224 protein-coding genes, 2 tRNA genes and 2 pseudogenes (2 of these 228 cut by a window edge) are annotated in these 222,505 nt (G+C 62.3%); 128 read left to right on the forward strand and 100 right to left on the reverse strand.

Annotation, left to right across the window (positions count from 1 at the left end; translation table 11 throughout):
* The 5 genes from I9018_RS07020 to I9018_RS07040 form a co-directional block, all read left to right on the forward strand.
* On the forward strand, positions 1–1,164 hold the 3' portion of the coding sequence (locus I9018_RS07020; protein WP_241109059.1) for an amidase. The gene continues 300 nt to the left of window position 1, outside the view; 1,164 of the gene's 1,464 nt are visible here — the last part of the coding sequence; the start codon falls outside the window, past its left edge; the stop codon is at positions 1,162–1,164.
* 84 nt (positions 1,165–1,248) lie between these two features.
* Positions 1,249–2,022 (forward strand): IclR family transcriptional regulator, encoded by a 774-nt coding sequence (locus I9018_RS07025; RefSeq protein WP_241109060.1) that lies wholly within the window; start codon positions 1,249–1,251, stop codon positions 2,020–2,022.
* Between the two features lie 136 nt (positions 2,023–2,158).
* A complete protein-coding gene (locus I9018_RS07030; RefSeq protein ID WP_241109061.1) occupies positions 2,159–3,466 on the forward strand; it encodes an OprD family outer membrane porin in 1,308 nt (435 codons plus the stop codon).
* A 109-nt stretch (positions 3,467–3,575) separates the two neighbouring features.
* Complete coding sequence (locus I9018_RS07035; RefSeq protein WP_241109062.1) at positions 3,576–4,157, forward strand: YceI family protein; 582 nt, start codon at positions 3,576–3,578, stop codon at positions 4,155–4,157.
* Between the two features lies 1 nt (position 4,158).
* Positions 4,159–5,316: a phosphatidylserine/phosphatidylglycerophosphate/cardiolipin synthase family protein gene (locus I9018_RS07040; protein ID WP_068582074.1), complete on the forward strand. Its 1,158-nt coding sequence runs from the start codon at positions 4,159–4,161 to the stop codon at positions 5,314–5,316.
* Between the two features lie 97 nt (positions 5,317–5,413).
* Here the strand turns inward: I9018_RS07040 and bglX are convergent, their stop codons facing one another.
* Entirely contained in the window at positions 5,414–7,705 is a 2,292-nt protein-coding gene (gene bglX, locus I9018_RS07045) for a beta-glucosidase BglX (protein WP_241109063.1), read from the reverse strand.
* A gap of 331 nt (positions 7,706–8,036) precedes the next feature.
* On the opposite strand from bglX, the gene I9018_RS07050 reads away from it, so the two are divergent.
* The 7 genes from I9018_RS07050 (at position 8,037) to I9018_RS07085 (ending at position 13,394) form a co-directional block, all read left to right on the forward strand.
* On the forward strand, positions 8,037–8,645 hold the full coding sequence (locus I9018_RS07050; protein WP_068582077.1) for a LemA family protein: 609 nt from the start codon (positions 8,037–8,039) through the stop codon (positions 8,643–8,645).
* Complete coding sequence (locus I9018_RS32700; RefSeq protein WP_277398095.1) at positions 8,645–9,568, forward strand: TPM domain-containing protein; 924 nt, start codon at positions 8,645–8,647, stop codon at positions 9,566–9,568. The genes I9018_RS07050 and I9018_RS32700 overlap by 1 nt, the downstream gene beginning before the upstream one ends.
* Before the next feature lie 33 nt (positions 9,569–9,601).
* Entirely contained in the window at positions 9,602–10,357 is a 756-nt protein-coding gene (locus I9018_RS07065) for a TPM domain-containing protein (protein ID WP_068582205.1), read from the forward strand.
* A gap of 29 nt (positions 10,358–10,386) precedes the next feature.
* Positions 10,387–11,004, forward strand: a complete 618-nt coding sequence (locus tag I9018_RS07070; RefSeq protein ID WP_068582083.1) for a TPM domain-containing protein — start codon at positions 10,387–10,389, stop codon at positions 11,002–11,004.
* Positions 11,005–11,133: 129 nt separating this feature from the next.
* Positions 11,134–12,348 (forward strand): SAM-dependent methyltransferase, encoded by a 1,215-nt coding sequence (locus tag I9018_RS07075; RefSeq protein ID WP_241109064.1) that lies wholly within the window; start codon positions 11,134–11,136, stop codon positions 12,346–12,348.
* Positions 12,349–12,495: 147 nt separating this feature from the next.
* Positions 12,496–13,077, forward strand: coding sequence for a DJ-1/PfpI family protein (locus I9018_RS07080; protein ID WP_241109065.1), 582 nt, complete (start codon positions 12,496–12,498; stop codon positions 13,075–13,077).
* Positions 13,078–13,091: 14 nt separating this feature from the next.
* Positions 13,092–13,394: a ribbon-helix-helix domain-containing protein gene (locus tag I9018_RS07085; protein WP_241109066.1), complete on the forward strand. Its 303-nt coding sequence runs from the start codon at positions 13,092–13,094 to the stop codon at positions 13,392–13,394.
* A gap of 148 nt (positions 13,395–13,542) precedes the next feature.
* Here the strand turns inward: I9018_RS07085 and I9018_RS07090 are convergent, their stop codons facing one another.
* The 7 genes from I9018_RS07090 to I9018_RS07120 form a co-directional block, all read right to left on the reverse strand.
* Positions 13,543–14,163: a hypothetical protein gene (locus tag I9018_RS07090; RefSeq protein WP_053135436.1), complete on the reverse strand. Its 621-nt coding sequence runs from the start codon at positions 14,161–14,163 to the stop codon at positions 13,543–13,545.
* 9 nt (positions 14,164–14,172) lie between these two features.
* On the reverse strand, positions 14,173–14,463 hold the full coding sequence (locus I9018_RS07095) for a hypothetical protein (protein ID WP_241109067.1): 291 nt from the start codon (positions 14,461–14,463) through the stop codon (positions 14,173–14,175).
* Positions 14,464–14,661: 198 nt separating this feature from the next.
* Positions 14,662–17,223: a TonB-dependent receptor gene (locus I9018_RS07100; RefSeq protein WP_241109068.1), complete on the reverse strand. Its 2,562-nt coding sequence runs from the start codon at positions 17,221–17,223 to the stop codon at positions 14,662–14,664.
* Between the two features lie 121 nt (positions 17,224–17,344).
* A complete protein-coding gene (locus I9018_RS07105) occupies positions 17,345–18,307 on the reverse strand; it encodes a FecR domain-containing protein (RefSeq protein WP_241109069.1) in 963 nt (320 codons plus the stop codon).
* Positions 18,304–18,852: an RNA polymerase sigma factor gene (locus I9018_RS07110; protein ID WP_124345948.1), complete on the reverse strand. Its 549-nt coding sequence runs from the start codon at positions 18,850–18,852 to the stop codon at positions 18,304–18,306. Before I9018_RS07110 ends, I9018_RS07105 begins: the two co-directional genes overlap by 4 nt.
* A gap of 154 nt (positions 18,853–19,006) precedes the next feature.
* A complete protein-coding gene (locus I9018_RS07115) occupies positions 19,007–20,590 on the reverse strand; it encodes a rhodanese-related sulfurtransferase (protein WP_241109070.1) in 1,584 nt (527 codons plus the stop codon).
* Positions 20,587–21,216: a cysteine dioxygenase gene (locus I9018_RS07120; protein ID WP_241109071.1), complete on the reverse strand. Its 630-nt coding sequence runs from the start codon at positions 21,214–21,216 to the stop codon at positions 20,587–20,589. The genes I9018_RS07115 and I9018_RS07120 overlap by 4 nt, the downstream gene beginning before the upstream one ends.
* 106 nt (positions 21,217–21,322) lie before the next feature.
* Here I9018_RS07120 and I9018_RS07125 point away from each other — a divergent pair, with 106 nt between their 5' ends.
* The 18 genes from I9018_RS07125 (at position 21,323) to I9018_RS07210 (ending at position 40,908) form a co-directional block, all read left to right on the forward strand.
* Entirely contained in the window at positions 21,323–22,222 is a 900-nt protein-coding gene (locus I9018_RS07125; protein WP_068582107.1) for a LysR family transcriptional regulator, read from the forward strand.
* 156 nt (positions 22,223–22,378) lie between these two features.
* Complete coding sequence (locus tag I9018_RS07130) at positions 22,379–23,200, forward strand: ABC transporter permease (RefSeq protein ID WP_241109072.1); 822 nt, start codon at positions 22,379–22,381, stop codon at positions 23,198–23,200.
* 3 nt (positions 23,201–23,203) lie between these two features.
* Positions 23,204–23,998, forward strand: a complete 795-nt coding sequence (locus tag I9018_RS07135) for an ABC transporter ATP-binding protein (RefSeq protein ID WP_241109073.1) — start codon at positions 23,204–23,206, stop codon at positions 23,996–23,998.
* Positions 23,995–25,194, forward strand: a complete 1,200-nt coding sequence (locus tag I9018_RS07140; RefSeq protein WP_241109074.1) for an acyl-CoA dehydrogenase family protein — start codon at positions 23,995–23,997, stop codon at positions 25,192–25,194. The genes I9018_RS07135 and I9018_RS07140 overlap by 4 nt, the downstream gene beginning before the upstream one ends.
* Entirely contained in the window at positions 25,191–26,129 is a 939-nt protein-coding gene (locus tag I9018_RS07145; protein WP_068582117.1) for a D-isomer specific 2-hydroxyacid dehydrogenase family protein, read from the forward strand. The genes I9018_RS07140 and I9018_RS07145 overlap by 4 nt, the downstream gene beginning before the upstream one ends.
* Before the next feature lie 154 nt (positions 26,130–26,283).
* Complete coding sequence (locus I9018_RS07150; protein WP_241109075.1) at positions 26,284–27,093, forward strand: class II aldolase/adducin family protein; 810 nt, start codon at positions 26,284–26,286, stop codon at positions 27,091–27,093.
* Between the two features lie 11 nt (positions 27,094–27,104).
* Positions 27,105–28,067: an ABC transporter substrate-binding protein gene (locus I9018_RS07155; RefSeq protein WP_124345956.1), complete on the forward strand. Its 963-nt coding sequence runs from the start codon at positions 27,105–27,107 to the stop codon at positions 28,065–28,067.
* Between the two features lie 38 nt (positions 28,068–28,105).
* A complete protein-coding gene (locus I9018_RS07160; protein WP_241109076.1) occupies positions 28,106–29,329 on the forward strand; it encodes a dipeptidase in 1,224 nt (407 codons plus the stop codon).
* 206 nt (positions 29,330–29,535) lie between these two features.
* A complete protein-coding gene (locus tag I9018_RS07165; RefSeq protein ID WP_241109077.1) occupies positions 29,536–31,113 on the forward strand; it encodes an FAD-dependent oxidoreductase in 1,578 nt (525 codons plus the stop codon).
* Between the two features lie 89 nt (positions 31,114–31,202).
* Positions 31,203–31,700 (forward strand): RidA family protein, encoded by a 498-nt coding sequence (locus tag I9018_RS07170; protein WP_241109078.1) that lies wholly within the window; start codon positions 31,203–31,205, stop codon positions 31,698–31,700.
* Positions 31,701–31,725: 25 nt separating this feature from the next.
* A complete protein-coding gene (locus tag I9018_RS07175; RefSeq protein ID WP_241109079.1) occupies positions 31,726–34,194 on the forward strand; it encodes a TonB-dependent receptor in 2,469 nt (822 codons plus the stop codon).
* A gap of 3 nt (positions 34,195–34,197) precedes the next feature.
* On the forward strand, positions 34,198–35,163 hold the full coding sequence (locus tag I9018_RS07180) for an aliphatic sulfonate ABC transporter substrate-binding protein (protein ID WP_241109080.1): 966 nt from the start codon (positions 34,198–34,200) through the stop codon (positions 35,161–35,163).
* Between the two features lie 288 nt (positions 35,164–35,451).
* Positions 35,452–36,228: a 2OG-Fe(II) oxygenase gene (locus I9018_RS07185; RefSeq protein WP_022642813.1), complete on the forward strand. Its 777-nt coding sequence runs from the start codon at positions 35,452–35,454 to the stop codon at positions 36,226–36,228.
* 4 nt (positions 36,229–36,232) lie between these two features.
* The gene (locus I9018_RS07190) at positions 36,233–36,982 is read left to right on the forward strand and encodes a tRNA-dependent cyclodipeptide synthase (protein ID WP_068582152.1); all 750 of its coding nucleotides are present in this window, start codon (positions 36,233–36,235) and stop codon (positions 36,980–36,982) included.
* A 74-nt stretch (positions 36,983–37,056) separates the two neighbouring features.
* Positions 37,057–38,484: an MFS transporter gene (locus tag I9018_RS07195; protein WP_241109081.1), complete on the forward strand. Its 1,428-nt coding sequence runs from the start codon at positions 37,057–37,059 to the stop codon at positions 38,482–38,484.
* A gap of 13 nt (positions 38,485–38,497) precedes the next feature.
* Positions 38,498–39,829: an LLM class flavin-dependent oxidoreductase gene (locus tag I9018_RS07200; protein WP_241110117.1), complete on the forward strand. Its 1,332-nt coding sequence runs from the start codon at positions 38,498–38,500 to the stop codon at positions 39,827–39,829.
* 62 nt (positions 39,830–39,891) lie between these two features.
* Positions 39,892–40,230, forward strand: a complete 339-nt coding sequence (locus tag I9018_RS07205) for a YegP family protein (protein WP_068582157.1) — start codon at positions 39,892–39,894, stop codon at positions 40,228–40,230.
* A 174-nt stretch (positions 40,231–40,404) separates the two neighbouring features.
* Positions 40,405–40,908 carry a hypothetical protein gene (locus I9018_RS07210; protein WP_124345961.1) on the forward strand — a complete coding sequence of 168 codons (504 nt, stop codon included), beginning with the start codon at positions 40,405–40,407 and terminating at the stop codon, positions 40,906–40,908.
* Between the two features lie 67 nt (positions 40,909–40,975).
* On the opposite strand, the gene I9018_RS07215 is transcribed toward I9018_RS07210, so the two are convergent.
* Both I9018_RS07215 and I9018_RS07220 read right to left on the reverse strand, forming a co-directional pair.
* A complete protein-coding gene (locus I9018_RS07215; protein ID WP_241109082.1) occupies positions 40,976–41,863 on the reverse strand; it encodes a dihydrodipicolinate synthase family protein in 888 nt (295 codons plus the stop codon).
* 33 nt (positions 41,864–41,896) lie between these two features.
* A complete protein-coding gene (locus I9018_RS07220; RefSeq protein ID WP_068582166.1) occupies positions 41,897–42,679 on the reverse strand; it encodes an aldolase in 783 nt (260 codons plus the stop codon).
* 161 nt (positions 42,680–42,840) lie between these two features.
* Between I9018_RS07220 and I9018_RS07225 the strand changes: the two genes are divergently transcribed.
* Positions 42,841–43,383 carry an XRE family transcriptional regulator gene (locus tag I9018_RS07225; RefSeq protein ID WP_068582169.1) on the forward strand — a complete coding sequence of 181 codons (543 nt, stop codon included), beginning with the start codon at positions 42,841–42,843 and terminating at the stop codon, positions 43,381–43,383.
* 138 nt (positions 43,384–43,521) lie between these two features.
* Here the strand turns inward: I9018_RS07225 and I9018_RS07230 are convergent, their stop codons facing one another.
* A complete protein-coding gene (locus I9018_RS07230; RefSeq protein ID WP_241110118.1) occupies positions 43,522–44,541 on the reverse strand; it encodes a DUF4917 family protein in 1,020 nt (339 codons plus the stop codon).
* Positions 44,542–44,698: 157 nt separating this feature from the next.
* Between I9018_RS07230 and yiaY the strand changes: the two genes are divergently transcribed.
* Positions 44,699–45,847: an L-threonine dehydrogenase gene (gene yiaY / locus I9018_RS07235; RefSeq protein WP_241109083.1), complete on the forward strand. Its 1,149-nt coding sequence runs from the start codon at positions 44,699–44,701 to the stop codon at positions 45,845–45,847.
* 43 nt (positions 45,848–45,890) lie between these two features.
* Here the strand turns inward: yiaY and I9018_RS07240 are convergent, their stop codons facing one another.
* Both I9018_RS07240 and I9018_RS07245 read right to left on the reverse strand, forming a co-directional pair.
* Positions 45,891–46,175 (reverse strand): type II toxin-antitoxin system RelE/ParE family toxin, encoded by a 285-nt coding sequence (locus I9018_RS07240; protein WP_068582176.1) that lies wholly within the window; start codon positions 46,173–46,175, stop codon positions 45,891–45,893.
* The gene (locus tag I9018_RS07245; protein WP_068582179.1) at positions 46,165–46,404 is read right to left on the reverse strand and encodes a ribbon-helix-helix protein, CopG family; all 240 of its coding nucleotides are present in this window, start codon (positions 46,402–46,404) and stop codon (positions 46,165–46,167) included. The genes I9018_RS07240 and I9018_RS07245 overlap by 11 nt, the downstream gene beginning before the upstream one ends.
* Positions 46,405–46,600: 196 nt before the next feature.
* Here I9018_RS07245 and I9018_RS07250 point away from each other — a divergent pair, with 196 nt between their 5' ends.
* The 7 genes from I9018_RS07250 (at position 46,601) to I9018_RS07280 (ending at position 52,293) form a co-directional block, all read left to right on the forward strand.
* The gene (locus I9018_RS07250) at positions 46,601–47,341 is read left to right on the forward strand and encodes a hypothetical protein (protein WP_124345966.1); all 741 of its coding nucleotides are present in this window, start codon (positions 46,601–46,603) and stop codon (positions 47,339–47,341) included.
* Between the two features lie 10 nt (positions 47,342–47,351).
* Positions 47,352–48,053 carry a hypothetical protein gene (locus tag I9018_RS07255; RefSeq protein ID WP_241109084.1) on the forward strand — a complete coding sequence of 234 codons (702 nt, stop codon included), beginning with the start codon at positions 47,352–47,354 and terminating at the stop codon, positions 48,051–48,053.
* Positions 48,054–48,056: 3 nt separating this feature from the next.
* Positions 48,057–48,500, forward strand: coding sequence for a fosfomycin resistance glutathione transferase (gene fos / locus I9018_RS07260; protein ID WP_068582188.1), 444 nt, complete (start codon positions 48,057–48,059; stop codon positions 48,498–48,500).
* Between the two features lie 101 nt (positions 48,501–48,601).
* A complete protein-coding gene (locus tag I9018_RS07265; RefSeq protein WP_068582191.1) occupies positions 48,602–49,240 on the forward strand; it encodes a LysE family translocator in 639 nt (212 codons plus the stop codon).
* 109 nt (positions 49,241–49,349) lie between these two features.
* Positions 49,350–50,699: a GGDEF domain-containing protein gene (locus I9018_RS07270; protein ID WP_068582196.1), complete on the forward strand. Its 1,350-nt coding sequence runs from the start codon at positions 49,350–49,352 to the stop codon at positions 50,697–50,699.
* A 123-nt stretch (positions 50,700–50,822) separates the two neighbouring features.
* Positions 50,823–51,347, forward strand: a complete 525-nt coding sequence (locus I9018_RS07275) for a DUF4142 domain-containing protein (protein ID WP_124345968.1) — start codon at positions 50,823–50,825, stop codon at positions 51,345–51,347.
* A gap of 172 nt (positions 51,348–51,519) precedes the next feature.
* Positions 51,520–52,293 (forward strand): GNAT family N-acetyltransferase, encoded by a 774-nt coding sequence (locus tag I9018_RS07280; protein ID WP_068582199.1) that lies wholly within the window; start codon positions 51,520–51,522, stop codon positions 52,291–52,293.
* Positions 52,294–52,302: 9 nt separating this feature from the next.
* On the opposite strand, the gene I9018_RS07285 is transcribed toward I9018_RS07280, so the two are convergent.
* The 5 genes from I9018_RS07285 to I9018_RS07305 form a co-directional block, all read right to left on the reverse strand.
* Complete coding sequence (locus tag I9018_RS07285) at positions 52,303–53,079, reverse strand: AraC family transcriptional regulator (protein WP_241109085.1); 777 nt, start codon at positions 53,077–53,079, stop codon at positions 52,303–52,305.
* Between the two features lie 68 nt (positions 53,080–53,147).
* The gene (locus I9018_RS07290) at positions 53,148–54,416 is read right to left on the reverse strand and encodes an FAD/NAD(P)-binding oxidoreductase (protein ID WP_241109086.1); all 1,269 of its coding nucleotides are present in this window, start codon (positions 54,414–54,416) and stop codon (positions 53,148–53,150) included.
* Positions 54,413–54,646: a (2Fe-2S)-binding protein gene (locus I9018_RS07295; RefSeq protein ID WP_068584276.1), complete on the reverse strand. Its 234-nt coding sequence runs from the start codon at positions 54,644–54,646 to the stop codon at positions 54,413–54,415. The genes I9018_RS07290 and I9018_RS07295 overlap by 4 nt, the downstream gene beginning before the upstream one ends.
* Positions 54,643–55,764 (reverse strand): FAD-dependent oxidoreductase, encoded by a 1,122-nt coding sequence (locus I9018_RS07300; RefSeq protein ID WP_241109087.1) that lies wholly within the window; start codon positions 55,762–55,764, stop codon positions 54,643–54,645. Before I9018_RS07300 ends, I9018_RS07295 begins: the two co-directional genes overlap by 4 nt.
* Positions 55,761–56,693 carry a 4-hydroxyproline epimerase gene (locus I9018_RS07305; RefSeq protein ID WP_241109088.1) on the reverse strand — a complete coding sequence of 311 codons (933 nt, stop codon included), beginning with the start codon at positions 56,691–56,693 and terminating at the stop codon, positions 55,761–55,763. The genes I9018_RS07300 and I9018_RS07305 overlap by 4 nt, the downstream gene beginning before the upstream one ends.
* Positions 56,694–57,010: 317 nt before the next feature.
* On the opposite strand from I9018_RS07305, the gene I9018_RS07310 reads away from it, so the two are divergent.
* Positions 57,011–57,160, forward strand: coding sequence for a hypothetical protein (locus tag I9018_RS07310; RefSeq protein WP_164823634.1), 150 nt, complete (start codon positions 57,011–57,013; stop codon positions 57,158–57,160).
* A gap of 121 nt (positions 57,161–57,281) precedes the next feature.
* Positions 57,282–58,853, forward strand: a complete 1,572-nt coding sequence (locus tag I9018_RS07315) for an APC family permease (protein ID WP_241109089.1) — start codon at positions 57,282–57,284, stop codon at positions 58,851–58,853.
* A gap of 138 nt (positions 58,854–58,991) precedes the next feature.
* Here the strand turns inward: I9018_RS07315 and I9018_RS07320 are convergent, their stop codons facing one another.
* The gene (locus tag I9018_RS07320; RefSeq protein ID WP_241109090.1) at positions 58,992–61,151 is read right to left on the reverse strand and encodes a TonB-dependent siderophore receptor; all 2,160 of its coding nucleotides are present in this window, start codon (positions 61,149–61,151) and stop codon (positions 58,992–58,994) included.
* Positions 61,152–61,382: 231 nt separating this feature from the next.
* Between I9018_RS07320 and I9018_RS07325 the strand changes: the two genes are divergently transcribed.
* Complete coding sequence (locus I9018_RS07325) at positions 61,383–61,934, forward strand: GNAT family N-acetyltransferase (protein ID WP_241109091.1); 552 nt, start codon at positions 61,383–61,385, stop codon at positions 61,932–61,934.
* 54 nt (positions 61,935–61,988) lie between these two features.
* Here the strand turns inward: I9018_RS07325 and I9018_RS07330 are convergent, their stop codons facing one another.
* A complete protein-coding gene (locus I9018_RS07330; protein ID WP_068584289.1) occupies positions 61,989–62,363 on the reverse strand; it encodes a hypothetical protein in 375 nt (124 codons plus the stop codon).
* A gap of 165 nt (positions 62,364–62,528) precedes the next feature.
* Positions 62,529–62,816 (reverse strand): hypothetical protein, encoded by a 288-nt coding sequence (locus tag I9018_RS07335; protein ID WP_068584291.1) that lies wholly within the window; start codon positions 62,814–62,816, stop codon positions 62,529–62,531.
* A gap of 607 nt (positions 62,817–63,423) precedes the next feature.
* Between I9018_RS07335 and I9018_RS07340 the strand changes: the two genes are divergently transcribed.
* From I9018_RS07340 to I9018_RS07350, 3 genes are all read left to right on the forward strand, one after another.
* On the forward strand, positions 63,424–65,199 hold the full coding sequence (locus tag I9018_RS07340; RefSeq protein WP_241109092.1) for a sensor domain-containing phosphodiesterase: 1,776 nt from the start codon (positions 63,424–63,426) through the stop codon (positions 65,197–65,199).
* 176 nt (positions 65,200–65,375) lie between these two features.
* Complete coding sequence (locus tag I9018_RS07345; RefSeq protein ID WP_241109093.1) at positions 65,376–66,467, forward strand: hypothetical protein; 1,092 nt, start codon at positions 65,376–65,378, stop codon at positions 66,465–66,467.
* Between the two features lie 153 nt (positions 66,468–66,620).
* Entirely contained in the window at positions 66,621–67,049 is a 429-nt protein-coding gene (locus I9018_RS07350; protein ID WP_241109094.1) for an SMI1/KNR4 family protein, read from the forward strand.
* Between the two features lie 84 nt (positions 67,050–67,133).
* Here the strand turns inward: I9018_RS07350 and I9018_RS07355 are convergent.
* Both I9018_RS07355 and I9018_RS07360 read right to left on the reverse strand, forming a co-directional pair.
* Positions 67,134–68,594, reverse strand: a pseudogene (locus I9018_RS07355) (DUF2875 family protein); the annotation flags it as partial.
* A gap of 325 nt (positions 68,595–68,919) precedes the next feature.
* Complete coding sequence (locus I9018_RS07360; protein WP_241109095.1) at positions 68,920–69,735, reverse strand: hypothetical protein; 816 nt, start codon at positions 69,733–69,735, stop codon at positions 68,920–68,922.
* A gap of 592 nt (positions 69,736–70,327) precedes the next feature.
* Between I9018_RS07360 and I9018_RS07365 the strand changes: the two genes are divergently transcribed.
* Together I9018_RS07365 and I9018_RS07370 are read left to right on the forward strand one after the other, a co-directional pair.
* Complete coding sequence (locus I9018_RS07365) at positions 70,328–70,981, forward strand: TauD/TfdA family dioxygenase (RefSeq protein WP_241109096.1); 654 nt, start codon at positions 70,328–70,330, stop codon at positions 70,979–70,981.
* Positions 70,978–71,931 carry a hypothetical protein gene (locus I9018_RS07370; protein WP_241109097.1) on the forward strand — a complete coding sequence of 318 codons (954 nt, stop codon included), beginning with the start codon at positions 70,978–70,980 and terminating at the stop codon, positions 71,929–71,931. Before I9018_RS07365 ends, I9018_RS07370 begins: the two co-directional genes overlap by 4 nt.
* A 133-nt stretch (positions 71,932–72,064) precedes the next feature.
* Here I9018_RS07370 and I9018_RS07375 read toward each other — a convergent pair whose 3' ends face one another.
* Positions 72,065–73,906, reverse strand: coding sequence for a KAP family NTPase (locus I9018_RS07375; protein ID WP_241109098.1), 1,842 nt, complete (start codon positions 73,904–73,906; stop codon positions 72,065–72,067).
* A 113-nt stretch (positions 73,907–74,019) separates the two neighbouring features.
* On the reverse strand, positions 74,020–74,700 hold the full coding sequence (locus tag I9018_RS07380; protein ID WP_241109099.1) for a recombinase family protein: 681 nt from the start codon (positions 74,698–74,700) through the stop codon (positions 74,020–74,022).
* A gap of 146 nt (positions 74,701–74,846) precedes the next feature.
* Between I9018_RS07380 and I9018_RS07385 the strand changes: the two genes are divergently transcribed.
* Genes I9018_RS07385 through I9018_RS07395 form a run of 3 tightly spaced genes read left to right on the forward strand, consistent with a single transcriptional unit; the run spans position 74,847 to position 76,590 of the window.
* On the forward strand, positions 74,847–75,341 hold the full coding sequence (locus I9018_RS07385; RefSeq protein WP_241109100.1) for a hypothetical protein: 495 nt from the start codon (positions 74,847–74,849) through the stop codon (positions 75,339–75,341).
* Positions 75,342–75,355: 14 nt separating this feature from the next.
* Positions 75,356–75,676, forward strand: coding sequence for a hypothetical protein (locus tag I9018_RS07390; protein WP_241109101.1), 321 nt, complete (start codon positions 75,356–75,358; stop codon positions 75,674–75,676).
* Complete coding sequence (locus I9018_RS07395) at positions 75,673–76,590, forward strand: hypothetical protein (protein WP_241109102.1); 918 nt, start codon at positions 75,673–75,675, stop codon at positions 76,588–76,590. The genes I9018_RS07390 and I9018_RS07395 overlap by 4 nt, the downstream gene beginning before the upstream one ends.
* Positions 76,591–77,066: 476 nt before the next feature.
* Here I9018_RS07395 and I9018_RS07400 read toward each other — a convergent pair whose 3' ends face one another.
* A complete protein-coding gene (locus I9018_RS07400) occupies positions 77,067–77,558 on the reverse strand; it encodes a helix-turn-helix domain-containing protein (RefSeq protein ID WP_346780105.1) in 492 nt (163 codons plus the stop codon).
* 68 nt (positions 77,559–77,626) lie between these two features.
* On the opposite strand from I9018_RS07400, the gene I9018_RS07405 reads away from it, so the two are divergent.
* Positions 77,627–78,010: a hypothetical protein gene (locus tag I9018_RS07405; RefSeq protein WP_241109104.1), complete on the forward strand. Its 384-nt coding sequence runs from the start codon at positions 77,627–77,629 to the stop codon at positions 78,008–78,010.
* Positions 78,011–78,204: 194 nt separating this feature from the next.
* On the opposite strand, the gene I9018_RS07410 is transcribed toward I9018_RS07405, so the two are convergent.
* From I9018_RS07410 to I9018_RS07430, 5 genes are all read right to left on the reverse strand, one after another.
* Positions 78,205–79,965 carry a site-specific integrase gene (locus I9018_RS07410; protein ID WP_241109105.1) on the reverse strand — a complete coding sequence of 587 codons (1,761 nt, stop codon included), beginning with the start codon at positions 79,963–79,965 and terminating at the stop codon, positions 78,205–78,207.
* 265 nt (positions 79,966–80,230) lie between these two features.
* Positions 80,231–80,304: transfer RNA gene (locus I9018_RS07415), tRNA-Gly, on the reverse strand.
* 157 nt (positions 80,305–80,461) lie between these two features.
* Positions 80,462–81,346: an alpha/beta hydrolase gene (locus tag I9018_RS07420; protein WP_068584303.1), complete on the reverse strand. Its 885-nt coding sequence runs from the start codon at positions 81,344–81,346 to the stop codon at positions 80,462–80,464.
* Between the two features lie 324 nt (positions 81,347–81,670).
* On the reverse strand, positions 81,671–82,363 hold the full coding sequence (locus I9018_RS07425; RefSeq protein ID WP_124345980.1) for a 16S rRNA pseudouridine(516) synthase: 693 nt from the start codon (positions 82,361–82,363) through the stop codon (positions 81,671–81,673).
* A 33-nt stretch (positions 82,364–82,396) separates the two neighbouring features.
* On the reverse strand, positions 82,397–82,615 hold the full coding sequence (locus I9018_RS07430; RefSeq protein ID WP_068584330.1) for a cysteine-rich CWC family protein: 219 nt from the start codon (positions 82,613–82,615) through the stop codon (positions 82,397–82,399).
* 311 nt (positions 82,616–82,926) lie between these two features.
* Here I9018_RS07430 and I9018_RS07435 point away from each other — a divergent pair, with 311 nt between their 5' ends.
* Complete coding sequence (locus tag I9018_RS07435; protein WP_241109106.1) at positions 82,927–83,304, forward strand: hypothetical protein; 378 nt, start codon at positions 82,927–82,929, stop codon at positions 83,302–83,304.
* A 76-nt stretch (positions 83,305–83,380) separates the two neighbouring features.
* Here I9018_RS07435 and I9018_RS07440 read toward each other — a convergent pair whose 3' ends face one another.
* Positions 83,381–84,475: an enoyl-CoA hydratase/isomerase family protein gene (locus I9018_RS07440; protein WP_241109107.1), complete on the reverse strand. Its 1,095-nt coding sequence runs from the start codon at positions 84,473–84,475 to the stop codon at positions 83,381–83,383.
* Between the two features lie 131 nt (positions 84,476–84,606).
* Between I9018_RS07440 and ung the strand changes: the two genes are divergently transcribed.
* Positions 84,607–85,299 carry a uracil-DNA glycosylase gene (ung, locus tag I9018_RS07445; RefSeq protein WP_124345982.1) on the forward strand — a complete coding sequence of 231 codons (693 nt, stop codon included), beginning with the start codon at positions 84,607–84,609 and terminating at the stop codon, positions 85,297–85,299.
* 42 nt (positions 85,300–85,341) lie between these two features.
* On the opposite strand, the gene I9018_RS07450 is transcribed toward ung, so the two are convergent.
* The 5 genes from I9018_RS07450 to I9018_RS07470 form a co-directional block, all read right to left on the reverse strand.
* A complete protein-coding gene (locus I9018_RS07450) occupies positions 85,342–86,370 on the reverse strand; it encodes an AbrB family transcriptional regulator (protein ID WP_241109108.1) in 1,029 nt (342 codons plus the stop codon).
* Positions 86,363–87,877 carry a tripartite tricarboxylate transporter permease gene (locus tag I9018_RS07455; protein WP_124345983.1) on the reverse strand — a complete coding sequence of 505 codons (1,515 nt, stop codon included), beginning with the start codon at positions 87,875–87,877 and terminating at the stop codon, positions 86,363–86,365. The genes I9018_RS07450 and I9018_RS07455 overlap by 8 nt, the downstream gene beginning before the upstream one ends.
* A 1-nt stretch (position 87,878) precedes the next feature.
* The gene (locus I9018_RS07460; protein WP_124345984.1) at positions 87,879–88,337 is read right to left on the reverse strand and encodes a tripartite tricarboxylate transporter TctB family protein; all 459 of its coding nucleotides are present in this window, start codon (positions 88,335–88,337) and stop codon (positions 87,879–87,881) included.
* A gap of 58 nt (positions 88,338–88,395) precedes the next feature.
* The gene (locus I9018_RS07465; protein ID WP_241109109.1) at positions 88,396–89,382 is read right to left on the reverse strand and encodes a tripartite tricarboxylate transporter substrate binding protein; all 987 of its coding nucleotides are present in this window, start codon (positions 89,380–89,382) and stop codon (positions 88,396–88,398) included.
* Positions 89,383–89,456: 74 nt separating this feature from the next.
* Complete coding sequence (locus I9018_RS07470) at positions 89,457–90,743, reverse strand: OprD family porin (protein WP_241109110.1); 1,287 nt, start codon at positions 90,741–90,743, stop codon at positions 89,457–89,459.
* 233 nt (positions 90,744–90,976) lie between these two features.
* Between I9018_RS07470 and I9018_RS07475 the strand changes: the two genes are divergently transcribed.
* A complete protein-coding gene (locus I9018_RS07475; protein WP_241109111.1) occupies positions 90,977–91,648 on the forward strand; it encodes a response regulator in 672 nt (223 codons plus the stop codon).
* Positions 91,641–93,035 (forward strand): sensor histidine kinase, encoded by a 1,395-nt coding sequence (locus I9018_RS07480; protein ID WP_068580049.1) that lies wholly within the window; start codon positions 91,641–91,643, stop codon positions 93,033–93,035. Before I9018_RS07475 ends, I9018_RS07480 begins: the two co-directional genes overlap by 8 nt.
* Before the next feature lie 12 nt (positions 93,036–93,047).
* On the opposite strand, the gene I9018_RS07485 is transcribed toward I9018_RS07480, so the two are convergent.
* The gene (locus I9018_RS07485; RefSeq protein WP_068580048.1) at positions 93,048–93,869 is read right to left on the reverse strand and encodes an HDOD domain-containing protein; all 822 of its coding nucleotides are present in this window, start codon (positions 93,867–93,869) and stop codon (positions 93,048–93,050) included.
* 38 nt (positions 93,870–93,907) lie between these two features.
* On the reverse strand, positions 93,908–94,849 hold the full coding sequence (locus tag I9018_RS07490) for a folate-binding protein YgfZ (protein ID WP_068580046.1): 942 nt from the start codon (positions 94,847–94,849) through the stop codon (positions 93,908–93,910).
* Positions 94,850–94,998: 149 nt separating this feature from the next.
* Here I9018_RS07490 and I9018_RS07495 point away from each other — a divergent pair, with 149 nt between their 5' ends.
* Both I9018_RS07495 and I9018_RS07500 read left to right on the forward strand, forming a co-directional pair.
* On the forward strand, positions 94,999–95,253 hold the full coding sequence (locus I9018_RS07495) for a succinate dehydrogenase assembly factor 2 (protein WP_068580044.1): 255 nt from the start codon (positions 94,999–95,001) through the stop codon (positions 95,251–95,253).
* Positions 95,237–95,686 carry a protein YgfX gene (locus tag I9018_RS07500; protein WP_124345987.1) on the forward strand — a complete coding sequence of 150 codons (450 nt, stop codon included), beginning with the start codon at positions 95,237–95,239 and terminating at the stop codon, positions 95,684–95,686. The genes I9018_RS07495 and I9018_RS07500 overlap by 17 nt, the downstream gene beginning before the upstream one ends.
* 80 nt (positions 95,687–95,766) lie before the next feature.
* Here I9018_RS07500 and nadB read toward each other — a convergent pair whose 3' ends face one another.
* On the reverse strand, positions 95,767–97,371 hold the full coding sequence (gene nadB, locus I9018_RS07505; RefSeq protein WP_068580041.1) for an L-aspartate oxidase: 1,605 nt from the start codon (positions 97,369–97,371) through the stop codon (positions 95,767–95,769).
* Positions 97,372–97,926: 555 nt separating this feature from the next.
* On the opposite strand from nadB, the gene rpoE reads away from it, so the two are divergent.
* From rpoE to I9018_RS07525, 4 genes are all read left to right on the forward strand, one after another.
* On the forward strand, positions 97,927–98,508 hold the full coding sequence (gene rpoE, locus I9018_RS07510) for an RNA polymerase sigma factor RpoE (RefSeq protein ID WP_007930230.1): 582 nt from the start codon (positions 97,927–97,929) through the stop codon (positions 98,506–98,508).
* 31 nt (positions 98,509–98,539) lie between these two features.
* Positions 98,540–99,127 (forward strand): anti sigma-E factor RseA C-terminal domain-containing protein, encoded by a 588-nt coding sequence (locus tag I9018_RS07515; protein ID WP_241109112.1) that lies wholly within the window; start codon positions 98,540–98,542, stop codon positions 99,125–99,127.
* Between the two features lie 8 nt (positions 99,128–99,135).
* Complete coding sequence (locus I9018_RS07520; protein ID WP_241109113.1) at positions 99,136–100,092, forward strand: MucB/RseB C-terminal domain-containing protein; 957 nt, start codon at positions 99,136–99,138, stop codon at positions 100,090–100,092.
* A gap of 224 nt (positions 100,093–100,316) precedes the next feature.
* Positions 100,317–101,741, forward strand: a complete 1,425-nt coding sequence (locus I9018_RS07525) for a DegQ family serine endoprotease (RefSeq protein ID WP_068580035.1) — start codon at positions 100,317–100,319, stop codon at positions 101,739–101,741.
* 72 nt (positions 101,742–101,813) lie between these two features.
* On the opposite strand, the gene I9018_RS07530 is transcribed toward I9018_RS07525, so the two are convergent.
* On the reverse strand, positions 101,814–103,247 hold the full coding sequence (locus tag I9018_RS07530) for a M48 family metalloprotease (RefSeq protein ID WP_068580033.1): 1,434 nt from the start codon (positions 103,245–103,247) through the stop codon (positions 101,814–101,816).
* Between the two features lie 230 nt (positions 103,248–103,477).
* On the opposite strand from I9018_RS07530, the gene I9018_RS07535 reads away from it, so the two are divergent.
* Both I9018_RS07535 and I9018_RS07540 read left to right on the forward strand, forming a co-directional pair.
* On the forward strand, positions 103,478–103,717 hold the full coding sequence (locus tag I9018_RS07535) for a sulfurtransferase TusA family protein (RefSeq protein WP_016963906.1): 240 nt from the start codon (positions 103,478–103,480) through the stop codon (positions 103,715–103,717).
* 36 nt (positions 103,718–103,753) lie between these two features.
* Positions 103,754–104,824 carry an AI-2E family transporter gene (locus tag I9018_RS07540; RefSeq protein WP_068580032.1) on the forward strand — a complete coding sequence of 357 codons (1,071 nt, stop codon included), beginning with the start codon at positions 103,754–103,756 and terminating at the stop codon, positions 104,822–104,824.
* Positions 104,825–104,873: 49 nt separating this feature from the next.
* Here I9018_RS07540 and I9018_RS07545 read toward each other — a convergent pair whose 3' ends face one another.
* Both I9018_RS07545 and I9018_RS07550 read right to left on the reverse strand, forming a co-directional pair.
* Positions 104,874–105,347 carry a peroxiredoxin gene (locus I9018_RS07545; protein ID WP_241109114.1) on the reverse strand — a complete coding sequence of 158 codons (474 nt, stop codon included), beginning with the start codon at positions 105,345–105,347 and terminating at the stop codon, positions 104,874–104,876.
* Positions 105,348–105,357: 10 nt separating this feature from the next.
* Positions 105,358–105,918, reverse strand: a complete 561-nt coding sequence (locus I9018_RS07550; protein WP_068580029.1) for a glycine cleavage system protein R — start codon at positions 105,916–105,918, stop codon at positions 105,358–105,360.
* 327 nt (positions 105,919–106,245) lie between these two features.
* Between I9018_RS07550 and dapA the strand changes: the two genes are divergently transcribed.
* From dapA to I9018_RS07580, 6 genes and pseudogenes are all read left to right on the forward strand, one after another.
* On the forward strand, positions 106,246–107,124 hold the full coding sequence (gene dapA / locus I9018_RS07555) for a 4-hydroxy-tetrahydrodipicolinate synthase (RefSeq protein ID WP_068580027.1): 879 nt from the start codon (positions 106,246–106,248) through the stop codon (positions 107,122–107,124).
* Positions 107,125–107,141: 17 nt separating this feature from the next.
* Complete coding sequence (bamC, locus tag I9018_RS07560) at positions 107,142–108,257, forward strand: outer membrane protein assembly factor BamC (RefSeq protein WP_068580025.1); 1,116 nt, start codon at positions 107,142–107,144, stop codon at positions 108,255–108,257.
* A gap of 4 nt (positions 108,258–108,261) precedes the next feature.
* A complete protein-coding gene (locus tag I9018_RS07565) occupies positions 108,262–109,020 on the forward strand; it encodes an MBL fold metallo-hydrolase (protein WP_241109115.1) in 759 nt (252 codons plus the stop codon).
* Positions 109,021–109,048: 28 nt separating this feature from the next.
* Positions 109,049–109,762, forward strand: a complete 714-nt coding sequence (purC, locus tag I9018_RS07570) for a phosphoribosylaminoimidazolesuccinocarboxamide synthase (RefSeq protein ID WP_011059799.1) — start codon at positions 109,049–109,051, stop codon at positions 109,760–109,762.
* Positions 109,763–109,846: 84 nt separating this feature from the next.
* Positions 109,847–109,936, forward strand: a tRNA-Ser gene (locus tag I9018_RS07575).
* A 248-nt stretch (positions 109,937–110,184) separates the two neighbouring features.
* Positions 110,185–110,789, forward strand: a pseudogene (locus I9018_RS07580) (IS3 family transposase); the annotation flags it as partial.
* 284 nt (positions 110,790–111,073) lie between these two features.
* Here I9018_RS07580 and I9018_RS07585 read toward each other — a convergent pair.
* Genes I9018_RS07585 through I9018_RS07615 form a run of 7 tightly spaced genes read right to left on the reverse strand, consistent with a single transcriptional unit; the run spans position 111,074 to position 117,518 of the window.
* On the reverse strand, positions 111,074–112,603 hold the full coding sequence (locus I9018_RS07585; RefSeq protein ID WP_241109116.1) for a hypothetical protein: 1,530 nt from the start codon (positions 112,601–112,603) through the stop codon (positions 111,074–111,076).
* A complete protein-coding gene (locus I9018_RS07590; protein WP_241109117.1) occupies positions 112,506–113,324 on the reverse strand; it encodes a glycosyltransferase family 2 protein in 819 nt (272 codons plus the stop codon). Before I9018_RS07590 ends, I9018_RS07585 begins: the two co-directional genes overlap by 98 nt.
* Before the next feature lie 8 nt (positions 113,325–113,332).
* Positions 113,333–113,689, reverse strand: a complete 357-nt coding sequence (locus I9018_RS07595; protein ID WP_068580019.1) for an EamA family transporter — start codon at positions 113,687–113,689, stop codon at positions 113,333–113,335.
* Between the two features lie 2 nt (positions 113,690–113,691).
* Positions 113,692–114,528 (reverse strand): sugar phosphate isomerase/epimerase family protein, encoded by an 837-nt coding sequence (locus I9018_RS07600; RefSeq protein WP_241109118.1) that lies wholly within the window; start codon positions 114,526–114,528, stop codon positions 113,692–113,694.
* Positions 114,525–115,319 (reverse strand): pyridine nucleotide transhydrogenase, encoded by a 795-nt coding sequence (locus I9018_RS07605; RefSeq protein WP_241109119.1) that lies wholly within the window; start codon positions 115,317–115,319, stop codon positions 114,525–114,527. The genes I9018_RS07600 and I9018_RS07605 overlap by 4 nt, the downstream gene beginning before the upstream one ends.
* Complete coding sequence (locus tag I9018_RS07610) at positions 115,312–116,493, reverse strand: FAD-dependent oxidoreductase (RefSeq protein ID WP_241109120.1); 1,182 nt, start codon at positions 116,491–116,493, stop codon at positions 115,312–115,314. Before I9018_RS07610 ends, I9018_RS07605 begins: the two co-directional genes overlap by 8 nt.
* Positions 116,493–117,518, reverse strand: a complete 1,026-nt coding sequence (locus I9018_RS07615; RefSeq protein ID WP_241109121.1) for a glycosyltransferase — start codon at positions 117,516–117,518, stop codon at positions 116,493–116,495. The genes I9018_RS07610 and I9018_RS07615 overlap by 1 nt, the downstream gene beginning before the upstream one ends.
* A gap of 719 nt (positions 117,519–118,237) precedes the next feature.
* Here I9018_RS07615 and I9018_RS07620 point away from each other — a divergent pair.
* The 9 genes from I9018_RS07620 to I9018_RS07660 all read left to right on the forward strand — a co-directional run bounded on the left by I9018_RS07620 (position 118,238) and on the right by I9018_RS07660 (position 127,292).
* Complete coding sequence (locus tag I9018_RS07620; protein ID WP_241109122.1) at positions 118,238–118,951, forward strand: GntR family transcriptional regulator; 714 nt, start codon at positions 118,238–118,240, stop codon at positions 118,949–118,951.
* On the forward strand, positions 118,948–119,736 hold the full coding sequence (locus tag I9018_RS07625) for an SDR family oxidoreductase (protein ID WP_068586149.1): 789 nt from the start codon (positions 118,948–118,950) through the stop codon (positions 119,734–119,736). Before I9018_RS07620 ends, I9018_RS07625 begins: the two co-directional genes overlap by 4 nt.
* A 98-nt stretch (positions 119,737–119,834) precedes the next feature.
* Positions 119,835–120,767, forward strand: a complete 933-nt coding sequence (locus I9018_RS07630; protein ID WP_241109123.1) for a 3-keto-5-aminohexanoate cleavage protein — start codon at positions 119,835–119,837, stop codon at positions 120,765–120,767.
* Positions 120,768–120,834: 67 nt separating this feature from the next.
* Positions 120,835–121,713, forward strand: coding sequence for an SMP-30/gluconolactonase/LRE family protein (locus I9018_RS07635; protein WP_241109124.1), 879 nt, complete (start codon positions 120,835–120,837; stop codon positions 121,711–121,713).
* A 66-nt stretch (positions 121,714–121,779) separates the two neighbouring features.
* A complete protein-coding gene (locus I9018_RS07640) occupies positions 121,780–123,102 on the forward strand; it encodes an MFS transporter (protein WP_241109125.1) in 1,323 nt (440 codons plus the stop codon).
* 69 nt (positions 123,103–123,171) lie between these two features.
* Positions 123,172–124,509, forward strand: coding sequence for an MFS transporter (locus I9018_RS07645; RefSeq protein WP_241109126.1), 1,338 nt, complete (start codon positions 123,172–123,174; stop codon positions 124,507–124,509).
* Between the two features lie 130 nt (positions 124,510–124,639).
* Complete coding sequence (locus tag I9018_RS07650; protein WP_068586141.1) at positions 124,640–125,566, forward strand: LysR substrate-binding domain-containing protein; 927 nt, start codon at positions 124,640–124,642, stop codon at positions 125,564–125,566.
* A 93-nt stretch (positions 125,567–125,659) separates the two neighbouring features.
* Positions 125,660–126,841, forward strand: a complete 1,182-nt coding sequence (locus I9018_RS07655) for a low temperature requirement protein A (RefSeq protein WP_241109127.1) — start codon at positions 125,660–125,662, stop codon at positions 126,839–126,841.
* 85 nt (positions 126,842–126,926) lie between these two features.
* Entirely contained in the window at positions 126,927–127,292 is a 366-nt protein-coding gene (locus I9018_RS07660; RefSeq protein ID WP_068586135.1) for a 5-carboxymethyl-2-hydroxymuconate Delta-isomerase, read from the forward strand.
* A gap of 48 nt (positions 127,293–127,340) precedes the next feature.
* On the opposite strand, the gene I9018_RS07665 is transcribed toward I9018_RS07660, so the two are convergent.
* From I9018_RS07665 to I9018_RS07685, 5 genes are all read right to left on the reverse strand, one after another.
* Positions 127,341–128,279 (reverse strand): LysR family transcriptional regulator, encoded by a 939-nt coding sequence (locus I9018_RS07665; protein ID WP_068586165.1) that lies wholly within the window; start codon positions 128,277–128,279, stop codon positions 127,341–127,343.
* Positions 128,280–128,459: 180 nt separating this feature from the next.
* The gene (locus I9018_RS07670; protein WP_241109128.1) at positions 128,460–129,368 is read right to left on the reverse strand and encodes a DMT family transporter; all 909 of its coding nucleotides are present in this window, start codon (positions 129,366–129,368) and stop codon (positions 128,460–128,462) included.
* Between the two features lie 31 nt (positions 129,369–129,399).
* Entirely contained in the window at positions 129,400–130,584 is a 1,185-nt protein-coding gene (locus tag I9018_RS07675) for a cyanate transporter (RefSeq protein ID WP_241109129.1), read from the reverse strand.
* Positions 130,585–130,755: 171 nt separating this feature from the next.
* The gene (gene cynS, locus I9018_RS07680) at positions 130,756–131,226 is read right to left on the reverse strand and encodes a cyanase (RefSeq protein WP_068586127.1); all 471 of its coding nucleotides are present in this window, start codon (positions 131,224–131,226) and stop codon (positions 130,756–130,758) included.
* Between the two features lie 35 nt (positions 131,227–131,261).
* Positions 131,262–131,921 carry a carbonic anhydrase gene (locus I9018_RS07685; RefSeq protein WP_241109130.1) on the reverse strand — a complete coding sequence of 220 codons (660 nt, stop codon included), beginning with the start codon at positions 131,919–131,921 and terminating at the stop codon, positions 131,262–131,264.
* 108 nt (positions 131,922–132,029) lie between these two features.
* Here I9018_RS07685 and cynR point away from each other — a divergent pair, with 108 nt between their 5' ends.
* Complete coding sequence (gene cynR / locus I9018_RS07690) at positions 132,030–132,917, forward strand: transcriptional regulator CynR (protein WP_068586121.1); 888 nt, start codon at positions 132,030–132,032, stop codon at positions 132,915–132,917.
* Here cynR and I9018_RS07695 read toward each other — a convergent pair.
* Positions 132,896–133,678: a transporter substrate-binding domain-containing protein gene (locus I9018_RS07695; RefSeq protein ID WP_068586118.1), complete on the reverse strand. Its 783-nt coding sequence runs from the start codon at positions 133,676–133,678 to the stop codon at positions 132,896–132,898. The two genes, cynR and I9018_RS07695, sit on opposite strands and share 22 nt — an antisense overlap.
* A gap of 174 nt (positions 133,679–133,852) precedes the next feature.
* Between I9018_RS07695 and I9018_RS07700 the strand changes: the two genes are divergently transcribed.
* The 4 genes from I9018_RS07700 to I9018_RS07715 all read left to right on the forward strand — a co-directional run bounded on the left by I9018_RS07700 (position 133,853) and on the right by I9018_RS07715 (position 137,112).
* Complete coding sequence (locus I9018_RS07700) at positions 133,853–134,515, forward strand: class I SAM-dependent methyltransferase (RefSeq protein WP_241109131.1); 663 nt, start codon at positions 133,853–133,855, stop codon at positions 134,513–134,515.
* A gap of 121 nt (positions 134,516–134,636) precedes the next feature.
* Positions 134,637–135,770, forward strand: a complete 1,134-nt coding sequence (rnd, locus tag I9018_RS07705) for a ribonuclease D (protein ID WP_068586116.1) — start codon at positions 134,637–134,639, stop codon at positions 135,768–135,770.
* Positions 135,767–136,060, forward strand: coding sequence for a YcgL domain-containing protein (locus I9018_RS07710; RefSeq protein WP_068586113.1), 294 nt, complete (start codon positions 135,767–135,769; stop codon positions 136,058–136,060). Before rnd ends, I9018_RS07710 begins: the two co-directional genes overlap by 4 nt.
* A gap of 119 nt (positions 136,061–136,179) precedes the next feature.
* A complete protein-coding gene (locus tag I9018_RS07715) occupies positions 136,180–137,112 on the forward strand; it encodes a D-2-hydroxyacid dehydrogenase (protein WP_068586110.1) in 933 nt (310 codons plus the stop codon).
* A gap of 64 nt (positions 137,113–137,176) precedes the next feature.
* Here I9018_RS07715 and I9018_RS07720 read toward each other — a convergent pair whose 3' ends face one another.
* Positions 137,177–137,770: a nitroreductase family protein gene (locus I9018_RS07720; RefSeq protein ID WP_068586107.1), complete on the reverse strand. Its 594-nt coding sequence runs from the start codon at positions 137,768–137,770 to the stop codon at positions 137,177–137,179.
* 270 nt (positions 137,771–138,040) lie between these two features.
* On the opposite strand from I9018_RS07720, the gene I9018_RS07725 reads away from it, so the two are divergent.
* On the forward strand, positions 138,041–138,490 hold the full coding sequence (locus I9018_RS07725) for a YcgN family cysteine cluster protein (protein ID WP_241109132.1): 450 nt from the start codon (positions 138,041–138,043) through the stop codon (positions 138,488–138,490).
* A gap of 54 nt (positions 138,491–138,544) precedes the next feature.
* Complete coding sequence (locus I9018_RS07730; protein ID WP_241109133.1) at positions 138,545–139,780, forward strand: hypothetical protein; 1,236 nt, start codon at positions 138,545–138,547, stop codon at positions 139,778–139,780.
* Between the two features lie 8 nt (positions 139,781–139,788).
* On the opposite strand, the gene I9018_RS07735 is transcribed toward I9018_RS07730, so the two are convergent.
* From I9018_RS07735 to I9018_RS07745, 3 genes are all read right to left on the reverse strand, one after another.
* Complete coding sequence (locus tag I9018_RS07735) at positions 139,789–140,163, reverse strand: DUF2892 domain-containing protein (protein ID WP_241109134.1); 375 nt, start codon at positions 140,161–140,163, stop codon at positions 139,789–139,791.
* 82 nt (positions 140,164–140,245) lie between these two features.
* Entirely contained in the window at positions 140,246–140,713 is a 468-nt protein-coding gene (locus tag I9018_RS07740) for an RNA methyltransferase (protein ID WP_031321120.1), read from the reverse strand.
* Between the two features lie 98 nt (positions 140,714–140,811).
* Complete coding sequence (locus tag I9018_RS07745; protein ID WP_241109135.1) at positions 140,812–141,186, reverse strand: YajD family HNH nuclease; 375 nt, start codon at positions 141,184–141,186, stop codon at positions 140,812–140,814.
* 171 nt (positions 141,187–141,357) lie between these two features.
* Between I9018_RS07745 and I9018_RS07750 the strand changes: the two genes are divergently transcribed.
* Entirely contained in the window at positions 141,358–141,645 is a 288-nt protein-coding gene (locus tag I9018_RS07750) for a hypothetical protein (RefSeq protein ID WP_068586093.1), read from the forward strand.
* Positions 141,646–141,663: 18 nt separating this feature from the next.
* Here I9018_RS07750 and I9018_RS07755 read toward each other — a convergent pair whose 3' ends face one another.
* Both I9018_RS07755 and I9018_RS07760 read right to left on the reverse strand, forming a co-directional pair.
* On the reverse strand, positions 141,664–142,137 hold the full coding sequence (locus I9018_RS07755) for a cyclic nucleotide-binding domain-containing protein (protein ID WP_068586090.1): 474 nt from the start codon (positions 142,135–142,137) through the stop codon (positions 141,664–141,666).
* Between the two features lie 93 nt (positions 142,138–142,230).
* Positions 142,231–144,285 carry a S9 family peptidase gene (locus tag I9018_RS07760; protein WP_124346045.1) on the reverse strand — a complete coding sequence of 685 codons (2,055 nt, stop codon included), beginning with the start codon at positions 144,283–144,285 and terminating at the stop codon, positions 142,231–142,233.
* A gap of 109 nt (positions 144,286–144,394) precedes the next feature.
* Here I9018_RS07760 and I9018_RS07765 point away from each other — a divergent pair, with 109 nt between their 5' ends.
* Genes I9018_RS07765 through I9018_RS07775 form a run of 3 tightly spaced genes read left to right on the forward strand, consistent with a single transcriptional unit; the run spans position 144,395 to position 146,246 of the window.
* Positions 144,395–144,883 carry an MFS transporter gene (locus I9018_RS07765; RefSeq protein WP_241109136.1) on the forward strand — a complete coding sequence of 163 codons (489 nt, stop codon included), beginning with the start codon at positions 144,395–144,397 and terminating at the stop codon, positions 144,881–144,883.
* 33 nt (positions 144,884–144,916) lie between these two features.
* Positions 144,917–145,693, forward strand: a complete 777-nt coding sequence (locus I9018_RS07770; protein ID WP_068586078.1) for a class II glutamine amidotransferase — start codon at positions 144,917–144,919, stop codon at positions 145,691–145,693.
* Positions 145,694–145,703: 10 nt separating this feature from the next.
* Complete coding sequence (locus I9018_RS07775; protein ID WP_241109137.1) at positions 145,704–146,246, forward strand: DUF2937 family protein; 543 nt, start codon at positions 145,704–145,706, stop codon at positions 146,244–146,246.
* A gap of 7 nt (positions 146,247–146,253) precedes the next feature.
* On the opposite strand, the gene I9018_RS07780 is transcribed toward I9018_RS07775, so the two are convergent.
* The gene (locus I9018_RS07780; RefSeq protein WP_241109138.1) at positions 146,254–147,174 is read right to left on the reverse strand and encodes a LysR family transcriptional regulator; all 921 of its coding nucleotides are present in this window, start codon (positions 147,172–147,174) and stop codon (positions 146,254–146,256) included.
* Positions 147,175–147,307: 133 nt separating this feature from the next.
* On the opposite strand from I9018_RS07780, the gene I9018_RS07785 reads away from it, so the two are divergent.
* From I9018_RS07785 to I9018_RS07800, 4 genes are all read left to right on the forward strand, one after another.
* The gene (locus I9018_RS07785; protein WP_241109139.1) at positions 147,308–148,591 is read left to right on the forward strand and encodes an MFS transporter; all 1,284 of its coding nucleotides are present in this window, start codon (positions 147,308–147,310) and stop codon (positions 148,589–148,591) included.
* Between the two features lie 69 nt (positions 148,592–148,660).
* Positions 148,661–149,413: a 5-oxoprolinase subunit PxpA gene (locus I9018_RS07790; protein ID WP_241109140.1), complete on the forward strand. Its 753-nt coding sequence runs from the start codon at positions 148,661–148,663 to the stop codon at positions 149,411–149,413.
* Complete coding sequence (pxpB, locus tag I9018_RS07795; RefSeq protein ID WP_241109141.1) at positions 149,410–150,114, forward strand: 5-oxoprolinase subunit PxpB; 705 nt, start codon at positions 149,410–149,412, stop codon at positions 150,112–150,114. The genes I9018_RS07790 and pxpB overlap by 4 nt, the downstream gene beginning before the upstream one ends.
* Positions 150,111–151,028, forward strand: a complete 918-nt coding sequence (locus tag I9018_RS07800) for a biotin-dependent carboxyltransferase family protein (RefSeq protein WP_068586060.1) — start codon at positions 150,111–150,113, stop codon at positions 151,026–151,028. The genes pxpB and I9018_RS07800 overlap by 4 nt, the downstream gene beginning before the upstream one ends.
* Before the next feature lie 143 nt (positions 151,029–151,171).
* On the opposite strand, the gene I9018_RS07805 is transcribed toward I9018_RS07800, so the two are convergent.
* The 3 genes from I9018_RS07805 to I9018_RS07815 all read right to left on the reverse strand — a co-directional run bounded on the left by I9018_RS07805 (position 151,172) and on the right by I9018_RS07815 (position 154,578).
* The gene (locus tag I9018_RS07805) at positions 151,172–152,350 is read right to left on the reverse strand and encodes a VWA domain-containing protein (protein WP_124346049.1); all 1,179 of its coding nucleotides are present in this window, start codon (positions 152,348–152,350) and stop codon (positions 151,172–151,174) included.
* 164 nt (positions 152,351–152,514) lie between these two features.
* Entirely contained in the window at positions 152,515–153,360 is an 846-nt protein-coding gene (locus tag I9018_RS07810) for a MoxR family ATPase (RefSeq protein WP_085596012.1), read from the reverse strand.
* Between the two features lie 144 nt (positions 153,361–153,504).
* Positions 153,505–154,578: a DUF748 domain-containing protein gene (locus I9018_RS07815; protein ID WP_241109142.1), complete on the reverse strand. Its 1,074-nt coding sequence runs from the start codon at positions 154,576–154,578 to the stop codon at positions 153,505–153,507.
* 127 nt (positions 154,579–154,705) lie between these two features.
* Between I9018_RS07815 and cysK the strand changes: the two genes are divergently transcribed.
* From cysK to I9018_RS07830, 3 genes are all read left to right on the forward strand, one after another.
* Positions 154,706–155,680, forward strand: a complete 975-nt coding sequence (gene cysK, locus I9018_RS07820; RefSeq protein ID WP_068586047.1) for a cysteine synthase A — start codon at positions 154,706–154,708, stop codon at positions 155,678–155,680.
* Positions 155,681–155,906: 226 nt separating this feature from the next.
* Entirely contained in the window at positions 155,907–156,845 is a 939-nt protein-coding gene (locus I9018_RS07825) for an aspartyl/asparaginyl beta-hydroxylase domain-containing protein (protein ID WP_185698060.1), read from the forward strand.
* A gap of 350 nt (positions 156,846–157,195) precedes the next feature.
* A complete protein-coding gene (locus I9018_RS07830; RefSeq protein ID WP_068586041.1) occupies positions 157,196–158,059 on the forward strand; it encodes a DMT family transporter in 864 nt (287 codons plus the stop codon).
* Positions 158,060–158,122: 63 nt separating this feature from the next.
* Here the strand turns inward: I9018_RS07830 and I9018_RS07835 are convergent, their stop codons facing one another.
* Positions 158,123–159,016 carry a DMT family transporter gene (locus I9018_RS07835; RefSeq protein WP_241109143.1) on the reverse strand — a complete coding sequence of 298 codons (894 nt, stop codon included), beginning with the start codon at positions 159,014–159,016 and terminating at the stop codon, positions 158,123–158,125.
* A gap of 250 nt (positions 159,017–159,266) precedes the next feature.
* Between I9018_RS07835 and aceK the strand changes: the two genes are divergently transcribed.
* From aceK to I9018_RS07865, 6 genes are all read left to right on the forward strand, one after another.
* Positions 159,267–160,988 (forward strand): bifunctional isocitrate dehydrogenase kinase/phosphatase, encoded by a 1,722-nt coding sequence (gene aceK / locus I9018_RS07840; RefSeq protein ID WP_068586035.1) that lies wholly within the window; start codon positions 159,267–159,269, stop codon positions 160,986–160,988.
* A gap of 94 nt (positions 160,989–161,082) precedes the next feature.
* A complete protein-coding gene (gene hrpA / locus I9018_RS07845; protein ID WP_241109144.1) occupies positions 161,083–164,994 on the forward strand; it encodes an ATP-dependent RNA helicase HrpA in 3,912 nt (1,303 codons plus the stop codon).
* A gap of 251 nt (positions 164,995–165,245) precedes the next feature.
* Positions 165,246–166,367, forward strand: a complete 1,122-nt coding sequence (locus I9018_RS07850) for a beta-ketoacyl-ACP synthase III (protein WP_068586028.1) — start codon at positions 165,246–165,248, stop codon at positions 166,365–166,367.
* A gap of 79 nt (positions 166,368–166,446) precedes the next feature.
* The gene (locus I9018_RS07855) at positions 166,447–167,061 is read left to right on the forward strand and encodes an RNA polymerase sigma factor (protein WP_124346053.1); all 615 of its coding nucleotides are present in this window, start codon (positions 166,447–166,449) and stop codon (positions 167,059–167,061) included.
* Complete coding sequence (locus I9018_RS07860; protein WP_022642937.1) at positions 167,055–167,288, forward strand: zf-HC2 domain-containing protein; 234 nt, start codon at positions 167,055–167,057, stop codon at positions 167,286–167,288. Before I9018_RS07855 ends, I9018_RS07860 begins: the two co-directional genes overlap by 7 nt.
* 350 nt (positions 167,289–167,638) lie before the next feature.
* Positions 167,639–168,973: an OprO/OprP family phosphate-selective porin gene (locus tag I9018_RS07865; RefSeq protein WP_241109145.1), complete on the forward strand. Its 1,335-nt coding sequence runs from the start codon at positions 167,639–167,641 to the stop codon at positions 168,971–168,973.
* 102 nt (positions 168,974–169,075) lie between these two features.
* On the opposite strand, the gene I9018_RS07870 is transcribed toward I9018_RS07865, so the two are convergent.
* The gene (locus I9018_RS07870) at positions 169,076–169,477 is read right to left on the reverse strand and encodes a nuclear transport factor 2 family protein (protein ID WP_241109146.1); all 402 of its coding nucleotides are present in this window, start codon (positions 169,475–169,477) and stop codon (positions 169,076–169,078) included.
* Positions 169,458–170,828: an MFS transporter gene (locus tag I9018_RS07875; protein ID WP_068586017.1), complete on the reverse strand. Its 1,371-nt coding sequence runs from the start codon at positions 170,826–170,828 to the stop codon at positions 169,458–169,460. Before I9018_RS07875 ends, I9018_RS07870 begins: the two co-directional genes overlap by 20 nt.
* A 90-nt stretch (positions 170,829–170,918) precedes the next feature.
* Between I9018_RS07875 and I9018_RS07880 the strand changes: the two genes are divergently transcribed.
* Positions 170,919–171,821 carry a LysR family transcriptional regulator gene (locus tag I9018_RS07880; RefSeq protein ID WP_241109147.1) on the forward strand — a complete coding sequence of 301 codons (903 nt, stop codon included), beginning with the start codon at positions 170,919–170,921 and terminating at the stop codon, positions 171,819–171,821.
* A gap of 67 nt (positions 171,822–171,888) precedes the next feature.
* Entirely contained in the window at positions 171,889–173,013 is a 1,125-nt protein-coding gene (locus I9018_RS07885) for a GNAT family N-acetyltransferase (protein WP_068586014.1), read from the forward strand.
* A gap of 3 nt (positions 173,014–173,016) precedes the next feature.
* On the opposite strand, the gene aqpZ is transcribed toward I9018_RS07885, so the two are convergent.
* The 5 genes from aqpZ to I9018_RS07910 all read right to left on the reverse strand — a co-directional run bounded on the left by aqpZ (position 173,017) and on the right by I9018_RS07910 (position 178,287).
* Positions 173,017–173,715: an aquaporin Z gene (gene aqpZ, locus I9018_RS07890; protein WP_068586012.1), complete on the reverse strand. Its 699-nt coding sequence runs from the start codon at positions 173,713–173,715 to the stop codon at positions 173,017–173,019.
* 327 nt (positions 173,716–174,042) lie between these two features.
* Complete coding sequence (locus tag I9018_RS07895; protein ID WP_241109148.1) at positions 174,043–175,875, reverse strand: ABC transporter ATP-binding protein; 1,833 nt, start codon at positions 175,873–175,875, stop codon at positions 174,043–174,045.
* Positions 175,876–175,962: 87 nt separating this feature from the next.
* Entirely contained in the window at positions 175,963–176,526 is a 564-nt protein-coding gene (locus I9018_RS07900; protein WP_068586006.1) for a peptidylprolyl isomerase, read from the reverse strand.
* A gap of 3 nt (positions 176,527–176,529) precedes the next feature.
* Positions 176,530–177,333, reverse strand: coding sequence for an alpha/beta fold hydrolase (locus I9018_RS07905; protein WP_124346057.1), 804 nt, complete (start codon positions 177,331–177,333; stop codon positions 176,530–176,532).
* A 30-nt stretch (positions 177,334–177,363) separates the two neighbouring features.
* On the reverse strand, positions 177,364–178,287 hold the full coding sequence (locus I9018_RS07910; RefSeq protein ID WP_068586000.1) for a LysR family transcriptional regulator: 924 nt from the start codon (positions 178,285–178,287) through the stop codon (positions 177,364–177,366).
* A 49-nt stretch (positions 178,288–178,336) separates the two neighbouring features.
* Between I9018_RS07910 and I9018_RS07915 the strand changes: the two genes are divergently transcribed.
* The 4 genes from I9018_RS07915 to I9018_RS07930 all read left to right on the forward strand — a co-directional run bounded on the left by I9018_RS07915 (position 178,337) and on the right by I9018_RS07930 (position 182,004).
* Entirely contained in the window at positions 178,337–178,651 is a 315-nt protein-coding gene (locus I9018_RS07915; RefSeq protein ID WP_068585997.1) for a 3-phosphoglycerate kinase, read from the forward strand.
* Positions 178,652–178,809: 158 nt separating this feature from the next.
* Positions 178,810–179,409 (forward strand): FMN-dependent NADH-azoreductase, encoded by a 600-nt coding sequence (locus I9018_RS07920; protein ID WP_241109149.1) that lies wholly within the window; start codon positions 178,810–178,812, stop codon positions 179,407–179,409.
* A gap of 211 nt (positions 179,410–179,620) precedes the next feature.
* Positions 179,621–180,484, forward strand: a complete 864-nt coding sequence (locus I9018_RS07925; RefSeq protein WP_068585991.1) for a carboxylate/amino acid/amine transporter — start codon at positions 179,621–179,623, stop codon at positions 180,482–180,484.
* 275 nt (positions 180,485–180,759) lie between these two features.
* Positions 180,760–182,004, forward strand: a complete 1,245-nt coding sequence (locus tag I9018_RS07930) for an MFS transporter (RefSeq protein ID WP_241109150.1) — start codon at positions 180,760–180,762, stop codon at positions 182,002–182,004.
* A 215-nt stretch (positions 182,005–182,219) separates the two neighbouring features.
* Here I9018_RS07930 and I9018_RS07935 read toward each other — a convergent pair whose 3' ends face one another.
* Complete coding sequence (locus I9018_RS07935) at positions 182,220–183,518, reverse strand: mechanosensitive ion channel family protein (protein ID WP_241109151.1); 1,299 nt, start codon at positions 183,516–183,518, stop codon at positions 182,220–182,222.
* Positions 183,519–183,711: 193 nt separating this feature from the next.
* On the opposite strand from I9018_RS07935, the gene I9018_RS07940 reads away from it, so the two are divergent.
* Complete coding sequence (locus I9018_RS07940; RefSeq protein ID WP_068585981.1) at positions 183,712–185,055, forward strand: DEAD/DEAH box helicase; 1,344 nt, start codon at positions 183,712–183,714, stop codon at positions 185,053–185,055.
* Positions 185,056–185,118: 63 nt separating this feature from the next.
* Here I9018_RS07940 and I9018_RS07945 read toward each other — a convergent pair whose 3' ends face one another.
* Positions 185,119–185,394: a hypothetical protein gene (locus tag I9018_RS07945; RefSeq protein ID WP_124346061.1), complete on the reverse strand. Its 276-nt coding sequence runs from the start codon at positions 185,392–185,394 to the stop codon at positions 185,119–185,121.
* Between the two features lie 303 nt (positions 185,395–185,697).
* Between I9018_RS07945 and I9018_RS07950 the strand changes: the two genes are divergently transcribed.
* Positions 185,698–186,279 (forward strand): hypothetical protein, encoded by a 582-nt coding sequence (locus I9018_RS07950; protein ID WP_241109152.1) that lies wholly within the window; start codon positions 185,698–185,700, stop codon positions 186,277–186,279.
* 81 nt (positions 186,280–186,360) lie between these two features.
* On the opposite strand, the gene I9018_RS07955 is transcribed toward I9018_RS07950, so the two are convergent.
* Both I9018_RS07955 and I9018_RS07960 read right to left on the reverse strand, forming a co-directional pair.
* Positions 186,361–187,305, reverse strand: coding sequence for an AraC family transcriptional regulator (locus I9018_RS07955; RefSeq protein WP_241109153.1), 945 nt, complete (start codon positions 187,303–187,305; stop codon positions 186,361–186,363).
* Between the two features lie 66 nt (positions 187,306–187,371).
* Positions 187,372–188,118: a thioredoxin family protein gene (locus I9018_RS07960; protein WP_241109154.1), complete on the reverse strand. Its 747-nt coding sequence runs from the start codon at positions 188,116–188,118 to the stop codon at positions 187,372–187,374.
* Positions 188,119–188,277: 159 nt separating this feature from the next.
* On the opposite strand from I9018_RS07960, the gene I9018_RS07965 reads away from it, so the two are divergent.
* Positions 188,278–188,670, forward strand: coding sequence for a transcriptional regulator (locus I9018_RS07965; protein ID WP_124346064.1), 393 nt, complete (start codon positions 188,278–188,280; stop codon positions 188,668–188,670).
* Between the two features lies 1 nt (position 188,671).
* Here I9018_RS07965 and I9018_RS07970 read toward each other — a convergent pair whose 3' ends face one another.
* The 3 genes from I9018_RS07970 to I9018_RS07980 all read right to left on the reverse strand — a co-directional run bounded on the left by I9018_RS07970 (position 188,672) and on the right by I9018_RS07980 (position 190,719).
* Positions 188,672–189,541, reverse strand: coding sequence for a DUF6279 family lipoprotein (locus I9018_RS07970; RefSeq protein ID WP_241109155.1), 870 nt, complete (start codon positions 189,539–189,541; stop codon positions 188,672–188,674).
* 72 nt (positions 189,542–189,613) lie between these two features.
* Positions 189,614–190,333 (reverse strand): TorF family putative porin, encoded by a 720-nt coding sequence (locus I9018_RS07975; protein ID WP_241109156.1) that lies wholly within the window; start codon positions 190,331–190,333, stop codon positions 189,614–189,616.
* Positions 190,334–190,527: 194 nt separating this feature from the next.
* Positions 190,528–190,719 (reverse strand): hypothetical protein, encoded by a 192-nt coding sequence (locus tag I9018_RS07980; protein ID WP_176719762.1) that lies wholly within the window; start codon positions 190,717–190,719, stop codon positions 190,528–190,530.
* A gap of 351 nt (positions 190,720–191,070) precedes the next feature.
* On the opposite strand from I9018_RS07980, the gene I9018_RS07985 reads away from it, so the two are divergent.
* Entirely contained in the window at positions 191,071–191,907 is an 837-nt protein-coding gene (locus I9018_RS07985) for a S1-like domain-containing RNA-binding protein (RefSeq protein ID WP_068585956.1), read from the forward strand.
* A 228-nt stretch (positions 191,908–192,135) separates the two neighbouring features.
* Entirely contained in the window at positions 192,136–192,981 is an 846-nt protein-coding gene (locus I9018_RS07990; RefSeq protein WP_241109157.1) for an SDR family NAD(P)-dependent oxidoreductase, read from the forward strand.
* An 8-nt stretch (positions 192,982–192,989) separates the two neighbouring features.
* On the opposite strand, the gene I9018_RS07995 is transcribed toward I9018_RS07990, so the two are convergent.
* On the reverse strand, positions 192,990–194,150 hold the full coding sequence (locus tag I9018_RS07995; RefSeq protein WP_241109158.1) for a YbfB/YjiJ family MFS transporter: 1,161 nt from the start codon (positions 194,148–194,150) through the stop codon (positions 192,990–192,992).
* Positions 194,151–194,254: 104 nt separating this feature from the next.
* Between I9018_RS07995 and I9018_RS08000 the strand changes: the two genes are divergently transcribed.
* Positions 194,255–195,148, forward strand: a complete 894-nt coding sequence (locus I9018_RS08000) for a LysR family transcriptional regulator (protein ID WP_068585947.1) — start codon at positions 194,255–194,257, stop codon at positions 195,146–195,148.
* Between the two features lie 134 nt (positions 195,149–195,282).
* Positions 195,283–195,411 (forward strand): PA1414 family protein, encoded by a 129-nt coding sequence (locus I9018_RS32705; protein ID WP_011059908.1) that lies wholly within the window; start codon positions 195,283–195,285, stop codon positions 195,409–195,411.
* Positions 195,412–195,485: 74 nt separating this feature from the next.
* Here the strand turns inward: I9018_RS32705 and I9018_RS08005 are convergent, their stop codons facing one another.
* From I9018_RS08005 to speB, 5 genes are all read right to left on the reverse strand, one after another.
* Positions 195,486–195,746, reverse strand: a complete 261-nt coding sequence (locus tag I9018_RS08005; RefSeq protein WP_124346069.1) for a hypothetical protein — start codon at positions 195,744–195,746, stop codon at positions 195,486–195,488.
* A 29-nt stretch (positions 195,747–195,775) separates the two neighbouring features.
* Positions 195,776–196,036, reverse strand: a complete 261-nt coding sequence (locus I9018_RS08010) for an acyl carrier protein (RefSeq protein ID WP_124346070.1) — start codon at positions 196,034–196,036, stop codon at positions 195,776–195,778.
* A 295-nt stretch (positions 196,037–196,331) separates the two neighbouring features.
* Positions 196,332–197,711: a sodium:solute symporter gene (locus I9018_RS08015; RefSeq protein ID WP_124346071.1), complete on the reverse strand. Its 1,380-nt coding sequence runs from the start codon at positions 197,709–197,711 to the stop codon at positions 196,332–196,334.
* A gap of 419 nt (positions 197,712–198,130) precedes the next feature.
* Positions 198,131–198,499: a DUF4440 domain-containing protein gene (locus tag I9018_RS08020; protein WP_241109159.1), complete on the reverse strand. Its 369-nt coding sequence runs from the start codon at positions 198,497–198,499 to the stop codon at positions 198,131–198,133.
* A gap of 10 nt (positions 198,500–198,509) precedes the next feature.
* On the reverse strand, positions 198,510–199,460 hold the full coding sequence (gene speB / locus I9018_RS08025) for an agmatinase (protein ID WP_068585929.1): 951 nt from the start codon (positions 199,458–199,460) through the stop codon (positions 198,510–198,512).
* 355 nt (positions 199,461–199,815) lie between these two features.
* On the opposite strand from speB, the gene I9018_RS08030 reads away from it, so the two are divergent.
* Both I9018_RS08030 and I9018_RS08035 read left to right on the forward strand, forming a co-directional pair.
* Positions 199,816–200,709, forward strand: coding sequence for a LysR family transcriptional regulator (locus I9018_RS08030; RefSeq protein WP_068585926.1), 894 nt, complete (start codon positions 199,816–199,818; stop codon positions 200,707–200,709).
* A gap of 9 nt (positions 200,710–200,718) precedes the next feature.
* Positions 200,719–201,315: a DTW domain-containing protein gene (locus tag I9018_RS08035; RefSeq protein WP_241109160.1), complete on the forward strand. Its 597-nt coding sequence runs from the start codon at positions 200,719–200,721 to the stop codon at positions 201,313–201,315.
* Between the two features lie 29 nt (positions 201,316–201,344).
* Here the strand turns inward: I9018_RS08035 and I9018_RS08040 are convergent, their stop codons facing one another.
* Together I9018_RS08040 and I9018_RS08045 are read right to left on the reverse strand one after the other, a co-directional pair.
* Positions 201,345–201,740 (reverse strand): YbaN family protein, encoded by a 396-nt coding sequence (locus I9018_RS08040; RefSeq protein ID WP_124346074.1) that lies wholly within the window; start codon positions 201,738–201,740, stop codon positions 201,345–201,347.
* A gap of 10 nt (positions 201,741–201,750) precedes the next feature.
* A complete protein-coding gene (locus tag I9018_RS08045) occupies positions 201,751–202,338 on the reverse strand; it encodes a YecA family protein (RefSeq protein WP_068585918.1) in 588 nt (195 codons plus the stop codon).
* Positions 202,339–202,694: 356 nt separating this feature from the next.
* Here I9018_RS08045 and recQ point away from each other — a divergent pair, with 356 nt between their 5' ends.
* Entirely contained in the window at positions 202,695–204,821 is a 2,127-nt protein-coding gene (gene recQ, locus I9018_RS08050; RefSeq protein ID WP_124346075.1) for a DNA helicase RecQ, read from the forward strand.
* A gap of 121 nt (positions 204,822–204,942) precedes the next feature.
* Positions 204,943–205,377, forward strand: a complete 435-nt coding sequence (locus I9018_RS08055) for a MarR family transcriptional regulator (RefSeq protein WP_068585911.1) — start codon at positions 204,943–204,945, stop codon at positions 205,375–205,377.
* A gap of 96 nt (positions 205,378–205,473) precedes the next feature.
* Here the strand turns inward: I9018_RS08055 and I9018_RS08060 are convergent, their stop codons facing one another.
* Entirely contained in the window at positions 205,474–207,663 is a 2,190-nt protein-coding gene (locus tag I9018_RS08060) for a patatin-like phospholipase family protein (RefSeq protein ID WP_241109161.1), read from the reverse strand.
* Between the two features lie 71 nt (positions 207,664–207,734).
* Here I9018_RS08060 and I9018_RS08065 point away from each other — a divergent pair, with 71 nt between their 5' ends.
* Entirely contained in the window at positions 207,735–208,022 is a 288-nt protein-coding gene (locus tag I9018_RS08065) for a SelT/SelW/SelH family protein (RefSeq protein ID WP_068585905.1), read from the forward strand.
* Here I9018_RS08065 and I9018_RS08070 read toward each other — a convergent pair.
* Positions 208,016–208,909 (reverse strand): DMT family transporter, encoded by an 894-nt coding sequence (locus I9018_RS08070; RefSeq protein ID WP_068585902.1) that lies wholly within the window; start codon positions 208,907–208,909, stop codon positions 208,016–208,018. The two genes, I9018_RS08065 and I9018_RS08070, sit on opposite strands and share 7 nt — an antisense overlap.
* 51 nt (positions 208,910–208,960) lie before the next feature.
* A complete protein-coding gene (locus I9018_RS08075) occupies positions 208,961–209,776 on the reverse strand; it encodes an AraC family transcriptional regulator (protein WP_124346076.1) in 816 nt (271 codons plus the stop codon).
* Positions 209,777–209,908: 132 nt separating this feature from the next.
* Between I9018_RS08075 and I9018_RS08080 the strand changes: the two genes are divergently transcribed.
* Positions 209,909–210,730, forward strand: a complete 822-nt coding sequence (locus I9018_RS08080) for a UDP-2,3-diacylglucosamine diphosphatase (protein WP_068585895.1) — start codon at positions 209,909–209,911, stop codon at positions 210,728–210,730.
* Between the two features lie 57 nt (positions 210,731–210,787).
* Here I9018_RS08080 and I9018_RS08085 read toward each other — a convergent pair whose 3' ends face one another.
* Positions 210,788–211,099 (reverse strand): DUF962 domain-containing protein, encoded by a 312-nt coding sequence (locus I9018_RS08085; protein ID WP_068585892.1) that lies wholly within the window; start codon positions 211,097–211,099, stop codon positions 210,788–210,790.
* Positions 211,100–211,259: 160 nt separating this feature from the next.
* Here I9018_RS08085 and I9018_RS08090 point away from each other — a divergent pair, with 160 nt between their 5' ends.
* Complete coding sequence (locus tag I9018_RS08090) at positions 211,260–212,321, forward strand: AraC family transcriptional regulator (protein WP_241109162.1); 1,062 nt, start codon at positions 211,260–211,262, stop codon at positions 212,319–212,321.
* On the opposite strand, the gene I9018_RS08095 is transcribed toward I9018_RS08090, so the two are convergent.
* Complete coding sequence (locus I9018_RS08095) at positions 212,278–213,732, reverse strand: TrkH family potassium uptake protein (protein ID WP_068585886.1); 1,455 nt, start codon at positions 213,730–213,732, stop codon at positions 212,278–212,280. The two genes, I9018_RS08090 and I9018_RS08095, sit on opposite strands and share 44 nt — an antisense overlap.
* Positions 213,733–213,852: 120 nt before the next feature.
* On the opposite strand from I9018_RS08095, the gene I9018_RS08100 reads away from it, so the two are divergent.
* Positions 213,853–214,419 (forward strand): nitroreductase family protein, encoded by a 567-nt coding sequence (locus tag I9018_RS08100; RefSeq protein ID WP_241109163.1) that lies wholly within the window; start codon positions 213,853–213,855, stop codon positions 214,417–214,419.
* Positions 214,420–214,494: 75 nt separating this feature from the next.
* Here I9018_RS08100 and I9018_RS08105 read toward each other — a convergent pair whose 3' ends face one another.
* From I9018_RS08105 to I9018_RS08130, 6 genes are all read right to left on the reverse strand, one after another.
* Positions 214,495–215,835, reverse strand: coding sequence for a HAMP domain-containing sensor histidine kinase (locus tag I9018_RS08105; protein ID WP_241109164.1), 1,341 nt, complete (start codon positions 215,833–215,835; stop codon positions 214,495–214,497).
* 65 nt (positions 215,836–215,900) lie between these two features.
* Complete coding sequence (locus tag I9018_RS08110) at positions 215,901–216,338, reverse strand: LTXXQ domain protein (protein WP_241109165.1); 438 nt, start codon at positions 216,336–216,338, stop codon at positions 215,901–215,903.
* A 187-nt stretch (positions 216,339–216,525) separates the two neighbouring features.
* Complete coding sequence (locus I9018_RS08115) at positions 216,526–217,203, reverse strand: response regulator transcription factor (RefSeq protein ID WP_241109166.1); 678 nt, start codon at positions 217,201–217,203, stop codon at positions 216,526–216,528.
* Between the two features lie 7 nt (positions 217,204–217,210).
* Entirely contained in the window at positions 217,211–217,621 is a 411-nt protein-coding gene (locus tag I9018_RS08120; RefSeq protein ID WP_241109167.1) for a translation initiation factor 2, read from the reverse strand.
* A gap of 111 nt (positions 217,622–217,732) precedes the next feature.
* Complete coding sequence (locus I9018_RS08125) at positions 217,733–218,032, reverse strand: YciI family protein (RefSeq protein ID WP_124346081.1); 300 nt, start codon at positions 218,030–218,032, stop codon at positions 217,733–217,735.
* Between the two features lies 1 nt (position 218,033).
* Positions 218,034–218,630, reverse strand: coding sequence for a septation protein A (locus tag I9018_RS08130; RefSeq protein ID WP_068585866.1), 597 nt, complete (start codon positions 218,628–218,630; stop codon positions 218,034–218,036).
* Positions 218,631–218,717: 87 nt separating this feature from the next.
* Here I9018_RS08130 and I9018_RS08135 point away from each other — a divergent pair, with 87 nt between their 5' ends.
* The 5 genes from I9018_RS08135 to rluB form a co-directional block, all read left to right on the forward strand.
* The gene (locus I9018_RS08135) at positions 218,718–219,578 is read left to right on the forward strand and encodes a PHP domain-containing protein (protein WP_241109168.1); all 861 of its coding nucleotides are present in this window, start codon (positions 218,718–218,720) and stop codon (positions 219,576–219,578) included.
* 13 nt (positions 219,579–219,591) lie between these two features.
* Complete coding sequence (locus I9018_RS08140) at positions 219,592–220,221, forward strand: L-threonylcarbamoyladenylate synthase (RefSeq protein WP_068586229.1); 630 nt, start codon at positions 219,592–219,594, stop codon at positions 220,219–220,221.
* A 120-nt stretch (positions 220,222–220,341) separates the two neighbouring features.
* Positions 220,342–221,040 (forward strand): ScpA family protein, encoded by a 699-nt coding sequence (locus tag I9018_RS08145; protein WP_176719765.1) that lies wholly within the window; start codon positions 220,342–220,344, stop codon positions 221,038–221,040.
* 12 nt (positions 221,041–221,052) lie between these two features.
* Positions 221,053–222,057, forward strand: a complete 1,005-nt coding sequence (scpB, locus tag I9018_RS08150; RefSeq protein ID WP_241110120.1) for an SMC-Scp complex subunit ScpB — start codon at positions 221,053–221,055, stop codon at positions 222,055–222,057.
* A gap of 176 nt (positions 222,058–222,233) precedes the next feature.
* Positions 222,234–222,505: the 5' end (the start) of a 23S rRNA pseudouridine(2605) synthase RluB gene (rluB, locus tag I9018_RS08155; protein WP_241109169.1), read on the forward strand. 886 nt of this gene lie beyond the right edge of the window; only the first 272 of its 1,158 coding nucleotides appear in the window; the start codon lies at positions 222,234–222,236; its stop codon lies beyond the right edge, outside the window.

Here is a 222,505-nt window from a genome sequence, read left to right on the forward strand (position 1 = left end):
AGCATGGGGTCGCCGCTGTTCGCCGATCAGGTGCCGCAGGTCGACGCGATCAGCGTGGCACGGGTGCGAGCCCAGGGTGCGATCATCGTCGGCAAGAGCAACGTTCCTGAGTTCGGCCTTGGCTCGCACACCTACAACCAGCTGTTCGGGACCACCGGTAATGCCTACGACAGCAGCCTGAGTGCTGGCGGCAGCAGCGGTGGGGCGGCCGTTGCCCTGGCCTTGCGCATGCTGCCGGTGGCCGACGGCAGCGACATGATGGGTTCGCTGCGCAATCCGGCAGCGTTCAACAATGTGTTCGGCATGCGGCCGTCCCTGGGCCGGGTGCCCCACGGCCCGGCCCCCGAGCTGTTCGTCCAGCAACTGGCCACGGAAGGGCCGATGGGCCGCACCGTGGCCGATGTGGCACGGTTGCTGGCGACCCAGTCTGGCTACGATCCTCGCTCGCCCCTGTCGTTGAAGGAAGACCCGTCGCTGCTCGCGGCGCCCCTGCAGCGCGATGTTCGCGGGCTGCGCCTGGGATGGCTGGGGGACTACAACGGTTACCTGCCCATGGAGCATGGGGTGCTGGATCTGTGTGAGAAGGCCCTGGGGGACTTCGTCAGCCTGGGCTGTGAAGTGGAGCGCTGTCAGCCGGAGTTCTCCCTGGCGCAACTCTGGGATTGCTGGCTGGTGCATCGCCACTGGTTGATCCAGGGTTCCCTCGGCCTGCTGTACAACGACCCGGACAAGCGTCGCTGGCTCAAGCCCGAGGCCCGCTGGGAGGTGGAGGGCGGGGCCAGCCTCGGGGCCGCCGATGTGTACCGGGCGTGCCAGAGTCGCAGTGATTGGTATCGGGCTTTGCTGCACTTGTTCGAGCGTTACGATTTCCTGCTGCTGCCCACCGCCCAAGTGTTCCCTTTCGATGCACGACAGGCCTGGCCACGCCAGGTGAATGGGCAGGAAATGGACACTTATCATCGCTGGATGGAGGTCGTGATCGGCCCGACCCTGGCGGGCTTGCCTTGCATCAGCATTCCTGTGGGCTTCAACCTGGCCGGGTTACCCATGGGGATGCAGATCATCGGCCCGCCCCAGGCCGACCTTGCGGTGCTGCAGCTGGCCCATGCCCATGAACAGTTGACGCAATGGGTCCGGCAGCGGCCTCCCGGCAACATCCGGTAATCGGGCAAGGGCCTCGGGATCAAAGCCGGGGCCCGTATCTTGCTGGGAAATTTTTCACCCACCCTCAAGCCAGGAGTCCGGGCCATGGCCAGCAAGGTAGAAAGCGGCAGTGTGCGTTCCGTGGAGCGGGCCCTGGCCATCGTCGAGCTGCTGGGCCAGCACCAGGCCCTGGGCCTGGAGGAGTTGCACTACCTGACCGGCCTGCTCAAGGCCACGGTGTCGCGCCTGCTACTGACCTTGCAGGAACAAGGCTGGATCTACCGTGGGCTGAGCGACCGGCGCTACTGCCTGAGTGCCCGCAGCCTGTTCGGTGACAGCCGGCAGCGCTCCAAGCGCCAACTGGCGGAGCAGGCCGGGCCCTGGCTGCTGCAACTCAGTGCCCGCACCGGCCTGGTGAGCGACCTGTCGAGTTTCGATGGCGAGCATCTGGAGGTGCTGGAAAGCGTGGTGCCCGAGGTGTTGCGCAAGCGCTATCCCAGCAGTAGCAGTCGGGTGGTCGGCCAACATGCCAGCCTGTTTCATTCGGCCATGGGCAAGGCTTGCCTAGGGGCCTTGCCTTGGGAGGAAGTCGAGCGCCTGGCCGTGCGTGAGGCCGTGTCACTCGACACCTGGCAACACTCCGGCCTGCAGTTCCAACAGCTAGGGTTCGGCCAGCGCACCGAGGGTTATTGGGAGTACCCGATGCGCCTGCCGTTCCTGATTCGCGCGGTAGCCCTGCCGCTGCAGGTCGAGGGTCGGGTGGTGGGCAGTATCGCGCTGCATTGGCCGCAGGATCTGTCCTGTGTGGAGCAGGTGCGCCACCGGCACCTGGCGTTGTTGGCCGAAACCGTCATGCAATTGCAGGAACACCTCGCCTGATCTCATCCGCTGCCCATGGGTTCCACCCTGCGGAATCAATGATCGTTGCCCTTTGCCTGGCGGCCCCGACAATAGCTGCCAGGCCACCTTGGCGATGGCCATGACACCCATTCCAAGAATAAGAACAGGTGATTCCATGCGTGCGCAGCAGCGTTGTCTGGCGGGTGTGTTGTGCTGTCTGTTGGGGGGCGGGGCGGGGGCTGAGGACTTTATCCAGGACAGTCGCCTGTCCTTGCGCTACGGCCAGTCCTACTGGAAAGAAAATGCCAACGGCGGTGTCGGTCCGACCCGGGATGAATGGGTACAGGCCGCGCAGTTCAACTTCAGCTCCGGCTGGTACCGCGATGTGCTGGGGCTGGATTACAGCTATGGCCTGGCCGATGCCCTGCATGTGGGAAGCAAGGCCGACAGCATCAGCAACTTGCGGGCCGACCGCAGCGTGCAGAACCCCCACGGTATCGCCAAGCCCCTGGCGTTGTATGTGCGTGGGCGCTGGGTCGAAGAAGGCTGGACCCTGAGTGGCGGAGTGGGGAAAAAGAGCCGCCAGCTCGAGCTGTACACCGACGACCGCTTTACCCGAATCCTGCCGGCAGCGAGCCTGGGCCAGGACCTGGGGTATGAGCGAGGGGGCTTGAGCCTCAACCTGAGCCGTATCGAGGGTTTCAGCCCGCGCAACGAGTCGGGCTGGAGCCAGGACCTGCGCAATTATCGAGGGCAAAAGATCGATGACCTGCGGATCTATGCCCTGGGTTATGTCTTTCCCGATGGCAGCAAGCTGCGTGTGGAGCATGGCGTGGCCCGGGACTACCTGCGCAGTTCCACGGTGAAGTTGTCCCGCAGTTTCGCCCTGGCTCCCGGGCACGACCTGGACCTCCAGGCAATCTGGGGACGCCAGCAGGATGCCGGTCGCTTGTTCGAGTACTCAGGAGTGCGTGGGTTGTACGAGGCGCAGTCGTCCCATGATGCCCGGCATCTGGACCTGGCCCTCAATTACCGCTTTAGCCACTACTACCTGGGAGTGAGCTGGAACAAGGTGCGGGGCGATGATTTCGATCGTACGTTCTTCGCCCAGGACCATGGCACCTGGAATAGCAGCGCCAAGCGCTTCTATTACTTCGGGTTGGAGGATGAGGCGCTGCTCAAGGTCGCTTCTGGCCTGGACTTCACCGCGTTCGGCCTGCCCCGGCTCAAGCTCGATGCACACTATGTGTTTTCCAATGCCGCCCGAGGGTACGAGGACTTCTCCCGCAGCGAGTTCCAGAGCCTGTTGCGCTATTCGTTCGATGGGCTTCTCAAGGGCTTGGAACTGGCCTGGCTGCACACCCGTTTTCGCACCCGAGGCGAGCCTGACGGTGTCCTGCGCCGGAGCCTCTCCAGGGGGCCGGCGGGCATCGTCAGTCATCACTCGGAGCGCTTCTTCTTCAACTACACCTATCGCTTCTAGCGCAGGGCCCGATCACTCAGGGAGCACCGGGCCGGTAACCGGTCGCCGGGAGGTTTGCCAGCTTCCTGGCAGCCGGTTAAGGTGGCGCCTTCTGTTTACGGGAGCTTGCATGCGTACGCCGATCCGCCTTCTTCTCAGTCTGTTGGCAGTACTGGCCCTGCCGGTCCAGGCCAACTGGTACCTGGACAACGAGTCCTCGCGTATTTCCTTCGTGACCACCAAGAACGCCAGCATTTGCGAGGTCCAGCGCTTTCTGGTGCTGCATGGCAAGGTCGATGGCAAGGGCCTGGCCCAGTTACAGGTGGAGCTGGAGTCGGTCAGCAGCGGCATTCCGTTGCGCGACGAACGCATGCGCCAGGAGCTGTTCCAGATCCAGCAGTTTCCCGAGGCCCTGATCAGTGCCCAGATCAACCTGCGCCCCATCAATGACCTGGCCCCCGGAGCGCAGATCGAGCTGCTGTTGCCGGTCACCGTGAGCCTGCATGGCCGGGAGCACACCTATGACGCCGAACTCCTGGCCACCCGCCTGGATGACCGGCGCTTCCAGGTGGTGACCCTGGAGCCCCTGGTACTCAATGCCGAAGACTTCGGCCTGGCGCCTGGCGTGGACAGCCTGCGCAAGGTCGCGGGCCTGTCGGGTATCAGTCTCTCGGTGCCGGTGGGTGCGGTGCTGATCTTCACGGCCCGCTGACATGCGCGCAGCGGTTTTTCCTTGGCGCGAAGGCAACCGCTTCGAATTGCTGGTCGATGGTCCCGAGTTCTTCCCACGCATGCTGGTGGCCATTGCCCGGGCCCAGCAACAGGTGGAGCTGGAGCTGTACCTGGTGGAGGCCGGTTCCTGCGCGCAGGCCATGGTCGAGGCCATGGTCCTGGCTGCCGAGCGAGGGGTACGCGTGCGCTGCCTGTTCGACGACTACGGCAGCCTGGCATTTCCCCAGGCCTTGCGCCGTACCCTGACCGAAGCCGGGGTCGAGCTGCGTTTCTATAATCGCCTGCGCTGGCGCCAGGGGCTGCTCAATCTGTACCGCGATCATCGCAAGCTGTTGCTGGTGGACCAATCCCTGGCGGTGGTGGGGGGAACCGGTGTCACCGACGAGTTCTGGCTGCCCGAGAGCAATAGCTGCGAGTGGCACGAAGTGATGGTGCAGGTCAGCGGCCCGATAGTGCGCGACTGGCAGTTGTTGTTCGATCGCCAGTGGGACGCCAACCTGCACCGTGGTGCCTGGAAACCCCATGCCGATTTCGGCCTGCAACGCCTGCCGCGCCTGCCCGATACCGGTGAGGGCCTGGGGCGGCTCGCCTATGCCGACGCCCGCCAACACCGGGACATCCTGCATTCGCTGATTCGCGCCTTGCACAGCGGCCAGCGGCGCATCTGGCTGGCCACGCCTTATTTCCTGCCGACCTGGTCGGTGCGCCGTTCGCTGCGCAAGGCCGCAGCCCGAGGATTGGATGTGCGCTTGCTGTTGACCGGGCCGCGTACCGACCATCCGGCGGTGCGCTACGCCGGGCACCGCTATTACCCGCGACTGCTCAAGGCCGGGGTGCGGATCTTCGAGTACCAGCCGCAGTTCCTGCACCTGAAGATGGTGCTGGTGGACAATTGGGTGAGCGTCGGGTCCTGCAACTTCGACCACTGGAACCTGCGCTTCAACCTGGAGGCCAACCTGGAGGCCGTGGACCCGGTGCTGACCGCCGCCGTGGTGGCGAGCTTCGAGAAGGACTTTGTCCAGAGCGAGGAGGTCAGCCTGGCGGTGTGGCGCAACCGGCCCCTGTGGCGCCGGATCAAGCAGCGGATCTGGGGATGGGTCGATCGCCTGGTGGTCAACCTGCTGGATCGTCGCGGCTGACCGTCACGGCTGATACGGCTACAGATATTGCGGGGATTACAGGGGATTGCAGAAGGAGGCGGCCGGCGCAGGTCATGCGCCAGCCGGTGAGGGGGGATCAGAGCAGTTCGAAGCTCTGTTGCTGGACGTCCTGGGAATCCAGGCCGATCTGTACGTTGAAGTCGCCAGGTTCGGCGGCGTACTTGAGCTGGGCGTTGTAGAACTTCAGGTCGTCTTCGCTGATGTTGAAGCGGATGACCTTCTCTTCGCCGGCCTTGAGCATGACCTTCTGGAAGTTTTTCAGCTCCTTGATCGGACGAATGATCGACCCGGCCACATCCTGGATATACAACTGCACCACGGTCTCGCCGTCGCGCTTGCCAGTATTCTTCAAGGTCACGCTGGCCTCCAGCTTGCCGCCCTTGTGCAGGGTGGTGGAGGACAGGGCCAGGTCCGACAGGCTGAAGCGGGTGTAGCTCAAGCCATAGCCGAACGGGAACAGCGGGCCGGTGATGTCATCGAAGTACTGCGAGGTGTAGTTGCCCGGCTTGCCTGGGGTGAACGGCCGGCCGATGGTCAGGTGGTTGTAGTAGGTCGGGATCTGGCCCACGGAGCGCGGGAAGGTGATCGGCAGCTTGCCCGACGGGTTGTAGTCGCCGAACAGGACGTCGGCGATGGCGTTGCCGCCCTCGGTGCCGCTGAACCAGGTTTCCAGGATCGCGTCGGCCTGCTGGTTTTCCTCCAGCAGGGTCAGTGGCCGGCCATTCATCAGCACCAGCACCAACGGCTTGCCGGTGGCCTTGAGGGCCTTGATCAGCGCTCGCTGGTTGGCCGGGATGTTCAGCTCGGTGCGGCTCGAGGATTCATGGGACATGCCCCGCGACTCGCCCACGGCCGCGACGATCACGTCAGAAGCCTGGGCCGCCTTCACGGCCTCGTCGATCATCTGTTGCGCCGGACGTGGGTCGTCCACCACTTCCGGGGCGTCGAAGTTGAGGAAGTTCAGGTAGTCCACCACCTTCTTGTCGTCGGTGATGTTCGAGCCCCGGGCGTAGACCAGCCGGGCCTGGTCGCCCAGCACATTGCGCATGCCGTCGTAGAGGGTTACCGACTGTGCCGGCACGCCGGCGGCGGCCCAGCTGCCCATCATGTCGATCGGTGCCTTGGCCAATGGGCCGACCACGGCGATCTTCGCGGTCTTTTTCAGCGGCAGGGTGTCGTTCTGGTTCTTCAGCAGCACCAGGCTGCGCCGGGCGATATCCCGGGCGTCGCTGCGATGCAGGCGGCTTTCGGCGTTGGTGTCGGCCGGATCGTCCTCGGCCTTGCCGATGCGCAGGTACGGATCCTTGAACAGGCCCATGTCGTACTTGGCCCCCAACACCTCACGCACGGCGTTGTCGATGTCCTTCTGTTCGATCTCGCCGGACTTGAGCAGCCCTGGCAATTCCTTGCCATACAACGAGTCGTTCATGCTCATGTCGATGCCGGCCTTGATCGCCAGCTTGGCGGCCTCGCGACCGTCCTTGGCGACACCGTGGCGGATCAGTTCGATGATCGCGCCGTGGTCGCTGACAGCCAGGCCCTTGAAGCCCCACTCCTTGCGCAACAGGTCGTTCATCAGCCAGGTGTTGGAGGTGGCGGGCACGCCATTGATCGAGTTCAGGGCCACCATCACCCCGCCGGCACCGGCGTCGATCGCCGCGCGGTAGGGCGGCAGGTAGTCCTGGTACATCTTCACCGGACTCATGTCGACGATGTTGTAGTCGCGACCGCCTTCCACCGCACCGTACAGGGCGAAGTGCTTGACGCTGGCCATGATGCTGTCGGGGGCCGCCGGGCTCTTGCCCTGGTAGGCGTTGACCATCACCTTGGCGATTCGCGAGACCAGGTAGGTGTCTTCGCCGAAGCCTTCGGACGTCCGGCCCCAGCGTGCATCGCGGGAGATGTCGACCATCGGTGCGAAGGTGATGTCCAGGCTGTCGGCGCTGGCTTCCTGGGCGGCGATACGCCCGGAGCGGCCGATGGCGTCCATGTCCCAGCTGGAGGCCAGGGCCAGGCTGATGGGGAAGATGGTCCGGTGGCCGTGGATCACGTCGTAGGCGAAGAACATCGGGATCTTCAGGCGGCTGCGCATGGCCGCGTCCTGCATCGGCCGGTTTTCCGGGCGCGAGATGGAGTTGAACGTGGCACCGATGTTACCGGCGGCGATCTCCTTGCGGATCAGCTCCCGGGGCATTTCCGGGCCGATGCTGATCAGGCGCAGTTGGCCGATCTTTTCCTGCAGGGTCATCCGCTTGAGCAGATCGGTGATAAAGGCTTCCTTGTTCTCCAAGGGGACCGGGGCAGACTCGGCCAATACAGGGTGACTGGCCAGGCTGACCAGCAGACCCAGCAAACACAGCTTCTTCATGAATTTGTTCTCAAGGGCTCAAGCCCGACGCATGAGTGACGCGCCGAACAGCCAAAATTTAGGGGGCAGCTATTGTTGTTCAGATAATTCCCGCACACTTCAGGTCGTGTGAAAACGACTACCTTGGGCAATATGGCGTTAAAAACAGGCTTGTCTTGCCTTGACTCGCGACGTTTTCACACAGCCTTATTTCTGAACTCTTTTTCGCGCTGGGCATCTTTTAGCCCATCAGCCCGATGCATTCCAGTAGCGTTGGCAGATTTTGCCCTGCCAGGCCTGAAAACACGGGCAAAAGATTCTCTTCAACCAGGTTGTGCAAGGAGCCTCACCCATGAACATCACCCAAAGCCTGCGCTCGAGCTGGCCCGTCGCCGCCCTGTTGCTGCTCACCAGCCTGCTCAGCGGCTGTGGCATCAACAACATCCCGACCCTGGACGAGCAGGTCAAGGCCGATTGGGGCCAGGTACAGAACCAGTACCAGCGCCGTGCCGACCTGATCCCCAACCTGGTGGAGACCGTCAAGGGCTACGCCAAGCATGAGGAAGAGACGCTGACTGCGGTGGTCGAGGCGCGGGCCAAGGCGACCTCGATCCAGGTGGACGCCAAGACCCTGGACAACCCGGAAAAGCTCAAGCAGTTCCAGCAAGCCCAGGATCAGCTCAGCGGTGCCCTGAGTCGCTTGATGGTGGTGTCCGAGCGCTACCCGGACCTCAAGGCCAACCAGAACTTCCTGGCCCTGCAGTCCCAGCTTGAAGGTACCGAGAACCGCATCGCCGTGGCCCGTCGCGATTTCATCCTGGCAGTGCAGAAGTACAACACCGAGATCCGTACTTTCCCCGGTCGTCTCTGGCACAGCTTGATGTACAGCGACCTGCCGGTGCGTGAGTCGTTCGAGGCCACCAGCCCCGATGCTGACAAGGCCCCGCAAGTGAAGTTCTGATGAACCACGGGCAGCGCGTGCTGCGAGGCGCGCTGCTGTGGCTATGGCTGGTGAGTGGCGCCGTACTGGCGCAGCAACCAGGGCCAACGCCCACGGATGGGGTGCAGTTGCGTTCGGCGCAATCCACTGTCCAGGTCGAGCCCGCACCGGCCACTGCGACAGCGGTGCCGCTTGAAAGCCTGTTTCCCAAGCTGACGGGCAGGGTGGTGGACACCGCGCAGATGCTCACGCCTTCGGCGCAGGTCTACCTGGCGCAGATGCTCGAACGGCTCGAGCAGAGCACCACCGACCAGGTGGTGGTGGTCACTGTGCCGAGCCTGGGCGGCTACAGCATCGAGGAGTTCGGCCTGCAACTGGGGCGGCACTGGGGTATCGGCCAAAAGGACAAGAACAACGGAGTCCTGCTGCTGGTGGCCAAGGACGATCGCAAGGTGCGGATCGAAGTGGGCTACGGCCTGGAAGGGCGGATCGACGATATCTGGGCGCACCTCATTATCAACGACTCGATCATCCCGTACTTCAAGGATGAGCTGTACTCCTCCGGGATCATTACCGGTACCACCTCCATCGTGCGTCTGCTGGAGCCCAACAGCACGCGGATGCTGGCGCACCGCTGGGTGGTGCAGAGCTGGTACCAGCAGATCGAATGGATGTGGTGGTTCAAGGTGTTGTTCTTCCTGGTGTTCGCCGTCTTGCCCCTGGGCGCGATACTGGCTTCGTGGCGCAACAGCGAGGCTGAACCAGGCCGTGCCAGCGATGATCCGCCCACACGTGAACCCAGGGCCGAGCGTGATTCGGGATCGAGCAGTTCATTCGATTGGTTCGACTCCGGCAGTTCGAGTTCCGGCTCAGGTTCCGATTCGGATAGTTTCAGGGGCGGCGGTGGCAGTTTTGGCGGTGGCGGGGCATCCGGCAGTTGGTAGTGCAAGTGAAAAGTCATTGAGGACGAGGTGCTGATGCGACTCTATAAAATCGGCCTGGTGCTGTTGCTCTGGGTCTTGGCAATTTCGGCCCAGGCCGAGCTGAAGTTCCCGGCCCTGAGCGGGCGGGTGGTGGACGATGCGCAGATGCTCGAGCCGGCCACGCGCGCCCAGTTGACCCAGGAACTTGCGGCCCATGAGCAGGCCACCAGTGAACAATTGGTGGTGGTGACCCTGGCGAACCTGCAGGGCGCCACCATCGAGGATTATGGCTACCAGCTGGGGCGCCACTGGGGCATTGGCCAGAAGGACAAGAACAACGGCGCGCTGCTGATCGTTGCCCGGGATGAGCGCAAGCTGCGCATCGAAGTGGGCTATGGCCTGGAAGATCGCCTGACCGATGCCCAGGCCTCGGTGATCATCAACCAGGTCATCACCCCGGCGTTCAAGAACGGACAGTTCAGCAAGGGCATCAGCGACGGGGTTTCGGCGATGCTCCTGGTGCTGGGCGGCACGCCGCTGGATGAGCCTGCCACCGCTTACGGCACGGGTGAGAGCAGCGCTCAGGACGATTTTGTCCAGCGTCACCCGTTGCTGTTCATCTTCCTGGTGCTGCTGTTCATCCTGGTGGTCATGGTCGCGCAGGCGCTCGGTTTGATCTCCACTACCAGCGGGCGCGGTGGCGGCGGAGGCGGTGGCTTCGGCGGTTTTGGTGGCGGGTCCGGCGGTGGCGGCGGCTTCAGTGGCGGTGGCGGCAGCTTTGGCGGTGGTGGCTCCTCCGGCGGCTGGTAACTGACAATAAAAAGCGGAAATCTAACGACATGGCATTACTCAGTGAATTCGAACAACGGCAGGTGGCCGAAGCCATCGCCCGGGTGGAACAGCAGACCGACGCCGAACTGGTGACGGTGCTGGCCGCCCGCGCCGACGATTACGCCTACATCCCGCTGCTCTGGGCCAGCCTGCTGGCGCTGGTGGTACCGGGACTGGTGCACTACGCCACCGGCTGGCTGAACATGCATCTGTTGCTGCTGGCGCAGTGGGCGACCTTTATCGTGCTGTGCCTGGTGTTCCGCCTGCCGCGGATTACCACCCGGTTGATTCCGCGCTCGGTGCGCCACTGGCGTGCCTCGAACCTGGCCCGGCGCCAGTTCCTCGAACAGAACCTGCACCACACCGTGGGCGGTACCGGGGTGCTGATCTTCGTCAGCGAAGCCGAGCGCTATGTGGAGATCCTGGTGGACGAAGGCATCTCCAGGCGCCTGGACAACAAGAATTGGCACGCTATTGTCCAGGCCTTTACCCAGCAGGTGAAGCAGGGCCAGACCTTGCAGGGCTTTCTCGACTGCATCGCGTCCAGTGGCGAGCTGCTCAAGGAGCACGTACCGCTGACCCAATCGCGCAACGAGCTGCCCAACCGCCTGGTGGTGCTCAACTGAGCCCTGAGGGCTCGGTTGCTGAAGAATCTGCGCCGTCGGGTCAATAACTCCGTGCCCCGACGGCTCATCCCCCCTACAATACCCGCCATTTCCCGATTCGCTCCCCGCACCGCCCGAGGCTCCAGCCCCATGTCCGTCACCGCACCTTCCGTCCGGCCCGCGCCGGACCACCATGCCCAGTTCCTGCAATTGCTGGAGACCAGCCTGGCGCAAAACGCCTTCATCAAGCTGGTACTGGCCAAGCACGTGGGCGCCGAGGCGGACCTGCAACGGCTGATCATCAAGCAGCTGACGGTCAAGGAGCAGCCGTGCCTGTCCTTCGTCTATCGCTACAAGACCCGCGATATCACCAAGAACTTCTCCCTGGACGAAGGCATTGCCGCCATCGCCGAGCTGCTGCCGGCTTCGTTCAAGAACGCCCATTTGCTGACCCTGACCGATGAGGTCCAGCTGGAATACAGCAAGAAGGGCAAGAGCTCGCTGTTCAAGGGCAAGCCGCAAACCCAGCGCGATGTGCCGTCCGCCGAGCACAACCGCGAGAAGAACCGCTTCCTCGACCTGGACCGGCCGTTCCTCGCCGACCTGGGCGTGACCAACAAGCAGCACGAGCTGATTCCGGCGATGTCGCGCAAGTGGAAGCAGATCAACAAGTTCATCGAGGTGTTCAGCCATGCCCTGGGCAGCTCGCCGATCGACCTTGCGCAGCCGGTGCGGGTGGCGGACTTCGGTTCCGGCAAGGGCTACCTGACCTTCGCCATCCACGACTACCTGCGCAATACCCTCAAGGCCCAGGGCGAAGTCACCGGGGTCGAGCTGCGCGAGGACATGGTGACCCTGTGCAACGCCGCCGCGCAGCGCCTGGAGCATCCGGGCCTGGTGTTCAAGTGCGGTGACGTGCGCAGCGTGGCCCCCAGCGAACTGGAAGTGATGATCGCCCTGCATGCCTGCGACATCGCCACCGACTACGCGATCCACACCGGCATCCGCTCCGGGGCGGCGATCATCATGTGCTCGCCGTGCTGTCACAAGCAGATCCGCCAGCAGATCCAGAGCCCGGCGTTGCTCAAGCCCATGCTGCAATACGGCCTGCACCTGGGGCAGCAGGCGGAGATGGTCACCGACAGCCTGCGGGCGCTGTTCCTCGAAGCCTGTGGTTACGAAACCAAGGTCTTCGAGTTCATCTCCCTGGAGCACACCAACAAGAACAAGATGATCCTCGCGGTCAAGCGCGCCGAACCCCAGGACCCGACCCAGTTGTTGGCGCGGATCGACGAACTCAAGGCTTTCTACCGCATCAGCGAACACTGCCTGGAGACCCTGCTCAAGGCAGACAAGCAGCTGTAAGCGCCAGTGGATGGCTGCAAGCGAGAAGCTTGTAGCTTGCCGCTTGTGGCTTGCAGCTGTAGTACCTGGCTATTACCCGGCCCGGCCGATTGCGACTACCTTGAGTACTTCTTCTGTCCACGTGTTTCCTTGAAGGGAGTCCACTCCATGGCCGCGAAAAAGATCCTCATGCTGGTTGGCGACTACGTCGAAGACTACGAAGTGATGGTGCCGTTCCAGGCACTGCTGATGGTCGGGCATACAGTGCATGCCGTCTGCCCCGACAAGAGCGCCGGGCAGACCGTGCGCACGGCGATCCACGACTTCGAGGGCGACCAGACCTACAGCGAGAAGCCTGGGCACCTGTTCGCCCTGAACTTCGATTTCGCCAAGGTGCAGTCCAGCGACTACGACGCGCTGCTGATCCCCGGTGGCCGTGCCCCGGAATACCTGCGACTGAATGAAAAGGTCCTGCAACTGGTCAAGGAGTTCGACCGGGCCGGCAAGCCGATTGCTGCGGTGTGCCATGGCGCGCAACTGCTGGCCGCGGCAGGCATCCTCGAAGGCCGTGAATGCAGCGCCTACCCGGCCTGCGCCCCGGAAGTGCGGCTGGCGGGGGGCACCTATATCGATATCCCCGTGACGCAAGGCCATGTCCAGGGCAACCTGGCGACCGCCCCGGCCTGGCCGGCCCACCCCAGCTGGCTGGCCGGTTTCCTCGGCCTGCTGGGCACCCGGATCACCCTGTAAGCGAGTGCCACGCCATGTGCGAGCTGTACGTCAAGGCTGACCCGATCCTCTACGAATCGCGTTCGCGCTCGCTGCGTATTCGTGGCGTGGTCACCACCCTGCGCCTGGAAAACCAGTTCTGGGACATCCTCAGCGAGATCGCCGAGGTGGACGGCATGACCACCAACCAGCTGATCGCCAAGCTCTATGAAGAGGTCATGGACTACCGCGGCGAGGTGGTGAATTTCGCCTCCTTCCTGCGGGTCAGCTGCACCCGCTACCTGAGCCAGCGACGCACCACCGCCCCCGATCTCAACCTGGTTCGCCTCAACCGATGACCCGTGGCCGCTGCTGAGCCTGCGAAGCTGCGCACGCCCCGAAGGGGGGCAAGGTCTGCGCTGTAGATTGCCAAGCAAGGTCCTGCGGACCTTTGCGCAGCCTCGCAAGCCCTGTAGTGGCTACAGGGCCTCTGCTCAAGGCTGAAGGTCACAGCCCCAGGCGCACCAGCTGGCGCAGGTCGGCGATCACCGCCGGGTTGCCGCCTTCGAGCACATCCAGGCGAATCTGCGCGATCAGTGATTTGAGCAGTTCGGTCTGGGTCATCCGCGTCGCCTGCAGCAGGCGCGCGAGATCCTCGGCCACATAGTGGTTCACCTTAAGCGACAGGCGTTTCATTGCATTCACGGCAGGTATCTGGCGGACCTCGGCCTGTTGGGCCAGGTACTGGGCGAAGCCGTCGTGCACTTGTTCCAGGGCAGGTACAAGGGGGGCGCTGAAGTAGTAGCTGAAGAACAGCTTGCGCATCTGCACCCCGGCGTCCTCGGCCACCGAGTGCATCGCGGCGTCCAGCACGTCGAGGTAGACCGCAGGCAGCCGCGCCTCGATGGAGGTCAGTTGCTGGCGGCGCGCTTCCTTGATCGCCGGGGTCGACTGGGGGGGAATGGCTACCGTGGTAGCGCACTGATCACAGACCCCCACCAGGATCTCCCGGGCCTGACCGTTGCCGTCGCTGAAGGGCACGTCGCGCCGGGTGTAGGTAATGCCCACGACCTGCTGGCAATGCTCACAAAGTGCCTTGCCCCGGTCGCCCTGCAGATAGAGTTTCATAGGTTGTCCTCATCGGTGAACGCTGATGAACCACGCATCTGGCTCGATAAAGTAGAACTTGATGTACCAGCCCGCCTTCCTCAGCACATGGACGGCAAGGTCCGGGGCGTTGTGGTGGGCACTGCACTGGTGGTCGGTGCCCTTGCAGGCGACGATGACCTCGATCAGTTGGCCGGCCGAAACCTCGCCGGTGGCCAGCAGGTTCTTGACCTCGATCGAGCCGCGTGCGGCATGTAGATAGTTACCGCTCTGTAGTGCATGGATCAGGTCCCGCCTGACCTTCCTGAAGCCTCTGTCCATGATGCTTGCCTATTTGTACGATAATGTTCGTACGCGGTCAATGGGGCGTTGGCTGAAAGCGCCCAAAGGCATTCCAACGGTTTTCAGGGGGGAGGTCGATCCTAGCCCAGGGAGGGCCAGTGGGAGGGCGAAGCTAAAGGTTTGCAATACATCGGTGGTGCTTCGCCTGGCGCAGCGTGCTGTGCCAGGCGAAGGCCTTCAGAAGAACCGCGTCACGCTGATCTTGGCGTTGCGCCCCAGGCTGTAGGCGTTGTCGCCACTGAGCGGCGGGCGGTAGTCGCGGTTGAACATGTTGTCCAGGGTGAAGTTGACTTCGGTGCCCTTGAGGTAGGCCTGCTGGGGTTTCCAGTTGGCGAACAGCCCGTGCACGTTGTAGCGGTCGTTGCCGTACTGGTTCCAGTAGGAGTCGCCAAAGTCGCTGGCCGGGCCGCTGGGGTACTTGTCGCTGGGCAGGCGGTCGGTCTGGCGCACCCATTGGCCTTGCCAGCCCACCTGGGCATCCCACTGGGGAATCTTCAGGCCCAGGGTCGCCACCCATTTTCGCGGCGGAATGTCCCGGGCCCAGACGTTCGGCCCCCAGGGGTTGGTGTAGGCGCCCTGGTGTTTGCCGGTGATCCACGAATAGGACAGCGCGCCGAATAGGTAGGTGGAGTCGTAGTAGCTTTCGACTTCGAAGCCCTTGATGGTCAGGTCGCCGATATTGCGATACACCGACATCGGCGACTCCTTGCACACCTGGGCGATGCTCTTGCCGGTACTCAGCTGCTCGGCGCAGCCGATGCCGGTGGCCTTGAGAATCTCGTCGCTGATCTTGTTCTGGAACACCGTGGTGCGGATCTGCGCGCTGTCGTTGTCGGTCAGCAGCTTGGAGAAGTTGTGGATGGTCCCCGCCCGCAGCGCGGTGATGCGCTCCGGATCCAGGTTGCGGCTGGTGGAGGAGCGAGTGCTACCCGGGGCCTGGACTTCGTACTGCTCGTCGATCACCGGCGCGCGCCAGGTCTTGCTGTAGTCGGCGAACAGCGCCAGGTTCGGGTTGACGTTCCAGTACGCCGAGAGCCGTGGCGACCAGCCGGTGTAGGTCTTGTCGCCATAGTCATGACCGTCCTTGGGGTTGCTGCTGTTGTACAGCGGCGCATCGTTCTCCTCGCCACGGTTGCGCACATGGTCGTAGCGCAGAGACGGGGTCAGGGTGAAGTCGCCCAGGGTGATGGCGTCCTGGATGTAGAAGGCGTTGTTGTCGACCTTGCCATGGGGCATGAACCCCGGCTGGTAGTGGCCGTAGTTGTACTTGGGCACTTCATAGGTCTTGCCCGGCATCCACATGTCCACCTCGCGGGTGTGCTTGCGGATCTGCGTGCCGAGAGTCAAGGCGTGGTCCAGAGGACCGGTGCTGAAGCGGCTGATGTTGGTCACTTCGAGAATCTTGTCCTCGTAGCCCACGGTGATCTTGCGCCCGCCGGTGACCGGTTGATAGAAGGCGGTCGGGCCGCGTTCGTCGGTCTGATCGGTCTTGGAGTTGGAATACTGGACCTTGAGGTCGACCCAGGGGTTGTCCACCGGCTGGTACTCGTACTTGGCCAGCCAGGTGGTGTCGATGGTGTTGCGCTGGGCCAGGTAGCGCTTGGTGGCGCCGTCATAGCCGTACTTGTCGATGTTGGCCTTGCTTGGCGGCTCCGGGTAGTTCTTGGCCGAGAAGGGCGCCCAGATATCGCTGTCGGAGCTGCTGTAGGTGAAGCCCAGGCGCTGCTCGTCGGTCAGTTGCATGTTGAGCTTGAACAGCTGGCCGTCCAGGTCCTGGGCGGTATTGGGCTGGCGCTTGGGGTTGACCAGGTACTGGTTGCGCGGATCGGGGATCGAGCTGGCCAGCTTCATGTCGTCGCCATCGCGCTTGGTCCAGTAGGCCAGGGCATCGAAGCGATGATCGTCGGTGCGGCCATAGACCGCCGAGGTATAGGCCTGCTGATGGTCGTTGCTGCTGTAGCCGTACTTGACCATGGCGCCGACATTGCGCCCATCCTGCAACAGGTCCGGGGCGTCCTTGGTCTCGGTGTGCACGGTGCCGCCGAAGCCGCCGTTGCCGGTCTTGGGCGAGTGTGGGCCCTTTTCCACCTCGACCCGGCGGATCAGCTCCGGCTCGATGAAGATCACCCCTTGCTGGTAGCGCTCGAAGCCGCTCTTGGTGGCGCCGTCGACGGTGATCGGCACATCCTCGGCATCTCCCAGGCCCCAAATATTGATGGTCTGGCCTCCGGGCTTGAGCGAGCCGCCCAGGCTCACGCCGGGCAGGGTATCGATCAGGCTGACCACGTTGTTGGCCTGGTGGCGATCGATCTCTGCCTGGTTCAGGGTCGAGCGGCCAACGCTGGAGGAGTCCACCACCGAACCGTTGCCGATCACGCTCATGGCCCCTAGTTGCAAGGCCGAGCCGCTGCTCTGGCTGGTTTCGGCAGGGCGCACGATATAGGTGTTGTCGACCTTGACCAGGCTGAACTGGCCGTTACGCAGCAACTGGCGGATCGCCTCTTCCGGGCTGAAGTCACCTTGCAGGGCTGGCGCCTTGGCATTGCGCAGCAGTTGCTCGTCGAACAGCAGCTGGATTTTCGCTTGCTGAGCGATCTGGCTCAGGGACGCGGCCAGGGGCTGCGCCGGCAACTGGAAATGGAGTGATCCGGCGTGGGCCTGCAGGCTCAACGCCAGGCAGGCGGCCAGCAGGGTCGGACGGGTACGGACTAACGGTACAGGCAAGAGCGCGCGAAACATGACTTCCCCCTGAGCGGCTTAAAGGCCAGAAAAGCGCTGCGGACAAATCGCAGACGGGAGGAAGACGCGGCAGTGAAAAAAAACCTCATATGCAAATGCAAAATATTCTCATGTGTGAATTTCAGCGGGCTTCGATCTTCAACTGGCCATTGGCCTGGGCCACGGTTTTGACCGGGATCAGCGCGGGCAGGGCCTTGATCAGGGCGTCCGGATCGTTGACGTCCAGGTTGCCCGAGACCTTGTAGGCACCCAGGGGGCCCTCGGCCAGTTGCACTGGCTGGCGCCGGTACAGGTTCAACTCGTCCACCAGGCTGGCCAGGTCGCGGTTGCGAAAGGCCAGGCGCCCACTACGCCAGTCCGCCACGTCGTCTTGCTCCAGGGACTGCTGGCGCAAGGTGCCTTTTTGCAGGTCGTAGATGGCCTGTTGCCGGGCACCGAGCAAGGCCAGTTCGGCGGGGCGCCCGTCCGGGCTGAAGGCTACTTGCCCGTGGGCGACGCTGACCACCAGCTGGCGTTGGCCACGGCGCACATCGAAGGCCGTGCCAACGACCCGTACCTTGGCCGCGCCACTGTGCACCCACAGCGGTCGCTCCTTGTCGGCGGCGACCTCCAGGTACAACTGGCCGTGTTGCAAGTAGATATCGCGCTGTTGTGCGCTGAAGTCGATTTGCACCTGGGTATTGGCGTTGACGTACAAGGTGCTGCCATCGGGGAGCTTGAAGGCTCGTGACCCCTGTTCCTGGGCCGCGACCTGCTGGACGTAGGGTGTCCTGGACGTGCCGAGGTTGACTGCCAGCACCGTGCACAGCACGGCAGCGGCCACCGCCAGTGCCGGACGCCAGACCGGGCTCCTGCGCTGGGGCAGTGCAATCGGCTGGCTCAGTTGCTGCAATTGCGCCAGGTCGACCCACAACTCTTCGAATTCGGCATAGGCCCGGGCATGGGCCGGGTGCGCCATCCAGGCTTCGAAGGCCTTGCGGGTAGCGCGGTCCGGGGAGTTGCGGTTACGGGCGAACCAACCGGCGGCCTCGCTATCGATCTGTGCGGTGCCGGGGTCGTCATGGTTGTCGGGAAAGCGGGTCATTCAGGCAGCTCCTTGCCGTTTTCTCGTTGTAGATGCTGCTTGCAATGCAGCAGGGCAAAGGCGATGTGTTTTTCCACCATGCTGACGGAAATTCCCATGCGCTTGGCAATCTGTGCCTGGCTCAACCCTTCGAAGCGGTGCAGCATAAGGGCTTCGCGGCGGCGCGGCGAGAGTTGGGCAAGGACTTCTTTCAATTGTTCCAGGCGTTGCAGGCGCTGGGCTGCAGGCAGCGGCTCGTGCTGTTCGTCGGCCAGCGGTTCGCTGTCGAAGCTTTCTTCGGGATGGGCGTCCTGGTGCACCTTGCTGCGCACCTGCTGGCGTCGCCAGTGATCGCGCAACAGGTTGCGGGCCATCTGGAACAGGAAGGCCCGGGGCTGCTCCACCTGGGCCCGGTCACGGTAATCGAGCCATTGGGTGAATACGTCCTGGGTCATGTCCGCCGCGTCGTTGGCGTTGTCCGTCCGTTTACGCAGGAAATGCAGGATGTCCGCATAGAACCCGCGAACAGAGTCCGCCGACACAGAGTCGGGCTTGGGGCGAGACATGGATATCCTTCTTGACGACGCGGTGGGCAGGAGGTCGCGAATGATATCGAGAATTATTGCTATTTGTCACTTGGCCATTTGATGGCACTTTCCAGGTGCCCATCAGCCCCCCGCAATGGCTTGTCGACCCGCGCCGACAAGCCGTTGGCTGCCTTCAGATCACGAAGAATCCATGGGTGCCATCGCGTCCCAGCTGCGCCACCAGGCCGAACTCCCAGTCCAGGTAGGCCTGCATGGCTTCCCGGGGATTATCGGTACCTTCATAAGGGCGCCGGTAGCGATCGATGCGTGGCGAGGCCAGGCGCTGCTGGCCTTCTTCCTGGGGCAATCCGGCTTCGATCCAGGCGCTTGTGCCGCCGCTGAGAACGAACACCGGGCGTTGGGTCAGGGCCTGCAAGTGCGGTACGACGAAGCGCGCCAGCAGGCTGCTGCCACAGGTCAGGACGAAGCGCTCGGGTGGCGGCAGGCGCTCCAGGGCCTGGGCCAACTGGCTGGGCAGTACCCACCAGGCGCCGGGGATATGGCGTTGCACATGGTTGGCGCTGGCAGTGACATCCAGCACCAGGGTGCCGGGCTCGCGCAGCCAGTCGGCCAGGGTCCGCGGGCTGATTTCCTCGACTACCGGGCTGTCCGGCAACGGCGCCTGCCACGGCCCGCGTACGCTGAAGTCGCTGCCCCGCAAGCCGTCGAGCACGGCTACTTGCCAGCCCATCTGCGCCAGCCATGAAGCGCTCATGTTGGCCCGCACGCCATCGTCGTCCACCAGCACCAGGCGCGCGCCGCGCACGCTGGCGAAATGGTCGGTCTCCTGCACCAGCTGGCCGCCTGGGGTGGAGCGGGCGCCGGGCAGGTGGCCGGCGGCGAATTCTTCCGGGCTGCGCACATCGAACAGGTAGCTGGTGCGCTGGGGTTCGGCCTGCCAGCGGCGCCACTGGGCCAGGTCGATGCGCGCTACGTCGGCCCGGTCGGCCACCGCCCGGGCCGCGGCCTGGGCTTGTGCGCGGTGGGCGCCGACGTGTGCGCTGAAGCGCCGCTGCTGGCCGTGTTCCAGGGCCTGGCCGGCGAGGGTCCAGCCGATGGTGCCGTTGCGCAGGGCCGCCACCGGGTTGGGAATACCGGCGTTCACCAGCGATTGGGTGCCGATGATGCTGCGGGTGCGCCCGGCACAGTTGACCACCACCCGGGTTTGCGGATCGGGCGCCAGTTCACGGACCCGCAGCACCAGCTCGGCCCCGGGCACGCTGGTACTGCCAGGGATGCTCATGGTCTGGTACTCGTCGAAGCGCCGGGCATCGAGCACCACCAGGTCGGCTTGCTGATCGAGCAGGGCCTGCAACTCCTCGGCAGCCAGCGATGGCGTGTGGCGCTCGGCCTCCACCAGTTCGCCAAAGGCCTTGCTCGGCACGTTGACGTCCTTGAACAACTCGCCCCCGGCGTTGCGCCAACCGTCGAGGCCGCCTGCGAGCAGGGCGACATCGCTGTAGCCCAGTTGCCGCAGGCGGGTTACGGCGCGTTCGGCCAGGCCTTCGCCCTGGTCGTAGAGGGTGATGGCGGTATCGCGCCTGGGGATGCGCGCATACACCTCCAGCTCCAGTTTCGACAGCGCGATGTTGGTGGCGAACAGCGGATGGGCCTCGGCGAAGGGCGCTTCTTCACGCACGTCCACCAGGGCCAGTTCCTGGCGTTCGAGCAAGGCCTGGCGGATCTGTGCCGGGCGGCGGGTCGGGAAATCGGTCATTGCAGGGGCTCCTTCGACAGGTCCCAGAGGTTGGGCAGCAAGGTATTGGAATAGCCGGAGATGAAGAGCTTCTCGTGACCGTCCAGGTCATGCACCCCACGCCGCACCGCGCCGATGTTGGCACCGTAGACATGGATGCTGATGGACACCCGGTCGGCATGGGCGTTGGTCACCTGGTGGATATCGCCAATATTCGGTGACACCGCTTCCACCTGGCCCGGCACCAGGCGCACCGGTGCCCCGGCAGGTTGCAGGCGGCCGTCGGCCAGGCGCTCGAAGCCCTGGGAGTCTTCGGCGCCGCGCAGCATGCCGATCAGGCCCCAGGTGCGGTGGTCATGAATCGGCGTGCGTTGGCCCGGGCCCCAGACGAAGCTGACGATGGAGAAGCGCTGGCGCGAGTCGGTGTGCAGCAGGAATTGCTGGTAGCGCTGCGGGTCGGCCTGGGCGAAGGCATCGGGCAGCCAGTCGTCCTGGCTTACCAGGCGTTGCAGCAAGGCCGCGCCCTGGTCCAGGACCCGGGCTTCGTCGGGATGACTGTCGAGCAGTTCGGCCAGGTCGCCGATGAAGCCGCGCAGGCGGGCCAGGTTGGGTGAGGCAATGGAGACGGTCGAGGCGTTGTGGGGCATGGGTTCCCTCCGTGGACACAGGACGAACGACACGAACTACACGGTCGAGCTAAAAGGTATTATTCTTATCGAACATTTTTCCAGTAATTTATTATGCGAAAAAAGAATGAAGATAGATGATCTGAACGCGTTCGTGGCGGTGATCCGCTGCCAGACCATCAGCCAGGCGGCCGACGCCCTGCAACTGACCCAGCCGGCCATCACCCGCCGGGTGCAGAACTTCGAGGAGGCGCTCGGGGTCGAGCTGCTGGACCGCAATACCAAGCCGCTCAAGCCCACCAGCATGGGCCTCAGGGTGTATGGCCAGTGCCTAGAGGTGCTACGCAGCATCGATGCGCTGAACGAGCTGGTGGCCAGTGACGGCGCCCCCAGCGGCGCCCTGCGCATCGGCGTGCCACAGACCATTGGCGATGTGGTGCTGCTCGATGCCTTGAGCCAGTTGAAGACCCTCTACCCGCAGTTGCAAACCTCGGTGGCCACCGGTTGGGGCAGCCACCTGCTGGGCAAGGTCGAGAACGGCGAGCTGGATGTAGTGGCCGCGTTGTTTCCTGCCGGCAAGGTGTTTCCCGAGGCAGTGGTGGGGCGCTCCCTGGGCAGCATGAACCTGGTGGTCGTGGCGGCCCGGGGCGAAGCGCGCAAGCGTTCCTGCAAGCTTGCCGATTGTTACCAGCGCGGCTGGGTGCTCAATCCCGATGGCTGCGGTTTCCGTGCTGGCCTGCAACGGGCCCTGAGTGCCCAGGGCCTGTCGCTGCAGATCAACCTGGAGACCTTCGGTACCGAGCTGCAACTGGGGTTGATCGCCAATGGCCTGGGGTATGGCCTGGTGCCGCTGCCGTTGCTGGAAAACAGCAGCCACCGGGACAAGCTGGAGATCGTGCCGGTCAGTGATTTCAAGCCGGTGATCGACCTCTGGCTGATCCATCCGCGCTTCCTCGGCAACCTCCAGGAGCCGGTGAGCATGTTTGGCGAAATGGTGGCCGCCCGTGTCGGCCAGTCACCGTCCTGAACGGGGCGGATAGCTCGCTGATTTGCAAGTGAATTGCATATCTCAATTGTCAGTTAATGCAATATATGTATATTAATTTAGAACCAAAACGAATTTCACGGACGTTTTTTATGTAGTTAGCATGGGATTCGAACGCGCTGAAATAGGGATATTGAAATGCCTGCGCAAGCCCCGCTCAAAGTCTCCGGCCATTGGACCGCAAGCCCTGGATATCGGGCCCTGGTGCAACTGCTGCTACGCCTGGCCAGCCCCTTGCTGCTGCTCTTGCTGTGGGAATTGGCCGCGCGCACCGGTTTGTTGCCGGCGCGGGTCATCGCCGCCCCCAGCTCCATCGGTGCCACCCTGTGGCAGATGCTGGGCAGCGGTGAACTGGGCGGGCATCTGTGGGTGTCCCTCAAGCGCGCTTTCGCTGGCCTGGCCATCGGCGTCAGCCTCGGTACGCTGCTCGCCCTGTTGGCCGGCCTGTCGCGCGGTGGCGAGCTGGCCATCGACTCGCCGATGCAGATGCTGCGTACCCTGCCGTTCCTGGCCATCGTGCCGCTGTTCATCCTCTGGTTTGGGGTTGGCGAGACGCCCAAGATCGCCCTGATCGCCCTGGGCACCACCTTTCCCATCTACCTCACGCTGTTCTCCGGCATCCGCAGCCTCGATCCCAAGCTGGTGGAGGCCGCGACCCTGCTAGGCCTCAAGCGCTGGGAACTGATCGTCCACGTGATCCTGCCCGGGGCCTTGCCGGCGTTCTTCGTCGGCTTGCGCTACGCCTTCGGCATCAGCTGGCTGGGCCTGGTGGTGGTGGAGCAGATCAACGCCAGCGCCGGCATCGGCTACCTGGTCAACGACGCCCGGGACTTCATGCGCACCGACGTGATCGTGATCTGCCTGCTGGTCTACAGCGTGCTCGGCCTGGGCATCGATGCCCTGGTACGGGGCCTTGAACGTTTCGCCCTGGCCTGGCGGCCGACTTTCATCAGGAGTTGAGCCATGCACCTGTCATCTTCGCTATCGGGCCCGACCGCAGCGGGCCATTCGCCAGCCGCTGTCGAAGGCCGTGGCATCACCCGGCGCTTCGCCGGGCAGGCGGTGCTCGACGAACTGGACCTGGACATCGCCCCGGGAGAGTTCGTCGCCCTGCTGGGCCGCAGCGGTTCGGGCAAGACCACTTTGTTGCGCGCCCTGGCCGGCCTGGAACCCATCGACGCCGGGCGCTTGCAGGTACCGACGGCCATGGCCGCGGTGTTCCAGGAGCCACGCTTGATGCCCTGGAAGCGCGTTTGGCGCAACGTCGCCCTCGGCGTGCGGGGCGAGCAGATGCGCCAGCGGGCCCAGGCGGCGCTGGAGGAAGTGGGCCTGGCCCATCGGTTGCAGGCCTGGCCCGGCACCCTGTCCGGTGGCGAGGCCCAGCGTGTGGCCCTGGCCCGGGCCCTGGTGCGTGAGCCGCAGCTGTTGTTGCTGGACGAACCCTTTGCCGCCCTCGACGCGCTGACGCGGATCCGCATGCATCGGTTGATCATTCGCCTGTGGCAGGCCCATGCCCCGGCGGTGCTGCTGGTGACCCACGATGTCGATGAAGCGCTGCTGTTGGCCGACCGCGTGCTGGTGCTGGCCAACGGGCGCGTTGCCGAACAACTGCCGATCCGCCTGCCGCGCCCGCGCCAGGCCGGCCTTCCCGGGTTCCAGCAACTGCGTGGGCGGTTGCTGCAATTACTGGGCGTCGAAACCGAGGCCGAGCCGGCCCCCCTTGTTGCCCCACCCCTGAGCAGGATTGCCAGCCGATGAGCCTTTTTACCGAACAAACCATCGCCACTACGGCGCCCCTTGAGCTGGACTCCGTGGCGTTCGCCGACCTGCTGCAGCAGTTGAGTGAGGAGTTTGCCGCCACGGCGGCCCACTATGATCGCCACAGCGAGTTTCCCCATGCCAACCTGCAACGCCTGCACCAGCATGGCTTGCTGGCCTTGACCGTACCCCGGGCCCTGGGCGGCAGCGAGGCGACCCTGGCCCAGGCGCGGCGGGTGATCGGCGCCGTGGCCCAGGGCGAACCTTCCACCGCCCTGGTGTTGGTGATGCAGTATTTGCAGCACACGCGCCTGCAGCAGAACACCGCCTGGCCCCTGCACCTGCGCCAGCAAGTGGCCCGCGAAGCGGTGCAGGACGGAGCCCTGATCAATGCGTTGCGGGTCGAGCCGGACCTGGGCACTCCCGCTCGTGGCGGCCTGCCGGCCACCCTGGCGCGGCGGGTCGAGGGCGGTTGGTCGCTCAGCGGTCGCAAGATCTACTCCACCGGCATTCCCGGGCTGACCTGGCTGGCGGTGTGGGCCCGCAGCGACGAGCCCGAGCCCCGCGTGGGCACCTGGCTGGTGCACCGTGACAGCCCGGGCATCCGCATCGAGGAAACCTGGGACCATCTGGGCATGCGTGCCACCGGCAGCCACGATGTAATCTTCGATGAGGTGTTCGTGCCCCTGGAGCGGGCGGTGGACATCCAGCTGGCCAACGTCCCGCGACCTTCGGAGCTGGACAGCAAGGGCGTGCTCTGGCTGGCGGTCTTGCTGTCGGCGATCTACGACGGGGTGGCCCGTGCCGCCCGCGACTGGTTGCTGGGCTGGCTCGCTCAACGGGCCCCGGCCAACCTCGGCGCGCCGCTGTCGAGCCTGCCGCGTTTCCAGGAACTGATCGGGCGTATCGATGCCTTGTTGCTGAACAACCGGGTACTGCTCGACGCCGCCGCCGAAGGGCGGATCGCCGCCAGCGAGGCCACCCAGGTCAAGTACCTGGTCACCAGCAACGCCATCAGTGCGGTGGAACTGGGGATCGAGGCCATCGGCAACCCGGGGCTGGCCCGGGGCAATCCCATCGAGCGCCACTATCGCGATGTGCTGTGCAGCCGCATCCATACGCCGCAGAACGACGCCATCCTCGGCGCGGTGGGGCGTGCCGCGTTCGCCTTGCCCAGCCGTGGAGGCCAGGCGTGACGCGCATCGCCAGCCAGCTCGACGCAGCCTTCAACCGGCAATTGCGCCAGTGGCTGCCCGGGATCGAGGTGCTGGACCTGCCCCGGGGTATTCCCGCCGGCTTGCCCACGGATATCCAGGTGCTGCTGGCCGCGCCCCATGCCGATTTTCGCGACGCGGCGCAGCCACCGACCGGCTGGCCCTTCGGCCTGGGTTTCGTGCAACTGGCCAGTTCCGGCCTGGATTACTTTCCCCGCTGGCTGTTCGAGCACCTGCCGGTGGCCAGTGCCCGGGGCTGCACTGCGTCCAGCATCGCCGAGTTCGTCCTGGCGGCGATCTTCGCCGCCGCCAAGGGATTGCCCCAGGTGTGGGTCGAGCGCGCCGAACATTGGCAGCAACGACCGCTGGCGGCGGTGGCCGGCAGCACCCTGGGCTTGTTCGGTTTTGGCAGCATTGCCCGGGAACTGGCGCCCAAGGCCCTGGCGCTGGGCATGCGGGTGCTGGCCCTGCGGCGTTCGCCGCAGCCTTTGCAGGTGCCCGGGGTGGAGTCGGTGAGCGACCTGGGGCAACTGTTTTCCCGCGCCGACCACCTGTTGCTGGCGGTGCCGCTGACCGAGCAGACCCGCCAGGTGGTCGACGCCGATGTGCTGGCCATGGCCAAGCCGGGGCTGCACCTGATCAATATCGCCCGGGGCGCGCTGATCGATCAGCCGGCGCTGCTCAAGGCCCTGGACAGCGGGCGCATCGGCCTGGCCAGCCTGGATGTGGCTGATCCCGAGCCGTTGCCCGAGGGGCATCCGTTCTACCGCCATCCACGGATTCACCTGTCGCCACACACCTCGGCCAACTCGCCCGGGGTCTACCTGAATATCGCCCGGCTGCTGGAGCGCAACCTCCGGCATTGGGGCGATGGTTTGCCGCTGGAAAATCCGGTGCAGATCCAGCGTGGCTACTAGCGTGCGGTGCCTAGGTCTTGCGGTGATCGCCAGGCAAGGCCCATGGCGGTTTGTGTCGCCGCTGCCGAAGGCTGCGTAGCAGACGCGGGGATCTTGAGACCGCAGAAGGGCAGGCGGGAGCAGGGTATTGATGAGCACTTCAAGGAGAGTGGATATGACCGCACATTTTCGTCCCGCGGTGTATGACTTGCCCCGCGATGGGCATACGGTTTTTCGCTGGGAGCACCCGCCGCGCCAAGCCAGCGTCGAGCTCGAGCGATTGCAACGCAAGCAGAGCCTGGCGGCGGCGTTCCGGGTTTTCGCCCGGTTGGGTTTCGACATGGGGGGGGCTGGGCATATCACGGTGCGCGACCCGGGGCGCCCGGAGCATTTCTGGGTCAACCCGGTGGGGGTGTATTTCGGCCATGTACGGGTCTCCGACCTGTTGCTGGTGGACCCCGACGGCGCCATCGTCGAAGGCGAGGGCGCGTTGAACCTCGCGGCGTTCGCCATCCATGCGGCGCTGCACCAGGCCCATCCTGAGGTGGTGGCCGCCGCCCATGCCCATTCGTTGCACGGCAAGGCCTGGTCGAGCCTGGGTCGCCTGCTGGACCCGCTGACCCAGGATGCCTGCGCCTTCTATGAGCGGCACGCGCTGTTCGACAACTTCTCCGGGGTGGTGCTGGAGGCCAGCGAAGGGGCGCGGATCGCCGCCGCCTTGCACGGGCACAAGGCGCTGATCCTGCAGAACCATGGCCTGCTCACGGTGGGCGAGACCGTCGAGGCGGCGGCCTGGCGCTTCATCGCCATGGACAACGCCGCCCAGGCCCAGCTGCTGGCCGAGGCTGCCGGTACGCCACGGCCCATTCCCCATGATGTGGCCCGCCACACGGCGCGCCAGGTGGGCACCGAGTTTGGCGCCTGGTTCAGTTTCCAGCCCTACCGCGAGCGCATCCTGCGCGAAGAAGCAGATTTTCTCGATTGAGGACAGCCAGCATGCAGCGTCGTCGTTTCCTGCAACTCTCGGCCCTTGCCGGCCTGGCCGGCGTCTTGCCGCGCCTGGGGCTGGGAGCCACCACCGATTGGTCCGGGGTCACCCTGAACGTCGCCACCTACAAGGGCGCGGCCCCGAGCTTCTTTACCCAGGCGGGCATCGAACCACCCCCTTACCAGGTCAAGTACGCCGAGTTCACCGGCGGCAACCTGAGCTTCGAGGCCCTGGTCAGCGGCACCCTGGACATCTCGCCGATGAGCGAGATCCCACCGATCTTCGGCATCAAGAACCAGGCCCCGGTGAAGCTGATCGCGGTGCTCACCGGCGACGTCAACAACCAGGCCTTCATCGTGCCCAAGGGCTCCACGGTGCAGTCGGTGGCCGAGCTCAAGGGCAAGCGCGTCGGCTACATCCGCTCCACCAGTTCCCATTACTTTTTACTCAAGGCGCTGAAGGAGCAGGGGCTGGGTTTTGCCGATATCGTGCCCATGGCCCTGACCCCGCAGGATGGTTTCGCCGCGTTCCAGAACGGCGCCCTGGATGCCTGGGTCAGCTTCGGCTACTTCATCCAACTGGCCGAGCTGCGTGCCGGGGCCCGGGTGCTCAAGACCGGGCAAGGCTACCTGTCGGGCAACTACGTGATCGCCGCCAACCAGCAGAGCATCGCCGACCCGCGCAAGCATGCGGCGATCACCGACTACATCCTGCGCGAGTACCGCTCCTGGCAGTGGATCGCCAGCCACCCCGAGGAGTGGGCGACCCGCAGCGCGCAGATCCTCGGTATGCCGCGGGAAGTGTTCCTGGCTCAATACCGCGCCCAGAGCGGCCCGCGCTTGCTGCAACCGGTGGACGATGCGGCAGTGAAGTCCCAGCAGGACGTGGCCGATCTGTTCTACGAGGCCGGGGTGTTGCCCCAGCCGCTGGATGTTTCCGGCCTCTGGGACCGCAGCTTCCATTGGGGCTGAGGACCTGGCGTGTTTTTCCATCCGGCCCTGGAGGCCCCATGCTGCGCCGATCCTTGCTGACCCTGGCCCTGGCCAGCCCGTGGGCACTGGCCCAGGAGCCCGCCGCGGCCCTGCACCAACGCCTGACCGTACTCGACAGCCACCTCGACACCCCGATGCAACTGGCCCGGCCGGGCTGGGACATCCGCCAGCGCCATCGTTACCAGGACGACCTGTCCCAGGTCGATCTGCCACGGATGCGCGAGGGTGGCCTGGATGGCGGCTTCTGGGCGATCTTCACGCCCCAGGGGCCGCTCGACGCCGAAGGCCGGACCCAGGCCAGCGAACACGGCCTGGCGGTGTTGACCCGAATCCGCGACCTGGTGGCCGCCCATCCCCAGGACTTCGCCCTGGCCCTGCGCGCCGAGGATGTGCCGGCCATCGTCGGCCGTGGCCAGCGCGTGGTGTTCATCAGCATGGAGAACGCCGAGCCCCTGGCGGCCGATCCCCAACGGCTGCTCACCTACCATCGCCTGGGCCTGCGCATGCTGGGGCTGGTGCATTCGGCCAACAACGATTTCGCCGATTCGGCCACCGCCTTGCCGCAATGGCGGGGCCTGAGCCCGGCCGGGCGCGAGCTGGTGAGCGCGGCCAATCGCCTGGGCATCCTGCTGGATGTGTCCCATGCCTCGGACCAGGTGTTCGACCAGGTGCTGGCCCTGTCCACGGCGCCGATCATCGCTTCCCATTCCAGCAGCAGGGCCATTACCCACCATCCACGCAACCTGGATGACCAGCGCTTGCGCCAGCTGGCGGCCAAGGGCGGGGTGGTGCAGGTCAACAGTTTTCCCAGCGACCTGATCAACGCCGTCCCCAACCCCGAGCGTGCCAAGGCGCTGGGGCCGCTGTACCGTGAGTTTCGCCTGGCCGCCAGCCTCAGCCCCGGACAAGTGGCGGACCTGGCCGAGCGCATCCGCCAGGTGGAAGCCCGTTACCCGCAACCCAGGGCGACCCTCGACGACTACATGAAGCACCTGCTGCATATCCTCGACGTGGTGGGGCCTGAGCATGTGGGCATCGGCGCCGACTGGGATGGCGGTGGCGGGGTCGAGGGGCTGGAGGATGTGACGCAACTGCCACGCATCAGCGAACGCCTGCTGGTGGCGGGCTACAACGAAGCCGACCTGGAGAAGATCTGGGGCGGTAATTTGCTGCGGGTGCTGGCAGCGGCCCAGGCCGCTGCGGCTGAGTCTCCAGCGGCAAGCCCCACGACTCGCTACTAGCGGCGGGAATGCTCCGTCTGCGGCTATGCGCGGCACGCAGAATCTCTTGTTGTGAATATGAAACAAAGTAATATTTGCATATGCTTAAAATGTATTTCTCTTATTAAATAAGCGCCCCTAGGATGGCTTTCCATAGACCCAAGTGACTGCACAAGTTGCCGGGCTATAACCGAACGTACTATCCATCCGCAGCAGGGAGCGCTGGCATGCCACTGACCAGAAGACAATTGATTGCCCGTATCGCCGCGGTTGGCGGCGTCCAGGCGGCAAGCGCGGTCATGGGGTTGTTCGGCATGGCGGGCAATGCCGAGGCGGTCGAGGAAAACTACGCCTCGTTGCCGGCCACACCGGTGGGCAAGGGCGCCAGGGTGGTGGTGATCGGTGCCGGGATCGGCGGTCTGGTCAGTGCCTATGAGCTGCACAAGGCCGGGTTCAAGGTGACCTTGCTCGAGGCCCGCGACCGGGTCGGCGGGCGCAATTGGACGGTGCGCGGCGGCGATCGGGTGGAGTACAGCGATGGCAGCGCGCAAGTAGCACGCTTCGATCAGGGTTTCTACCTCAATGCCGGCGCCGGGCGCCTGCCCAGCCACCATCAATTGATGCTCGGCTATTGCCGCGAGCTGGGGGTGGAGCTGGAGGTGCTGGTCAACACCAGCCGCAATGCCCTGGTCCGCCCTGACTTGAACCAGCCGGCGCTGCAGATCCGCCAGGCGGTCAACGACAGCCGCGGGCATTTTTCCGCACTGCTGGCCAAGGCGGTCAACCGCCATGCCCTGGACCAGGAGCTGAGCGCGGCGGATCGCGACAACCTGTTGAGCTTCCTCAAGACCTGGGGCGACCTGTCGGACAAGCTCGAGTACCTGGGCTCGGCCCGTTCCGGCTACAAGGTCTGGCCCGGGGCCGGCGACCAGTTGGCGCAGAAGAACGATCCGCTGCCCTTGCAGACCCTGCTCAACCCGGCGCTGACCACGGCGCTGATGATCGACGAATACCCGGAGTTCTCGCCCACCATGTTCCAGCCGGTGGGCGGCATGGACCGCATCCCCCAGGCCTTTGCCCGGCACTTGAAGGGGCAACTGCGGCTGCACAGCGAGGTGCGTTCGATCAGCAACCGCCAGGACAGCGTCGAGGTGACCTACCTGGACCGGCGTACCGGCCGCAGCCAGCGCCTGGTGGCCGACTATGCGATCAGCTCCTTGCCCTTGCCGCTGCTGGCCCGGGTCGAGAACAACTTCAGCGCACCGGTACGCCAGGCCATCGCCGCCGTGCAGTTCGGCTACGCCAACAAGGTGGCCTGGCAGTCGCGGCGCTTCTGGGAGAGCCAGTACCAGATCTACGGCGGGCTGTCCTTCATCAACCAGGAGGCCTCGGGGCTGTGGTATCCCAGCGGCGGCTTCAACCAGCCCGAAGGGGTGCTGGTGGCGGCCTACAACAATGGCGAGACCGCGCGCAAATTCGGCGAGAAGAGCCTGGCCCAGCAGATCGAGATCTCCCGCCAGGCAGTGGAGCTGCTGCACCCGGGCCACAGCCATGAACTGCGCAATCCGCTGGTGATCGCCTGGAGCCGGATTCCCTACAACTTCGGACCCTGGATCAGCCATGAAGTGGTCGAGCCGGACTACAGCCTGCTCAACCAGCCCCAGGGCCGGGTCTACCTGACCAGCGACGGCCTGGCCCACAGCGGCGTGGGTATCTGGCAGGAGGCCGCCGCCGGCGCCGCCCGCCGGGTGGTGCGGCAACTGTTCCAGCGGGCGCAAGGCGCATCGCTACAGCAAACGGCCTGAACCGGCCGAACATTCATAAAAACAGCGGTAACCCATGCCGGGTAGCGGACCTCCGAGGCTGGCAACCACAACCTTGGGAGCGTCTTTGCATGTCTTTGAAAAATACCGTCGTAGGGCTGGGGCTGCTGTTCGCTGCCGCCAATAGCTGGGCCGCAGGAATCCAGCGCATACCGTCCACCTATCCCAATTCGCCGATCCTGCAGGCCGTGACCCTGCCGGCCAATAGCGAGGTGACCTACCTGTCCGGCCTGCTACCGGACCCGGTGGACCCCAAGGCCGCCAAGGAGCAGATCCATGCGGTGGGCAATACCGAGGCCCAGGCGCGGGTGGTGCTGGGCAAGGTGCAGGCGATCCTCGCCAGCCAGGGCTTGGGCCTGGGCGATGTGGTGCAGCTGCGCATCTACCTGGTGGGCGATCCGGCGCTGGGCGGCAAGCTGGACTTCGATGGCCTGCAAACCGCCTTTCGCGAGTTCTTCGGGACCCAGGAGCAGCCGTTCAAGCCAGCCCGGACCACGGTGCAAGTGGCGGGGCTGGTCCTGCCCGGCGCCTTGATCGAAGTCGAAACCGTTGCCGCCCGAGCGCGCTGAGCATTCTTCGAAAGGATCTGAAGTCATGGGTATTTCCTTGCATAAAATCGCCTTGGGCGCTGCCCCCCTGGGCCTCGGCCTGCTGGGCCTGGCCCCGGCGCAACAGGTGCTGGCCGCCGACGAGACCCTGGGCACCGTGGTGGTCACCGGGGTGCGTGGCAGCCAGCAACGCACGGTCACCGACAGTCCGGCGCCGATCGACGTGATCGACAGCGAACAACTGCGCAGCATTGGCCAGAACGGCCTGAAAGAGATGCTCGGACGGCTACTGCCGTCGTTCAACGTGCCCACCATCAATGGTGGCGGCACCGCGTTCCTGGTGCGTGGGGTGAGCATGCGCGGCCTGGGAGGCGACCAGGTGCTGGTGCTGATCAACGGCAAGCGCCGGCACAACTCGGCGTTGATCAACAACGGTGCCCGGGTCGGCAATGCCTCGGTACCGGTGGACCTGGACCTGATCCCCACCGCCGCTATCGAACGTATCGAGGTGCTGCGCGATGGCGCGGCGGCCCAGTACGGTTCCGACGCCATCGCCGGGGTAATCAACATCATCCTCAAGCGCAATGCCGAGGGCCTGACCTCCGACACCAGCCTGGGCCAGTACTACGACGGCGACGGCACCACCGGCCACGAGGCCTTCAACTGGGGCAACAAGCTGGGGGACAACGGCGGGTTCATCAACCTGTCCTGGGACGCCAAGCTCCAGGAACCCTACGAGCGTTCCAGCGCCGCCAGCGGCCAGCTGTATTTCAACCAGCCCGACGGTTCGCCCGATCCCAGGGAAAGCCATCGCCAGGGCTGGGGCACCGAGTACGGCCTGGGGCGCGATCGCACCACCAGCCTGGCCTACAACGCCGAATTGCCCCTGGAGGACGACCTCAAGCTGTATTCGTTCTCCACCTTGAGCTACCGCAACAGCAACAAGGACCTGGGGCACCGCAAGCCCACCGACATCACCAGCCTGGCCGGGGTGCCCAACGCCCCGTACCCCAACGGTGGCCAGGCCCGCCGGGAAATCCGCGAGACCGACTTCCAGGTCGCCGGCGGCGCCAAGGGCCTGTTGGGCGGCTGGGACTGGGACCTGTCCAGCACCTATGGCAAGGACCGTGGGGTGCTGGACACAGCCAACAACCTGAACATTTCCCACGGCCCCTACAGCCAGCACGATTTCCACCTGGGCAACCTGGTGTTCGACCAGTGGACCAACAACCTGGATTTCTCCCGGGCCCTGGACATCGGCTGGAGCAGCCCGCTGGAAACATCCTTCGGCGTGGAATACCGCTGGGAGAAGTACGCGCTGGAGGAGGGCGAGGCCAACTCCTATAACCAGGGCGGCTACATTCCTGCCACCGGACCTTTCGCCGGCGTGGTGCCCGACCCGGGGCTGTTCTCGGTCAACGGCACCACCCCCGAGGATGCCTACAGCCTCAAGCGGCATAGCGAGGCGGGCTATATCGACCTGGGCCTGAACATCACCCCCAACTGGTACGTTGGGGCGGCGGCGCGCTACGAGAAGTACAACCTCGGAGTGGGTGATACCACCAGTGGCAAGCTCACCACCCGTTACGAGTTCCTGCCCGGCTACGCGGTGCGAGCAGCGGTGAGCAACGGCTTTCGCGCACCGTCCCTGGCCCAGAGCGTGTTCTCCACCACCAGCACCGTGACCCAGTTCGGCGCGGCCGGCACCACCACCTCGGTGCGCACCAAGCAGATGCGTCCCAACTCGCCCGAGGCCATCGCCCTGGGCGCCAAGGACCTGGAACCGGAAACCTCGCGCAACTACAGCCTGGGCTTTACCGCCGAGCCCACCGAGCGCCTGCGCTTGACCGCCGACTTCTACCTGATCGACATCGACAAGCGCATCCTCCAGACCGGCATCCTCAAGGGCCCGGCGGTGTCGCAGATCCTGGTGGAGAACGGCCTGTCGCCCAACCTCGCCGGGCAGTACTACACCAACGCCGCGGACACCCGGACCAAGGGCGTGGATGTGGTGGCCGACTACAGCCAGTCGTTCGGCGAGTACGGCACGGCCAAGTGGAGCATCGCCTACAACCACAACAAGACCACCATTCGCGACCTGGCCGACACCCCGGCGGCGCTGTCGCGGCTGGGGGCCGGTTATGTGCTGTTCGACCGCCAGCAACAGATCGACCTGACCCAGTCCACGCCCAAGGACAAGTGGATCCTGTCTACCAACTACAAGGTCGGGGACTGGACCACCAACCTGCAGCTGACCCGTTTTGGCCAATACACCGAAGGCTCGAACATCCCGGCCAACGACCGGACCTACAGCGCCAAGTGGATCACCGACCTGGACGTGGCCTACGACGTGACCCAGAACCTCACGGTGGCGGTGGGGGCCAACAACCTGTTCGATGTCTACCCGGACAAGATCGGCCTCAAGGCCTGGGCCGGCACCTACGAGTACGGGATGTTTTCGCCCTACGGCCTGGGTGGCGGCTACTACTACAGCCGCGTCAGCCTGGCGTTCTGAGTGATGGCCGAACCTACCGGCAAGTCCTGGCGCCAGCGCTTGGGCCAGGTGGTCGCGCTGTGCGGCGGCTTGCTGTTGCTCGGCGCCCAGGCCCTGGCCGAACCGACGCTGCGGGTCTCCAGCCAGAAGCAGTCGCTGAAGATTCTGCTGCAAGCGGCTGGGGAGCTGGAACAGGTGCCGTATCCCATCGAATTCGCCTCGTTCGCTGCCGCCGCGCCCACCGCCGAGGCCCTGGCCGCCGGGGCGGTGGACATCGGCAGCCTGGGAGATGCGCCGTTCGTGTTCGCCGCCGCGGCTGGGGCGCCGCTCAAGACGGTGGGGGTGATCAAGCTCAAGGTCACCCCCACGGCGGTGGCGATCGTGGTCAGGGACGCCTCGCCCTTGCAGGACGCCACCAGCCTCAAGGGGCGGCGCATCACCACCACCCGGGGGTCCATCGGCCATTTCCTGGCGCTGGCGGCGCTGCGCTCGGTGGGCCTGCATGGCAGCGATGCGCAGTTCATCTTTCTCCAGCCTGCCGAGTCCCGCAGCCTCTTGAGCAACGGCCAGGTCGACGCCTGGGCGACCTGGGACCCCTACACCAGCATGGTGCAGCTGGAGGGCGGCACCCGGGTGCTGGTCAGCGGCGCGGGGTTATTCGCCGGGCATATGCTGCTGGTGGCCAACGACCAGGCGATTGCCGAAAAACCTGTGCAGATCGCCGATTTCCTGCGTCGCCTGGGGCGTGCCTATGCCTGGGCCAACCAGCACCAGGAGGCGTTCTCGCGGATCCAGGCTAGCTACAGCGGGTTGCCGGTGGAGGTGCACCTGCGTTCCAACCGTTATGCCGAACCCCGGCGTATCGCCGTGGGGCCGCCGGTGGTGGAAGACCTGCAACGCACCGCCGACCTGTATCGGGAGGAGGGCATCATCCAGAAGTCTTTCGAGGCCTCGGCCCATATCGATCGGCAGTTCAATGAAGTTGAATGAAAGATGGCGGTTTGATTAATAAAGCTCAGGAGGAAGAGTAACTAACCAATTAAGTATGTGAGTCTTTCAAGTTAACTATCAGTGAATTTAATACTTGTTCCGCAGCCTGTTCAAACGGCCTGTGATGGTCGGTATTTGCCTGATTTTCGATACATTTTTAAGTTTGGATATTAGAGATAAAGGGTATTTCACAAGCCTTGGGCGACTGCCTAAGGTGGCCTTGCAACAAATTCTTACGTTCCATCCAGATGCACTTCATCGCTACTTCCAGGGAATAAGGGAGCTTGCATGTTCACAGTCACTACTGCCGACAAACTTGAAGCGCGGCACATTATCGATGTGGTGGAAAAACGCTCTTACGGCGTTCAGCTCAAAGGTTTCTGTCCGCCGGATACCTTGCAGGTGGCACGCGACCACCTGTACCAGCAGGACCTGCGCAGCGCCTTCAGCCAGCAGCAGGAGTTCGTGCGCATCGGCAAGGCCTATATCGAGATCCAGGATGAGCAGAGCCGGGCCGAGTACCACGCCCTGGCGCTGCCCAACATCCGCAAGATCCGCAACCTGTTCCGCCCACTGGCCTCGCCCATCGATGAGCTGCGCCTGCTGCTGGACGAGGTCTGGCCCCAGGGTGCGCACCTTTTGCAAGTGGACGGGCAGAAGTGCTTTGTCGGTATCGCCCGTTTCCAGGGCTCGGGGGTCGATCTCACGCCCCATACCGACAAGCTCGAGCGCAATGCGCCAGAGGGCCACAGCCCGCCGTTGCTGACCCAGCTGTCCACCAACATCTACCTGGAGATTCCCGAGGACGGTGGCGAGCTGGAGATCTGGGGCATCGAGCCGGACGAGGAGGAGTACGAGCGCCTGCGCGGCGAACGGGCCTACGGCATCGAACGCCACCTGCTGCCGCCGCCGGACTTCGTGGTCAAGCCCGAGCCCGGCGACCTGATCCTGCTCAACCCGCGGCTGATCCACGCGGTGCGCCCCTCGGCCACCAGCACCCGGGTCACCCTCGGGGTCTTCATCGGTTACTACGGCGAACAACAACCTTTGGCCTACTGGAGCTGAATTCATGAGCAAGGTGCAGGAAATCAACCTCAAGGCCTACTTCAACAAGGGCGGCGAAGAGCATCAATTCGAGGGCAAGCGGGTGGTGCTGGCGGTCAGCGTCGGCCAGGAGTACCACGAGGACCAGAAGCTGCGCTCGACCATCCACCTGATCAACCAGTCCGGCTTCAGCCACGTCAAGGTGGTGGTGGCCGACACCCTGCAGCGCCACAACAAGCATGGCCAGTCGCCGGGGGAGGCGCTGTCGGCGGCGATCCGCGATGGCGATGCCTGGCTGGCGCGCAACCAGGTGATCCTCGATGGCTTGCGGGTGCCTTACCACATCACCCGCTGGAACCAGGAGCTGGCCAGCGATCGTTATGCCGAACTACGCCAGCGGCTCAACCAGGTCTACCAGCAGCAGGTGGAATTGCGCGAGGCCATCGACAGCACCATCGGCGTGTTCATCGAGCGCCTGCGATTGCGTGACGAACACGCTGACCTGGAGCGGGCAGCGGCCCAGTGCCGGGAATACATCCTCGAGGAGATCCCGATCATCCTGCCGCTATGGGCCGACGAGGGTTACCACTACGTGCTCTATCCGCAGCAGATGACCACGGCCATGGCCACCAGCCGCGACCTGCTGATCGAGCCCCACAGCCCGGACCGGGTGCGCTGGTTGCCGCTGAAGTTCAAGAAGCGCGGGATCCCGATCCCGTTCACCTTGCCCGGCGCCATCCACCCGAACTGGACCCGCGGCGCCATCGCCATCTGAGTCCGTGTTTTTTTCTGCCAATGGCCGTCGCCTTGGGGCACGGCCAACGGGATTTGTAAATTCAAGGAGTTTCCATGGGCGTTTTTGCGCAACAGCAACGCAAATGGTGGGCCTTGCTCGGAGTGAGCATCGCCAGTTTTCTCGGCTGTGTGGATTTCACCATCGTCAACACCGCGCTACCGGCCTTGCAGGCCGACCTCGGGGCGGCGGTGGACAGCCTGCAGTGGGTGATCAATGGCTTCATCCTGGCGTTGTCCAGCTTCATGGTGCTGGTGGGGCGGCTGGCCGACCTGCACGGTCGCAAGCGGGTGCTGTTCATTGGTCTGAGCGTGTTCGGCCTGGCTTCGCTGGCGGCGGGCCTGGCCGGGCAGATCGATACCCTGATCGCGGCCCGGGTGATCCAGGGGCTGGCTTGCGCGGTGCTCTACACCGCCTCGGGGGCCATCGTCTCCAGCACCTTCGACAGTGCCGAGCAGGGCCGGGCCTTCGGTGTGCTGTTCGGGGTCAACGGCGTGGGCCTGGCGGCCGGGCCGGTATTGGGCGGGTTGATCACCAGCAGCTTCGGCTGGCAGTGGATCTTTTTGATCAATGTGCCGTTCGTGCTGCTGAGCCTGGGGATCTGCAGCTTCAGCGTCAGGGAGTCGCGAGGACCAGAGGCCGGGGCCCGGCTCGACGGCTGGGGCGCCTTGCTGTTGCTGATCGGCCTGCCGAGCCTGGTGCTGGTGATCGTCCAGGGCGCGGCCTGGGGCTGGGGATCGCCGCCGGTCCTGGGCCTGGCGCTGTTGGCGCTGCTGGCCCTGGGCGGGTTCGTGGCAGTGGAGCGGCGGGTCGCGGCACCGATCATCGACCTCAAGCTGTTCGCCAACCGGCGGTTCGTCGCGGCGGTGGTGGCGAGCTTCAGCCTGGCGGTGTTCTATTGCGTGGCGTTCTTCGTCATGCCGCTGTACCTGGCGCAGATCCGTGGTGCCTCGGTGCAGGCCAGCGGCCTGTTACTGCTGCCCACCACCCTGGGCGTGGCGTTGCTGTCGCCGCTGGTGGGACGCCTGGTGGACCGCAAGGGGCCGGGGTTGCTGATCAAGGCCGGGCTGGCGCTGTTCATCCTGTCGGCGCTGTTGCAGACCGGGTTCGAGCGCCAGACGTCGTTGCCCTACCTGCTGGGCGCCTTCGTGGTCATGGGCCTGGGCTGGGCGAGCATCCTCGGACCATCGACGGTGCTGGGGATTTCCTCGGTGCCCCAGGAGGTGGGGTCGGTGGCCATGGGCTCGTTGATGACCTTGCACAATGTCGGCGGCGGTATCGGGCTGGCCCTGGGTGTCGGCTTGTTCCACCAGTTTGCCGCTGCAACGGCGGGCGATGCCCAGGCGGCCTTTCTCAATGGCTACCAGGTGGTGATGGGTTTCCTGGCATTGGTCAGCCTGCTGGCCTGGAGCGCGGTGAGCCTGTTGCTGCGCGCCGCGGCCGCCCCGGCACCGGTGGCGCAAGAGGAAACCAGCTGTGGCTGAGCGCGGCGGGCAGATGGGGCTGGGGGCATTTCTTTCCGGCTCCGGTGCCCATGGCGGCAGCTGGCGTCATCCCCTGGCGGACGCCGATGCGTCGTTGAATTTCGAGCGTTACCGCCACTATGCGCAGACCCTGGAGCGGGGCTGTTTCGATGCCCTGTTCCTCAACGACAACGTGGCCGTGGGCGAGCTCGATCCGCGGGTGTTGGCCCACAGCTCCTACAGCCTGCGCTGGGACCCCTTGACCCTGCTGCCGGCCCTGGCGGTGGTGACCCGGCATATCGGCCTGGTCGCTACCGCCAGCACCTCCTACAACGAGCCGTACAACCTGGCGCGCAAGTTCGCCTCCCTGGATCACCTGAGCGGCGGTCGGGCTGGCTGGAACCTGGTGACCGGGCTGATCGGCGGCGAGAACTTCAACCATCCCCAGCCCCCCGACCATGACCTGCGCTACGAGCGGGCCGAGGAGTTCTTCGATGTGGCCAGCGGCCTGTGGGACAGCTGGGCCGATGATGCCTTTCCCCGGGACAAGGCCAGCGGTGTGTGGCTGGATCCGCAGCGGATGCATCTGTTGCAGCATCGCGGCCGGCACTTCCAGGTCCAGGGCCCTTTGAATGCGCCAAGGCCGGTGCAGGGCTGGCCGGTGATCGCCCAGGCCGGTTCCTCGGGACCGGGGCGCGAGCTGGCGGCACGCTGCGCCGAACTGGTGTTCACCGCCCAGACCGACCTGGCCCAGGCCAAGGTTTTTTATGCCGGGCTCAAGGAACGGCTACCCCATTACGGGCGGCATGCCGGCCAGTTGAAGATCTTCCCGGGGATCGCCCCCACCGTGGGCCGCAGCCTCAATGAGGCTGAGGAGAAGTACCAGCAGTTGCAGGAGTTGCAGGATCCCCAGGCGCAGCTCAAGGCCCTGTCCTACCTGCTGGACCTGGGCATCGACCTGTCGCGCCTGGCGCTGCATGCACCCGTGCCGTTGCCGGACGACGGCAGCTCCACCGAACGCCACCAGAGCCGGCGGCAACTAGTGGTGGAGCTGATCCGGCGGGAGCGGCCAACCGTGGCTCAGTTGCTGCGCAGCCTGTCCGCCAGTGGGCATAAAGTGCTGGTGGGGACCCCGGGACAGATCGTCGATGAACTGGCCACCTGGTACCAGGAGTACGCCGCCGATGGCTTCAATGTGCTGTTCACCCACCTGCCGGGGGCCATCGACGACTTCGTCCGGCTGATCACCCCGCAGTTGCAGCGGCGTGGCCTGTTTCGCCGGCGCTATACAGGGCGGACCTTGCGCGAGCACTTGGGACTGGCGCGGGTGGAGAACCGCTTTTTCAAGGCACGGGAGCCTGGCTGAATCGTTGTGAGGGGCTTTACTCAGTAGGCGTGACACCTATCGATCAGCCAAGGAGCGACAGCATGTCCGGATGGTATGAGTTGAAGAAAAGCAGCAATGGCCAGTTTCGTTTCGTGCTCAAGGCCGCCAATGCCGAGGTGATTCTCACCAGCGAGCTGTACACCACCCGCGCGGCGGCGCAAAACGGTATCGCCTCGGTCCAGGCCAACAGCCCGCTGGACGAGCGCTATGAGCGCAAGAGCGCCAAGGACGGCAAGCCCTATTTCAACCTCAAGGCCGCTAACCACCAGGTCATCGGCAATAGCGAGTTGTATTCCTCGGAGGCGGCCCGGGAGAAGGGTATCGCCAGCGTCAAGAACAATGGCCCGACCCACAATATCAAGGACCTGACGGCGGCCTAGCCAGCCACTGGACCTGGTCGTCCATGGGGCGGCCAGGGCAGCGGATGCGGTTTCCTGACGGCGGAATTTTGTCGATGAGCCCCAAGCGGTTTATCCTGCGCGGGTCATCCGGCCGCGACGACCTGTCGAGCCAGGGTGAGGCTTTCGAACATTGTCCAAGGGAACTGCGACATCATGCTTCGTCCGTTGATTGTGCTGCTCGCGTTGTTGACGCTGGGCGGCTGCCAGACCCAACACAGCCTGCCTCCCGTGCAGTTGGAGCCGGCGCGCGAATTGCCGGTGATCTACGTCAGTGGCATGGGTGACCTGACGTCCGCGCCGCTGCGCGAGGCGCTGACCCGGCGCGGGGCCTTTGCCGACGTGCTCAGGGGCCATGACCCCGAAGGCTACAACGTCATCGTCCTGGCCCAGAGCGATCTCGAAGACCAGCACAACCTGCCCCTGACCCTGCTCAGTGCCTGCACGCTGTTCATCGTGCCGGCACCGGTGAGCTGGAACAGCCAGATGATGTTCCATGTCAGCCGTGGCGACCGACCACTGGCCAAGTACATGATCGACAACCGCACCCAGGCCTGGCGCGGGCTGTTCAACCCCGATGGCGGGCGCAACGAGCATCTGCAGCGCATCGCCGACGACTTCATCGCGCAGATGCGCAAGGACCCCAGCTGGCGCGAGTAGCGCCGTGGCACCTGGCACAAGGCCCGAGCGGTTCGCACCGCTCGGGCCTTGTACTTTCAGCGGCAGCTCAAGCCAGCTGGTGCAACAGCCCCTGCAATTGCTGGCGTCCGGCCTGGGCCAGGGGGAACACCGGCCGGCGCGGTTCGCCGGCGGCCAGGCCTGTGAGCTCCAGGCCAGCCTTGACCGTGGCAGGCAGGCCGCCCTTGAGGATGAACTCCAGCAATGGCAATTGCCGGTAGAACAGGGTGCGGGCGCGCTCCAGGTCGTTGTCGCGCATCGCCTGGTAGAGGTCGAGGTTGAGCTGCGGGATCAGGTTCGCCGCCGCAGTGCACCAGCCCCGGGCACCGGCCGCGAAGGCTTCCAGCGCCAGGGGGTTGCAGCCGTTGTAGAACGGCACCTGGCCTTCGCCGAGCAGTTGCAGCTTGTGCATGCGCTGGATATCGCCGGTGCTTTCCTTGACCAGGGTGACGTTTTCCACGCTGTGGAAGATCTTCAGGATCAACTCCACGGACATGTCGATGCCGCTGGTGGCCGGGTTGTTGTAGAGCATGATCGGCACGCCGATGCTGTCGCCGATGGCCTGGTAGTGGGCGAGGATCTCGGCCTCGCCGAGCTTCCAGTAGGAGGCGGGCAACACCATCACCACATCAGCGCCCTGGGCTTCGGCAAAGCGCGCGCGGCGGATGGCCTTGGCGGTGGTCAGGTCGGAAACGCTGACGATGGTCGGCACCCGGCGGGCCACGTGGCGGATGCTGAATTCACTGACCTGCTCCCATTCGGCGTCGCTCAGGTAGGCGCCTTCGCCAGTGCTGCCCAAGGGGGCGATAGCGTGTACGCCGGCGTCGATCATGCGATCGATGGAGCGGCCGAGGGCTTCCAGGTCCAGGCCTTCGCCGTGGGCACTGAAGGGGGTGACGGTGTAGCCGATGATGCCGTGAATGTTGGGGGTGGACATGGTGGAACTCCTGCAAGGCATGAAAGGGGCGGATCAGTTCAGGCAGTCGGCGTGTCGTTTTAGGTTTTGCCGGGCGTAGTAGTTGAAGGCGGCGCCATGGCGCTTGGGCTTGGAGATCCAGTCGTGGGCTTCGCGGCCCAGCTCCGGGAGGATCGGCTTGATGCTGCCGGCAGCCATGGCCAGCAATTGCAGGCGCGCCGCGCGTTCGATCAGTTGGGCGATCACGCAGGCTTCCTCGATGCTGGCGCCGGTGGACAATTGGCCGTGGTGCGACAGCAGGATCGCGCGCTTGTCGCCCAGGGCCGCGGAGATGATTTCGCCTTCTTCGTTGCCCACCGGCACACCCGGCCAGGCTTCGAGAAACGCACAGTCCTCGTACAGCGGGCACAGGTCCATGTGCGAGACCTGCAGCGGCACTTCGAGCATCGACAGCGCGGCGACGTGGGTCGGGTGGGTGTGGATGATGCAGTTCACATCCGGCCGGGCGCGATACACCCAGCTGTGGAAACGGTTGGCCGGGTTGGGCATGCCGTGGCCTTCCAGGACGTCCAGGTCCTCGTTGACCAGCAGCAGGTTGCTGGCGCTGATTTCGTCGAAGCCCAGGCCCAGTTGCTGGGTGTAGTAGGTGCCTGGTTGCGGGCCGCGGGCGGTGATCTGCCCGGCCAGGCCGGAGTCGTGGCCGTGTTCGAACAGGATGCGGCAGGTCAGGGCCAGCTTTTGCCGGTCGGTCCACGTATTATCCGCCAGGGTATTGTGCATCTGGGTCAGGGCTTGCTTGACCAGTTGCTCTTTGGGCAGTGCTAATGTCTTGGCCATTTTCGGGGTCCTTTGATCGGTGCGATGGACGTCGGGTCTGCAGCTCACCCGCTGCTTGCGAGGTCGTTGGGTGAGCGCTAATGACACTAAAGAGGCTATATGACACTTTGTGTCATTGGCAAGCGCCAATCGTTGTTTCCTAGATGGATTAATCGTTCTACATGTCTATCCGTTTGAAATTATTGAGAAAAAAACTTGGCGTGACCCTGGAGGCCCTGGCCGAGAAATCCGGCATGACCAAGAGCTACCTGTCCAAGGTCGAGCGGGGGCTGAACACGCCGTCGATATCGGCGGCGCTGAAGCTGGCCAAGGCCTTGAACGTCAAGGTCGAGGAATTGTTCGCCGAGGACAGCGTCAGTCTCGATAGCTACAGCCTGGTGCGCAGTCACGAACGCCAGTCGCTGGCGGCCAACGACCAGGCCCCGGGCTATGCGGTGCTGGCCCATCAGGTCAGCGAGCGCAACCTGCTGCCGTTCATCATCTACCCGGCCCGGGAGTTCAGCGACAAGACCTTCAAGGAGCACCTGGGGGAGGAGTTCCTGTTCGTCCATGAAGGTCGGGTGGAAGTGGATTTCATGAACGAACGGGTGGTGCTCGAGCGTGGCGATGCGCTGCATTTCAACGCGCAAAAACCCCACCGCATCCGCTCCCTGGGGGACGAGCAGGCGCAGTTGCTGGTGGTGGTGCACAGCGCCGAGGAGTGATGCGCTACACGGCCGCTACTGGGCTGGCGAAGCTGTGCCAGGGCTCGCAGGGCCTTGCGCCAGGATGATCGTGCGGCCGCTACGCGCCCGTGCGCAGCCTGCGGCAGCGGCTACACGGGGCGTTTGTGGTCGATTGGCTCAGCGCTCTACCGGGACTGCCAGCGCCGGTTTGCCCAGGGCGTGGGTCCTGGAATCGAAGAATCGCAGGTCCAGTTCCAGGCCGTCGAACAGCTTGGCGTAGTGGCGTTTCTGGTGCTGGATGAACGCCGGGCTGCGTGGGTAGATGGAGATGGCCAGGGTGCCGGCGCCGCACTGGCGGATCGCCTGGACCAGGTGGGCATCCTGGGGACCGAGGTTGTGGCCGAAGAGGCACAGGGCGCCCTGGTGGTCCAATAGCTGCTGGTAGCAGAACGACAAGTAGTCGCTGCTGCGGATGGTCTTGAGCTTGTCGGCCAGGGGGCCCTCGCTGACGAACAATGGCACGTCGTCCAGGGTCTTGAGGGTGTTGTTGATGGCGAAACTGCCCAGCAGGGTGCCTTCGGTGGAGGTCAGCTTGCGTGCGCTGCCATCGAGGTTGCGTACCAGGTGCAGGCCACCGTGCAGGTACAGGATACGGGTTGCGCTGGCATCGATGCCGCCCAGCTCGAAGGCCGGGTCGGCGCCCTGGAACAGGTCGCTGAGCCCTTGGGGATCATGCTGCACGGCCCAGTAGTTGAGCAGGTCGTAGTTGCTGGTGAACACCGTGGGGTATTGCCGCAGCTCGTGGTTGATCGCTGCCAGGCTTTGTGGCTGCACCAGGCGCCAGGGAATGTGCATGGCGTGCACGGTGTTGATCAGCGCTTCCTTGATGGCGTAGTAGCGATTGCGCGGTGCCGCCGAGCTGACGGCCAGGGCCTTGTTGACCCGGCTGGTGGTCTTCAGCGCGCCCAGCACTTGCTCGAAACTGCGGGTCTGCAGGGCATCGAACACGCTGAGTTCGGACTGGCCAAGGGGTTTGTCCTCAACGCTGCGGGCATTTTCGAACAACGACTCATAGGCGAAGTCTTCCCATACCGCCCGGCTGGCGCCGTTGCCGATCAGCAGGCCGGTAAACCCGGTGCTTGCGCGCAGGGCATTCCAGTCTTCAAGTTCGGCGTCAAATTCCTGGAAATCCATCATCGCGGTCATTGGTCTCAAGGCAGAAGGTAGGCGGGCGCAGACTTTATCACGACCGACCCTTGCGCCAGATCAAGAACGCCAGTGACCGATCGGTCGATTCTGTTCGACAGACATTGAATCGACACCCTGAAAGGGCCCCCCGCCTGGAGATTTCCTGATGAGCAGCACCTTCTTCATTCCAGCCGTCAACATCATGGGCATCGATTGCCTCGACGAAGCCATGAGCGCCATCCGCAACTATGGTTTTGGCAAGGCGCTGATCGTGACCGATGCCGGGCTGGCCAATGCCGGCGTGGCCGGAATGATCGCCGAGAAGCTGGCCATGCAGGACATCGACTCGGTGATCTTCGACGGCGCCAAGCCCAATCCGAGCATCGCCAACGTCGAGCAGGGGCTGGCGCTGTTGCGCGAGTCGCAGTGCGATTGCGTGGTCTCCCTGGGGGGCGGTTCGCCCCATGACTGCGCCAAGGGTATCGCCCTGTGCGCCACCAACGGCGGACAGATCAGCGACTACGAAGGGGTCGATCGCTCGGCCAAGCCACAGTTGCCCCTGATCGCCATCAACACCACTGCTGGCACCGCCAGCGAGATGACCCGTTTCTGCATCATCACCGACGAATCGCGCCACGTGAAAATGGCCATCGTCGATCGCAATGTCACGCCGCTGTTGTCGGTCAACGATCCGGCGCTGATGGTTGCCATGCCCAAGGGGCTGACCGCCGCCACCGGCATGGATGCCCTGACCCACGCGGTGGAAGCCTATGTGTCCACGGCGGCCAACCCGATCACCGATGCCTGCGCGCTCAAGGCCATCAGCATGATCAGCCACAACCTGCGCCAGGCGGTGCATGACGGCGGTGACCTGGTGGCGCGGGAAAACATGGCCTATGCCCAGTTCCTCGCCGGGATGGCGTTCAACAACGCCTCCCTGGGCTTCGTGCATGCCATGGCTCACCAGTTGGGCGGCTTCTACGATTTGCCGCACGGTGTATGCAATGCCGTGCTGCTGCCTCATGTACAGAGTTTCAACGCCAGTGTCTGCGCCGAGCGCCTGACCGATGTGGCCCATGCCCTGGGCGCGGACATACGTGGCTTCAGCCCGGAGGAGGGGGCCCAGGCCGCGATCACCGCCATTCGTACCCTGGCTCGTGACGTGGAGATCCCCGCTGGCCTGCGTGAATTGGGCGCCAAGCTGCAGGACATTCCGGTACTGGCCGCCAATGCCTTGAAGGATGCCTGTGGCCTGACCAACCCGCGTCCGGCGGAGCAACGGCAGATCGAGGAGGTTTTCCGCAACGCGTTCTAAAAGGGCAGCGCCGAGCGAATTGGGCCCCTGCCGTTGCAGGGGTCTACCAGCGCTGCGGAGGCTGGCGGCGAGTGTGGAAGATGCGCAGTATCTGCAACCGACTACCGCGCACTCGATAGGGAATCAGATAAGGCCATCCAGGCACGACCCATTCTCGGGTACCGGGTAGCCGACCTTCGCGCCCGCTGGCCGGAAAACGGGCCAAATGCCCGATGCCAGTGAGCAGGGTCTGCACGAACTCCCTGGCGGCTTCAGGATTGTCCTGGGCAATGTAACGCGCCTCGTCATCCAGGTTTTTCAGGGCTGTTCGCAGCCACTCAATGTGCATTGCCGGTCCATTTACCCGTGATGGCCGCTACTTCCTCCGCGCTGGCGAAATCCCCCGCATCAGCTTCCCCGAGTGCCTTTTGGATCTCCTCGATCTGCCAGGCTTCCCGGGCGAGGTATTCACGCAACGCATCCACCGCCAGGAACGACTTGCTACGCCCTGTCGCTTTCGCCAGCAGAGCAAGGGTTTCAGCCATTTCGTCGGGCAGGCGCAGGGACATGATGGACATAGCGTTCTCGCTGTAGTGATGTGTAATACAACATACTACTCCGTCATGTCGTGGTTGCGAGGTCGCCGTTCGTCAGGCCTGGAGTGGTGATCGGTCCATGCCGGGATGGGTGATTTCCTTCACTGATTGCATTGAAAGCGGCGGTTCCACGGAGGATAGTGCGGCCCTTGTCTGCCCTCATCACAAGGAGCCGTGAATGATCCGTCCATCGTCCCTGATCCAGGTCCTGGGTGGCATTGGGTTGCTGTTGGGCAGCGCCGCGGTCGCTGCCCAGTGCCTGCCGCCACCACGCAATGCCCAGGTGCCGGGGTTTTCCCTGTGCAAGGAGTGGCCGGCCTTCGCTGACCAGAGCATCAGCCTATTGGCCGAACTGACGCCGGATCCGGCGGTGGCCGATGCCTCCGGTGACGGCTCCTACGATCTGCAACTGGCGGTGCTGGATCGCCAGGACGGACAGGCGCTGGCCAGCTACCGGCAGCCGGCGGCCTTCGTCTCCGACGCCATCCACCTGGACAGCCTGAAGCTCGACACCGGGCGCTTCCAGCTGGCCCCGCAGGTGCGTGCCTTTGGCGTCAGGGCGGCATTCTCCGGCTCTTCGCGGGTCAATCCGTTCGATCAGGTGCTGCTCAGTCTCTATGTGCGCGAAGGCACCAGGCTGCGTCCGGTGATGGAGAAGTTCGTGGCCTATTCCTACAGCGGCGAGTGGGATGGGCAATGCACCGGACAGCGGGTCGAGACCACCCGTACCCTGGATATCGCCAAGACCGGCAGCCACGGTTATGCCGACCTGATCGTGCGCTCGGTGAGCGTCACCACCCTCGGCGAAGGCCAGGGCGAGCAGTGCCAGTCCCGTTCCGTCACCAGCAAGCCTGTGTTGACCACCCTGCATTACGATGGCCAGCGCTATGTGTTGCCCAATGAACTGAACGGGATTTGAAGGCGTGTCGATGAAGCGCTGTGGAGTTGGCCCTGGGCTGGCGTTATTGGGTTTGTTGGTGGTCACGGCGGCCCGGGCCGACTGTGATGACCGCGTCGATGTTCCTGGGCAGTTGCATGTTTGCAAGGCCTGGCCTGCGCAGCCTGGGATGAGCATCAGTGCCCGGGCGACCCCGATGCCCGGGCCTGGGGATGGCGACACTCGCCGCTACAGCCTGGATGTGGCCCTGGTGGATGGTGACTCCGGTTGGGCGGTGGCCAGCAACTACAAGGATTCGGCACTGTTCTGCGATGCCGTGGCCGTGCAGGGCCTGCAGATCGATACCGCGCATTATCGCTTGAACCAGGCGGAGCAGGCCTTTGGCCTGCGGGTTCTTTACAGCCACGACTCCAGCGCCGCTCCCTACGAGAAATCCGTGCTGACTCTCTACCGGCGTGAGGACAAGGAAATCCTGCCCTTGCTGGAAGGGCTGGTGGTGGATGAGCGCTCCGGTGAGTTCGGTTGGGAAGGCCAGTGCTCGGGGCGTTCCCGGACAATGCACCGGACCTTGCAGATGGGCCCTGGCCAGCGTCATGGCTACGCCGACCTGATCGTGCGCACCCGCGAAATCAAGACTGAGCACTTCAAGGGCCGCGACGGTTGCGACAGTACCCTGACGTTGCACTATGACGGTGTGCGTTATCCGATTCCCGACGCCTTGAAAGGATCCTGATCCATGCTGACTGGCCTCAACCACCTGACCCTGGCGGTCACCGATTTGCCTCGCAGCCTGGCCTTCTATCATTCGCTGCTGCAACTGCGCCTGGAGGCCAGTTGGGATGGCGGCGCCTACCTGTCGCTGCCAGGGCTGTGGTTGTGCCTGTCGCTGGATGCGCAACGCCAGGTGCCGGCGGTGGCCGACTACACCCACTATGCCTTCAGCCTGGAGGCTGGCGATTTCGATTCCTTCGTCCTGCGTATGCGTGAAGCCGGAGTAAGGGAGTGGCGCGACAATCGCAGCGAGGGCGCTTCGTTCTATTTTCTCGATCCGGACGGGCACCGGCTCGAAGCCCATGTCGGCGACCTGGCCTCGCGGTTGCGGGCCTGCCGCCAGCGTCCGTATGCCGGCATGCGTTTCTATCCCGCCGACCAGAAGAGCAGTGCCGTGTTCGACAGTTGAACAAAGCCGCTGGTGGTCGGGGCCCGGGATCGTGCAGAATCCTGCACATTCATCCTGTACCTGGCGCCCTTCGCGAGGTGCACTGACTTGGAGTCTTGTCGATGACCTCATCGCTGTTGCTGGCCGTTATCACCTCGGGTTTCATTTATGCGATCACCCCCGGACCCGGGGTGCTGGCAGTATTCGGCATTGGCGCGGCTCGTGGACGGCAAGCCGGGGCGGGGTTTCTCTGCGGGCATATGGTCGGTGATGTGGTCTGGTGCAGCACGGCCCTGGTGGCCATTGTCGGTGCCCGGGAAATCGGCAGCGAAGCCTTCAATATCCTGGGCTTCCTCAGTGGCCTGTATCTGTTCTGGCTCGGTCTGCGGGCCATTCGCAGCAAGGGTGGCAGCGCCGATGATCCCCAGGGGGCGGCTCGTAATCCGTTCTGGCACGGCATCCTCTTCGGCCTGACCAATCCCAAGGCTTATCCGGTGGCGGTGGCGACCTTCACTGCGCTGCTTTCCAGCCGGGCCGAGATGCTCAGTTGGTCGATGCTCCCCGGCCTGATTGCCTTGAGTTTCCTTGGCGGTCTTGCGGCATACGCTATTCTCATCGGCATTGTCGGGGCTCGCCAGGTGCGTGGCTGGTATCAGCGTCACGAACTGGCGATCACCCGGGTGTGTGGCGTGATGTTCATCGGCTTTGCGGTCAATGCCCTGGTGCATGCGGTGCCCGGGCTGGTCGGCAACAAATCGTAGGCAAGGCCGTTCGCAGGTTGCGACGCAGCGCAGCCGGTGCCAGGCATCGGCTGATCGGGCTCAAGGGATGGGTACTCAGTGCATTTTCCATGGGTAGTAACTTTCTCTGATGGCAACCAAAAACTCCGCGCCTCTGGCCAGTTTCATCGACCTGCTCCTGGACGCCGTATGTGCGGTGGATGCCGAGGGTCGCTTCGTATTCGTCAGTGCGGCTTGCGAGCGTGTGTTCGGTTATACGGCCGATGAACTGATCGGCCGAATGATGATCGAGCTGGTGCATCCGGACGATCGCGAGCGCACCTTGCAAGCCGCCCGGGAAATCATGGGTGGGGTGCCCAAGCCCAATTTCGAGAACCGCTACCTGCGCAAGGACGGGCGGGTGGCGCATATCCTCTGGTCCGCGCGGTGGTCGGAAGTGGACCAGTTGCGCATCGCCGTGGCCCGGGATATCACCGAGCGCAAGCGAGCCGAATCCAAGCAGGCGGCACTGTATGCGATCTCCGAAGCTGCCCACGCCACCGAGGACCTGCTGGTGTTGTTCAAGCACGTGCACCGGATCATCGGCGAGTGGCTGCCGGCATTGAACTGCTCCCTGGCGCTGTATGACGAGCGTTGCGCCGGCTTGAGCTTTCCCTACCATGTGGATGATTGCGAGCGCAGCCCGGAACTGCCGGGGACATTGATCGGGCGCTTTTGCCACGAGGTGCTGCTCCGCGGCCAGCCCTTGCTGCTGGCGCCCGAGTGCTCGCCGACCCGAAGCATCTGGGACGAATTTGCGGCGATCCAGGGGCCGCGGTGCTGGCTTGGCGTGCCGCTCAACGCACAGAAGGGCACCATCGGCGTGCTCATGGTCAAGAGTGCTCCGGGTACCCAGGGCTACGGCGAGCAGGACCAGGAACTGCTGCAGTACGTCAGCGCCCAGCTGGCCGCGGCCATCGAGCGCAAGCAGTTGCATGCCCGGCTGCACTACATGGCCGAGTATGACCAGCTGACTCACCTGCCTAACCGCGAGCTGCTGAGGGAGCGCCTCAGGTCGGCCCTGGCCCGTGCCCGGCGTGAAGCCGGGCGCATGGCCTTGTTGTATGTCGATCTGGACAGGTTCAAGGAGGTCAACGATACCTGCGGGCATGCGGTGGGCGACATGCTGTTGCAAGCCGTGGCCACCCGCCTCAAGGCCTGTATCAGGGAGACCGATACCGTGGCTCGGATTGGCGGCGATGAATTCGTGATCCTGCTGGAGAGCGTGCAGCACAGCGACGATGCCCAGCGGGTGGCGGACAAGATCCGCGGTGCGCTGGGTGAACCGCTGCGCCTGGACGGCCATTCGCTGCACATCCTGCCGAGCATCGGCATTGGCCTGTATCCCGAGCATGGCCTGGAGGAAAAGCAACTGTTCAAGCATGCCGACGAGGCCATGTATGCCGTCAAGCGCGCCCACAAGAGCCGTTCCAACGCCTGATCGAACGAGCACCGTCCCGGGCGCCGTTCGTCGCGCAAGCTAAACCTTTATGGCTTGGGCTTTTCCCTATGCAGACGAACGTTTTCGTTCACGACCGATTCATCTGCAACAGGAGAACTCCCCATGAACGCCATTGCCACTGTGATGCGCAGCGCCGGCCTGGCGCTGCTCCTGGGCCTGTGTGCCAACAGTGCCCTGGCCCAATCCCCTGTGGCCTTCATCGATGACGCATCGGCCCAAGGCATGGCCGACATCGAGGCCAGTCGCCAGGCGCACCAGCAAACCTCTTCCAGGGCGGTCAAGGAATACACCATCCAGGTCATCAATGACCGCACCACCGCCAACCAGCACCTGGCCAGGATCGCCAAGCAACTGGATTTGCCGATCGCTCCACGCGAGCAATTGATGGACCAGGCCAGGCGCCTGATTCCTACCGTCGCCGAAGGCGAGGACGTCGACCGGGCCTACGCGACGAACCAGATCAAGAGTACCGAGCAGGCGATCCGGCAGATCCGCCAGCAGGCCCAGGCCAGCGAGCTGCCTGAGCTCAAGGCCTTTGCCGAGGAAACCTTGCCCAAGCTGAAAAATCACCTGCAGATGGCCAAGGCACTACAGGCCGGACGCCTGTCCGATCACCTGGAGGGGTGACGAACAGCGGGCTTCAGGGCCGGTACCGGGCGGGTGGTTGCCCTGATGGTTACACCTGAGAACATTCCTTCGCAGAATAAAACAGGATTGTGCTGGAGCCTTGGCGGTTGCGGGCTTAACGTGACCAGGACCCGGCGCCGCCAGGGCGCCGCGAGGCTCAAGGAGACAGCACATGACGAGTACGGCCGGGGATTCGGTCTGCGACCTGTATCACCGTGCGGAGGACTATTTCTTCGTATCCATCTCCCAGTTCTATCGTCGCTTCGGAGCGGACCTGAGTGCCTATTGCACCGGGGTCGAGGCCAGCAGCCTGAACTTGCTGATCATGAAGAACCAGGGCCCGCACAGCGCTGCCCAGCTGGCCGAAGGCGTGGCCTTCCTGCAACTGACCGGCATGCCGTTTTGCGTCGTGGTACCCGAGGCCCATGTAGCTCATGTCAGCGAACCGTTACGCCAGCAACAGCTACTGCCGGCAGACCGAACCACTTGCATGGTCCTCGACCTCGAGGCCTATGAAGCGCCACAGGTATCGGCGCAACGGCTGGATATCCGTTGCACCGACGATTGCCTTGAAGACTGGGGGCTGCCGGTGGAGAGCGCATTCGAGTCCGGCGCAGGGGGGATCGAACAGTACCTGGCCCGGCACCGGGCCGCGTTGCAGTCCGGTAGGGCATTGCGCCATTTCACCCTGTATGTCGATCAACGCCCGGTGAGCGCCTTGACCCTCTCCCTGGGGCCCGCAGTGGCGCGCCTGGACGACATCGGTACCTTGCAACAGTGCCAGGGGCGCGGTCACGCCACGGCGCTCATCCACCATGTGCTGGCTTTCGCCAAGGCCCAGGGGGCCGGGACTTGCGTCCTGGAGGCGTCTCTGGACGGCCTGTCGATCTATCGCAAGGTCGGCTTCAAGCGCCTGTTCGACTACCGCACCTTCTGCCAGGAGTGACTCGCGCCGCTAGCGACCGGCATTGAGTCGGAACTGGCGCGGGCTGACGCCGGTCAGGGCCTTGAACTGTCGGCTGAAGGCGCTGTGGTCGGTGTAGCCGCACTGCAGCGCCACCTCGGTGATCGGTTCCTCGGTGATCAGGAGGCGCGAGGCGTTTTCCAGGCGGGCCTTGTGAATCATCTGCCGTGGCGTCAGGTGGAAGATGCGCTTGCAGTAGCGCTCCAGCTGGGCGATGGACAGGTTGGCGATGCGGGTCAGGTCCTCCAGGCGGATGACTTCGCTGTAGTGTTCGCGGATATGCCGATCCACCGCCGCCAGGCGTTCGTAGGCCGGGTGGGTGTCGCGAGCGGCTTGCAAGTCAAGGGATATGCCGGCCATGCCGATGATCTCGCCACTGCTTCCGTGCAGTGGCAGCTTGTGGGTCAGGCACCAGCCTGGTTCGCGGCTGCCATACAGGTGCAATTCCAGCTGGCCCTTGATGGTGATGCCCTGGAGCAGCACGCGCCGATCCTGCTCGGTATAGACGGGCCCGAGCATTTCGGGGAAGACCTCGGCGGAGGTCTTGCCCAGCAACGGGCGGATGTTCTTGAAGCCACAGCGTTGGGCCAGGGTCAGGTTGGCAATCAGGTAGCGGGCCTGCAGGTCCTTGACGAAGAACACGGCGCTGGGAATGCCGTCCAGCAGGGGCATGACCAGGGCCAGGTTGGCCAGCAGGCTGTCGATGTCCCGGGGGCGCTGGGCGGCCATGGCCCGGGGCAGATGGTGCAGTTGTGCGCTATCGATCATCGTCGGCCTCTCTCCTGGGGGCTTGGCGGGTCGGATGCGGCATGAGCTGGCCGGGGTATTTCGCCCATTCAGGGGTCGCAGGCTGGCTGCGCGTCATCGAGCAGCAGGCTGGCAATCCGGGCCGGCACCAGTGGCGCCCGTGGCGCCGGGATGCTCCAGCCGAACAGCTGCTGGGCGGCACTGGCACAGACCCGGCCCTGGCAAGCCCCCATGCCACAGCGGCTTTGCAGCTTCGCGGTAGGCCAGTCGGGGGCTGCTGCCACGGCGGCGTAGGGTACGTCTTCGCAGCGGCACAGCAGCGTATCAGGCTGGGCCAATTCCAGTATCTGCGGCTGCAGGGCGAAGTGTTTCCGCAGTTGACCGGCAAACCGCTGCCAGTGCTGCCGCTGGGCGTTCAATGCGGCGGCTCGACCGGCCTGGCCGGTGGCGGCGTAGCCGGCGATTTCCCCTTCGACCAGGGCCAGCTCACTGCCGCCGATACCCGTGCACTCTCCCGCGGCGTAGACCAGGGGCAGGCTGCTGCGCTGCTCCGAGTCCACGGCAATGGCACCTTGTTCCAGGCGGCAGCCCAGGTGGCTGGCAAGACGCGTGTTGGGTACCAGGCCGAAGCCACATGCCAGGTAGTCGCAGGAGATTTCCCGGATGCGTCGGCCCTGGCGGATGCGAACGGCTTCCAGGCGCCCTTCGCCCAGTGCCTCGACCACGTGGGCGTTGCAACGATAGGCCGTGGTGCCCAGGTGCAGGGCCTGGGCCAGTTTGTTCGGCCAGCGCCACAGCTGGCTGGCGAACCCGAGCAAGGCACTTGCCGAGGCTTGCTCCAGTACTCGCTCCACCCGAGCCCCGGCCTGGCGTGCGGTGGCGGCACTGGCCAGCAGCAGGGGGCCGCTACCGGCGATCACCACGGACTGGCCGGCCATTGGCAGGCCGTTCTTCAGCAGGGCTTGCAAGCCGCCGGCGCCGGTGACGCCTGGCAAGGTCCAGCCGGGAAAAGGCAGCAGCAGCTCCTGGGCGCCGCAACACAGGATCAGCCGCTCGTACTGCACCTGCCAGGCTTGCTCGGCGTCCTCCAGGAGCAGGCTGTCGGGCCCCAGTGCACAGATGATGCGGGTGCCACTGAGGTAGCGTACCGATGGATGTTGCAGGATCTGGAAGTATTCGGCCTGAGCGGGTGTCGGCGGATGGTTCGGGCCGTTGCGCCAGATCTGCCCGCCAGGGCGCGGATTATCGTCGATCATCAGGATCGAACGGGCGTTGTGGCTGGCGGCCCGGGCGGCGGCCAGCCCCGCGGGGCCACTGCCGACGATCAGGACCTGGCATTGCAGGTGAGGGTTCGTCATTGGCTGCGCTCCACCTGCATGCCGTCGCGGCACAGGGTCTGGCAGGCCAGTTGGCGGCGCCCGTCGATGGTCATCCGGCATTCCTGGCAGATTCCCATGCCGCAGAACGCTGCCCTGGGACTTCCGGTACAAGAGAGCCGGGTGCGTGAGTTGCCGCTGACGGCCAAGGCAGCGGCAACGCTGATGCCAGGGCGTACCAGCACGGCCTGCTGGTCCAGGTAGATGATCATGGGGTGACTCCAGTCAGGGAGGTAAAGCGCCCGGGCAGGTAGGGACGAGGGTCGATCGCTGGGGGCCGGTCGCACATCAGGTCAGCCAGCAACCGTGCACTGGCGGGGGCGGTGGTCACCCCCAGTCCTTCATGTCCGACTGCCAGCCACAAACCTGGCTGTTGCGGATGTTCGCCGAGGATCGGCAGGCCATCCGGGGTCGCCGAGCGAAAACCGGTCCAGCTTCGAATACCGTTGAGTTGCGCCAGTTCCGGCAGGTAGCCCACGGCCCGGCGCAGCATCGGTGCCAGCACGTCGGGATCGACCTGTGGATCGAGGGTGTCGAACTGGCGGGACGAGCCGATCAGTAACTGGCCGGTTGGGCGTGGCTGGACGTTGAAGGCCACGGAGGTGCCATTGCTGGCGTGGGCGCTGGCGGCGTACCCCAGCTCCACCAATTGATGATTAACCTGGCGCGGATAGCGATCGGTAATCAGCAGGTGGCCTTTTTTCGGGCGCAGGGGCAGGGCCGGTAGCAGTTGGCGAGCACCGAAGCCGTTGGCCACCAGGATCCTTGGGGCGTGCAACAGCTGGCCGTCATCGAGTTCCAGCCGATCTTGGGCGACATGTCGTACATGGCCGCGCCGGCGGCTGATCGAAGGGTGGCTTTCCAGCAGCCATTGGGCCGTGGCGGGTGCGTAGAGAATGCCGTCGCCAGGAATCTTCAAGGCACCACCCAGCCCCTTGCGCAGCATGGGTTCCAGCTTCGCCAGATGCGTTGCATCCAGTAGCTGGGTGGCCACGCCGTGCTCGGCCAGGGTGCGCTGCTTGGCCCGTGCCAGGTCCATTTCCGCGCTATCGGCGGCCAGCCACAACGTGCCGCAATTGCGATAGGCGCAGGCTGTCGGCAGGCACTTCTGGATCTGTCGCCAGAGTTCTATGGAGTAATGACTCAAGGCCAGTTCGGCGGGGTTGTCGTCCATGACCACCAGGTGGCCCATGCCCGCCCCGGTGGCGCCGCCGACGGCGTCGTCCAGTACCAGTACCCGCAATCCGCGCAGCGCCAGCTCATGGGCGCAGGCTGCGCCGATGATCCCGGCGCCGACCACGATCACATCCGCTTCGGCCCCGTGGCTCACGAGCCGATGCCCCAGGCGAACGGATCGCTGTCGTCCAGTAGCAGGGTGGCTTCGGCGCTGATATGCGCACTGCCACGCAAGGTCGGGATGATGCGCTCACCGGCAGTTTCATAGGAGGCGCTGAACTGGCTGCCGATGACGCTGGCCTGGCGCCACGTCTGGCCCGGGGCGAGCTTGCCGTCGGCTGCCAGGCAGGCCAGCTTGGCGCTGGTGCCGGTACCGCAGGGGGAGCGGTCGTAGGCCTTGCCGGGACAGAGTACGAAGTTGCGGCTGTCGGCTTGGGGATCCTCTGCGAACAGCTCGATATGGTCGATCACTGCGCCTTCGGCGCCGGTGATCCCGGTGGCCTCGAGGGCCTGGCGTACGTTCCAGGTGTACTGGGTCAGGGCTTCGACGTTGTCCAGGGCAATGCGTTGGCCGTGCTCGCTGATGAGGAAGAACCAGTTGCCACCCCAGGCGATATCACCGTGCACCAGGCCCAGGCCGGGAACCTGCACGCCCACCTGGCGACGATAGCGATAGGCGGGGACGTTGCGCACGCTCACCGACAGGTCTTCGTGCAGGGTGGCCTGCACCGTGCCCACCGGTGTTTCGATGTGGTGCACGCCACAGCCGATGCGCCCCAGGTGGTACAGCGAGCGGACCAGGCCGATGGTGCCGTGGCCGCACATGCCCAGGTAGCCGCTGTTGTTGAAGAAGATCACTCCGGCACAGGCGTCGGCCGCCTGCGGCTCGCAGAGCAGGGCTCCCACCAGCACGTCGCTGCCGCGGGGTTCGAGAACGCAGGCGCGGCGCCATTGATCATGCCGATCGCGCAGGATATCCAGGCGCTCGGCCATGGAACCCCGGCCCAGGTCGGGGAAACCATCGATGACCAGGCGAGTGGGTTCGCCGCCGGTATGGGAGTCGATCACGGATATTTTTTTCATGGCAGCACCTGATGGAAAAGAGCTACAGAGTGAGCGAGACAGGGGCTTGGTGCTTGTGGGTTTTCGCTGGCTTTGATGACGAAATCAGCATAGTCGAAAGGTTGGGCGCCTCTCGTGAGGTACGCGGGATGAGGCCGCTATTTGCTTGGCGCATAGCGAAATAGAGAACGCTTGCTCCTCCGCGCGGGGCTTGAAAGTGTGCTGATTTCGTCTATTTCGAGGAGGAAAAACCTCAAGCTGCAACGAGGAGAAAAGGCGACTCTGGTTTTTGTTTCCGGCCTTGATCGGCTGGGACGACTCCATATAAGGACAAGACCATGAGCCGTACAGCCATCCGCCGGAGCGGTGCATCGCCCTCCGAGCCCCCTCAGTTCGACACCGGTTGCCCCCATCACCTGCCAGCTTTGCGCAAGGTATTGCGTTGCCAGCTGGAGGCCGCGCCCGGCCGGGCGGATTCACTGTCCTGAGGCGCTACCGCGCTTGTGAAGCCACTACGCACAGCTGGGTACAGCACTGCCGCTGCCGGATGATCCGGCCGGCGCAACGTTCGATCTGCCTATTCCAATAACCTCAAAAAGGCGCGCCTCCATGTCAGGCAAAGGTAAATTCAAGAAACAACTCTCTCTGGTGGACCTGACCTTCATCGGGTTGGGTGCGATCTTCGGTTCCGGCTGGCTGTTTGCCGCCAGCCATGTCTCGGCGATTGCCGGACCGGCAGGGATCTTTTCCTGGCTGCTGGGCGGTTTTGCCGTGCTGTTGCTGGGCATCGTCTACTGCGAGCTGGGGGCCGCCTTGCCGCGCGCTGGTGGCGTGGTGCGCTATCCGGTGTTCTCCCATGGCCCGCTGCTGGGGTACTTGATGGGGTTTATCACCTTGATCGCTTTTTCCAGCCTGGTGGCGATCGAGGTGGTGGCGGCCCGGCAATACGCCGCGGCCTGGTTTCCCAGCTTGACCCATGAAGGCAGCAGCGACCCGACGATCATAGGCTGGTTGGTACAGTTCGCGTTGCTGTGCCTGTTCTTCTGGCTCAACTACTACAGCGTCAAGACCTTCGCCAAATCCAACAACTTCATCAGCCTGTTCAAGTTCGTGGTGCCGTTGCTGGTGATCGGCGTCCTGTTCACCTTCTTCAAGCCCGACAACTTCCATGTCCAGGGTTTCGCCCCATTCGGCCTATCGGGGATCGAGATGGCGGTCTCGGCGGGCGGCATCATCTTTGCCTACCTGGGGCTGACCCCGATCATCTCCGTGGCCAGCGAGGTACGTAACCCCCAGCGGACGATTCCCATTGCGCTGATCCTCTCGGTGCTGCTCTCGACCTTGATCTACGGCTTGCTGCAACTGGCATTCCTGGGCAGCATCCCCACGGAAATGCTGGCCAATGGCTGGAGCGGTATCAGCAAGGAGTTCTCGCTGCCGTACCGTGATATCGCCCTGACCCTCGGGGTGGGCTGGCTGGCCTACCTGGTGGTGGCCGACGCGGTGATCTCCCCCAGCGGTTGCGGCAATATCTACATGAACGCCACGCCGCGAGTGGTCTACGGCTGGGCCCGGACCGGCACCTTCTTCAAGATATTCACCCGTATCGACGAGCAGTCGGGTATCCCACGTCCGGCGCTATGGCTGACCTTCGGCCTGTCGGTATTCTGGACATTGCCGTTCCCGTCCTGGGAAGCCCTGATCAATGTGGTCTCGGCCGCGTTGGTATTGAGCTATGCCGTCGCGCCAGTGAGCGTCGCCGCCTTGCGCAAGAGCGCCCCTGATCTGGCGCGACCGTTTCGGGTCAGGGCGTTCGCCGTGCTGGGGCCGTTGTCGTTCGTGATCGCTGCGCTGATCGTCTATTGGTCAGGTTGGAGCACCGTGTCCTGGCTGCTGGGGCTGCAGATCCTGATGTTCGTGATTTACCTGCTGTGCAAGCGCCTGGTACCCACCGATCACCTGAGCCTGGGTGAGCAGGTACGTTCGTCGTCGTGGCTGATCGCTTTCTACGCGCTGACCATCGTCATTTCCTACCTGGGCAGCTTTGGCGGGATTGGCGCCCTGGCGCATCCGTTCGATACCTTGACCGTCACCCTGATGGCCCTGTGTATCTACTACTGGGGAGCCAATACCGGCGTTCCCAGTGCCAAGCTGGCGCTGGATGGCGACGAAGAAGAGTGAGCGCCGTCTCTTTCGATCGATGACGGCTTGCTGTCTTGAGCACAGAGGACCTGCTCAAGGTGGCTGGTCGGAATCCCTGGACCCATAGCTGACCAGCCGGCCCCACGAAGATCGTGGGGCCGGCTGGTATCCGGGGTATCAGAAGCGCACGTTGGCTGCCAGTTCGGCTGAACGGCCAGGGGCGACGATGGCGAACATGCCGACGTGGGAGGCGTCGTAGTAGGTCTCGTCGGTGAGGTTCAGCAGGTTGAGCTGCAGGTCGAGGTTCTTGTTCACCCGGTAGGCCAGCATGGCGTCGTAGCGCCAGTAGGAATCCAGGCTCCGGGTATTGGCATCGTCGGTGTAGCGCTTGTCTACATAGTTGGCGCCGGCACCGGCCTTCCAGCGTTCGGCGAAGCTGTAGGTGGTCCACACCGAGCCGCTGTTGGGAGCGATGAACTTGGCGCGGTTGCCGTCGAAGTTGGTGTTCTTGCGTGAGGCGTACTTGACCGTCTTGGCGTCCAGGTAGGTGTAGCCTGCCATCACTTCCCACTGGTCCGTGAGATGGCCAGTGGCTCCCACTTCAAAACCCTTGACCTCGACGTTGCCGTCCAGGGTCACCTCATTGCTGAGCGGGTCGTAGGTCCGCGCATTGGACTTTTCGGTCTTGAACACCGCGGCCGTCAGGGCCAGGCGTTCATCGAGCAGGTCCCACTTGGTGCCCAGTTCGATGCTGCGGCTCTTTTCCGGATCCAGGTTGCTCAAGCGGCCGCCGGCCGCGCCGTCGGCCCCGCCGGATTGCCCGGCTGTTTCCCCAGATGGGTTGAACGAGGTGCCGTAGGACAGATAGAGGCTGGCGTAGGGCAGGGGCTTGAAAACGAGGCCGGCCTGGTAGGTCCAGATATTGCTGCGGTTGCTCTGGGCAGCGTCCCGGACGTGGTAGTTGTCGAAGCGCGTTCCCAGGTTCAGGTCCCACTGCTCGTGCAGGGCCAGGGTGTCCATCACATACAGGGCGCGGTTGTTGTGCCGGGTGACGTCGTGACTGCCATTACCTCGTGCTACCGGGGCATGGGCATCACGTGGGTTGGGGGCGTGCAGGCTACCTGGATCGGAACCACGGGGGGCGTAGCGGTTCTTCACATCGATCCGTTCACGGGAGAACTCCAGGCCGGCGCTGTAGCTGTGGCCGATGGGACCGGTGTCGAAGGTACCGAAGATGTCGGTCTGGTTGATCAGCGAGGTGTTGACCACGTTGCGTCCACGTGCGGGGCCACGCATCACCACGCCGGCCAGCTCATTGTCGATGGAGCCGAAGGTCGGCCGACTCATGATGTAGTCCTGCATGCTGCGCCCCTGGCGGGTGGTATTGCGCAGGGTCAGGTGTTCATTGACGTCATGTTCCAGCTGCAGGGTGGCGATGTCGGAGGAGGTCTTGCGGAAGTCGCGCTTGGCAAAACCGTAGAAGTTATCCCTGTCGACCTTGGCCGGCTTGCCAGTGATGGCCGACACCGGATGCCCCTGGTCGGGAATGTCGTCGCTCTGCATGTGGTAGTAGCTCAGCGTACCGCGGGTATCGGTGTTCAGGCCGAAGGAGACGCTCGGGGCCAGGCCCCAGCGGGTGACTTCGACATCGTCGCGTCCGGGCGTGTCGGCTTCGTGCTTCATCGCGTTCAGGCGCAGGGCCATGTTCTGTTCGGGCAGGTACTGGTTGACGTCGAGGGTGCTACGGCGAAGTTGATCGGTCCCCAGGGTCAGGCTGCCGGAGGCGAAGGATTCCTGCTTCGGGGCCTTGCTGATCAGGTTGATGCTGCCACCCGTGGAGCCGCGGCCGGAATAGGCTGAGCCTGGTCCCTTGACGATCTCGATCTGTTCGACGTTGAAGGCTTCGTGGGTCATGCGCCCTACATCGCGAATACCATCGATCATGATGTCGGTGCTGGCTTCGAAACCGCGAATGAACGGGCGATCGCCCAATGGCGTGCCACCTTCGCCAGCGCCGAAGGTGATGCCAGGAGTGGTGCGCAGGGCGTCTGCCAGGGTCGACACCGCACGCTCCTGCATCAGGGATTCGGTGATGATGGTGACCGACTTCGGGGTTTCTCTCAGCGGGGCTGTGAATTTCACCGAGTCGGAGGCCTCGCGCTTGTAACCGGGCTGGTGCTGCCCCTTGACCTGGGTGGTGCCGAGGGTGACGGCAGCGCTGCCGGATGGCGCTTCGGGGTGTTCCGAGGTAGCACCCAGGCTGGCTTCACTGAGGGCCAGCAAGCCAAGGGATGTGGGCCACAACTTCCAAGAATGTGGACGGGTAGTGCTGGACATTGAGATATGACCTCCGGTTTATTTGGAAGTGATTCTCATATGCGAATTTATGTCATTCAATCGGATCTATCCGAACAATCATGTCTAAAAATGTATTCGGATCGATAGGCTGGTCGTCAGCCAAGCTTGGGGTTGTTGGCTGCGCATCCTGGATTCTGAGGTTGTTGCGGGCGATGTTCTTTTGCCCCAGATTACGCCTTCGTCGACACCGTCCGATCAAGGAGACCTGCCATGGACTTGCACTTCGAAACCGCCAACCTGTTGCTGCGACCGCGCACCTTCGAGCATTTCGAGGCCTGCCTTCGCATGGACCAGGACCCGCAAGTCACGCGTTTCATACCCGGTGAGTGGGACGGCGGGCAGTGGCACCGGGATTTCCTGCAGGCGCGGATTTCCCAGGACTTTGGTGAGCGGTGCGGTTATTGGGCGATCTTCGCCAGGCAGGCGCCTGACGAGTTGCTGGGCTGGGTCTCGTTCATCCCCTTCGATGCCGTAGGGCCCGAGTTGGAGATGGGCTGGCGCCTGGTGCAACGAGCCTGGGGACGGGGCTTCGCTTCCGAGGCGGCCCGACGGATCGTCGAGCACGCGTTCGCTGATCCGCAGGTCGAGCGGCTGGTGGCCAATGCACATGTGGACAACCTTGCCTCGTTGGCAGTGGCCCGCAAGATTGGCTTTCGGGTTTCCCACGACGCTGACTTCGAAGGCCTGCCCAGCCGTTTCTTCGAGATGACCCGCGAGGATTTTCTTCGGCAGCAGGCCAGCGCTGGATTGTCGCGTGCCTAAGGCTGGCAGGCGTGGCGCCATTGCTTGGCGCCACGTGATGTTGAACGCTTGGGATCAGAGGTGGCGGCCGACCCACCACAGCACCAGGAACGCGATGCAGGCGACCAAGGCCGAGAGTTGGAACAGATTGATCGACCACTTCAGGCCCAGGGGGAAGTTTCGATAGTCCCGCGCGTTCAAGCCGCCGTTACGCAGGAACAAGTGGGGCATGGCGAACATGGCGCCGATGCACAGCAGCATGAAGAAGCGGCTAAGTGGGTCCTTGCCCAGCAGGGGCAGGCGAATGGCGATGGCCCGGCAGCGGGATAGATGCCCGACCATGTCGTCGAGCCTGAAGTAACCCAGGTAGACCTGGATCGCCAGGGACACCAGTGCGGACATGACCACCAGTACCCAACCTGCGGTGTAGATATCTTCGGCGTTGCACATAGCTCTTCAATGACCTCCTCGAACCTTGCGACCAGGCGCTTGGTGTATTGCTCCTCCGATTGACCCTGCATGCAGGGCAGCCGGCCACCATACCATTCCCAACGACATCAGGGCGCAGGTTCGCCCGCAGATGATGGCTGGCTGGGCAGGGCGCAAGGCAGAGAGTCAGAGTTTGGCGCACCGCTCCACATCGGCCTGGGTGGTGACCTGGGTGTCGATGCCAAGGCGATATTTGCAGTAGTCGATGATCATCTGCCGTTCTTCGGCGGTGAGCTTCTCCACGCGCCGGTAATCGCCGTCGTTGGCGTGGATATTGAAGAACTCCAGTTGCAGGCTCGGCGAATGCTTGAGGAACCAGCGGGTGTGGGTTTCAGCTTCTTCCAATTCGGTGTAGTAGCCGATATTGAGCTCGACCAGCAGGCCGATAACCAACAGGAGGATGAGTTTTTTCACGTGCGGCTCCTTCCATGGATAAGGCGCCAACGGCACCGGGGGCGCGCATGGTTCCGGGATTGGAGGCGCTTGGCAAGTACCTGTTAAGAGGTATGCCTGTCATGAATTGTGACGTTTGCCCGGGACAGGTTCAGCCAATAGACAGGAGCGGGCTGTTACAACGTCCACGCACTCGGCAGGAGCCGGGTGGACAAGGGGGCAGTGAGGTCGGGGCTACGGCCCCGATCTTCCCATGCAGCAACAGCAGTACGCAGTAACAGAGAAAGCGATCTTGGGATCGCTTTTTTTGTGCCCGCAAATGGCCGGTCAATGAGTTTGGTCCTGTTGCCGGGCTCCGGCTTTGCGGAGCATGACCCCCCGGCATATCTGCTACCTGTGCTAGCGGAAGGCTCTGGCCCGGCCATTACCTCGGTGGGGAACACTCTCTCCAGATTACCGTTCGTCCGACGGATGGAATTGGCAAGTATCAGTCACTGCGGCATGCTGTCAGAAGATGTCGTAGTGCCACTACTTTGGCGGTATGGACATTTCATAGCTGCTGTTGGGCTCCCCTTCGATGGTGAAATAGGTGTTCTGATGATTGTGTTGATCCTGTCCGAGTCGCGGCATGCCGGATAAGGCATTGGCCGAGGAGCAGCGCCTGGCCGCCTTGTATGCCCTCGAGCTGCTGGATACGGCCCGCTGCGAAAGCTTCGATCGCATCTGCCGCCTGGCCGCGCAGTTCTTCAAGGTCCCCACGGCGCTGATCACCCTGGTGGATCGTGATCGTCAGTGGTTCAAGTCGCGGGTGGGGTTTGCCGTCGAGCAGACGCCGATCGATCAGTCGTTCTGCGCCTACACGATTAAGTCCGGTGAGGTGTTCGAAGTCCAGGACGCTCGCCAGGACGTGCGTTTCCATGCCAATCCACTGGTGACCGAGGGCCCGGGCATAGGTTTTTATGCCGGGGCGCCCTTGATCACTTCCACGGGGCACGCCATCGGCAGCCTGTGCGTCATCGACAAGCAGCCGCAGCGGCTCGATGCCGCCGAGCGTCAACAGTTGCGTGACCTGGCCTCCCTGGTGATGGAGCAGATCGAGCAACGCCAGCGCCAGACCCGCCGTGATCCGGTCAGTGGCCTGCCCAACCGCGAGCAGTTCCAGCGCGACTTGCACGATCTGGCGGACGAACACCCCGGGGAGCGACGGGTGCTGGTGCTGGTGGATGCGGTGGACATGACCGTGGCCCATGAGTTGACCCTGGCCCTGGGCATGGCGCCGTTCGAGATCATCGTGCGTTTTCTTGCCCAGCAGTTGCTCGCCTACCTGGGTCGGCATGTGCGGGTCTATCACGTCTCGGCCAAGCGCTTCGGCTTCCTGCTGCCGGCCGCACCTGGGGTCGAGCGTTTGCTGGAGGGCCTGGTGCGTCGCTTGCGCCGCCAGCCGCCGGGCCTGGAATTGCCGATGGTGCCGGGAGTGTGTGCGGGCATGGTGGAGTTTTCCACGGACCATGACGCCGTGCCGGACGTGTTGCGCAAGGCCATGTTCGCCCTGGAGCTGGCCGCGCTGGAGCGCTGTACCTGGGCGCCCTACGACCTGGTGCGCGACCAGGCCTACCGGCGTGCCTTCAACCTGGCCGCGGACATCGGCGAGGCTCTGGACACCGGGCAGATCTACCTGATGTTCCAGCCGCGCTTCGCCCTGCCCGATGGCGCCCAGGTCAGTGCCGAGGCGCTGATCCGCTGGGACCATCCCTGGCTGGGGCCGATTTCCCCTGCGGAGTTCATTCCGGTGATGGAGCGCAACGCCCAGATCCACCAGGTGACCCACTGGCTGATCGATGCGGTGTTGCACAAGTTGCATCTATGGAGTGCCAGTGATGTGCAACGCCTGTCGATCAACCTGTCACCCCAGGATTTCGAGGACCAGGACATCGCCGATGTGTTGCGCGATGCCTGCCTGCGCCACCGCATCAATCCCCGGCGCCTGGAAGTGGAGATCACCGAAGGCGCCTGGCTGCGCTCCAACCCGAAAGTGCTGGAGCAGTTGAGCAAGATTCGCGCCCTGGGCATGGATGTGGCCATCGACGATTTTGGTACCGGCTACAGCAACTTCGCTTATCTGCACCAGATTCCGGCCAATGTGGTGAAGCTCGACAAATCCATGGTCACTGACCTTGAGAGCAGCGCCCAGCACCAGAAGATCACCCGCTCGGTGATCGCCCTGGCCCGCGAACTGGGCTACCGCACCGTGGCCGAGGGCATCGAGAGCTTCAAGTGCCTGCAGATGTTGCGGTCCTTCGGCTGTGACGAGGCCCAGGGTTACTTCCTGGCCCGGCCCATGCCCCAGGACAAGTTCCTGGCCCGTAGCGAAGCGCAGCGCTTTCCGCTGCAGGGTGGTTTCTAGGGCCGGAGCCGTTACTGGGGGGCCGTTGCCATCGGGCGTTTAACCTTTCTATACAAAATCCCCACACTTGGAGATGAACGGCCCTGGGGCGCTCGTTAGGCTGGGGTCGGCAGTTCTCCAAATACCAGGGAGCGCTGCCGTCTCCTTTCCGATCCGAATGACCAAGGGATTGCTTGATGATGAAGTTCGTCAGAGTCATGGCGAGTTGCGGTGTAGTGATTCTCAGCCTGGCCAGTTGCAGCAATGCCGCGCTGGAGCAGCCATATGCGCGGCGCTGCGAGTTACCGGCGGCGGGCGACCAGGCCAGGCAGGTGCCGGCGCCCAGCGGCGCTTGGTGCGTGGGCAAGGCTGCTTTCGCCTTGCGCGATCCAGCGCGTGCGGAGACCTTTTCCAAGGTCGCCGGCGCCCGCCGCGAGCTGGCATTGAAAGTCTGGTATCCGATCGCCGCGCCTGCCGGCAGGCTGCCCCGTGCCGAGTACGCCGAACCCGAGGCCCTGGCCGCGATGCAGGCCGGAAGCGCGGTGGAGGTCGCCAGCCATTCTGCTGCCGGCGCCAGGATGGAAAAGCACCGCCAGTATCCGGTACTGCTGTTTTCTCCCGGCTTGGGAGCGGTGGCCGAGCTCTACAGCGGCTTGCTAGAAGACTTGGCCAGCCGTGGCTACGTGGTGGTAGCCATCAATCACCCCTACATTTCCGGGGTCACGGTGCTGCCCGGAGGCCGGGTGGTCAAGGTTCTGGACGTGCTCGAGCAGGACGAGGAACAACTAGCGGCCGCCGCGCCTTTGGTGGTGGCGGACCTGCGCAGTACCCTGGATTGGCTGCAGCTGCGTAACCAGGAGCCGGAGCACCTCCTGGGTGGACACCTGGACCTCGAGCACGCCGGGGCTCTGGGCCATTCCTTCGGTGGTTCGGCTGCCTTGCAGGCGACGCGCCTGGATCCGCGTCTGCGGGCGGCGGCCAACCTCGACGGCAGTATCCAGGGCGAGCTGGCCGGTCCCTGGAGTAAACCCATGCTGCTGTATGCCGCTGGCCAGGATCCGCGGGACGCCAGCATGGACAAGGTGTGGGCAGCCCGCCGGGGGCCTGGTGCATTCAAGGTGCTGGAAAATGCCGGGCACCATGACTTCACCGATGGGCGCTGGGTGCTCCCGGCGTCGGTCATCAAGGCCATGGGCGACGATTTCGGCAGTATCGATCGCGGCCTGGCAGTACGGACCTTGCGCCAGGATCTGGGCGATTACTTCGCCCGCTACCTGACCCGTCCCTGACGGGAGGTGAGCCCAGGCATGGAAAGCCGATCGCAAGGTTGGCCTTAGGTTTTTGCTTTGCTTGCTCCGTGTCGGGTTTTCAGTGGGTGCCGGTTTGCATTATCGTGCGCCGCGCCCCGAGCCAGAGGGGCGATGCAACCCAGGCGAGGAATCATGGGCAAGGCGAGAGTGATAGGTACCACCATCGAGGCGATCCGCGCTGCCGAGGCGGCATTGGGGCGGCCCTTGCCCCAATCGTTCAGGGATTGGCTGCTGGAGCACAACGGCAAGGCGCTAGGTGCGCTAGAGGTGTTTCCGGTGTTCGATGCCCGTGATCCGCGCAAGACCTGGGAGTCGATCGTGCGCCACTTCCAGGGCGGCTGGCAGGCTTGGCTGGACAACGTCGAGGGGCGAGCCGTGGGCTGTTCCAGCCTGCTGCCGTTCGCTCAATTCGGGACCGGCGATTACTACTGTTTCGACTATGCCTTGCTCGGCGACGCCGGCGAGCCGCGGGTGGTGCTGTGGTCCCATGAGACCGGCCGAACCTCTGTCGTTGCAGACAGCTATGGGGCTTTCCTGGTCGATCCCGATCGGCCGGGGTAGCACCCCGGCTGGCGCCGTACAGGGTTTTCATTCCGCGAAGCGCTACTGCGCTGCTGTCGACTGTGCTGAAGGCACGGCTGGCAGTTTTTCGGTTCTGGCGGTTTGCGGCATCAGGTTGACGCCGAAATGATCATTGCCTGGAGGCTTCCTGCCAGGTGTTGGTGAGGTCACGGTAATGATCGTCGCCTGTTCCGGGCGGCGCATCGGCATGACCACGCTGGTGTCCGCGTTGAGGTAACTGGCCATCGTCGCCAGGGTGAGGCCAACAAACGGTGAGGCCGAGCCGGTGTCACCCAAACGCTGGGTCAAATCGTAGCTTTCGCGCGAGTCGAGCAGATCCAGCGGACTGTGTGCGGCGTTGAGTGCCGGCAGGAGTTGTGCCAGGGGGGTGGTGTGCGGACCGCCGTCAAAGAACACTCGAACTGCTTTCTGAGCGAGTCCGTCAGTGGCTTCTTTCCAGCCAGAGGCCAGTTTGGCGGTCAGGGCGTCACCCTTGAGGTATTCGCCATTGTCTGGCCGCAGCAATGACACCGTGACCGGCCGATGCAGTTTGGCCAGCACTGGTAGCGCATCCCATTGTTCGAACGCACGCTGAGTCCAGGGTTGAGGAATGAAGGTCGTAGGCTGGAACTCCACTGCGGGTTTATTGCTGCCCCAGCCAGTAAACTCCGGGTCGATGCTGTTCGCGTTGACCTTGGCAAATTGCGCGTAGTAACGCAGCCATTCGACGCGCTCGGGACGACCGACAACCATGGCAACCATGGTGTCGGTGAGTTCGCTCGGTTTGCGTGGGCCAGGCCCGCCAATCAGCGGCGCCTTTTTCGCCGACAGCGCAAACGACATGCTGAACCCTTCTACGTTGTAGACCAGGACAGCGGGGAGGTCAGGGTTCTGTTCGAACAGATTGAACAGATTGTCCACCAGGCCTTCGGGAGTGTCGCTGCAGACCACGCCATCTTGCAGGTTGCGCACGCGATGCCAGTGAAGGCCTGCTTCCGGGCGGTAACGGTTGACCATGTTCGAGAGCATTTCCCGGGTTCTTTGCGGGGAGTAGCGCAGGTTAGGTGTGTCGGGATTCCAGCCACGAACGACCGTGATGGTCGGGATCGGCCACTTTTCCATGAAGTTGCGCAGGCCCAGCTCCAGCGCATCGGCCTTGCGCTTGTCATAGGCCATGTCTTTGTCGTCGCCATCCACCGGATACTGTTTCGGGTCGGTGGGCAGGATACTGCCCACGTGGAGGACATTGGTCTGCTTTGCACTCTGTTCCTGCAAGGCTTTCCAGGCCTGGCCCTGACGGAACACGTCGAGGCTCAGGCCAATGGCGAGCACATCCAGTGTGTCCAGGTGGGGTGAGGAGGCAGGGGCGCGATAACGGGCATCAACCGGCATGGTGGCGTTCCCCTTGGCCGAGGCATAGGCAATCGCGGGTGAAGCTGCGCTGGCAAAGCAACGGCTAACCGTGGATGGATGTTCAGCCGCCTGAACCAGAGGGCTGGTCAGGAGCAGACCGGTGAAAAGCCAACTAGCAGCCTCGAGGCGCATCAGGCGATGTCCCCCAAACGGGCAGGCTCGCCTTTTATGAATGTGGTCCGGGGCTGGGTGGCCACTGTTGGGCCTGTCGAATGATTGGCGGGTACAGGCCTTTTCGGCTGGGCGGGGTCAGTCATCGTGTATTTCCTCCATGAACATTATCCCGTTGGTTCCGACGATTGGGGGCAAGCGTCTGTCCGGGGTGTTGGCTGCTACCCGACGCCAATCGGTGGGTGTCGTGATGAGCAGACCTGGTGAGTTGTTGAGCTTGATTTTGCTCCCACCGGGTGATGACCCCAGCACGCAGCCAGGGCATGACGGATATATCGGCTGATGCCTATGGGCGTTGCACCTCAAATACGAAGGGGTCGCCCTGAGTCGGGAAGCGCAACAGGTACTGCGTCACCGGTTTCTTTTCACCAGGCACTCGATAATCCACTGTCAGCCCGGCCGGGTTGTTTTCCTGCTCCGCACCCTGGTAGGCATTTTCCGGATAGCTGAATGGGTGGCGGGGCGTCTTGCGAATGGCCGAACAGGAGGCGAACAGTGGCGGTAACGCGTACATGTGCTGTCCGTATAACAGCAATACCTGGGTGTACCGATCACCATGGCCACTGCTGATGTACTGCATTTCCACGCAGGTCGCGGTGCCTTGGCGCCAGACCGTGGCTGTTGCCAGGTTTTCCGGATCGATGGGATCGCCGACGGGCCATTGCGACGAGGCGAGGTTGATTGCATCGTGTAGTGGCCAACGCTGTGTGCCGATCGTGAGGGCCTCGCCATCGAAGACCATTTCGGGCGTACCTTCGGGCGGATCGAGATTCAGCTCATCGGGTGCGCTCCACTGCTGGTCAAAACGCTCAAACGCCGGGCGCATGGCATTGACCCAAAGGCAATGCCGTGGCGACTCCGAGCAGGGCATGGTCAGTTCAGTACCGGGCCCTGTGAACAGGTTGTCGCCCAGGGACTGATAAAAAGCCCGGTAATCGGTGAAGCGAACCGGGGATGCCTGTAGCAGAAGGGGCAGGCTCGCGCCGAAAAGCAGGCTCAGACAACGGGTGAGTGTTCTCATCGATGCACCTTGGCGCCGGATGCCTTGATGGATCCCGGATGGGTGGTCCAGAAGATCGTTTTGCTGGTAGCAACAACCCATGACTGAGCCCAAACCCACTTTGAACGATGAGCTGAAAGACGCGTGTCACAAGGCTTTCAGCGGTTTTAGTAAAGAACTAACCGTCCTAGCCTTTTTCCGATGGGTCAATATGAAACGCCGAAGGCACCTAGGGGCGGTGCTGGCTGAGGTCTCGCTGCTGTTTGCGGATGCATTCGCAAGCGGACCTCGAAACGCTCCCAGCTGATTGCAGTCAGCTACATGCACCGCTGGAGGCCTTGAAATACTTGGAGCGGGTGAAGGGAATCGAACCCGAACCCATATGTCACGTAAGTCATTGAAAATTTGAGTGTTGCATGGGTGATTGTAATACACGTTTGTAGGACCTGCGTGGTCCTCGACGACAGAAAGTAAACCCTTAGAACCGAGAGGTGAGAGCGGAGGGATAGCTTGTGTTTTGGGGCTGACTTTTTGGCAAAACCTTATAGATTGGGGCAGCAAACTCGAACGACCTATATCGCCTGCCCGCAGGTGTATGATCACACGCGAATTCACCAGCGCAATTTGAACAGGCGAGCGAGATTGATGAGTCAGTGGCGACGGAAATGCCAATCGCTGAAGAAGGGAGCCCGGTATGAATTCCCTTAAGGAAGATGTCGCGAGAGATGGATATGTCTTCGTCCGTGACTATTTTCCTGGGGCAGACGCACTCGCGGTCGCAAATGCGCTTGGTCATCCACTGGTGCCGTGGGAGGGCGGAACTGTCCAAGACTTGGTCCCTCGGTCTATCGCGACACCAAACACATATAGCGGTATATACGGACTCGGCTGCTTCCCGTTTCACACTGATCTCGCGCATTGGCGCATTCCACCTCGATACCTACTTCTAAGATGCGTGACCGGTTACGCTGATGTCCCAACGCTTTTGCTCGACGGAAAAAGCATCTTTGACGCGGTGACTTTAGACATTCTCACACGCGCCATTTTTAAGCCGCGCCGACCGAGGAGCGGGGCGCTCGCACTGCTGCGCTTGTGCGAACCCACCGATGATGGCTACTGCTTCCGGTGGGACGAACTGTTTCTCAAGCCGGCGAGCAAAATTGGTGAGCTCGCCAGTCAGCGCATTAAGGAACACTTTGATAAATGCGAGCCTTTGAAGATCGCCCTTGCGCGAGTTGGCGACACTTTATTAATCGACAATTGGCGCATGTTGCACGCACGCTCGCCGATTCCCGCTGAACGCGAGAATCGGAAGATTCAGAGAGTTTATTTGGAGAGCCTTCAGTGAAAAAGACAGTCATACCCGCAGCAACCCCGACGACCTGGGACCCGGAAGCGCTCTATCTCAAAGCTCAACGCTATGTGCAGCATATGAGTCATCTAGACAGCGACGATTGGGAATATGCTCTTTGGTCGGGATTTTCCCTCGAATTTTTGGCGCGAGCAGCGCTCGCCAATGTCAGTCCCACACTTTTGGCAGAGACCGACAAGAGTTGGGCCAGTCTCTACCATGCGCTTGGTTTCAATCCTATCGAGGAAAGGTTCACGCCGAAATCCATCGCAGTCAGTGAGGTCTTCAAACGCCTTATGGCAATTTTGCCGGACTTCACGAAGGAGCATGAGGGCTTCGGAATTTCGCACACAGGTAGGCGCAATGCCGAGCTACATTCAGGCGAGCCAGCTTTCGACGGAATCAAAAGCTCGGTTTGGCAGCCGCGTTTTTATCAGACAAGTGAGATTCTTCTCTTCTCTATCGGGATGACGCTTGAGGACTTTTTCGGTGTAGACGAGGCAAAGGTCGCGAAGCAAGTTATTGCTGCCGCAGTCGACGACAGCTCTAAAGCAGTGAAAGGCGACGTAGAAGCCCATAAAAAAGTCTGGCTCGCCAAAAGTAACAAGGAGCGTGCCATGTTGGGCGCTCAGGCTGCGATCAGGGCAACACGGCAAGAAGGTCACCGTGTTGAATGTCCTGCATGTGCTTCGCATGCACTTGTAGTGGGCGAGCCTGTTTCGGCACCCATTCAAATTCTGCGGGACGGGGAAATAACTGAGAAGCAAGAACATCTGCCAAACCATTTTGAATGCTTCGCTTGCGGTTTGAAGATTGCCGGCCTTTCTCGCCTTACGGTGGTTGGTCTTGGCGACCGCTACAAGAAGACGCAGATTTATGACGCGGCGGAGTATTACGCGCCGCAAGATGACTATATGGGCTACGACGAAGACAACAATGAACCCTGAAACTTAGGGCTCATTGCCGGGGAAATCGAAAGTCGAGGGAGGGCTGTTCGCTTAAATCTCAGTCATTTGGCTCGATAACGACCGATGATGACATAGTGATTCAGCCCAACCAATTGACGAAGGTAGGCGTCTGCTATTCCGCAACGACCGTGGACTGAGAAGAAATCTCCAGCAAGCTTTCGAGGTGAGCTTCGACAAACAGCATTTTCACCAGTTTGCCTAGGCGCCCAGATTGTGGGTCTTGAGCGATTTTTTTGCAGGCCTGAATGTAGTTATCCATTGCTGATCCGAAATGTCTTTCGTAGCTTTCTTTGTGGAGGCATAGGTCAATCATCTTTGCCATGAAAAAACGCAGCTTTCCAGTCTCACTATTTCTTATGATTAACTCCATGTCCTGCGCAGTCGCTGACTTCAGAGCTATTTCTTGACGAGACCCCCATCCGTTATGCTCTGCCACATGGAGGCAGGCGTCGTAGACAGAAATCTTTGCCTGTGCCATTTCTTTAGCTGCTTCAAATTCGGCTTGGATGCGAGGATGAAGCCTGGCATGGAAGAAAAGAGGGAATTCATTTCCATCCGGGTTTTGAAGTCTGAAGGCTGAGATCCATTCGGTCAGGGCTTTATCCGCAATTGATTCTCCACCGGGAAGATCTGAGATGGTTTCGCAAAGCCAGCTGACCATGTTGGCATCCATTAAGTGCGATTTTCTAGAGACATCCACGGCCTCGGCTAGCAGTTGCTTTTCTGTCAGTGTGTGATCCCATACGGATCGTTCAAAGAATTTGTGGGCTGCATGTCGGGCATCCATTGCTTCGGCTTCCCTGACGTATCGAGCAATGATCTCTGCGACCTGGGAAACATCGAATAATCCAGACTGCAAAAACTCGACGACCAAGAGCTCGTAGTCGTCGCACTGGGCGATTTTCAGTTCGCTCATAAGCATTCGCCATCTCGATTTCCGCTTGTCCTCTTCCGATAGCTCCTCTTTTTTCGTGTTGAGCGAACTCCAGCTTCTGCCAGCGTCTTTAGAAAGCACAAAGGCGAAGTTCGGACCATCCTCAATCCCCTTGTAATGGATCGCGGCAAGTAAGACGGTCGAAGGGATCACGCGCCACAGAACGGAATCAGATAGGTCATGTCGCCCCCCCAAGACGCGATTGACAACCTTGATAACCTTGCGAATTATGCGAATGTTGGTCAGTCCACACGATGCAACTGCGGTGCAGATCTGTTCGGCATGATTCGACGCTGTCAGCGCGATTGCGATTTCAAAGGCCTCGGAGGCTGACGTTGTCAGCTTAAGCTCTTGATCGACGACCTTCTCTCGAAGCAAGTCCCACACGTCCCGTTTGGCGAGCTGATCGCTATTGAGAATCAGCATAAATCGGCACTCATGTTGCTGAGTGAATTCGTCAATAAAACCCAGAATCTCGTCAATATTGAGTTTTTCGTGCTTGCGCTCGATATCGTCGAGAACAATCAATTTTTGCCGAAGTATCGCAGGAGCGAAGACGAGGCTGAGATCGTTCAGAGCGCCAAACCCCTTGTGGAACCCCTCAAGCACCTTGACTCCCGAGCTTACGGCTTGCTTCGCGCCGGCCCAAAACCCCGGATTTGCCTCAATGGCGGGCACCGCGCTTTGGATCAGCTTCATTTTGACTTGCTCCATTCCGGACAAGCCAAACAGCGATACATAGAGCGCACCATTTACAGTCTCATCGGTAGATGATTTCTTGACCTGGTCCCACATGTAGCTCTTGCCTGTGCCCCACTTACCGGACAGCGCGATGACTTTGTTGTCCTTGTCCGCGAGTAATTGTGTCAACTGTTCCTTTGTCGATTTCAATGACATATGCGTCTCCGAAGTTGAGTTTTTCCATGCATGTTGCATCAGGCGCGTGCCAGGTGAACAGCGTCCGGAGGTGGGTGACTCCGAGACTTCATTGACCGGGTGGTTGAGGTTGGACACAGGCACTTAACCCTGCTCCTGAAGCTCTGAGCCTTCGTTGGCGGCCCTTTTCATTCCATGCCTCGTTCTCCCCTTTGAAACTTCAGATCGTTGCGCGTGCGCGACACTGCGGGGGTAGGTCAAGAATTATCATGAGCTGCCAATCGGGCAATCACCCTCTGGACTTGAGTGAGCTGCCAAACGCCTCCTTTTGGCGCTGGTATTCCGATGCTGTTCAGCTCCCCTTGCATTGCTCGCTGCGAAAGCTTCCTTGCTGTCATCCCGTCGAATACTGGCCGGAGCTTGGCTGCAAAGTCATCTGCGGCCTGTTGGCGTTGTTGAACATTCGCTCGCAGGTTTTTAGGTCCGGCCTTGCCCAGAATGACGCCACGAGACTTTGCGACGGCCAGGGCGTCTTTGGTGCGCCTGCTGATCTGATCACGCTCCCACTCAGACATAACCGCATGCATCTGGATCATTACTTTGTTAGCTGTCGGCATATCTGCAGCGACGAAGTCGCAACCCGTCTCCATGAGGCCTGAGATGAAATGCACGTTCCGTGCGAGACGGTCCAGTTTGGCGATGATTAGGGTCGCACCGTATTTACGACAGGTGTCTAGTGCCGCTTTCAACTTCGGGCGTTTCGCAAGAGCGTCAACCCCCTTACCGGTTTCGATCTCTTGAAACTCGGCCAGACATTCCCATTCCCCGTTGCTTAAATAACGTGCGACGGCTTCTCGTTGAGCCTCCAGCCCCAACCCACTTTGCCCCTGAGTTGCGGTGCTAACGCGGTAGTAAGCGACGAATTTGCCGTTTGCCATGATCGAACTCCAGTGATGACCACACTTCAAAACGTTCGTTTAATGTGTGGTCAGCTTAGATCGCGGCACATAAAAACACAATTAATTTGTGTTTTTATGTGCTGGGTTGCTATGCTCAATTTTCTGACAGCAAGGTAGGTGTAACCATGGCAAACGCATTCAAAGTCCGCACGACAGAGCTGACTGGCACTGGTCGAACGTCGCTTAGATTCGAGGAGAGCACCTGGGCAGCAATCGACGCCCTTGCGGTAAATCGAGGTATTCGCTGGCAAGACTGGGCTCGTGACGTGATTGCGCAAAAACCGGGAGCACCTAACAAGGCTGCGGTAATCCGGTCTGCACTTGCTGACGAGTTGTTAGCCGAGAAATTAGCTGCTGTGGCTGATGAATTTGCCTCTGGAACAGCCGAACTCACTGAGGAGCACGAGATAGCCGGGACGGGCTACTACCGCTTAGACGACGTCCAATTGGCCAGTGAGCTGGCGGGCGCCAGTATCACCACCAGAGACGACAGCTTCGGCTCGTTCGTGCTGCATATTGGCCGGCGCTCGATATCCTACGGTGGTGAGTCGTTTGTGATTGTTGAAAACATGCTGAAGGGCCAATTGCACCTGATGCTTGCCCCAACTGTTGAATCATAATAGGCAGAAGAACTATGAAAGTGAAAACTGTAACAGCTAGCGAAGTCGCATACATGCTTCGCCGTGATCTCGGCGCGGTCCGAGCTTGGGATGACCTATTAGCTGACATGAGACGAGGCAAAAGCTCTTATTTTGGGCTGGTTCTGACTCCGTTTCTTTCCAGTCACGATGGAAAAGCATCACGTCCCTATTACAGTCTTTCGGACATCGCTGATTTCACCGATGCTGCCCTTAAAGTCGCGCCATCCTCGATCGCGCTCATACCTATCCAAGTCCACGAATTTGAGGTCGGCCCAGCTGACAAAAGGCTTTGGAAAGCGCGTGCGCTGGTGTGAGCAAGACCGAAGCCGGGGTAAGCCGCAAGTCGTTCAAGGTAACCGCCTGCATTGATTGGCTCGACGTTGTGATCGAAACGTTCAGACCATCGCAACACCAACACGTCCAAGAGGTGCTTAGAGGAATTACCGGCACTAAGCTTTGGGTTGAAACACTCGATAAACGGGCCGGAAATGTAGGGACAGCGTTTCGCCTTCGCTTCCACGATTTGTTGGCGAATGACTACCAAAAGCTACGAAAAACGCTCGATGATTTCGCCATTCGCTACCCTATTGCGTCTGCTCCTCGTATCACTGCGATTGAAGTGGCCTGCGACTTCCGGCATAAGACTGGCTCAATACCCGAAACGCTGGCCATGACTCACAGGTTGCAATCGTGCCTATTTGCTGAGGGGACAAAGCACCGCCAGTTCGATCCCGTCACCCGGGAGAATCGTTATCTCGACCATCATGGGGACCGATTAGATCCGAACCTTAATTTCCGTATTGGCAACAAAGCAGACCCTTTCGCTTGGCAGGTTTACTACAAAAAAACTGACAATCAACAGTTACTCCCTAAAGACCGGTGGCGAGCCCGAGTCGAGGTTACACTGCAAGGATCGGCACTGCACGAATACGGAATTAACTTACTTGCTGATCTTCAATTCTTTCAATTCGATAAGCTCACCGGCCTGTTCCGTTTCCGTCGCGAAGTAGCTCCAGAGAAGCAAGCTGGTGGCGACCTTTTCAAACTGACGGCGATAAAGATAAATCGCAAACTGCATGACGCAACCCCAGAGCGCGGCATGCACAGCTTCGATAAAATCGGGCGGCGTGACAAGTGGCGCAAGACCCGCGCGGAGAGTCGGCATATTGAGGCTGACAGCGAGCTTCAGGGGGCAGTAAAGGGCGCCCTCCGCCGACTCACCCTGTAGGCGCCTGCGCAAAAAAAAGGGACAAAAGCCGACCAGCACACCGCCCGAAGTCCGCACTGGCACAGGATATTGCCCCTGCCGTCCTAATAACTGTAAAAGCTGTAAACGCCACACGGATCTATGTGCAGCCCCTCCATAAGCCTGTCAAAAAAGTAAACCCTTAGAAATATAAGCCCCCTCTCAAGGGGTTGTCTGTGTCGTCGGCGGGACAGTTTGATGAAAGCTTATACTTGGTGCCGAAGCGCTAGCTGGATTCAACTGGCGCTCAGATGGTGAGTGCAATTATGAAGGTGGAAAGCCAAGCTCGTGCGTCGGTTTGTCTACTGCTCTACCTACAATGTAGGTTGGTGGAAAGCTGCGCGGAATCTAGGCCACAGCGTTTTTTTTGCAACGTAATGCGTTCGTAACGCATCAGAATATCGTTGAATGTAAACGCTGATGCGGAGCCGTCGTTCGAACCTGGGCCCGCAGCTGGTTTATCTTGGCGTGCCTTTGGGCTGTTCGGCCCTACCCCAATACACGGCTGAGACGAGGCCCCAGTTCCCCGCATCGTTGGGTCTCCGCCATCGTGCGGTTCGCATTGTCCGGAGATGATTGAGTGCTTCTTCGAACGAGCTGAAACGCAGTTCGGCCCCGTTGTCACCTACCCGAAATGAGCCATCCCTAGGGCTGGCAAGCCCTCGATGAAAGCAACTGCCGTCCGACGCGAAGGGGACGTCCTCCACGATTTCATCTGATGCAACTGGTGCGATCTCGAAAAACGTAGCCGGATCTATGCCCAGGGCGTCTGCAAGCCCCTCAATCGCGTCCAGCGAAGGATTTGCCATGCCTCGTTCTATTCGGCTGAGATAGCTGCGAGCCACGGCAGCATGATCTGCGAACGCTTCCTGGCTGAACCCGCTCGCGAGTCGAAGTTGCCTAAATCTATAGCCGAATCGTTGTCGTAATGATTTTTCCATACCCAACATTTGGCTAGTATGGGACACTCAGGGGCCACGCTCTGTTCGTGACATTTCAAACATAGGGAGATTCATTGATGGCTAGATCAGGCCAGTTTCATGGGTTAGAGGCATTTCAAGCGCTATGTGCAATAGCGATTTTTGGAACTGCTTCGGTTGCGAATGCCGGGGCCGGGGCTGAGAAAATTCCGGTGCCTGAAGCGAGAGCCGAGCAGACGAAGAATGCGGTGAAAGCCCTTCTGAAAGATCCTGAAAGCGCTCAGTTTCGCAATCTTTACACCAAGAGTTGGACTGGTAAGCCAACTCCTAAGGACTCTGTTTGCGGGGAAGTTAACGCGAAAAATAGCTACGGGGGGTATATTGGATTTACCCGTTTCTATCAGGCTGATCCGAACAGCCCTGCGGTTTTATGGGCTACCGAGGATTGGATGAATTCGTCATTCGGCTTTATTTGCGATTAGCACACTTGGCCGGTAGAGTTCTTTAATCGCGAGTTGGTGCGAATCTACCGGCGCCATTTGCATTTATCTAAAGTCAGCTTAGATGATCAATGGTTTTGTTATGCATTGAGGGTGGGTGTAGACGGCGCACTCTCAAAGAGCCCTCTACACCCAGTCGACCAGATAACGAAGCCGAAGAATTTTATATCCTGGACTCATTGCTTGTCTGATAATGGCCTAGGTTTGGTTTTTAGTCTCCATGCGTCTTTGACGGCCTCTAGTCCATTTGCAACGACAAACGATTTGATTGCCGGAAGCTTGAAATCCAGTAGCTTCACGTATTCCAGCAGTCGTTCAGCATCAGCGTCTTTTCTATAACGAACGGCGGTTATGGTTTCACCTCGGCTGTGACCCGCCAGCTGTGCCTGAATGTCCGGTGGGACCCCAAGCTCACTCAATGCGGTGATGAATGTGTGTCTGAACGAGTGAAAAGTGCGTTTGCCGTCTCTCGGTATAGCGAGCTGCTTGCCTAGAAAACGCTCATTGAACCAACTCCCCGCCGGTTTACCGTAACCTTTAATTTCATCACGCTTGAGCTCGGGAAACAGTCGAGAATAACCCGCGCCGGAGAGCGCCTTCACATAGGCGGGAAGCTCTAGTTCGATGATGTGGGGGTGCAACGCGACGATGCGCTGGGAGTTAACAGTCTTCAGTGACTTGTCTGGTTCATCCGCGTCCAGTTTATCTGGACCATCGAGATTGAAGTCCAGGTAATGCACCCCGGTATTCGTCAGCTTGAGGTCGGTGATATAGAGCTGAGAAAGCTCGTTCAGCCGAGCTCCGGTGTAAAGCGCAAGCAACGGCAGCCAGTAAAAATGGGGGCGGAACTGATGGAAGCGTCCGTGTTTATTACGTTCGCCGGTGCCGGCTGAGAACCAGTGGGCAGAAAAGATTTTGTCGAGATCAGTCTTTTCAAACCGGAGGCGGTCATCTTGATCCCGTGTGACTTTTTTCTGTTTCTCGATGGCGCGTTTTGCCGGGTTGTGGGTGAGAATCATGTTGTCGACTGCCCATGCGAACATACTTGAAAGCGAGTCCAAATAGCGTTCAACACTCGCAGATGATAGGCGCAATTCTCCATGCTCTTCGGCCAAGGCGAGCAACTGATTTGCGTCTTGCGTTCCGTGACGACGAGCGGCGTTATATCTGTCTGCAGGCATTCTTCTAAGCGTTGCTTCGTAGTCCCAGATCAGCTGGCGGTTTAGAGCACCTAATGGAGGGTCGCGCATCAGCTCGACGAATGCGCCACATTGCGTTGCCATTTTCTTTTGCTGATCTAGCTTCCAGTTCGGCTGTTTTTTTGTCAGGAACTGTTCCATCAGCGAAGAGACAAGCTGCTCGGCGCGATCCGGTCTACAGCACTCACAAGGCCATGCGGGGGGGCTGTGGGGTGAGGGCTGGGGCGGTGAGGGGAGAGTGCTGATCGGGCCACTTGCGCTTAGTGGAGGGGCTCTAAAGAACCGGCCAGCGTGCACCTTCAGGATTAGCACCGAGCGCGTAGTGAGACGGATGCCCGGCAAATCGAAAAAGGCAGCCGCCAGAGGTCGCCCGAGTAATCGAAAAACTACCTCTTCTGAAGCGCCGGCTTCGATGATGTTTAAAAGCGTGGTGCGCGGGACAAATGGCTTGAGCAAGCGCCTGAAGACGTGCGGGGTCCCTACTTCGATAGCGCTGTTGAGAACGAATCCTTCTGTTTCGCTCTCTCGGTCGATGTCTGAGAAGTCGTCGACCAGAAAACCGGGTTGCGAATTTGCTTCATAGACGACCGGGATGTTGTAGTTGAGCACGCCCCGTAGCACCTGGCCGATGGGTAGCCCGCAAGAATCGCTGAGCTCGCTAAGGCTGATCAGCTCTTTTTTGGAGAGCGCTTCGCCGGCTTCAGGTCGCTCGCTTTCGCTCATGGTCAACTCGCTCAAGTTCAAGTTCCAAATATCCAAGAGTCGACATGCTACCGCTTTCGCCTCGCGCAAATCCCTCGATTCGGTGGAGACGTGAACTTCTCGTTGTCCCAAGCGCGGGCGAAGGTGAGCCGGGACTGTGAGGCGAAGGACGTAGATTCCGCTTGGGCGGCGATAGAGGTTGTTGCGCTGCGCCACGTTATAGCCCTTTGTAGGAGGACTTGCGTGACTGCTCGCGGCTTGCTCATATGACTTGTTGAAAATCAATGAGTTAGATGAGAAGTGGAGCGGGTGAAGGGAATCGAACCCTCGTTATCAGCTTGGGAAGCTGGAGTAATGCCATTATACGACACCCGCTCGAACGGCTGACTTTGTACCAGATGTAACCGGGAATTTGAAGTTTTTCTTTATCTGGCCCGCATTTATCTGTTTTCCCACACTTGCCACAGGGACGCCAGGCGCCACGGACAGAGGGCTTATCCAAAGACGGATGGCGACCTGTGGAAGCGGGATTTCAGACGGCTCGTGCATGTTGGCCCTGAACGTAGGAGGGGCGCGGACGAGCATCGTATTGCAAGGGCTTGAGGAAGCTCAGCAGCGCCCGGCGACTGTCCTGGCAAGCGGCCTTGTGTTCCATGTCCAGGAAATGCCCTGTCGCGCTGATCGTACTGAAGCTCGAGTTTCGCACATGGTTGGCGAACAGCCGGGCGTCCTTGGCCGAGGTGTACTCGTCCCACTCGCCATTGATGAACAGCACGGGTATCTGAATATTCTTCGCCGCCTTGATGTAGCACTGGCGATCGCTGTTGAGCACATGACTGATGTGAAAGTGCATCTGCCCGTACTCATGCTCGGCCAGGCTGCTCACATGGCGATAGTTGAAGCGCTTGAACAGCGATGGCAAGTGCTTGCCGATGGTGTCGTTGACCAGATGGCCGACGCGATGGCGGTCAAGGTTGCCGAGGTAGTCGACGCCGCGTTCCAGGTAGTCGCGCATCGGTTCGTTGATCACCGGCGAGAATGAGCTGATCACCGCCTTTTCGATGCGCCGCGGGCATTGGGCGAGTGCCTGCAAGGTCGCGGCCCCGCCCCAGGAAAACGACAGCACATGCTCGGCGGCGAAGTGTTCGATGAGCTCCAGCAGGATCTGCCCCTCGATTTCCTTGGTCAGCATGCGCTCATGCCGGTTATGGGCCTTGGAGCGACCTGCATAGGGCTGGTCGTAGAGCACCACGTTGAACTGCGGATGGAGGTTCTTCACGGTTTGGGCAAAGGACGCCGTGGTGGCCATCGAGCCGTTGACCAGGATGATGGTCTTGTCCGCAGCTTCCGCGCGATAGAACTCCGTGTAAACCCGATACTGACCTTGTATATCCAGCACAGCGATTTCTGGCCTCATGTCATAAGACTCCTGGCAAGCGGGTATGCGCGCATACGATGAGTGTGCACGGGCAATGTGACAGGTAGGCATACGCCTGGAATCGGGGCCCATGTCGATCCGGTAAGGCAGGTCGACGGGTATTGTTATAGGCGGGCGATTTACCGGCGCGAATGCAGAGCAGGCAGGGCTCAAGCCGGCAAAGGGTTTCTGGTTATGGGTGTGACTGGTCGGTCATAATTCGGCCGACGGACTGATTCAAGCAGGGAGGTCCGGAACCCGCAAGTGCCGTTGGGTAAATTGTTCGACAGCTTCCGCCCAGCGGTCGTCCCTGGGCGAAAGGTGTCACACCTGCTCTATCTCGGCGGTGTGAAGGGGCCGATATTCACCAGGGGCCAGGGCCGGGTCCAGTATCAGCGGCCCCATGCTCTCGCGATGCAGGCGCACGACCTTGTTGTCGAAATGACCGAACATGCGCTTGACCTGGTGGTAGCGCCCTTCGACGATGCTCAGCCGGGCGCTGCGGGGACCGAGGATCTGCAACTGCGCCGGCAGGGTAGTGAGGTCTTCGAAGGCGAAGTACAGGCCCTGGGCGAAGGTCTGGACATACTCGGGGCCAATCTGCCGTTCGGTCTCCACGTAGTAGCGCTTGGGCAGCTTGGTTTGTGGCTGGGTCAGTCGCCGTGACCAGCTGCCGTCGTTGGTGATCAGCAACAGCCCGGTGGTGTTGTAGTCCAGGCGTCCGGCGATATGCAGTTCATGCAGGTCGGGCTCGTCGAGCAGCTCGAGCACGGTCTTGTGTTCGGGGTCGCGGGTGGCGCTGACGCAGCCCATGGGCTTGTGCAGCATGAAGTAGCGCGCTGGCTTGCCGGCCTGCACCACCTCGCCGTCCAGCTCCACCCGGCTGAATTCGCGGACCTCGGCCATGGCATCGGTGACTGGCCGACCATCGATGCGTACGCGCTGTTGCGCTAGCAACAGGCGGGCTTGCTGGCGGTTCAAGTGCGGCAGGTTACCGAGGAAGCGATCAATACGCATGGTGCCCAGGCCTTGCAGGCAGGAAGCGCGGGCTCATGAGCGTGGTGCCTGGGCCGTGCGCAACTGCGCCTCGACACCCGCACAGCGCGGACACAGGCACGATTGGTTGCGCAGCTCCTGCGGCAGGGCCTCGATGACGGCAGGGTCGATACTCACGCTGTAGCACCAGCAGGCACGGTCGGCGCTGCGCGGGTCGGCCAGGGTGCAGTCATTGCGGGCGCCGCAGGCTGGGCAAAGGTCGGGTCTGTTCATGGTATGCAGGGGTGTTTGCGCGCAGGCTCGATGGTGTCCGGCCTGCTTCGCATGGGCGGCTCGCGGTAACAGGTTGTGCAGGGTGTCTGCGGATTGCGGACCGGTCAAGCAGCGGCTGACGATCAGTGGCAAGTACCGTGGCCTGGCGGGTTCTCGTGCCCAGGTCGCCGGTGGTCGTCAGGCACTATAAATGTGGGGGTGAGAACCGCACTGAAAGCGGTTTTCGCGGTCAGATATGTTGTCAGTCAGCATTGCTGGCTGCCGCCTGCCAGCGTCGCTGGTCTGGCTTCTTCGCGGTCCAGGAGGCCGCCATGTATCGTCGACTTCTGCTGCTTATCCTGTTGGGTTCGAGTCTTTGCGCGTGCGTCCCCTATTACGATGGAGACTCCGGTTACTACGGCTCCCGGGTCTACAGCTCGCCGGCGCCGGCCTATTACTACGGTGGCGGTTCTTCCTATTACTACTCCACTGGGCGCAGCTACTACGCGCCCCGCTATTACCAGCCAGCCCCCCGTTACTACCAACCGGCACCACGCTACTACCAGCCTCGCCCGGGGTACCGACCGTACCCGGGCCAGGGTTGGGGAGGGCATGATCATCAGGGTAACTGGGGCAATAACAATGGGGGCAACCACGACTGGGGAGGCCATGGCGGTCATGACCGCGGCCGGGGAGGGCGCGGCCACTGAGGCTCGCACGACCCGCAATCCTAGGGCCGTTGCACGTCGGGGTTGGATGTTCCCATCCCCGGTAGCGGGTTGGCCGTTAATAGCCTGTGAGGTCCGCCAGCGGATGACGGCCCTCCCAGGCCTTGTGGAAATGCGCCTCGACCACGGCTTCCGGCACGCTGGTGATATCTGCCCAGTGCCAACGTGGCTGGTGATCCTTGTCGATCAGGCGTGCACGCACCCCTTCGGCGAACTCCGGGTGCCGGCAGCAATTCAGGCTCAGGGTGTACTCCATCTGGAACACTTCGGCCAGCGACAGGTAGCGGGCCCGGCGGATCTGTTCCCAGACCAGGTGCGCCGTCAGTGGACAGCCTTCGGCGAGGGTCTTGGCCGCACGGCTGTAGAGCGTGTCCTGATGGTCGTGCAACTGGCCAATGGCGCGCCAGGCACAGGCCACGTCGCTGACGTCCAGCCATTGGTCGATTTCGGCCCGGTCGGGCATCTGCCCCAGGGCTTCTTGTTGCAGGGCCTTGAGCAGGCTATTGAGCTGGCGTGGGGTCTGTTCCTGCCAGTTCAATTGCAGCAGCCCCTGGGTCAACGCCTCTTGTTGCTCATCCAGCAGGAAGCGGTCGGCCAGGCCCAGGTCCAGGGCATCGCGGCCGTTCATGTGGGCACCGGTGAGCCCCAGGAACAGCCCCAGCTTGCCGGGCATGCGCGAAAGGAACCAGCTGGCCCCCACGTCGGGATACAGGCCAATGCTGATTTCCGGCATCGCCAGGCGGCTGCTGGGGGTGACGATGCGGATGCCGGCGCCTTGCAGCAGGCCCATGCCGCCTCCGAGCACATAGCCATGGCCCCAGCAGATCAATGGCTTGGGATAGGTGTGCAGACGGTAGTCGAGACGATACTCCGCGGCGAAGAAATGCCCGGCCAGGGTCGGTACCTGGCCGGGTTGTGCCAGGCAAGCCTGGGCCAGGCTGCGGACCTCGCCACCGGCACAGAAGGCCTTGGCACCGTTGCCACGCAACATCACGCAGACCACGCGGGGGTCCTTGGCCCAGGCGTCGAGGCGTTCGCTCAACTGCTGGATCATGGGCAGCGACAGGGCGTTGAGGGATTTTTCCGCGTCCAGGGTAGCGATGGCGATGCGGGCGCCGCCGGTACCGGTGAGTTCTTCGACGTGCAGGTTCATCGTGACCTCGATGGAAAATAAGAGCGGTCAGTATGATCGCCGTGAGGGAAAGTACTGCTCCTGTGTCAGATCAATTGACAAGCGAAGTCGGCTTTCCTAGGGTGCGGCCATTGTTTTTCACGGGCATGGCCATGACTGCTGACGATCGTATCAAACTCGAACCGAGCTGGAAGGAGGCACTGCGTGCCGAATTCGAGCAGCCCTACATGAGCGAACTGCGGGAGTTCCTGCGCCAGGAACATGCCGCCGGCAAGCAGATCTATCCGCCGGGTCCGCTGATCTTCAACGCCCTGAATTCGACACCCCTGGACAAGGTCAAGGTGGTGATCCTCGGCCAGGACCCCTACCACGGCCCGGGCCAGGCCCATGGGTTGTGCTTTTCGGTGCAGCCGGGCGTGCCCGCGCCACCCTCGCTGGTGAACATCTACAAAGAGCTCAAGCGCGACTTGAACATCGACATCCCCAACCACGGTTACCTGCAGAGCTGGGCCGACCAGGGCGTGTTGATGCTCAACACCACCATGACCGTGGAGCGCGCCAATGCCGCCTCCCATGCGGGCAAGGGCTGGCAATTCTTCACCGACCGGATCATCGAGGTGGTCAGCGCCCACCAGCCGCACCTGGTCTTCCTGCTCTGGGGCTCCCATGCCCAGAGCAAGCAGAAGTTGATCGACGCGACCAAGCACCTGGTGCTGACTTCCGTGCACCCATCGCCCCTGTCCGCTTACCGTGGGTTCCTCGGTTGCGGGCATTTCAGCCGTACCAACAAGTTCCTCGAGCAAAACGGCGAAGCCCCGATCGAGTGGCGCCTGCCACCGCTGTAGGCCAGCCCTGTGGTCGCTGCCCGACCCCGTCTGCGGCAGCGGCTACAGATCCTTGTTCCAGTGGCGGAACAGGGGCTCGGCAAGGAACAGCACGAACAACAGGCGCATCACCTGCATCGCTGTCACCAATGGCACCGACAGTTGCAGCACCTCGGCCGTCAGGCTCATTTCCGCAATGCCTCCGGGCATCATGCCCAGGGTCAGTGAACGCAGATCCAGGTGGGTCAGCAGGCTCAAGCACCAGGCCGCCAGGCCGGCGATCAACATGCTCAGGGCGGTGCCCACCAGCGTACGCCCCATGAATGAGGGCGCCCGACAAAAGAACTGCCGATTGAAATGACAACCCAGGCCGCTGCCGATCAGCCACTGGCCCAGCTGGCTGGCTCCGTCCGGCAGGCCGATGTGCAGGTTCCAGGCGATGCTCGCCGTGGCGCTGAGCAGCAAGGGGCCGAACAACCAGGGGTTGGGTTGGCGCAGGCGCTGCCAGAGCCAGGCCAGCAGCGCTCCGGCGGGAAACAGCAGGGCCAGCCAGTGCCAGTCGACGACCGCCCCTTGCAATACCGGTGAGCCTTGGCCCAGCAGGTACTTGAAGGCGGCGGGTACGCACAGCACCACCGCCAGTACCCGCAAGCTCTGTCCGGCGGCTACCCGGCTGAGTACCGCGCCATTGCGTGCGCCGAGGTTGACCATTTCCCCCGAACCACCCGGCATGCTGGAGAAGAAGGCGGTGGCCCGATCCTCGCCGGTACGTCGTAGCAACCAGACCGCCACTACGCTGGACAGGCTGGTAACCAGCGCACCGCAGAAGATCAGGCCGAAATGGCTCATGACCTGTTCCATCACCGCCGGGGTGAAGTGCAGGCCGATGCCGATGCCCACCACCCATTGTCCGCATTTGCGACCGCCGGGAATTTCCCCCAACTGCCATGGGGTCAGGCAGCGCACCAGGATGACGGCCAGCAACGAACCGACCATCCAGGGCAATGGCCAGCCGACCTGGCTGGCCAGGTAGCCACCCGCCAGGCCCACCAGGGGCGTGCCCCACCATTGCCTGAAGGTGGCGTCAGACATCGGCTAAGGCGCGGCGTTGGCTGGCACGCTTGCGCCAGATGCGCAGCAGCGGCATGAGCAGCATGCACAGGGTCAGTGCCCAGACACCGACGGTGATCGGGCTCGACCAGAGGATTTCCAGAGCGCCATTGGAGATCGACAGTGCACGACGCAGGTTCTGTTCCATCAAGCCGCCAAGGATGAAGCCCAGCAGCACCGGCGAGAGCGGGAAGTCCAGCTTGCGCAGGATGTAGCCGAAAATGCCGATGCCCACCATCAGGAACAGGTCGAAAGTGGTGGCATGCACGGCATAGACGCCGATCGCGGTGATGATCGCGATGGCCGGCACCAGGGCCCAGTTCGGCACCGCGAGGATGCGGGTGAAGATGCGGATCATCGGGATGTTGAGGATCACCAGCATGATGTTGGCGATGAACAACGAGGCGATCAGGCCCCAGACGATGTCCGGTTGTTGCTGGAACAGCAACGGCCCCGGCGTGATGTTGTACAGCGACAGGGCGCCGATCATCACCGCCGTGGTGCCCGAGCCCGGCACGCCCAGGGTCAGCATCGGCACCAGGGCGCCGCAGGCCGAGGCGCCGATCGCGGTTTCCGGAGCCGCCAGGCCGCGCTTGTCGCCCTGGCCAAAAGTGCCGGTGGCGCCAGCGATGCGTTTCTCGGTCATGTAGGCCACGGCGCTGGCCAGGGTCGCGCCTGCACCGGGCAATACCCCCATGATGAAGCCCAGCAGGCCGCAGCGCAGGTTGACGGTGAACACCGAGGCGGCTTCCTTGAAGTTGAACAGCATGCGTCCGGTGGCCTTGACCGCTTCCTGGCCGCGGTGGGTCTTTTCCAGCAGCAGGAGGATTTCGCTGATGGAAAACAGGCCCAGTACCAGGACCACGAACTGAATGCCGTCGGCCAGATGGATGCTGTCACCGGTGAAGCGATACACGCCGCTGTTGGCATCGATGCCTACCGCCGACAGGAACAGCCCGATCAGCGCGGCAATGAAGGTCTTCAGTGGCCGGTCGCCCGCCATGCCGCCGAGAGCGACGATGGCGAACACCATCAGCACGAAATATTCCGCCGGGCCGAAGGCGATGGCCCACTTGGCCAGCAGCGGGGCGAACAGCACCATGCCGCAGGTGGCGATGAAGGCGCCAAGGAACGAACTCCAGGCCGATAACGACAGGGCCACCCCGGCCAGGCCCTTGCGAGCCATCGGATAACCGTCGAGGGTGGTCATCACCGTAGAGGCCTCGCCGGGGATGTTCAGCAGGATCGAACTGATTCGCCCGCCGTACTCGCAGCCCAGGTAGACCGCCGCCAGCAGGATCAGCGCCGACTCCGGCGGCAGGCCCAGGGCGAAGGCGATGGGGATCAGCAGCGCCACGCCGTTGATCGGGCCCAGGCCCGGCAGCAGGCCGACGACGGTGCCGATCAGGGTGCCGGTGAGGGCGGTGACCAGGTTGTACGGGCTCAGCGCGACGCCGAAGCCCTGGCCGAGATAGCTCAAGGTATCCATATCAATTCTCCAGAACGTCGAGCAGGCCCAGGGGCAGGGGCACGTCCATGACCCGATCGAACAGCCAGTACAGGCCGATGCTGAGCAGGCTGACGATCACCAGACTGGGCAACCAGCGGCCGCCATACAGGCGGGCCATGGGGACGCCGACGAGGATCCCGGCGAGGATGAAGCCCAGGGGTTCGAAGGTGCCGGCCAATACCAGCAGCAGGGCCACGCAGAGGGCGATCTTGACCAGGGTTTCACGGTCCAGGGGCGGTTCGTCGTCGCTGTGCTTGATCGGTGTCGGGCGCACCAGCAGGTACAGCAGCGCCAGGCCCATCAGGCCGAGCATGAGTAGCGGAAAGGCCCTTGGGCCCACGGGTTCGTAGGAAAAGGCCGCCTGGTACGGCCAGGCCATCAGTGCAAGGCCAGCACAGGCCAGCAACAGCACCGAGGCGAATAGACGTTGAACGAGCATGGCTAACTCCCGGGCTCGACCCCCGCTGCGCAAGGGCCGGGCCGTCAGAATGGGGTGGTCACTGGATCAGGCCGAATTCCTTGGCCAGGGCCTTGTAGTCGGCCACCTGTTTCTTCACGTAGGTGTCCAGCTCCGGGCCGGTCATGGCGAAGGGGAACAGCTCGCGCTGGTCACGCAGCTTGGCGAACTCCTCGGAGGCCAGGAGCTTGTCGAAGGCGTTTTTCCACCAGGCGTATTCCTCGTCGCTGACCTTCGGCCCCAGGTAGAAGCCGCGCACCACCGGCCAGACGATGTCATAGCCCTGTTCCTTGGCAGTGGGGATGTTCTTCATTTCCGGTTCGTCCAGGCGTTGTTCGGAGAACACCGCCAGCAGGCGCATGTCGCCCGCGAGGATGTGTGGCATGGAGTCGGAGATGTCGGTACTGCCCACCTGGATGTGCCCGCCCAGCAGGGCCGTGGCGATTTCCCCGCCGCCCTCCAGGGCCACGTAGCGCAGGTCCCGCGGGTTGATCCCGGCGGCCTTGGCGATCAGCGCGGTTTGCATCCAGTCCTGGCTGCCGACGGTGCCGCCGGAGCCGATCACCACCTTGCTCGGATCTTTCTTCAGGGCCGCGACCAGGTCATCGAGAGTCTTGTAGGGCGAATCGTTCTTCACCGCGATGGCGCCATAGCTGGTGCCCACGGCCGCCAGCCAGTGCACGGCGTTTTCATCGAAGCGCCCGAACTTGCCCTGGGCCAGGTTCAGCAGCGAACCGCTGGACCAGGCCACCAGGGTCCCGGCGTCGGCCGGGCGCTGGGCCACGACCGCGTTATAGGCCACGGCCCCGACGCCGCCGGGCATGTAGGTGACGCGCATCGGTTTGCTGAGGATCTTCTCGTTGACCAGGGCGCTCTGCACCAGCTTGCAGGTCAGGTCGAAGCCGCCGCCGGGGGAGGCCGGGGCGATGCATTCCGGGCGCTTGGGTTCGGTAGCGGCAGCCAGTGACTGCCCGGCGAGCAGCAGGCAGCCGGCGGCGATGGCAAGGTTACGCAGGGAAAGGTCCATGATCGTCTCCACAGGAGTTGTTGTTGGTCTATCGGGTCATCCTCGACCCTGTTCGCAGGTGTGTGGCCAGCTCTCTACCACAGGGCCACGCTGTAGCTCAGCAGCAGGCGTACTTCATCGGCATCGCGCGCCGAATAGTTCGAGCGGTAGGTGGCATTGCGCAGGCGCACCGCGACATCCTTGAAGGTGCCGCTCTGCACCACGTACTTGAGCTCGGTATCGCGTTCCCATTCCTTGCCGGTGCCACCGTTCTTCAGGGCGATATTGTCGCCGCTCAGGTAGCGGGTCATGAAGCTCAGGCCGGGAATCCCCAGCTTGGCGAAGTCATAGTCGTAGCGGGCTTGCCAGGAGCGTTCCTCGGCGCCGGCGAAGTCGTTGATCTGCACGAAGTTCACCAGGTATGGATCGCTGCCATCGACATAGGGAAAGGCGCTGTCGCCGGACATGTGCTGGTAGGCGGCGCTGAGTTTATGCCCCTTGAGGGCGTAGCTCACCAGGCCGTTGAGGGCGCGGTTGTCGATTTTGCCACCGCGGGCCTGGCCCTGGTCATTGCTGATGGCCAGGCGCAGGTCGCTGGCGAAGGTGCCGGGCCCCATGGGGCGCGACGCCACCAAACCGACAAAGTGCTGGTTGTAGACGTCGTCGAGCTGGGCGAAATGGTAGCTGGCGGTGATCTTGTCGCTGAGCTTGTAGTCCAGGCCGCCGAAGTTGAAGTGTTTGCCGGCCACGTTGCCGGCGAAGCGGCTGTTCTTGTTGTTGAGGCGGATGTCCTCGTAGTTGCTGTCGTCGCGGTCCTTGGCTTTGTCCAGGCGGCCGCCGGTGAAGGTCAGGTTGCTGATTTCCCCGGAGGTCAGCAGGCCGCCCTGGAAGGTCTGTGGCAGGATGCGCCCGTCGTTGGGCTTGAGGATCGGTAATTCGGGGATCAGGCTGCCGACCTTCAGTTCGGTGGCGGAGAACCTGATTTTGCCGGTCAGGCCCAGTTTGGAGTACTGGTTGGCCGCGCGCCCATCGTCGTGGGTCGGCAAGAGGCCGGTGCCGGTGCGGTCGGGGCTGGAGTCGAGCTTGACGCCCAGCATGCCCAGGGCATCGACGCCAAATCCCACGGTGCCTTCGGTGTAGCCCGACTGCAGGTTGAGCATGAAGCCCTGGGCCCACTCGTCGCGCTTGGATTGCTGGGCGCTGGTGCCGTCGCGAAAGTCGCGATTGAAGTACATGTTGCGGGTTTCGAAGGTGGCGCTGCTGTCTTCGAAGAACGCGGCCTGGGTCAGCGGAGCGGCAAGGGCGGCGGCGCTGGCGAGGGCGGTCGGGGTCAGGCGGGAGAAACGCACAGGCGCGCTGGCCTGGGAGTGCGTGGATGGCATCCGGTGGTACTCCGATATTGTTCTTATTCTGATGAAAACGCTTCGAGGCGCTTTGCATGTCGGCGGAGCTCGGCAAGGCTGCCGAAACTTTCCGTAACAGGACTCTAAAGGGCCAACCTTTCGCTAACCTTTCAGCCAGCTTTCGCGGTTTCCAGGCTTCACAGCAGCGGTTGCGGCGGTACACTCCGCGCGCAAAAGTACTGTCGATTCCCCCCTGAACGAGGTGCAAAACCATGCGGGTCCTGCTGGTCGAAGACCATCTGCAACTGGCTGAAAGTGTCGCCCAGGCGCTCAAGAGCACGGGCCTGACCGTGGACGTGCTGCACGACGGGGTGGCCGCCGACCTGGCACTGAGCAGCGAGGAGTACGCCATGGCGGTGCTGGATGTCGGCCTGCCGCGCATGGATGGCTTCGAGGTGCTGGCGCGCCTGCGGACCCGAGGCAAGAACCTGCCGGTGCTGATGCTTACCGCTCGCAGCGACGTCAAGGATCGGGTCCACGGCCTCAACCTTGGGGCCGATGACTACCTGGCCAAGCCCTTCGAACTGAGCGAGCTGGAGGCCCGGGTCAAGGCCCTGCTGCGTCGCAGCGTGCTGGGCGGGGAGCGCCAGCAACGCTGTGGAGGGCTGGCTTATGACCTGGATACCCGGCGTTTCACTCTGGGTGATGTGCTGTTGACCCTGACGTCTCGCGAGCATGCGGTGCTCGAGGCGTTGATCGCCCGGCCAGGAAGGGTGATGAGCAAGGAGCAACTGGCCTCCCAGGTTTTCGGCCTGGACGAGGAGGCCAGTCCCGATGCCATCGAGATCTACGTCCATCGCCTGCGCAAGAAGCTCGATGGCCACGCGGTGGCCATTGTCACTTTCCGTGGCCTGGGTTATCTGCTGGAAAGCCGCGATGCATAAGCCCAGTAGCCTACGCTGGCGCCTGCTGTGGAACCTGGCGCTGCTGCTGGTGGTGCTGATGCTGGCCAGCGGCCTGAGCGCCTACTGGAATGGCCGCGAGGCGGCCGATACTGCCTATGACCGGACCCTGCTGGCGTCGGCGCGAACCATCGCTGCCGGCCTGTCCCAGCGCGATGGCAGCCTGAGTGCCAATGTGCCCTATGTGGCCCTGGATACCTTTGCCTATGATAGCGCCGGGCGCATCTACTACCAGGTCAACGACATTCACCAGCAACTGATTTCCGGATACGAGAACCTGCCCGGGCCGCCACCAGGCACTCCGCGTACCGATGACTATCCGGCCCTGGCGCGGTTCTACGACGCCAGCTATCTGGGGCAGAACGTGCGGGTGGTGAGCCTGCTCAAGGCGGTCAGCGAGCCGAACATGAATGGCATGGCGGAAATCCGCGTGGCCGAGACCGATGAGGCTCGGGTCGCCATGGCCCGCAGCCTGATGGCCGATACCCTGCTGCGCCTGGGCATGCTGGCCATCGGTGCCTTGCTCCTGGTGTGGTTTGCGGTGAGCGCCGCCTTGCGGCCCCTGGAGCGTTTGCGCAGTGCGGTGGAGGAGCGCCAGCCGGACGACTTGCGGCCCTTGCCGCTGGTTTCGGTGCAGCGCGAGCTCTGGCCTCTGGTGCGGGCGTTGAACCATTTCACCGAACGCTTGCGCGGGCAGTTCGAGCGCCAGGCGCAATTTATCGCCGATGCTTCCCATGAGCTGCGCACGCCCCTGGCGGCGCTCAAGGCGCGCCTGGAGTTGGGGCTGCGCTCCAATGAACCACAAGCCTGGCGCTCCACCCTGGAGAGCACGGCCCAGGGAACCGACCGCCTGACCCACCTGGCCAACCAGTTGTTGTCTCTGGCCCGGGTGGAGAACGGCGCCAGGGCCATTGCCGAAGGCGGTGCGCAATTGCTCGATCTCAGTCAACTGGCGCGGGAGCTGGGCATGGCCATGGCACCCCTGGCCCATGCCCGTGGCGTGGCATTGGCCCTGGAAGCCGACGAGCCGGTCTGGCTCAAAGGCGAGCCAACCCTGCTCAATGAGTTGCTGAGCAATCTGGTGGACAACGCACTGGCCCACACCCCGTCGGGCGGCAATGTGGTGTTGCGGGTTACCCCACCAGGGGTGCTGGAGGTGGAGGACGACGGGCCGGGGATTCCCCTGGAGGAGCGCGACCGGGTCTTCGAGCGTTTCTACCGACGTAACCAGCAGGTGGCGGGGTCAGGGTTGGGGCTGGCGATCGTCGGCGAGATCTGTCGTGCACATTTGGCGCAGATCAGCCTGCATGACGGCCAGCCGTCGGGATTGAAGGTGCGGGTGAGCTTTGTCGCGGGCCGGGAGTCCTGACAAGGCACGCTCTCAATAGAGCATCGAACGGGATTCTTGCAGGTCGTTGCACATGGCCTGGTCGTCCGGATCGATCTTGAGTTTCTTGAAGGCCGGTACGCTGAAGGCATCGATGCGCGAGAGCGGGTGGTCGCTGTCCTTGTGGCAGTACAGGGTCGCCACCTGGACCAGGTCCACGTAGTCGATCCCGCTGGATTGGCGATTGAAGTCCAGGTAGTGCTCGGGGATCTGCACCAGTTGTTCGGGAAACTCCCAGACTTGCAGCAGCTTCTTGCCCAGGAGTGGGTGGATCTCTTCGATCACGTGATTGAGGCTCACCGAGTCGGCCAGCAGCTCATAGTGATCCTCGGCGTAGGTCAGGATCGGCAGTACGCCGATCTGGTGCACCAGGCCACCGAGCGCCGCCTGGTCCGGCTTGAGTTGGGTGTAGCTGCGGCACAGGGCATAGCTGACCCCGGCCACTTCCAGGCTCCGGCGCCAGACATCGCGCATCTTGCGCTCCACGACCTCGGAACGGGCGTTGAAGATCTGCTCCATCACCAGGCCGATGGCCAGGTTGCTGCTGTAGTTGACGCCCAGGCGGGTGATGGCGGTGTGTAGGTCGGTGACTTCCTGGGTCGCTCGCAGCAACGGGCTGTTGACCACCTTGATCAGCCGCGCCGACAGCGCGGTATCGCGGCCTATCACTTTGCTCAGGGTGCTGACGCTGATTTCCGGGTCTTCGGCGGCCTGGCGAATTTGCATGGCCACCTCCGGGAGGGTTGGCAGGACCAGGTCATCGTTGTCGATGGCCTCGACCAAATCCTGTTGGACCTTTTCCGCCAGCTCAGTCATTTCAATTCTCTAGGGTATTGCAGGAAAGGGGCAGGCAATCAGCGCTGGATTTCTCGATCACGATCCAACTGGTAGGGCAGGTCCAGCAATTGCAGGCCAGGTCCTTCGAGCGTCCCCAGGTGCAGGTTGTCATCCTCTACCGCTTCGGCCTGCACCACGGCCAGCAGTTCCACCTGGCCGGATGCCTGGGCGGACAGCACCACTTCACCGATGGAGCTGCCGTGGGTTGGGGAAAACAGCGGCGTGCCAGGAGCGGGAAGCTCGTCGCCGGCAAGTGCCAGGCGGTACAGGCGACGCTTGAGTTTGCCGAGGTATTGCATGCGCGCGACGATTTCCTGGCCGGTATAGCAGCCCTTCTTGAAACTGACGCCGCCCACGGCTTGCAGGTTGAGCATCTGCGGGATGAACAGCTCACGGGTCTGCGGCATGACCTGGCCGAGGCCCGCACGGATCTGGCCCAGCAGCCACTGGTTCAAGTCGCCTTGGGGCAGTTGTGCGATCAGTTGCTGGTGCAGGCTCTCGGCGCGTTCGGCCCGGGCCCAGAGTTCGGCGCGATCGGTCGAGACGCGTACGGCGATCAGGTCGTCCGTCCGGACCACGGCGCCGGCTTCCTGGGGCAGTTCCAGGCCCAGGCCGGCTAGCACATGCTGGGCGGCGTTAAGGCCGAAACGTGCCCAGCTGGTGCTTTCATCGGTGAGCTTGGCCTTGGAAAACACCGCGTATTTCTTCAGGTCCGCCAGTTGCGGCTCGATCAGTTCGCAGGCCATGGCCAGCAGGCAACCGTCGCCTTCCAGGAGAATGCGGAAGCTCGACTGCATTCGGCCCTTCTGGGTGCAGCGCGCGCCCAGGCTGGATTGGTCGGCACTGAGATAGTTGAGGTTGCAGGTCAATTGGCCCTGCAGGAATTTGCTGGCGTCGGGGCCGCGGACGGCGAGTACGCCTTCGTGGGACAGGGGGCAGAAAAAAGCGGAGTCAGCCATGGGTCATCGCAGGGTAAAAAGTCTGGGGCACATGATAAGGGGGTGCCCTTGAAATGGATAGTTCACAAAGGATAGGCGGTGGACGACCAAAGCCGACTGTCATCGCTTTCCTCGGGCTGTATACTGGCGCCCTATTTGAGGAGCGTTCCATGGTTGAAGATGTTGAACTGAATCGCCTCTACTGGCACAGCCGTCGCGGCATGCTCGAGCTGGATGTATTGCTGGTGCCGTTCGTCAGGGAGGTGTACCCGAATCTCAACGAGACCGACCGCGAGTGCTATCGCAAGTTGCTCGAATGCGAGGACCAGGACATGTTCGGCTGGTTCATGGAGCGCAGCGAGTCCTCGGACCCTGAGTTGCAGCGCATGGTGCGCATGATCCTGGACCGTGTCCAACCCAAGTAAGTTGTTCGAATGCCGCTGGCAGGCCTCAAGGCTGCTGCTGGCGGCGTACCTGCTGGCCCAGGCCATGGCCCTGGGCGCCATCTTCCTGCTTGATATCCCTTCAGTTGCCAAGGTACTGGCGGTTTTGTCGTGCCTGCTGCACGGCGCCTGGGTGTTGCCCCGGCAGGTCTTGCTGAGCCACTCCCGGGCATTCAGGTGCTTGCGCCACGGTACCAGCGGTTGGCAATTGTGGAGCCCGGCACGGGGTTGGCAGGCTGTGGAGCTGCGTCCCGATAGCCTGGCATTGCCATTGATCGTGGTGCTGCGTTTTCGGTTGCCGGGGCGGCCTTGGGTTCATTGCATTTGCGTGCCATGGGACTCGATGGCGTCCGATGAGCACCGGCGACTGCGTGTGCGGCTCAAGTTCGGCCGCAGCAGATGGGGATCGGTCTAGGGGGAGGGCTGGCCCCAAAGAAGGTGTTGCGAAGAGACGGAAAGGGACTGGCGCATCATGCTCAAGCCCCGTTGGCCGGATCAGGTCGGGCAGAGAATGGTGTCTTTGGCTTCGTCGAGCATGCCTGGATAGTCCAGCGTGTAGTGCAGGCCGCGGCTTTCCTTGCGCTCCATGGCCGAGAGAATCATCAGTTCGGCGACCTGGGCCAGGTTGCGCAGCTCGATCAGGTCACGGCTGACCTTGTAGTTGCTGTAGAACTCATCGATTTCATCCAGCAACAGGCGGACTCGATGCTGGGCGCGTTGCAGGCGTTTGTTGGTGCGCACGATGCCAACGTAGTCCCACATGAAGCGCCGTAGTTCATCCCAGTTGTGCGCAATGATCACGTCCTCGTCGGAGTCGGTGACCTGGCTTGCGTCCCAGGCGGGCAGGGCGATGGGAATCGAGACATGCGGCAGTTGCCGGAGGATGTCGGCTGCGGCCGAGCGAGCATAGACAAAGCATTCCAGAAGTGAGTTGCTGGCCATGCGGTTGGCCCCGTGCAGGCCGGTGAAGCTGGTTTCGCCGATGGCATACAGGCCTGGGACGTCGGTGTGGCCGTGTTGGTCGACCATCACCCCACCACAGGTGTAATGGGCGGCCGGTACTACCGGGATCGGTTGCCGGGTGATGTCGATGGAGAACTCCAGGCAACGCTCGTACACCGTCGGGAAATGGCTCTTGATGAAGGCTTCCGGCTGGTGGCTGATGTCCAGGTAGACACAATCGATACCCAGGCGCTTCATTTCATGGTCGATGGCCCGGGCGACGATATCCCGGGGCGCCAGTTCCGCCCTGGCATCGAAGCGGTGCATGAAGCGCTCGCCGTTGGGCAGTTTCAGGTGGGCGCCCTCGCCACGCAGGGCTTCGGTCACCAGGAAATTCTTGGCCTGCGGATGGTAGAGGCAGGTGGGGTGGAACTGGTTGAACTCCAGGTTGGCCACCCGGCAACCGGCACGCCAGGCCATGGCGATGCCATCCCCACAGGCGCTGTCGGGATTGCTGGTATAGAGGTAGACCTTGGCTGCACCACCGGAGGCCAGGATCACGAAGCGTGCGCCAAAGGTGTCGACTTCACCGGTAGCACGATTGAGTACGTAGGCGCCCAGGCAGCGCTCGCCCCCAAGGCCCAGGCGTTTTTCGGTGATCAGGTCGATGGCGACCCGCTGTTCCAGCAGTTCGATATTGGCGTGTTGCCGGGCCTGGGCCAGCAGGGTGGTGAAAATGGCTGCGCCAGTGGCGTCGGCGGCATGGATGATCCGCCGGTGGCTATGGCCACCTTCTCGGGTCAGGTGGAATTCGAAGCCGTTGTCATCGTTGCCGGACTCGTCGTCACGGGTAAAGGGCACGCCTTGGTCGATCAGCCACTGGATGGCTTCTCGACTGTGTTCCACGGTAAAACGCACCGCATCCTCATGGCATAGGCCGGCGCCGGCGTTGAGGGTGTCGTCGACATGGGATTCTATGGTATCGGTGTCATCCAGCACCGCGGCTACACCACCCTGGGCACGATAGGTCGAGCCGTTGGCCAGGTTGCCCTTGCTCAGTACCGCGATACGCATATGGCTGGGCAGGGTCAGGGCCAGGCTCAAGCCGGCGGCGCCGCTGCCAATCACCAGGACATCGTGTTGAAACTGTTGGCTCATTTGATGGATTCCGCTCAAAGCGACCCGATATGGGGTTGGCGCAAGACGCCTGAATCGGCGAGTCGAAGCAGCCACACAGCCCACTAGTATATAGAGGGGGGGATCGGCACAATAGTCGCGCCTTCATGGCATTGTGCGACTTCGCTGAGCAAATGCGTTGTTCTCGATCACTGCGGCGTGTTGGATGTTGTTCGTAGCCGGGTAGATCGAGGGCGCCGGGCTGTTTTTCTCTTTAGCGTTACACAATCTTCGTCCAGCGCAGCTATAAAGATTGGGAACTTTTGCCGAGGCTCCAAACTCAATAGAAGGTTGCCTGAAAGAAGGGACAGCGTCGGTTTTACCCAGGGTTTGCAGTGTATTTCCCTCGGTCGGAATCGATGACAGGATTATTCGCGCAGCCGGCCTAGCCCGCGCTGCGTTTTTCGTGCGTGCCGCTTCAGAGCCCGCAGGAAACTTGCTTGGAGGGGGAGAACTTTTGCGAAAAGCCCGAGTCTATGTTTGCAAGCCTGATCGATTAGTGATGCAAGCCTCCTCCGAGCTTATCGAGGAGTGTTCATGCTAACCCAGGAAGAGGATCAGCAGCTGGTCGAACGCGTTCAGCGTGGCGACAAGCGAGCGTTCGATCTGCTCGTGCTGAAATACCAGCACAAAATTCTCGGGTTGATCGTGCGTTTCGTGCACGACACCCATGAAGCCCAGGATGTGGCACAGGAAGCCTTTATCAAGGCATACCGTGCACTAGGTAATTTTCGAGGTGACAGCGCGTTCTACACGTGGCTGTACCGCATCGCCATCAACACGGCGAAAAACTATCTGGTTTCACGCGGCCGCCGGCCGCCGGATAGCGATGTAAGTTCCGAGGATGCGGAGTTCTATGACGGCGATCATGGCCTGAAAGATCTTGAGTCACCGGAGCGTGCACTGCTAAGGGATGAGATCGAGGGCACTGTCCATCGAACCATCCAGCAATTGCCGGAAGATTTGCGTACAGCGTTAACTTTACGTGAATTCGATGGTCTGAGTTATGAAGACATTGCCAGCGTCATGCAATGTCCGGTTGGTACCGTGCGCTCCCGGATTTTCCGCGCCCGGGAAGCCATTGACAAAGCCCTGCAGCCGTTGTTGCAGGAAACCTGAGACAGCGGCGACAGCCAAGAGAGGAACCGCCATGAGTCGTGAAGCCCTGCAGGAATCGCTGTCCGCGGTGATGGATAACGAAGCGGACGAATTGGAATTACGTCGGGTATTGAATGCCGTCGACGAAGTGGAGACCCGTGAGACCTGGGCTCGTTATCAGATCGCTCGGGCCGCCATGCACAAGGAGTTGCTGCTTCCGCGTCTGGATATCGCCGCTGCCGTTTCTGCAGCCTTGGCTGATGAAGCCACACCGACCAAGACTTCCCGTGGTCCTTGGCGCAGCCTGGGTCGCCTGGCAGTCGCTGCTTCGGTGACCGTGGCCGTGCTGGCTGGTGTACGTTTGTATAACCACGACGAGATTGCGGGTGTCGAATTAGCCCAACAGGCAAGTCAACCTCCTCTGGTAACGCCTCAGGTCAAAGGTCCAGCGGTATTGGCCGGCTACAATGAAAGCTCGGAAGCCACAGGCCCCATGGCCAATGGCGTATTGCAAGGGCAGCCAGGTTGGCATGACCAGCGTCTGCCAAGCTATCTGCGTCAGCATGCCCAGCAAGCTGCACTCAAAGGCACTGAAAGCGCACTGCCTTATGCTCGTGCGGCGAGCTTGGAAAACCGTTAAGGAGGATCATGCGCGCCATCCCTCTACTCTCGCTTCTGCTCAGTGGCTGGTTCGTGGTTCCAGCCCATGCCGATGAAGCCCAGGACTGGCTGCAGAGTCTTGGGCAAGCGGAACAACAGCAAAGCTTTCAAGGTACCTTCGTTTACGAGCGCAATGGCAGTTTCTCCACCCATAACATCTGGCATCGAGTCCAGGATGGGAAGGTTGTTGAGCGGCTGATCCAGCTCGATGGTTCCGCCCAAGAGGTCGTGCGCGTCGATGGTCGCACTCAATGCGTCAGTGGTGCGCTGGTCGCAGGCTTGGGAGACTCGCCCGATTCTGCGGCGCGTTCTTTGGACCCGCAGAAACTCAAGAATTGGTACGATCTTGCCGTTATCGGCAAGTCGCGAGTGGCTGGGCGTCCGGCAGTCATCGTTTCGCTCGCGCCCAGGGACCAGCACCGTTACGGTTTTGAACTGCATCTGGATCGTGAAACCGGGCTACCGCTCAAGTCGCTGTTATTGAACGACAAGGGGCAGTTGCTCGAGCGTTTCCAGTTCACCCAGCTGGATACGGCTGATGTGCCTGGGGATGCCGAGCTACGTCCTAGCGGCAATTGCAAGGCCGTAGTGCTGGACAGCGACAAGGCCTCGGCGATCAAGGCTACGCAGGCATGGCATTCCGATTGGCTTCCGCCAGGTTTCGAACTGACCAGCAGTAGCGCCCGCAAGGACCCTGAAACCAAGGTCATGGTCAACAGCCTGCTGTATGACGATGGATTGGCGCGTTTCTCGGTGTTTCTCGAACCGCTCAATGGCGCGACGGTCACCGATACTCGGACTCAGCTTGGGCCTACCGTTGCGGTGTCTCGTCGCCTGACCACGCCCGACGGCGAAATGATGGTCACTGTGGTCGGGGAAATTCCTATTGGTACTGCCGAGCGTATCGCCTTGTCGATGCGTTCTGACTCCAGCACCAAGCAATGAAGCGTCGCTGGTTGTGCAAGAGGGCAGGGATGGCTACTTCACAATTGAGAAGATGAAATGTTCGGTGAACAATTTCATTTGCAAAATTCCCAGAGTTTTTCTATAGGTCAGAGCCCCCTCGGTTCTGACCTTATTCGTCGTTCCTGGAATAAAAGTGCCGCCCCTGCTACTACGGCACGGCTTGTTCCATATCGCTTAACCACGCTCGTCGTAACGGGAGCCGTATGTCGATACCACGCTTGAAGTCGTACTTCACCATTCTTGCCACTGTGCTGGTGCTTGGGCAGGCTGTTTCTGCCCAGGCCGCCGAGTTGCCTGATTTCACGCAACTGGTCGAGCAGGCGTCGCCTGCGGTGGTGAACATCAGTACTACCCAGAAATTGCCTGATCGCCGTGTTTCGGCGCAGATGCCTGACCTTGAAGGGCTGCCGCCCATGTTGCGCGAGTTCTTCGAGCGAGGCATGCCCCAGCAGCGCTCTCCTCGCGGGGATCGCCAGCGTGAGGCCCAATCGCTGGGTTCGGGCTTCATCATCTCTCCGGATGGCTACATCCTGACCAATAACCATGTAATCGCCGACGCCGACGAGATCCTCGTGCGCCTGGCCGATCGCAGCGAACTGAAAGCCAAGCTGATCGGTACCGACCCACGCTCCGATGTGGCCTTGTTGAAAATCGACGGCAAGAACCTGCCAGTGCTGAAGCTGGGTAAATCCCAGGATCTGAAGGCTGGCCAATGGGTCGTGGCCATCGGCTCGCCATTCGGTTTCGATCACACGGTGACCCAGGGCATCGTCAGCGCCATTGGCCGCAGCTTGCCCAACGAGAACTATGTCCCGTTCATCCAGACAGATGTGCCGATCAACCCAGGCAACTCGGGTGGTCCACTGTTCAACCTGGCGGGTGAAGTCGTAGGGATCAACTCGCAGATCTATACCCGTTCCGGCGGCTTCATGGGAGTGTCTTTCGCCATTCCGATCGACGTGGCCATGGATGTTTCTTCCCAGCTCAAGGCAGGCGGCAAAGTCAGCCGTGGCTGGCTTGGTGTGGTGATCCAGGAGGTCAACAAGGACCTGGCTGAATCTTTCGGCCTGGAAAAACCGGCTGGTGCCCTGGTCGCCCAGATCCAGGACGATGGCCCTGCGGCCAAGGGCGGCCTGCAGGTCGGTGATGTGATCCTCAGTCTCAATGGCCAGCCGATTGTCATGTCGGCGGACCTGCCACATCTGGTTGGGGCACTCAAGGCGGGCGCCAAGGCCAACCTGGAAGTGATTCGCGATGGTAAGCGCAAGAACATCGAGCTGACCGTTGGCGCTATCCCGGAAGAAGACAAGGACCTGAGCCAGGCGTCCAAATCCGGTGTCGAGCGTAGCAGCAATCGTCTTGGGGTGGCCGTGGTCGAACTCAGCGAAGAGCAGAAGAAGGCTTACGACCTCAAGAGTGGCGTGGTCATCAAGGAAGTCCAGGATGGCCCGGCCGCGATGATCGGCTTGCAGCCAGGTGATGTGATCACGCACCTGAACAACCAGGCGATCACCTCGGCGAAGGAGTTCACCGAGATCGCCAAGGCGCTGCCGAAGAATCGTTCGGTGTCCATGCGCGTGTTGCGCCAGGGCCGAGCCAGCTTCATTACCTTCAAGTTGGCGGAATAATTCGCCAGCCCCGGGGTTAACCCAATAAAAAGCCCGCCTCACAAGAGGCGGGCTTTTTTGTTGTTGCCGGGGTCAGCGCATCATGTTCTTGACCATCTGTTCCTGGTCCATCATCTCGCGCTGGCGAGCATCGATTCGTGAGGACAGGGGGAAATTGCTTCCGGCACGGCGCTTGGCAAAATCCAGCTGTTGAATGGCCTGGCGATAGTCGCCCACCAGGGCGAAGTACTCGGCCCGAGCCTGATGCAGGCCGATGATGTTGCCCGACAGGCCACGGGTTTCTGCGACCAGGTACCAAACGTCTGGGTCGTTAGGCCGGCTCTTGAGCAGGCCCTCCAGGGCTTTTTCCGCATCGCTGGGGCGATTCTGCTTGAGCATCAGGTCGACCCGGATCTGGTTCAGCGGATAGTTGTTCGGATACAGGCCGAGCATCCGCTCGACGCGCGACTGCGCGTCCGGCAGGCGATTGTTGTTCATGTCCAGTTCGATCTGGGCCAGGTTGTAAGTGATGTCGTTGGGCGACTTGGCCAGCAATGGCTTGAGATTCTCTCTGGCTTCGTTCCACTGGCTGCCTTTGAGCTGGGCGATGGCCAGTCCGTAGCGAGCGATGTCGTTCTTTGGGTTTTCATCGAGCTGGGCCCGAAAACGCTTGGCCGCCAGGCCCGGAGACTCTTCGTAATTGAGTTGCACCCGTGCGCGGATCAGTTGATAGCGCAAGCTGTCCTCGACTCCCCCGGGCCTGGCCTGTTCGGCGCGGTTGCGGGTGTCGGCAATCCGTGATTCGGTGACCGGGTGGGTGAGGAGGAATTCTGGCGGTTTGGCATCGAAGCGGTATTGGCGCATCAGGCGTTCGAACATTGTCGGCATCGAGCGAGGGTCGTAGCCGGCCTTCTCCAGGTTGAGAATGCCGATCCGGTCAGCCTCTTGCTCGTTCTGCCGAGAGAAGCGCCGTTGTTCCTGGATCGCCGCTGCCTGGGTGCCGGCAATGGTCGCGATCCCTGCATCGCCAGCGCCGGCGGCGGCCACCACGATGCCGGCGAGTAGCGCGGCCATCATGGGGATCTGCATCCGTTGCTGGGCCTCGACGCCGCGAGCGAAGTGGCGTTGGGAAAGGTGCGCCAGTTCGTGGGCCAGTACCGAAACGTATTCGCCCTCGGTCTGGGCATTGAGGAACAGCCCGCCATTGACCCCGACAATCCCGCCTGGAGCGGCAAAGGCGTTGAGTTGTGGGCTGTTGATCAGGATGAATTCCAAGCGGCGGTCATTGACCTGGCTGGTCTCCACCAGCTTGTAGACGCTGCTTTCGACGTAGTCCTTGAGTTGCGGGTCGTTGAGTTGCGAAACCTGGCTGCGCAGCAGGGCCAGCCAGGCACGGCCCAGTTGGTATTCCTGTTGTGGCGAGACAATGGCTGAACTGGCATCACCGAGTGACGGCAGGTCGTCGGCGAAGCCCGGTGAGGCGAGCAGGCAAGCGAGCGTCAGCAGGGTAGGGCGCAAAAAATTCATGCACAAAGCCTTAATCGACAAAGGGTCTACTGTAGCTGGACACCTGCCTGGGGACCAGACAATAGCATTGAAAACTCTGATCGAAAAAAGGTGCTTTTCGGCAATATCCTGCGTCTACACCAGCAGCGCGTACCCCAGTTGCGTGTTGATTTCTCAGGCTGTCTTATTTGTCGGCAGCTTGGCCTCGCAGGGTATTCTAGGCACCTTGAATCGATTACCGGAGTAACGCCATGACGGATGTTGTCACCCATGATGCCGAGCTGGATGCCAGTGGCTTGAACTGCCCGCTGCCGCTGCTCAAGGCCAAGATGGAGCTCAATCGCCTGGCCAGTGGCGCGGTGCTCAAGGTCATTGCCACCGATGCTGGCTCCCAGCGCGACTTTCGCACTTTCGCCCGGCTGGCCGGTCATACCCTGCTGCGCGAAGAGGACGATGCCGGGGTTTATCGCTACTGGCTGAAAAAGGCCTGAGCGCCGTTCACCGCTTTCATCTTTTAAGGATCATTGATGTTCAAAGTGCTACGCGACTGGATACAGCGCTACTTCTCGGATGAAGAGGCGGTGGTGCTGGCCGTCCTGCTGTTCCTGGCCTTCACGGCCGTACTGACCCTGGGCGGGATGCTTGCGCCGGTGCTGGCCGGCATGGTCCTGGCCTACCTGATGCAAGGCCTGGTGGTGAGCCTGGAGCGCTTGCGCCTGCCCGGGGCTGCGGCGGTGGGGCTGGTATTCGCGCTGTTCATGGGGGTGCTGCTGTTGTTCATCCTGGTGGTGGTGCCGTTGCTCTGGCACCAGCTGATCACGTTGTTCAACGAGCTGCCGGGTATGCTCGCCAAGTGGCAGTCGCTGTTGTTGCTGTTGCCTGAGCGTTATCCGCACCTGGTATCCGATGAGCAGGTGCTCCAGGCTATCGAGGTGGCGCGCGGTGAAATCGGCAAGTTCGGGCAATGGGCGCTGACGTTCTCCCTGTCCAGCCTCCCGTTGCTGGTGAACATCATGATCTACCTGGTGCTGGTGCCCATCCTGGTGTTCTTCTTCCTCAAGGACCGGGCGATGATCAGTCGCTGGGTCATTGGCTACTTGCCGCGAGAGCGGGCCCTGATTACCCGGGTAGCCCATGAAATGAACCAGCAGATTGCCAATTACATCCGTGGCAAAGTCATCGAGATCGTCATCTGTGGCGGCGTGACCTATGTCGCCTTTGTCATGCTTGGCTTGAACTATGCGGCGCTGTTGGCGTTGTTGGTGGGGATTTCGGTGGTGGTGCCGTATGTCGGCACGGTGATAGTGACGGTGCCGGTGGCGCTGATCGCACTGTTCCAGTGGGGCTGGAGTGATCAGTTCATCTATCTGATGGCGGTCTACGGGATCATCCAGACCCTGGACGGCAACGTGCTGGTGCCACTGTTGTTCTCCGGTGCGGTGAACCTGCATCCCGTGGCGATCATCTGTGCGGTGCTGCTGTTTGGCGGGTTATGGGGATTCTGGGGGGTATTCTTTGCGATTCCCCTGGCGACCTTGTTCAAGGCCGTACTGGATGCCTGGCCACGAAAAGACCCGGTGGTGGCGCCTCTGCTCTAGTGCAGGGCCGGTAGATGCAAGTGGGGCGGCTTATGCCGCCCCGTTGTTTTCAAGCCTTGTGCAGTGCCTGGGCGGCAGCCAGTACCGCATCGACATGACCGGGAACCTTCACGCCGCGCCATTCCTGGCGCAGCACGCCGTCCTTGTCGATCAGGAAGGTGCTGCGGTCTACACCCAGGTATTCCTTGCCATAGAGCTTCTTCAGCTTGATCACGTCGAACAGCTGGCAGACGGCTTCGTCCTTGTCACTGATCAGCTCGAAGGGGAATTGCTGCTTGCACTTGAAGTTTTCGTGGGACTTGAGGCCGTCGCGGGAAATACCGAAAACCTCGGTATTGGCAGCCTGGAAGGCGGCGTATTGGTCGCGAAAGCCCTGGCCTTCGGTGGTGCAACCCGGAGTGCTGTCCTTGGGATAGAAATAGATCACCACCTGCTTGCCCTTCAGGCCAGACAGGCTGACGGTCTGGCCGCTGGTAGCGGGGGCCTGGAAATCGGCGACGGGTTGGTCGATAGCTACGGCCATGAGGGTTTCCTTACATGGGGTTCTGTGGGCGCCAGGGTTCGATCAGGGCATCGAGGTTCATGGCGTCGGCGAAGTCCAGGAACTGATCGCGCAGCCAGCTGATCTGGGTCCCGGCGGGCAAGGTCACGGTAAAGGTGGCATTGAGCATGGTGCCGCCGGTTTGCGGTGCCTGGTATGTGTCGCAGGTGAGGTTTTCCAGTTCGATTTGGTGGTCTATGAAGAACTGGCACAGCTCGTTGATGATGTCGGGACGATAGGCTGCACTGACGTAGGCGACATAAGGCAAGGCCTGGGGGCGATTCTCCAGGGCGGCACTACGCACTACATTGGCGGTGAAGGCATGCTTCTTGGCCAGGAACGGCAGGCTGCTTTCCAGGCGCGCCAGGGCGTCCCAGCTACCGGAAACCTCCAGTACCAACGCACTGCACTCGCCGTGCCGGGTCAGGCGCGAGGTCACCACGGCGCAGCGGTTTTCATGGCTGGCGCGGCACAGGACGTTGGTCAGCTCCATGGGGTTGGCGCCGAGGGCACTGATGACAAGGAATTGTTCGCGAACTGTGGGGGTGGACATGCAGCATTCCTAAAGCGATGAGCGGTCGCCACTGTTAACAAGCCAATAGCGGGCAAGGGCCGTGGACGGGTCTGGATGGGCCTTGAACCTCAAGCCGACGGCGGGTCCCGAAACTCGCGGAACACGGGCAGGCAACACAAGAGTGGGGCTTTGCAGAACCAGCAGGCAGGCGATAACCCGGCTTATGTGCTTATTCAGTAGCAATCAAAGGCTGAAGGGTAGCGAAAACCATCGCTCAGGGGAATGCTCAGGGTGCGGGACTTCGCTTGTGCAAGGAACTTGGCGCCAGTACCATTACCGCTCTCTTTTTCCGGCAGGAGCGGTTGCATGATTGCGGGCAGTATGGTGGCACTGGTCACACCCATGGATGCACAGGGGAATCTCGACTGGGACAGCCTGAGCAAACTGGTGGACTTTCACCTGCAAGAGGGCACCAACGCCATCGTGGCGGTCGGCACCACAGGTGAATCGGCTACCCTGGACGTCGACGAGCACATCGAAGTGATCCGCCGGGTGGTTGATCAGGTGGCTGGGCGCATCCCGGTAATTGCCGGTACTGGCGCCAACTCGACGCGCGAAGCGATCGAACTGACCTCCAATGCGAAGATCGCCGGCGCCGATGCCTGCCTGCTGGTGACCCCGTACTACAACAAGCCGACCCAGGAAGGCCTGTACCAGCACTTTCGCACGATCGCCGAGGCGGTGGACATTCCGCAGATCCTCTACAACGTGCCGGGCCGTACCGCTTGCGACATGCAGGCCGAGACCGTGATTCGCCTCTCCAGCGTAAAGAACATCATCGGTATCAAGGAAGCCACCGGCGACCTGGACCGGGCCAAGGCGATCCTGGCCGGCGTGCCTGCCGATTTCCTGGTGTACTCCGGCGATGACGCCACTGCCGTGGAGCTGATCCTGCTGGGCGGCAAGGGCAATATCTCGGTGACCGCCAACGTCGCGCCACGGGCCATGAGCCAAATGTGCGCCGCAGCCATGGCTGGCGATGCCGACAAGGCCCGGGCGATCCACGAGACCCTGATGCCGCTGAACAAGACACTTTTCATCGAATCCAACCCTATTCCCGTGAAATGGGCCCTGCACGAAATGGGCATGATGCCGGACGGTATCCGTCTGCCGCTCACCTGGCTCAGTGCTGCCTGTCACGAACCGCTGCGGCAGGCCATGCGCCAGTCCGGCGTCTTGGTTTAATTGAGGAAGTACAACGCATGAAGCGAATGGCCGGACTTTCCGCACTTGCCTTGATTATCTCCAGCACCAGTGGCTGCGGTTGGATCTGGGGGCCGGAAGGCTACTTCCGTGACCGGGGTAGCGATTACCTGCAAGCGCAACAAACAGCACCGATGCAATTGCCAACGGATGTCCAGACCTCCAAGCGCCTGGATCCGCTGTTGCCGATTCCACGCAACGTTGCCGATGACAACGTCAAGGGCGAGTACGAAGTGCCTCGTCCGCTGCCGTTGTCGGCCATTGCCGACTCCAGCGACTACACCCTGCAGAAGAGCGGCGATTCCCGTTGGGTAATGGCCCAGCACCCACCGGCTGAAGTCTGGCCTGTGGCCGTGCAGTTCTTCCAGGACAATGGTTTCCGCCTGGACCAGCAGCGCCCGCAGACCGGTGAATTCACCACCCGTTGGCAGCGCTCCGACGAACTGTCAGCTGCCGTGGCCAAGCGCCTGGCCAGTGCCGGCGTCGCCGCTGACAGCGAGACCCGCGTACGAGTGCGTATCGAGCCGGGCGTGCAGCGCAACACCAGTGAAGTCTATGTGGTCAGCGCCGAGCGTCCTGCCGGAAGCAGCGCGGATGTGGAGTTCACCAATCGTTCGGTGAACACTGGTCTGGACGCCGCCCTGGTGGACGACATGCTGGCAAGCATGAGCCGCACCTCCGAGAAAGGCGGTTCGGTATCGTTGCTGGCGGCCCGTGATTTCGATACCCCGAGCCGAGTCAGCCTCAGCGAAGACGGCAGCGGCAACCCGGTACTGAACCTGGGGGCCGACCTCGATCGTGCCTGGTCCAGCGTGGGTCGTGCCCTGGAGCAGGGCGAATGGCGGGTTGAAGACATCAACCGCAGCCTGGGCCTGTACTACATCAACCTGGCCGAAAAAGCCGAGAAGAAGAACGACGAGCCAGGCTTCTTCGGCAAGTTGTTCGGCAGCAAGCCGGCCAAGGAAGAAATCGAGGCCCGTGCCGAGCGCTATCAGGTTCGCCTGAGCAAGGTGGGCGAGAACGTACAGGTCACTGTCGAGAAGAACATCAACACCGTTGCCCCCGCCGATGTGGCGCGCAAGGTGCTGGGCGTGATTCAGGACAACCTGGGCTGATTGGATGCGTTTTGCCGTTCTCGGCAGTGGTAGCCAAGGGAATGGCACGCTGATCGCCAGCGCCGATACCTGTGTTCTGGTGGATTGTGGTTTTTCCCTGCGAGAAACCGAGCGGCGCTTGCTGCGACTGGGAGTCGATCCCGCGCAGCTGAGCGCTATCCTGGTGACCCACGAACATGCCGATCACGTGCATGGCGTGGGCTTGCTGTCGCGGCGCTACAATCTACCGGTCTACCTCAGCCAGGGCACCTTGCGCGGGATGCGCAAGCCGGTTGAGGCGGCAGGTTTTGTCAGTGGTGGCGAGCGGCTGCAGATCGGTGCCTTGGGTATCGAGGTGATTGCCGTTGCCCATGATGCCCAGGAACCTACGCAGTTTGTCTTCAGCGACGGTCGGCGGCGTTTTGGCCTGCTGACGGACCTTGGCTCCTATGGCATTGATGTGCTGGGCGGCTACCGTAGCCTGGACGCCTTGATGATCGAGGCCAACCACTGCCGCGACCTGCTGGCGCGCGGTCACTACCCGTACTTTCTCAAGCAGCGGGTTGGCGGTGACCAGGGACATTTGAACAACCATCAGGCCGCAAGCCTGGTGGCCGAATTGGGATGGCAGGGCCTGCAACACCTGGTCCTGGCCCATCTGAGCAGCAAGAACAACCTGCCGCAGCTGGCCCGGCAATGTTTTGTCGACACCCTCGGGTGCGATCCGGACTGGCTGCAACTGGCCGATCAAGATTCAGGGCTCGACTGGCGCTACATCGCCTAGCCCACCTACTTAGCAAGCGGAGCCCATCATGGAAAAACGTGAAGAACTCTACCGTGGCAAAGCCAAATCGGTTTACAAGACCGATGACGCCGACCGCCTGATCCTGCTGTTTCGCAACGACACTTCGGCGTTCGATGGCAAGCGCATCGAGCAGTTGGATCGCAAGGGGATGGTGAACAACAAGTTCAACGCCTTCATCATGCAGAAGCTCGAAGCCGCGGGCGTGCCGACCCAATTCGACAAGCTGCTGGGCGACAACGAGTGCCTGGTGAAGAAGCTGGACATGATCCCGGTCGAATGCGTGGTGCGTAACTATGCAGCTGGCAGCCTGGTCAAGCGCCTGGGTGTGGAAGAGGGCATGAAGCTCAACCCCTACACCTTCGAGCTGTTCCTCAAGGACGACGCCAAGGGCGACCCGTTCATCAACGAATCCCACGTAGTGGCATTCGGTTGGGGCACTGCCGAGCAACTGGCCCGCATGAAAGAGTTGTCGCTCAAGGTCAACGAAGTCCTGAGCAAGCTGTTCGACGACGCCGGCCTGCTGCTGGTGGACTTCAAGCTGGAGTTCGGCGTGTTCAGCGACGGTTCCATCGTCCTGGGTGACGAGTTCAGCCCGGACGGTTGCCGCCTGTGGGACAAGGACACCAAGAAGAAGATGGACAAGGACCGCTTCCGCCAGGGCCTCGGTGACGTGATCGAAGCCTACGAAGAAGTGGCCCAGCGCCTCGGCGTACCGCTGTAATCGACGCAAGCATCTGATAGCACGGAAATTTTTTGCTCAAGGGGCTTCGCTTCCGGCAAAGGTGCTGTTATGATGCGCGCCGTTGGAGAGATGCCAGAGTGGCCGAATGGGACGGATTCGAAATCCGTTGTACCTTCGCGGGTACCTAGGGTTCGAATCCCTATCTCTCCGCCATATTGAAAGCCCCGAGCGCTTATAGCCCTCGGGGCTTTTTTCATTTGGGGAATTGGGAGAGGGTGATGTTCCGCCCAAGCCCCCGCTATCATTCCCGCCATGGCCTACTACGGGTGCGCGGACTCAAACTGCCACCAAGGGCCTGGTCATCACCGCTCTAGCGACATGACTGCCTATCGCTCTGCCGATTCAGGGAAGGCAAGTCGACGGCGATTGTTTGTCTTAACCGCGTGGTGATCAGTCACCTCAAGGTACGCAAGCTGATGAGCGAGATGAAACTGGTCAGCAAGCAGCCGGGCTCACATGCCTATAAAAAGGCACCAGTGGAACGGCCAGATATCCCGAATGTACTGGGTCGGGAGTTCACTATAGAGAGGCCGAATAAGGTCTGGTGCGGTGACATCCCCTATATCTGGGCTCAAGGCCGCTGGCACTATGTGGCGGCTGTGATCGATCTGTTCGCCCGCCGTGTAGTGGGCTGGGCATTTTCATCGAGGCCCGATGCCGACCGGGTGATCAAGGCTTTGGAGATGGCGTATGAACAGCGTGGCCGCCCCCAGAATGTGCTATTTCACAGCGACCAAGGAAGCCAGTACGGCAGCCGAAGCTTTCGCCAGCGGCTATGGCGTTATCGCTTCACACAAAGTATGAGTCGGCGTGGAAACTGCTACCACAACGCACCAATGGCGCGGTTGTTTCACAGTCTGAAACAGAATGGATACCGAGCGTGGGCTACATGAGCGCATCGCTGGCCCAGCAGGATATCGGTCGGTTTTTGATGCAGAGGTACAACTGGCAGCGGCCACATCAATTCAACAGTGGGCTGGCGCCCGCAGTGTCCGGGATTAGTTGACCACTACAGGCAGCACCTTCGCCGGCAGGGGCTAGCGACCATCGCTTAGGCCGCTAGCCTGCTATGTGGCGAGGAAAACCTCTTGGTCAGCTCGGTACCTTGATCGAAAACCTCTCCTGCTTGAATGTGCAGAGCACTACTATCTAGCTCAAATTTTCCACTTCATGGGCTCCGCCTTACTGGCAGACCTCTGGTTATGGTGTCGACTTCCTGTTCGAGAGTTGAGAGTGGCTGCTCGAGATTATGTGTTTTAAGAGTTGACCCCAGTACGAAATTTTAATCGATCAGTAATTATTAGCTTGTCCTGTTTTTCTGGTGATTGTTTTTTCGCAGGATATTTCTGGAGTGGTTTTACGGAATTTGACTTTCAGTAGCCATCCGATAAATCTAACTTGATAAGCCGTAAAGATGACATATGCTGGGAACATATATCTAAATGATGCTGCTTGATTGAGTATGAAGAATGATCCCATGTAGGAAACAGTCAGCGCAATCAGCCAGCGATCATAACGTCCGTAGGTTTTCCAGTTAAGTAGAAGTACAAGTAGTGTGATGGGCAGCCAGAAGAATGGTTTTGTGATTGATTTTAACGCATCACCCATCCAGTTGCTTAGGTTCAAAATCGTACCACTAATCCCTATCGGTTGACTGTAAGTCGAAACAAGATTGTTTAGGGTAGGTCCGGGCTCGGTAGCAAACACTTGCGTTTGAATATAGTCTTCGCACAAACCGATCATGCACTCATAAACTCTAATTTTCATATTGGCATATATGAGGGGGTGGTGGAGTATCATGCTCATCCATCGAGCCTTTAGTTCATCAGAGTTTACTAATATGATTCCTGAGGGCAGGATTGCATTTTCTCCCCAGAGTAGAGTGTCAATAGTAGAAAATGAATGTCGTTCTATAGCAATATTTGTGTCAGTGATCCCTTCTAGAGTTAGAGATGGCTCAATCGCGATTTTCGATTCTTCAGCTAAACGTAGCATCCCGATCAGTTCCCATGCAGGTGCTGCTGCTGAGCTTGTTCGTTCGCTGAAGCCTAGCCAGCTTGGGGATGCAGAAATAAGTCCGATTGAAAACATGATCAATGCTACAAGCAAGCATTTGATTTTGCGTGGAATCGTTTTCCCCGTAAATATTAATGCCATTACTACTGGGATGAGTACAAGGGAGTTTTGGCGAAAGCCAAACAAAATAATGCAGGAGATAAAAAATAAAGTAATTGGCGCCCATCTACGGCCTTGCTCTATAGCAAAGATTGCACCTACAACCATAATGATCGCTGCAAATGTCCATACATCCGGTACGACGAAGGATGTATAGACAAATATCAGAGGTAACAAAAATGTTAATGGTATCCAGAAAGGGCTTCTGCTGGACGTCATTGTGATCCACAACGAGCAGGCTAATATCAGATAGCCAATCTGAACTGCAGTGAAAACGCTTGTGGGCAAGTCAAGCAGTCCAATCGGCAGCATGAACATGGTCATTGTGGGTTGAAGCCATTGCTGCATGGACCAGGCGATATTAAGCTTGCCTGTAATGGTGAAAACTGCTGCCCATCTTGTCATTGTGTCACTCATGACAATGCCGGGGTTGAACAAAATAAATGATGCAGTAAGTATTAGTGCAAGCAGAGTAATCGCCAGCAATTTATGGCGCGATGCACGAAAAAGGTCTGTGCTCATTTCAAGTTTCTCATAATAAACAGGCTTAGTTTTTTGGCGAGTAAAAACCAAGGCAAGCAAAAAACAGAGTTTTAAGTACAGCAAAATTTCCTTTGAAGGCGCTAATTTTTGTAGGTACTTCACCTTTGGGGTATCGTCGAACAGTGGGGAGTTCCAAGCAGTTATACCCAAGTTTAGGAGCACGATATGAAAGATACGCCAACAGTTCGTAAGCTATGAACTCATCACGAAATGGTGACACTTTCGGGTCTAGCAGCATTTTCCGGCTGTAAGCACGAAAGCCTTGAGTGGTGTCCGTCCACTTGAACCCGGAGAAAAGGCTAAGCATCGGTGCATGGATAAAGCGAATAGCGAAGTCTCGCGATTTAGGGGTGTTCTCGGCGACACCGCCCGCTACGAAGCGGGAGGCCTGCACAAAATCGACGCCCTGTTTCATCGCGTCAATAAAGCGCGGTATAGCCTCAGGGTCATCCTTGTCATTACCGTCAATGGTCACAATGCCTTCATAGCCTTGATCGAGAGCAAAGGCATAAGCGCAACGGAGCTGGGCGCTGAGTTTTCCGGGAGCCGTCTTGAGCAGTAATCCTCGCACGCCGACTTGTTGTAATGCTTGCAACTCCAGCGAGCCGTCTGTGGTACCGCCATCGACAATGATTATGTCGGCAATATTTTCGATCTTGAGCGCCGCCATTCTGGTCAGCAGGCTTTTGATGCGTTCCCCCTCATTGATGACGGGAATCACCAGGCACCAAGAGTGCTGACGGCCAAGCCAGAGTCGAGTGTCATAGGAAGGAACTTGCCATGTTTGGCTGGCAGTAGGAGCAATATTAGAAGAAGTCATCATGTTTACCATCAGGCCACGCGAGCTGTAATTAGCCCTACGCCAGCAATTACCAATACGATCCCTGCCCCTGTAGTCCAGTGGAAGGATTCACGAAAAATCACGACTGAAAACAGGGCTACAGTCGCCACTGCTCCGGCGGTCAGAACCGGGTGTGCCACATTCAGTGGGAGGCGTGCCAAGGCAGCGGCATAAAGTAGAAAAGCTGCGCCATATAGCCCAAGTCCCACCCAAAATGGCCAATTACTCAACGCCACCATGGGCTCGCTGAGAGAGGGGAACTTACGGGGTGGCATCATGGCCATCTTCACCAGAACACTGGCGGAAGCATTGGAGAGAATGCCGAGAATGAGGATCAGCCACTTCATGCTCATGTGGCCACCTCAACGCCAGTCACGCGGTAATGTTGCATCGCTACCTGAAGGGCTCGTTCAATCGACACTACGTGCGATTCTCCCTTGGTAGCTACCATCTCGATGGAGACCACATTCTTAGGAAGGTACTGCGTCAGGGCGGCAGCCATTTGTCCATGCTCAGTACCACCATCGCCCAAAGGCAACAGGTCAGGTTCGCTGGCATGTACATGCCCGATCAGCGGGGCACAGTCACTTAAGACCACCAGAGGATTTTCACCGTTAATAGTGAGCGCGCCAGTGTCCAGTTGCATTCGGATGGCTGGATGCGCAACACGTTTCACTACATCGGCGGTTTCTGCGCTGCTGGTCATAAAGTTGGCGCCGTAACAGGTTGGGTTAGGCTCAAGACAGATAGTCACCCCGCAAGCCTGAGCGATATCTCCTAGCTGTCGGAAAAAAGGAATCGCGATGTCCAGAGCCTCTAGATCACTCAAACCGCTGCGATCTCGATTCTTCGGTGAGCCAAAAACCACCCGAGTCGCCCCCAGGATAGAGCCGATACGGCATATCGCTGCCAAATGCGTTAGCAGCGCAGCCTGGCTTTCAGCTGAGCCAAAGACATTTAGCCCTGTGGTACCAAACAATAGGGCTTGCATGCCGGTGATCTCGATCCCGCGTTCCGCCCACCAGTCTTTGACTTGATTAATCTCCCTATTCGTAGCTTTGGCTGGTTCTGGAAAATACTTGCCAGGAGCAATATCTATTGCATCAATCGCAAACCGCTGAAGCAGCATAGCGACCGTTTCATCTTCGTCGGTGTCCCACGCAATATTGGAAATTGCCAGCCTCATGCGCCAATCCCCGCACTGGCTTTAATCGTCAGTGGTTCGGACTGCGCGTAAGCCCTGACCGCTAGAATTGTTTCGCGGGTGCTGTATTGATAGGCGCCCGATGCACCAAATACTTCGGCATGTTTGGTCCTCAGATCATAGGTCGCAGCGGGGTTTGCCAAGGTATGGGTGAAGGATTTACCAAAACCCTGTTGGGAAATGTTCTCGACACTAACGGGCTCTGCCGTAAAGTGAACCAACTTCAAGCCGGCATTGAGTGCTGTTTGAATGTCATACCAAAGGTTAACCATCGGGTAGAACTGGAATACCCCTCGGCTATCAATTGCTTGAAGGTTATTGTCATTCAGAAAGTCGAAGATGACGTTCTTGCGAAGACCTGGACCTACCAGGCCCGGTAGGCGAACAATCAGGTAATTCGGAAAGTGCTTTTCGATGAATTTTTCCAGCAGGCGACGATGCAAACCATAGGCGTGCAGTCCCGACTCATCGACAATAGTGTCCTCGTCAACACCCGTAGGGTTCTTAAAGACATCAACAGTACTGATCAAAATAAAGGTTTTGCACTGGATGGTTTTGAGGTGTGCGATCAGCTCCTCTATTTTTTGTCGGTCGGCTTCTGGCTCCCGGTTGGCGATCCATTTCTGCGCTGGAGCACCGGCACACACTACCGTATCAAATGATTGGCCATCGATATCACCAATATTGGTTGAACGATAAAGTGATGTGAAATTTTCCTGTTTAAGAAGAGTACCGCCCACGTACCCAGAATATCCAATAAGCGAATTAAACATTCACCGCTCCAAATATAGATTTTTCTTGAGCATCGATGCCAGTAATGATTTCGGCTTCAAGTGTTTCAAGAACGTCATAAATATTGTCAATTTTACCGCCAAGAACCGAATAACAACCTGGTAACTCTGCGTGTTTTTCAAAAAGAATTGGCCTTCCGTCATCACCCTCGTTCTTCATTAGAACGGTTTTAACTTCGAATAACGAGTCGATGTGTTTGGCCTTCAATACTTCAGGAATATATCGCCCGACGTCTCTGACCATCCGATCTACGCGAGTGTCGCGTTCGTAACATCGCAGTTTTTCATAAGGATCAATCTCTGGAAGGTCATTCCAGTGCAGGTGCGGTGTATAGCGAACATGGGACAAGGTGTGCAGCTCTCGCGCAGGAAAAGGCATCATCGAGAAAAACGGGCCGTCCATCACCGTAATACCCAAACCATTGAGTGATGGGGGCATTTGCATCAGGGCCATTTCCGTAATTTCTTGCTTGAGGCCGGTACTGACACCGGGGAAATCACCTTTGAACTGATTGAGGCCGCTATAAGTGCAGTTGAATACATAGCGACAGGGGATTGATTCCTGGCTTCCATCCTTCTTCTTGGCTACGACCTGCAACGGCGCCTGTACCCCTTTTGAAATCGAGGTCACTCGTGTGTCGTAGTGGACCTGCACACCGCTTTCTTTCAGTTCGCGCTCTGCCCACTGTGCGAGTTGAGTGGTGTTGAACGCATATTCTTTGACCAGGTACACATCTTCGATCAGGCGGGGTTCGAACAAGCCCCGCAATACGGGATCTGCTGGCTGGATATCCGCACCAATTTCCCTACAAAAGCGCTCGAACTGTTTGGCCGTGACTTTCGAGTTTCGCCGGGCGATAGCGTAGAGCTTGGTGAAGTTTTGCTTCACCGCGAGCGGCCAATCCCGTACAAATTTCGGTAGGTTTACCCGACTTCGATAAGCGGTCGTAAAACTGCGTGGGTAGTGGTAGCCGTTATGTACTCGCGCCTGATTGTTGTAAGAGGCTCGCATCAACAGTGCTGGTTCGCGTTCAATTAGCAGGATGCGCTTGAGCCCGCGTTGCTTGGCCAGATACACGGCGATGGCGGCACCGTAGAACCCACCCCCAATTACTACGGCATCCTGACTGGTTCGGCTTGAATCGAGGCGCGACATCAGGAAACACGTTCAACGGTCGGGGTTTTCGCCGCGGCTGAATCTGATAACACCTCTTCGATGTTCAGTTTTTCAAGCCGGGTCATACGGGCACTCGTGAACTCTTGGCCTACATGATAAAGCGGCCCCTCATTCGACAGGCTGGCCATGTTCAGAATGTATTCGCCTAAGACCAACAGAACGAGCGAGATCAGAAAAAACATGCCCGACTGTTGCAGCGAAAGGCTGATCCAGCCCGGTGCAACGTTGGTTTCTAAGATACCAACCGCGAGTACATAAACGCAGTACACCAAGTTGGCAATGGCGCCAAACAGAGAGAGCGAGGTAACCAAGCGCATAGGTGCACGCGTGGTCGAGACCAGCAAGCGCATGCCGCGGTCGATGCTTTCACCCAATCGCTTGGGCCGAGATGTCAGTGGTGCGGAGCTGTAGTTCAGGTAAGCACGCGCGAATCCACCCGTTGCGGGAAGGTGCCTATAGGTCATCGCTGGCTGAGGGTGCTGCAGTATGAAATTGATCACCCGCTTACTTAGAATACGGTATTGCGGTGCTTCCTTGGCCAGATGAACACCATTGAAGCGATTGTAGAGGCCATGAAAAACGGCGTTGGCCCCACGATAAGCAAGGCTCTGCGCGGGCTTTTGCGCATTATTAGCAAACACCACATCAGCACCGCTGACTGCTTGATCGAGCATCTTTGGAATAAAGCTAATGTCATCGACCAGCGGATCGACAACGACAACAAAATCACCCAGCGCATTCTCCAATCCAACCCAGGAGGCAGTATCCGCATCTACCTCTTTGGTCAGGGCATAAACTTGTAAATTGGCCAGCCCGTTTTCAGCGGTTAACTGCTTCAACACTAAAATGCTGTCGTCATCCGAGGCGTTATCCACCACGATCAACTCATAATCACTAACGATGTTCGCAATGACAGCCGCGGCATCAGACAGGATATTTTCAATACTTGCTGACTGATTTCGCACCACAAACACGGCAGATAAAAAACAGGGAAAGGTGGGCATTTTTGTACTCTTAAATGGATTGCCTAAAGCAATGTCCTGTTAAACAAAAAATCCTAGCCATTTTGAGCTAAAAATTAGCCCCTCTTTGACGCAGGGCTTGGAGACCCAGCCTGCTTTACCCTACCTTGAAGAGGCTGAGAGTGGCCGCATTTCGAGCGTGGGCATTTTTATCTTCTGGATCGGTTGGAGCGGCGATTTTCGAAGGCACCCTAAGGGCCTATGCGGTGATTCGCTTCACATCGCCGCTCTTAAAAAGCCCATCATAATGGATAGGAGGCGTTTATGCCCTATGAGTAGCGTTTTGCGCTTGATCTTGTCCTCTGCAAGCATGAAATTCAACATCAATGGCGTTATGTGCAATGTCGGGGCTACTCGATACCGGCTGCAACTGGAGCCCAATTGAGATAACTCCCTCAAGCCCTGCTTGAGGGAAAAATCAGGGGGGAATTTAGAGGCGCTCTCGGCCACAAGGCATCTTGAGAGAACGACCAAAACGCCGTTTTTCTGGCCTTCAGCGGTCTACTGGGAAGCTAAAAGGGGTGGGTTCCCAGCTCTGCGCCGTTGGTCAAAACAAAAGTCCCTGTGATCATCGATCGCGAGGGCTTTTTCGTTTTCGGACTTTTTGCAGCGGTCTCTTCAGTAGCTGAATCGGATATTTGACATATTTGATTTGTGATCACATATTGTCAGGCACAAGAATCACAATACAGGTACGCCCCATGTCCGAAGGTCCAATCCCTCTTCCTACGCTGCGTCAGGTTTCGCGCGATACCTTGCAAGAGCAGGTATACCGGCAAATTCGCGAGGCCTTGATGAGCGGCCGTTTCCAGCCTGGCCAGAAGCTGACCATCCGCGGCCTGGCCGAAGCCTTGGGGTCCAGCCCGATGCCGGTACGCGAGGCGTTGCAGCGCCTGAGTGCGGAAAAAGCCTTTGAAGTTACCGAGACCTCTCGCCTGCGGGTACGAATGATGACCGTAGAGCGTCTGCGGGAGATTCGTGATGCAAGGGTGGCGCTGGAAGGGCTGCTGGCGGAGAAGGCAGTGCAGCATTTGCAGCAGGGCGACATGCAGGAAATCGCCGAACTCTGTCGGCAGATGCGCAAGGCCGCCGACGAAGTGGATGTTTCCCGCTACCTATGGACCAACTTCGCCTTCCACCGGCGTATCTATGCCGTGGCTCGGGCCGAACTGACCATGGCTGCGGTGGAGAACTTCTGGCTGCACATGGGGCCTTGCTTCGCCCTGGTGGCCCCCGACAAGGCTCACCTGCAACGTTCCATGGAGGCCCACGACCGGATCGTCGCGGCCCTGGCGGCTGCTGATGCACCTGCTGCCCGGGCGGCGGTCACCGACGACATCATGCAGGCCGCCGACTCCCTGGGCCGTTTGCTGGCCAAGACATCCAAGGCGGTGGTCAAAGGAGGCCGGGCATGAGCATCCTGCAACGTTTGCAGCCTTATCCGGGCCTGCGGGTAATGATTTCCGGCGGTGCAGCGGGTATCGGCGAAGTGCTTGCCCGCGCCTATCTCGAAGCTGGGGCCGAGGTCCATGTATGCGATGTCAGCGAGGCGGCCCTGGCGGCGTTTCGCGACCGCCACCCCCAGGCCTTGGCCAGCCGGGCCGATGTCGGTGATCCGCAGCAGATCGAGGCATTGTTCCAACTGCAGGTCCAGCGCTTCGGCGGGTTGGATGTACTGGTCAACAACGCCGGTATCGCCGGGCCCACCGCGGGCATCGATGCGGTCAGCGATGCCGACTGGCAACGCACCATCGATATCAACCTCACCGCGCAATACCGTTTCGCCCACCATGCCGTGCCTTTGCTCAAGGCCTCGCAGAACGCTCATCTGTTGCATATCGCCTCGGTGGCCGGACGCCTGGGTTATGCCTGGCGCACCCCGTATGCGGCGACCAAGTGGGCGATCGTCGGGTTGATGAAGTCCCTGGCCGCCGAACTCGGGGCCAGCGATATCCGCGTCAATGCGCTATTGCCGGGGATCGTCGAAGGGCCGCGCATGGAGGCGGTGATCCAGGCCCGGGCTGAACAGACCGGCGTACCCATGGAGCAGATGCGCCAGGAGTACCTGGACAAGATCTCGCTCAAGCGCATGGTCAGCGCCGAGGACGTGGCGGCCATGGCCTTGTTCCTCTGTTCGCCGGCGGCCCGCAATGTCACCGGGCAGGCGATCAGCGTCGACGGCAACGTCGAGTACCTCTAGCCGCCTCGGCGGCCAGCCCCGCCGAAGGACTCGGCGGTGGATTCCATCAGCGACACCCTGGGATTTTTTTCTTCAAGAATAAAAGTCGGAGCACCGTCATGCCTGGAAAAACCCCTGTCATCATCACCTGCGCCGTTACCGGTGCGATCCATACCCCCTCCATGTCCCCTTATCTGCCGATCACTGCCGGGCAGATCGCGAGCGAGGCCATCGCCGCGGCCGAGGCCGGAGCCGCCATCGTCCATCTGCATGCCCGTGACCCGGAAGATGGCCGGCCGAGCCAGGACCCCAGGCTATTTCGCCAGTTTCTGCCACAGATCAAGGCGGCCAGTGATGTGGTGATCAATCTCACCACGGGCGGTGCGCCGACCATGGGGGTCGAGGAGCGGCTACAGCCGGTTTTGGAGTTCAAGCCGGAACTGGCTTCGTTGAACATGGGCTCGATGAACTTCGGCCTGTACGAAATGCTCAGTCGCTATAGCGAGTTCAAGCACGACTGGGAGCAGCCCTACCTGGCGGAGAGCGACGATCGGATCTTCCGCAATACTTTTAGAGATATTGCCCACATCCTCGGGGCTTGCGCCGAGAATCGCACCCGCTTCGAAATCGAGTGCTACGACATCGGCCATCTCTATACCGCGGCACATTTCCTTGAGCGCGCGCTGCTCAAGACACCGTTGTTCATCCAGTCGGTGTTCGGCTTGCGTGGCGGTATCGGTGGCCACCCCGAGGACCTGGCCCATATGCGCCGGACCGCCGACCGCCTGTTCGGCGATGCCTATCACTGGTCGATTCTCGGCGCCGGACGCAACCAGATCCCCCTGGGGACCATGGGCCTGGCCATGGGCAGTCATGTCCGGGTGGGCCTGGAGGACTCGCTCTGGGATGGCCCGGGCAAGCTGGCCGCCAGCAATGCCGACCAGGTGCGCCGTATCCGCACGGTCATCGAGGCCCTGGGTGGCCGTGTGGCGACGCCGGATGAAGCCCGGGCCATGCTCGGGCTCAAGGGGCGCGACCAGGTCGCATTCTAGACGGCACATCCAGCCTGGGCGGAGCCTGTCCGCCCATCCCGCACAACAACAATAAAGGGATAACACCATGCGTATCGAAGTCCTGGTGGATGTCAAAACCAATCTCGGCGAAGGTCCGGTCTGGGACCTGGAACAACAACGGCTGTACTGGGTCGACAGCGCCGATGGGCGAATCCTGCGCTGTACCGTCGATGGCACCGAGATCAGGGCCTGGGACGTGGCGCAGAAAATCGGCTCCATGGCTCTGCGCCACTGTGGTGAGCAAGCGCTGGTCGCCCTGCAGGAGGGGCTGCATAACCTGGACCTGCGTAGCGGCGAATTGAAGTTGATCGTGGATCCGGAGCCCGGCCTGCCGCATAACCGGCTCAACGATGGCAAGGTCGACCGCCAGGGGCGTTTTGTCTTCGGCTCCATGGATACCCGCGAAGAAAGCCCCAGCGCCAAGCTCTATCGGTTGGACCCGGACTTCAGCCTGCATACCCTCGATAGCGAGATCATCGTTTCCAATGGCCCGTGCTGGAGCCCGGGAGGCGACCTCCTGTATTTCGCCGACACCTGGTCGGGGGAAATCCGTGCCTACGACTACGACACCACCACGGGTGCGGTGCGTAACCGGCGGACCTTCGCCAAGGTCGATACCGCCGCCGGCGGTGCCGCCGACGGTTGCACCGTGGATGCCGAGGGCTACCTGTGGCAGGCCCTGGTCTATGCCGGCCAATTGGTGCGCTACAGCCCGGACGGGCGGGTCGACCGGGTCATCGAGATGCCAGTGAAGAAGGTCACCAGCCTGACCTTCGGCGGACCGGACCTGGACATCCTGTTCGTCACCTCGATGGCCCGGCCGCCATTGCCACGCTTCCCAGCGGACGGCCAGCAGCGTGGGGCCTTGTTCGCCATCCATGGCCTGGGTGTGCGGGGTATCGCCGAGCGCCGTTTCGCCGGCTGAAGCAGTCCCCTCCATCCTTTCTGCAATCCCGTGTCAGTGCGCGTCATCACGCGCCTGGAGAGGCCCATGGCTATCGTCAAGAACGCTTCGCTGCGCCAGATTCATCGTCACTCCTGGGTGTCTTTGCTGGTCTGCTGGATGATCTGGATCCTCAATGCCTACGACCGTGAGATCGTCTTGCGGCTGGGGCCGACCATTTCCAAGCACTTCGAATTGTCCGCCGAACAATGGGGGACGCTCGCGACCCTGATCATGCTGGCCCTGGCCTTGCTGGATATTCCCGGTTCGATCTGGAGCGACCGGCATGGTGGCGGCTGGAAGCGTGCGCGTTTCCAGGTCCCGCTGGTGCTGGGCTACACCGCCATTTCGTTCCTGTCCGGATTCAAGGCCCTGAGCGGCAACCTGGCCGCGTTCGTCGCCTTGCGCGTAGGCGTCAACCTGGGCGCCGGCTGGGGGGAACCCGTCGGGGTGAGCAATACCGCCGAATGGTGGCCGGTGGAGCGCCGCGGGTTCGCCCTTGGGGCGCACCACACCGGTTACCCGATCGGCGCCATGCTCAGTGGCCTGGTGGCCAGTTTCGTCATCGGTACCTTTGGCGAGGACAACTGGCGCTATGTGTTCTTCTTTGCCTTCGTCGTGGCCGTACCACTGATGCTGTTCTGGGCACGCTACTCCACGCCCCAGCGCATCACCCAGCTCTACCTCGACATCGCCGCCAAGGGCATGACCCCACCGCACAGCACTCCCGTGACCCAGGCCAAGGGACAGGCGTGGCGTACCTTCGTCGCGACCCTGGGCAATCGCAATATCGCCCTCACGGCCGGCAATACCCTGCTTACCCAGGTGGTATACATGGGCGTGAACATCGTCCTGCCGGCCTACCTGTACAACATCACCGGCCTGTCCCTGGCCGAGTCCGCGGGCATGAGCGTGGTCTTCACCCTGACCGGGATTCTCGGGCAACTGATCTGGCCGTCGCTGTCCGACATCATCGGCCGGCGCCCGACCCTGATCATCTGCGGGCTATGGATGGCCGCCAGTGTCGCGGCCTTCTACTTCGCCAGCACCCTGGCGCTGGTCATCGTCATGCAGTTGCTGTTCGGCCTGGTGGCCAATGCGGTGTGGCCGATCTACTACGCCGTGGCCTGCGATTCGGCCGAGCCCTCGGCTACTTCCACCGCCAACGGCATCATCACCACCGCCATGTTCATCGGTGGAGGCATGGCACCGCTGCTGATGGGCAGCCTGATCGCCTCCGGCGGAGGCTGGACCAGCCTGCCGGGCTACATCCTGTGTTTCTTCGTCATGGCCGGTTGTGCCCTGGGCGGCGTGCTGCTGCAGCTGTTCGCCCGGCATGCGCAACCGCCGCTGGCGCAACCCGAGTTCTAGAACAACACCGATGCGCTCCCCGGCCATTGCTGGCGGGGCGCCAAAACCGCTCGATATGAGGCCCGTACCATGCATACCGCCGCACGCACCGCTCCCCGGGACCAGCAGCAGTTGACCCGCTTGATGTTCCGCAAGCTCATGCCATTGTTGATCGCCGCCTATGTCCTGAGCTTTCTCGATCGCACCAACATCGCCCTGGCCAAGCACCAGCTGGATGTCGACCTGGGAATTTCCGCCGCGGCCTATGGCCTTGGCGCCGGATTGTTCTTCCTCACCTACGCGCTGTCCGAAGTGCCGAGCAACCTGATCATGCACCGGGTCGGCGCGCGTTTCTGGATCGCCCGGATCATGGCCACCTGGGGCTTGATCTCGGCTGCCATGGCCTTTGTCCAGGGCGAGACTTCCTTCTACGTGCTGCGCCTGTTGCTGGGGATCGCCGAGGCCGGGCTGTTCCCCGGGGTGATGCTGTACCTGACCTACTGGTTCGATCGCCAGCAGCGGGCCCAGGCCACCGGTTACTTCCTGCTGGGCGTGTGCCTGGCCAATATCATCGGTGGCCCGTTGGGCGCGGCGTTGATGAAAATGGATGGCCTGCTGGGCTGGCATGGCTGGCAATGGATGTTCCTGCTCGAAGGTTTGCCCGCGGTGTTCTTCGCCTGGGTGGTCTGGCGGCACCTGCCGGATCGTCCGGGCAAGGCCCGCTGGCTGAGCGCCGAAGAGGCCCGCGCCGTCGAGCAGCGCCTGGCCAGGGAAGCCGATGAAGGCGCAGGGCAGGGCGGGCATTCGTTCAGGCAGTGCTTCACCCCGCAGATCCTGCTGGCGATCTTTGTGTACTTCTGCCACCAGATCACCATCTATACCGTGATCTTTTTTCTCCCCGGCATCATCGGCAAGTACGGCAGCCTGAGCATCATGCATGTCGGCCTGTTGAACTCGCTGCCATGGATCGCGGCCGCCGTGGGAGCGCTGACCTTGCCCCGGCTGGCTACCAGCCCTCGGCGCTCACGACACCTGCTGGTGATGGGCCTGTTGGTGATGGCCGCAGGAGTGCTGCTGGCCGCGGTGTCTGGCCCGGTATTGAGTCTGTTGGGGTTCTGCGTGGCGGCGCTGATGTTCTTCGTCGTGCAGTCGATCATCTTCCTGTACCCGGCCTCGCGACTCAAAGGCGCCGCCCTGGCCGGTGGCTTGGGCTTCGTGAACTGCTGCGGCCTGCTGGGTGGGTTTGTCGGGCCGTCGGTCATGGGCGCGATCGAAATGACCACCGGCGATGCCATGAACGGTCTGAAGGTGATCGCCCTGGTGCTGTTGCTGGCCGCATTGGTGGCGCTGCGTTTGCGCCAGGGGCAGGAAGATCGGCAGCCGTGTCATGGGGCAGTGGCCAGGTCGGCGAAGCAGCACTCGATATGAACTGGCCCGCCAGGTTCGGGGCCGGTGCGTGATGTCCGATTGAGTGCAGTGGCAACTGCAATGCCTTGGCTGGACGCCAACCCCCGGGCCTTTCTACACTGCACGGCATCTGGGGAATGGGGCATCGCCGATGAATCGCAATGAACTGCGCAAGGCTGATATCAACCTGATGGTGGTGTTCGAGGCGCTGATGCTGGAGCGCAACGTCACCCGGGTGGCGGAGAAACTGTTCCTCGGCCAGCCCACCATCAGTTCCGCGCTCAACCGATTGCGGGCGATGTTCAACGATCCGCTGTTCATTCGTGTCGGCCATCGGATGGAGCCTACCGCCCGTGCCGAGCAGCTGATCCAGCACCTGTCGCCCGCCCTGGATGCCCTGTCCTCGGCCTTGAGCCTGACCCATGATTTCGACCCCGCCAGCAGCACCATGACCTTTCGCATCGGCCTGTCCGACGATGTCGAGTTCGGCTTGCTGCCGCCCTTGCTGCGGGCCTTGCGCCAGGAAGCGCCGCAGGTGGTGGTCGTGGTCCAGCATGTGGACTACTGGCGGATTCCCGACTTGCTGGCCTCTGGCGATATCACGGTCGGCATCAGCCAGACCCGGGGCCTGCCGGCCAATGCCAAGCGCAAGTTGCTGCGGCATATCCAACCCAGCGTGCTGCGCGCCGATGCCAGCGACACGCCGATGAGCCTCGATGAGTACTGCTCGCGGCCCCATGTGCTGGTGTCCCACACCGCCAATGTCGCCGGCTTCGCCGATGAGTGGCTGGCGGAAATCGGCCGTACGCGCCAGGTGGTGCTGTCGGTGCCGCAGTACAGTTCCCTGCCGGCGCTGCTGGCCGGTACCAAGCTGATCGCCAGCCTGCCGGACTACGCGGCCATGGCCATGGCGGCCTCGGGGCAATTGCATTGCGAGCCGTTCCCGTTCAAGACCCCGACCCTGGACCTGTCGATGGTCTGGCTCAGCCATGTCGACACCGATCCTGCCGAGCGCTGGCTGCGCTCGCGGCTGGAGGCATTCATGAGCGAACGAGCACCGCTGCCGCTCGCCACCTGAATGCCCCGCTGGTGATCGCTGCCCTGGCATTGTCGATGGCACCTGCTTTGCTCAGTGAAGCCCTTGTGCAAGTCCTAACCGCGGAGAATGTCCATGAGTCCAAACCGTTCCCTGTTGCGTGGCCGCGGCAGCCAAGACAGCGGCAAGGTGGGCATGGTCGAGCTGTTCTTCGACCTGGTGTTCGTGTTTGCCGTGACCCAGTTGTCCCATGCCTTGCTGGCGCACCTGTCCCTGGGCGGGGCGCTGCAGGTTGCCCTGCTGATGGTGGCGGTGTGGTGGGTATGGATCTTCACCTCATGGATCACCAACTGGCTGGACCCGGAAACCCTGCCGATCCGCCTCGGGCTATTCGTGCTGATGGTCGCGGGGCTGCTGTTGTCGTCCTCGATTCCCCACGCGTTTGGCGAGCGGGGCCTGCTGTTCGCCGGCGCCTATGTGTTCATGCAAGTGGGGCGTACCGCCTATTCGCTGTGGGCGGTACGGGGCGAGCCGCTGAACATGACCCGCAACTTCCAGCGGATTCTCCTGTGGTTGATGTTCTCCGGTGTGTTCTGGATCGCTGGTGGACTGCTGCAAGGGCCTGGCCGCCTGGTTTGCTGGGTGCTGGCACTGGGCATCGAAGTGTTGTCGCCGTCCGTGTATTTCTGGGTGCCGGGGCTGGGCCGCTCGACCCTGGATGACTGGAATATCGAAGGCAACCACATGGCCGAACGCTGTGCGTTGTTCGTGATCATCGCCCTGGGCGAGTCGTTGCTGGTCACCGGTGCCACCTTCGCCGAACTGGCTACCACGGCCCAGGGACTGCTGGGATTCGTGGTCGCCGTGCTGGGCAGCATCGCCATGTGGTGGGTGTATTTCGACAGCGGCGCCGAGCGTGCCCACCACCGCATCGCGCATTCCGCCGATCCAGGACGCCAGGCGCGGATCGCCTACACCTACATCCACTTGCTGATCATCGCCGGGATCATCGTCAGTGCGGTGGCCGACGAACTGGTGCTGGTCCATCCGGATCATGCCAGCCAGGCGGGGGTGTTGGTGATCGTCGCCGGGCCCTGGCTGTTCCTGCTGGGCTGCGCCTTGTTCAAGTGGGTGATGAACGACCGGCCGCTGCCACCGTTATCGCATCTGGCGGGGCTGGGGAGCCTGGCGTTGCTGTTGCCGTTCGCCTGGAGCCAGGTGTTTTCCGCCTTGGCCCTGGGCAGCCTGGCCAGCCTGGTGATGCTGGTGGTCGCAGCCTGGGAAACCCTGGTCCTGCGCGAGCGAGGCGCGGTGTAGCCATACGGCCAATGGAGGATTCATCCGGTCCGGGGCTTGTGTAGTATGTAGCGCCTTTTTCCCCTGATTGACTGGGAGCTCCACCATGCCGCACCTGCATATGGAATACACCGCCAACCTGCCTCAGCTGGACACCGACAAGGCGCTGCTGCGACTCAATCACGCGCTGGTGGCGTCCGGGCAGTTTTCCGATGAGTTCGACATCAAGAGCCGCGCGGTGAAAGTGGAGTCGTTCCGGGTCGGCACCGGTCTTGGCGAGCGGGCCTTTGTCCACGTCAAGCTGGCCCTGCTCAGTGGCCGTTCGCCGGAGATCAAGAAGCAACTGTCCGAAAGCCTGCTGGCCGTACTGCAGGATCTGGCCCCCTGGCCGGCCGAGTTGCAGGTCCAGCTGTGCGTGGAACTCCTGGATATCGATCGCGCTTCCTACACCAAGGCCGCCATCGGTCTCTGACGCTGCCAGGCGCCAGGCCCAGGCTCCCGGGGCGGGTATCCCGGGAGCCTAGAGCTGGCCTTGCTCGGCGCAGACCTTGACCACCTGCTCACGGAACCAGGTCTGCGCGCTGTCCTGATCGGTGTCCTGGCTCCACTGCATGTCCAGGGTAAATCCCGGCAGGCCGCTGGGCGCCTCGCAGTGATTGAACACCGCCTCATTGGCCAGCAGGGCCTGGATGCGTCGGGGCAGGGTGAGGATGAAATCGGTGCCGGTGATCATCTTCAAGGCTGCGCTGTAGCTATTGGAGCGGGCGACGATCTGGCGCTTCTGGGCCTGGCGCGCCAACCAGCCATCCACCATGTTGCTGTCCGAGGTCCAGGGCGTGGGGAACACATGCCGTCGTTCGATGAACGATTGCAGGCTGAAGCGTGGTTCCTCGGGCGGCGTCGCGCGCTTGTCGAACACGCACACCAGATCGTCCTCCAGCAGCATCTGTGACTTGAGATCGGCATGGCTGCGATGGAAGTTGGGGCCAAAGCAGATCACCAGGTCGAGGCTGCCATCGCGCAGCTCATCGGCCGGGATATCGGTTTCCAGCTTCTGTACGTTCACTGTCACCGGCAGGTCGGCGTAGTCGAAACCCTTGAGCAGGCGCGGCAGGATCAGCAGCTCGAAGTATTCCGGAGCGCAGAGGTTGAAGGTCACTGCCTGGCGGGTCGGATCGAAGGCCGCCACCCCGCTGTGGCAGAGATTGATGCTCTCCAGGATCTTCAGCACATGGCTGTACATGCTGGTGGCCTTGTAGGTCGGGCGCATGCCTGTGCGGGTGTTGACGAACAACTCGTCCTGGAAGCTGTTGCGCAGTTTCTTCAGGCAATAGCTGACGGTGGACTGGCTGACGCACAGGGTTTCCGAAACCCCGGTGACACTGCTTTGCTCGTACACCGCGATAAAGACCATGAGGTCTTGCATGTCGAGTTTTCTGAGCACATTGCTGATGAGCATCCGTTTCATCCCACTGGGCACCTGGCGCCGGTGGCGCGCAAACCGGATCGATGCTAGCGGAACGATCGTCCTAGTTAAATGCCCGGAGCCGGGATTCGCGGACAGCATCGGGACATTAATTTCCGATAACACGACCTGCACAGTTTCGCGCAAAAAAGCGCCCTGTGTCCCAGCCTGATTTCAGGCCGTTACCGCCTTGGGGCGGCTGCTGCGCACCAGGCCCAGCATACCCAGCGCAACCAGCAGGACGCCGAGCAGTTCCCCCGGGTGCGGTGCCTGGCCGAGCCACAGCCAATGGAACAGAGTCAGGAACAACGTGCTCAGGTACACATAGGAAATCACCGTCGAAGGGGCGATCACGCCAATGGCCCGGTGCAACAGCCAGAAGGTCGCCAGGGTCGCGAACATCGCCAGGTACAGCAGCCACAGCAGGTCGTTGCCAGTGAGCAGGCTGGCGCTGCGCCAACCACCGCTGGCCAGGCAGGCGACGAACAGGAACAAGGAGCCGAAAAGCATGTTCCAGAACGTCATCGCTGCCGGGCTGCGGCCCTGCAAGCTGCCCGCCTTGAAACGCTGGCTCAGGGGTGGATAGGCCGCCATGGCCAGGCAACCCAGGCCATAGACACCCATGGCGTACCACGACGGCAGTTGGTCCGGCGCACCGCCCTTGAGGATCAGCAGCAGCGCACCTGCGGCGGCGGTCAGCATTGGCAGCAACCGGCGCCGGCGACTGTCGCCGGGCAACAACCACCCTTCGAACAATAGGGTCAGCAACGGCACCAGGGTGTACAGGGTTCCGGTATTGACCGCCGAGGTGTGGCGCAGGGCCTCGAACAACGAGCCGAAGTACAGCGCCAGCAGCAGGCCGAGCGCGCCATGGGCCGCCAGCGCTGCCAGGGTCATCGAGGACAGGCCGCGGGACCACAGCAGGGGCACGAACAGCAAGGCTGAAAACAGCAGGCGCAGGGCCGTCAGCAGCACGGGATCGATGGCGCGGCTGACCTGGGCGGCAGCGAAGAAGGAGGCGGCGATCAAGGCCGCCCAGAGCAGCATGCCGAGGTTGGCCTGGGTGAAGTTCACAGGGGTCATGCAGGCCTCCCGGGCCGGGGTACAAGGCGGCTCAACGAATGTGCCTGGCGTAGTGCCGGGGATCGAAGCGCAGCACCATGAGGATCATCAACAGCATCACCGTGGTCAGCGACCACCAGGCCCATTCGAAGCTGCCCAGTTGGTCGCGGATCATGCCTGCCAGCAGTGGCGACAGCCCGGCGATCAGGTAGCCGATGCCCTGCACGAAGGCTGTCAGGCCACCGGCGCGGCGCGGATCGCCCAGGTGATCCAGGGAGACGATCAGGCTCATCGGGAACAGCCCGCCGATACCCAGGCCCAGCAGGCAGGGCCAGAGCAGGCTCAGGTGTTGCGGGCTGAGGATCAGGCCGCAGAAACCGGCGATGATCAGTGTCAGCAGGGCCACCAGCACCAGGCGGCGATCCTGGCTGCGGTTGGCGATGGCTGGGGTGATAAGGCCGGAGATCACCTCCATGGCGGTGAGAAACCCCAGTAGCAGGCCGGCATTCTGTTCGCTCCAGCCGTTCTCCACGTAGTAAGGGGCAAGCCAGGCCAGTACGCAGGTATAGGAGGCGGTACCCAGGCCGAAGAACACCGCCAGCAGCCAGGCCCGGCGGTTGCTGGCGAACGATTCGCGGCCACCACGGGCGGCCGGCAGGCTGGGCAGGGAACGACGCTGGGCATACCAGAACACCAGGGCCAACAAGGCCAGGGCCGCCCAGATCGCCAGGGCCAGGCGCCAGCTGCCGCTCTGGTTCATCACCAGGGGGGCGAAAGAGGCGGCGATGGCTGCGCCGCCCATGATCGAGGTGACATACAGGCCCATGAACAGCGAGACATTGTCGGCGAAGCGTGACTTGATCAGCGCCGGCATCAACGCCTGGATCAGGGCGATGCCGATCCCGGCCAGGACAGCGCTGAGGATCAGCTCTGCAGCCGAGTCCATGAACAACCGCGACACCGTGGCCAGGCCGATGATCAGCAGGGACAGGACCACGGTGCGGTGCTCGCCCAGGCGTTGGCTGATGCCCATGCCGAAGAACATCGCCAGGCCCATGGCCATGACCGGCAGCATGGTCAGCAACGAGGCCAGGCTGAAACTCAGGGGAATATCGCCACGAATGCCCGAGAGCAGCGGGCCGACAGCGGCCATCGACGGCCGCAGGTTGAGGGCCACCAGGACTACGCTGGCCATCAGCCAGAGTGCGGGGCGGGAGGTTGCACGAACGCTTTCCATAACCAGACCTTCAGTAAGCAGTGGGCTGATTAGGCGGTGCCGTGCGTGCCGGGGGCAAATCAGAAAGTTTGCCGCACTATTTAAAAATTAAATAAGACTTAAGCGGCAAGCGGCAAGCGGCAAGCGGCAAGCTCCAAGCCGCAAGCATGCGCTTGAGGCTTGCCGCTGCTCTTAGAACGGCTTGGTCGGCAGGTACTTGCCATCCAGGGTGATCACCGCACGGGAGCCGCCTTCGGGGTCCTCGACCTTCTTGATGTCCAGCTTGAAGTTGATGGCGCTGATGATGCCGTCGCCGAACTGCTCGTGGACCAGGGCCTTGAGGGTCGAGCCGTAGACCTGGAGCATTTCATAGAAGCGGTACACGGTCGGGTCGGTGGGGATGCCGCCAGGGATGCTGCCACGCGAGGGGATGCTTTGCAGCAGGCGGCTGGCGTCCTGGTCCAGGCCCAGTTTGTCGCACACCAGGTCGGCTGCGGCGGCCGGCAGGGCGTGCTGGCCCAGCAGGGCGGCGGTGACGAAGGCCAGGCTCAGCCCGGTGCCGTCGGTGAGGTCCTGCCAGGACAGGTTCTTGCGCGCCTTGGCGTCGATGATGGTGTCGGCCAGGGCCAGGCGTGGGGCTTGGGCGAATTGGGATTGCAGCATGGGTGGATTCCTCTTGGGTGAGTGAAGGTTGCTGCTCAGGCAGCGGTCGAAGGGCGGCTGGCCAGGGCACAGGTATACGGGTGCTCGGCCAGGGACACGAAGCGCCGGGCAGGGCCGTCGAGGGCGGCGATGGCGCCGCTCTCGATGTCGTAGACCCAGCCATGCAGGTTCAGCCGGCCCTGCTCCAGGGCCAGGGCCACCGAGGGGTGCGTCTTCAGGTTAGCCAACTGGGCGATGACGTTGTCCCGGACCAGGGCGTCCAGGTGTTCGGCGGGCGAGGCATGGTGCCGCGCGGCGTTGATCACTCGGGCCGATTCGGCATGGCGCAGCCAGTTGGCCACGGCAGGCAGGTGGTCCAGGCACTTGCAGGTGGAAAGGGCGGTCATGGCGCCGCAGTCGGAGTGGCCGCAGATGACGATGTCGCTCACCCCCAGTACCGCCACCGCGTATTCCATCGTGGCCGATACGCCGCCGGGCTCGGGGCCGTAGCTGGGCACGATGTTGCCAGCGTTGCGGATCACGAACAGATCGCCAGGCTCTTGCTGGGTCAGCAGTTCCGGCACCACCCGGCTGTCGGAGCACGTGACGAACAGCGTGCCGGGGCTCTGGGCGCTGGCCAGTTGCTTGAACAGTTCGCTGCGCTGGGGGAAGGCTTCGCGCTGGAACTTGAGGAAGCCGTCGATGATGTGCTGCATGGGAGTCTCCTTGCGTCGCTGATGGGGCAAGGATGGGCGGTTGCAGCTATAGCGTCCAAGACCGGTTTATTATGCTTTCCATAAGTCATGCCTATAGTTGGGACTGCCATGCTCTTGCGTCATATCCGTTACCTGCTGGCCGTGGCCGAGCACTGCAACTTCACCCGCGCCGCCGAGGCGCTGCACGTGTCGCAGCCGACCCTGTCGCAGCAGATCAAGCAACTGGAGGAGTCCCTGGGGGCGCCGTTGTTCGATCGGTCCGGGCGCAGCGTGCGCCTGACCGATGCCGGCCAGGCCTATGTCGCCTATGCCCGGCGTGCCCTGCAGGACCTGGAAGCCGCGCGGCGGGCGATGCACGACGTGCAGGACCTGAGCCGGGGTTCATTGCGCCTGGCCCTGACCCCGACCTTCACCGCCTACCTGGCCGGGCCCTTGCTCAGCCGGTTCAACCAGCGCTATCCGGGCATCCGCCTGAGCATCGAGGAAATGACCCAGGATCGCCTGGAGGCGGCCCTGGCTGAAGATCGCCTGGACCTGGGCATTGCCTTCGCCGGCGAGCACCTGGCGGAAATCGAGCCCCAGGATCTGTTCAGCGAGACCCTGAGCCTGGTGGTCGGCCCGCAGTACCAGGCCCGGGAGCAAGAGCCGCTGGATGCCGAGGCGCTGGGGCGTCAATCGCTGGCATTGCTCAGTGGCGACTTCGCCACCCGCCGCCATATCGACCTGTATTGCCGCCAGCAGGGCATTGCGCCATGCATCGCCATCGAGGCCAATTCGGTCAGTGCGCTGGTGGAGATCGTGCGTCGCGGGCAGCTGGTGACGTTGTTGCCCAGTGCCATTGCCCGGGAACAGCCGGGCTTGCGCGCACTGGCCCTGGCCTCACCCCTGGCGCCGCGCAGCGTGGTGCTGCTGGGGCGCCGGGGCGCCTATCGCAGCGCGGCTTGCCAGGCTTTCCGGCAGTTACTGGAGCAGGATTACGGCGCCGCCAACCACTGATTGACCACCTGGTCGTAGGCGCCGGTGGCCTTGCTCAGGTGCAGCCACTGGTCGACGTAGCTCTTCCAGGCCACATCGTCCCGGGGCAGGAGGAAGGCCTTCTCGCTGTACTGCAGGGCATGCTCGGGGTTGACCGCGCACAGTCCCGGCTTGCGTCGTTGCTGGAAGCGCGCCTCCGAGGCATCGGTGATCATCACGTCGGCCTTGTGGCTGAGCAACTGGTCGAAGATCTTCACGTTGTCGGCGAACAGCGTCAGGTCGGCGTTGGGCAAGCGGGTGCGGGCGAAGACTTCGTTGGTGCCTCCCGGCGGTTCGATCAGGCGTACCGAAGGCTGGTTGATCTGCTCCACGCTCTGGTAGAGCTTGAGGTCCTGGCAGCGCACCAGGGGAATCTTGCCATCGACGCCCAGGGGCTGGCTGAAGAAGGCCTTTTTCTGACGCTCCAGGGACACCGAGATCCCGCCCACGGCGATATCGCATTGCTGGCTCTGGAAGTCCGCCATCAGGCTCTTCCAGGTGGTGTTGACCCACTTCACCCTGACTCCGAGGCTCTGGGCCAGGGATTCGGCCATGGCAATGTCGATGCCCTCGTAGTGCCCGTCATCGCGCAGGTAGCTGTAGGGCTTGTAGTCGCCGGTGGTGCAGACCGTCAGGTGGCCGCGTTCGAGCACCTGGTCCAGGTGCGAGGTCGACTCCTGGGCAAGGGCAAGGGCGGGGGCCGCGAGGCCGAACAGGGTACTGAGCAGAAGGCGTGGGAGCATCGAGTCGTTCCTTGAATGGCGGCTGGGCATAGTGCAGGAGCCTTGTCGGGGCGGGCAAGGGCCTGGATATTGCCGCGCGGCCGTGGCCAATGGCGGCTTGACCGGCTTTCGACCTTTTTTTCACGTATGGCTGGTTAACCTGTGGCCCTGGATTCCAACAAGAGTTTGCCAGTCATGTCGTCCCACCCCCCACCGTCCATAGAGCTGGAGTTCGCTCGGCGCTACGACCAGGAGCATGCGCGCGTCTGCCGTGAGCCCCGACCTGCCGGGGTGGGCACGCGCCTGGCGCTCTGGCGTACGACGCGGCTGGTGCGCCATGCCTTGAGCGTGGCTGGCGAGCCCGGGTTGATCCTGGATGTGGCGTGTGGGGCTGGGCGTTATTGGCCGGTGCTGGCCGAGCATGGCAACCGGGTGATCCTGGCGGCGGACCCTTCCGAGGAAATGCTGAGCCACGCCCAGACTCATCATCCGGTCAGCCTGATGAAGCGGATCAAGACCTTCCATAGCTCGGCGTTCGATATCGGCCTGTCGGCCAACGCGGTGGACAGCATCATCTGCATGCAGTTGTTCGCCCATGTCACCCATGGCGAGGACCGCCTGGCCCTGTTGCGCGAGTTCCACCGGGTCAGTCGTGACTCGGTGATCGTCGCGACCCGGGTCGAGTACTTCTTGCAGTCCTGGCAGCGTGCGGCCACCGCTGCCGGTGCTCTGCCCCTGGTGAGCAAGGTGCAGCTGGAGGCCGAGTTCGCCGAAGCCGGATTCGACGTCCTCAGCCACCATGACCTGTTTCCCGGATGCGCCCCTTCACGGATCTACGTGTTGAGTAAACAGGGCTAGTCCAGGCTCCCGGACTATTCTTGTTTTTCGTCCCGGGGTTTCTCGCAGGCTCTTATCGGACCAATGCTCGGAAATGGCCGGGGCGATATATACTGCGCGCCATTCTTCAAGGGAGAGCCGTGTGGCCATCGATATACACTGGATTCGCGACAACGATAGCCTCGGTCAGTTTTGCGCCGAATGGCAGCACCTGCCCTTCGTCGCCCTCGACACCGAATTCATGCGGGTCGACACTTTCTATCCCATCGCCGGCCTGTTGCAGGTGGGTGATGGGCAGCGCGCCTACCTGATTGACCCTTTGACCATCGACAACTGGCAACCCTTGGCCGAGCTGCTGGAGAACCCGGCAGTGGTCAAGGTGGTGCACGCCTGCAGCGAGGATCTCGAAGTCCTGCTGCGCCTGACAGGGAGCCTGCCCGCGCCGTTGTTCGATACGCAACTGGCGGCGGCTTACCTGAACCTGGGGTTCTCCATGGGTTATTCGCGCCTGGTGCAGGAAGTCCTGGGCATCGAGTTGCCCAAGGGCGAGACCCGCTCCGACTGGCTGCAACGCCCGCTCTCGGAAACCCAGGTCAGCTATGCCGCCGAAGATGCCGTGCACCTGGCCCAGGTGTTCGGCCAGTTGCGTGCCAAGCTGTCTGACGACAAGTACCGCTGGGTGCTTGAGGACGGTGCCGAGCTGGTGGCCAACCTGCGTCGCGAAGTGGACCCCAACGAGGTTTACCGCGATGCCAAGCTGGCCTGGAAACTGTCCCGTGCCCAGCTGGCGGTACTGCGCGAGCTGTGTGCCTGGCGCGAGCGTGAGGCGCGAGCCCGCGACTTGCCGCGCAATCGAATCGTTCGTGAACATGCGCTCTGGCCCCTGGCCAGGACCCAGCCCGATACCTTGTCGGCGCTGGCCAAGATCGAAGACATGCACCCACGGACCGTACGCCAGGATGGCGAGTTCCTCCTGGACCTGATCAAGCGCACCGCCAAGCTCGGTCCGGAGCAGTGGCCGCCGGCCCTGCCCGAGCCGTTGCCGATCGAAGCGTCGGCCCTGCTCAAGCGCCTGAAGGCGGTGGGCCAGGCCGAAGCGGAGCGCCTGGACATCGCGCCGGAACTGATGCTGCGCAAGAAAACCCTGGAAAGCCTGCTCAAGAGCGGCTTTCCCAATGGGCCTTACCAATTGCCTGATTCGCTGCGTGGCTGGCGCCGCGAATTGATGGGCCAGGCGCTGCTGGACAGCCTGGCCACTGCCGGAGAACAGCCTTGAAACATATCTGCTCCATCTACCGAAGCCCGCGCAAGAACGAGATGTACCTCTACGTGCTCAAGAGCGAAGCCCTGGAGCGCGTGCCGGAAACCCTGCTGGCGGCGTTCGGCAAGCCGCAGCATGCCTTCGACCTGGTGTTGACCCCGGAGCGCAAGCTGGCTCGGGAAGATATCCAGAAAGTGCTGGAGAATCTCGACAAGCAGGGTTATCACCTGCAGATGCCACCGGCCGAAGACGAGTACATCGAGCACCTGCCCGAAGAGTTGCTACGCCGCAATGATCCGGTCTGACTCCTGGTAGGCGCTCGGTCCCGGACGCCCTTGCTGTGCACTTGACTGACCTGGCCACCCTGAACGATGGAGCGACACTCCATCGACGGTGGCCTGCACCGTTTTTTAAGGTTTGAACCATGCGCGTTCTGATTGCCGAACACGACCACGCTATTTATGCCCGCCTGTTGCGTCAGGCGGCTGCGGACCTGGATGTTCTGACCAGTGGCGATTCCGCCGAATTGGCTCGCCTGGCAGTGGACTGCCCGGTATGGCTCGGCCAGCCGGACCTGTTGGCGACCCTGCTGCGCCAGGGGCACAAGCCCCAGTGGTTGCAATCGACATGGGCCGGCATCACGCCCTTGCTGGCCGATGGCCTGCCTCGCCACTATCGCCTGACCCGGGCGGTGGGGATCTTCGGCCAGGTGATGGCCGAGTACGTGCTGACCTACATCCTGGGCCACGAGCGCGAAGTGTTGGCGCGCCTGGTCAGCCAGGTGGAACGCAAGTGGGACAACCGCCTGGGCCAGAGCCTGGTAGGGCGCAAGGTCCTGATCGTCGGTACCGGTGATATCGGCCAGAGCGTGGCGCAATTCCTGGTGCCGTTCGGCGTCAAGCTCTATGGCATCGCCAGCCAGGCCCGTGAACAGGCGCCCTTTATCGAGGTCGCCGGCCTCAAGGACCTGGGACGGCTGGTGGGCGAGGTGGATTACGTGGTCAACCTGTTGCCCAACACGCCCAGCACCCATGACTTGTACGATGCGGCGCTGTTCAAGCAATTCAAGTCAACGGGCTTGTTCATCAATGTCGGACGTGGTGTGTCGGTGGTCGATGCGGACCTGGTGCAGGCCCTCAAGGACGGCCACCTGGCTGGCGCGGTGATCGATGTCTGTCGCCAGGAACCATTGCCACAGCGCCATCCGTTCTGGACTGCCTGGGGCCTGCTGCTGACGGGCCACAGCTCGGCACCGACCTCGCCGGAACTGATGGTGCAGCTGTTCGTGGAGAACCTGCGGGCCTACCAGTCCAAGCAGCCCCTGCGCGGCGAAGTGGATTTCGCCCGGGGCTACTAGGACGCCGAAGCGGCAAGCTCCAAGCTCCAAGCTCCAAGCTTGAGGTTTGCAGCTTGAGGCTTGTTTAGAGATTGAAGTCGCCTTCGGATACGGTTTCGCTCAGTGGGCGACGCGGGCTCGGTACTTCGCGGGCCTGCAGGTAGTCGGCCAGGGTCGACTTGTCGCCCAGCTTGCCCACTGCCACGGCAGCGTGTAGGGCATAGCCTTCGGGAATCTTCAGCTCCTTGCGGGTCAGCTCCTGGTCGAAGCCGGCCATGCCATGGGTGTGCCAGCCGCTGAGGCTGGCTTGCAGTGCCAGGTGGCCCCAGGCCGAACCGGTGTCGAAGGTGTGCCACAGGGCCGGGGTTTCCTCGCTGGCGCCTGGGGCGGTGAAGGTGGTCTTGGACATCACGATCACCAGGGCCGAAGCGTGTTGCGCCCAGCCACGGTTGAATTCGTTGAGCAGGCCCAGGAAGCGTTCCCAGTTCGGCGTGTCGCGGCGGGCATAGAGAAAGCGCCAGGGTTGCGAGTTGTAGGCCGAAGGTGCCCAGCGTGCGGCTTCGAAGAAGCTCAGCAGGGTTTCCTCAGGGATGGCTTCTGCGGTGAAGGCCCGTGGTGACCAGCGCTGGGTGAATTGCGGGTGGATGGTGTAGTCGGCAACGCGAGGATTGGCGCTCATGCAAAGACTCCATACAACGTTGGGAAAATGGAATAACCGGCAGGCGCAGTTGGCTGGGCGCAGAGGCTTTCCTGACCCCGTGGGGTGCGCCGGATACAACGCGGTGAGCGTGGATGGCATCCGGGGCGAGGGTCGGTTCGGAAAGCAAAGCTACTGTGCCCATTGGCGGCTGGCAAGCTCCGGGCTACCGACAGTCGCCAATGCTTGGCCCGCCGGGCCTTCGGCACTAGACTGGCGGCCTTTTCACCCTTGGAAACTGATTCTCGAACCATGGCCGCCAAAGTCGAACCATTCTGGATACGCAAGACCCTCGAACAACTCGACCAGGAGGAATGGGAGTCGTTGTGCGATGGCTGCGGCCTGTGTTGCCTGCAAAAGCTCGAGGACGAGGACGACAACAGCGTCTATTACACCCGAATCGCCTGCAAGCTGCTGGACCTGAAGACCTGCCAGTGCATTGACTACGCCAACCGTCGCGAGTCGGTGCCCGACTGCATCCAGCTCACGCCGGGCAAGGCCGATGAATTCAAGTGGCTGCCACCCACTTGCGGTTACCGCCTGGTGAGCGAAGGCAAGGACCTGCCGCTCTGGCACCACCTGGTGTGCGGCGATCGCGATGCGGTGCACCATGAGCGCATTTCCCAGTCCGGACGCATGCTGGCCGAAGGTAGCGTGGCGGAAGAAGACTGGGAGGATCACCTGATTTTTCGCGCAGGCTGAGGCATCGCCGCGCTGACCTCGAGCCCAGGGCGGGCTCTCAAGCAAGGAGTGTGTATGAGGGGGAGGGCGAAGCTGGCGCTGGCCATGGCGCTGCTGGCGTTGAATGCATCGGCCTGGGCCGCGCAGAAAGTCGATCTGGATTACCACGTGCGTTTCCTGCCCCAGAGCGACCAGGCCGAAGTACGCCTGACCCTGGCTGAAGGGTCGGCGCTGCGCAGCCTGGATTTTGACCTGGGCCAGAGTGGTGACTACAGCGACTTCAAGGCCGATGGCCAATGGCAGGCTGCGCCGGCCGAGACCGGCGAGCAGCGCGGTATCTGGCGCCCGGCCAGCGGCAAGGCCAGCCTGAGCTACCGGGTACGCTTGAGCCATAGCCCGAAGAAGGGCAGCTACGACAGCCGCAGCCATGCCAACTGGGCCTTGGTGCGCGGTGAGACGCTGGTGCCGCCGGCCCGGCTCGATCAACAAGATGGCATCGAGCTGGTGGCACGCCTGGATTTCGAACTGCCCAGCGGCTGGAAGAGTGTCGAGACGGCATGGCCGCGGATCGGCAAGCAGCGCTTTCGCATCGATAACCCCTCGCGCCTGTTCGATCGTCCCCTTGGCTGGATGCTCGCCGGTAACCTGGGCAGCCGCCGCACGCGCCTGGGAAGCACCGAGGTCAGTGTGGTTTCACCCCTGGGCCAGGGTATGCGCCGCATGGATATCCTGACGTTGCTCACTTTCGTCTGGCCCCAGGTGCAGGCGGTGTTTCCACGCCAGCCGGGCAAGCTGCTGATCGTCGGCGCCGCTGATCCCATGTGGCGCGGTAGCCTGGCCGGTCGCGATTCGTTGTACCTGCACAGCCGCCTGCCGTTGATCGGCGAGAACGGCAGCAGCCCGCTGTTGCGGGAGCTGGTGCAATCCCTGGCCCGAATCAACGACAGCCAGCACAGCGACTGGATCAGCGAAGGACTGGCCCAGTACTACGCCATCGAGTTGTTGCGCCGGGCCGGAGGGATCAGCGATGAGCGCTATCAGGTGCTGCAAAAGCGCCTGGCCCGGGACGGCCACAAGGTCAGCAGCCTGCGCGGCGAGCAGGTGGATAGCGCAACGGTGGCCAGGGCGGTGCTGTTGCTACAGGAGCTGGATCGGGAGATCCGCCTGAAAACCCGCAACAAGCGCTCACTGGACGATGTGCTGCAAGCGGCGATGCGCCTGGAAAGCGTCAGTACCGCCGAGTTCATCCAGTTGAGCGAAAGCGTGCTGGGGGAATCATCCAGGGTCCTGGACAGCCCGTTGCTACGTTGACCCGGGGCTCAGTCCTGGGGGGCGGGGAGGTTGGTATCCTCGGCGGTTGTCTTTGGACGACGTCCGGCGGCATCGGCAGTGGCCTTCAGGTTGCGTAGCTCCGCCGAGGCTTGTTCGATCTTCGTCCTTACGTGGTGCATGTCCCGGCGGCTCTTTTCCAGCAGGCTCTTGGCCGAACTGTGGCCCGTGATGCCTCGGGCCAGGGCCACACCGCCGAGCGCCACCTGTACCAGGCCGAACACACCGCCGCGGCGCAGGCCCTTGCCCACCATCACCACGCCACCGGCCAGCGAGCCGATGCGCTCCCAACCCTGGACGTTCTGCTGCGAAGGGCTCTGGAACGGGGTCGACTCTATCGTCTGCAACTGTTTGCGCTCGCTCATGATCTGTCTCCTGGGGCGGTGAGTGATATAGGGCTGACTGCGAAGAGCCCCTGGCGGTTCCCGGGCATCGAGCGGCGATGCTTCAGAACTTGGGACCGGAGCGGGTGTTGTTGCCCTTGGCCAGGCGGTCGTAGAGCACCACGTTGACCGTGGCCGCCAAATTCATGCAGCCGTTGGTGGGGATGTAGATCACGTCTTCGCACCAGTCGCGGATTTCCTTGTCGAGGGAGCCGTCTTCCGGGCCGAAAATGTACAGGGCGCGATCCGGGTGGGTGTATTCGGGCAGTGGGCGGGCGCCTTCGACCAGCTCCACGGCAACGGGAATACAGCCTAAGGGGAGGATCTTCTTCAGGTCGTCGATGCCGATCAGCGGAATGTCCTGATGGACTTTCTTGGTGTCGGTGACGAAGTCGCGGGCACGTTCATAGCGCTTGCCGGTGTAGAACACCGAGGCGACGCCATAGCAGCCAGCGGCGCGCATCACCGAACCGACGTTCTCCGGTGACTTGGGGTTATACAAACCGATGCAGCTGTACCTTTTGTTTGCCACGAGCGAGGAGCCTTGGAGAAAAAAGCGCGATTATACGGCGATTGTTCCAAGGCCGGGGGCCGTTGTGGCCAGGGAGAGCCCTGGCCACATCCGCATTCTCAATCGTCTTTCTTCAACATTCCGGCCAGGGCGGCGAAGGGGTTGTGGGTGGCCTTGGCGACTTTCGGCGTGCTCAGGGAGCCCTCGCCGAAATACTGCTGGTCGGTGTAGCGCGAGTGTTCGTTGTCGTGGCAGTACAGGCACAGCAATTCCCAGTTGGAGCCGTCCTGGGGATTGTTGTCGTGGTTGTGGTCGCGGTGGTGCACGGTCAGCTCGCTCAGGCGCTTGCCGGAGAACTCACGGGCGCAGCGGCCGCAGACGTGGGGGTACATTTTCAGCGCCTTGTCGCGGTAGCCCATTTCCCGGTCGCGCTGGGCGTCGGCAAGGATGCGGTCCAGCTTGGCGGTGTTGGAGCTAGGAGTGGACGAACTCATGGGTTCACCTTTGTAGAAAGACTAATGACGGTAATGGGTGAAGTTTAGCCCAGGCCCTTGGGGCCTCGTCAGTCCCGGCATGACGAAACCTTGCCGGGACATCGTATTGGGGCAGGCAAAACCCTGCGGTTGGGAGTAGCCTGACGCCAGACAATAGCCATGGAGTCATTGATGAAACGCACTATTGCGACGGTGCTGACACTGGCGGCGACCCTTGCCGCAGGAATGGGCCCGACCTGGGCCGATGAGCCACAAAGCGCTCCGGTGGTCACTCCCACGCCGACACTCGGCACGCCGGGAACCGCCACGCCCACCCCTTACCCACAAGTGACTCCCCCCAGCACTCCGAAGGCCAGCAATGGCGGCGCGCCGCTGTTGCCGCCAATCGACATGCCCAAGCCGCCCAAGGATCAGACCCAGCCAGCTCCTGAGCAGAACGACAGCAAGTCGGGTCGCTAGGGAGCGGCCTGGCCAGGGTCAGACCTGCTGTGCGAGCAACTGGCCGTCGGCCATGCGCAGGCGCTTGGACAGCGAGACAGCCAGGGCGCGGATGATCTTGGCGGCGATCTTCGGCGCATCATTGAGCATTTTCTCCAGGGAGTCCTTGCCCAGGTTGAGCAACTGGCAATCGCTGGCCGCCACGCAGGTGGCGGAGCGCCGTTCGCCATCGAGTACCGCCATTTCGCCAAAGGCCCGGCCGCTGCGCAGGGTCGCGACGCTCAAGAGCTGGCCGTCGTGACTGCGCTTCTGCACGGCTACCTGGCCGCTGTGGATGATGCACATGAAGCTACCGGCATCGCCCTCATGAAAGATCGCCTCGCCCTGGGCGATGCTGCTGATGCTGAAGTAGCCGGCCGCCGCGTTGAAGTCGGCGGGCAACAGTTGGTCGAACAGGCCGCAGTCCATCAGCCAGTCACGGATTTCATTGTTCAGCAGGGTGGGTTCGGACATGGGATCACGGTCTTTTTCTTGTGTCGGTGGCTTGGGCGCAGGCCCGGATCGGCGGCGGTCCCGGATTAAGACAGGAGCGCCGCCGGGAGTTCCTCAGCCCAGGCCCAGAATGTTCAGGACAAAGGCATATTCGAGGGCTACGTCACGTAATCCCTGATAGCGCCCGCTCATGCCGCCGTGGCCGGCGCCCAGTTCGGTCTTGAGCAACAGCAGGTTGTCGTCGGTCTTGGTCGCCCGCAGCCTGGCCACCCACTTGGCGGCTTCCCAGTACTGCACGCGGCTGTCGTTGTAGCCGGCGATCACCAGCGTGGCCGGGTAGGCCTGGGCCTGCACGTTCTCGTAAGGGGCGTAGGCCTTGATGCGTGCATGCACCTGCGGCTCCTCGGGGTTGCCCCATTCGTCGTACTCGGTGACGGTCAATGGCAGTTCCGGGTCGAGCATGGTGTTGAGCACATCGACGAACGGCACTTCGGCGATGGCCACCTGGAACAGCTCGGGGCGCTGGTTGAGCACCGCGCCGATCAGCAGGCCGCCAGCGCTGCCACCGCTGATGGCCAGCTGGCGGGAGGTGGTCAGGCCCTGGGCCACCAGGTGCTCGGCGCAGGCGATGAAGTCGCTGAAGGTGTTCTGCTTGTGCTCCTGCTTGCCGGCTCGGTACCAGGCTTCGCCCAGCTCGCCGCCACCTCGCACATGGGCGATGGCGAAGGCCATGCCGCGATCGAGCAGGCTCAGGCGGGCATGGGAGAACCACGGGTCGAGGCTCTCGCCATAGGCACCGTAGCCATACAGGTACAGGGGCGTAGGACGGCCCAGGTACTCGCGCTTGACCACCAGGCTGATGGGCACCCGGGTGCCATCGGTGGCGGTGGCCCACAGGCGCTGGCTGACATAGGCATCAGGGTCGAACTCGCCCAGCACCGGGGTCTGCTTGAGTACCTGCTGCTGGCCGTCGGCCAGTTGCAACTGGCGTACCTGGGCCGGGCGGTTCAAGGCTTCGTAGCGCAGGCGGATACGCTCGCTGGCGAACTCCAGGCTGTTTTGTACGTGCAGGCTGTAGGCGGCGTCTGGCAATTGCACGCGGTAGCTGGGCAGGCCTTGCGGGTGCACCTCGATGATGGGCAGGCCGCCTTCGCGCAGGCTCAGGGTCATGGCCCCGGCATTGAGGGTCACGCCGTCGAGCATCACCTCGGGGTTATGCGCAACCAGCAGGCGCCAGTCGTCCTGGTCGGGAACACGACCGGTGTCCTGGGCCTGGTAGAGGGCGAAGTTGATGCCCTCGCGATTACTGCGGATGAACCAGGTCCAGCGGCCTTCGAGCTGGCCGTGGTCGACATCGTATTCATGGCCCTCGACCCGGGGCGCCAGGCAGGTGAATGGCTGGTGCGGCTGCTCGGCGTCCAGGGCCCAGCTTTCGCTGGTGGTCTTGCTGCCCAGGGACAACAGCAGGTGGCGTTCGGAGCTGGCGCGGTAGCAATGCAGGAAGAAGCGCCCGTCCGGTTCATGGAACACCTCTTCGGCCGCTGTGCCGTCCAGGCGATAGCGCAACAGCTTGTGTGGACGATGGGTCTCGTCCAGTTCGCCGAAGAACAGGGTCTGGCTGTCGTTGGCCCAGGTCATGCTGCCGTCGCACTGCTGGAACGGCAGTTCGCTGACCTTGTCGTTGGCCAGTTCCTTGACGAACAGGGTGTAGGTCTCCTCGCCGCTGGTGTCGAGGCTATAGGCCAGCCGCTGATGGTCGGGGCTGATGCTGAAGGCGCCCAGGGAGAAGAAACCACCATTGGCCAGGACGTTCGGGTCCAGCAGCAGTTGTTCGCGGCTTTCGTCCACCGTCAGGCTGTCGTCCGCCGGGCGTGGGCAGCGGTAATGCCGGGCGTATTCGTCGCCGGCAGTGGTCCGGGTGTAATACAGATAGGGGCCCCAGGGCGAGGGCAGCGACAGGTCGGTCTCGAGGATTCGTCCCTTGATTTCCTGGAACAGGGCCTCGCGCAGGGGCGCCTGCTGGGCCAGTTGGCGTTCCTGGTAGCTGTTTTCCGCCTTCAGGTAATCGAGCACCGCGTCGGTGTCGCGCTCCTGCAGCCAGGCGTAGGGGTCAGCGCCGGCGGCCTTGTGGGCGATCGGGGCGCTGGTGTCATTGGCAGGTAAGGGCATGGGGGGCTCTCGAACGATGACAAATGAGGGCTTGGCAGACGGCGGGGCAGCCTGACACGGGAAAAGTCGTTATCATAAGCGCCTCTTTGCCTGCCTTGCCACGGACACCATGACCGAGAACGACTATCTGATCGCTTGGGGCTGCTATGCCTTCGCCGCCTTGGGCTGCCTGCTGGTATGGATGCGCCTGACCCGCTGGATGTGGCGCTGGTTGCGCGAGCCGCTGCGCGTGCTGGTCGCCGTGTTGCTGTTCAGCCCGACCATCATCGACCCGGTCAAGGAAAAAATCGCCCCGGCCGTGGCCATCACCGCCCTGGACATGGCCTTCAAGGTGGGTAACAACGCCTGGCGCGCGGTTTCCGATCTGTTCATGTACGGCATGATCGCCTTCGGCGTGTACCTGCTGTTCGTGCTGATCCGCTGGCCGATAGAGCGCTCGATGCGCGAGCGCCGCCAGCGCAGCGAAGCGGCGAAAGCCGCAGCCAAGGCGGCTGAAGCGGAAGATGACCAGCCTTTTGGCAGTGCCGGCAATGACCGTTACGGTCGCCCGCCTGCTGGCAGTGCTCCCCTGAACACGCGGGTCGAGCCGCGTTTGTAACGTTGTCCCCGGCACTGCAGCGAGAGTCCGAGCATGTGTGAATTGTTGGGCATGAGCGCCAATGTACCGACCGACATCGTCTTCAGCTTCACCGGGCTGATGCAGCGTGGCGGTCGTACCGGCCCCCATCGTGATGGTTGGGGCATTGCCTTCTACGAAGGCCGGGGCCTGCGCCTGTTCCAGGACCCTGCGGCCAGCAGCGAGTCGGAAGTGGCCAATCTGGTGCAGCGCTATCCGATCAAGAGCGAAGTGGTCATCGGCCATATCCGCCAGGCCAATGTCGGCAAGGTCTGCCTGGCCAATACCCATCCTTTTGTCCGTGAGCTGTGGGGCCGCAACTGGTGTTTTGCCCATAACGGCCAGTTGGCGGATTTCCAGCCCGAGACCCAGTTCTATCGCCCTGTGGGGGATACCGACAGCGAGGCGGCGTTCTGCGACTTGCTCAATCGGGTCCGCCAGGCATTTCCCGAGCCGGTTGCGATCGAGCAAGTGCTGCCGATCCTGATCCAGGCCTGCAGCGAGTATCGCAGCAAGGGGGTGTTCAACGCCTTGCTCAGCGATGGCGACTGGCTGTTCTGCTACTGCTCCACCAAGCTGGCGCAGATCACCCGGCGCGCACCGTTCGGCCCGGCCCGCCTGAAGGATGTCGATGTGATCGTCGACTTCCAGGCAGAAACCACCCCGGACGACGTGGTCACGGTGATCGCCACCGAACCCTTGACCGAAAACGAAACCTGGACCCGCTACCAGCCGGGACAGTGGAGCCTGTGGCGGCGCGGAGAGTGCATCAGCCATGGCCAGACCGAATAAGGACACTCCTATGTTGCTCAGTTACCTGCGTCTGGTGTTGTTCGCGGCCGGCCTGTTGATCGGTGTGCAAGTGCCGGGCTTCATCAGCGACTACGCCAAGCGGGTCGAAGCCCACATGATCGAATCGCAGAACAGCCTGCAAGGGTTCCAGGCCACCGCGCAGCAGTTCTTCAAGGGCGACCTGAACGCCCTGGTGGCCCATTACCGGGCCAGCGACGATCCGGTGTTTCGCAGCGATGCCGACAGCCTGAGCGGCCTGCTCAGTCGCCAGCTCGCCCTGGACAAGCAGTACCAGGCGATGCAAGGCCCCTGGTACATCCGCATGCTGCAAGTCGCCCTGGCGGCCGATCCTGAGATCCGCAAGGAAACCTGGGATGGCTACAGCTACCAGATCCTGTTGACCCCGGAGGCGATGTCCTGGGCCATGGGCGGCGCCTTGCTGCTGTCCTTCGGCCTGGAATGCCTGTACCGGCTGATCGACTGGGTCGTGCTCGGCGGTCGTCGCCTGCGCCAGAGCCGGCCCATCGAAGAGCGCGATCTCAAGGGGCTCTGAGCCCTCTCTACAGGGACGGTGCCAGGAGCAGATGCTCCTGGCCGACCTTCTGGGCATAGCGTTGCACGACGCGCTGGCACAGCCCGACGATGTCCTCCACCAACTCCACTCCCACCCGCCACGACACCACCACCTGCAGGTTCGGTGGGCGCTGATCGATGTCCAACTGTGTCAGCTCGCCCCGGGCCAGTTCCTCGCGCACCAGCACTGGCGGCAGCGCGCCGATCCCGAAGCCGTCGCGCAGCAGGCGGGTGATGGCCGAGACCGAGTTGACGCAACTGAGCCTGGGAGCCAGCACGCCGCTGGCTTGCATCAGGCTCATCACCTGCTGATGGGGCAGGGAATTCTTCGAGTAGGTGACGATTCGCTCCCGGGCCAGTTCGGCCAGGGAGTCGTAATGGCGGTTGTAGATCGAATCGCTGGCGGCGATCCAGCTGACCGGGTAGCTGGCCAGCTCCAGGCTGCGGATGCTTTCCCGGCGTAGCAGATCGGTCTGCAGCGCCAGGTCCAGAAAGCCCTTTTGCAGTTGCTCGCAAAGATTGAGCGAGGTATCGGCCACTAGCTCGATTTCCACCTGGGGATAGTGGTCCATCATCTGCGCCACCAGGGGGCTGAGCCAGGTGTGGATCACTGTGTCCATGACCCCGATCCGCAGCCGCCCGACCTTGCTCGAGGGCGCCTCTATCGACTGCTTCAATGCCTGCAGGGTGTCGAGCATCTGTTCGGCATGCTCCAGCACCTTCTCCCCTTCCGGAGTCAGGCTCACGCCCCGCGAGTCGCGCAGGAACAGCTTGACCCCCAACTCACCCTCCAGCACCGCGATGCGGCTGGACACGGCTGCCTGGGTGGTGAAGAGCTTTTCCGCAGTCAGGCTGAAGTTCTTCAGCCGAGCGACCCAGATGAAGGTTTCGAGGAACTTGAGATTCATGGGATCAACTTTTCTTATGCCTTGGGACGGCTTTTATTAGTTGGACGGGTGCCAGGCCCGAGTCGAAGAATGCGCCGACCCACGATATGCGTCGTCGGGGCCCAGAACAACACCAATAACCCTGGAGATCGCCATGAGTGCGCCCGAGACACTGGCCGCCAAGGCCCCGCGCCGCGCCGGCCCGTTTGACTGGTATACAGACATCAACCAGCAGGAGCGCCGGGCGTTCTGGAGCTGCAAGATCGGCTATGGCCTGGACGGCATGGACACCCAGATGCTCAGCTTCGTGATCCCGACACTGATCGCGCTCTGGGGGATCACCTCGGCCGAGGCCGGCCTGATTCATACCAGCACCTTGCTCGCCTCGGCCCTGGGCGGCTGGATCGCCGGGATTCTCTCCGACCGCATTGGCCGGGTGCGCACCCTGCAACTCACGGTGCTGTGGTTCGCCTTCTTCACCTTTGTCTGCGGCCTGGCCCAGAACTATGAACAGCTTCTGGTGGCCCGGACCCTGATGGGGTTCGGCTTCGGTGGCGAATGGACCGCCGGTGCGGTGCTGATCGGTGAAGTGATCCGCGCCCAGAACCGTGGCAAGGCAGTGGGCATGGTGCAGTCCGGCTGGGCACTGGGCTGGGGGCTGACGGCGTTGCTCTATGCACTGTTGTTTTCCCTGCTCCCGCCGGAAGACGCCTGGCGTGGCCTGTTCATCCTCGGCATCCTGCCGGCGATCTTCGTGATTTTCGTCCGGCGCCTGGTCAAGGACCCCGAGGTCTATCGGGAAACCCGGGCCAAGGAGGCGCCGAGCAATCCACCGCGCTTCTACGAGATCTTCGCCCCGGGGATCATCAGTACCACCCTGCGGGCCTCGCTCCTGGCCGCGGGTGCCCAGGGCGGCTACTACGCCATTACTTTCTGGCTGCCGACCTTCCTCAAGACCGAGCGCGGCCTGAGCGTGCTCAGCACCGGTGGCTACCTGGCCATGGTGATCGTCGGTTCCTACGTGGGGTATGTGATCAGTGCCTACCTGACCGATATCCTGGGGCGCAAGAAGAACTTCGTACTGTTCGCCGCCGGCTCCTTCACCATCATCCTGCTCTATACGCAGATGCCGGTCAGCAACGCCGTGATGCTCTGGCTGGGTTTTCCCCTGGGCTTCTTCGCCTCGGGTATCTTCAGTGGCATGGGGGCCTTCCTCACCGAGCTGTTCCCCACGCGCATCCGGGGTTCGGGGCAGGGCTTCTGCTACAACAGCGGCCGGGCAGTAGCGGCGCTGTTTCCACTGCTGATCGGCCTGCTCAGCCAACATGTCGCGTTGAGCGTGGCCATCGGCACCTTCGCCGCGGTTTCCTACGCCCTGGTGGTGCTGTCGGCCTTGAGCCTGCCGGAGACCCGGGGCAAGGAACTCGAGGCACGCTAACTGATAACCTGCGAGGCGCGGTATCGCTGCCTTGCAGCGCAAACCTATAACAACACAGGAGTGCCGACCATGAGCCGCCTGCTATTGAACTGCGACATTGGCGAAAGCTTTGGCAACTGGACCATGGGCCTGGATGCCGAGGTCATGCCCTTTATCGATTGCGCCAACATCGCTTGCGGTTTCCATGCCGGCGACCCGGGGATCATGCGCAAGACCGTGAGCCTGGCCCTGGCCAATGGCGTGCGTATCGGGGCCCACCCTGCCTATCAGGACCTGGCTGGCTTCGGTCGCCGCTCCATGAGCTATTCCCCACAAGAGATCCAGGACCTGCTGCACTACCAGGTCGGTGCCCTCGATGGCATCTGCCGGGCCCAGGGGACGCAGGTCAGCTACGTCAAGCCCCACGGCGCCCTGTACAACGACATGATGGCCAAGCCGAGCCAGTTGCGGGCGGTGATCCAGGCGGTCGCGGCCTACGACCGGCAACTGCCGCTGATGCTCATGGCCACTCGCGACAACAGTGCGGTCCAGGCCCTGGGGGACGAACATGGCGTGACCCTGTGGTTCGAGGCCTTCGCCGACCGGGCCTATGACAATGCCGGGCACCTGGTATCGCGCCAGGTACCCGGTTCGGTGCACCACGACCCCGAGATCATCGTCCGGCAAGCCCTGACCATTGCCCGAGGCGAACCCCTGGTCGCCAGCGATGGCAGCGCCTTGCTGCTACAGGCCAATACCCTGTGCGTGCATGGCGACAACGCCAGCTCGGTGGCAGCGGTACAGCGCATCCGTGAAGCCTTGAACCAGCAGTGCGGTCTATGAAACCAACGATTGAAGTGGTGGCCATCGATTGCCTGATGGTGCGTCTGTTCGAGAGCATCGCCGAAGACAACATGCCCTGGATGCTGTCCGCTGCCGAGCGTTTGCGCCAGGCTTTCGGCACCTGGTTGATCGACCTGGTGCCGTCCTACACCACGCTGATGCTGCATTACGACCTGCATGCCCTGGCGCCGTCCGAGGCACGAGCGTTGATCGATACGGCCCTGGCCGAGTTGGCCCCGCTCGATGCCCGGGGTGGGCGCGAGCACGTGCTGCCGGTGTGGTATGACCCCAGCGTCGGGCCGGAGCTGGCGCTGTTGTCCCGGCGTAGCGGGTTGTCGGTGGCCGAGGTGATCGAATGCCATAGCCAGCGCGAGTACCAGGTGTTCGCCCTGGGGTTTGCCCCCGGATTCGCGTTCATGGGGCTGGTGCAAGAGTTGCTGGCAGCGCCCCGGCTCGATACTCCACGCAAGCGCGTGGCAGCCGGTAGCGTTGGTATTGCCGAGCGCCAGACCGCCGCGTACCCGGTGGTCTCGCCCGGGGGCTGGAACCTGATCGGGCGGACACCGAGTCGTTTGTTCGATCGCCAGCGTGATGGCTATAGCCTGTTGCAGCCGGGGGACCGGGTGCGCTTTGCGCCGGTGGAGCATGCGGAGTTCATCCGCCTGGGAGGTGACGACCGGCCTCTGGAGGTGTCGGCATGAGCCGTTTGTCGATCGAGGCCAGCACCCCCTTGTGCCTATTGCAGGACGCGGGACGCTTTGGCGTGCGCCACTTGGGCGTGACCCAGGGCGGGGCGCTGGACTGGGTGTCGATGTCCTGGGCCAACTGGCTGCTGGGCAATGCCCTGGATGCCCCTGTGGTGGAAGTCACCCTGGGCGGCTTTACCCTGCTGGCCGAGGACTACTGCCTGCTGGCGCTGGCAGGAGCCGACCTGGGGGCTTATGTGGATGAACGCCCCTTGGCGCCGGGGCGCAGCTTCATCCTGCAAAAAGGCCAGCGGCTGCGCCTCACCCAGCCGGTCTCCGGGGCCCGGGCCTATCTGGCGGCACCGGGTGGTTTCGATGCGCCCAGGGTGCTGGGCAGTTGTGCCAGTGTGCTGCGTGAAGCCCTGGGCGGTCTCGATGGACTGGGCCGGTCCTTGAGCGAGGGCGATGTGCTGGGGTACTCGGGAACGGCGGGTGCGCTGCGTAGCCTGGCGGCGGTGCAGATGCCGGATTTGCAATCCGCTGCGCCGCTGGAGTTGATTCTTGGGGCCCAGGTGGGCCAGTTCAGTGGCTTGAGCCTGTTCGACGCCTTCAACAGCGACTGGGTCCTGGACAGCCGGGCCGATCGCATGGGCGCGCGATTGCTGGGGCCGAAATTGCAGTACCAGGGCCAGCCGATGATTTCCGAGGGCATCGCCCTGGGTGCGGTCCAGGTACCGCCGGATGGCCAGCCGATCGTACTGCTCAATGACCGGCAGACCATCGGTGGTTATCCACGCCTGGGGGCGCTGACGCCCTTGTCCCTGGCGCGGCTGGCGCAGTGCCTGCCGGGTAGCCAGGTGCGCCTGGCGCCGGTGGTGCAGGAGACAGCGCATCGGCAGCAGTTGGCGTTCTTGCGCCGCTTTGTGTAGTGGCTGATGGCTGTGGCGGCCGCTGCGCGCCCGTGCGTCAGCGGCTCCACGAAACGGGTTATACCGTGTAGCCGCTGTCGAGCCGTGGCGAGGCTGCGAAAAGGCCCGCAGGGGCGGCTGTGCCGCCCCAGCAAGAGCGCCGCCTACTTGGACAGGAAGCGCATGCCTTCTTCCAGGCCGCGCAAGGTCAGCGGATACATCTGGTCCTCGATCAGCTCGCGGACGATGTTGGTGGACGCGGTATAGCCCCAGGTGTCCTTCGGGTAAGGGTTGATCCAGATGAGCTTCTTGTACTTCTCCATGAAGCGCTGCATCCACACATAACCGGCTTCTTCGTTCCAGTGCTCGACGCTGCCGCCGGCCTGGGTGATTTCATAGGGGGCCATGGCGGCGTCGCCGACGAAGATCACCTTGTAGTCGGCGCCGTACTTGTGCAGCAGGTCCTGGGTCGAAGTCCGTTCCGAACCGCGCCGCAGGTTGTTCTTCCACACCGATTCATAGATGAAGTTGTGGAAGTAGTAGTACTCCAGGTGCTTGAACTCGGTCTTGCAGGCCGAGAACAGTTCCTCGCAGATCTTCACGTGGGCATCCATGGAGCCGCCGATGTCGAACAGCAACAGCAGCTTGACGCTGTTGCGCCGTTCCGGACGCATCTGGATGTTCAGCAGGCCGGCATCCCGGGCGGTGTGGTCGATGGTGCCGTCGATATCCAGCTCCTCGGCCGCGCCCTGGCGGGCGAACTTGCGCAGCCGGCGCAGGGCCACCTTGATGTTGCGGGTGCCCAGCTCCACCGAGTCGTCGAGGTTCTTGTACTCGCGCTGGTCCCAGACCTTGACCGCCTTGCCCTGGCGCTTGCCGGCATCGCCGACGCGGATGCCTTCGGGGTTGAAGCCGCCGGAGCCGAAGGGGCTGGTGCCGCCGGTGCCGATCCACTTGTTGCCGCCGGCGTGGCGTTCCTTCTGTTCTTCCAGGCGCTTCTTGAACTCCTCGATCAGCTTGTCCAGGCCGCCCAGGGACTGGATCTGCGCCCGTTCCTCATCGCTGAGCGAACGCTCGAACTCCTTGCGCAGCCAATCCTCGGGGATCAGCGCCTGCAGGTGGTCGTCGAGCTTCTCCAGGCCGTTGAAGTAGGCGCCAAAGGCCCGGTCGAACTTGTCGAAGTGACGCTCGTCCTTCACCAGGACCGCCCGGGCCAGGTAATAGAACTCGTCCATGTCGGCGAAGGTCACGCGCTGCTTGAGGGCGTTGATCAGGTCCAGCAGCTCGCGCACCGACACCGGTACCTTGGCGGCGCGCATTTCATTGAACAGGTTGAGCAGCATGGTTATCGCTCTCTAATGATCTAGGGATCTGTTCAAAAGCTCGCCGAGCGGCGATCAGGCAAGGCAGAAACAGGTGAGGAGGCGGAGTTTAGCGAGCTAAATGAGCATTCCGAACCGGTTTCTAACGCAGCATGATCGACGCGCAGGCAGCTTCTGGGCAGAGCCTAACGACTGCCGCGCCGGCTCATGAAGGCCAGGCGTTCGAGGAGTTGCACATCCTGCTCGTTCTTCACCAGGGCGCCGGCCAGCGGTGGGATGGCCTTGGTTGGATCGCGTTCGCGCAGCACGGCCTCGCCGATGTTGTCGGCCATCAGCAGCTTGAGCCAGTCCACCAGTTCCGAGGTCGAGGGCTTCTTCTTCAGGCCCGGTACCTTGCGCACGTCGAAGAACACATCCAGCGCCTCGCTGACCAGGTCCTTCTTGATGTCCGGGTAGTGCACGTCGACGATCTTCTGCAGGGTCGTGCGGTCAGGGAAGGCGATGTAGTGGAAGAAGCAGCGGCGCAGGAAGGCGTCCGGCAGTTCCTTCTCGTTGTTGGAGGTAATGATGATGATCGGCCGCTGCTTGGCCTTGATGGTCTGGTCGATCTCGTAGACGTAGAACTCCATCTTGTCGAGCTCTTGCAGCAGGTCGTTGGGGAACTCGATATCGGCCTTGTCGATCTCGTCGATCAGCAGGATCACCCGCTCCTCGGATTCGAAGGCCTCCCACAGCTTGCCCTTCTTCAGGTAGTTGCGGATGTCGTGGACCTTGTCCACGCCCAGCTGCGAATCGCGCAGGCGGCTCACCGCATCGTATTCATAGAGCCCCTGGTGGGCCTTGGTGGTGGACTTGATGTGCCAGGTGATCAGCTTGGCACCGAAGGACTCGGCCAACTGCTCGGCGAGCATGGTCTTGCCGGTGCCGGGTTCGCCCTTGACCAGCAGCGGACGCTCCAGGGTGATGGCGGCGTTGACTGCCAGCTTCAGGTCATCGGTGGCGACGTATGCGCTGGTGCCTTCGAACTTCATCTGCAATTCCTCGAACGGTGACGGCGAGCTGCCCGGGGCAGGTCGGTTGAATAGGGGGGTGATGGCGCGACTATAACGCGGCGCCTGCTCGAGTGTGAACGCAGACGCTCCATTCAGTCTCTGAATGGAGCGTCACGGGGTGACTCAGTCAGTCGACGGCTTGGGCTGTTCGTAGCGGGCATTGAAGGCCTGGATGAAACCGTTGCGCAAAATCTGCAAAAACGCCTGAAATGTGCTGGCATCTTGCTGGTGTACGTTGCCGCTGAGCTCGACCCGGGTGGCGAATTGGTTCTTGCGTTGGTTCTTCAGCAGGGTTTCCCCGGCGCCCACCAGGGCTTCCCAGACCGAGCGGAACACATTCTTGTCGCGGTTCTCGACGTCCTGTTGCCAGTCGAAGACTTCCACGTCCCGCAGCAGCGGCTTGATGTAGCCGTGCAGTTGGCCCTTCTCGGCCTGGGCCTCGATCACCAGGTCGCCGTGCCCGGCCTTGAAATCGAACTTGCCGTAGGCCGAGGCGAAGTCGTTGAAGCGCCTGAGCTCGATATCCCGGGCTCGCAGGCGGAACTCGAAGTCCTCGAAGTTGCTCAGGGGGTCGAAGGTGGCACTGGTTTCCAGGGGCGCCTGGCCCAGCAGCAGGGCCTTGCCCTCGAAGCGGGCGTCGCGTTTGCCCTGGGTGTCGACCACGTTGGTCAGGTTGTAGAAGCTGGCATTGACCTGGGTTGCGCCCAGGTTCACCGGTGGATTGGAGCCGAAGTTGCGAAAGTGCAGGGTGCCGTCATCGATCCGCACTTCATCCAGGGTGATGGGCAGCAGCTTGCCCAGTTGCGCCCGCCAGTCGGTGCCGGCACCGGTCTGCGAAGCCTGGCTGTCGCCGCCATCGACGAAGTTCACCTGGGGCTGGGCGAACTGCACCCGCGCCACCACCGCGTGGTCGTACCACAGCGCATGCCAGCTCACCGCCAGGTCGATCAACGGCGCCTTGACGAAAGGCACCGGCACCTTGCCGCTGACCTTGACGATCTCCAGGCCGTTGATGCGGTAGGCACCGCGCCACAGGGCCAGGTCGACATCGTTGACCCGGCCACGGTAGTCGCCCATGTCCGCGAGCTTGTCATTCAGGTAGTCACGTACCAGGTAGGGCAGGGCGATGTGCAGGCCGGCCAGCGGCACGACCAGGCCCGCCAGGGTCCACAGGGGCCAACGATAGCGACGTTTCATGGGTGGCAGCCTCCAGTCCTATAAAGGCATTGACTGCCCAGGCTCCAGGTCGTTCGGCGCGACTGGACGCTCAAGGATGCCAGGCATACCCTTGGGGACTTCTTCACTGCTGCATAAGGACCCAGCCATGAGCCGAATTTTTGCTGACAATGCCCATTCCATCGGTAACACGCCCTTGGTGCAGATCAACCGCATCGCTCCGCGTGGGGTGACCATCCTGGCCAAGATCGAAGGGCGCAACCCGGGCTACTCGGTGAAATGCCGCATCGGCGCCAACATGATCTGGGACGCCGAAAGCACGGGCCGGCTCAAGCCGGGCATGACCATCGTCGAACCCACCTCGGGCAACACCGGGATTGGCCTGGCCTTCGTGGCCGCGGCCCGTGGCTACAAGCTGATGCTGACCATGCCGGCCTCCATGAGTATCGAGCGACGCAAGGTGCTCAAGGCCCTGGGGGCAGAGCTGGTGCTCACCGAGCCGGCCAAGGGCATGAAGGGCGCTATCGACAAGGCGGCGGAAATCGTTGCCAGCGACCCGGGCAAGTACTTCATGCCGCAGCAGTTCGATAACCCGGCCAACCCGGCGATCCATGAAAAGACCACCGGCCCGGAGATTTGGAACGACACCGATGGCGCGGTGGATGTGCTGGTGGCCGGCGTCGGCACTGGTGGCACCATCAGCGGCGTGTCGCGCTACATCAAGAAGACCCAGGGCAAGCCGATCCTTGCGGTGGCGGTAGAGCCCGCCACCTCGCCAGTGATCAGCCAGAAGCTCGCCGGGCAAGAGATCAAGCCCAGCCCGCACAAGATCCAGGGCATTGGCGCCGGTTTCGTGCCCAAGAACCTGGACCTGGAAATGGTGGACCGGGTGGAGCTGGTGACCGACGAGGAATCCAAGGCCATGGCCCTGCGCCTGATGCAGGAGGAAGGCATCCTCTGCGGTATTTCCTGCGGGGCAGCGATGGCCGTGGCGGTACGCCTGGCGGAAACCCCGGAAATGCAAGGCAAGACCATCGTGGTGATCCTGCCGGACTCCGGCGAGCGCTACCTGTCCAGCATGCTGTTCAGCGACCTGTTCACCGAGCAGGAGAACCAGCAGTAGGCAACCTGTGCCGATTGCCCTCCGGGTCGAACTGGTGGGCCATTGGCTGACCCACATCAGCCATTCCCTACGCGGCTTATGCTACTTAACGCCTTTGTTGCACGACCGTTAACGCTGAATGTTCGGTCGTGCGGGTTTTTCCGGGGTTCAGGAGTGTTTATCATGACCGGCTGCCAGGTCGGGTGATCGCTCCCCCCACCGGTGCCTATTTCCAAGGAGTTGTTGCATGAGCTTTTCCTTTGCCGCCAAGTTCGCGGTGTTGTCGCTGTTCATCGGCAGCATCCTTTTCGTGCATCTGCGCGGTAAGGCGCGCCTGCCGGTACTGCGCCAGTTCGTCAACCATTCGGCGCTGTTCGCCCCCTACAACACGCTGATGTACCTGTTCTCCGGCGTGCCCTCCAAGCCGTACCTGGACCGCAGCAAGTTCCCCGAGCTGGATGTGCTGCGCGACAACTGGGAAACCATCCGTGACGAGGCGATGCACCTGTTCGACGAGGGTTACATCCGCGCCGCCGAGAAGAACAACGACGCCGGTTTCGGCTCCTTCTTCAAGAAGGGCTGGAAGCGCTTCTACCTCAAGTGGTACGACAAGCCGCTGCCCTCGGCCGCGGCCCTGTGCCCCAAGACCGTCGAGCTGGTGAGCGCCATTCCCAACGTCAAGGGCGCGATGTTCGCGCTGTTGCCCGGCGGCAGCCACCTGAACCCGCACCGCGATCCCTTCGCCGGTTCGCTGCGCTATCACCTGGGCCTGTCGACGCCCAACTCCGATGCCTGCCGGATCTTCGTCGACGGCGAGGAGTACGCCTGGCGCGACGGTGAGGACGTGATGTTCGACGAGACCTACGTGCACTGGGTGAAGAACGAAACCGAGACCACCCGGGTGATCCTGTTCTGCGATATCGAGCGCCCGCTGAGCAGCGGCCTGATGACCCGCGTCAACCGTTGGGTCAGTGCCCAGCTGGGGCGTGCCACTGCACCGCAGAACCTCGACGACGAGCGGGTCGGCGGCATCAACCAGGCCTATGCCTGGAGCAAGCGTTTCAGCGACAGCTTCAGCGGCGTGGTCAAGCAATGGAAGCGCCGCAATCCCAAGCTGTACCGCATCCTGCGCCCGGTCCTGGCGGTGGTGGTGCTGGTTATCCTGTGGAAATGGCTGTTCGGATAAATCTTGCAATGAATATCGAGCGCTGGTTATATTCGGCGCTCGATGAGTCAAGCGACTCATTCTGTCCTTCTTCGAGAACCTTCGGCACATGGCCTTATCTCTCATCAACGCGGTAGTGGTTTCAGCGGTCAACGCTGGCGTCGTGCCGTGCGGGAATCAGCAGCCTGTGCAGATCGGTCAGAACCCCCCACCTGTCAGTAGCACGCCGGTGTACGCAGTCGTATCACCGCCGGGCGTTGGCTTCTCGGGCTGATCAGCAACCGCTGCTGTTCCCTGCGCCCGCCTGAAACAAACACTACTGAACTTCAGCTCCGGCTGAATTGGCTTCTTGCCTGACTACAGGTGGTTTCATGTTGCTCATTTCGAAAAAGTCCGCTTTTGCGGCGGCCTCCACGAGTCTGTTCGTCCTGCTCTGGAGCAGTGGCGCGATCTTCTCCAAATGGGGGTTGGCCCATGCCTCGCCCTTTGCCTTCTTGCTGGTGCGCTTCGCCATTGCCCTGGCCGGCCTGATGCTGCTGGTGCCCCTGCTCAAGCTGCGGTGGCCCAAGGGGCGACGGGCCATGGGGTTCGCCGTGGCCACGGGCCTGGTGTTGCTGGGTGCCTACCAGATCTTCTATATCCTGGCCCTGGACCTGAAGGTCACCCCCGGGGTGATGGCTACCATCATGGGGGTGCAGCCGATCCTCACCGTGGTGTTGATGGAGCGCCAGCGCTCCTGGAGCCGCCTGTTCGGCCTGGGCCTGGGGCTCGCCGGCCTGATCATGGTGGTGTACCAGGGCATCGGCCTGGCAGGCATCTCGATCTCCGGCATGCTCTGCGGCCTGCTGGCCCTGGTGAGCATGACTGCCGGTTCGATCATGCAGAAACGCATCACCGATAACCCGCTGGGAACCTTGCCGGTGCAATACCTGGCCGGTTTGCTGTTGTGCGGATTGTTCGCGCCGTTCCAGCCGCTGCATTTCGAGTACAGCGCCGGGTTCGTGATCCCGGTGCTGTGGATGGGACTGGTGGTGTCGGTGCTGGCGACCTTGTTGCTGTACCGCCTGATCGCCCAGGGCAACCTGGTGAATGTCACCAGCTTGTTCTACCTGGTACCGGCGGTGACCGCCCTGATGGACTACCTGATCTTCGGTAATCGCCTGGCCCTGCTGAGCCTGTTCGGCATGGGCCTGATCATCGTCGGGCTGGTGTTCGTGTTCCGCAAGAGCGCCTGATGGAATACACCGGCCGGGTGCAATGCCCGGCCGGTGGCTGTTTTTCCTGCAACTATCTGCTGCTCAGGCCGCGGCCTTCGCCGCCGGCCTGAGGACCAGCCACAAGGCCGCGGCGATCAGTACCCCGCCATACAGATGGCCCATGGACAGGGGCTCGTCCAGCAGCAGGGCTCCCCACAGTACGCCGAACGGCGGGATCATGAAGGTCACGGTCATGGAGCGTACCGGGCCGATGGAACTCAGCAGGCGGAAGTACAAGACATAGGCGAAGGCCGTGCAGCCCAACCCCAGGCCCAGCAACGACAACCAGACACTCAAGCCGCCCCAACTGGCCGGTGGCTGGCTGAGTGCGCTGTAGGCGAACAATGGCAACAGGAACAGCGTGGCACCCAGCATGCTGCCCAGGGCCGAGAGACGACTGTCCAGGCCCCCGGCCTGGTCCAGCCAACGCCGGGCGAGGAACCCGGCGAAGCCGTAGCAGGTGGTGGCCAGCAGGCAGGAGAGAGCGCCGAGCAGCAGTTCATGGTCGAAGGCCACTGGGCCGGCACGGCTCAGGATGCCGACGCCGAGCAGTCCCAGGAACACGCCGGCGAGCTTGCTCGGGGTCAGGCGTTCATGGAAGAACAGGCCGCCGATCAGCACTCCCATCAGCGGTGTGGTGGCGTTGAAGATCGCCGAGTAGCCGGCAGGCAGCACCAGGGCCGCCACCGAATACAGGGTGGCGGGCAACCCCGAGTTGATCACCCCCAGCAACAGGACCGTCTTGAGCTTGCCGTGGAAGTTCCAGCTCACCCGCATCAGCGCCAGCATGGCCAGCAAGCCGACAGCGGCGATCGATACCCGGAAGAAGGCCGTGGGCACGCTGCCCAGCACCGGGGCGATGATGCGCATGAACAGAAAGCTCGCGCCCCAGATGGCGGCTAGCGACAACAGGCGCAACAGATCGACAAGTCTCACGAAAGGTTCCTTGGGTGGCAGGGCGGGAATCTTGCCGAGCCTGGATAAGCATGGCAAACCTTATTGGTGCATGGGCCTGGCCCAGCCTGCACTCCGATTGTTGCGTTCGATTGTGGTGGCGGATTTTCCGGGGCCGATCGCTGGCGGCCGATGCTGGGCGAGGCGACCGTCGGGTCACAAAAATACGCTTCTCCTCGGGCCATTTCAGTCGCTAAGCTCAGGCAACGAAAATTCCCGTAGAGGTCTCCTTATGCCGCAGCCATGGCCCGCCATCGATATCGCTCGAATCATCCTGAGTGGCTTCGACGACTACCGCGACCACTTTCGTCGGATCGCCGATGGCGCCCGGCATCGTTTCGAGCAGGCGCAGTGGCAGGAGGCGCAGAAAGCCTCGACGGCGCGGATCAATCTCTACGAGGAGAAGGTCGGGGAAACCGTGGCCCGGCTGCACCACGGGTTCAACGACGAGGCATTGATGGATGTCGGCCAGTGGCCCCTGGTAAAAAGCGCCTACATCAGCCTGATCGACCTGCGCCTGGACGATGAGCTGTCCGAGACCTGGTACAACTCGATCTTCTGCGGGCTGTTCAGCCATGACCTGATCAGCGATGGCTGCATGTTCATCCACACCACCCGGCCCAGCCTGCGTCGAGCCCGTGCCGCCCAGACCCGCAGCTACACTCCGCGGGGCGAGCTGTCGACGATGCTCGAGCGGATCTTCAACGATTACCGCTTCAGCGAGGACTATGCCGACCTGGCCGGGGACCTGCTGCGCCTGGAGGCGCAGTTGCGCGAGAACCTGCCCGACTGGGTGTGCAAGGACCCGGAATTGACGGTGGAGTTGTTTTCCTCGGTGCTCTATCGCAACAAGGGCGCCTACCTGGTGGGGCGCATCTTTACCCACGAAGAGCAGTGGCCGCTGGTGATCCCGTTGTTGCACCGCGAAGGCCGGGGCATCCAGATCGACGCCCTGATCACCGACGAGGCCGATGTCTCGATCATTTTCTCCTTCACCCGCTCCTATTTCATGGTGGATGTGTCGGTACCGGCGGAGTTCATCGGCTTCCTCAAGCGTATCCTGCCGGGCAAGCACATCGCCGAGTTGTATACCTCCATCGGGTTCTACAAGCACGGCAAGTCGGAGTTCTACCGGGCGCTGATCAACCACCTGGCCAATACCGACGACCGCTTCATCATGGCCCCCGGCGTGCGCGGCATGGTGATGAGCGTGTTCACCCTGCCGGGCTTCAACACCGTGTTCAAGATCATCAAGGACCGCTTCTCGCCGTCGAAGAACGTCGATCGGGCCACGGTGATCGAAAAGTACCGGTTGGTGAAGAGCGTCGACCGGGTAGGGCGCATGGCCGATACCCAGGAGTTCGCCGACTTCCGCTTCCCCCTGGCCAAGTTCGATCCAGCCTGTCTCGAGGAGCTGCTGGAGGTGGCGCCGTCCACCGTGGTAGTGGAGGGCGATACGGTGCTGATTCGCCACTGCTGGACCGAACGCCGCATGACGCCCCTGAACCTGTATCTGGAACATGCCAATGAAGCCCAGGTGCGCGAGGCGCTGGAAGACTATGGCCTGGCCATCAAGCAACTGGCGGCGGCCAACATCTTCCCCGGTGACATGCTGCTGAAGAACTTCGGCGTCACCCGCCATGGCCGGGTGGTGTTCTACGACTACGATGAAATCAGCTTCCTCACCGAGGTTAACTTCCGGCACATTCCTGCACCGCGTACCCCGGAGGACGAGATGGCGTCCGAGCCCTGGTACTCCATCGGTCCCCACGATGTCTTCCCCGAGGAGTTCCCGCCGTTCCTGTTCGCCGACTCAGGCCAGCGCAAGCTGTTCGACCAGCTCCACGGCGAGCTGTACAACGCCGACTATTGGAAGAGCCTGCAGGACGCCATTCGTGCCGGTAAGGTGATCGATGTGTTCCCTTATCGGCGCAAAGGCCGGGAAGACGAATAGCGGCAGTGCTGGGGGCCAGTCATAAGCTGCAAGCTAAAAGCGCCAAGCTGCGTTAACCTTGCGGCTTTTCGCTTGAAGCTAGTCGCCGTTTCCTATGACTGACCAATCGCCCGCTATCGACCAACTGCTGAAAAACCTCGATCAAGCCATGCTCGCCGACCGCCACCGGTTGCGTCGCCAGCTGCTCGAACTGCGCAAGAAGCCCGATGAGGCCAAGCTTGCCCAGTGGCTGGAGCGGATGCAGGCTTCCTGCAACCTGGTGACGGCGCGGCGCAACAGCGTGCCCACTATCCGCTATGACGACAGCCTGCCCATCGCCGCCAAGCGCGATGAAATCAAGGACGCGCTGCTCAAGCACCAGGTGCTGATCATCGCCGGCGAGACCGGTTCGGGCAAAACCACCCAGTTGCCCAAGATCTGCCTGGAGATCGGCCGCGGCCAGCATGGCCTGATCGGCCACACCCAGCCCCGGCGGATTGCCGCCCGCAGCGTGGCCAGTCGGGTTGCCGAAGAGTTGGCTACGCCATTGGGGGCGTTGGTGGGCTATCAGGTGCGTTTCGAGGACCAGAGTGATTCCAGCACCCTGGTCAAGCTGATGACCGACGGCATCCTGCTGGCGGAAACCCAGAACGATCGCTTCCTGGAACGCTACGACACGATCATCGTCGACGAGGCCCACGAGCGCAGCCTGAACATCGACTTCCTCCTGGGCTACCTCAAGACCCTGCTGCCTCGGCGCCCGGACCTCAAGGTGATCATCACCTCGGCGACCATCGACCTGGAGCGCTTTTCCAAGCACTTCGACGATGCCCCCATCGTCGAGGTCTCCGGCCGCACCTTCCCGGTGGAAACCTGGTACCGGCCCCTGACCCTGGAGCAGGACGAGGAGGGCAACCGGGTCGAGGACGACCTCACGGTGGACCAGGCGATCCTCGCCACCCTGGATGAAATCGCCGCCCATGAACGCAGCGAGCGCCGCAGCCCCGGCGACGTACTGGTGTTCCTGCCGGGCGAGCGGGAAATCCGCGATGCCGCGGAAATGCTGCGCAAGGCCCAGCTCAAGCACACCGAGATCCTGCCGTTGTACGCGCGGCTGTCGCCGGCCGAACAGCAGCGCATCTTCCAGTCCCATCCGGGGCGGCGGGTGGTGCTGGCGACCAACGTCGCCGAGACCTCGCTGACAGTGCCGGGCATTCGCTACGTGATCGACAGCGGCACCGCGCGCATCAGCCGCTACAGCTACCGGGCCAAGGTCCAGCGCCTGCCCATCGAGGCCGTTTCCCAGGCCAGCGCCAACCAGCGCAAGGGCCGTTGCGGTCGGGTCGAGCCGGGCATTTGCGTGCGCCTGTACAGCGAAGAGGATTTCCTCGGCCGGCCGGAGTTCACCGATCCGGAGATCCTGCGGACCAACCTGGCGGCGGTGATCCTGCAGATGCTCCACCTGCGCTTGGGTGAAATCACCGCGTTCCCCTTCATCGAGCCGCCGGACGGCAAGGCCATCAGCGACGGCTTCAACCTGCTGCAAGAGCTCTCGGCGGTGGATCGCAACAGCCAGCTGACCCCGCTGGGCCGGCAGCTGGCGCGCTTGCCGGTGGACCCGCGCATGGGCCGCATGTTGCTGGAAGCGGCTCGCCTGGGCAGCCTCCAGGAAGTGCTGATCGTCGCCAGTGCGATGTCGATCCAGGACCCGCGCGAGCGTCCGCCGGAGCGCCAGCAGGCCGCGGACCAGGCCCATGCCCAATGGAAGGATGCCGACTCGGACTTCGCCGCGCTGGTCAACCTGTGGCGTGGATTCGAGGAGCAGCGCCAGGCCCTGACGGCCAGCCCGCTGCGCAACTGGTGCCGCAAGAATTTTCTCAACTACCTGCGCCTGCGCGAGTGGCGCGACTCCCATCGCCAACTGAGCCTGATCTGTCGCGACCTGCAACTGAGCCAGAACAAGGAGCCGGCGGACTACCCGAAACTGCACAAGGCAGTGTTGGTGGGCCTGCTGAGCCAGATCGGCCAGAAGACCGAGGACGGCGACTACCTCGGTGCTCGCCAGCGACGCTTCTGGGTCCACCCATCCTCGGGGTTGGGCAAGAAGCGCCCGCAGTGGCTGATGACCGCCGAATTGGTGGAGACCACCAAGCTGTATGCGCGCATGGTGGCCAAGATCGAGCCGGACTGGATCGAGCCCCTGGCCGGACACCTGGTGAAGAAGAACCACTTCGAACCCCATTGGGAAAAGAAGCGCGGCCAAGTGGTGGCCTACGAACAGATCACCCTGTTCGGCCTGATCGTGGTCGGCCGCCGGCCAGTGCACTACGGCCCGGTGGACCCGGTGGTATCCCGCGAGCTGTTCATCCGCGAGGCCCTGGTGCGTGGCGAGATCCAGTCCAAGGCCAAGTGCCTGACGGCCAATACCCAATTGCTGGAGCAGCTCGATGCCCTGGAGGCCAAGGCTCGGCGCCGGGACATCCTGGCGGACGAGGAAACCCTGTTCGCGTTCTATGACGCACGCTTGCCGGAACAGATCCACCAGACCGCCACCTTCGACAGCTGGTACCGGGTCAACAGCCAGAAGGACCCGCAACTGTTGATCATGCGCGAGGAAGACGTGCTGGCCCGCGAGGCCAGCGAGGTCACGGCCAAGCAGTATCCGGACACCCTGCATATCGGTGATCTGGAGTTGGCCCTGAGCTATCACTTCGAGCCCAACCATCCCCGTGATGGCGTGACCTTGCGGGTGCCGGCACCGCTGCTGCCGGCGCTGCCCGCCGAGCGCCTGGAATGGCTGGTGCCGGGCCTGATCGAGGCCAAGTGCATCGCCCTGGTGCGCAACCTGCCCAAGGCCCTGCGCAAGAACTTCGTGCCGGTGCCGGACTTCGTCAAGGCGGCCTTGCAACGCATGGCGTTTGCGGAAGGCTCCTTGCCCCAGGCCCTGGGGCGCGAGCTGCTGCGCATGACCGGCGCGCGGGTCAGCGACGAGGCCTGGAGCGAAGCCGAGCAGCAGGTGGAAAGCCACTTGCGGATGAACCTGGAAATCGTCGATGCCCAGGGCAAGTTCCTCGGCGAAGGCCGTGACCTGGCGGAACTGACGGCGCGCTTCGCCGAGGCCAGCCAGGCAGCCCTGGCAGTACCGCAGACCGCCAAGAACCAGCAGCCGGTGCAAGCCAAGGTGTTCGCCGAGGTGGCGCAGAAGACCCAGCAGAAGATCGCCGGGCTGTCGATGACGGTCTATCCGGCCCTGGTGGAGGAAGCCGGGACGGTCAAGGAAGGGCGCTTCTCCACCGCCGCCGAGGCCGAGTTCCAGCATCGCCGGGCCTTGCAGCGCCTGCTGTTGCAGCAGTTGGCCGAACCGGCCAAGTTCCTGCGTGGCAAGTTGCCGGGGCTGACCGAGCTGGGCCTGCTGTACCGCGAGTTGGGTCGGATCGAGGCCCTGGTGGAGGACATCCTCCTGGCCAGCCTCGACAGTTGCATTCTCGACGGCGAGGCCAGCCTGCCTCGGGATGGCGCCGGCCTGGCCTCCCTGGCCGAGCGCAAGCGTGGTGCCTGGACCGAGCACGCCGAGCGCCTGGCGCGCCTGACGCTGGAGATCCTCAAGCTCTGGCACGGCCTGCAGAAACGCTTCAAGGGCAAGATCGACCTGGCCCAGGCCGTGGCCCTCAACGACATCAAGGCCCAGCTTGGCAACCTGGTGTATCCGGGCTTCGTTCGTGAAACCCCGGCTCTGTGGTTCAAGGAACTGCCGCGCTACCTCAAGGCGGTGGAGTTGCGTTTCGACAAGCTGGGCAGCCAGGTGCAGAAGGATCGGGTGTGGAGCACCGAGCTCGCCGGGCTCTGGGCCCAGTACCAGGCCCGGGCGCAGAAGCACGGCCAGGAAGGCAAGCGTGATCCGCAGTTGGAGCTGTATCGCTGGTGGCTGGAGGAGTACCGGGTGTCGCTGTTCGCCCAGCAACTGGGGACCAAGGCGCCGATCTCCGATAAACGCCTGAACAAGCAGTGGAGCCAGGTGGAGGCCTGATCCATGCCGGCCCGGCTCCCAGGAGCCGGGCTCCGTCGATCTTGCAATTGCGGCGAAACGCCAGAGGTTATGGCAAACTTCGCGGTCATAAATACCGGCCCGGGCTGCTCGTAAAACAGGCGCCCCGGGCGAAGCGGAATAAAGCGATGCCAGGAAAGCGCTCCAGCACAGGCTGAGCAGCGGGGCGCTCCCTTTACGGTTTGGCACGAGGGTGCCAATACCTTCTGCCTCAACACACTAGAGGAACGACCGTGCATAACGTCGTCATCAGCGGCACCGGCCTGTTTACCCCGGCCAACAGCATCTCCAACGAAGAACTGGTGGAATCCTTCAACGCCTACGTCCACCAGTTCAACAGCGACAATGCCGCCGCCATCGAACGCGGTGAAGTGCAGGCCCTGACTGAGTCCAGCGCTGCGTTCATCGAGAAAGCCTCGGGCATCAAGAGCCGTTTCGTCATGGACAAGGACGGTATCCTCGATCCGCAGCGCATGGCCCCGCGCTTGCCGGAGCGCTCCAACGACGAGTGGTCGGTGCTCTGCCAGATGGCCGTGGCCGCCGCCGAGCAGGCCCTGCAACGGGCCGGCAAGACTGCCGCCGATATCGACGGGGTGATCGTCGCCTGTTCCAACCTGCAGCGCGCCTATCCGGCCATTGCCATCGAAGTCCAGGCTGCTTTGGGCATCGAGGGCTTCGGTTTCGACATGAACGTGGCCTGCTCCTCGGCCACCTTCGGTATCCAGGCGGCCTGCAACAGCGTCCAGTTGGGCCAGGCCCGGGCGATCCTGATGGTCAACCCGGAGGTCTGCACCGGGCACCTGAACTTCCGTGACCGCGACAGTCACTTCATCTTTGGCGATGCCGCCACCGCGGTCGTCGTCGAGCGGGCCGAGCTGGCCACGTCGGCGCATCAGTTCGAGATCGTCAGCACCAAGCTGCTGACCCAGTTCTCCAACAACATCCGCAATAACTTCGGTTTCCTCAACCGCGCAGCCGAGGAAGGCATCGGGGCCCGGGACAAGCTGTTCGTCCAGGAAGGTCGCAAGGTGTTCCGTGATGTCTGCCCGATGGTGGCCGAGCTGATCGCCGCCCACCTGGAAGAAAACCAGCTCAACGTCAGCGACGTGAAGCGCTTCTGGCTGCACCAGGCCAACCTCAGCATGAACCACCTGATCGTCAAGAAACTCCTGGGCCGCGAGGCTACGCTGGAGGAGGCGCCAGTGATTCTCGATACCTACGCCAACACCAGTTCGGCAGGCTCGGTCATTGCCTTCCACAAGCACCAGGATGACCTGGCCAGCGGGGCCCTGGCGGTGCTCAGCTCCTTCGGTGCGGGCTACTCCATCGGCAGCGTCCTTCTGCGCAAGCGTTGATCCACGTGGGCCGGGTGTGGCGCGACGGCTCTACGGCGCGTCTTACCCGGGCAAACCCGCATGATTGAACGAGGCATGAATGGCCGCTGCTGACGACACGCAACTGCTCGAGCGCCTGCTCGCGGGCGAACAGAAGGCCTACAAGGAACTGGTCGCCACCTACCAGAGCGCCATGCGCGCGGTGGCCTACGCCATTGTCGGCAACCGGCATGCCGATGAGGTGGTGCAGGATGCCTGGCTTTCGGTGGTGCGCAACCTGCCGGGCTTCCAGGGGCGTTCCAGCCTCAAGACCTGGCTGTTGACCATTACCGCCAACGCCGCCAAGGGCCGCTACAAGCAGAATCGCCGGGAGGTCCTGCTCGACGACCTGCCCGCGCCCCATGGCACGGTGGGCGACGAGCGTTTCTCTTCCGCCGATGGCCACTGGCTGGTGGCGCCCTTCGCCTGGCACGAGGACACCCCCGAAGCCCTGTTGACTGAAGCGGAACTTCGCGATTGCCTGGAGCACACCCTGCTCAGCCTCTCCGAACTGCAAAGCAGTGTGCTGATGCTGCGCGAGCGCCAGGGCCTGGAACTGGAAGAGATCTGTAATCTTCTGGGGATCACGCTATCCAATGTCCGGGTGCTGCTGCACCGGGCGCGTCTGAAGGTCTTCGCCACGGTGGAGCATTTTGAGGAGACCGGCCAATGCTGACCTGTAAGGAACAAGTGGCGCGATCCAGCGATTATCTCGATGGCCAATTGAGCTTTCGCGAACGCCTGATGGTCCGCCATCACTTGTTGTTCTGCCCCAATTGCCGGCGTTTCATTCGCCAGATGCGCCTGCTGCAGGCCACCTTGCGGGTGTTGCCGGAACCACCGCTGGAAGGTCTCGACGAGCTGGCCGAACGCTTGGCCGCCGAGAGTAAGCGCGAGCGCTGATCGTCATGAAGCCGCGGATGTCGCCAGGCATCCGCCGCGATGTTTTTCTGCCTGTTCCTGCCAGGGAATCACGTCCGTGATTCCCGCTTCCGTTGTGCTCGTTACACGTCGGCTCGCACAAAAATAACACTGTCGTCATCTTTGGCATTGTCCCTGAAAACAGCCGCAAACCGCTCTAGAACGGGCTTTTCGCCTTATTTCTTTTCGAAGTAAAAAAGTTCCTCTGTAATCAAATCTTTATTTTCCAGCAACCTGGCTGAAATCCTCGGACCCCAAGATTCCCCCCGACACCAGCGGCCCAGTCCGCGTGTTTTCCAACGCTACAGACCACCAATTAGGGGAACTCTTCGATGATCCGTAAGCACTTCGCCGGTTTTGCCGCCAGCGCCCTGGCCCTGGCAGTGACCGCCCAGGCTTTCGCTGGCACCGTCACCACCGACGGCGCCGATATCGTAGTCAAGACCAAGGGCGGCCTTGAGGTTGCTACCACCGACTCGGCCTTCAGCTTCAAGCTGGGCGGTCGCCTGCAAGCCGACTATGGCCGTTTCGACGGGTTCTATACCAAGAATGGGAACAGCGGTGACGGCGCCTACTTCCGCCGCGCCTATCTGGAATTGGGCGGCACCGCCTACAAGGATTGGAAATACCAGATCAACTACGACTTCTCCCACAACTCGGGCACTTCCGATGACGGTTACTTCGACGAAGCGACCATCTCCTATGTGGGCTTCAAGCCGGTGACCATCCGTGGCGGTCGTTTCGATGCGGACTTCGGCCTGGAAAAAGCCACCAGCTCCAAGTGGATCACCGCCATGGAGCGTAACGCCGCCTACGAGCTGGCCGACTGGGTCAACTCCCACGAGAACGGCATGGGCCTGCAGGTGAGCTCGGTGGTGGCCGACATGGCCTACCTGTCCGGTAGCGTGTCCGCCAAGGACATCAACGACAGCGACGGCGACAGCGTCAAGCAGTTCAACGCCCGTGCGGTGTTCGCCCCGATGCATGAAACCGGCAACGTCCTGCACTTCGGCCTGGATTTCGCTAGCCGTGACCTTAGCGACACCGCCTTCGACTCGCGGATCCGTCCACGCCTGGGTGTTCGCGGCATCGCCACCAACGGCGGCAACGATGCCGGCAGCAACGGCAACCGTGCCACCTTCGGCGGCGGCGCGGGCCTCAACGGCTCGAACCTGACCGCGGCGGGTGCCTACGACAACGACCGTGTGTTCGGTGGTGAATTCGCCTTCGCCAGAGGCCCGTTCTCGGCCCAGGCCGAGTACCTGACTCGCAAGATGAAGGCCGACAGCGCCGCTTACCAGGACGTCAAGGCCACCGGTTTCTACGGCCAACTGGCCTACACCCTGACCGGCGAGTCCCGCGTGTACAAGCTCGATGGCGCCAAGTTCGACACCATCAAGCCCGAGAACAAGCAGTACGGTGCCTGGGAAGTCTTCTACCGCTACGACAACATCAAGGTCGATGACAAGAACATCGTGACGTCCACCGCCACCCGTGAAGTGGGCGATGCCAAGGCCACCATGAACACCATCGGTGTCAACTGGTATGCCAACGAAGCGATCAAGGTCTCGGCCAACTACATCAAGGTCAACACCGACAAGATCACCAACAGCGTTGGCGATGACAGCGGCGATGCCCTCGTAGCCCGTGTGCAGTACGTGTTCTAAGGCTGTTGCAACACAGTAGAGCTCTTTCTCATCCGTTATAGCTCCTCTCGTTTTGACCCCGCCCCGGCGGGGTTTTTTTTGCCCGTAGCTACGGCAATGGCCTCAAGGGCAGGTTGTCTCATGCAGGTACAACCACTGGGCCGAGTCGTCCTGGACACGGATCAGCGCCAGCGACAGGCGCGATGTCTGCACGTGCTCCAGGCGATGGGTTTCCTTGTAGCGGATCGCTGCACATTGGCCTTCCTGCCAGACGCAATGCAACTCGCTGACCTCGATCTGCAAGCCTTGGCGGGCGCCCAGGGCGCCGCGGAACAGTTGCTTCACTTGCTCACGATCGGCCAGGGCACCCGCGGTGGTGACCATCTGGAAATCCTCGGCCAGCAGCGCCATGACCTGTTCGACCTGCGCCGCGCCGTCGCCCTGGGAGTGAGTGAAGACGTCATGGATCAACTGGTGGATCTGGTGAACGCTGTGCAGTGCCTGTTTAACGATCGACTGGTGCATGAAGGACCTTCTTCTGTGGGTTGAGCTTGCCTAGAAACGGCAGGAGGAGCAGCCCGGCCAGGGCGGCCAGCAGCAGGCTCAGGTGAAAGGCGCTGGTGGCCGGGAGGTGTCCGAGCAACAGGTTGTAGAGCATCAGCAGCCAGGCCGCGCCAAGGCTGAAGGCCATCTGCCGGTTGATGTTCCAGATCACGCTGGCCTGGTGCGTGTCGCTGCCGCTGAAGTCCAGCAGGGCGGTGGTCTGTGCGGTATTGGCGCCGGCGCCGCCACCCAGGCCCATGAGCAGGTAGGCACCGATGAGCAAGGGCAGGTCGCGGCTCGCGTCGACCCAGCACAAGGTGGCGATGCCGGCGCTGTGTAGCACCAGGGCGATGGCGAACAGCCGGGCGGCGCCGAGTCTGTTGTAGAAGCGCCCGCAGGCCAGCATCGCCAGCAGGGCGCCAGCGGCGTAGAGCAACATGAACATGCCGCTCTGCTGGGCACTCAGGTGCAGGTTGTCCTGGAGGAAGAACAGGCTCAGCAGGTTGACCCCGGTGAAGATCCCGGGAATAGCGTGGTAGATACCCACCGACAGCCCAAGGCGCACATTGCGCAGCAGGTGCAGGTCGACGATGGGTTGCGGGCAGCGGCGGCAATGCAGGCCATACCCCACGGCAGACAGCAGGCCGCCAGCAAGGCAGGCCAGGGCCTGGTAGGCCGGATAGCCACTGCCGTACAGCGACATGCCCAGCAGCAGGCCGGCCAGGGCGGCGCTCACCAACAGCAGGCCACGCACGTCGGGCCGCGCCGGTGGCGGTTGGTCCTGGTTGCCGATCCAGCACCAGGCGAGCACGGCCGTCAGCAACGAGAGCGGCAGGCTGGCGAAGAACACCCAGCGCCAGGAGCTGTGGTCGACGATGGCCCCGCCCAGGGTTGGCGACAAGGCCGGGGCCAGCAGGGCCACTGCCATCACCAGGGTCGAGATCCGTGCTCGTTGCGGGCCCTGGAACAGGTTGAAGGTCAAGGCCTGTCCGAGGGGAATCAGCAGTCCGCCGGCCATGCCCTGGACCAGGCGCCAGAACACCAGGGATGCAAAGTCGTCGGCTCGCCCGCACAACAGCCCGGCGAGGCTGAACAACAACATCGAAGCGGCAATGATCTGCCGGTGGCCGAAGCGTCCTGCCAACCAGGTACTGATGGGAATCACCAGGGTCAGGCCGAGGATGTAGGCGTTGGCCACCCAGGCCACGCTGGCACTGGAGACTTGCAGGTGCTCGGCGATGCTGGGCAGGGCCACCGCCGACATGAAGATGTTGATGCAATCGATGAAGAAGCCGAGGAGGAATACCACCGCCACTTTGTATCTATAGGTCATGTCGCCTCCTGTTTGGCCGGCAGCTTAGGGAGGCTGGGCCGAGCCTGTCGAGGCGCCTATACTTGATTCATTGTTTTTGGAATCTTGACAATGAATGAAAGCCTGCACGGCCAGTTGCATCGAGTACAGACCTTCCTCGCGGTGGTGGACTTTGCTTCCTACACCCGTGCGGCGCAGTACCTTGGTATCAGCAAGGCCATGGCCAGCCTGCATGTGAAGACTTTGGAGCAGGTCTTGGCGACCCCCTTGCTGACTCGTACCACACGGCATATCGCCCTCACCGAAACCGGGCAGGATCTTTACGACGAGTTCAAGGGGATTGTCGCTAATATCGATACGGCTTTCGATAACGTGCTGCATGGGCGCAACCGCGTATCGGGCAAGTTGCGCATCAGTTCCACCGCCGAGTATGCCCAGGCCTACATCCTGCCATTGCTGCCTCTGTTCACTGCACGCTATCCCGAGGTGCGCTTGAGTTATCACTTCAATTCATCGCTGAACGATCTGGTGGCGGAAAAACTCGATCTGGTGATTCGCCTGGGCCACCTGGCGGACTCCGGATTCAAGGGGCGCCAGTTGGCCGACTACGGCATTGTCCTGGTGGCCAGCCCGGTGCTGCTGGCGAGCCTGGCGGTGGCCCAACCCGAGGATCTCGCGGCTTGCCCCTGGATAGGCAACAGCAATCTTGCCGGGCCGCCAGCCTGGACCTTCGGCCATCCGCGTCGTGGCGAGGTGCAGGTGCGGATGACCCCTGGGCACGAATCGAACTCGGCGACGGCCATCCGTGCCATGGCCCTGGCCGGGCTGGGGTTGGCGGTATTGCCGGAATGGATGGTCCTGGACGACCTGGCCGATGAGCGCCTGTTGCGTGTGTTACCCGAGTACAGCCTGGCCCGGCAGCCGGTGCATGTGCTGTTTCCCAATAGCCCGCACTTGCCGCGCAAGTCCCGGGTGTTCATCGACTTCCTGGCCGAACACCTGGGGCATGCCTGAGTGTTTCGGCGAGCCCGGCGATGGGGGATACTCGCCGGGTCGTTCGATTTGATGCCTGGGGACCCTGATGCCGCTGCAACCCTTGAACAGCCTGTCTGCCGTCGATCCTTTGCAATGGGATGGGCTGCTCAAGGACGGGCAACCTTTCGTGCGCCATGCCTTTCTCAGTGCCCTGGAAGACAGTGGCAGCCTCGGCCCTCGCTCCGGCTGGCAGGCCGAGCACCTGCTGCACGTGGAGGACGGCCGGCTGTTGGCGGCGCTGCCCAGCTACCGCAAGTGGCATTCCTACGGTGAGTACGTGTTCGACCATGGTTGGGCGGATGCCTGTGAGCGAGCCGGGATCGACTACTACCCCAAGCTGTTGACTGCGGTGCCGTTCAGCCCGGTAAGCGGTGCGCGGGTACTGGCGGCGACCCAGGCCGATGCCTTCGAGCTGCTCAAGAGCCTGCCGGGCTACCTGGAGATCGAAGGGCTATCCAGTGCCCATGTGAATTTCACCGACGATTTCAGCGACCAGGCCCTGGAGCTGCAATCGGGTTGGTTGCCGCGCCTGGGCTGCCAGTTCCACTGGCACAACCGCGGCTACCGTGACTTCCAGGATTTCCTCGATGTCTTGAGTTCGCGCAAACGCAAGCAGATGCGCAAGGAGCGCGAGCAGGTGGCGGGGCAGGGCCTGGACTTCCAGTGGCTGGAGGGGGCCGAGCTCAGCGAGGCCCAGTGGGATTTCGTCTACGCCTGCTACGCCAATACTTATGCGGTGCGCCGCCAGTCACCCTACCTGACCCGCGACTTCTTCAGCCTGCTGGCCCAGCGCATGCCGGAGGCGATCCGCGTGGTCCTGGCTCGCCAGGGTGGCCGGCCGGTGGCCATGGCCTTCAGCCTGGTGGGCGGCGGCAGTTTTTATGGGCGCTACTGGGGATGCCTGGCAGAGTTCGACCGCCTGCATTTCGAGACGTGCTTCTACCAGGGCATGGAGTATGCGATCGCCCATGGGCTGGAGCGTTTCGATGCCGGGGCCCAGGGCGAGCACAAGCTGATTCGTGGTTTCGAACCGGTGCTCACGCGTTCCTGGCACTACTTGCGCCATCCCGGGCTCAAGGCCGCGGTGCAGGATTTTCTCCAGCAGGAGCGGGCGGGCGTCCGGGCCTATGCCGAAGAGTCCCGGGACGCCTTGCCCTATCGCCAGGCCTGAGCCTCAGCTGTCTTCCTTGCCCAGCCAGCGGTAGACCACGCCGCCGACCACCGCACCGAGGATCGGCGCCAGCCAGAACATCCACAGCTGCTGCAGGGCCCAGCCGCCGACGATCAAGGCCGGGCCGGTACTGCGGGCGGGGTTGACCGAGGTGTTGGTCACCGGGATCGAGATCAGGTGGATCAGCGTCAGCGCCAGGCCGATGGCGATGGGTGCCAGCCCTGCCGGGGCACGCTTGTCGGTGGCGCCGAGGATGATCACCACGAACATGCCGGTCATCACCAGTTCGCAGACGAAACCCGCAGCCATCGAGTAGCCACCGGGTGAGTGTTCGCCATAACCGTTGGATGCCAGCCCCGACGCCAACTCGAAGCCGGGCTTGCCGCTGGCGATGAAGTACAGCAGCGCCGCGGCGATCACGGCGCCGATCACCTGGGCCACCACATAGGCGGGCAGTTCCCGGGCCGGAAAGCGTCCCCCCACCACCAGGCCCACGGACACCGCAGGATTGAGGTGGCAACCGGAGATGTGGCCAATGGCGAAGGCCATGGTCAGGACGGTCAGGCCGAAGGCCAGGGCGACCCCCAGCAGTCCGATGCCGACGTTGGGAAACGCCGCTGCGAGCACGGCACTGCCGCAACCGCCCAGAACCAGCCAGAACGTACCGAGCATTTCAGTCATGGAGCGCTTGAACAAAGACATGGGAAGAGTCCTTGATAGGTGTACCTATCAACGCGATATCGCCGTTATGCATCCCGCAGTTCAACAACAGGTTTCACTCTGGAACCTAGCCTCAGTACAGCAGGCTTTGGTGGCAATTCCACTGGCCCATGAAAAACGCCAGGCCCCGTGGGCTGGGGGCTGGCGTCTTTTCAGGAGGTTGTGCAGACCCTGTAGCCGCTGCTGAGCCTGCGAAGCTGCGCCAAGGCCCGCAGGGCCTTCCAACGATGGCGGCGGCTATCCGATCTTGCGGCCGCTACGCGCCCGTGCGCAGCCTGCGGCAGCGGCGACACGCAGCACCTGTAGGTCTCAGTCGATGCCGACAAAACCTCCGGTCTGGTGCTGCCACAGCCGCGCATACAGGCCGCCGTGGGCCAGCAGCTCGGCATGGGTGCCGGTCTCGGCGATGCGGCCCTGTTCCAGCACCACCAGGCGATCCATGCGGGCGATGGTGGAGAGCCGGTGGGCAATGGCGATCACGGTCTTGCCCTGCATCAGGGTCTCCAGGCTTTCCTGGATCGCGGCCTCGACTTCCGAGTCCAGGGCCGAGGTGGCCTCGTCCATGATCAGGATCGGCGCGTCCTTGAGCAGTACCCGGGCAATGGCGATGCGCTGGCGCTGGCCCCCGGACAGCTTGACCCCGCGCTCGCCCACATGGGCATCGAAGCCGGTACGGCCCTGGGCATCGGACAGCAGTGGGATGAACTCGTCGGCGCGGGCCTTGCGCACCGCTTCCCAGAGTTCCTCGTCGCTGGCCTCGGGCCGCCCATACAAGAGGTTGTCGCGGATGGAGCGGTGCAGCAGCGAGGTGTCCTGGGTGATCATGCCGATGCGTTCGCGCAGGCTTTCCTGGGTCACCCCGGCGATGTCCTGGCCGTCGATCAGGATCTGCCCGCCCTGCAGGTCGTAGAGGCGCAGCAGCAAGTTGACCAGGGTCGACTTGCCCGCTCCCGACGGACCGATCAGGCCGATCTTTTCTCCAGGGCGGATCTGCAGGTTGAGGTCGCTGATGACCCGGTTGGCCTTGCCGTAGTGGAACTCGACGTGCTCGAAGTTCACCCCGCCCTTATTCACCTCAAGCCTGGGGGCCGCTTCGCGGTCGGTCAGTTGCAGGGGCTGGGCGATGGTCTGCAGGCCGTCCTGGACCATGCCGATATTCTCGAAGATGCCGTTGATCACCCACATGATCCAGCCGGACATGTTGACGATGCGAATGACCAGGCCGGTGGCCAGGGCGATGGCTCCGGCGCTGATCAGCGACTGACTCCACAACCACAGGGCCAGGCCCGTGGTACTGGTGATCAGCAGGCCGTTGAGGCTGGTGATGGCGACGTCCATGGAGGTCACCACGCGCCCGGCCAGCTGGCTTTTCTCGGTCTGCTCGGCGATCGCTTCGCGGGCGTAGCTCTGTTCGAAATGGGTGTGGGCGAACAGCTTCAGGGTGGCGATGTTGGTGTAGCCATCGACGATCCGTCCCATGAGCTTGGAGCGGGCATCGGAGGCATCCACCGAGCGCTTCTGGATGCGTGGCACGAAGTAGCGCATGGCGCCGATGAAACCGACGATCCACAACAGCAGCGGAATCATCAGGCGCCAATCGGCGTCGGCGAACAGCACCAGGGCACCGACGGCGTAGATGGTCACGTGCCACAGGGCGTCGATCACCTGCACCGAGGAATCCTGCAGTGAGTAGCCGGTCTGCATGATGCGCTGGGCGATGCGCCCGGCGAAGTCGTTCTGGAAGAAGTTCAGGCTCTGGCGCAGTACGTAGCTGTGGTTTTGCCAGCGAATCAGGCTGGTCATGCCGGGATTGATGGCCTGGTGGATCAACAGGTTGTGCAGGCACACCATCAACGGGCGCAGCAACAGGGCCACGACGGCCATCCAGGCCAGTTCCAGGCCATGGTCGCTGAATACCTGGATGCTGGGCGTGCCCTGTGCCAGGTCGATGATGGTGCTCAGGTAGCTGAACAGCGACACCTCGATCAGCGCCACGAACAGCCCGACCACCAGCAGCGCGACGAAGCTGGGCCAGACTTGCTTGATGTAATGGAAGTAGAAGGGCAGGACCCGGTTGGGCGGGGTGGTCGCGGGGGTGTCGCGGAAGATATCGATCAGTTGTTCGAAACGACGATAGAGCATGGGTTCTGCAGCCCGTTGTGCGGGCTCTCCTGTGCTAAAGCGGACGGGGCGCCGGATAGGCGCCGCCGTCGGGACAGGCTGCGAGATTCAGTCGAGGCGCTTGGCCGACTTGATCAGTACCGGGTCGACCGGGACATTCTGCATGCCTTGCTTGGTGGTGGTCTGGGAGTTGACGATCTGGTCCACCACTTCCATGCCGTTCACCACCTTGCCGAATACCGCGTAGCCGGCGTCGCGACCCGGGTCGAGGAAGGCGTTGTCGGCAACGTTGATGAAGAACTGGCTGGTGGCCGAGTTGGGGTTGGAAGTCCGGGCCATGGCCAGGGTGCCGCGCACGTTGTGCAGGCCGTTGGAGGCTTCGTTCTTGATCGGGTCACGGGTGTCCTTCTGCACCATCTGGGCGGTGAAGCCGCCACCCTGGACCATGAACCCCGGGATCACTCGGTGGAAGATGGTGTTGGTGTAGAAGCCGCTGTCGACGTAGTCGAGGAAGTTCTTGCTGGAAACCGGCGCCTTGACCGGATCCAGTTCGATTTCGATCTTGCCGAAGCTGGTGTCCAGCATGACGTGGGGTGCCTTGGCCGGTTGTGCGGCCATCAGGTTGGCGGCAAAGAGCACGGAGCCGGCGACGAGGGCGATTTTTTTCAGCATGGGTCAGTGATCCTGGGTGGTGGTGTCGACTGTATTGATGAAGTGCAGCAGGGTCTGGTTGAAGCGCTGCGGTTGGTCCAGCGGTGTGGCGTGTCGGGAGTCCTCGATCACCACCAGCTGCGCATCCGGCAGCAGTTTGACGTAAGCCTCCTTGAGCGCCACCGGGGTGTAGTCGTGGTCGGCGCTGACGACCAGGGTTGGACAGGTGATACGGCCCAGACGTTCCTGGACTCCCCAGCCGACGATGGCGTCGAAGCTGGCGAGATAAGCACGTTTGTCGTTCTTTGCCCAGCGTTCGGCCATCTGCTGCCGTAACTCGGCTTGCTCCGGCTTGGGAAACAATCGTTGGCCCAGGGCCTTGCCGATGGCCGCCATGCTCAGCAGGCGGGCCATGCTCCAGCGCTTGAACCACTGCCAGTAGTCGTCGGCCGAGCGCAGCTTGACCTGCGGTGCGCTGTTGACGATGCACAGGCTCTTGAACAGCTGTGGCTGGTCCACGGCCAACTGGAAGCCGATCATGCCGCCCATGGACAGTCCGGCATAATGCACCGGCCCCAGGCCCAGGTGGTCGACCAGGGCCATGAGGTCGGCGGCAAAGCCCGGGATGCTGTAGCGCTCCCGAGGCTTGTCGGAGCGACCATGGCCGCGCACGTCCGGGATGATCAGGCGATAGCGGGTCGCCAGTTCCGGGACCTGTTTTTCCCAGTCCTGGGCGCTGGAGCCCAGGCCGTGGACCAGTAGCAGGGGTTCGCCCCGGCCGTATTCCTCATAGTGCAGGGTGCAACCTTCATGTTCGAAATACGCCATGGCAGAACTCCTGTTCTGGTAAATGGGACGTCAGGCTTGCTCGGGTGCGGCAAAGGGCGCATCCAGGGGCGCGGTGTCGAAGGTGCGCAACAGTTCCACGAGGATCTGCGTCGCCGGGCCCAGGGGTTTGTCCTTGTTGGAATAGAGAAAGAACGTCGGGTGGCGGCTGCCGCCCTGGTCCAGGGGCAGCACCTTGAGCAGGCCCTCGTGCAGCTCGCGTTCGATCATGTGCCGTGGTAGCCAGGCGAAACCCAGGCCGCTGCTGACGAACTTCGCCGCGGTGGCCAGGCTGCCGACCGTCCAGCGCTGCTCGGCACCCAGCCAGCCCACGTCCCGCGGTTGTTGGCGGCCGGAATCGCGAATCACCACTTGCAGTTGGCTTTCCAGGTCCTGGAAGTGCAACTGCCGTTGCAGGCGGTGCAGGGCGTGTTCCGGATGGGCCACGGCGACGAACTCCACCGAACTCATCTCGGTGCCCAGGTAACCTGGAATATTGAAGCCGCTGATGGCCAGGTCGGCGACGCCTTCGAGCAGCACTTCCTCGACTCCGGACAGTACTTCCTCGCGCAGGCGCACACGGCAGCCGCGGCTCTGCGGCATGAAGGCGGTGAGGGCGCGGACCAGTCGTGCATTGGGGTAGGCGGCATCCACCACCAGCCGCACCTCGGCTTCCCAGCCTTGCTCCATGTGGTGGGCCAGGTCTTCGAGTTGGCTGGCCTGTTTCACCAGTTGTCGGGAGCGGCGCAGCAGTACGCCTCCGGCCTCGGTGAGCACGGCCTTGCGGCCATCGATCCGCAGCAGGGGGACACCGAGCTGGTCCTGCATGCGTGCCACGGTATAGCTGACCGAGGATTGCGAGCGGTGCAGGGCCTCGGCGGCTTGGGCGAAGCCTCCGTGATCGACCACGGCCTGCAGGGTGCGCCATTGATCCAGGGTCACGCGGGGCGCTTTCATGAGGGGCTCCTCTTGTCCTAAGCTGGCGTTCCTTACCGGAGACCGCCGAATGAGAAAATTCTGTTGTGTGTTGCTGGCCCTGCTGCCCTTGAGCGCCTGGGCTTATCCCATCGATGTCGACAAGCAACTCAATGGCCTGAGCATCGACTACACCACCTACGATACCGACGCCGACATCGGCTCGATCCAGTTGAACAACTACGGCAAGACCGATGCCGTGTGCTCGGTGGTTTTTCGCAACGGTCCCGAATCACCGCGTACTCGCAAGGTGGAAGTCGCCGCCGGCAAGAGCCGCAGCGTGACCGTCAAGTTCAACCGCAACATCATCAAGTTGCGCCTGGACCTGAACTGCCAGGCCAAATGACCGCCGTGATGCCGGTCCTGTCGATCGTGACGGGACTGGGTTCGCTTATAAACGAATTTATTGATTGGTTATAGCAGTTATTTGCGCTTTTTCATCGATATCTCTCTGTTTAATCTGCGCCCCATCGACTTACGCATACCCCGATGGAGGCTTCAGCCATGTCCCGCGTCCTGATCATTGAAAGCAGTGCCCGCCAGCAAGATTCCGTTTCCCGCCAACTGACCCAGACCTTTATCCAGCAATGGCAGGCTGCCCACCCGGCCGATTCGATCACTGTGCGCGACCTGGCCCGTAACCCGGTGCCGCACCTGGATGCCAACCTGCTGGGCGGCTGGATGAAACCCGCCGAGCAACGCAGCGCGGCCGAGCAGGACTCGCTGCAACGTTCCGACGAGTTGACCCAAGAGCTGCTGGACGCCGACGTACTGGTGATGGCCGCGCCGATGTACAACTTCGCCATCCCCAGCACCCTCAAGGCCTGGCTCGACCATGTGCTGCGCGCTGGGGTCACCTTCAAGTACACCCAGACCGGTCCCCAGGGCCTGCTCACTGGCAAGCGTGCCTTCGTGCTGACGGCCCGGGGCGGGATCTACGCCGGCAGCAGCACCGATCACCAGGAACCCTACTTGCGCCAGGTCATGGCCTTCATTGGGATCCACGACGTGCAGTTCATCCATGCCGAGGGCCTGAACCTGGGCGGCGATTTCCACGAGAAGGGCCTGAACCAGGCCAACGCCCGGCTGGCCCAGGTGGCCTGAGGCGTTAATCCCCAGGTAATCGCTGGATGTTCAAGTAGCTCCTGTGTGCCCCTTCAAGCAGGTCCGCACATAGAACCTCCCTTTGCACTGGGTGCTCCTTCAGTGCCAATGCCCGATCGAACGCCTCGCGAGATCGGGCTTTTTTTTGCCGGTGATTTCACCCGCGCCGGCAAAAACGTTATCGTCGCCGCCATCCAACGATGAGGCGAGCATGGGCTATCTACTGGTTGTCACCCTGATCCAGGCGTTTTCCTTCAATCTGATCGGCGAGTACCTGGCCGGGCATGTCGACAGCTACTTTGCCGTGCTGGTGCGGGTGCTGCTGGCAGGGTTGGTGTTCATCCCGCTGACTCGCTGGCGCCGGGTGGAACCGGCCTTCATGCGCGGCATGCTGCTGATCGGTGCGCTGCAGTTCGGCATCACCTATGTGTGCCTGTACCTGAGCTTCCGGGTGCTGACGGTGCCGGAAGTGTTGTTGTTCACCATTCTCACGCCGTTGCACGTGACCCTGATCGAAGACGCCTTGAACCGGCGCTTCAATCCCTGGGGCTTGCTCGCGGCCCTGGTGGCGGTGGCGGGTGCCGCGGTGATTCGCTACGACCGGATCAACCCGGACTTCTTCATGGGCTTCCTGCTGCTGCAACTGGCCAACTTCACCTATGCCGCCGGGCAGGTGCTGTACAAGCACCTGGTGGCGCGCTATCCCAGTGACCTGCCGCATTACCGGCGGTTCGGCTACTTCTACCTGGGCGCGTTGCTGGTGGTGTTGCCGGCGTTCCTGCTGTTCGGCAAGGCACACTTCCTGCCGGATGCCCCGGTGACCTGGGCGGTGCTGCTGTTCCTCGGGCTGGTGGCCACGGCGCTGGGGTTGTACTGGTGGAACAAGGGCGCGTGCCTGGTCACCGGCGCGACCCTGGCGGTGATGAACAACCTGCATGTGCCGGTGGGCCTGCTGCTCAATTTGCTGATCTGGAACCGCCATGAAGACCTGGGCCGCCTGGCCCTCGGCGGATTGGTGATCCTGCTGGCGGTGTGGGTCAGCCGCCATGGCCAGCGCAGGGTGGCCACGGCGTGAAGGTTACGGGCGCCAGCGAGATGGGGTAGCGGTTCTACGCAGCTGTTACCCCTATCCCCAGGAACGAGGCTCTGTCCAGGACCCGCCCTATCGGCGGGTTTTTTTTGGGTTCTGGTTTTTTACCTTTGAAAACAATTAGCTAGGTGAGTCAAGAGAAGAAGCGAGCGCTCGGTGACGCGTCTGGCCATAAAATTACATTCATATGTGTATACAAGACATTACAAGATGAGCTGGCTTTGCTGACGCCAGTTCCTGGCAAGGGAGGGCGTTGTGCCATGAAGTTCCAGGTATTCCACGGCTGGTATGTGGTGTTGGCCACCCATGTGCTGCTGGCGCTGATCTTTGGCGGTGCCTATTCCTTCGGTGCGTTCTTCTCGCAGATCCAGGCCAATTTCGCAGTGGGGAGCTTTTCCGTGGCCTCGGTGTTTTCCCTGACGGCGTTGATCTACTACGCCATGGGGGTTGTCGCCGGCGTGCTGGCCGATCGCACTTCCACCCGGTGGGTGGTGGGGGTCGGCATCCTGTCCCTGGCCCTGGGGTTTTTCTGCGCGAGCCTGGCGTCCGGGTCGTTGTGGTTGTTCCTGCTGTGCTTCTGCGTGCTGGTGGGGCTGGGCGTCGGCCTGGTGTATGTGCCAGCGGTGGCGGTGGTCCAGCGTTGGTTCGTCAGCCGGCGCAGCCAGGCTTCGGGCCTTGCCCTGGCGGGAACCGGGGTCGGGACCTTTGCCGGGCCATTGCTGGCCGGCTGGCTGATGGAGCATTTTTCCTGGGAGGCGACCCTGCAGATCTTCGCCGGCGCGATCCTGCTGTTTGGCCTGGCTGCCACGGCGCTGATCCGCAGCGGCCCCCAGGAGCTCGGGCTGTTCGCGGACGGCCTGCCTGCCATGGCCGAGCGGCCCCAGGTGGCCCCGTCCGGTCTGCACCTGGCCGAAGCCTTGGGCATGGCGCGTTTCTGGTGGTACTTCGCGGCGATCCTGTGCGGTTCGGTGGGATTGTTCGTGGCGTTGGTGCACATCAACCCCTATGCCCGGCAGGCGGGGCTGGGTGTTTCCGAAGCCAACTTGTTGATTGGCCTGATCGGCGCCGGCAACGTCGGTGGCCGTCTGTTCCTCGGCAGTCTGGGCGACCGGATCGGCAGCCGGCGCCTGCTGGTCGCCCTGACCTTGCTCCTGGTGCTGTTGAACCTACTGTGGCTGGTGGCCGATGGCTTCATGGCGCTGGCGTTGTTCGCCCTGTGCTTTGGCGTGGCCAACGGCGGTTGCATTTCGCTCTACCCGGCCGTGGCGGCCGATTGGTTCGGCACGGCCAACCTGGGGGCTATCCTCGGTGCCCTGTACCTGTCGGTGGGGGTGGCGGCATTGCTGGGCGGCAGTTTCGCCGGCTGGTTGTTCGACCTGTACCAGGGCTACGACGCGGCGATTGGCCTGGGGGCTGCGTGCGCGTTGCTGTCCGTGCTGTTCATCCTCATGGCTTGCCGTCCTCAGCCCGATCCGCTGTTGCAGGCAGCGCCGACGTCTGCCTGAAAACGCCGGGAGCCGGGGTGGCCCAGGCGTTTTGCGGTGGGGCACAGCGCCTGATGCCGGTCAGTTAAGCAAGGTGCTCCCCGTAGGAGCAGCCGGCCGACGCTCGATTGCTCGCGATGCTCGTCGTGGCGCGTGTTTATGGGGTAAACGCAGCGCTCTGAAACCCATCGCGGGCAAGCCTCGCTCCTACTGTTTCCTTAACTGATCGGCATTTGTCAGAGCGCCTGTTTCTCGCTTGGGCCGATATGGCTGGCGCCCAGCACTGCCGGTAGCAGGCCGGCCCGCAGGTCGTTGCCGCTGGGTTGCTGGTACAGGCTCAGGCCGAACTCCGGCATCACCGCCAGCAGGTAGTCGAAGATATCCCCCTGGATTCGCTCGTAGTCGGCCCACACCGTGGTGCGGGTGAAGCAGTAGATCTCCAGGGGAATGCCCTGGGCCGTGGTCTGCATCTGGCGCACCATGCAGGTCATGTTCGGCTGGATCTCGGGGTGGCTCTTCAGGTAGGCCAGGGCGTAGGCGCGGAAGGTGCCGAGGTTGGTCATGCGCCGGCGGTTGGCCGACAGGGCGGCAACGTTGCCCTGGGCCTCGTTCCAGCTTTTGAGCTCGGCCTGTTTGCGCCCGATGTAGTCGGTGAGCAGGCGTACCCCGCTCAGCCGTGCTTCTTCGTCGTCATGCAGGAAGCGCACGCCGCTGGCATCGATGAACAGGCTGCGCTTGATCCGCCGGCCGCCGGACTGCTGCATGCCGCGCCAGTTGCGAAACGACTCGGACATCAACCGCCAGGTGGGAATGGAAACGATGGTCTTGTCGAAGTTCTGCACCTTGACCGTGTGCAGGGTGATGTCCACCACGTCGCCGTCGGCGCCCACCTGGGGCATTTCGATCCAGTCGCCGACCCGCAGCATGTCGTTGCTGGTCAGTTGCACACTGGCGACGAAGGACAAGAGGGTGTCCTTGTACACCAACAGGATCACCGCCGACATGGCACCCAGGCCCGAGAGCAGCAACAGCGGCGAGCGATTGATGAGGGTGGCGACGATGATGATGGCGCCGAATACGTACAACACCATCTTCGCCAGTTGCACATACCCCTTGATCGAGCGGGTGCGGGCGTGTTCGGTGCGGGCGTAGATGTCCAGCAGGGCATTGAGCAGGGCGCTCAGGGCCAGCAACTGGAACAGGATGGTGAAGGCCATGGCCAGGTTGCCCAGGAACAGCAGGCTGGCCTTGCTCAACTCCGGCACCAGGTGCAGGCCGAACTGGATCACCAGGGAGGGAGTCATCTGTGCCAGGCGGTGGAACACCTTGTTCTGGCGCAGGTCGTTGAGCCAGTGCAGGGCGGGTTGCCGGCCCAGCAGTCGCACACCATGCAGGACCACATAGCGGGCTACCCGTCCGAGCACCAAGGCGACCACCAGCAACAGGGTCAAGCCAAGGCCAGCGTGTAGGAGCGGGTGTTGGTCGAGGGCTCCCCAGAGGTCCTGGGTATCGAGCCAGAGCTGTTTGAAATCCATGGGCTAAAACGATTCTTCTATGTGGCACAAAGAGGGGATTAGAGCATTGAACCCCGGCAAAGTTACCGTTGAGGACAAATCGGTTAACAAAAAACCAACTCTTTGCCACCGTTTGCACAAAGAAACTCGGCCTGGGCCTCCGAAACCGTTACCCTATGCAGCTGTTTTTCTGCACATCTTCGAGGTAGCACCCGTGTTTTCCCAATTCGCCCTGCACGAACGCCTGCTCAAAGCCGTGGCCGAGCTTAAATTTGTCGAGCCGACTCCGGTACAGGCCGCGGCTATTCCGCTCGCGCTGCAAGGGCGTGACCTGCGGGTGACGGCGCAGACTGGTAGCGGCAAGACCGCCGCCTTCATGCTGCCGATCCTCAATCGCCTGATCGGCCCGGCGAAGATCCGCGTCAGCATCAAGACCCTGATCCTGCTGCCAACCCGGGAGCTGGCCCAGCAGACCCTGAAGGAAGCCGAGCGTTTCTCCCAGTTCACCTTCATCAAGTCCGGCTTGATCACCGGCGGTGAAGACTTCAAGGTCCAGGCCGCCATGCTGCGCAAGGTGCCGGATATCCTCATCGGTACCCCGGGTCGCCTGCTGGAGCATCTCAATGCCGGCAACCTGGACCTCAAGGAAGTGGAAGTACTGGTGCTCGACGAAGCCGACCGCATGCTCGACATGGGCTTTGCCGAAGACGTGCAACGCTTGGTGGATGAGTGCCCGAGCCGCCAGCAGACCATGCTGTTCTCCGCCACCACCGGTGGTTCCGGCCTGCGGGAAATGGTCGCCAAGGTCCTCGACAACCCTGAGCACCTGCAACTCAACAGCGTCAGCCAGCTCAACGAGACCACGCGCCAGCAGATCATCACGGCCGACCACAACCAGCACAAAGAGCAGATCGTCAACTGGCTGCTGGCCAACGAGACCTACCAGAAGGCCATTATCTTCACCAACACCCGGGTCATGGCCGACCGCATCTACGGCCGCCTGGTGGCCCAGGACTACAAGGCGTTCGTCCTCCACGGCGACAAGGACCAGAAGGACCGCAAGCTGGCCATCGATCGCCTGAAGCAGGGCGGGGTGAAGATCCTGGTGGCCACCGATGTCGCCGCCCGCGGCCTGGACGTCGAGGGCCTGGACCTGGTGATCAACTTCGACATGCCTCGCAGTGGCGACGAGTACGTGCACCGTATCGGCCGCACCGGTCGTGCTGGCAACGAAGGCCTGGCCATCTCGCTGATCTGCCATGGCGACTGGAACCTGATGTCGAGCATCGAGCGCTACCTCAAACAGAGCTTCGAGCGCCGCACCATCAAGGAAGTCAAGGGTACTTACGGCGGTCCGAAAAAGGTCAAGGCCTCCGGCAAGGCTGCTGGGACCAAGAAGAAAAAGACCGATGCCAAGGGCGACAAGAAAAAAGCCCTGGCCAAGTCGCCAACCAAGCGCAAGAGCGCCAACCGGCCAAAGAGCGAGAGCCCGGCCCTGGTCAGCCAGGATGGCCTGGCGCCGCTCAAGCGCCGCAAGCCAGCACCAGCTGCTGAGTAAAGTGCAGGCCTGAGTGCCAGTTAGAAAGCCCGGACCTGGTCCGGGCTTTTCATTTCCTGGGCCTCAGTGGTCGGCTTTTTGCTCGGCGTCGGCCAGTTCCTTGAGGCGTTGGTCAATCAACTGGCAATCGTCGGGCAGGTCCTTGTTGGCGCTGCCCAGGTTCATCTTCTGCAACTCGTCGTTGATTTCCTTGGCCTTGGCCGGGTTCTGCTCGGTGATCTTGCTGACTTCCCGGGCCAGTTGCTCGCGCTTGGCGGTGGCTTCGTCCGGGGTACAGGCCCAGGCGGGCAGGGCCAGCAGCAGGCTGCCGGCGAGGGTGAGCAGGTTCAGGGTTTTCATGGGCTGTGCCTCATGTTGTAGGCAGGGGGACATCCGGTTGAGGCGCCTGGAATGGGCAAAGTTCAGTTGGATCAGCCCAGGCAGGTGCCTTCGGGAGGGCGTGTGACGTTACAGGGGCTTGCACGTGCTGGAGGCGGGTCTTGTTCACGGCGGCTCTGGAGGCCAGGTTCAATTGACGCCTGGATAGTGGCGAATTAGTATCGCGCGCCGCTCCGGGTCAGGGGCGAATGCCGAGCGCCTGGACATGTTTCCTTGATCCGAGCCAGTGCACCTCAACGAAATCGCTTTCAAGGAAGATCCTTAATGCGCCTGCTGTCCCTGTTGTTCAGTTGTGTCCTGCTCGTCGGGTGTGCCTCCCGGCCGGATTACTACATCTCGTCCAAACCCGTACAGATTCCTGCCGACGCCACCTACTGGATCGATAACTTTGATTTGCAATTGATCGGAGAGAGCCCGCGTTTCTTGCCTGAGGACAAACTGCGCCAGCAATTGGGCACGGAGCTGATCCAGCAACTGGGCAATGCCAATCGCTACGCCGCGACCAAGGACAGTGCCGATTACCTGCTGGATGTGGAGGCGGTGTACAAGCGGCGGCTCAGTGATTCCCAAGGTGGGCTGGTGTCCAAGATCGTCGATGACAATACGATCCTGGCCAGTGTCGACTTTGGCTACAAGGTCCAGGTCAAGCGTGCCGGTGCCGAAGTGTTGCATTTCGCCCAACAACGCGACGGCCTCCAGCCTGCCGGCGCCATGGGCCAGTTGCGCAATATGAAAACCATGCTCGGGGTGATTACCAACAGCGGTAACTCCGATGTGGAGACGTTCTACGTCCGGGTTCTGCCGCGCTTCATCGTTCGCGATATCACGGCCATTCCGTCGCGTTGAGGCAAGCCTGCTTGCCGTGCATCCGGCAAAAACAACGGGGGAGCATGGGCTCCCCCGTGTTGTTTCTCGGCCTTTGATGGCCTACAGCGTTTTCACCGGAAAGCAGATATCGAACTCCAGATCACCGGTTTGATCGTATCTGGCGTCCACCGGATACAGCTCGAAGGCTGGCCGTGCGTCGGGCTGCATACCACTCTTGGGCAGCCAATCGCGGCACAGTTCGCTCCAGGTATCGGCGATATCGGGGCCTTTGCCCTGGTAGTGAGTGATCGCATAGAGGCCACCGGGTAGGGTGGTGACGACTGCAGAGTCCTGGCCCTTGAAGTCGAGGGGGACTTCGACGCAGGCATCGTAGCGGCATTTTTCGGGTGGGGTGACGTAGGGATCGTCATGGCCGATGCCGTAGCGTGCGTGGCCCATGAGCCCGTTCTCGGCCATCCAGGGGATGACGGTCTGCTGCCAGAACAGGCCGATCCCCGGCCCGTAGGCGCCGATATAGCGCAGGTAAGCGACGCGTACGGGTGGCAGTTCCTTGATGGTGACTTTCATCGTGAGTTCCTTCAGGTGAATGAAGGCGTCAGGATCGTCGAAGGCCGGGATGTGGGTCTGATCAGGATTGCGCAATTGCCGCAGGCGTCGTTCGCGGATGTCTTCAAGGCGGCGGTGCCAGCGCTTGGGTTCGGTATCGCGCCAGGTGCTGGGCGATACTGAGAAGTGTTGCTTGAATGCCCGGGAGAAGGCTTCGCCGGAACCGAAACCGACCTCCAGGGCGATCTCCAGGACCGAGGCCTCGGGCCGGCTGGCCAGCAGGTGGGCGCCACAAGCCAGGCGGCGGCGTCGCAGGTAGACGCCCAGGGGTTCGCCGACCCAGGCGCTGAACAGGCGATGGAAATGGTAGGGCGAGAAATGGGCCACCTGCGCCAGGTCCGCCAGCTCCAGGGGCTGGTCCAGATGCTGGTCGATATGCTCCAGCACCCGGTTCATGCGCAGGGTGTATTCGTGGAGGCTGTGATAGGCGGGGCTCATGCCTACAGTTTAGTCGGCGCAGCAGCGGGACTGCCAGCGCAGTCTCGCTGCCGATCCAGTGGGCGTTCAATCCGTGCAACAGCAACCCTGTGCCTTCGGGGTGCTGGGGGTGTCGTCATAGCGGTCATGATGGCGGACCCAGTTCATGATGGGCCCCTCGTTACGGCCCTTGGGCGCCAGGTCGAGGAAGTTGTACGTGCCTATCAGCAGATCCAGGCCCCGGGCGTACGTGGAGTAGGTATGGAAGATCTCGCCCTGCTCGTTGCGATAGAACACGCTCAGGCCGGGCAGTTCTTCCTCGTTGCTGTTGATGGGCGCGTAGTTGTAGCTGGCGGTGGCAGTGCCCCGTTGCTCGTTGCTGAAGCTGACGCCGAAGTCCTGGTTGAAATCTTCGCCGGCGCTGGAGACCCAGTCGAACTGCCATCCCATGCGTTGGCGAAAAGCCTGGAACTGTTCGTAGGGCGCATGGGACACCGCCACCAGCGCTATATCGTGATGGGCCAGGTGCTGGTTGGCACCATCGAAATGATCGGCCAGGAACGAGCACCCCTTGCAACCTTCCGCCCAGCCTGCACCGAACATGAAGTGATAGACCAGTAACTGGCTGCGGCCACCGAACAGGTCCGCCAGGCTCAATGTGCCCTGCGGTCCCTGGAAACGATAAGGCTTGTCGATCCGCACCCACGGCAGCGCCCGGCGTTCGGCGCTGAGCAGGTCGCGTTGGCGGGTGAAGGCTTTTTCGTGGAGTAGATGCTGCTTGCGTGCTTCGAGCCATTGTTCCCGGGTGACCACGGGATGATCGCTGATATCCATGACGTCTCTCCTCGAACTGTGGAATGGGTCCTACACACGCTAGTCGTTTGCCATACCGTCGGATCGACAAGCTGCCCAGTGGTGCGAATGGCTTGAACGGCTGGTGTGCCTACGGGTCACAACTCAGGCAAGGCATTCCATCCTGGAGGGCGAATCAACATGGCGACTTACAATTGGGATCTGATCGAGCGCTTGCTGCACGAGGTGCAGAACGGTGCCGGCCATAGTTTCACTCCGCGGCCCTATGCCGAACAGCATGCCGCGGCGATGGCCGCCGAAGGTGAATCCACGGGCAACCTGGATGAACTGAAGACCACCGCTAGCGAGTACGAAAAGCTGCTGCTGGACCGGCACTTCATCCAGAGCAGGCCGGAGCAGGAGGGTGGCAACGGCGAGAACTTCATGCTCACCCCACGGGGTTCGAGCCTGCTGTGCCTGCTCGACAGCAGTATTCCGGGCAATGATCATCCACGCCAAGTGCTGGATGAGCAGGTCGACGCGCTGGACCCTGCCACCTTCGACGAGTTGGCCTCCAAGGCGCAGATTGCCTGAATCAGTTCTGCCTGGCGTTCTGTAAGCATTTCAAGGCGCTGAAGTCCTTGCGTACGCCGTCGAGCTTCTTCAGCAGGCGCTGGCGTTGTTCCGGGCTGCTATCGGCCATCAGGTCGACCAGCAGGCTGCGCGCAGCCTCCTCGGTATGGGCGTAGGCCTGGCGATAGTCGTCGGTCCATAGGCTTTCACGCTCGATCAGCAATTGCTCGACGCGTTGTGGGAAGTCGCTGGAGCGACGCTGTTGTACCGCGGCGCGAAATAGCGCCTGCCAGTGGGCTCGGTTGGCGATCCATCGCCGGTTTTGTTCCCCCAGCGAAACGGACCACTGTTCGACACGTCGCTGCTGGCTCGGACTCAGGCTGCCCAGCCAAGCCTTCAGGCGCTTGTCCATGCGTTGGCTGCGCTGGTCGATCTGTTGCGCCAGGGACGGTTCCAGGTACTGCTCGCGGCGTTCCTGCAGATCCTTGGCCAGTGACTTGTTCAACTGTGCCACTTGCTGGTCGTCCAGGCCTTGCAGTAGCTCTATGGCCGACGGTGCGACCTGGCGTGCTATTTCGGCAATGGCCTGCTTGGCCTCTTGCGTGCGTGCTTGCAGGGCCTGGTCGTTGACCTGGTTGTCCTGGACCATCAATTGCAGGCGGTCGAGCCAGTCCAGGTAGCCTGGCAGCTGGGTGCTGCAATGCCAGTGCAGATGCTGCTGCAGGCGTTGGTCGAACCAGCTTTTCTGCTCGCCGGTCATCTCCAGGTAGTCGTTGAGGCTCCAGGGGATGATGACGTCAAGGTTGCGGTAGGCCAGGCCGACCCGGCTGCAGGCAGCGAGCGACAGGCCGAGAATCAGCAGCGGGATGAGCAGGCAGCGCCAGCGCGACATGTCCGAGTCCCTGGGAGTGCGGTTCTTGCATCTGAACCCGGAAGGCCTCCAGCAGTTCAGCGCTCGTACTGACTAGTAGAACGCCCGTTCGGCCTTGAAGGTCAACAAGCCGTCGCATTGGCTGTTGTGCCCCGAATAGGCCGAGCAATTGCTGCCGTTGAGGCTGGAATCGCTGTAGATCAGGTTCAGGTTGATTCCCAGCCAGGGTCGCGAGAACTTGATCGACCAGTCGTTGAAGCCCGCCACATAACCCCCCTTGGCCACTGACACGGCGTTGTTGAGCCGGTAGTTGGTGTATTTGACGCTGACTCCGATGCCGAACGGCGGATTGCCGCCCAGGTCGGCGAACAGGGTGCTATTGCGCCGGTCCGGGTCATTGCTCAAGGCGGCGCCGAACCGACTGCCCAGCAGGGTCAGGCCGCCGTAGAACTCCTTGCTGTCCTGGGTGCGCAGTTGCGGGTAGTTGTAGTGGATCACCCCCAATTCGTACCCCAGGCTCCGGTCGAGCGGTTGCTTGAAGCCCAGGTAGGAATCCATCTCGAGACGGCTTGCCGGGCTCAGGCCCATGCTCGGCGACCACTGGCCGAAGTACCAGCCGCTGTCGTGGCTCAGATCGAGACCGCCGTGTACGGAGCCGCTGGAGGCGGGCTTGACCAGGCCTTGGGCCATGCTGCGGCTGGGGCTGGTGCCGAGCTTGAGGTCGAAGTCGCCCAGTTCGCGCTGGAAGATCTGGCCGTGGGCCAAGGGGCAGGCCAGCAGCAGGGCCAAAGCCATAATTGAAGGTTTGAGCATGCAGCACTCCTTGAACTGCGTGGAGTGTCAACCTGAAGGCGGGCTGAAACGTTTATTCCGTGGGCGCAAGGATACCGGCCTGCGCTTGTGGATAGAGGCCGTTCGTCGGTTTTCCAAGGAGGGGGGAGTAGCAGAGGTGCCAGTCCTGGCGCTTCATGGGTAAGCGCCGAGGGACCAGGACAATACGCGAGGGGTTACTTCTTGCCGAGGCTGATCTGCTTGGAGGGGCTGAAAGTCTGGCCGCTGACGCCCTTGGCGATCTGCTGGATTTCGCCGCCGGATTTCAGGAACGCTGCGATCTGTTCGTTGATGGATTCGCTGGTTTCAACGGCGGGAGCTGGTTTTGCTTTACTGCTGTTGGATGCTTTTACTCGCATGGCGGCCATTTAACCTTCGGGAAAATTAATTTGGCCAGCCATCCTAACAGAATTATTCGATAATTGTCCGTTGGGCATTCTCCGGCGCACTAGCGCAGGTCTTTCTTATTCCTGAATTTATCTTGCAAATGGCCTTATAAGTCACTGTTTTAAATCAGGACTTGTGGCGTTGGGCGCCAGCCCGGGCTGGCGCTGTTGTCGTTGCCCAAGCCCGGATCGGCCTGACGAGTGGAGCGCCAGGCGATGCCTGGTCAGGAATCTCCGGGGCTTGGCGCGGATTTTCTCCATGGCCGTCTCCCGAGCGTCAACCTGGACATGGAAAACAGGTAGAATGCCGCCCACGCAATGAGGGTATTGGAAATGGCTTTAGTCGGGCGCTACAACAGCTTGCAAGTGGTTAAGCATACTAACTTCGGTTTGTATCTGGATGGCGGTGCGGATGGCGAGATATTGCTGCCCAATCGTTATATTCCGAAGGATATTCCCAGCGAAGATGAAGATTGGCTGAATGTCTTTGTCTATCTGGACAGTACCGACAAGTTAATTGCAACGACCGAGAAACCGAAAGTTCAAGTAGGCGAATTTGCCAGTCTGAAGGTCGTCGAGGTCAACAGTATCGGCGTATTCCTGGACTGGGGACTGCCCAAGGACCTGCTGCTGCCGTATTCGGAAGAGAAGCGCCAGTTGAATGCCGGCGATTACTGCGTGGTACACGTCTATCTGGATCGCCATACCCGCCGTATCACTGCCACCGCTCGGCTGGATCGCTACCTGGACAAGACGCCGGCCAACTACCAGGCTGGCCAGGAAGTCGACTTGCTGGTGGTGGAGTCCACCGACATGGGCTTCAAGGCCATCATCAACAACAAGCACTGGGGCCTGATCCACAAGAACGAAGTGTTCAAGTTCCTGCGGCCAGGCATGCAGGAAAAGGGCTTTATCAAGGAAGTGCGGGCCGACGGCAAGGTTAGCCTGAGCCTGCAACCGGTAGGCGAGCAGGCCGGCAGCAGCCTGAATGCCAAGATCCTGGCCAAGCTGCGGGAAAGCAACGGTACCCTGGCTGTCAGCGACAAGAGCGATCCGGCGTTGATCAGTCGTTTGTTCGGTGTCAGCAAGGGCAACTTCAAGAAAGCCATCGGCGCGCTCTACAAGCAAGGGCAGATCGTCATCCACGCCGATCGTATCGAACTCAGCTAAGACTCTCTGCGGGCCTGGCCTGCGCATTCCCGATGATCAGGCCGGCCTGCGCCCAGCCGTTGGGCACGACAGCACCAATTTGCCGCGCAGGTTGGTGCTTGTGATCGACTCAGGCACCAGCGCCATCGCGCAACCACAGGCGCAGCGATGTGCCTGTATTTCCATGGGGATGTAGCCGCTCCCATGCACAGGGTCATCAGGTGCAAGATCGCCATCAAAGGAAGAATCATGGATTTCAAGGGAAAAACCGCGATTGTCACTGGGGCCGGGAGAGGGCTGGGCCTGGCGTATGCCTGTAGCCTCGCCGAGCAGGGCGCCCAGGTCGTGATCAGCGACTTGGGGACGGACCGGTCCGGTGCCGGTAGCGAGATGCAGGTGGCTTTCCAGGCTGCCGAGGAGTTAAAAGCCCAGGGCCGGAACGTGATTGCCCACGCTGGAGATCTGGCCGATGAACAGGTTGCCCGGCAGTTGGTGGAGCTGGCTGTCGAGACCTTCGGCGGCTTGGACATCATCATTCACAACGCTGGCTGGGTGGGGTACCAGGGGATCGAGGACGCGGAGGCCGGCTTTCTCCAGCGAGCCCTGGACGTCAACATCCAGGCCCCAATCTGGCTGTGCAAGCATGCCTGGAAATACCTCAAGCGCTCCGAGGCCCCACGGGTGGTACTGACCACATCCGATCGGGCCATGTACCAGCAATACGCCCAGACCGGCCTGGCAGCCTACGCAGCGGGCAAGATGGCGCAGTTGGGCATCATGAATGCCCTGAGCATGGAGGGCCTGGAGCATGGGATCCTGGTGAATGCAGTCTCGCCGGTGGCCAAGACCCGGATGTGGGGGGTAACGCAAGCCCCCAGCGACCTCAAGCCGGAATGGGTCAGCCCCGGGGTGATCTACCTGGCCAGTGCTGCCTGTCGCGATACCGGCTATGTTCTGCGGGCCAGCAATGGTCAGTTCACCGCGACTCGCTTCAGTGAGAATCCGGGAGTCGATTATCCGATGGACCTGGCCCGGGTCGAGGCCGCCAGCGCCGAGGAGATCGCCCGGCTCTGGGAGAGCATCAGGGAGTCCTGAGCGTGCGCTCAGGTCAGTGCCGTACACGAGCGGGCCTGGGGTTGCCGGGCCAATAGCAGGCCACCACTGAGCAGTAGGCCAACACCGGCCACCATCAACGCCAGCTGCAAGCTGCCGCTGAAGTGGCTGCTCAGGGCGGCCAGCAAGGGGCCGCTCAGCTGGCCTGTGGCAAAGCAGGCGGTGAGCAGTCCGGTATTGCGTTGGGCTGCCTGGGGCGCCAGTTCCCGGGAGCGCTGCATCACCAGTTGCATGCAGGACAGGAACGGCGTGCCACACAGCACTACCCCCAGCAACAATCCCCAGCCGTTGCCCAACAGGCAGGCGAAGACACCGGCCGCCTGTAGCCACAAGGTTGCGATCAGCCATTGGCGAGTGCCGTCCGGTGTGTGCCGGCGCAGGCTGACCAGGGCCACGCCCAGTGCTGCGGCGAGGCCGAAGCCGGGCCAGAACAGGTCGGCCTGCCACTGGCCCTGGAACCGTGCGCTGGCCATTTGCGAGAGGAAGGTCGCCGGGATGATGTAGCCCACCCCATACAGGCCATAGACCAACCCCAGGCGCCCAATGCCCTGGCCATTGGACACGGCATCCTGTCGGGTACTGCCTGGCGTCGTGGTGGGAGGCGGCAGGATCGGCAGGACCGCCAGTAGCATCAACAGCCCTGCGGCGGCATACAGCAGCCACAGGTCGGCTGAGTCGTGCCCCAGTAGGTTGGACCCCAGGGCCAACAGGCCGGTGAGCATGATGCTCAGGCCCGGCCCGGCGAACACCAGGGCGCCCAGCCGGGGTCGACCGGCAGCCAGGGCCAGGGGTTGGCTCAGGGCGGTGATCATCACCAGCACCCAGGCACTGGCCACGCCGGTCCCGAAACGCAGCAGCAGATGCGGCCAGAACCCCCAGGCCCAGAACGAAGCCAGTGTCAGCAGCACGCACAACCAGAGTCCCCCCAGCAAGCGCAGGCGTACCTGGGGCGGGCGCCGGGCGAACATCGCATCCAGTGCGCCGAGGAGATAGCCCAGGTAGTTGGCGGCAGCGACCAACCCTCCAGCGGTCAGGTCGACCTGGCCCTCGCTGATCAGGTGCGGCAACTGTGGGGTCAGGGCGAAGCGACCAATGCCCATGGCGATCATCAAGGCAATAAAGCTGGCGAGTAGGCGGATCAGGGGGGACATGACGGTTTTTCCGGCGGCAGGAACAGTGACCGCCAGGCTAGAGTGGATTGACTTTCGTTAAAAATGAATAATATTGAGCAACTTGTTCAGTTTTGGAGAAGGTCATGGAGTTCAGCCAGTTGCGTATTTTCCAGGCAGTGGCCGAGGAAGGCTCCATCACCCGTGCGGCGGAACGTTTGCACCGGGTGCCATCGAATCTCTCGACCCGCCTCAAGCAACTGGAGGAGCAGTTGGGCGTCGAGTTGTTCCTGCGTGAACGCCAACGCCTGCAATTATCGCCTGCGGGCAAGGTGCTGCTGGACTACACAGCGCGTCTGTTCGCCCTGCGTGACGAGGCCCAGGCCGCAGTACAGGGCGGCCAGCCAGCCGGAGACTTCGTCCTGGGCACCATGTACAGCACCGCGGCGATCCACTTGCCCGGGTTGCTGGCACGCTATCACCGAGCCTATCCGGCAGTGAACCTGCAGGTGCAGTCCGGACCCACCGGGGAATTGCTCGAGGGCCTGTTGACTGGGCGCCTGGATGCGGCGTTGGTGGACGGACCGCTGGAACTGGCGGGGCTGGACGGCGTTGTCTTGTGCGATGAGACCCTGGTGCTGATCACCGAGATCGAGCATCCGCCGGTGCGCACGGCCCTGGATGTGGAGGGGCGAGCGGTGTTCACCTTTCGCCAGGGATGTTCCTATCGCATGCGCCTGGAGTCCTGGTTCTCCCACTACCATGCGGCCATGGGGCGGGCGATGGAGATCGAGTCCTACCAGAGCATGCTGGCCTGCGTGATTGCCGGTTCCGGCGTGGCCCTGATGGCTCGCTCCATGCTCGACAGCCTGCCGGGACGCGATCGCGTAGCGGTCCATCCCCTGGCCGAGCCGTTCACTCATTCCACCACGTGGCTGATGTGGCGCAGAGGCATGGTTGGGGCCAATCTCAATGCCTGGATCGAGTTGCAACAAGGCTCTTTCGAGGCGATGGAGCAGCCGGCGAGGGCCATGGCGTGAGTCCGTGGGCGATTGGCCATAATCCGGTAACAGTTCATTGCCATCACGGAGCGGCGCGCAGGAAAACTTAGGGCTATTATCTGCATTAAGGCGGCACAGACTTCGCCGCTCGGCACGACCCTTGAGGGGGCACTATGAAAGACAAATTGCAAAGCTGGCTGCACGACCTTGGTGTCGCACTGGGCCTGATCGAGCCACCGCTGCAACCGGTGCCGATTCCTACCGATGAAGAGCTACGGCGCCGCCAGCAACGCCGTCGTTGACCTCGATGCGGGAGCGCAGGGCAGGGATCCTGGACTGCGTTTCCCGTGTGTCGACCAAGGCCCGGCGCTTCAGGTCATTCCTCCTGTTGCCCTGACTTTTCCAGCAGCCACTCCACCAGCTCGTGGACGTTTGACAGGCTGGCCAGTATCCGCTGCTCTTCCTCCGTCGAGATGCATAACTCGAACCTGTCCTCCAGGCGCCAGAGCAGTTCTTCAATATCGCCACGTTCCAGCCCCAGGGCCTGCAAGTTGCTGCCGCCGTCCAGGCACAGGCGTTCGCCCAGCCAACTGCGGATCAATGCAAAGACCGCCCGACGGGCTTCGCCCCGGTTCATCTGCCTGGTTCCGGTGTGGTGAGCGGTCGTCACTGATGCACGGGCTGCAGATGCCGGCGCCGGGTTTTTTCCAGGATGAACTGGCTCAGCTCGCTGATGGAGTGGATCCAGTACAGGTCGTGTTCGGGGTCGAGCCGGACGTCGAACTCGCACTCCAGGCTGTGCAACAAGGCTTTCAGGTCCAGGGAGTAGGTATCGATCTGGGCCTGGCTGGGAGGGATTGGCCACTTTTGCGCCATCTGGACTTCTATGGCGTGGCTAATGCTTCGCTGGATATCGAAACGGTCCATAAACACCTCAGGGCAGGGAAGAGGTTTTTATTGTTATGACCCCGTCCAAGGGTGATGCGATAGCGCGCACAGATGCTGCCAGCGATCCATGTACTGCCCTCCTGCGGGAACAGTCGTCGCTGATTCAGAGTACAGCACAGGTTTTTTCCCGGTGAGATGACCACTCGTCCTGTCAGGGGCCTGGCGAGCGGCGTACAGGCCTTGTCGTTAGGCTCTTTTGTGCTGGTGAAAAAAAACGGATGTGGCCACCGACGCCACATCCGTCGAAGAAAACTTCAGGCAGTCGCTTTCAGGATCAGATCGCGCTGGCCAGGGACGCCGGGCGCCGGGAAGCCAGGCTGACCCCCACGAAGCTCACCAGGCCGGCCATCAGGCTGTAGTAGATCGGGGTGTTGGCATCCAGGCCGTCCTTGAACATGAACACCAGGGCGGTGATGAACCCCAGGCTCATGCTGGCGATGGCGCCGGCGGTGGTGGCGCGCTTCCAGAAGATCGCCCCGATCAGCGGGATCAGCATGCCGCCTACCAGCAGGTTGTAGGCCAGGGTCAGGGCGCTGATCACGTCGTTGACCACCAGCGCGATACCCAGCACCACGATACCGGTGAGCAGGGTGAACAGACGGTTGATCCCCAGGCTCGATTGCTTGCCGCCACGCAGCCGTGGCAGCAGGTCCTCGGTCAGGGTGGTGGAAGCGGCCAGCAGGCCGGCGCTGGCGGTGGACATCATGGCGGCCAGGGCGGCAGCGATCACCAGGCCGCGGATGCCGTCCGGCAACGAGGCCTTGACGATGGCGGCGAAGGCGTTGTTCGCGTTGTCCAGGTCCGGCAGCAGCACGTGGGCGGCCATGCCGATCAGGGCGCAGGCCAGGCCGTAGAGCACGCAGTAGAAACCCGCCAGGGTGCCGGCGTACTGGGCGACTTTCTCGGTCTTGGCGGTGAACACCCGCTGCCAGATGTCCTGGCCGATCAGGATGCCGAAGAAGTAGATCATGAAGTAGGTGATGATGGTGTCCCAGCCGATGGTGGTGAAGCTGAAGCTCGAGGCCGGCAGCTTGGCCACCAGTTCATCCCAGCCGCCGACGCGGTACAGGCAGATCGGCAGCAGCAGGAACATCAGGCCAACGGTCTTGATCACGAACTGGACGATGTCGGTCAGGGTCAGCGACCACATGCCGCCAATCGCCGAGTAGATCACCACCACTCCGCCGCCCAACAGGACCGAGAGCCAGAACGGCAGGTTGAACAGCACTTGCAGTACGGTGCCGATGGCGAGGATCGAGGTCACGCCGATCATCAGCGCGTAGGCCAGCATGATCACCGCGCTGGCCTGGCGGGCCATGGGGTTGTAGCGCTTTTCCAGGACCTGGGTCACGGTGAAGATCCGCAGCTTGAGCAGCGGCTTGGCCAACAGCAGGTTCAGGGCGATGATCCCGGCGCCGAGGGCGGCGCACAGCCAGAAGCCGGAGATGCCATGGACGTAGCCCAGGCGTACGGTGCCGACGGTGGAAGCGCCGCCCAGCACAGTGGCGGCCATGGTACCCATGTACAGGGTCGGGCCCAGGTTGCGCCCAGCCACCAGGTAGTCCTCGTGGGTCTTGGCCTTGCGCATGCCGTAGTAGCCGAGCACGAGCATGCCGACGGCATAGATGAGTACGACGAATAGATCTAGAGCCATGATGGCGTGTCTCCGATTATCTTTTTTATGTGAAACAAACAGGTCATGTGCCGCAGTGGCTGGCCTGCCACCGGGCGTGGTCAGGCGGCTTGGCGCAGGGTGCTTTGCCGGGAACGTCGGGCGCGCTTGTGGGCACGCGGAGCCTCGGGGCCGTGGGGCTCTGGCTCCGGGAAGGATCCCGGCAGAGTGCTTCCGGGGCCACCGAGCGAGGAGGGGGCGAGGGGAGGCGAAAGGCGGCGGGATGAACCGCCGATGCGTTCGGGAACCGCGCGACGGGCGCCGCCAGAAATGGCGCGCAGGCGATCGCCGGATCCCGCGTTGCGTGCGTGGCCGAGAGTCCGTTCGGCCCGGTTGGTTTCAGTGCTGCTAAGGCGTGTTTCTTTGTTGTTGTTATTCATGATCTGCTCCGATCACATTGGCTAAGGGGGTGGCAGCCCTTCCGGCATCGCGGACAAAAATTCGTGGCAGGCCAGCCATAGGCCTTCTTGTTGTTGGCGAAACCGGCAGGTTCCGCGCTCCTGGCTAAAGTGTTGCTCCCCTTGCATGCGCGGCATCGTGGCCACGTCATGAATAAACACGACGGCACCGGCTTTTAGGCCGGCGACGACGTTGCTCGCGGTGCGTTTGCGCACCGCGAAACCATCCTTGGCACGCCGCCGATCCTGCGATGCCGGCTCGGCATCACGGGGCAGCAACGGCTGGGTACGGCAGTGGCGCAAGCTGGCATCGACCGTTGGCGCCGCAGCCCATCCGGCTGCGGCGTCGAGAGCGTATTGCCGCTCGTTCATCCGCTGGTTCTCAGCGATGGGCTACGCCCGGCAGTACGCAGAGCATTTCGTAGAGCAGGTTGGCGCCCAGCAGCGAGGTGTTGCCGGTGGTGTCGTAGGGTGGCGAAACCTCCACCAGGTCGCAGCCCACCAGGTCCAGGCCCTGGCAACCACGGACGATCTCCATGGCCTGGATGGTGGTCAGGCCGCCGATTTCCGGGGTGCCGGTGCCAGGGGCCCAGGCCGGATCGATACCGTCGATGTCGAAGCTCAGGTACACCGGGCCGCCACCGACTTTCTCGCGGACTTCGGCCATCAGTGGCGCCAGGGATTTGTGCCAGCACTCTTCGGCCTGGACCACGCGAAAGCCCTGCTTGCGGCTCCAGTTGAAGTCCTCGGCGGTGTATCCCTGGGCCCTCAGGCCGATTTGCACCACGCGGTCGCAGTCCAGCAGGCCTTCTTCCACCGCGCGGCGGAAGGTCGTGCCGTGGGCGATCTTCTCGCCGAACATGTGGTCGTTGACGTCTGCGTGGGCATCGATGTGCACCAGGCCGACCTTGCCGTGTTTCTTGTGGATGGCCCGCAGGATCGGCAGGGTGATGGTGTGGTCACCGCCCAGGGTCATGGGAATGACGTTGTGCTCGAGAATGTCGTCGTAGGCTTCTTCGATGATGCGTACGGCGTCCAGCAGGTTGAAGGTGTTGATGGCCACATCGCCGATATCGGCCACGTTCAGCGAGTCGAAAGGTGCGGCGCCGGTGGCCATGTTGTAGGGACGGATCATCACCGATTCAGCGCGGATTTCCCGCGGGCCGAAACGGGTGCCGGAGCGTAGCGAGGTGCCGATGTCCAGAGGGACGCCGACGAATGCGGCGTCCAGGCCGGCAGGGCTGGGAACATGGGGAAGACGCATCATGGTGGCGATGCCGCCGAAACGCGGCATTTCGTTGCCGCCCAGTGGTTGGTGGAGATTCTTGTCCACGGGATAGGCCTCATCGTTGTTTTATTTATGGGGTCGACGGCGCAGCGGCGCCTGCTTGTCTGACCAAGTGGGCCGATTCTGCGAAATGTAGTGCGCGGAAAGAATCGCTACGAGCAAATACTTAGTTCAGAATTTTCTAAACTAATGCCAGGCGGCACGCTAGACTCGTGCCGCCTCTACTAGGCATCTGTACACAGGGTTCTCATCTCCCCTGGCTTGCCAGGGCTGGCGCAATCCGGGGTGCCCGGCTCGCTGGAAAATATGCATGAGGAGGCTCGGGGCTGTCCTTCAGCTTGTCGAAGTCTTTTTCTCGGCCACGGAACCGGTGGCTTGTCACCTGTTGCTGGAGCTTGTCATGGCTAACGCTTTACCTGATCTGAAACTATTGCGCATCTTCGTTAGCGTGGTGCGGCACCAGGGGTTCGCCAATGCCCAGCATGAACTCAACCTCTCGACATCGGCCATCAGTACCTATATGAGCCAGTTGGAGGCGTCTCTGGGGCTGGTGCTGTGCCACCGTGGTCGTGGTGGCTTCAGCCTGACCAGCAAGGGCGAATTGTTTCATCAGGAGACCCTGCGCCTGCTGGCCGAGCTGGAAGGTTTCGAACAGTACGCCGCGGCCCTCAAGGGCGAGTTGCGCGGGACCCTGAACCTGGGGGTGATCGACTCCACGGTGAGCGACAAGGCCCTGCCGTTCGCCGAGGCTATTGGTGCCTATAGCCAGGAACATCCGGCGGTGCATTTGCACCTGTCGGTGATGAGCCCCCATGAACTGCAATTAGGGGTCCAGGACAATCGCCTGGACCTGGCCATCGGTGCTTTTTCCACGCGCATGAGCGCCCTGGTGTACATGCCGCTGTATCGCGAGCAGCATTGGCTGTATTGCAGCAACCGCCATCCGTTGTACAGCGAACGGCGCATTCCCGAGCAAGTCATCACCCAGCAGCGCATGGTGGGGCGTGGCTACTGGAGCCAGGCCGAACTGGCCCGGCATGGTTTCAAGCACAGCGCCGCGACGGTGGAAAGTATGGAAGCGCAGTTGATCCTGGTGCTTTCCGGCGCCTATATCGGCTACTTGCCGGAGCATTACGCCCAGGCCTGGGCCGACAAAGGCGACCTGCGGGTGTTGTTGCCGGCGACCTTCGGCTACCAGGCGCCGTTTTCCATGATCATGCGCCGTGGTCGAGGCCGTGAGCCGTTGATCCAGACCTTTCGTGATCTGCTCAAAGCCCAGCTCAACCAGTCATAAGGAATTCCCATGTCCCGAGCACGCTGCGAGCGTTGCTTGCGCCCCAGTGGTCACTGCCTGTGCCCGCTGATCCCCGAGTTGCCCAGCCGTACCCGGGTTCTGGTACTGCAGCACCCCAGCGAGGTCGGCCATGCCTTGAATACGGCGCGGTTGGCGGCGCTGGGGCTGAACAATGCCGAATTGAGAGTGGGGGAGGTGTTCGAGGATCTGCCAGAACTGCTCGCTCGTCCCGGTTATCGGGCGCACTTGCTGTTCCCGGCGGACGATGCCCAGCCACTGCAACCCTATGGGATGGCGGATGAGCCGTTGTTGCTGGTGGTGCCCGATGGGACCTGGCGCAAGGCGCGCAAGCTACTGCACCTCAATCCGCTGCTGGCAGCCTTGCCCAGGGTCACGCTGGAGGCCGCATCACCTTCGCGCTATCGCTTGCGCAAGGCTCCGGGGCCCGGTGCCTTGTCGACCCTGGAGGCCATAGTCCAGGCCCTCGAGGTCCTTGAGGCCCCCGCGTCGTTCGAGCCACTGCTGCGTCCATTCGAGTCCCTGATCGAAGGGCAGATTGCGGCCATGGGTGCCGAAACCTATCAGCGCAACCACCTCAAGCCCTGAGTTAAGGCGAGGTATGCCAGGCCCGGATTTCAGGGGCGATGCAGGGTTTTCTGGCGCAGGATATAGATGCTCACCAGGATTGCGCTGGCAAGCATGAAGCCTCGCGCCCAGGGCAACGGTACCAGGTAGCAGGACAGGCCAATGCTCAACCACATCAGGCCGATCGCATAGGCCTTGCCCTTGAGTGGGATGCCATTGCCGTCCAGGTAGTCTCTGATCCACGGGCCCAGGCGTGGATGCTGAACCAGCCAGCGATAGAAACGTGGGGAGCTACGGGCAAAGCAGGCCGCCGCGAGCAACAGGAAGGGGGTGGTGGGTAAAACCGGAAGGAAGATGCCGAGTACCCCCAGCGCCACGCTCAACCAACCGATGGTCAGTAGAACGTAGCGCAGCAGCAGGGGGCGTTGGCCTATGGGCTTGGCCATAGGCGAAGACTCAATGGTGACGGGGCTTGAGCAGTGCCGGCTTTTCATCAGGGGCGTTGCACAGCAGGTACAACGCTGTCAGGGCCTCGGGGATCTGCACGATCATGTCGTCCATCAGGTTGGCATCGCTGGCGATATCGGAGAACTCGGGCTGTTCGTCGAACAAGCCGGAGCCCACCATGATCGGCAGGAGCATCTCGCTGACTTCTTCCTCGGCGGTTTCGAACCAGGCCGCTTCACGCAGGAATACGCCTTCCATGAAGCCGATGCACCAGCCGCGCAGGTCGGAGTCGTCCGGGTCGTCGCCCAGGTCGAGATCGCAGGGCAGCTCGAACTCCTCGTCGGAGGCCAGCTGGCGTGCGATATGTGCCTTGAGGGCCAATAGGGTCGACTCGATCGCCTCGCGTTCGGCGTCATCGCGATAGTGCGGTTCCTCGGCGAACAGGGTGTCGATCCACTCGCGCTCGGGAACGCTTTCCGAACAGATCGACAGCGCGGTCAGGTAGCCATGAGCGGCCACGTAGTCCAGCGCCTCGTCGTGCAGATCATCTGCGTCGAGGAAGACTTGCAGGCGGGTTAGTTGCTCAGCGAAGGACATTGACGGCTACCTTGGGGAATAAACGATGCTGAATTCTAGGCTTTCTTGAGCGCTCAGGCCAGCTACGTGGCAGATTCGAGCGGTTCTAAAGGTTACCAGCGGTCCATTGCAGTCGCCCTCTGTGGCGGAGGGCTCGGGTATACTCGCGCGTTTTGTGATGCCTGGCAGGCTGGCGACGGGACCAGACACGTCCGCTAACGCAAATGCCGATGAGCCCCGTCGGCATTTCGGTCAACCTGCAGGGCAGGGGGTGTACCGGTCCGATGACGAACAGCGTCGTCGGGCCCAGGTGGACTGGCCGGGCGATCGACCGCTGGCAGCGACCCTGGTGATTTCAGCAATTTTTGGAGTTCTTCATGCTCGAACAGGCTCAGCGCGTCCTCAAGGACATCTTTGGCTACGACAGTTTCCGTGGTCGCCAGGGTGCGATCATTGAGCGCGTGGCCAGTGGTGGCGATGCCTTGGTGCTGATGCCCACCGGGGGCGGCAAGTCCCTGTGCTTCCAGGTGCCGGCGCTGTTGCGTGATGGCCTGGCGGTGGTGGTATCGCCGCTGATCGCGCTGATGGATGACCAGGTGGCCACGCTGGAGGAGCTGGGAGTCGCGGCGGCGGCCTTGAACTCCACCTTGAGTCCCGAGCAACAGCGTGATCTGGCCGTGCGTATCCGCCGTGGCGAAGTGAAGATGCTCTACCTGGCTCCAGAGCGCCTGGTCCAGCCACGGATGCTGGCTTTCCTGCAAAGCCTGGAGATTGCCCTGTTCGCCATCGATGAGGCCCATTGCGTTTCTCAGTGGGGGCATGACTTTCGCCCGGAGTACCTGCAACTGGGGCAGTTGGCGCAGATGTTCCCGAATGTTCCGCGTATTGCCCTGACGGCCACCGCCGACAAGCGCACCCGAGAAGAGATCGTCAACCGCCTGCACCTGGAGAATGCCGAGCGCTTCCTCTCCAGCTTCGACCGCCCGAACATTTTCTATCGCATCGTCCCCAAGGAGCAGCCGCGCAAGCAATTGCAGGCGTTCCTCAACGAGCGCCGCAGCGATGCAGGGATCGTCTACTGCCTGTCACGCAAGAAGGTCGATGAGGTGGCGGCGTTCCTCTGTGAGCAGGGTTTTACCGCCTTGCCCTATCACGCGGGGCTGCCCAGCGAGCTGCGTGCCTATCACCAGAAGCGCTTCCTCAATGAAGAGGGGCTGATCATGGTGGCGACCATCGCTTTCGGCATGGGTATCGACAAGCCCAACGTACGTTTTGTCGCCCATATGGATCTGCCCAAGTCCCTGGAGGCGTACTACCAGGAAACCGGTCGTGCCGGCCGTGACGGCCTGCCAGCAGATGCCTGGATGGCGTATGGGCTGCAGGACGTGCTGATGCTCAAGCAGATGTTGCAGAACTCCGAAGGGGATGAGCGTCACAAGCGCCTCGAACAGCACAAGCTCGATGCGATGCTGGCGCTCTGCGAGGAGACCCGTTGTCGGCGCCAGACGCTGCTGGCCTATTTCGATGAGGAGATGCCGCAGCCTTGCGGTCATTGCGACAACTGCGTCGATGGAGTGCAGACCTGGGATGCCACCGAGCCGGCGCGCCAGGCGCTATCGACGATCTACCGTACCGGCCAGCGCTATGGTGTCGGTCACCTGGTGGATGTGTTGCTGGGCAAGGATACGGAAAAGGTCCGCAGTTTCGGCCATCAGCACTTGTCGGTGTTCGGCGTTGGCAAGGCTCGCAGCGAAGGCGAATGGCGCTCGCTGTTCCGTCAACTGGTCGCCCGCGGGTTGGCGGATATCGACCTTGAGGGGTATGGCGGCCTGCGCTTGAGCGACAGCTGTCGTCCCTTGCTCAAGGGGGAGGTCACGCTGGAGCTGCGTCGGGACCTCAAGCCTCAAAGCGCGGCCAAGAGCAGCACCAGCCAGGCCAGCCAGCTGGTACGGGGAGAGGAGCGCGAGCAATGGGAGTCGTTGCGGGCGTTGCGCCGCAAGCTGGCGGAAGAGCATGGCGTCCCGCCTTATGTCATCTTCCCCGACTCGACCTTGCTGGAGATGCTTCGCAGCCAGCCGGGCTCCATGGCCGAGATGGCTCGGGTCAGTGGCGTCGGTGCGCGCAAGCTGGAGCGTTATGGCGCCGCGTTCCTCGAAGTGCTGGGCGGCGCTGTGCAGGCGCCGAAAGTGGTCGCCGATCTGCGCCACGAGCTGATCACCCTGGCCCGCGCCGGAATGACTCCAATGCAGATTGCCGGCCAGTTGCAGTGCACGGAGAAGAACGTCTACACCCTGCTGGCCGAGGCGATCGGCAAGCAGCAACTGTCTCTGGAGCAGGCACTGGACCTGCCCGAAGATCTGCTGGGGGAAATCCAGGATGCGTTCCTTGATGGCGAGGGCGAATTGCCGCCCGTGAGCGAAGTGAGCGAGTTGTTCGCCGGCCGGGTACCTGAAGGTGTGCTGTATTGCGTACGTGCCGCCCTGCAGTCGGAGTTCGAGATCTAGATGGGGTGCGTCAATGTTGTAACGATTCAGTGCCTTACGGGCCTTGCCTCTTGGCAAGGGTCATGCTTAGCTGACTAATAATTAGTTTTCCCTTTATTTTCAGCCTGATCATGAGTGTTTTATGCCGTTGACCGATGAACACCGTTTTGGCATGCAACTGGCGCAGATGTCCCGCGGCTGGCGTGCTGAACTGGACCGCCGCCTGGCTGGCCTGGGCTTGTCCCAGGCTCGCTGGTTGGTGTTGCTGCACCTGGCCCGTTTCGAAGAGGCGCCGACCCAGCGTGAGCTGGCACAAAGCGTCGGTGTGGAAGGGCCGACCCTGGCTCGCCTGCTCGATAGCCTGGAAACCCAGGGCCTGGTCCAGCGCCAGTCAGTGGTGGAGGATCGCCGGGCGAAGAAGATCGTCCTTTGTCCCTCGGCCCGGCCCTTGATCGAGCAGATCGAAACCATCGCCACAGCCTTGCGCCACGAACTGTTCATTGGCGTCGATGAAGAAGACATGCGGGTTTGCATGCGCGTCCACGGACGTATCCTGGCCAATCTGGAAAAATCCTGAGGCTTTCCCGGGGTCTCCTGGCCCCGGTGCACCTCGTCTCCCTTACCCGATCCCGCCCAAGGCCCGCCGTGCCTCTGGGGCCTTCGTGCCTATCCGTCAAAAAGACTGGCCAAGGTTCAGCGACAGGGCCTTCTGGTTTTCGTCGTTGATGCCATAGCTGAAATTCAAAGGGCCTAGTGGGGTGTCGAAGCCGAGGAAAATACTCGCTGCATTGATGTAGCCGCTGTCGAAGGCATTGTCATTGTTCCAGGCCCGGCCTCGTTCCAGGGAGCCGCCCAGGTACAGCGGGAAGTCCAGTGGCAGGTAGGAGCGCGGGGTCAGGCGGCGGAAGTACACGGCACGGGCCAGGCTGATGTTTTGCCCGGACAGGGCGTCCTGGCGAAAGCCCGACAATTGCCGTGCCCCGCCAAGCAGGAAGCTGGATGTCACCACGTCGGCATTGTCCAGGGTCCGGCCATAGCGACCGCCGAGGATAAAGGTGTTGGGGCCGCTGCTCAGGGCCTTGTCCAGCTTGAACTCCCATTGCCGGTAGTGTTTGTCCGAACCCAGCCCAGGTTCGAACTGGCGCAGGGTCAGGTGGATGTCTTCACCCGAATGCGGGAAATAGACGTTATCCAGGGAGTCGAAGGAGTACTGCAACTGGTAGTAGCCTTCGTTGAAGCTCCTCTTGGGCAGGTTCTGGTCGCCGATGCGTACATCGGCATTGCCCCAGGCTTCGCCGACACCCAAGCGCACCTCGCCACTGTTGCCGATCTGACGACCCAGGTTGAGGCCCAGGCCGTAGCGTTCCACCCGGTACTCGGCGATCGGGTCGTTATCCAGAGTCGCTTCGACATTCTGCGACTCGACACCGACGAAGGGGGCGACGAAGTAGCGCGATCCTGCGTCCAGTGGCTGGTAGAACTCGCTGTACAGCTCTTGTTTGTCACCGATCTGTGCCCGTGTCAGCCATTCAGCACCCAGGCTGTTGATGCCGTTCATACGATAACTGGCGCCGATATTGAAGGCGCTGTCGCCGCGCATGTCATCGGACAGGCTCAACCCCAACCGCAGGTAGTCGGTACCGCTGCGTTTGCCTCGGGCGCTGATCACCAGGGTGTTGTCCTGGCCTTTGTGGATCACCCGGTATTGCACCTGCTCGAAGAAATCCAGGCCATACAAGGTGCCCATGTCGGTTTCCAGGCGTCCCAGGTCCAGGGGCTCGCCGATGTGCTGGCGGATGTAGTAGAGGATCACGTCATCAGCGACCTTGGAGTCGTTCTCCACCTTGATCTGGCTGATGATCGGCGTGCGCTGGCTGGGCTGGCGTGCCGCGTTGAGTTGCGCATCCTGGGGATTGGTCGGGCGCAGCCTGGCCAGGCGCGTATCGAGGACCCGGGCGGCCCGGTAGCCGGCGTCGATCATTTCCTGGGCGCGGCCGAAGTCGGTGACGCCGAACCCCGACAACGCTGGCTGGACCAGTACATCGTCGTCATGCAACGCCGCCAGCTGTTCTTCCGAGTTGCGCCGGGTCATCAGCGTGATGGACTGGTTCAGCACATCGATAACGGTGTTCAACTGCTTGCGTGAGCGCAACGGCGTGCCGATATCCACCACGATGGCGATGTCCACGCCCATGTCCCGCGCGACATCCAGGGGAATGTTGTCGGTCATGCCACCGTCCACCAAGAGCCGGCCATCGATCTCCACTGGAGCGAACACGGCCGGAATCGACATGCTGGCACGGATTACCTGGGGCAAGTGGCCCTTGCGGAACACCACCTTCTCTCCGCTGGAGATATCGGTAGCCACCGCCCGGAATGGAATCGGCAGCTTGTCGAAGTCGCGGGTGTCGCTGGCGTGGGCGAGCTTGCTTTCCAGCAGCAGGGCCAGGTTCTGGCCCTGGATCACCCCCAGGGGCAGCCCCAGGCTGCCGTCGTCGCGGAAACTGAGCTTTTGCTTGACCAGGAAATCCCGGTCATCCTGCTTGCGCCGGAAGGGCACGTCCTCCCGGGGTGGGGCGTCGGACAGGGCCTGTTTCCAGTCGATTTCCAGGGCCAGTTTCTCCAGCTCGTCGATCCTGTAGCCGGAAGCGTAGAGCCCACCGATCACCGCACCCATGCTGGTGCCGGCAATCGCATCGACACGGATGCCTTGCTCCTCCAGAGCCTTGAGCACCCCGATATGGGCCAGGCCGCGGGCGGCCCCGCCAGACAGCACCAGGCCCACTTTCGGGCGTTGCATTGACGCGGACTGGGCGAACAACGGCAGCAGGCAGAGCAGCAGGCAGGACAGCAGGCGCAGCATCACGGATCTCGGGGCGGGTGATAAAGCCGGCTATTATAGCGACGCCCTCGAACTCAGGACCCCGTCGTACCATGACTGAACGTAAACCCGAAGTGGTCATCACCTATTGCACCCAATGCCAGTGGCTGCTTCGAGCAGCCTGGCTGGCCCAGGAATTGTTGAGCACCTTCAGTGACGACCTGGGCAGGGTTTCCCTGGAGCCCGCCACCGGCGGGACCTTCCGCATTCTCTGCGATGGGGTGCAGATCTGGGAGCGCAAGGCCGACGGCGGCTTTCCTGAAGCCAAGGTGCTCAAGCAGCGGGTGCGCGATTGCATCGACCCCGAGCGCGACCTGGGCCATAACGATCGTACTCAGTGAGAGCCCGATGCTGCCGGCGCCGCCTGGCCACCTGAGCCGGCGGACAAGCGACTCGAAACAACGATGGCGACAATGATCAGCGCGCCACCGAGCAGCATGCGTAGGGTCGGGGTCTCGCTGAATAGCAACCAGGCCACGGTAATCCCGTAGACCGGCTCCAGGGCGAATACCACGGCCGCCGTGCGGGCCTTGATCACTGCCAGGCTGGCCACGAACAGGCTATGGGCCAGGCCGGTGCAGAAGATCCCCAGCAGGCTGATCCACAGCCAGTCCATGGCTCGGACCTGGCCAAGCTCCGGCGCCGCCACCGGCAGCAGGCACAGGCCGACCACCAGGTTCTGGCACAACGCCGCCTGCACGGCAGGAACCCGCCCGGAGCTGGCGCGATTGTTCAGTGACAACAGGGCGAACAGCAGCCCCGAACCCATTGCCCAGAGCAGGCCCGAGGTCGCTTGGCTGGCCAGGTCGAAGTCCGGGGTGACCAGCACCAGCCCGATGCTGACCAGGGCCACCAGCAGCACTTCGTTGAAACGGATCCGCTCGCGGAAGATCAGGCCTTCGAGAATCACGGTGAAGGCCGGGAAGCTGGCAAAGCCCAGCGTGGCGATGGCCACCCCGGCGACCTTGACCGCAATGAAGAAGCTCACCCAATGGCCGGCCAGCAGCAGGCCGCTGAGCAGCAGGCGCTGGTAGTCGCCAGTGCTGAGTTTTTGCCAGGGAGTCTGGCTGGCCAGGCGGGCGAAGAAGGCCAGGGCGAGTACGGCAAAGGCCGCGCGACCGAAGACAATGACTGCCGGCGAAGCCACGGCGAGTTTGCCGAGCACTCCGGTCAGGCCGAACATCAGTGCGCCGATATGCAGGGCGCCAAGGGCGGTGCGAGGAGTCATTTTTTTCCTTGAACACTGGTCGGGCCGGATTGGCCCTGGACGACAACGAGATCAGTCTACGGTGGAGCCGATGGCGTCGTCTGTCGTGATCCTGGCGTGTTTTGTCGTGGAACTCGCGTGGGCCCCCTGCCTGAGCTGGCGTGGCGAGTGGCCGAACTCGCGCAGTATCGCTGCACCAAAGGCGCTCTGGGAGCTGTAGCCCACGCGGCTGGCGATTTCGCCAATGGGCAGCGTTGAGCCGCGCAAGAGTTCCAGGGCCATCTGCAGGCGTCGTTGACGCACATAGTCCATGGGGCTGCGTCCGCATTCGGCGATGAAGCGTGCATGCAGACGGGCACCTGACAGGCCGGCGATCCGAGCCAGGTCCGCCACCTGCAGCGGGTAGGCGGCGTGGCGGTCGATATGCGCGTTCAAGGCAGAGTAGGGCAGGCGGCGCTGGCCTGGCAGGCCGTCGCCAGCCTGGTTGAGGCTGGCCAACAGCAGCACTGCGCCTTGCTGGGCGATCAGCGGATCGTCCACCGGGCAGTCCGCCAGCCAGTTGACCAGGCGGCTCTGGTTCGGCGCCAGGACTCGGCGTTGGGCGTTATCCAGCAAGCGGCGGCTAGCTTGCGCATGTTCCCCCAGGTGTTGCCCAACCCATTGTTCTCCGGGGATATCCAGCACCAGGCAACGGCTGCCTCCCGGGCTGCCACAGACGTGTCGGGCTCCTGCCGGTACCACCACGAAGCTCTGTTGCTGCACCAGGCTGCCGTGGCCTTCGACTTCGAAATCAAGCTGGCCCGAGAGGCCGAACACCAGCTGCGCATGCTCGTGGCTGTGGGCGATCAGATCGTGGCTGTAGTGGCGCAGGGTGAGGATAGATCCCATCGCGGTCTCCTTGGCAGATCGGCAGTCTACACCGGCCATCGGCTGTTTCGCCTTGTCATCGCACTGCCGTATATCTGTCATGGGCTATTAATCGCTGGGGAGCAAGCTCGCAAAAAATCCCGGAGAGCGTCCATGTCCCATGCCGAACTCGCCAAGCCCAGCCGCAAGCAGCGGGTGCGGACCCTATGGATTTCAGATGTGCACCTGGGCACCCGGGATTGCCAGGCCGAGCATCTGGCACGGTTTCTCAAGAGCTATCACGCGGATCGTATCTACCTGGTGGGCGACATCATCGATGGTTGGAAAATGCGCGGCGGCATGTATTGGCCCCAGGCCCATACCAATGTGATCCGGCGTTTGCTGACCATGAGCAAGCGCGGTACCGAGGTGATCTACGTCACCGGCAACCACGATGAATTCCTGCGGCGTTACTCCAAACTGATCCTGGGCAACATCCAACTGGTGGACGAGGCGGTGCATGTCACCGCAGACGGGCGTCACCTGCTGGTGATACACGGCGACCAGTTCGACGTCATCACTCGCTATCACCGTTGGCTGGCCTTTCTGGGGGATTCGGCCTATGAATTCACCCTGACCCTGAACCGCTGGCTCAATCATTGGCGGGCACGCTATGGCTACGGCTACTGGTCGCTGTCGGCCTACCTCAAGCACAAGGTGAAGACCGCGGTGAGCTTCATCAGCGACTTCGAGGAAGCCATCGCCCACGAGTGCATCAAGCGTGAGTTGCATGGCGTGGTCTGCGGGCATATCCATCATGCCGAGATCCGCAAGGTCGGTGAGGTGGAGTACCTCAACTGCGGGGATTGGGTAGAGTCCTGTACCGCCTTGATCGAGCACTGGGACGGTACCATCGAACTCTATCGCCTGGCCGAAGCCCAGGCCCGCGAGGCCCAGCTCAAGGCCGAGCGGACGAAGCTGGCAGAGCCGGCCTGAACGCCAGTTCAGGGCAGCGAACCGCCGCAGTCCCCCTGCGGCGGTTGCTCGGTTCGGTTAGAACGGCACCTTGCCGAGGATCATGTCGCGGTACATGACGAAGTCGCCCAGCAGGCTGTACAGCGGGTGCTGAAAGGTCGCGGGACGGTTTTTCTCGAAGAAGAAGTGCCCGACCCAGGCAAAGCCATAGCCGGCTATCGGCAGGGCCAGCAGCATCGGCCAGGCGCCTTTGCCAATGCTGAAGGCGAGCAGGAAGATCACCAGGCTGGTGCCAATGAAGTGCAAGCGACGGCAGGTACTGTTGCTATGCTCGCTTAGATAATAGGGATAGAACTCGGCGAAGCTGTGGAACTGGCGGACGTTTTCCATGGCTGCGGTCTCTGTGCTTGTTGTTATGCCGGCGGGCGTTCCATGAGGAGTCTATTGGAGTCTAGAGTTCCTGGTGGCGCGGGCCAGTGACAATAGGCGCCACTTTAGTATCCTTGGGAAATCGTTTTTTACCTGCTACTCATCATATAAGAGCTCCGCCATGAGCGAACGAACGACATCTGCGAGCTGGGCCTTGGGAATAGTCAAAGCCCTGGAAATGGATGGCCTGGATTGTCGTGTCTTGTTCAAGCAGTTGGGGCTCGACTATGAGGCCCTGGCAGACCCGGATGCACGCTTTACCCAGGACTCGATGACTCGGCTATGGCAGCGGGCGGTAGAGCTGTCCGGCAACCCCGCGATCGGCCTGAACATGGGCAAGGTGGTGCGCCCGGCGTCTTTTCATGTGGCTGGTTATGCCTTGATGTCGAGCCGGACCCTGGCCGAGGGGTTCGAGCGGCTGGTGCGTTATCAGCGGATAATCGCCGAAAGCGCCGATCTGAGTTTCCGGCTCCTGCCTGAGGGCTATGCGCTGATCCTTACCGTCCATGGCGACCACCTGCCTCCGACCCGGCAAAGCTGCGAGGCTTCCCTGGCCTGTGCCCTGGCCCTGTGTGGCTGGCTGACAGGGCGCGCCTTGCAACCTCGCCAGGTGCTGTTGCAAGGCGAGCAGCCGGAGAACGTCCAGCCCTACAAGGACATGTTCCATGCCCCGCTGGTATTTGCCGCGCCCTTCGATGCGCTGATTTTCGAGCGGGCCGACATGGAAGCACCGTTGCCCACGGCCAACGAGGCCATGGCCCTGTTGCACGATCGGTTCGCCGGTGAATACCTGGCCCGCTTCTCTGAAAGCCGCGTGACCCACAAGGCGCGGCAGGTGCTATGCCGACTGCTGCCCCAGGGGGAACCCAAGCGTGAGCGAGTGGCGCAGACGCTGCACTTGTCCCAGCGCACCCTGCAACGTCGCTTGCAGGAGGAGGGCACCAGTTTCCAGGCGCTGCTTGACGACACTCGCCGGGAGCTGGCCGAGCAGTACCTGGCGCAGCCGAATATGACCTTGCTGGAGATCGCCTACCTGCTGGGGTTCGCCGATCCGAGCAATTTCTTCCGGGCTTTCCGTCGCTGGTTCGATGTCACGCCCGGCGAGTACCGGGCGCGATTGGCGCAGCTGCCGGTCTCGATCAATGACGCCAGAACGCCGGAATACACAACACGAACACCGTGATGATCTCCAGCCGGCCCAGGAGCATGCCCAGGGACAGGATCCACTTGGCGGCATCCGGCAGGGTGGAGAAATTGCCCGCCGGGCCGATGGTTTCGCCAAGGCCCGGGCCCACGCCGGATACGGTGCTGGCGGCACCGGTCAGGGCGGTCATCCAGTCCAGGCCCAGCAGCGACAGGGCCAGGGCGATCATGCAGATGGTAATGGCGAAGAAGAACGAGAAGGTCAGGATCGAACGGACGATTTCCTCGTCCAGGCGATGACCGTTGTACTTCTGCTTGATCACCGCCCGTGGGTGGATCAACTGGTTGAGGTTGGCCTTGAGCAGGATGTAGGCCACCTGGAAGCGGAAAATCTTGATCCCGCCGGCGGTGGAGCCCGAGCAGCCACCGACGAAGCCCAGGTAGAAGAACAGCATCAGCGAGAAGTTGCCCCACAGGCTGTAGTCACCCAGGGCAAAGCCGGTGGTGGTGACCACCGAGGTCACGTTCAGTGCCACGTGGCGCAGGGCATCGAGCCAATGCAGGTTGGTGGTCCACCAGTACCAGGTGCCGAGGACCAGCCAGGTCACCAGGAGCATGCCCAGCAAACCCTGGACTTGCTGGTCCTTGATCAGCGCCCGGCGATTGCCACGCAAAGTGGCCACGTACAGGGTGAAGGGCAGGCTGCCGAGGATCATCACTAGCACGGCCACCCAGTGCACCGCCGGTTGCTTCCAGTGCGCCAGGGACTCGTCGGAGGTCGAGAAACCACCTGTGGAAATGGCCGACATGGCGTGATTGATGGCGTCGAATACGCTCATCCCGGCCCACCAGAAAGCCAGGCTGCCAACGATGGTGATGCCGACATAGGTGGCGACGATCAACCGGGCCACCATGTGCGAGCGCGGCATGACCTTTTCCGAGCGATCCGAGGACTCGGTCTGGAACAGTCGCATGCCACCGATGCGCAGCAGCGGCAGGATCGCCACCGCCATGCCGATGAAGCCGATGCCACCGAGCCAGTGCAGCAGCGAGCGCCAGATCAGGATGCCCGGGGACATGTCGTCCAGCCCACTGAGCACGGTGGAGCCGGTGGCAGTGATGCCCGACATGCTCTCGAAGAACGAGTCGGTGTAGCTGATGTGCTGGGTCAGCAGGAACGGCAGGGCGGCGAAGATGCACACCACCACCCAACTGGACACGGTCAGCAGGTACATGTCCCGGGGGCGCAGGTGAACATGCTCGGGACGCCCGGGAATCACCAGGGCCAGGCCGGCGATGAAGGTGATCATGCTGGCCCAGAGGAACGACGGCAGGTCGCCGGTTCGTTCGAAGATCACCAGCGTTGCCATCGGCACGACCATGGCGATGGCCAGGGTGATGAGGAAGATGCCGATAATGAAACCAATGATCCTGAGGGTCGGCAACGCCATGTGTTCGGCTCGGGCTGGAGGGGAAAGGCGCTCATTCTACCTGCGGGGCAGGGCATGTAAACCGGCACCCTGCCGGCAGATCCCGCTAGAATAGCCAGACATTTTTCTAGGAGGTGGCCGATGGAGGCTCTCGACGCTTTGCTCAACCGTGTTTCCGTGCCGCGCCTGGTGGAGCCCGCGCCTTCGGCGCAGCAGCGCGAAGCCTTGTTCGCCGCTGCCCTGCGTGCGCCCGATCATGGCCAACTGCGGCCCTGGCGTTTTCTGACCGTCGAGGGCGAAGCTCGCGATCGCTTGGGCGAGCTGTTGGTCGAGGCGGTGCAGTTGCAGGGGGGCGAAGTGACCCAGGCGGCGCTGGACAAGGCCCGGGCCATGCCGTTGCGTGCGCCACTGGTGGTCGTGGTGGTTGCCCGTCTGCAGGTGCACTTCAAGGTGCCTCGGTCCGAGCAGTTGCTGGCGGCTGGCTGCGCCGCCCATGGCATTCTCCTGGCGGCCTATGCCCAGGGGGTCGGTGCAGTGTGGCGCACCGGCGAATTGTCCTATTCGGCCCATGTGGCCAAGGGCCTGGGCCTGGCCAAGGATGAAGAGATCATCGCTTTCCTGTATCTGGGCACCCCGTTGAACGAGCCTCGGGTCGCTCCGAAAGTCGATACCAGCGAGTTCGTCAGCGCCTGGACCGCCAAGGCCTGACCAGCACCTCTCGATGGCCTTGCGGGCAAGCCCGTTGTTGCCGGAAGCGGCGACAACGGCTTGCCCGCATCAGGTTCAGGGCTGCGCCAGTGCGCCAGGCACGAGGGGGAGTTCCAGGGTAGCGATGAAGCCCCCCGTGGGGTGATTGTCCAGGTTCAGGCTGCCACCATGGCGTTCTACCGCCCGGCGCGCGATGGCCAGCCCCAGGCCATGCCCGGCGGCGCTTTGTCCCGGGGCGCGGAAGAACGGCTCGCCCAGCTGGCCCAGGTATTCCACGGGTGCACCAGGACCATGGTCGCGCACGCTGATCAGGATTCGTTCGCCCAGGCGCTGGGCCTGGACCTCGATCGGTTGCCCGGCGGGGTTGAAGCGCTGGGCATTGCGCAGCAGGTTGTCCAGGGCTCGTTCGAGCAGGGTGGGCCAGCCACGTATCTGCAGCTGGGGCTGGGCATCGATCTGTACCTCCTGCTCGGAGCAGGCCAGCTGGGCGTCTTTCTGCAAGGCCAGGAGCAGGGCATTGAGGTCCACCTCCTCGGCACTGGCGTTGTCGGCATCGACCCGTGCCAGGACCAGGATCTCACTGATCAGGGCCTCCAGGCGGTCGCACTCGCGGGTCAGTCGCGGCCAAAGCTGTTCCCGCTCCTGGGGGACGGCCCGTTCCGCCAGCGCCAGGGCGATACGCAGGCGTGCCAGGGGCGAGCGCAGTTCATGGGACACGTCGTGCAGCAGTTGGCGCTGGCTGCCGATCAGCCCTTGCAGGCGCGAACCCATGCGGTTGAAGTCCCGGGCCAGCACGCCAAACTCGTCGCGGCGGTTGGCCAGGCGGGCCAGGCTGTTCTGCTGGTAGGTGGTCTGGCCCAGGTCGTGCACCGCGCCGCGCAAGCGGCTCAAGGGACGGGTGATGGATAGCGTCACCAGCAGGCTGAACAGGGTCAGTACCACCAGGGCGATGGCCAGGGCGCTAAGGGGCCAGGTCAGGCTGTCGCGGTGCCAGGCGTTCAGCTCCGGGTGAGGAATGCGGTAGATGAACAGGTAGGTGTCGTCGGTTCGCGGGCTGGTGTATTCCGCGGTCAGGCGGCGCCAGGGCAGGCGCCGGTCATCGTTGTTCTGGCGTGCCTCGAAGGCGGCCGCGCGACGCGGGAAGGTGCCGCGCACCACCGGGTCGCCACTTTCGTTGAGCACCTGGACATCGATGTGATACTGGCGCTTGCGTTGCTGGAGGATTTCCTGGGCAGCGTCCTCGCCTTGCTCCTCATAGGTTTGCGTCCATTGCTCGGCGAGGGTGTTGAGGCCCGGATGACGACTGAGAATCCAGGCATCCTGGTTAAGCATATGGCCCAGCAGGATCGACAACCCGGCCACCAGGGCGATAGCCAGCCAGAAGCTGGCCAGGACACGCCAGAACAATGAGCGCACGCAAACTCCTTGAATGCAAGAAGCCCAGTGGCAGGGGCCACTGGGCTGGGTAGGACGCTAGCGCATTATTGCGCCTTTTGCGGTTGTTGCGCTTGCCAGGCCTTGAACTGGGCCCATTCGGCGCGCCGTTCTTCCTGCTTCTTGACGATGGCGTCGAACTGTTTCTGCTGTTCAGGCTTGAGCAGGGCACGGATATCGGCCTGGGTCTTCTGGTGCTTGGCAGCCAACTCGTCCTTCATGGCCTTCTGGTCGGCCGGGGAAAGTTTCTCCAGGTACTTCTCCACGAGCGCCTTGCGTTCGTGCATTTGCTCGCCCATCAGCTTGCCGATCTGCTGGCGCTGCTCGCGGCTCAGGTCCAATTGGCTCCAGGGGCCTTTGCCGCGCATGTGCTCGCTGTGCCAGGGGCCGTTCATCGGGCCCATCGCAGCGCTGCCTTCAGGCGCGGCCATGGCCAGGGTCGGCAGGGTGGCGGCGAGCATCAGGGCGATCAGGGTCTTGCGCATGGTGTGTCTCCTTGTCTCATTCCCGGTCAGTTCCGGATGAGTTCAGGTTACGCACCTCAAGGTCAGCGGCAGTCAGTGGAGAGTAAAGCTTGGGTAAAGACGCAGAACCAACAGCCTGACAAAACCTGCACGCAGGATGTGCAAGGCTGGTTGTTCGCGCCAGCGCGCGCTCCATCAGGGGCAAGTGCTACAGGCTGTAGTAGTAGCCGCGGCTGCGCAGGGCCACGATCCTCGGACGGCCATCCGGGTGGGGGCCGATCTTCTTGCGCAGGTTGCTGACGTGCATGTCCAGGCTGCGGTCATACAGGGTCAGCTTGCGGCCCAGGGCGATCTGCGCCAGTTCTTGCTTGTCCAGGGGCTCACCCGGTTGCTTGAGCAATGCCTCGAGCAGGCGGCTTTCGGAGACCGTGAGGCTGATGTCCTGGTCGTCGAGGGTGACCACGCCGCGCACGGGGCTGAAGCACAGGTCGCCCAGTTCCATCTGGCTGGATGCCGCCACGGGATGGCTGCGGCGCAGCACGGCACGCAGGCGTGCGGTCAGTTCCCGAGGGTCGCAGGGCTTGGCCAGGTAATCGTCGGCGCCCAGCTCCAGGCCGAGGATGCGGTCCAGCGGTTCGCCACGGGCCGAGAGCATCAGCACTGGCAGGTCCGGATGGTCGTTGCGCAGTTGCTTGAGCAGTTCCAGGCCGCTGCCGTCGGGCAGCATCACATCCAGTACCACCGCCGCAGGAGCCGCCTCGGCCAGCGCCTTGCGGGCGCTCAGGCCGTCATGGCAGGCGCGGACCACAAAGCCTTCCTGGGCCAGCCAACTGCCCAGGAGCTCACATAGTTCCTGGTCGTCATCAATCAGTAACAGGTCGCTCATGAATCACTCAATTTAGCCATTGTCGACGCTTGCGATGTCCACCACTGGCAAAGATACCGCAGAGCAGGGCGATGAGGGCGACGCCGCCACCGGTGATGAACCACTGCTGCTGGTCGGTCAGAAGGTTCGGTGCCGGGCTGGCCAGGCTCTCCTTGAGTTGCAGCTTGAGGCGCTGGTTCTCCTGGCGCAAGCGCGTCAGTTGCGGGCTTTCTCTTTCGGCATCGGCATTTTGCAGCTGCTTGCTCAGTTCTTCGCGCAGGCGCTCGCTTTCTTTCAAGCGTTGCTGCAACTCGGTGATCTGGCTACCGGCGCTCAGGGACAATGGCGTGGAATATCCGCCGTCCTGGGGTTCCTCGGCAAGGGCCGGAGCCCCGATCGACAACATGACCAACAACAGGCACAGCGGACCTTGGCGCATCGAAACTCCTGATTCCAAACGAGTGTTGGGCAGGTTGTCGGCCATCGAACGAGAATAATGAGCGATTGAGAACGCGATGAACCGTGAAGGTTCATCGCACTTTCAGGGACGTTACGGCATCGATTGCTTGAAAGGCTTGACCACGACGTTGTCGTAGACGCCAGCGGTCACGAACGGGTCGGCAGCGGCCCAGGCCTGGGCTGCTGCGAGGGAGTCGAACTGGGCGACGATCAGGCTGCCGCTGAAGCCCGCTGCGCCTGGGTCCTCGCTGTCCACGGCGGGATGCGGGCCGGCCAGTACCACACGGCCTTCGGCTTTGAGCTGTTGCAGGCGCTCAAGGTGTGCCGGACGGGTGGCCAGGCGTTTTTCCAGGGAGTTGGCAACGTCGGTGGCAATGATTGCGTAAAGCATGTCAGTCCTCGGTTTTCGGGGTAGTGGGATCAGCGTCATGCAGGTGGCGCGACAGGTAGATCCCCTGGCCCACCAGGAACAGCACGGTCATGCCCAGGCTACCGAAGACCTTGAAGTCGACCCAGATGCTCTGGAAGGTGAAGGCGACGAACAGGTTGGCGGCGCCGCAGAACAGGAAGAACGCGATCCAGGCGATGTTCAGGCGAGTCCATACCGCATCCGGCAGGGTCAGGGCGTGGCCCATGATGCGCTTGATCAGCAGTTTGTCGCCGATGAAGTGACTGCCGATGAACGCCAGGGCGAACAGCCAGTTGACCACCGGGGCCTTCCATTTGAGGAAGGTTTCGCTGTGGAAGGCCAGGGTCAGGCTACCGAACACCAGGCAGGCGATCAGGGTCAGCCACTGGCTTTTTTCCAGCTTGCGCTGGGAAATGAACAGTGCGCCGTAGACCACCAGGGAACTGATGATCAGCACCGCCGTGGCGCTGTAGATACCGCCCAGGGTGACTTGTTGACCGGCGAGGTCGACGACGCGAGGGTCGATTTTGTAGACGATGAAGAACAGGAACAGCGGGATGAAGTCGATGAATTGTTTCACAGTGGCAGCCAGGAGCAGGATGTGTCGGCATAATAACAAACATCCTTGGTAGCGAAAGCGCCAGCTGACTTGAGGTTTTATTGTCCCGTGAACGTTGATTTGCACTGCCACAGTACGGCTTCCGACGGCGCCCTGGTGCCGGCGGCGGTGGTTGCCCGGGCGTATGAGAAAGGCGTGCGAATCCTCTCCCTGACCGACCACGACACCGTCGAGGGCCTGGCCGAGGCACGCGAGGCCGCCCGGGCGTTGGGCATGCAGTTGGTCAATGGCGTGGAACTGTCCTGTACCTGGGGCGGCGCCACCATCCATGTGCTGGGTTATGGCTTCGATACCGAGGCTCCGGCATTGGTGGCGGCCATTGGCAAGTTGCATGAGGGGCGCTGGCTGCGGGCCGAGGAAATCAGCCGCAAGCTGGCCCTCAAGGGCATGCCCGGGGCTCTGGAAGGCGCCAGGGCGATCCAGCAGGAGCTGGGCGACAGCGGCAATGCGCCGGCGCGGCCACATTTTGCCGACTATCTGGTGCGCGCCGGATTCGTCAAGGATCGTGCCGAAGCGTTTCGCAAATGGCTAGGGGCCGGCAAGCTGGGGGACGTCAAGCAGCACTGGCCGACCCTGGAGGAAACCGTCGGCACCCTGCGCGAGGCCGGGGCCTGGGTCAGCCTGGCGCATCCCTGGCACTACGATTTCACCCGCAGCAAGCGTCGCCGGTTGATTGCCGACTATATTCAAGCCGGTGGCCATGCCATCGAGGTCGTCAATGGTCACCAACCCGCGGAGCAAGTGGGCAGCCTGTCCATCCTTGCCCGTGAATTCGGACTGCTGGTCAGTGCTGGCAGTGACTTCCATGGCCCGGGGGGCTGGTCCGAGATCGGTGAGTACCGCCCGGTCCCAGAAGACCTGCCGCCACTTTGGTGTCGGTTCAAGCATGAGCCAATTATTGCCGCCTGAGCAGGTAGAGACAGTGAGTCAATTCTTCCAGATCCATCCGGAAAACCCACAGCCGCGCCTGATCAAGCAGGCCGTGGAGATCATTCGCGGCGGTGGCGTGGTGATTTACCCCACGGACTCGTCCTATGCCGTTGCCTGCCAGATGGGCGACAAGGGGGCGATCGAGCGGGTGCGACGCCTGCGCCAGCTGGACGACAAGCACAATTTCGCCCTGATCTGCAGCGACCTCTCGCAATTGGGGCTGTTCGCCAAGATCGATACCGGCACTTTTCGCTTGCTCAAGGCCCATGTGCCAGGGCCCTATACCTTCATTCTCAATGCCACCCGTGAAGTACCGCGCCTGTTGCTGCACCCCAAGCGCCGCACCATCGGCCTGCGGGTGCCCAGCAATCCCATCGCCCTGGCGCTCCTGGCCGAGCTGGGAGAGCCGCTGATGAGCGTCAGCCTGATCATGCCTGGCGACACCGAGGCACTGAGCGACCCATATGAGATGCGTCAGTTGCTGGAGCACCAGGTCGACCTGATCATCGACGGCGGTTTTGGCAGCACCGAATCCTCCACGGTGATCAGCCTCGCCGACGGCGAACCGCAAGTGATCCGCGTTGGTTGCGGCGATCCTGCACCCTTCATGGCCGAGGCCTAGATGTCCGCAGTGGAAACCGTCGACGAACAGGCCGGCGCCCAGCAGGAGCTGCCATTCGCCATGGTCTACGGCCAGGCGGTCATGGAAATGCCCCTGGACCTGTACATTCCGCCCGATGCCCTGGAGGTCTTCCTCGAAGCCTTCGAGGGGCCTCTGGACTTGTTGCTGTACCTGATTCGCAAACAGAACATCGACATCCTCGACATCCCGGTCGCGGAGATCACCCGCCAGTACATGGGGTATGTGGAGCTGATGCAGTCGGTACGCCTGGAACTGGCAGCCGAGTACCTGGTGATGGCCGCGATGCTGGCCGAGATCAAGTCGCGCATGCTCCTGCCTCGCTCCGAGGAGATCGAGGCGCAGGAGGATGATCCCCGGGCCGAGCTGATTCGCCGCCTGCAGGAGTACGAGCGTTTCAAGGCGGCTGCCGAGGGTATCGACGAGTTGAGCCGGGTGGGCCGCGATGTGCTGGTGCCCAAGCTCGACGCCCCCGAGGCCCGGGCGCGCAAGCTGGTGCCGGACGTGGCCCTGGAAGAGCTCTTGATGTCGATGGGCGAGGTGCTGCGTCGGGGGGATATGTTCGAAAGCCACCAGGTCAGCCGCGAGGCCTTGTCTACCCGCGAGCGCATGAGCGATGTGCTGGAGCGCCTCAAGGGCGGCGGCTTCGTGCCCTTTGTCGAACTGTTCACCGCCGAGGAAGGCCGCCTTGGGGTGGTGGTGACCTTCATGGCAATCCTCGAGCTGGTGAAGGAATCCCTGGTCGAGCTGGTGCAGAATGAGCCTTTCGCGCCTATCCATGTACGGGCGCGAGCCGAATAACGAGCTTAAATGATGAATCTGAACGAACCCCGCGAGCTGGCCTCCCTGCTCGAAGCCTTCCTGTTGGCCTCGGGTAAGCCCCAGTCCCTGGAGCGCCTTTTCGAGCTGTTCGAGGATGCCGAACGGCCGGAGCCGGCGGTGTTCAAGAAGGCCCTGGTGCTGCTGGGCAAGTCCTGCGAGGGACGAGCCTTCGAACTCAAGGAAGTGGCTTCAGGCTATCGCTTGCAGATCCGTGAGAAGTTCTCTCCCTGGGTCGGTCGCCTGTGGGAAGAGCGGCCCCAGCGTTACTCCCGCGCCTTGTTGGAAACCATGGCCCTGATTGCCTATCGCCAGCCGATCACCCGGGGCGAGATCGAGGATGTGCGTGGCGTGGCGGTCAACAGCAATATCGTCAAGACCCTGATCGAGCGCGAGTGGATTCGCGTGGTGGGTTATCGCGACGTGCCGGGAAAACCGGCGATGTTTGCCACCACCAAGGCCTTTCTCGATCACTTCAACCTCAAGAACCTCGACGAGCTGCCACCGTTGGCCGAGCTGCGGGAAATGGAGGCCGAGCCGGTGCTGGAGTTCGATGACGCCCCCGTGCCCGAACACCTGCAGCAACTGGCAGACGCCAGCGCCGAGCCGGAAGAACCCAAGGAAGAGACCAGCTTCCACACCCTGCTGCTGGAGCTGGACTCCATGGAGGAGGGGCTCAAGACCGACTTCGACGACCTGCATCGCGACGGTGTCGAGGTATCCGGCAGCCCGGAGCTATTGGAGAACCTGCCAGACGTGGCCGATAGCGAGTTGTCGTTGCAGGCCGAGCCTGTGCTTGAAGAGGCAGAGGAGCCGTTGCTTGCGCAGGCCCCTGCGCAGCCCCCGTCTGTCGATGACGATGTGCTGGGCGTTGCCGAGGCGCGGGCCAAGCTGCTGGCGGCAGTGGCGGCGCTGGAGCCTCAATTGAGCGAGGAGGAGGCCGAGGCCCTGGCGCTGGCCGAGGCCATCGAGCAGGAGCGGCGCCTGCTGGACGACTGACCCCGCGGCCGGCCAGTAAAAAAATGCCTCGATGCTGGCTTATCGACTAGTCTGTGATGCGCAACCGCCGTCATGAGCGTATGATTCGCGACCTTTTGGCGATCCCTTCGCCACAAACCTGTTTTTCCATGTCTTCAGGCCGCTCAGCCTGAAGCGATACACCGGGAGGTGCCCAGATGAGCGATAAAGACCAGAACGACCAGGACATTCGTCCGTCCGGCGAGAAACTGCAGAAAGTCCTCGCCCGTATTGGCGTGGGCTCGCGCCGCGACGTCGAAGCCTGGATCAGCCAGGGCCGGATCAAGGTCAATGGCACCGAGGCCACCCTGGGCCTGCGTGTCGACCTGCACGATGCCATTTCCATCGATGGCAAGGTCATCAAGCGTGAAGAGGCTGCCGAATCGGTACGCCGCGTCATCATGTACAACAAGCCTGACGGCGAGATCTG

The organism is Pseudomonas sp. MPFS, from assembly GCF_022537035.1.
GTDB lineage: Bacteria > Pseudomonadota > Gammaproteobacteria > Pseudomonadales > Pseudomonadaceae > Aquipseudomonas > Aquipseudomonas sessilinigenes.

Coding starts and splice junctions, on each gene's coding strand:
- I9018_RS07230 (WP_241110118.1), bottom strand. CDS start 44,541: ATGATGGATTTCCAGGAATTTGACGCCGAACTTGAAGACTGGAATGCC.
- I9018_RS07800 (WP_068586060.1), top strand. CDS start 150,111: ATGAGCCGTTTGTCGATCGAGGCCAGCACCCCCTTGTGCCTATTGCAG.
- I9018_RS07325 (WP_241109091.1), top strand. CDS start 61,383: ATGGACTTGCACTTCGAAACCGCCAACCTGTTGCTGCGACCGCGCACC.
- I9018_RS07860 (WP_022642937.1), top strand. CDS start 167,055: ATGCTGACCTGTAAGGAACAAGTGGCGCGATCCAGCGATTATCTCGAT.
- I9018_RS07285 (WP_241109085.1), bottom strand. CDS start 53,079: ATGATCGATAGCGCACAACTGCACCATCTGCCCCGGGCCATGGCCGCC.
- I9018_RS07610 (WP_241109120.1), bottom strand. CDS start 116,493: ATGTCGCGCCTCGATTCAAGCCGAACCAGTCAGGATGCCGTAGTAATT.
- I9018_RS07040 (WP_068582074.1), top strand. CDS start 4,159: ATGCGCGCAGCGGTTTTTCCTTGGCGCGAAGGCAACCGCTTCGAATTG.
- I9018_RS08055 (WP_068585911.1), top strand. CDS start 204,943: ATGCCGTTGACCGATGAACACCGTTTTGGCATGCAACTGGCGCAGATG.
- aceK (WP_068586035.1), top strand. CDS start 159,267: ATGCCGCAGCCATGGCCCGCCATCGATATCGCTCGAATCATCCTGAGT.
- recQ (WP_124346075.1), top strand. CDS start 202,695: ATGCTCGAACAGGCTCAGCGCGTCCTCAAGGACATCTTTGGCTACGAC.
- I9018_RS08015 (WP_124346071.1), bottom strand. CDS start 197,711: ATGGCTCTAGATCTATTCGTCGTACTCATCTATGCCGTCGGCATGCTC.
- I9018_RS07140 (WP_241109074.1), top strand. CDS start 23,995: ATGAGCCTTTTTACCGAACAAACCATCGCCACTACGGCGCCCCTTGAG.
- I9018_RS07545 (WP_241109114.1), bottom strand. CDS start 105,347: ATGGCCGTAGCTATCGACCAACCCGTCGCCGATTTCCAGGCCCCCGCT.
- I9018_RS07810 (WP_085596012.1), bottom strand. CDS start 153,360: ATGAAGTTCGAAGGCACCAGCGCATACGTCGCCACCGATGACCTGAAG.
- I9018_RS07900 (WP_068586006.1), bottom strand. CDS start 176,526: ATGCTGAAAAAAATCGCCCTCGTCGCCGGCTCCGTGCTCTTTGCCGCC.
- I9018_RS07635 (WP_241109124.1), top strand. CDS start 120,835: ATGCGTATCGAAGTCCTGGTGGATGTCAAAACCAATCTCGGCGAAGGT.
- I9018_RS07830 (WP_068586041.1), top strand. CDS start 157,196: ATGTTGCTCATTTCGAAAAAGTCCGCTTTTGCGGCGGCCTCCACGAGT.
- I9018_RS07105 (WP_241109069.1), bottom strand. CDS start 18,307: ATGACCCGCTTTCCCGACAACCATGACGACCCCGGCACCGCACAGATC.
- I9018_RS07960 (WP_241109154.1), bottom strand. CDS start 188,118: ATGGATATCAGCGATCATCCCGTGGTCACCCGGGAACAATGGCTCGAA.
- I9018_RS07910 (WP_068586000.1), bottom strand. CDS start 178,287: ATGAAAGCGCCCCGCGTGACCCTGGATCAATGGCGCACCCTGCAGGCC.
- I9018_RS07125 (WP_068582107.1), top strand. CDS start 21,323: ATGAAGATAGATGATCTGAACGCGTTCGTGGCGGTGATCCGCTGCCAG.
- I9018_RS07265 (WP_068582191.1), top strand. CDS start 48,602: ATGACCTCATCGCTGTTGCTGGCCGTTATCACCTCGGGTTTCATTTAT.
- I9018_RS08005 (WP_124346069.1), bottom strand. CDS start 195,746: ATGAACCGGGGCGAAGCCCGTCGGGCGGTCTTTGCATTGATCCGCAGT.
- I9018_RS07065 (WP_068582205.1), top strand. CDS start 9,602: ATGCGACTCTATAAAATCGGCCTGGTGCTGTTGCTCTGGGTCTTGGCA.
- I9018_RS08035 (WP_241109160.1), top strand. CDS start 200,719: ATGTCCCGAGCACGCTGCGAGCGTTGCTTGCGCCCCAGTGGTCACTGC.
- fos (WP_068582188.1), top strand. CDS start 48,057: ATGCTGACTGGCCTCAACCACCTGACCCTGGCGGTCACCGATTTGCCT.
- I9018_RS07620 (WP_241109122.1), top strand. CDS start 118,238: ATGTCCGAAGGTCCAATCCCTCTTCCTACGCTGCGTCAGGTTTCGCGC.
- I9018_RS07160 (WP_241109076.1), top strand. CDS start 28,106: ATGCTGCGCCGATCCTTGCTGACCCTGGCCCTGGCCAGCCCGTGGGCA.
- I9018_RS07130 (WP_241109072.1), top strand. CDS start 22,379: ATGCCTGCGCAAGCCCCGCTCAAAGTCTCCGGCCATTGGACCGCAAGC.
- I9018_RS07465 (WP_241109109.1), bottom strand. CDS start 89,382: ATGGACCTTTCCCTGCGTAACCTTGCCATCGCCGCCGGCTGCCTGCTG.
- I9018_RS07460 (WP_124345984.1), bottom strand. CDS start 88,337: ATGCTCGTTCAACGTCTATTCGCCTCGGTGCTGTTGCTGGCCTGTGCT.
- I9018_RS07645 (WP_241109126.1), top strand. CDS start 123,172: ATGCATACCGCCGCACGCACCGCTCCCCGGGACCAGCAGCAGTTGACC.
- cysK (WP_068586047.1), top strand. CDS start 154,706: ATGAGCCGAATTTTTGCTGACAATGCCCATTCCATCGGTAACACGCCC.
- I9018_RS07390 (WP_241109101.1), top strand. CDS start 75,356: ATGAAAGTGAAAACTGTAACAGCTAGCGAAGTCGCATACATGCTTCGC.
- I9018_RS07220 (WP_068582166.1), bottom strand. CDS start 42,679: ATGGCCAAGACATTAGCACTGCCCAAAGAGCAACTGGTCAAGCAAGCC.
- I9018_RS07930 (WP_241109150.1), top strand. CDS start 180,760: ATGAAGTTCCAGGTATTCCACGGCTGGTATGTGGTGTTGGCCACCCAT.
- I9018_RS07185 (WP_022642813.1), top strand. CDS start 35,452: ATGTTCACAGTCACTACTGCCGACAAACTTGAAGCGCGGCACATTATC.
- I9018_RS07485 (WP_068580048.1), bottom strand. CDS start 93,869: ATGACTGAGCTGGCGGAAAAGGTCCAACAGGATTTGGTCGAGGCCATC.
- I9018_RS07745 (WP_241109135.1), bottom strand. CDS start 141,186: ATGAGTTCGTCCACTCCTAGCTCCAACACCGCCAAGCTGGACCGCATC.
- cynS (WP_068586127.1), bottom strand. CDS start 131,226: ATGCTGCAATCCCAATTCGCCCAAGCCCCACGCCTGGCCCTGGCCGAC.
- I9018_RS07475 (WP_241109111.1), top strand. CDS start 90,977: ATGCGGGTCCTGCTGGTCGAAGACCATCTGCAACTGGCTGAAAGTGTC.
- I9018_RS07625 (WP_068586149.1), top strand. CDS start 118,948: ATGAGCATCCTGCAACGTTTGCAGCCTTATCCGGGCCTGCGGGTAATG.
- I9018_RS07755 (WP_068586090.1), bottom strand. CDS start 142,137: ATGTCCGAACCCACCCTGCTGAACAATGAAATCCGTGACTGGCTGATG.
- I9018_RS07080 (WP_241109065.1), top strand. CDS start 12,496: ATGGCCGCGAAAAAGATCCTCATGCTGGTTGGCGACTACGTCGAAGAC.
- I9018_RS07180 (WP_241109080.1), top strand. CDS start 34,198: ATGGCCGAACCTACCGGCAAGTCCTGGCGCCAGCGCTTGGGCCAGGTG.
- I9018_RS07715 (WP_068586110.1), top strand. CDS start 136,180: ATGCGCGTTCTGATTGCCGAACACGACCACGCTATTTATGCCCGCCTG.
- I9018_RS07340 (WP_241109092.1), top strand. CDS start 63,424: ATGCCGGATAAGGCATTGGCCGAGGAGCAGCGCCTGGCCGCCTTGTAT.
- I9018_RS07600 (WP_241109118.1), bottom strand. CDS start 114,528: ATGAGGCTGGCAATTTCCAATATTGCGTGGGACACCGACGAAGATGAA.
- I9018_RS07905 (WP_124346057.1), bottom strand. CDS start 177,333: ATGGCGTATTTCGAACATGAAGGTTGCACCCTGCACTATGAGGAATAC.
- I9018_RS07310 (WP_164823634.1), top strand. CDS start 57,011: ATGAGCCGTACAGCCATCCGCCGGAGCGGTGCATCGCCCTCCGAGCCC.
- I9018_RS07470 (WP_241109110.1), bottom strand. CDS start 90,743: ATGCCATCCACGCACTCCCAGGCCAGCGCGCCTGTGCGTTTCTCCCGC.
- I9018_RS07420 (WP_068584303.1), bottom strand. CDS start 81,346: ATGAGGCCAGAAATCGCTGTGCTGGATATACAAGGTCAGTATCGGGTT.
- I9018_RS08000 (WP_068585947.1), top strand. CDS start 194,255: ATGGAGTTCAGCCAGTTGCGTATTTTCCAGGCAGTGGCCGAGGAAGGC.
- I9018_RS08060 (WP_241109161.1), bottom strand. CDS start 207,663: ATGCTGCGCCTGCTGTCCTGCCTGCTGCTCTGCCTGCTGCCGTTGTTC.
- dapA (WP_068580027.1), top strand. CDS start 106,246: ATGATTGCGGGCAGTATGGTGGCACTGGTCACACCCATGGATGCACAG.
- I9018_RS07405 (WP_241109104.1), top strand. CDS start 77,627: ATGGCTAGATCAGGCCAGTTTCATGGGTTAGAGGCATTTCAAGCGCTA.
- hrpA (WP_241109144.1), top strand. CDS start 161,083: ATGACTGACCAATCGCCCGCTATCGACCAACTGCTGAAAAACCTCGAT.
- I9018_RS07255 (WP_241109084.1), top strand. CDS start 47,352: ATGAAGCGCTGTGGAGTTGGCCCTGGGCTGGCGTTATTGGGTTTGTTG.
- I9018_RS07630 (WP_241109123.1), top strand. CDS start 119,835: ATGCCTGGAAAAACCCCTGTCATCATCACCTGCGCCGTTACCGGTGCG.
- I9018_RS07480 (WP_068580049.1), top strand. CDS start 91,641: ATGCATAAGCCCAGTAGCCTACGCTGGCGCCTGCTGTGGAACCTGGCG.
- yiaY (WP_241109083.1), top strand. CDS start 44,699: ATGAGCAGCACCTTCTTCATTCCAGCCGTCAACATCATGGGCATCGAT.
- I9018_RS07665 (WP_068586165.1), bottom strand. CDS start 128,279: ATGCTCATCAGCAATGTGCTCAGAAAACTCGACATGCAAGACCTCATG.
- I9018_RS07970 (WP_241109155.1), bottom strand. CDS start 189,541: ATGTCGCGCTGGCGCTGCCTGCTCATCCCGCTGCTGATTCTCGGCCTG.
- I9018_RS07750 (WP_068586093.1), top strand. CDS start 141,358: ATGAAACGCACTATTGCGACGGTGCTGACACTGGCGGCGACCCTTGCC.
- purC (WP_011059799.1), top strand. CDS start 109,049: ATGGAAAAACGTGAAGAACTCTACCGTGGCAAAGCCAAATCGGTTTAC.
- I9018_RS07190 (WP_068582152.1), top strand. CDS start 36,233: ATGAGCAAGGTGCAGGAAATCAACCTCAAGGCCTACTTCAACAAGGGC.
- I9018_RS07360 (WP_241109095.1), bottom strand. CDS start 69,735: ATGGGTTGTTGCTACCAGCAAAACGATCTTCTGGACCACCCATCCGGG.
- I9018_RS07305 (WP_241109088.1), bottom strand. CDS start 56,693: ATGAAAAAAATATCCGTGATCGACTCCCATACCGGCGGCGAACCCACT.
- I9018_RS07515 (WP_241109112.1), top strand. CDS start 98,540: ATGAGTCGTGAAGCCCTGCAGGAATCGCTGTCCGCGGTGATGGATAAC.
- I9018_RS07330 (WP_068584289.1), bottom strand. CDS start 62,363: ATGTGCAACGCCGAAGATATCTACACCGCAGGTTGGGTACTGGTGGTC.
- I9018_RS07365 (WP_241109096.1), top strand. CDS start 70,328: ATGAATTCCCTTAAGGAAGATGTCGCGAGAGATGGATATGTCTTCGTC.
- I9018_RS07400 (WP_346780105.1), bottom strand. CDS start 77,558: ATGTTGGGTATGGAAAAATCATTACGACAACGATTCGGCTATAGATTT.
- I9018_RS08100 (WP_241109163.1), top strand. CDS start 213,853: ATGGAGGCTCTCGACGCTTTGCTCAACCGTGTTTCCGTGCCGCGCCTG.
- I9018_RS08020 (WP_241109159.1), bottom strand. CDS start 198,499: ATGAACGAGCGGCAATACGCTCTCGACGCCGCAGCCGGATGGGCTGCG.
- I9018_RS07695 (WP_068586118.1), bottom strand. CDS start 133,678: ATGCTCCCACGCCTTCTGCTCAGTACCCTGTTCGGCCTCGCGGCCCCC.
- ung (WP_124345982.1), top strand. CDS start 84,607: ATGACTGCTGACGATCGTATCAAACTCGAACCGAGCTGGAAGGAGGCA.
- I9018_RS07790 (WP_241109140.1), top strand. CDS start 148,661: ATGAGCCGCCTGCTATTGAACTGCGACATTGGCGAAAGCTTTGGCAAC.
- I9018_RS07425 (WP_124345980.1), bottom strand. CDS start 82,363: ATGCGTATTGATCGCTTCCTCGGTAACCTGCCGCACTTGAACCGCCAG.
- I9018_RS07030 (WP_241109061.1), top strand. CDS start 2,159: ATGCGTGCGCAGCAGCGTTGTCTGGCGGGTGTGTTGTGCTGTCTGTTG.
- I9018_RS07785 (WP_241109139.1), top strand. CDS start 147,308: ATGAGTGCGCCCGAGACACTGGCCGCCAAGGCCCCGCGCCGCGCCGGC.
- I9018_RS08115 (WP_241109166.1), bottom strand. CDS start 217,203: ATGAGCGACCTGTTACTGATTGATGACGACCAGGAACTATGTGAGCTC.
- I9018_RS08070 (WP_068585902.1), bottom strand. CDS start 208,909: ATGACTCCTCGCACCGCCCTTGGCGCCCTGCATATCGGCGCACTGATG.
- I9018_RS07025 (WP_241109060.1), top strand. CDS start 1,249: ATGGCCAGCAAGGTAGAAAGCGGCAGTGTGCGTTCCGTGGAGCGGGCC.
- I9018_RS08125 (WP_124346081.1), bottom strand. CDS start 218,032: ATGCTTTACGCAATCATTGCCACCGACGTTGCCAACTCCCTGGAAAAA.
- I9018_RS07280 (WP_068582199.1), top strand. CDS start 51,520: ATGACGAGTACGGCCGGGGATTCGGTCTGCGACCTGTATCACCGTGCG.
- I9018_RS07240 (WP_068582176.1), bottom strand. CDS start 46,175: ATGCACATTGAGTGGCTGCGAACAGCCCTGAAAAACCTGGATGACGAG.
- I9018_RS07735 (WP_241109134.1), bottom strand. CDS start 140,163: ATGAGCGAGCGCAAACAGTTGCAGACGATAGAGTCGACCCCGTTCCAG.
- I9018_RS07295 (WP_068584276.1), bottom strand. CDS start 54,646: ATGATCATCTACCTGGACCAGCAGGCCGTGCTGGTACGCCCTGGCATC.
- I9018_RS07885 (WP_068586014.1), top strand. CDS start 171,889: ATGCCGCTGCAACCCTTGAACAGCCTGTCTGCCGTCGATCCTTTGCAA.
- I9018_RS07855 (WP_124346053.1), top strand. CDS start 166,447: ATGGCCGCTGCTGACGACACGCAACTGCTCGAGCGCCTGCTCGCGGGC.
- I9018_RS07825 (WP_185698060.1), top strand. CDS start 155,907: ATGAGCTTTTCCTTTGCCGCCAAGTTCGCGGTGTTGTCGCTGTTCATC.
- I9018_RS07205 (WP_068582157.1), top strand. CDS start 39,892: ATGTCCGGATGGTATGAGTTGAAGAAAAGCAGCAATGGCCAGTTTCGT.
- I9018_RS07535 (WP_016963906.1), top strand. CDS start 103,478: ATGACGGATGTTGTCACCCATGATGCCGAGCTGGATGCCAGTGGCTTG.
- I9018_RS08095 (WP_068585886.1), bottom strand. CDS start 213,732: ATGGCGTTGCCGACCCTCAGGATCATTGGTTTCATTATCGGCATCTTC.
- I9018_RS07315 (WP_241109089.1), top strand. CDS start 57,282: ATGTCAGGCAAAGGTAAATTCAAGAAACAACTCTCTCTGGTGGACCTG.
- I9018_RS07565 (WP_241109115.1), top strand. CDS start 108,262: ATGCGTTTTGCCGTTCTCGGCAGTGGTAGCCAAGGGAATGGCACGCTG.
- I9018_RS07915 (WP_068585997.1), top strand. CDS start 178,337: ATGAGAAAATTCTGTTGTGTGTTGCTGGCCCTGCTGCCCTTGAGCGCC.
- I9018_RS07590 (WP_241109117.1), bottom strand. CDS start 113,324: ATGATGACTTCTTCTAATATTGCTCCTACTGCCAGCCAAACATGGCAA.
- I9018_RS07455 (WP_124345983.1), bottom strand. CDS start 87,877: ATGGATACCTTGAGCTATCTCGGCCAGGGCTTCGGCGTCGCGCTGAGC.
- I9018_RS07170 (WP_241109078.1), top strand. CDS start 31,203: ATGTCTTTGAAAAATACCGTCGTAGGGCTGGGGCTGCTGTTCGCTGCC.
- I9018_RS07440 (WP_241109107.1), bottom strand. CDS start 84,475: ATGAACCTGCACGTCGAAGAACTCACCGGTACCGGCGGCGCCCGCATC.
- I9018_RS08040 (WP_124346074.1), bottom strand. CDS start 201,740: ATGGCCAAGCCCATAGGCCAACGCCCCCTGCTGCTGCGCTACGTTCTA.
- I9018_RS07155 (WP_124345956.1), top strand. CDS start 27,105: ATGCAGCGTCGTCGTTTCCTGCAACTCTCGGCCCTTGCCGGCCTGGCC.
- I9018_RS07270 (WP_068582196.1), top strand. CDS start 49,350: ATGGCAACCAAAAACTCCGCGCCTCTGGCCAGTTTCATCGACCTGCTC.
- I9018_RS07385 (WP_241109100.1), top strand. CDS start 74,847: ATGGCAAACGCATTCAAAGTCCGCACGACAGAGCTGACTGGCACTGGT.
- rpoE (WP_007930230.1), top strand. CDS start 97,927: ATGCTAACCCAGGAAGAGGATCAGCAGCTGGTCGAACGCGTTCAGCGT.
- I9018_RS07225 (WP_068582169.1), top strand. CDS start 42,841: ATGTCTATCCGTTTGAAATTATTGAGAAAAAAACTTGGCGTGACCCTG.
- nadB (WP_068580041.1), bottom strand. CDS start 97,371: ATGAGCCAACAGTTTCAACACGATGTCCTGGTGATTGGCAGCGGCGCC.
- I9018_RS07540 (WP_068580032.1), top strand. CDS start 103,754: ATGTTCAAAGTGCTACGCGACTGGATACAGCGCTACTTCTCGGATGAA.
- I9018_RS07275 (WP_124345968.1), top strand. CDS start 50,823: ATGAACGCCATTGCCACTGTGATGCGCAGCGCCGGCCTGGCGCTGCTC.
- aqpZ (WP_068586012.1), bottom strand. CDS start 173,715: ATGTCTTTGTTCAAGCGCTCCATGACTGAAATGCTCGGTACGTTCTGG.
- I9018_RS32700 (WP_277398095.1), top strand. CDS start 8,645: ATGAACCACGGGCAGCGCGTGCTGCGAGGCGCGCTGCTGTGGCTATGG.
- bglX (WP_241109063.1), bottom strand. CDS start 7,705: ATGAAGAAGCTGTGTTTGCTGGGTCTGCTGGTCAGCCTGGCCAGTCAC.
- I9018_RS07880 (WP_241109147.1), top strand. CDS start 170,919: ATGAATGAAAGCCTGCACGGCCAGTTGCATCGAGTACAGACCTTCCTC.
- I9018_RS07050 (WP_068582077.1), top strand. CDS start 8,037: ATGAACATCACCCAAAGCCTGCGCTCGAGCTGGCCCGTCGCCGCCCTG.
- I9018_RS07760 (WP_124346045.1), bottom strand. CDS start 144,285: ATGCCCTTACCTGCCAATGACACCAGCGCCCCGATCGCCCACAAGGCC.
- I9018_RS07990 (WP_241109157.1), top strand. CDS start 192,136: ATGGATTTCAAGGGAAAAACCGCGATTGTCACTGGGGCCGGGAGAGGG.
- I9018_RS07865 (WP_241109145.1), top strand. CDS start 167,639: ATGATCCGTAAGCACTTCGCCGGTTTTGCCGCCAGCGCCCTGGCCCTG.
- I9018_RS07320 (WP_241109090.1), bottom strand. CDS start 61,151: ATGTCCAGCACTACCCGTCCACATTCTTGGAAGTTGTGGCCCACATCC.
- I9018_RS07150 (WP_241109075.1), top strand. CDS start 26,284: ATGACCGCACATTTTCGTCCCGCGGTGTATGACTTGCCCCGCGATGGG.
- I9018_RS07435 (WP_241109106.1), top strand. CDS start 82,927: ATGTATCGTCGACTTCTGCTGCTTATCCTGTTGGGTTCGAGTCTTTGC.
- I9018_RS07035 (WP_241109062.1), top strand. CDS start 3,576: ATGCGTACGCCGATCCGCCTTCTTCTCAGTCTGTTGGCAGTACTGGCC.
- I9018_RS07495 (WP_068580044.1), top strand. CDS start 94,999: ATGGTTGAAGATGTTGAACTGAATCGCCTCTACTGGCACAGCCGTCGC.
- I9018_RS08065 (WP_068585905.1), top strand. CDS start 207,735: ATGACTGAACGTAAACCCGAAGTGGTCATCACCTATTGCACCCAATGC.
- I9018_RS07675 (WP_241109129.1), bottom strand. CDS start 130,584: ATGGAAAGCGTTCGTGCAACCTCCCGCCCCGCACTCTGGCTGATGGCC.
- I9018_RS07980 (WP_176719762.1), bottom strand. CDS start 190,719: ATGGCCGCCATGCGAGTAAAAGCATCCAACAGCAGTAAAGCAAAACCA.
- I9018_RS07595 (WP_068580019.1), bottom strand. CDS start 113,689: ATGAAGTGGCTGATCCTCATTCTCGGCATTCTCTCCAATGCTTCCGCC.
- scpB (WP_241110120.1), top strand. CDS start 221,053: ATGAATCTGAACGAACCCCGCGAGCTGGCCTCCCTGCTCGAAGCCTTC.
- I9018_RS08075 (WP_124346076.1), bottom strand. CDS start 209,776: ATGGGATCTATCCTCACCCTGCGCCACTACAGCCACGATCTGATCGCC.
- I9018_RS07450 (WP_241109108.1), bottom strand. CDS start 86,370: ATGTCTGACGCCACCTTCAGGCAATGGTGGGGCACGCCCCTGGTGGGC.
- I9018_RS07525 (WP_068580035.1), top strand. CDS start 100,317: ATGTCGATACCACGCTTGAAGTCGTACTTCACCATTCTTGCCACTGTG.
- I9018_RS07725 (WP_241109132.1), top strand. CDS start 138,041: ATGGCCGCCAAAGTCGAACCATTCTGGATACGCAAGACCCTCGAACAA.
- I9018_RS07995 (WP_241109158.1), bottom strand. CDS start 194,150: ATGTCCCCCCTGATCCGCCTACTCGCCAGCTTTATTGCCTTGATGATC.
- I9018_RS07380 (WP_241109099.1), bottom strand. CDS start 74,700: ATGGCAAACGGCAAATTCGTCGCTTACTACCGCGTTAGCACCGCAACT.
- I9018_RS07175 (WP_241109079.1), top strand. CDS start 31,726: ATGGGTATTTCCTTGCATAAAATCGCCTTGGGCGCTGCCCCCCTGGGC.
- I9018_RS07090 (WP_053135436.1), bottom strand. CDS start 14,163: ATGAAACTCTATCTGCAGGGCGACCGGGGCAAGGCACTTTGTGAGCAT.
- I9018_RS07165 (WP_241109077.1), top strand. CDS start 29,536: ATGCCACTGACCAGAAGACAATTGATTGCCCGTATCGCCGCGGTTGGC.
- bamC (WP_068580025.1), top strand. CDS start 107,142: ATGAAGCGAATGGCCGGACTTTCCGCACTTGCCTTGATTATCTCCAGC.
- I9018_RS07650 (WP_068586141.1), top strand. CDS start 124,640: ATGAATCGCAATGAACTGCGCAAGGCTGATATCAACCTGATGGTGGTG.
- I9018_RS07120 (WP_241109071.1), bottom strand. CDS start 21,216: ATGCCCCACAACGCCTCGACCGTCTCCATTGCCTCACCCAACCTGGCC.
- I9018_RS07765 (WP_241109136.1), top strand. CDS start 144,395: ATGACCGAGAACGACTATCTGATCGCTTGGGGCTGCTATGCCTTCGCC.
- I9018_RS07945 (WP_124346061.1), bottom strand. CDS start 185,394: ATGAAAACCCTGAACCTGCTCACCCTCGCCGGCAGCCTGCTGCTGGCC.
- I9018_RS07290 (WP_241109086.1), bottom strand. CDS start 54,416: ATGACGAACCCTCACCTGCAATGCCAGGTCCTGATCGTCGGCAGTGGC.
- I9018_RS08120 (WP_241109167.1), bottom strand. CDS start 217,621: ATGCGCCAAGGTCCGCTGTGCCTGTTGTTGGTCATGTTGTCGATCGGG.
- I9018_RS07095 (WP_241109067.1), bottom strand. CDS start 14,463: ATGGACAGAGGCTTCAGGAAGGTCAGGCGGGACCTGATCCATGCACTA.
- I9018_RS07975 (WP_241109156.1), bottom strand. CDS start 190,333: ATGCTCAAACCTTCAATTATGGCTTTGGCCCTGCTGCTGGCCTGCCCC.
- I9018_RS07530 (WP_068580033.1), bottom strand. CDS start 103,247: ATGAATTTTTTGCGCCCTACCCTGCTGACGCTCGCTTGCCTGCTCGCC.
- I9018_RS07135 (WP_241109073.1), top strand. CDS start 23,204: ATGCACCTGTCATCTTCGCTATCGGGCCCGACCGCAGCGGGCCATTCG.
- I9018_RS07350 (WP_241109094.1), top strand. CDS start 66,621: ATGGGCAAGGCGAGAGTGATAGGTACCACCATCGAGGCGATCCGCGCT.
- I9018_RS07925 (WP_068585991.1), top strand. CDS start 179,621: ATGGGCTATCTACTGGTTGTCACCCTGATCCAGGCGTTTTCCTTCAAT.
- I9018_RS07805 (WP_124346049.1), bottom strand. CDS start 152,350: ATGCTGCTCAACCTGTTCAATGAAATGCGCGCCGCCAAGGTACCGGTG.
- I9018_RS07615 (WP_241109121.1), bottom strand. CDS start 117,518: ATGCCCACCTTTCCCTGTTTTTTATCTGCCGTGTTTGTGGTGCGAAAT.
- I9018_RS07195 (WP_241109081.1), top strand. CDS start 37,057: ATGGGCGTTTTTGCGCAACAGCAACGCAAATGGTGGGCCTTGCTCGGA.
- I9018_RS07985 (WP_068585956.1), top strand. CDS start 191,071: ATGGCTTTAGTCGGGCGCTACAACAGCTTGCAAGTGGTTAAGCATACT.
- I9018_RS07935 (WP_241109151.1), bottom strand. CDS start 183,518: ATGGATTTCAAACAGCTCTGGCTCGATACCCAGGACCTCTGGGGAGCC.
- I9018_RS08045 (WP_068585918.1), bottom strand. CDS start 202,338: ATGTCCTTCGCTGAGCAACTAACCCGCCTGCAAGTCTTCCTCGACGCA.
- I9018_RS07345 (WP_241109093.1), top strand. CDS start 65,376: ATGATGAAGTTCGTCAGAGTCATGGCGAGTTGCGGTGTAGTGATTCTC.
- I9018_RS08030 (WP_068585926.1), top strand. CDS start 199,816: ATGGCTAACGCTTTACCTGATCTGAAACTATTGCGCATCTTCGTTAGC.
- I9018_RS07210 (WP_124345961.1), top strand. CDS start 40,405: ATGCTTCGTCCGTTGATTGTGCTGCTCGCGTTGTTGACGCTGGGCGGC.
- I9018_RS07660 (WP_068586135.1), top strand. CDS start 126,927: ATGCCGCACCTGCATATGGAATACACCGCCAACCTGCCTCAGCTGGAC.
- I9018_RS07100 (WP_241109068.1), bottom strand. CDS start 17,223: ATGTTTCGCGCGCTCTTGCCTGTACCGTTAGTCCGTACCCGTCCGACC.
- I9018_RS07250 (WP_124345966.1), top strand. CDS start 46,601: ATGATCCGTCCATCGTCCCTGATCCAGGTCCTGGGTGGCATTGGGTTG.
- I9018_RS07605 (WP_241109119.1), bottom strand. CDS start 115,319: ATGTTTAATTCGCTTATTGGATATTCTGGGTACGTGGGCGGTACTCTT.
- I9018_RS07950 (WP_241109152.1), top strand. CDS start 185,698: ATGCGCCTGCTGTCCCTGTTGTTCAGTTGTGTCCTGCTCGTCGGGTGT.
- I9018_RS07780 (WP_241109138.1), bottom strand. CDS start 147,174: ATGAATCTCAAGTTCCTCGAAACCTTCATCTGGGTCGCTCGGCTGAAG.
- I9018_RS07245 (WP_068582179.1), bottom strand. CDS start 46,404: ATGTCCATCATGTCCCTGCGCCTGCCCGACGAAATGGCTGAAACCCTT.
- I9018_RS07200 (WP_241110117.1), top strand. CDS start 38,498: ATGGGGCTGGGGGCATTTCTTTCCGGCTCCGGTGCCCATGGCGGCAGC.
- I9018_RS07700 (WP_241109131.1), top strand. CDS start 133,853: ATGTCGTCCCACCCCCCACCGTCCATAGAGCTGGAGTTCGCTCGGCGC.
- I9018_RS07955 (WP_241109153.1), bottom strand. CDS start 187,305: ATGAGCCCCGCCTATCACAGCCTCCACGAATACACCCTGCGCATGAAC.
- I9018_RS07920 (WP_241109149.1), top strand. CDS start 178,810: ATGTCCCGCGTCCTGATCATTGAAAGCAGTGCCCGCCAGCAAGATTCC.
- I9018_RS07070 (WP_068582083.1), top strand. CDS start 10,387: ATGGCATTACTCAGTGAATTCGAACAACGGCAGGTGGCCGAAGCCATC.
- I9018_RS07815 (WP_241109142.1), bottom strand. CDS start 154,578: ATGAAACGTCGCTATCGTTGGCCCCTGTGGACCCTGGCGGGCCTGGTC.
- I9018_RS07075 (WP_241109064.1), top strand. CDS start 11,134: ATGTCCGTCACCGCACCTTCCGTCCGGCCCGCGCCGGACCACCATGCC.
- I9018_RS07965 (WP_124346064.1), top strand. CDS start 188,278: ATGGCGACTTACAATTGGGATCTGATCGAGCGCTTGCTGCACGAGGTG.
- I9018_RS07550 (WP_068580029.1), bottom strand. CDS start 105,918: ATGTCCACCCCCACAGTTCGCGAACAATTCCTTGTCATCAGTGCCCTC.
- I9018_RS08010 (WP_124346070.1), bottom strand. CDS start 196,036: ATGGACCGTTTCGATATCCAGCGAAGCATTAGCCACGCCATAGAAGTC.
- I9018_RS07640 (WP_241109125.1), top strand. CDS start 121,780: ATGGCTATCGTCAAGAACGCTTCGCTGCGCCAGATTCATCGTCACTCC.
- I9018_RS07875 (WP_068586017.1), bottom strand. CDS start 170,828: ATGACCTATAGATACAAAGTGGCGGTGGTATTCCTCCTCGGCTTCTTC.
- I9018_RS07720 (WP_068586107.1), bottom strand. CDS start 137,770: ATGAGCGCCAATCCTCGCGTTGCCGACTACACCATCCACCCGCAATTC.
- I9018_RS07490 (WP_068580046.1), bottom strand. CDS start 94,849: ATGGCTGACTCCGCTTTTTTCTGCCCCCTGTCCCACGAAGGCGTACTC.
- I9018_RS07770 (WP_068586078.1), top strand. CDS start 144,917: ATGTGTGAATTGTTGGGCATGAGCGCCAATGTACCGACCGACATCGTC.
- I9018_RS07870 (WP_241109146.1), bottom strand. CDS start 169,477: ATGCACCAGTCGATCGTTAAACAGGCACTGCACAGCGTTCACCAGATC.
- I9018_RS07215 (WP_241109082.1), bottom strand. CDS start 41,863: ATGTCCACCCCCAACATTCACGGCATCATCGGCTACACCGTCACCCCC.
- I9018_RS07685 (WP_241109130.1), bottom strand. CDS start 131,921: ATGCAGCACATCATCGACGGCTTCCTCAAGTTCCAGCGCGAAGCCTTC.
- pxpB (WP_241109141.1), top strand. CDS start 149,410: ATGAAACCAACGATTGAAGTGGTGGCCATCGATTGCCTGATGGTGCGT.
- I9018_RS07085 (WP_241109066.1), top strand. CDS start 13,092: ATGTGCGAGCTGTACGTCAAGGCTGACCCGATCCTCTACGAATCGCGT.
- cynR (WP_068586121.1), top strand. CDS start 132,030: ATGCTCTTGCGTCATATCCGTTACCTGCTGGCCGTGGCCGAGCACTGC.
- I9018_RS08080 (WP_068585895.1), top strand. CDS start 209,909: ATGTCCCATGCCGAACTCGCCAAGCCCAGCCGCAAGCAGCGGGTGCGG.
- I9018_RS07670 (WP_241109128.1), bottom strand. CDS start 129,368: ATGACCCCTGTGAACTTCACCCAGGCCAACCTCGGCATGCTGCTCTGG.
- I9018_RS07115 (WP_241109070.1), bottom strand. CDS start 20,590: ATGACCGATTTCCCGACCCGCCGCCCGGCACAGATCCGCCAGGCCTTG.
- I9018_RS08110 (WP_241109165.1), bottom strand. CDS start 216,338: ATGCGCAAGACCCTGATCGCCCTGATGCTCGCCGCCACCCTGCCGACC.
- I9018_RS07110 (WP_124345948.1), bottom strand. CDS start 18,852: ATGTCTCGCCCCAAGCCCGACTCTGTGTCGGCGGACTCTGTTCGCGGG.
- I9018_RS07775 (WP_241109137.1), top strand. CDS start 145,704: ATGTTGCTCAGTTACCTGCGTCTGGTGTTGTTCGCGGCCGGCCTGTTG.
- I9018_RS07730 (WP_241109133.1), top strand. CDS start 138,545: ATGAGGGGGAGGGCGAAGCTGGCGCTGGCCATGGCGCTGCTGGCGTTG.
- I9018_RS32705 (WP_011059908.1), top strand. CDS start 195,283: ATGAAAGACAAATTGCAAAGCTGGCTGCACGACCTTGGTGTCGCACTG.
- I9018_RS08090 (WP_241109162.1), top strand. CDS start 211,260: ATGAGCGAACGAACGACATCTGCGAGCTGGGCCTTGGGAATAGTCAAA.
- I9018_RS08085 (WP_068585892.1), bottom strand. CDS start 211,099: ATGGAAAACGTCCGCCAGTTCCACAGCTTCGCCGAGTTCTATCCCTAT.
- I9018_RS07655 (WP_241109127.1), top strand. CDS start 125,660: ATGAGTCCAAACCGTTCCCTGTTGCGTGGCCGCGGCAGCCAAGACAGC.
- I9018_RS07430 (WP_068584330.1), bottom strand. CDS start 82,615: ATGAACAGACCCGACCTTTGCCCAGCCTGCGGCGCCCGCAATGACTGC.
- I9018_RS07895 (WP_241109148.1), bottom strand. CDS start 175,875: ATGCTCTATCGTCGTTTCGAACAACTGATCGATATCTTCCGCGACACC.
- I9018_RS07520 (WP_241109113.1), top strand. CDS start 99,136: ATGCGCGCCATCCCTCTACTCTCGCTTCTGCTCAGTGGCTGGTTCGTG.